Origin of the sequence: Thioalkalivibrio versutus (genome assembly GCF_001020955.1) — a bacterium.
In the GTDB taxonomy this organism is placed as follows: Bacteria; Pseudomonadota; Gammaproteobacteria; order Ectothiorhodospirales; family Ectothiorhodospiraceae; genus Thioalkalivibrio; species Thioalkalivibrio versutus.
The window spans coordinates 1,427,476-1,652,546 of the sequence record NZ_CP011367.1 but is presented as its reverse complement, the minus strand read 5'-3'; the positions used below and the strand labels follow the sequence as shown (position 1 = coordinate 1,652,546).

General features: G+C 65.4%; 208 protein-coding genes, 9 tRNA genes, 2 other RNA genes, 3 pseudogenes and 1 riboswitch (1 of these 223 running past the window's edge). Of the genes and pseudogenes, 114 read left to right on the top strand and 108 right to left on the bottom strand.

Features of this window, described 5'->3' with window-relative positions; translation table 11 throughout:
• Window positions 1–422, bottom strand: the 5' portion of a protein-coding gene (locus TVD_RS07680) for a TRIC cation channel family protein (protein ID WP_420804902.1). Its footprint begins 1,780 nt before the window's first position; only the first 422 of its 2,202 coding nucleotides appear in the window; it begins with the start codon at window positions 420–422; its stop codon lies beyond the left edge, outside the window.
• A gap of 178 nt (window positions 423–600) precedes the next feature.
• Here TVD_RS07680 and TVD_RS07675 point away from each other — a divergent pair, with 178 nt between their 5' ends.
• Both TVD_RS07675 and TVD_RS07670 read left to right on the top strand, forming a co-directional pair.
• Window positions 601–1,554 carry an ABC transporter substrate-binding protein gene (locus tag TVD_RS07675; protein ID WP_018951882.1) on the top strand — a complete coding sequence of 318 codons (954 nt, stop codon included), beginning with the start codon at window positions 601–603 and terminating at the stop codon, window positions 1,552–1,554.
• A complete protein-coding gene (locus TVD_RS07670; RefSeq protein WP_047251257.1) occupies window positions 1,538–3,499 on the top strand; it encodes a SpoIIE family protein phosphatase in 1,962 nt (653 codons plus the stop codon). The genes TVD_RS07675 and TVD_RS07670 overlap by 17 nt, the downstream gene beginning before the upstream one ends.
• A 29-nt stretch (window positions 3,500–3,528) precedes the next feature.
• On the opposite strand, the gene TVD_RS07665 is transcribed toward TVD_RS07670, so the two are convergent.
• The gene (locus TVD_RS07665; RefSeq protein ID WP_019568755.1) at window positions 3,529–3,870 is read right to left on the bottom strand and encodes an STAS domain-containing protein; all 342 of its coding nucleotides are present in this window, start codon (window positions 3,868–3,870) and stop codon (window positions 3,529–3,531) included.
• Between the two features lie 32 nt (window positions 3,871–3,902).
• Window positions 3,903–4,310: an ATP-binding protein gene (locus tag TVD_RS07660; protein ID WP_019568756.1), complete on the bottom strand. Its 408-nt coding sequence runs from the start codon at window positions 4,308–4,310 to the stop codon at window positions 3,903–3,905.
• Window positions 4,311–5,086: 776 nt separating this feature from the next.
• Here TVD_RS07660 and TVD_RS07655 point away from each other — a divergent pair.
• The 6 genes from TVD_RS07655 to TVD_RS07635 all read left to right on the top strand — a co-directional run bounded on the left by TVD_RS07655 (window position 5,087) and on the right by TVD_RS07635 (window position 11,080).
• Complete coding sequence (locus TVD_RS07655) at window positions 5,087–5,413, top strand: hypothetical protein (RefSeq protein WP_019628093.1); 327 nt, start codon at window positions 5,087–5,089, stop codon at window positions 5,411–5,413.
• A gap of 144 nt (window positions 5,414–5,557) precedes the next feature.
• Complete coding sequence (locus TVD_RS14575) at window positions 5,558–5,839, top strand: hypothetical protein (protein WP_156167524.1); 282 nt, start codon at window positions 5,558–5,560, stop codon at window positions 5,837–5,839.
• A gap of 93 nt (window positions 5,840–5,932) precedes the next feature.
• Entirely contained in the window at window positions 5,933–7,426 is a 1,494-nt protein-coding gene (locus TVD_RS07650) for a TolC family protein (RefSeq protein ID WP_240472254.1), read from the top strand.
• Window positions 7,423–9,189, top strand: coding sequence for a PAS domain S-box protein (locus TVD_RS07645; protein ID WP_047251255.1), 1,767 nt, complete (start codon window positions 7,423–7,425; stop codon window positions 9,187–9,189). The genes TVD_RS07650 and TVD_RS07645 overlap by 4 nt, the downstream gene beginning before the upstream one ends.
• Window positions 9,189–9,887 carry an ABC transporter ATP-binding protein gene (locus TVD_RS07640; RefSeq protein ID WP_018951889.1) on the top strand — a complete coding sequence of 233 codons (699 nt, stop codon included), beginning with the start codon at window positions 9,189–9,191 and terminating at the stop codon, window positions 9,885–9,887. The genes TVD_RS07645 and TVD_RS07640 overlap by 1 nt, the downstream gene beginning before the upstream one ends.
• A gap of 8 nt (window positions 9,888–9,895) precedes the next feature.
• Window positions 9,896–11,080, top strand: coding sequence for an ABC transporter permease (locus TVD_RS07635; RefSeq protein ID WP_047251254.1), 1,185 nt, complete (start codon window positions 9,896–9,898; stop codon window positions 11,078–11,080).
• Here the strand turns inward: TVD_RS07635 and lnt are convergent.
• The 7 genes from lnt to TVD_RS07600 all read right to left on the bottom strand — a co-directional run bounded on the left by lnt (window position 11,058) and on the right by TVD_RS07600 (window position 18,047).
• Window positions 11,058–12,593 carry an apolipoprotein N-acyltransferase gene (lnt, locus tag TVD_RS07630; protein WP_205622099.1) on the bottom strand — a complete coding sequence of 512 codons (1,536 nt, stop codon included), beginning with the start codon at window positions 12,591–12,593 and terminating at the stop codon, window positions 11,058–11,060. The two genes, TVD_RS07635 and lnt, sit on opposite strands and share 23 nt — an antisense overlap.
• An 82-nt stretch (window positions 12,594–12,675) precedes the next feature.
• The gene (locus TVD_RS07625) at window positions 12,676–13,083 is read right to left on the bottom strand and encodes a hypothetical protein (RefSeq protein ID WP_047251939.1); all 408 of its coding nucleotides are present in this window, start codon (window positions 13,081–13,083) and stop codon (window positions 12,676–12,678) included.
• A gap of 50 nt (window positions 13,084–13,133) precedes the next feature.
• Window positions 13,134–13,535, bottom strand: coding sequence for a hypothetical protein (locus tag TVD_RS07620; RefSeq protein WP_047251253.1), 402 nt, complete (start codon window positions 13,533–13,535; stop codon window positions 13,134–13,136).
• Between the two features lie 162 nt (window positions 13,536–13,697).
• Window positions 13,698–15,269: a TolC family protein gene (locus TVD_RS07615; protein ID WP_047251252.1), complete on the bottom strand. Its 1,572-nt coding sequence runs from the start codon at window positions 15,267–15,269 to the stop codon at window positions 13,698–13,700.
• 900 nt (window positions 15,270–16,169) lie between these two features.
• Window positions 16,170–16,246: transfer RNA gene (locus TVD_RS07610), tRNA-Arg, on the bottom strand.
• A gap of 273 nt (window positions 16,247–16,519) precedes the next feature.
• The gene (locus TVD_RS07605) at window positions 16,520–17,071 is read right to left on the bottom strand and encodes a porin family protein (RefSeq protein WP_082119100.1); all 552 of its coding nucleotides are present in this window, start codon (window positions 17,069–17,071) and stop codon (window positions 16,520–16,522) included.
• 523 nt (window positions 17,072–17,594) lie between these two features.
• A complete protein-coding gene (locus tag TVD_RS07600) occupies window positions 17,595–18,047 on the bottom strand; it encodes a hypothetical protein (protein WP_018951896.1) in 453 nt (150 codons plus the stop codon).
• A 488-nt stretch (window positions 18,048–18,535) separates the two neighbouring features.
• On the opposite strand from TVD_RS07600, the gene TVD_RS14910 reads away from it, so the two are divergent.
• The gene (locus TVD_RS14910; RefSeq protein ID WP_026304820.1) at window positions 18,536–18,748 is read left to right on the top strand and encodes a CsbD family protein; all 213 of its coding nucleotides are present in this window, start codon (window positions 18,536–18,538) and stop codon (window positions 18,746–18,748) included.
• A 226-nt stretch (window positions 18,749–18,974) separates the two neighbouring features.
• Here TVD_RS14910 and TVD_RS07590 read toward each other — a convergent pair whose 3' ends face one another.
• Both TVD_RS07590 and TVD_RS07585 read right to left on the bottom strand, forming a co-directional pair.
• Window positions 18,975–19,475, bottom strand: coding sequence for a PRC-barrel domain-containing protein (locus TVD_RS07590; RefSeq protein ID WP_047251251.1), 501 nt, complete (start codon window positions 19,473–19,475; stop codon window positions 18,975–18,977).
• A 270-nt stretch (window positions 19,476–19,745) separates the two neighbouring features.
• Window positions 19,746–20,453 carry an MBL fold metallo-hydrolase gene (locus TVD_RS07585; protein ID WP_019568766.1) on the bottom strand — a complete coding sequence of 236 codons (708 nt, stop codon included), beginning with the start codon at window positions 20,451–20,453 and terminating at the stop codon, window positions 19,746–19,748.
• Between the two features lie 72 nt (window positions 20,454–20,525).
• On the opposite strand from TVD_RS07585, the gene TVD_RS07580 reads away from it, so the two are divergent.
• Window positions 20,526–21,146, top strand: a complete 621-nt coding sequence (locus TVD_RS07580) for a methyltransferase domain-containing protein (RefSeq protein ID WP_018169911.1) — start codon at window positions 20,526–20,528, stop codon at window positions 21,144–21,146.
• A gap of 181 nt (window positions 21,147–21,327) precedes the next feature.
• Window positions 21,328–21,846 carry a DUF302 domain-containing protein gene (locus tag TVD_RS07575; protein WP_018169910.1) on the top strand — a complete coding sequence of 173 codons (519 nt, stop codon included), beginning with the start codon at window positions 21,328–21,330 and terminating at the stop codon, window positions 21,844–21,846.
• 76 nt (window positions 21,847–21,922) lie between these two features.
• On the opposite strand, the gene TVD_RS07570 is transcribed toward TVD_RS07575, so the two are convergent.
• The gene (locus tag TVD_RS07570) at window positions 21,923–23,878 is read right to left on the bottom strand and encodes a DEAD/DEAH box helicase (RefSeq protein WP_047251250.1); all 1,956 of its coding nucleotides are present in this window, start codon (window positions 23,876–23,878) and stop codon (window positions 21,923–21,925) included.
• Between the two features lie 479 nt (window positions 23,879–24,357).
• Between TVD_RS07570 and TVD_RS07565 the strand changes: the two genes are divergently transcribed.
• The 4 genes from TVD_RS07565 (at window position 24,358) to TVD_RS07550 (ending at window position 27,929) form a co-directional block, all read left to right on the top strand.
• Window positions 24,358–25,368 (top strand): multicopper oxidase domain-containing protein, encoded by a 1,011-nt coding sequence (locus TVD_RS07565; protein ID WP_047251937.1) that lies wholly within the window; start codon window positions 24,358–24,360, stop codon window positions 25,366–25,368.
• A 40-nt stretch (window positions 25,369–25,408) separates the two neighbouring features.
• Window positions 25,409–26,461 (top strand): multicopper oxidase domain-containing protein, encoded by a 1,053-nt coding sequence (locus tag TVD_RS07560; RefSeq protein WP_240472253.1) that lies wholly within the window; start codon window positions 25,409–25,411, stop codon window positions 26,459–26,461.
• A gap of 94 nt (window positions 26,462–26,555) precedes the next feature.
• On the top strand, window positions 26,556–27,344 hold the full coding sequence (locus TVD_RS07555; protein ID WP_047251936.1) for an ankyrin repeat domain-containing protein: 789 nt from the start codon (window positions 26,556–26,558) through the stop codon (window positions 27,342–27,344).
• 231 nt (window positions 27,345–27,575) lie between these two features.
• Window positions 27,576–27,929 carry a metalloregulator ArsR/SmtB family transcription factor gene (locus TVD_RS07550; RefSeq protein WP_018951903.1) on the top strand — a complete coding sequence of 118 codons (354 nt, stop codon included), beginning with the start codon at window positions 27,576–27,578 and terminating at the stop codon, window positions 27,927–27,929.
• A gap of 130 nt (window positions 27,930–28,059) precedes the next feature.
• On the opposite strand, the gene TVD_RS07545 is transcribed toward TVD_RS07550, so the two are convergent.
• Both TVD_RS07545 and TVD_RS07540 read right to left on the bottom strand, forming a co-directional pair.
• Complete coding sequence (locus TVD_RS07545; protein ID WP_047251248.1) at window positions 28,060–29,139, bottom strand: lipoate--protein ligase; 1,080 nt, start codon at window positions 29,137–29,139, stop codon at window positions 28,060–28,062.
• A 49-nt stretch (window positions 29,140–29,188) separates the two neighbouring features.
• Entirely contained in the window at window positions 29,189–31,279 is a 2,091-nt protein-coding gene (locus tag TVD_RS07540; RefSeq protein ID WP_047251247.1) for a TonB-dependent receptor plug domain-containing protein, read from the bottom strand.
• Between the two features lie 144 nt (window positions 31,280–31,423).
• Here TVD_RS07540 and TVD_RS07535 point away from each other — a divergent pair, with 144 nt between their 5' ends.
• Window positions 31,424–32,056 (top strand): MarC family protein, encoded by a 633-nt coding sequence (locus TVD_RS07535; RefSeq protein ID WP_018938567.1) that lies wholly within the window; start codon window positions 31,424–31,426, stop codon window positions 32,054–32,056.
• A 73-nt stretch (window positions 32,057–32,129) separates the two neighbouring features.
• Here TVD_RS07535 and TVD_RS07530 read toward each other — a convergent pair whose 3' ends face one another.
• Entirely contained in the window at window positions 32,130–32,630 is a 501-nt protein-coding gene (locus tag TVD_RS07530; RefSeq protein WP_047251246.1) for a GlcG/HbpS family heme-binding protein, read from the bottom strand.
• Between the two features lie 209 nt (window positions 32,631–32,839).
• The gene (locus TVD_RS07525; RefSeq protein WP_047251245.1) at window positions 32,840–33,610 is read right to left on the bottom strand and encodes a hypothetical protein; all 771 of its coding nucleotides are present in this window, start codon (window positions 33,608–33,610) and stop codon (window positions 32,840–32,842) included.
• Window positions 33,611–33,911: 301 nt separating this feature from the next.
• Between TVD_RS07525 and TVD_RS07520 the strand changes: the two genes are divergently transcribed.
• Window positions 33,912–34,967, top strand: coding sequence for an NAD(P)-dependent alcohol dehydrogenase (locus tag TVD_RS07520; protein WP_047251244.1), 1,056 nt, complete (start codon window positions 33,912–33,914; stop codon window positions 34,965–34,967).
• Here TVD_RS07520 and TVD_RS07515 read toward each other — a convergent pair.
• The 8 genes from TVD_RS07515 to TVD_RS07480 all read right to left on the bottom strand — a co-directional run bounded on the left by TVD_RS07515 (window position 34,957) and on the right by TVD_RS07480 (window position 42,168).
• Window positions 34,957–35,604: a dienelactone hydrolase family protein gene (locus tag TVD_RS07515; RefSeq protein WP_047251243.1), complete on the bottom strand. Its 648-nt coding sequence runs from the start codon at window positions 35,602–35,604 to the stop codon at window positions 34,957–34,959. The two genes, TVD_RS07520 and TVD_RS07515, sit on opposite strands and share 11 nt — an antisense overlap.
• Complete coding sequence (locus TVD_RS07510; protein WP_047251242.1) at window positions 35,588–36,244, bottom strand: phosphoribosyltransferase; 657 nt, start codon at window positions 36,242–36,244, stop codon at window positions 35,588–35,590. Before TVD_RS07510 ends, TVD_RS07515 begins: the two co-directional genes overlap by 17 nt.
• Before the next feature lie 133 nt (window positions 36,245–36,377).
• Entirely contained in the window at window positions 36,378–36,581 is a 204-nt protein-coding gene (locus TVD_RS07505; protein WP_018145532.1) for a YgaP family membrane protein, read from the bottom strand.
• 114 nt (window positions 36,582–36,695) lie between these two features.
• Entirely contained in the window at window positions 36,696–36,899 is a 204-nt protein-coding gene (locus tag TVD_RS07500) for a YgaP family membrane protein (RefSeq protein WP_018145533.1), read from the bottom strand.
• Window positions 36,900–37,215: 316 nt separating this feature from the next.
• Window positions 37,216–38,520, bottom strand: a complete 1,305-nt coding sequence (locus tag TVD_RS07495; RefSeq protein WP_018169899.1) for a citrate synthase — start codon at window positions 38,518–38,520, stop codon at window positions 37,216–37,218.
• Between the two features lie 138 nt (window positions 38,521–38,658).
• A complete protein-coding gene (locus TVD_RS07490) occupies window positions 38,659–39,630 on the bottom strand; it encodes a sensor domain-containing diguanylate cyclase (RefSeq protein WP_047251241.1) in 972 nt (323 codons plus the stop codon).
• A 55-nt stretch (window positions 39,631–39,685) separates the two neighbouring features.
• The gene (locus TVD_RS07485; RefSeq protein ID WP_047251240.1) at window positions 39,686–40,636 is read right to left on the bottom strand and encodes a GGDEF domain-containing protein; all 951 of its coding nucleotides are present in this window, start codon (window positions 40,634–40,636) and stop codon (window positions 39,686–39,688) included.
• A gap of 35 nt (window positions 40,637–40,671) precedes the next feature.
• Window positions 40,672–42,168, bottom strand: coding sequence for an FAD-linked oxidase C-terminal domain-containing protein (locus TVD_RS07480; protein WP_047251239.1), 1,497 nt, complete (start codon window positions 42,166–42,168; stop codon window positions 40,672–40,674).
• Between the two features lie 81 nt (window positions 42,169–42,249).
• Between TVD_RS07480 and crcB the strand changes: the two genes are divergently transcribed.
• The 4 genes from crcB to TVD_RS07460 all read left to right on the top strand — a co-directional run bounded on the left by crcB (window position 42,250) and on the right by TVD_RS07460 (window position 45,577).
• Window positions 42,250–42,660, top strand: a complete 411-nt coding sequence (gene crcB / locus TVD_RS07475) for a fluoride efflux transporter CrcB (protein WP_047251238.1) — start codon at window positions 42,250–42,252, stop codon at window positions 42,658–42,660.
• Window positions 42,661–42,745: 85 nt separating this feature from the next.
• The gene (gene serS / locus TVD_RS07470; protein WP_018650062.1) at window positions 42,746–44,032 is read left to right on the top strand and encodes a serine--tRNA ligase; all 1,287 of its coding nucleotides are present in this window, start codon (window positions 42,746–42,748) and stop codon (window positions 44,030–44,032) included.
• Window positions 44,033–44,120: 88 nt separating this feature from the next.
• On the top strand, window positions 44,121–45,125 hold the full coding sequence (locus TVD_RS07465; RefSeq protein WP_047251237.1) for a thioredoxin family protein: 1,005 nt from the start codon (window positions 44,121–44,123) through the stop codon (window positions 45,123–45,125).
• A gap of 29 nt (window positions 45,126–45,154) precedes the next feature.
• Entirely contained in the window at window positions 45,155–45,577 is a 423-nt protein-coding gene (locus TVD_RS07460; protein WP_047251236.1) for a hypothetical protein, read from the top strand.
• A 21-nt stretch (window positions 45,578–45,598) separates the two neighbouring features.
• Here the strand turns inward: TVD_RS07460 and cyaY are convergent, their stop codons facing one another.
• Genes cyaY through TVD_RS07445 form a run of 3 tightly spaced genes read right to left on the bottom strand, consistent with a single transcriptional unit; the run spans window position 45,599 to window position 46,696 of the window.
• Window positions 45,599–45,922, bottom strand: coding sequence for an iron donor protein CyaY (gene cyaY / locus TVD_RS07455; RefSeq protein WP_018951914.1), 324 nt, complete (start codon window positions 45,920–45,922; stop codon window positions 45,599–45,601).
• Window positions 45,923–45,974: 52 nt separating this feature from the next.
• Window positions 45,975–46,361 (bottom strand): DUF423 domain-containing protein, encoded by a 387-nt coding sequence (locus tag TVD_RS07450; RefSeq protein ID WP_018938580.1) that lies wholly within the window; start codon window positions 46,359–46,361, stop codon window positions 45,975–45,977.
• On the bottom strand, window positions 46,361–46,696 hold the full coding sequence (locus TVD_RS07445) for a hypothetical protein (protein WP_018145544.1): 336 nt from the start codon (window positions 46,694–46,696) through the stop codon (window positions 46,361–46,363). Before TVD_RS07445 ends, TVD_RS07450 begins: the two co-directional genes overlap by 1 nt.
• A 371-nt stretch (window positions 46,697–47,067) precedes the next feature.
• Here TVD_RS07445 and TVD_RS07440 point away from each other — a divergent pair, with 371 nt between their 5' ends.
• Window positions 47,068–47,628: a Rieske (2Fe-2S) protein gene (locus TVD_RS07440; RefSeq protein ID WP_018169891.1), complete on the top strand. Its 561-nt coding sequence runs from the start codon at window positions 47,068–47,070 to the stop codon at window positions 47,626–47,628.
• 129 nt (window positions 47,629–47,757) lie between these two features.
• Here TVD_RS07440 and TVD_RS07435 read toward each other — a convergent pair whose 3' ends face one another.
• The 8 genes from TVD_RS07435 to TVD_RS14565 form a co-directional block, all read right to left on the bottom strand.
• Window positions 47,758–48,528, bottom strand: a complete 771-nt coding sequence (locus TVD_RS07435; protein ID WP_047251235.1) for a class I SAM-dependent methyltransferase — start codon at window positions 48,526–48,528, stop codon at window positions 47,758–47,760.
• 5 nt (window positions 48,529–48,533) lie between these two features.
• Window positions 48,534–48,752, bottom strand: a complete 219-nt coding sequence (locus TVD_RS07430; RefSeq protein WP_018145547.1) for a SlyX family protein — start codon at window positions 48,750–48,752, stop codon at window positions 48,534–48,536.
• A gap of 5 nt (window positions 48,753–48,757) precedes the next feature.
• Window positions 48,758–49,729, bottom strand: a complete 972-nt coding sequence (locus TVD_RS07425) for a D-2-hydroxyacid dehydrogenase (RefSeq protein WP_047251935.1) — start codon at window positions 49,727–49,729, stop codon at window positions 48,758–48,760.
• A gap of 103 nt (window positions 49,730–49,832) precedes the next feature.
• Window positions 49,833–50,522: a Bax inhibitor-1/YccA family protein gene (locus TVD_RS07420; RefSeq protein ID WP_018145549.1), complete on the bottom strand. Its 690-nt coding sequence runs from the start codon at window positions 50,520–50,522 to the stop codon at window positions 49,833–49,835.
• 122 nt (window positions 50,523–50,644) lie between these two features.
• Entirely contained in the window at window positions 50,645–52,717 is a 2,073-nt protein-coding gene (locus tag TVD_RS07415) for a SulP family inorganic anion transporter (protein ID WP_047251234.1), read from the bottom strand.
• 304 nt (window positions 52,718–53,021) lie between these two features.
• Window positions 53,022–53,111: transfer RNA gene (locus TVD_RS07410), tRNA-Ser, on the bottom strand.
• Between the two features lie 68 nt (window positions 53,112–53,179).
• Window positions 53,180–53,339 (bottom strand) — tRNA-Ser (locus TVD_RS14570).
• 68 nt (window positions 53,340–53,407) lie between these two features.
• A tRNA-Ser gene (locus TVD_RS14565) sits at window positions 53,408–53,567 on the bottom strand.
• A 145-nt stretch (window positions 53,568–53,712) separates the two neighbouring features.
• Here TVD_RS14565 and TVD_RS07405 point away from each other — a divergent pair.
• Window positions 53,713–53,787: transfer RNA gene (locus TVD_RS07405), tRNA-Val, on the top strand.
• Between the two features lie 214 nt (window positions 53,788–54,001).
• Here the strand turns inward: TVD_RS07405 and TVD_RS14170 are convergent.
• The 4 genes from TVD_RS14170 to pdxH form a co-directional block, all read right to left on the bottom strand.
• Window positions 54,002–54,132, bottom strand: a non-coding RNA gene (locus tag TVD_RS14170) — RtT sRNA.
• A 53-nt stretch (window positions 54,133–54,185) separates the two neighbouring features.
• Window positions 54,186–54,316: non-coding RNA, RtT sRNA (locus TVD_RS14165), on the bottom strand.
• Window positions 54,317–54,368: 52 nt separating this feature from the next.
• Window positions 54,369–54,458 (bottom strand) — tRNA-Ser (locus TVD_RS07400).
• 106 nt (window positions 54,459–54,564) lie between these two features.
• Entirely contained in the window at window positions 54,565–55,209 is a 645-nt protein-coding gene (gene pdxH, locus TVD_RS07395; RefSeq protein WP_018951917.1) for a pyridoxamine 5'-phosphate oxidase, read from the bottom strand.
• 120 nt (window positions 55,210–55,329) lie between these two features.
• On the opposite strand from pdxH, the gene TVD_RS07390 reads away from it, so the two are divergent.
• The 4 genes from TVD_RS07390 (at window position 55,330) to TVD_RS07375 (ending at window position 60,386) form a co-directional block, all read left to right on the top strand.
• Entirely contained in the window at window positions 55,330–56,892 is a 1,563-nt protein-coding gene (locus TVD_RS07390) for a glutamate synthase-related protein (RefSeq protein ID WP_047251233.1), read from the top strand.
• Window positions 56,893–57,089: 197 nt separating this feature from the next.
• The gene (locus TVD_RS13820) at window positions 57,090–57,425 is read left to right on the top strand and encodes a globin (protein ID WP_240472251.1); all 336 of its coding nucleotides are present in this window, start codon (window positions 57,090–57,092) and stop codon (window positions 57,423–57,425) included.
• 113 nt (window positions 57,426–57,538) lie between these two features.
• Window positions 57,539–57,937, top strand: coding sequence for a globin (locus TVD_RS07380; RefSeq protein ID WP_018169885.1), 399 nt, complete (start codon window positions 57,539–57,541; stop codon window positions 57,935–57,937).
• A gap of 139 nt (window positions 57,938–58,076) precedes the next feature.
• Window positions 58,077–60,386, top strand: coding sequence for a YgiQ family radical SAM protein (locus TVD_RS07375; RefSeq protein ID WP_047251231.1), 2,310 nt, complete (start codon window positions 58,077–58,079; stop codon window positions 60,384–60,386).
• Window positions 60,387–60,398: 12 nt separating this feature from the next.
• On the opposite strand, the gene TVD_RS07370 is transcribed toward TVD_RS07375, so the two are convergent.
• From TVD_RS07370 to hpnD, 3 genes are read right to left on the bottom strand one after another with little or no spacing between them, the layout of a single operon-like run.
• On the bottom strand, window positions 60,399–61,187 hold the full coding sequence (locus TVD_RS07370; protein WP_018938588.1) for an SDR family NAD(P)-dependent oxidoreductase: 789 nt from the start codon (window positions 61,185–61,187) through the stop codon (window positions 60,399–60,401).
• The gene (gene hpnE / locus TVD_RS07365; RefSeq protein WP_047251230.1) at window positions 61,184–62,530 is read right to left on the bottom strand and encodes a hydroxysqualene dehydroxylase HpnE; all 1,347 of its coding nucleotides are present in this window, start codon (window positions 62,528–62,530) and stop codon (window positions 61,184–61,186) included. The genes TVD_RS07370 and hpnE overlap by 4 nt, the downstream gene beginning before the upstream one ends.
• A 4-nt stretch (window positions 62,531–62,534) precedes the next feature.
• A complete protein-coding gene (gene hpnD, locus TVD_RS07360) occupies window positions 62,535–63,395 on the bottom strand; it encodes a presqualene diphosphate synthase HpnD (RefSeq protein ID WP_018169881.1) in 861 nt (286 codons plus the stop codon).
• 178 nt (window positions 63,396–63,573) lie between these two features.
• Between hpnD and hemN the strand changes: the two genes are divergently transcribed.
• The gene (gene hemN / locus TVD_RS07355; protein WP_047251229.1) at window positions 63,574–64,962 is read left to right on the top strand and encodes an oxygen-independent coproporphyrinogen III oxidase; all 1,389 of its coding nucleotides are present in this window, start codon (window positions 63,574–63,576) and stop codon (window positions 64,960–64,962) included.
• Between the two features lie 301 nt (window positions 64,963–65,263).
• Window positions 65,264–65,461 carry a DUF2283 domain-containing protein gene (locus TVD_RS07350; RefSeq protein WP_018145559.1) on the top strand — a complete coding sequence of 66 codons (198 nt, stop codon included), beginning with the start codon at window positions 65,264–65,266 and terminating at the stop codon, window positions 65,459–65,461.
• Window positions 65,462–65,509: 48 nt separating this feature from the next.
• Here the strand turns inward: TVD_RS07350 and hpnC are convergent, their stop codons facing one another.
• The 8 genes from hpnC to TVD_RS07310 form a co-directional block, all read right to left on the bottom strand.
• Complete coding sequence (gene hpnC, locus TVD_RS07345; protein ID WP_047251228.1) at window positions 65,510–66,373, bottom strand: squalene synthase HpnC; 864 nt, start codon at window positions 66,371–66,373, stop codon at window positions 65,510–65,512.
• Window positions 66,374–66,422: 49 nt separating this feature from the next.
• Entirely contained in the window at window positions 66,423–67,112 is a 690-nt protein-coding gene (gene gph / locus TVD_RS07340) for a phosphoglycolate phosphatase (RefSeq protein WP_019568298.1), read from the bottom strand.
• Window positions 67,109–67,855, bottom strand: coding sequence for a bifunctional 2-polyprenyl-6-hydroxyphenol methylase/3-demethylubiquinol 3-O-methyltransferase UbiG (ubiG, locus tag TVD_RS07335; RefSeq protein WP_047251227.1), 747 nt, complete (start codon window positions 67,853–67,855; stop codon window positions 67,109–67,111). The genes gph and ubiG overlap by 4 nt, the downstream gene beginning before the upstream one ends.
• A gap of 284 nt (window positions 67,856–68,139) precedes the next feature.
• The gene (locus TVD_RS07330) at window positions 68,140–69,474 is read right to left on the bottom strand and encodes a TRZ/ATZ family hydrolase (RefSeq protein WP_047251226.1); all 1,335 of its coding nucleotides are present in this window, start codon (window positions 69,472–69,474) and stop codon (window positions 68,140–68,142) included.
• Window positions 69,475–69,556: 82 nt separating this feature from the next.
• On the bottom strand, window positions 69,557–69,949 hold the full coding sequence (locus TVD_RS07325) for a DoxX family protein (RefSeq protein ID WP_018951927.1): 393 nt from the start codon (window positions 69,947–69,949) through the stop codon (window positions 69,557–69,559).
• A 132-nt stretch (window positions 69,950–70,081) separates the two neighbouring features.
• Window positions 70,082–70,702, bottom strand: coding sequence for an NAD(P)H:quinone oxidoreductase (gene wrbA, locus TVD_RS07320; RefSeq protein ID WP_018951928.1), 621 nt, complete (start codon window positions 70,700–70,702; stop codon window positions 70,082–70,084).
• Window positions 70,703–70,810: 108 nt separating this feature from the next.
• Window positions 70,811–73,603, bottom strand: a complete 2,793-nt coding sequence (locus TVD_RS07315) for a bifunctional diguanylate cyclase/phosphodiesterase (protein ID WP_047251225.1) — start codon at window positions 73,601–73,603, stop codon at window positions 70,811–70,813.
• A gap of 319 nt (window positions 73,604–73,922) precedes the next feature.
• The gene (locus TVD_RS07310) at window positions 73,923–74,783 is read right to left on the bottom strand and encodes a PhnD/SsuA/transferrin family substrate-binding protein (protein WP_047251224.1); all 861 of its coding nucleotides are present in this window, start codon (window positions 74,781–74,783) and stop codon (window positions 73,923–73,925) included.
• A gap of 390 nt (window positions 74,784–75,173) precedes the next feature.
• On the opposite strand from TVD_RS07310, the gene TVD_RS07305 reads away from it, so the two are divergent.
• Window positions 75,174–76,229 (top strand): hypothetical protein, encoded by a 1,056-nt coding sequence (locus tag TVD_RS07305; protein ID WP_047251223.1) that lies wholly within the window; start codon window positions 75,174–75,176, stop codon window positions 76,227–76,229.
• On the top strand, window positions 76,229–76,996 hold the full coding sequence (locus TVD_RS07300; RefSeq protein WP_026331197.1) for an OmpA family protein: 768 nt from the start codon (window positions 76,229–76,231) through the stop codon (window positions 76,994–76,996). The genes TVD_RS07305 and TVD_RS07300 overlap by 1 nt, the downstream gene beginning before the upstream one ends.
• An 11-nt stretch (window positions 76,997–77,007) precedes the next feature.
• Here TVD_RS07300 and glnD read toward each other — a convergent pair whose 3' ends face one another.
• Both glnD and map read right to left on the bottom strand, forming a co-directional pair.
• Window positions 77,008–79,683, bottom strand: coding sequence for a [protein-PII] uridylyltransferase (gene glnD, locus TVD_RS07295; protein WP_047251222.1), 2,676 nt, complete (start codon window positions 79,681–79,683; stop codon window positions 77,008–77,010).
• A gap of 58 nt (window positions 79,684–79,741) precedes the next feature.
• Entirely contained in the window at window positions 79,742–80,527 is a 786-nt protein-coding gene (gene map, locus TVD_RS07290; RefSeq protein ID WP_018145571.1) for a type I methionyl aminopeptidase, read from the bottom strand.
• A 244-nt stretch (window positions 80,528–80,771) separates the two neighbouring features.
• On the opposite strand from map, the gene rpsB reads away from it, so the two are divergent.
• From rpsB to lpxA, 13 genes are all read left to right on the top strand, one after another.
• Window positions 80,772–81,548, top strand: coding sequence for a 30S ribosomal protein S2 (rpsB, locus tag TVD_RS07285; protein ID WP_018145572.1), 777 nt, complete (start codon window positions 80,772–80,774; stop codon window positions 81,546–81,548).
• A 60-nt stretch (window positions 81,549–81,608) separates the two neighbouring features.
• Window positions 81,609–82,478 (top strand): translation elongation factor Ts, encoded by an 870-nt coding sequence (gene tsf, locus TVD_RS07280; protein ID WP_018145573.1) that lies wholly within the window; start codon window positions 81,609–81,611, stop codon window positions 82,476–82,478.
• Window positions 82,479–82,581: 103 nt separating this feature from the next.
• Window positions 82,582–83,319: a UMP kinase gene (gene pyrH, locus TVD_RS07275; RefSeq protein ID WP_018145574.1), complete on the top strand. Its 738-nt coding sequence runs from the start codon at window positions 82,582–82,584 to the stop codon at window positions 83,317–83,319.
• The gene (gene frr / locus TVD_RS07270; RefSeq protein ID WP_018938605.1) at window positions 83,312–83,869 is read left to right on the top strand and encodes a ribosome recycling factor; all 558 of its coding nucleotides are present in this window, start codon (window positions 83,312–83,314) and stop codon (window positions 83,867–83,869) included. Before pyrH ends, frr begins: the two co-directional genes overlap by 8 nt.
• Window positions 83,870–83,881: 12 nt before the next feature.
• The gene (gene uppS / locus TVD_RS07265; protein ID WP_047251221.1) at window positions 83,882–84,631 is read left to right on the top strand and encodes a polyprenyl diphosphate synthase; all 750 of its coding nucleotides are present in this window, start codon (window positions 83,882–83,884) and stop codon (window positions 84,629–84,631) included.
• Complete coding sequence (locus TVD_RS07260; protein WP_047251220.1) at window positions 84,624–85,460, top strand: phosphatidate cytidylyltransferase; 837 nt, start codon at window positions 84,624–84,626, stop codon at window positions 85,458–85,460. The genes uppS and TVD_RS07260 overlap by 8 nt, the downstream gene beginning before the upstream one ends.
• Before the next feature lie 21 nt (window positions 85,461–85,481).
• Entirely contained in the window at window positions 85,482–86,684 is a 1,203-nt protein-coding gene (ispC, locus tag TVD_RS07255; RefSeq protein WP_047251219.1) for a 1-deoxy-D-xylulose-5-phosphate reductoisomerase, read from the top strand.
• The gene (gene rseP / locus TVD_RS07250) at window positions 86,681–88,042 is read left to right on the top strand and encodes an RIP metalloprotease RseP (RefSeq protein WP_047251218.1); all 1,362 of its coding nucleotides are present in this window, start codon (window positions 86,681–86,683) and stop codon (window positions 88,040–88,042) included. The genes ispC and rseP overlap by 4 nt, the downstream gene beginning before the upstream one ends.
• 72 nt (window positions 88,043–88,114) lie before the next feature.
• The gene (bamA, locus tag TVD_RS07245) at window positions 88,115–90,448 is read left to right on the top strand and encodes an outer membrane protein assembly factor BamA (RefSeq protein WP_420804888.1); all 2,334 of its coding nucleotides are present in this window, start codon (window positions 88,115–88,117) and stop codon (window positions 90,446–90,448) included.
• Window positions 90,449–90,492: 44 nt separating this feature from the next.
• Complete coding sequence (locus TVD_RS07240; RefSeq protein WP_018176726.1) at window positions 90,493–90,996, top strand: OmpH/Skp family outer membrane protein; 504 nt, start codon at window positions 90,493–90,495, stop codon at window positions 90,994–90,996.
• Entirely contained in the window at window positions 90,974–91,987 is a 1,014-nt protein-coding gene (gene lpxD, locus TVD_RS07235; RefSeq protein WP_047251216.1) for a UDP-3-O-(3-hydroxymyristoyl)glucosamine N-acyltransferase, read from the top strand. The genes TVD_RS07240 and lpxD overlap by 23 nt, the downstream gene beginning before the upstream one ends.
• Window positions 91,988–92,088: 101 nt before the next feature.
• The gene (gene fabZ, locus TVD_RS07230) at window positions 92,089–92,583 is read left to right on the top strand and encodes a 3-hydroxyacyl-ACP dehydratase FabZ (protein ID WP_018145583.1); all 495 of its coding nucleotides are present in this window, start codon (window positions 92,089–92,091) and stop codon (window positions 92,581–92,583) included.
• Window positions 92,580–93,362, top strand: a complete 783-nt coding sequence (gene lpxA / locus TVD_RS07225; RefSeq protein ID WP_018145584.1) for an acyl-ACP--UDP-N-acetylglucosamine O-acyltransferase — start codon at window positions 92,580–92,582, stop codon at window positions 93,360–93,362. Before fabZ ends, lpxA begins: the two co-directional genes overlap by 4 nt.
• A gap of 67 nt (window positions 93,363–93,429) precedes the next feature.
• Here lpxA and lpxB read toward each other — a convergent pair whose 3' ends face one another.
• The 3 genes from lpxB to TVD_RS07210 are packed head-to-tail and all read right to left on the bottom strand — an operon-like array spanning window position 93,430 to window position 96,732.
• A complete protein-coding gene (lpxB, locus tag TVD_RS07220) occupies window positions 93,430–94,596 on the bottom strand; it encodes a lipid-A-disaccharide synthase (RefSeq protein WP_047251215.1) in 1,167 nt (388 codons plus the stop codon).
• 40 nt (window positions 94,597–94,636) lie between these two features.
• Window positions 94,637–95,734 carry a DegT/DnrJ/EryC1/StrS family aminotransferase gene (locus tag TVD_RS07215; RefSeq protein ID WP_018951937.1) on the bottom strand — a complete coding sequence of 366 codons (1,098 nt, stop codon included), beginning with the start codon at window positions 95,732–95,734 and terminating at the stop codon, window positions 94,637–94,639.
• The gene (locus TVD_RS07210; RefSeq protein ID WP_047251214.1) at window positions 95,731–96,732 is read right to left on the bottom strand and encodes a Gfo/Idh/MocA family protein; all 1,002 of its coding nucleotides are present in this window, start codon (window positions 96,730–96,732) and stop codon (window positions 95,731–95,733) included. Before TVD_RS07210 ends, TVD_RS07215 begins: the two co-directional genes overlap by 4 nt.
• A gap of 119 nt (window positions 96,733–96,851) precedes the next feature.
• Here TVD_RS07210 and rnhB point away from each other — a divergent pair, with 119 nt between their 5' ends.
• The 16 genes from rnhB (at window position 96,852) to TVD_RS07130 (ending at window position 113,856) form a co-directional block, all read left to right on the top strand.
• Window positions 96,852–97,460: a ribonuclease HII gene (gene rnhB / locus TVD_RS07205; RefSeq protein WP_018145588.1), complete on the top strand. Its 609-nt coding sequence runs from the start codon at window positions 96,852–96,854 to the stop codon at window positions 97,458–97,460.
• Complete coding sequence (gene dnaE, locus TVD_RS07200; protein ID WP_047251213.1) at window positions 97,457–100,930, top strand: DNA polymerase III subunit alpha; 3,474 nt, start codon at window positions 97,457–97,459, stop codon at window positions 100,928–100,930. Before rnhB ends, dnaE begins: the two co-directional genes overlap by 4 nt.
• 99 nt (window positions 100,931–101,029) lie before the next feature.
• Window positions 101,030–101,995, top strand: a complete 966-nt coding sequence (locus TVD_RS07195) for an acetyl-CoA carboxylase carboxyltransferase subunit alpha (protein WP_018145590.1) — start codon at window positions 101,030–101,032, stop codon at window positions 101,993–101,995.
• A gap of 76 nt (window positions 101,996–102,071) precedes the next feature.
• Complete coding sequence (tilS, locus tag TVD_RS07190) at window positions 102,072–103,268, top strand: tRNA lysidine(34) synthetase TilS (RefSeq protein WP_018650083.1); 1,197 nt, start codon at window positions 102,072–102,074, stop codon at window positions 103,266–103,268.
• 98 nt (window positions 103,269–103,366) lie between these two features.
• Window positions 103,367–104,092, top strand: coding sequence for a substrate-binding periplasmic protein (locus TVD_RS07185; protein ID WP_018169856.1), 726 nt, complete (start codon window positions 103,367–103,369; stop codon window positions 104,090–104,092).
• On the top strand, window positions 104,085–104,675 hold the full coding sequence (locus TVD_RS07180; RefSeq protein ID WP_018145593.1) for a SiaB family protein kinase: 591 nt from the start codon (window positions 104,085–104,087) through the stop codon (window positions 104,673–104,675). Before TVD_RS07185 ends, TVD_RS07180 begins: the two co-directional genes overlap by 8 nt.
• Window positions 104,675–105,067, top strand: coding sequence for a DUF1987 domain-containing protein (locus tag TVD_RS07175; protein ID WP_018169855.1), 393 nt, complete (start codon window positions 104,675–104,677; stop codon window positions 105,065–105,067). The genes TVD_RS07180 and TVD_RS07175 overlap by 1 nt, the downstream gene beginning before the upstream one ends.
• A gap of 59 nt (window positions 105,068–105,126) precedes the next feature.
• Window positions 105,127–105,933 (top strand): GGDEF domain-containing protein, encoded by an 807-nt coding sequence (locus TVD_RS07170; RefSeq protein ID WP_018169854.1) that lies wholly within the window; start codon window positions 105,127–105,129, stop codon window positions 105,931–105,933.
• Window positions 105,933–107,609 carry a SpoIIE family protein phosphatase gene (locus TVD_RS07165; protein ID WP_018650084.1) on the top strand — a complete coding sequence of 559 codons (1,677 nt, stop codon included), beginning with the start codon at window positions 105,933–105,935 and terminating at the stop codon, window positions 107,607–107,609. Before TVD_RS07170 ends, TVD_RS07165 begins: the two co-directional genes overlap by 1 nt.
• A 105-nt stretch (window positions 107,610–107,714) precedes the next feature.
• The gene (locus tag TVD_RS07160; protein WP_018650085.1) at window positions 107,715–109,382 is read left to right on the top strand and encodes a CTP synthase; all 1,668 of its coding nucleotides are present in this window, start codon (window positions 107,715–107,717) and stop codon (window positions 109,380–109,382) included.
• A 61-nt stretch (window positions 109,383–109,443) separates the two neighbouring features.
• A complete protein-coding gene (gene kdsA, locus TVD_RS07155) occupies window positions 109,444–110,286 on the top strand; it encodes a 3-deoxy-8-phosphooctulonate synthase (protein WP_018169851.1) in 843 nt (280 codons plus the stop codon).
• 66 nt (window positions 110,287–110,352) lie between these two features.
• Window positions 110,353–111,630 carry a phosphopyruvate hydratase gene (gene eno, locus TVD_RS07150; RefSeq protein ID WP_047251212.1) on the top strand — a complete coding sequence of 426 codons (1,278 nt, stop codon included), beginning with the start codon at window positions 110,353–110,355 and terminating at the stop codon, window positions 111,628–111,630.
• Between the two features lie 190 nt (window positions 111,631–111,820).
• Window positions 111,821–112,228: a cell division protein FtsB gene (gene ftsB / locus TVD_RS07145; RefSeq protein ID WP_047251211.1), complete on the top strand. Its 408-nt coding sequence runs from the start codon at window positions 111,821–111,823 to the stop codon at window positions 112,226–112,228.
• Complete coding sequence (gene ispD, locus TVD_RS07140) at window positions 112,221–112,967, top strand: 2-C-methyl-D-erythritol 4-phosphate cytidylyltransferase (protein WP_019571334.1); 747 nt, start codon at window positions 112,221–112,223, stop codon at window positions 112,965–112,967. Before ftsB ends, ispD begins: the two co-directional genes overlap by 8 nt.
• Entirely contained in the window at window positions 112,964–113,464 is a 501-nt protein-coding gene (gene ispF / locus TVD_RS07135; RefSeq protein WP_018169848.1) for a 2-C-methyl-D-erythritol 2,4-cyclodiphosphate synthase, read from the top strand. Before ispD ends, ispF begins: the two co-directional genes overlap by 4 nt.
• A complete protein-coding gene (locus tag TVD_RS07130; protein ID WP_047251210.1) occupies window positions 113,461–113,856 on the top strand; it encodes a VOC family protein in 396 nt (131 codons plus the stop codon). Before ispF ends, TVD_RS07130 begins: the two co-directional genes overlap by 4 nt.
• Before the next feature lie 507 nt (window positions 113,857–114,363).
• On the opposite strand, the gene TVD_RS07125 is transcribed toward TVD_RS07130, so the two are convergent.
• The 5 genes from TVD_RS07125 to TVD_RS07105 all read right to left on the bottom strand — a co-directional run bounded on the left by TVD_RS07125 (window position 114,364) and on the right by TVD_RS07105 (window position 118,554).
• On the bottom strand, window positions 114,364–115,212 hold the full coding sequence (locus TVD_RS07125; protein WP_047251209.1) for a pirin family protein: 849 nt from the start codon (window positions 115,210–115,212) through the stop codon (window positions 114,364–114,366).
• An 85-nt stretch (window positions 115,213–115,297) separates the two neighbouring features.
• The gene (locus TVD_RS07120; RefSeq protein WP_047251208.1) at window positions 115,298–115,663 is read right to left on the bottom strand and encodes a hypothetical protein; all 366 of its coding nucleotides are present in this window, start codon (window positions 115,661–115,663) and stop codon (window positions 115,298–115,300) included.
• Window positions 115,664–115,668: 5 nt separating this feature from the next.
• The gene (locus TVD_RS07115; RefSeq protein ID WP_047251207.1) at window positions 115,669–116,535 is read right to left on the bottom strand and encodes an ABC transporter ATP-binding protein; all 867 of its coding nucleotides are present in this window, start codon (window positions 116,533–116,535) and stop codon (window positions 115,669–115,671) included.
• Complete coding sequence (locus TVD_RS07110; protein ID WP_018145607.1) at window positions 116,535–117,506, bottom strand: FecCD family ABC transporter permease; 972 nt, start codon at window positions 117,504–117,506, stop codon at window positions 116,535–116,537. Before TVD_RS07110 ends, TVD_RS07115 begins: the two co-directional genes overlap by 1 nt.
• A gap of 139 nt (window positions 117,507–117,645) precedes the next feature.
• A complete protein-coding gene (locus TVD_RS07105; protein ID WP_476718444.1) occupies window positions 117,646–118,554 on the bottom strand; it encodes a cobalamin-binding protein in 909 nt (302 codons plus the stop codon).
• Window positions 118,555–118,702: 148 nt separating this feature from the next.
• Window positions 118,703–118,965: riboswitch (cobalamin riboswitch) on the top strand.
• 95 nt (window positions 118,966–119,060) lie between these two features.
• Between TVD_RS07105 and bluB the strand changes: the two genes are divergently transcribed.
• The 8 genes from bluB (at window position 119,061) to TVD_RS07065 (ending at window position 127,178) form a co-directional block, all read left to right on the top strand.
• Complete coding sequence (gene bluB / locus TVD_RS07100) at window positions 119,061–119,834, top strand: 5,6-dimethylbenzimidazole synthase (RefSeq protein ID WP_047251205.1); 774 nt, start codon at window positions 119,061–119,063, stop codon at window positions 119,832–119,834.
• A complete protein-coding gene (gene cbiB, locus TVD_RS07095; protein ID WP_047251204.1) occupies window positions 119,831–120,733 on the top strand; it encodes an adenosylcobinamide-phosphate synthase CbiB in 903 nt (300 codons plus the stop codon). Before bluB ends, cbiB begins: the two co-directional genes overlap by 4 nt.
• A 10-nt stretch (window positions 120,734–120,743) precedes the next feature.
• Entirely contained in the window at window positions 120,744–121,751 is a 1,008-nt protein-coding gene (gene cobD / locus TVD_RS07090; RefSeq protein ID WP_018951957.1) for a threonine-phosphate decarboxylase CobD, read from the top strand.
• Complete coding sequence (locus TVD_RS07085) at window positions 121,751–123,235, top strand: cobyric acid synthase (protein WP_047251203.1); 1,485 nt, start codon at window positions 121,751–121,753, stop codon at window positions 123,233–123,235. Before cobD ends, TVD_RS07085 begins: the two co-directional genes overlap by 1 nt.
• On the top strand, window positions 123,232–123,753 hold the full coding sequence (gene cobU, locus TVD_RS07080) for a bifunctional adenosylcobinamide kinase/adenosylcobinamide-phosphate guanylyltransferase (RefSeq protein ID WP_047251202.1): 522 nt from the start codon (window positions 123,232–123,234) through the stop codon (window positions 123,751–123,753). Before TVD_RS07085 ends, cobU begins: the two co-directional genes overlap by 4 nt.
• An 806-nt stretch (window positions 123,754–124,559) precedes the next feature.
• Window positions 124,560–125,621 (top strand): nicotinate-nucleotide--dimethylbenzimidazole phosphoribosyltransferase, encoded by a 1,062-nt coding sequence (gene cobT, locus TVD_RS07075; protein ID WP_026331192.1) that lies wholly within the window; start codon window positions 124,560–124,562, stop codon window positions 125,619–125,621.
• On the top strand, window positions 125,618–126,184 hold the full coding sequence (locus tag TVD_RS07070; RefSeq protein ID WP_047251201.1) for a histidine phosphatase family protein: 567 nt from the start codon (window positions 125,618–125,620) through the stop codon (window positions 126,182–126,184). Before cobT ends, TVD_RS07070 begins: the two co-directional genes overlap by 4 nt.
• Window positions 126,185–126,404: 220 nt before the next feature.
• The gene (locus tag TVD_RS07065; RefSeq protein WP_047251200.1) at window positions 126,405–127,178 is read left to right on the top strand and encodes an adenosylcobinamide-GDP ribazoletransferase; all 774 of its coding nucleotides are present in this window, start codon (window positions 126,405–126,407) and stop codon (window positions 127,176–127,178) included.
• An 11-nt stretch (window positions 127,179–127,189) separates the two neighbouring features.
• Here TVD_RS07065 and TVD_RS07060 read toward each other — a convergent pair whose 3' ends face one another.
• Window positions 127,190–127,399: a hypothetical protein gene (locus TVD_RS07060; RefSeq protein WP_047251199.1), complete on the bottom strand. Its 210-nt coding sequence runs from the start codon at window positions 127,397–127,399 to the stop codon at window positions 127,190–127,192.
• A 114-nt stretch (window positions 127,400–127,513) separates the two neighbouring features.
• Here TVD_RS07060 and TVD_RS07055 point away from each other — a divergent pair, with 114 nt between their 5' ends.
• Complete coding sequence (locus TVD_RS07055; RefSeq protein WP_047251198.1) at window positions 127,514–128,140, top strand: YIP1 family protein; 627 nt, start codon at window positions 127,514–127,516, stop codon at window positions 128,138–128,140.
• A gap of 782 nt (window positions 128,141–128,922) precedes the next feature.
• On the opposite strand, the gene TVD_RS07045 is transcribed toward TVD_RS07055, so the two are convergent.
• Entirely contained in the window at window positions 128,923–129,420 is a 498-nt protein-coding gene (locus tag TVD_RS07045; protein WP_047251196.1) for a hypothetical protein, read from the bottom strand.
• Complete coding sequence (locus TVD_RS07040; protein ID WP_018951967.1) at window positions 129,417–129,716, bottom strand: nucleotidyltransferase family protein; 300 nt, start codon at window positions 129,714–129,716, stop codon at window positions 129,417–129,419. Before TVD_RS07040 ends, TVD_RS07045 begins: the two co-directional genes overlap by 4 nt.
• A 906-nt stretch (window positions 129,717–130,622) precedes the next feature.
• Between TVD_RS07040 and TVD_RS07030 the strand changes: the two genes are divergently transcribed.
• The 5 genes from TVD_RS07030 to TVD_RS07010 all read left to right on the top strand — a co-directional run bounded on the left by TVD_RS07030 (window position 130,623) and on the right by TVD_RS07010 (window position 135,833).
• On the top strand, window positions 130,623–132,023 hold the full coding sequence (locus tag TVD_RS07030; protein WP_047251194.1) for a flagellin: 1,401 nt from the start codon (window positions 130,623–130,625) through the stop codon (window positions 132,021–132,023).
• 262 nt (window positions 132,024–132,285) lie between these two features.
• On the top strand, window positions 132,286–132,522 hold the full coding sequence (locus TVD_RS07025) for a flagellar protein FlaG (protein ID WP_018866945.1): 237 nt from the start codon (window positions 132,286–132,288) through the stop codon (window positions 132,520–132,522).
• Between the two features lie 1,053 nt (window positions 132,523–133,575).
• Complete coding sequence (fliD, locus tag TVD_RS07020; RefSeq protein WP_047251193.1) at window positions 133,576–134,943, top strand: flagellar filament capping protein FliD; 1,368 nt, start codon at window positions 133,576–133,578, stop codon at window positions 134,941–134,943.
• A gap of 39 nt (window positions 134,944–134,982) precedes the next feature.
• Complete coding sequence (gene fliS / locus TVD_RS07015; RefSeq protein ID WP_019567889.1) at window positions 134,983–135,396, top strand: flagellar export chaperone FliS; 414 nt, start codon at window positions 134,983–134,985, stop codon at window positions 135,394–135,396.
• A gap of 47 nt (window positions 135,397–135,443) precedes the next feature.
• Window positions 135,444–135,833, top strand: coding sequence for a flagellar protein FliT (locus TVD_RS07010; protein ID WP_047251192.1), 390 nt, complete (start codon window positions 135,444–135,446; stop codon window positions 135,831–135,833).
• Window positions 135,834–136,502: 669 nt separating this feature from the next.
• Here the strand turns inward: TVD_RS07010 and TVD_RS07005 are convergent.
• Together TVD_RS07005 and TVD_RS06995 are read right to left on the bottom strand one after the other, a co-directional pair.
• A complete protein-coding gene (locus TVD_RS07005) occupies window positions 136,503–136,793 on the bottom strand; it encodes a GIY-YIG nuclease family protein (protein ID WP_047251191.1) in 291 nt (96 codons plus the stop codon).
• A gap of 1,308 nt (window positions 136,794–138,101) precedes the next feature.
• A complete protein-coding gene (locus tag TVD_RS06995) occupies window positions 138,102–140,294 on the bottom strand; it encodes a RelA/SpoT family protein (RefSeq protein ID WP_047251189.1) in 2,193 nt (730 codons plus the stop codon).
• 99 nt (window positions 140,295–140,393) lie between these two features.
• On the opposite strand from TVD_RS06995, the gene TVD_RS06990 reads away from it, so the two are divergent.
• From TVD_RS06990 to TVD_RS06965, 6 genes are all read left to right on the top strand, one after another.
• Complete coding sequence (locus tag TVD_RS06990; RefSeq protein ID WP_047251188.1) at window positions 140,394–141,227, top strand: alpha/beta hydrolase; 834 nt, start codon at window positions 140,394–140,396, stop codon at window positions 141,225–141,227.
• Window positions 141,228–141,343: 116 nt separating this feature from the next.
• A complete protein-coding gene (locus tag TVD_RS06985; RefSeq protein ID WP_047251187.1) occupies window positions 141,344–142,372 on the top strand; it encodes a chorismate transformation FkbO/Hyg5 family protein in 1,029 nt (342 codons plus the stop codon).
• Between the two features lie 71 nt (window positions 142,373–142,443).
• Window positions 142,444–143,190 carry a class I SAM-dependent methyltransferase gene (locus TVD_RS06980; RefSeq protein ID WP_018176763.1) on the top strand — a complete coding sequence of 249 codons (747 nt, stop codon included), beginning with the start codon at window positions 142,444–142,446 and terminating at the stop codon, window positions 143,188–143,190.
• Between the two features lie 5 nt (window positions 143,191–143,195).
• On the top strand, window positions 143,196–143,456 hold the full coding sequence (locus tag TVD_RS06975) for a DUF167 domain-containing protein (protein ID WP_047251186.1): 261 nt from the start codon (window positions 143,196–143,198) through the stop codon (window positions 143,454–143,456).
• 57 nt (window positions 143,457–143,513) lie between these two features.
• On the top strand, window positions 143,514–144,545 hold the full coding sequence (gene pyrC / locus TVD_RS06970; RefSeq protein ID WP_047251185.1) for a dihydroorotase: 1,032 nt from the start codon (window positions 143,514–143,516) through the stop codon (window positions 144,543–144,545).
• 92 nt (window positions 144,546–144,637) lie between these two features.
• Window positions 144,638–145,117, top strand: a complete 480-nt coding sequence (locus TVD_RS06965) for a hypothetical protein (RefSeq protein ID WP_018169820.1) — start codon at window positions 144,638–144,640, stop codon at window positions 145,115–145,117.
• A 10-nt stretch (window positions 145,118–145,127) separates the two neighbouring features.
• Here the strand turns inward: TVD_RS06965 and TVD_RS06960 are convergent, their stop codons facing one another.
• On the bottom strand, window positions 145,128–147,098 hold the full coding sequence (locus TVD_RS06960; RefSeq protein WP_047251184.1) for a putative bifunctional diguanylate cyclase/phosphodiesterase: 1,971 nt from the start codon (window positions 147,096–147,098) through the stop codon (window positions 145,128–145,130).
• Between the two features lie 101 nt (window positions 147,099–147,199).
• On the opposite strand from TVD_RS06960, the gene TVD_RS06955 reads away from it, so the two are divergent.
• The 4 genes from TVD_RS06955 (at window position 147,200) to TVD_RS06940 (ending at window position 150,461) form a co-directional block, all read left to right on the top strand.
• The gene (locus TVD_RS06955; protein WP_018937544.1) at window positions 147,200–147,574 is read left to right on the top strand and encodes a DnaJ family domain-containing protein; all 375 of its coding nucleotides are present in this window, start codon (window positions 147,200–147,202) and stop codon (window positions 147,572–147,574) included.
• Window positions 147,571–148,659 carry a PA0069 family radical SAM protein gene (locus TVD_RS06950; RefSeq protein WP_047251183.1) on the top strand — a complete coding sequence of 363 codons (1,089 nt, stop codon included), beginning with the start codon at window positions 147,571–147,573 and terminating at the stop codon, window positions 148,657–148,659. Before TVD_RS06955 ends, TVD_RS06950 begins: the two co-directional genes overlap by 4 nt.
• A 104-nt stretch (window positions 148,660–148,763) precedes the next feature.
• Window positions 148,764–149,573: a hypothetical protein gene (locus tag TVD_RS06945; RefSeq protein ID WP_047251182.1), complete on the top strand. Its 810-nt coding sequence runs from the start codon at window positions 148,764–148,766 to the stop codon at window positions 149,571–149,573.
• A 15-nt stretch (window positions 149,574–149,588) separates the two neighbouring features.
• Window positions 149,589–150,461, top strand: a complete 873-nt coding sequence (locus TVD_RS06940) for a mechanosensitive ion channel family protein (protein ID WP_018145636.1) — start codon at window positions 149,589–149,591, stop codon at window positions 150,459–150,461.
• A gap of 34 nt (window positions 150,462–150,495) precedes the next feature.
• Here TVD_RS06940 and TVD_RS06935 read toward each other — a convergent pair whose 3' ends face one another.
• Together TVD_RS06935 and TVD_RS06930 are read right to left on the bottom strand one after the other, a co-directional pair.
• A complete protein-coding gene (locus tag TVD_RS06935; protein ID WP_047251181.1) occupies window positions 150,496–152,196 on the bottom strand; it encodes an ExeM/NucH family extracellular endonuclease in 1,701 nt (566 codons plus the stop codon).
• Window positions 152,197–152,212: 16 nt separating this feature from the next.
• Window positions 152,213–152,650, bottom strand: coding sequence for an Rrf2 family transcriptional regulator (locus TVD_RS06930; protein WP_018145638.1), 438 nt, complete (start codon window positions 152,648–152,650; stop codon window positions 152,213–152,215).
• Between the two features lie 206 nt (window positions 152,651–152,856).
• Between TVD_RS06930 and TVD_RS06925 the strand changes: the two genes are divergently transcribed.
• Together TVD_RS06925 and TVD_RS06920 are read left to right on the top strand one after the other, a co-directional pair.
• Window positions 152,857–154,161 (top strand): methyl-accepting chemotaxis protein, encoded by a 1,305-nt coding sequence (locus TVD_RS06925; protein ID WP_047251180.1) that lies wholly within the window; start codon window positions 152,857–152,859, stop codon window positions 154,159–154,161.
• A gap of 96 nt (window positions 154,162–154,257) precedes the next feature.
• Entirely contained in the window at window positions 154,258–155,136 is an 879-nt protein-coding gene (locus TVD_RS06920; protein WP_018951475.1) for an undecaprenyl-diphosphate phosphatase, read from the top strand.
• Between the two features lie 185 nt (window positions 155,137–155,321).
• Here TVD_RS06920 and TVD_RS06915 read toward each other — a convergent pair whose 3' ends face one another.
• Window positions 155,322–157,844, bottom strand: a complete 2,523-nt coding sequence (locus TVD_RS06915; RefSeq protein WP_047251179.1) for an ABC transporter permease — start codon at window positions 157,842–157,844, stop codon at window positions 155,322–155,324.
• Complete coding sequence (locus tag TVD_RS06910; protein WP_018169811.1) at window positions 157,841–158,551, bottom strand: ABC transporter ATP-binding protein; 711 nt, start codon at window positions 158,549–158,551, stop codon at window positions 157,841–157,843. The genes TVD_RS06915 and TVD_RS06910 overlap by 4 nt, the downstream gene beginning before the upstream one ends.
• On the opposite strand from TVD_RS06910, the gene TVD_RS06905 reads away from it, so the two are divergent.
• Window positions 158,550–159,236: an arylesterase gene (locus TVD_RS06905; RefSeq protein WP_047251178.1), complete on the top strand. Its 687-nt coding sequence runs from the start codon at window positions 158,550–158,552 to the stop codon at window positions 159,234–159,236. The two genes, TVD_RS06910 and TVD_RS06905, sit on opposite strands and share 2 nt — an antisense overlap.
• A 4-nt stretch (window positions 159,237–159,240) precedes the next feature.
• On the opposite strand, the gene TVD_RS06900 is transcribed toward TVD_RS06905, so the two are convergent.
• From TVD_RS06900 to TVD_RS06870, 7 genes are all read right to left on the bottom strand, one after another.
• Window positions 159,241–159,567, bottom strand: a complete 327-nt coding sequence (locus TVD_RS06900; RefSeq protein ID WP_018145644.1) for a hypothetical protein — start codon at window positions 159,565–159,567, stop codon at window positions 159,241–159,243.
• A gap of 65 nt (window positions 159,568–159,632) precedes the next feature.
• Window positions 159,633–159,709 (bottom strand) — tRNA-Arg (locus TVD_RS06895).
• Window positions 159,710–160,038: 329 nt separating this feature from the next.
• Window positions 160,039–160,956 carry an HPP family protein gene (locus TVD_RS06890; RefSeq protein WP_047251177.1) on the bottom strand — a complete coding sequence of 306 codons (918 nt, stop codon included), beginning with the start codon at window positions 160,954–160,956 and terminating at the stop codon, window positions 160,039–160,041.
• A gap of 193 nt (window positions 160,957–161,149) precedes the next feature.
• Window positions 161,150–163,405, bottom strand: coding sequence for a putative bifunctional diguanylate cyclase/phosphodiesterase (locus tag TVD_RS06885; RefSeq protein WP_047251176.1), 2,256 nt, complete (start codon window positions 163,403–163,405; stop codon window positions 161,150–161,152).
• Window positions 163,402–164,310 carry an alpha/beta hydrolase gene (locus TVD_RS06880; RefSeq protein ID WP_240472248.1) on the bottom strand — a complete coding sequence of 303 codons (909 nt, stop codon included), beginning with the start codon at window positions 164,308–164,310 and terminating at the stop codon, window positions 163,402–163,404. Before TVD_RS06880 ends, TVD_RS06885 begins: the two co-directional genes overlap by 4 nt.
• Before the next feature lie 188 nt (window positions 164,311–164,498).
• A complete protein-coding gene (locus TVD_RS06875; protein WP_047251175.1) occupies window positions 164,499–165,341 on the bottom strand; it encodes an OmpA/MotB family protein in 843 nt (280 codons plus the stop codon).
• A 4-nt stretch (window positions 165,342–165,345) separates the two neighbouring features.
• Complete coding sequence (locus TVD_RS06870) at window positions 165,346–166,185, bottom strand: motility protein A (RefSeq protein WP_047251174.1); 840 nt, start codon at window positions 166,183–166,185, stop codon at window positions 165,346–165,348.
• A gap of 121 nt (window positions 166,186–166,306) precedes the next feature.
• On the opposite strand from TVD_RS06870, the gene TVD_RS06865 reads away from it, so the two are divergent.
• The 5 genes from TVD_RS06865 to TVD_RS06845 all read left to right on the top strand — a co-directional run bounded on the left by TVD_RS06865 (window position 166,307) and on the right by TVD_RS06845 (window position 171,700).
• Complete coding sequence (locus TVD_RS06865; protein WP_018145650.1) at window positions 166,307–166,897, top strand: LemA family protein; 591 nt, start codon at window positions 166,307–166,309, stop codon at window positions 166,895–166,897.
• Between the two features lie 13 nt (window positions 166,898–166,910).
• The gene (locus TVD_RS06860) at window positions 166,911–168,878 is read left to right on the top strand and encodes a M48 family metallopeptidase (RefSeq protein WP_047251173.1); all 1,968 of its coding nucleotides are present in this window, start codon (window positions 166,911–166,913) and stop codon (window positions 168,876–168,878) included.
• Window positions 168,879–168,936: 58 nt separating this feature from the next.
• Window positions 168,937–169,023, top strand: a tRNA-Leu gene (locus tag TVD_RS06855).
• 19 nt (window positions 169,024–169,042) lie between these two features.
• Window positions 169,043–169,351, top strand: a complete 309-nt coding sequence (locus tag TVD_RS06850; RefSeq protein ID WP_019571297.1) for a GIY-YIG nuclease family protein — start codon at window positions 169,043–169,045, stop codon at window positions 169,349–169,351.
• Between the two features lie 93 nt (window positions 169,352–169,444).
• Complete coding sequence (locus TVD_RS06845; protein ID WP_047251172.1) at window positions 169,445–171,700, top strand: sensor domain-containing diguanylate cyclase; 2,256 nt, start codon at window positions 169,445–169,447, stop codon at window positions 171,698–171,700.
• Here TVD_RS06845 and mnmC2 read toward each other — a convergent pair.
• From mnmC2 to TVD_RS06825, 4 genes are all read right to left on the bottom strand, one after another.
• Window positions 171,661–173,505, bottom strand: coding sequence for a tRNA (5-methylaminomethyl-2-thiouridine)(34)-methyltransferase MnmC2 (mnmC2, locus tag TVD_RS06840; protein WP_019562509.1), 1,845 nt, complete (start codon window positions 173,503–173,505; stop codon window positions 171,661–171,663). The two genes, TVD_RS06845 and mnmC2, sit on opposite strands and share 40 nt — an antisense overlap.
• An 85-nt stretch (window positions 173,506–173,590) precedes the next feature.
• A complete protein-coding gene (locus TVD_RS06835; RefSeq protein ID WP_038050252.1) occupies window positions 173,591–175,099 on the bottom strand; it encodes a peptidoglycan DD-metalloendopeptidase family protein in 1,509 nt (502 codons plus the stop codon).
• Window positions 175,100–175,198: 99 nt separating this feature from the next.
• Window positions 175,199–175,981, bottom strand: coding sequence for an ABC transporter permease (locus TVD_RS06830; RefSeq protein ID WP_018169799.1), 783 nt, complete (start codon window positions 175,979–175,981; stop codon window positions 175,199–175,201).
• On the bottom strand, window positions 175,978–176,955 hold the full coding sequence (locus tag TVD_RS06825) for an ABC transporter ATP-binding protein (protein ID WP_018937562.1): 978 nt from the start codon (window positions 176,953–176,955) through the stop codon (window positions 175,978–175,980). Before TVD_RS06825 ends, TVD_RS06830 begins: the two co-directional genes overlap by 4 nt.
• A 92-nt stretch (window positions 176,956–177,047) precedes the next feature.
• Here TVD_RS06825 and TVD_RS06820 point away from each other — a divergent pair, with 92 nt between their 5' ends.
• Entirely contained in the window at window positions 177,048–178,433 is a 1,386-nt protein-coding gene (locus TVD_RS06820; RefSeq protein WP_047251171.1) for a leucyl aminopeptidase family protein, read from the top strand.
• A gap of 36 nt (window positions 178,434–178,469) precedes the next feature.
• Here TVD_RS06820 and TVD_RS06815 read toward each other — a convergent pair whose 3' ends face one another.
• On the bottom strand, window positions 178,470–179,897 hold the full coding sequence (locus tag TVD_RS06815) for a Glu/Leu/Phe/Val family dehydrogenase (RefSeq protein ID WP_047251170.1): 1,428 nt from the start codon (window positions 179,895–179,897) through the stop codon (window positions 178,470–178,472).
• Window positions 179,898–179,953: 56 nt separating this feature from the next.
• Here TVD_RS06815 and dusA point away from each other — a divergent pair, with 56 nt between their 5' ends.
• Window positions 179,954–180,943 carry a tRNA dihydrouridine(20/20a) synthase DusA gene (gene dusA, locus TVD_RS06810; protein ID WP_047251169.1) on the top strand — a complete coding sequence of 330 codons (990 nt, stop codon included), beginning with the start codon at window positions 179,954–179,956 and terminating at the stop codon, window positions 180,941–180,943.
• Window positions 180,944–180,967: 24 nt separating this feature from the next.
• On the opposite strand, the gene TVD_RS06805 is transcribed toward dusA, so the two are convergent.
• A complete protein-coding gene (locus TVD_RS06805) occupies window positions 180,968–182,140 on the bottom strand; it encodes a cupin domain-containing protein (RefSeq protein WP_047251168.1) in 1,173 nt (390 codons plus the stop codon).
• Window positions 182,141–182,153: 13 nt separating this feature from the next.
• Complete coding sequence (purB, locus tag TVD_RS06800) at window positions 182,154–183,521, bottom strand: adenylosuccinate lyase (RefSeq protein ID WP_047251167.1); 1,368 nt, start codon at window positions 183,519–183,521, stop codon at window positions 182,154–182,156.
• Window positions 183,522–183,617: 96 nt separating this feature from the next.
• Here purB and TVD_RS06795 point away from each other — a divergent pair, with 96 nt between their 5' ends.
• A complete protein-coding gene (locus TVD_RS06795; RefSeq protein ID WP_047251166.1) occupies window positions 183,618–185,000 on the top strand; it encodes a class II fumarate hydratase in 1,383 nt (460 codons plus the stop codon).
• A gap of 43 nt (window positions 185,001–185,043) precedes the next feature.
• Here the strand turns inward: TVD_RS06795 and TVD_RS06790 are convergent, their stop codons facing one another.
• The 7 genes from TVD_RS06790 to TVD_RS06760 form a co-directional block, all read right to left on the bottom strand.
• Window positions 185,044–186,996 carry a putative bifunctional diguanylate cyclase/phosphodiesterase gene (locus tag TVD_RS06790; RefSeq protein WP_047251165.1) on the bottom strand — a complete coding sequence of 651 codons (1,953 nt, stop codon included), beginning with the start codon at window positions 186,994–186,996 and terminating at the stop codon, window positions 185,044–185,046.
• Window positions 186,997–187,025: 29 nt separating this feature from the next.
• Window positions 187,026–187,865: an HDOD domain-containing protein gene (locus tag TVD_RS06785; protein WP_047251164.1), complete on the bottom strand. Its 840-nt coding sequence runs from the start codon at window positions 187,863–187,865 to the stop codon at window positions 187,026–187,028.
• The gene (locus TVD_RS06780; protein WP_018937570.1) at window positions 187,865–188,197 is read right to left on the bottom strand and encodes a hypothetical protein; all 333 of its coding nucleotides are present in this window, start codon (window positions 188,195–188,197) and stop codon (window positions 187,865–187,867) included. Before TVD_RS06780 ends, TVD_RS06785 begins: the two co-directional genes overlap by 1 nt.
• Window positions 188,198–188,263: 66 nt before the next feature.
• Complete coding sequence (gene acnA, locus TVD_RS06775) at window positions 188,264–191,017, bottom strand: aconitate hydratase AcnA (protein WP_047251163.1); 2,754 nt, start codon at window positions 191,015–191,017, stop codon at window positions 188,264–188,266.
• Window positions 191,018–191,032: 15 nt separating this feature from the next.
• Entirely contained in the window at window positions 191,033–191,662 is a 630-nt protein-coding gene (hflD, locus tag TVD_RS06770; RefSeq protein WP_018937572.1) for a high frequency lysogenization protein HflD, read from the bottom strand.
• 75 nt (window positions 191,663–191,737) lie between these two features.
• Complete coding sequence (gene mnmA, locus TVD_RS06765) at window positions 191,738–192,835, bottom strand: tRNA 2-thiouridine(34) synthase MnmA (RefSeq protein ID WP_047251162.1); 1,098 nt, start codon at window positions 192,833–192,835, stop codon at window positions 191,738–191,740.
• Entirely contained in the window at window positions 192,832–193,293 is a 462-nt protein-coding gene (locus TVD_RS06760) for an NUDIX domain-containing protein (protein ID WP_047251161.1), read from the bottom strand. The genes mnmA and TVD_RS06760 overlap by 4 nt, the downstream gene beginning before the upstream one ends.
• 152 nt (window positions 193,294–193,445) lie before the next feature.
• On the opposite strand from TVD_RS06760, the gene icd reads away from it, so the two are divergent.
• The 3 genes from icd (at window position 193,446) to clpA (ending at window position 197,410) form a co-directional block, all read left to right on the top strand.
• Window positions 193,446–194,702 (top strand): NADP-dependent isocitrate dehydrogenase, encoded by a 1,257-nt coding sequence (gene icd, locus TVD_RS06755; RefSeq protein ID WP_047251160.1) that lies wholly within the window; start codon window positions 193,446–193,448, stop codon window positions 194,700–194,702.
• 105 nt (window positions 194,703–194,807) lie between these two features.
• On the top strand, window positions 194,808–195,134 hold the full coding sequence (gene clpS / locus TVD_RS06750) for an ATP-dependent Clp protease adapter ClpS (protein ID WP_018650138.1): 327 nt from the start codon (window positions 194,808–194,810) through the stop codon (window positions 195,132–195,134).
• A gap of 5 nt (window positions 195,135–195,139) precedes the next feature.
• Window positions 195,140–197,410, top strand: coding sequence for an ATP-dependent Clp protease ATP-binding subunit ClpA (clpA, locus tag TVD_RS06745; RefSeq protein WP_018145673.1), 2,271 nt, complete (start codon window positions 195,140–195,142; stop codon window positions 197,408–197,410).
• A gap of 92 nt (window positions 197,411–197,502) precedes the next feature.
• On the opposite strand, the gene infA is transcribed toward clpA, so the two are convergent.
• A complete protein-coding gene (infA, locus tag TVD_RS06740; protein ID WP_012982660.1) occupies window positions 197,503–197,721 on the bottom strand; it encodes a translation initiation factor IF-1 in 219 nt (72 codons plus the stop codon).
• A 197-nt stretch (window positions 197,722–197,918) separates the two neighbouring features.
• Between infA and fabD the strand changes: the two genes are divergently transcribed.
• The 10 genes from fabD (at window position 197,919) to TVD_RS06690 (ending at window position 206,662) form a co-directional block, all read left to right on the top strand.
• Entirely contained in the window at window positions 197,919–198,863 is a 945-nt protein-coding gene (fabD, locus tag TVD_RS06735; RefSeq protein ID WP_082119095.1) for an ACP S-malonyltransferase, read from the top strand.
• 44 nt (window positions 198,864–198,907) lie between these two features.
• Window positions 198,908–199,645, top strand: coding sequence for a 3-oxoacyl-ACP reductase FabG (gene fabG, locus TVD_RS06730; RefSeq protein WP_047251158.1), 738 nt, complete (start codon window positions 198,908–198,910; stop codon window positions 199,643–199,645).
• Window positions 199,646–199,773: 128 nt separating this feature from the next.
• Window positions 199,774–200,013 (top strand): acyl carrier protein, encoded by a 240-nt coding sequence (acpP, locus tag TVD_RS06725; RefSeq protein ID WP_018145676.1) that lies wholly within the window; start codon window positions 199,774–199,776, stop codon window positions 200,011–200,013.
• Between the two features lie 129 nt (window positions 200,014–200,142).
• Window positions 200,143–201,363: a beta-ketoacyl-ACP synthase II gene (gene fabF / locus TVD_RS06720; protein ID WP_018937578.1), complete on the top strand. Its 1,221-nt coding sequence runs from the start codon at window positions 200,143–200,145 to the stop codon at window positions 201,361–201,363.
• Between the two features lie 15 nt (window positions 201,364–201,378).
• Window positions 201,379–202,728, top strand: coding sequence for an aminodeoxychorismate synthase component I (locus TVD_RS06715; RefSeq protein WP_047251157.1), 1,350 nt, complete (start codon window positions 201,379–201,381; stop codon window positions 202,726–202,728).
• Entirely contained in the window at window positions 202,725–203,537 is an 813-nt protein-coding gene (pabC, locus tag TVD_RS06710; RefSeq protein ID WP_047251156.1) for an aminodeoxychorismate lyase, read from the top strand. The genes TVD_RS06715 and pabC overlap by 4 nt, the downstream gene beginning before the upstream one ends.
• On the top strand, window positions 203,524–204,558 hold the full coding sequence (mltG, locus tag TVD_RS06705; RefSeq protein ID WP_047251155.1) for an endolytic transglycosylase MltG: 1,035 nt from the start codon (window positions 203,524–203,526) through the stop codon (window positions 204,556–204,558). Before pabC ends, mltG begins: the two co-directional genes overlap by 14 nt.
• Window positions 204,559–204,575: 17 nt before the next feature.
• Complete coding sequence (tmk, locus tag TVD_RS06700) at window positions 204,576–205,229, top strand: dTMP kinase (protein ID WP_047251154.1); 654 nt, start codon at window positions 204,576–204,578, stop codon at window positions 205,227–205,229.
• A 7-nt stretch (window positions 205,230–205,236) separates the two neighbouring features.
• On the top strand, window positions 205,237–206,226 hold the full coding sequence (locus tag TVD_RS06695; protein ID WP_047251153.1) for a DNA polymerase III subunit: 990 nt from the start codon (window positions 205,237–205,239) through the stop codon (window positions 206,224–206,226).
• Window positions 206,227–206,323: 97 nt separating this feature from the next.
• Entirely contained in the window at window positions 206,324–206,662 is a 339-nt protein-coding gene (locus TVD_RS06690; protein ID WP_017941553.1) for a PilZ domain-containing protein, read from the top strand.
• A 90-nt stretch (window positions 206,663–206,752) separates the two neighbouring features.
• Here the strand turns inward: TVD_RS06690 and TVD_RS06685 are convergent, their stop codons facing one another.
• The 4 genes and pseudogenes from TVD_RS06685 to TVD_RS14135 all read right to left on the bottom strand — a co-directional run.
• Window positions 206,753–207,886 (bottom strand): aminotransferase class V-fold PLP-dependent enzyme, encoded by a 1,134-nt coding sequence (locus TVD_RS06685; RefSeq protein WP_047251152.1) that lies wholly within the window; start codon window positions 207,884–207,886, stop codon window positions 206,753–206,755.
• Window positions 207,887–207,926: 40 nt separating this feature from the next.
• Window positions 207,927–208,067, bottom strand: a pseudogene (locus tag TVD_RS14560) (IS1595 family transposase); the annotation flags it as partial.
• Between the two features lie 164 nt (window positions 208,068–208,231).
• Entirely contained in the window at window positions 208,232–209,260 is a 1,029-nt protein-coding gene (locus TVD_RS13815) for a GNAT family N-acetyltransferase (RefSeq protein ID WP_156167522.1), read from the bottom strand.
• A 115-nt stretch (window positions 209,261–209,375) separates the two neighbouring features.
• A pseudogene (locus TVD_RS14135) lies at window positions 209,376–209,674 on the bottom strand (transposase); the annotation flags it as partial.
• 1,183 nt (window positions 209,675–210,857) lie between these two features.
• On the opposite strand from TVD_RS14135, the pseudogene TVD_RS14125 reads away from it, so the two are divergent.
• Together TVD_RS14125 and TVD_RS06675 are read left to right on the top strand one after the other, a co-directional pair.
• Window positions 210,858–211,016 (top strand): annotated as a pseudogene (locus tag TVD_RS14125) (lysine 2,3-aminomutase); the annotation flags it as partial.
• Between the two features lie 38 nt (window positions 211,017–211,054).
• Window positions 211,055–212,413, top strand: coding sequence for an adenosylmethionine--8-amino-7-oxononanoate transaminase (locus tag TVD_RS06675; protein ID WP_047251931.1), 1,359 nt, complete (start codon window positions 211,055–211,057; stop codon window positions 212,411–212,413).
• A 248-nt stretch (window positions 212,414–212,661) separates the two neighbouring features.
• Here the strand turns inward: TVD_RS06675 and TVD_RS06670 are convergent, their stop codons facing one another.
• The 5 genes from TVD_RS06670 to uvrB all read right to left on the bottom strand — a co-directional run bounded on the left by TVD_RS06670 (window position 212,662) and on the right by uvrB (window position 217,728).
• Window positions 212,662–213,414 carry an S-methyl-5'-thioinosine phosphorylase gene (locus TVD_RS06670; RefSeq protein ID WP_018937586.1) on the bottom strand — a complete coding sequence of 251 codons (753 nt, stop codon included), beginning with the start codon at window positions 213,412–213,414 and terminating at the stop codon, window positions 212,662–212,664.
• A gap of 22 nt (window positions 213,415–213,436) precedes the next feature.
• Window positions 213,437–213,988, bottom strand: a complete 552-nt coding sequence (locus TVD_RS06665) for a hypoxanthine-guanine phosphoribosyltransferase (RefSeq protein WP_018937587.1) — start codon at window positions 213,986–213,988, stop codon at window positions 213,437–213,439.
• Window positions 213,989–214,128: 140 nt separating this feature from the next.
• Window positions 214,129–214,497 (bottom strand): DsrE family protein, encoded by a 369-nt coding sequence (locus tag TVD_RS06660; protein WP_018145688.1) that lies wholly within the window; start codon window positions 214,495–214,497, stop codon window positions 214,129–214,131.
• A gap of 114 nt (window positions 214,498–214,611) precedes the next feature.
• A complete protein-coding gene (gene nagZ / locus TVD_RS06655) occupies window positions 214,612–215,655 on the bottom strand; it encodes a beta-N-acetylhexosaminidase (protein ID WP_047251151.1) in 1,044 nt (347 codons plus the stop codon).
• Window positions 215,656–215,697: 42 nt separating this feature from the next.
• A complete protein-coding gene (gene uvrB / locus TVD_RS06650) occupies window positions 215,698–217,728 on the bottom strand; it encodes an excinuclease ABC subunit UvrB (RefSeq protein ID WP_018951441.1) in 2,031 nt (676 codons plus the stop codon).
• An 84-nt stretch (window positions 217,729–217,812) separates the two neighbouring features.
• On the opposite strand from uvrB, the gene TVD_RS06645 reads away from it, so the two are divergent.
• The 4 genes from TVD_RS06645 to TVD_RS06630 all read left to right on the top strand — a co-directional run bounded on the left by TVD_RS06645 (window position 217,813) and on the right by TVD_RS06630 (window position 219,904).
• Window positions 217,813–219,003, top strand: a complete 1,191-nt coding sequence (locus TVD_RS06645; protein ID WP_047251150.1) for a pyridoxal phosphate-dependent aminotransferase — start codon at window positions 217,813–217,815, stop codon at window positions 219,001–219,003.
• A gap of 83 nt (window positions 219,004–219,086) precedes the next feature.
• Window positions 219,087–219,162: transfer RNA gene (locus TVD_RS06640), tRNA-Asn, on the top strand.
• A 107-nt stretch (window positions 219,163–219,269) separates the two neighbouring features.
• Window positions 219,270–219,464 (top strand): hypothetical protein, encoded by a 195-nt coding sequence (locus TVD_RS06635; protein ID WP_047251149.1) that lies wholly within the window; start codon window positions 219,270–219,272, stop codon window positions 219,462–219,464.
• On the top strand, window positions 219,461–219,904 hold the full coding sequence (locus TVD_RS06630) for a hypothetical protein (protein WP_047251148.1): 444 nt from the start codon (window positions 219,461–219,463) through the stop codon (window positions 219,902–219,904). The genes TVD_RS06635 and TVD_RS06630 overlap by 4 nt, the downstream gene beginning before the upstream one ends.
• 66 nt (window positions 219,905–219,970) lie before the next feature.
• On the opposite strand, the gene TVD_RS06625 is transcribed toward TVD_RS06630, so the two are convergent.
• The 6 genes from TVD_RS06625 to TVD_RS14905 all read right to left on the bottom strand — a co-directional run bounded on the left by TVD_RS06625 (window position 219,971) and on the right by TVD_RS14905 (window position 224,879).
• The gene (locus tag TVD_RS06625) at window positions 219,971–220,180 is read right to left on the bottom strand and encodes a hypothetical protein (RefSeq protein ID WP_047251147.1); all 210 of its coding nucleotides are present in this window, start codon (window positions 220,178–220,180) and stop codon (window positions 219,971–219,973) included.
• A gap of 198 nt (window positions 220,181–220,378) precedes the next feature.
• Window positions 220,379–222,274, bottom strand: coding sequence for a phage major capsid protein (locus TVD_RS06620; protein WP_240472304.1), 1,896 nt, complete (start codon window positions 222,272–222,274; stop codon window positions 220,379–220,381).
• 141 nt (window positions 222,275–222,415) lie between these two features.
• Window positions 222,416–222,688 carry a hypothetical protein gene (locus tag TVD_RS06615; protein ID WP_047251145.1) on the bottom strand — a complete coding sequence of 91 codons (273 nt, stop codon included), beginning with the start codon at window positions 222,686–222,688 and terminating at the stop codon, window positions 222,416–222,418.
• Window positions 222,681–223,280 (bottom strand): hypothetical protein, encoded by a 600-nt coding sequence (locus TVD_RS06610; RefSeq protein WP_047251144.1) that lies wholly within the window; start codon window positions 223,278–223,280, stop codon window positions 222,681–222,683. Before TVD_RS06610 ends, TVD_RS06615 begins: the two co-directional genes overlap by 8 nt.
• Before the next feature lie 367 nt (window positions 223,281–223,647).
• The gene (locus TVD_RS06605; protein WP_240472303.1) at window positions 223,648–224,667 is read right to left on the bottom strand and encodes an AAA family ATPase; all 1,020 of its coding nucleotides are present in this window, start codon (window positions 224,665–224,667) and stop codon (window positions 223,648–223,650) included.
• Window positions 224,668–224,717: 50 nt separating this feature from the next.
• Window positions 224,718–224,879, bottom strand: a complete 162-nt coding sequence (locus TVD_RS14905; protein WP_018876307.1) for a hypothetical protein — start codon at window positions 224,877–224,879, stop codon at window positions 224,718–224,720.
• Between the last annotated feature and the right edge of the window lie 192 nt (window positions 224,880–225,071).

Sequence of the window (225,071 nt, the reverse complement as noted above, 5' to 3'; positions counted from 1 at the left end):
TCCAGGAACTCGTCGCGGTTGGTCAGGCGGATGTCGCCGTCATCGCGCAGGTAGAGTGCGTTGCGTTCCTCGCGATAGGGCCGCGAGTAGTGGACGTAACTCAGGCGCGCGGGTTCATAGTACGTCCCGACGACCAGATCGAGAGTGCCTTGCTTCAGCCCCGCCAGTTGGTCGGACCAAGGCATGGAGCGAAAGCGTACGGTGTGGTCCGTGGCCTCGGCCGCCTCGCGGGCGACACGCAGATCCAGCCCCGTCGCGGCTCCGGATACGCCATCCGGATCGGCATATTGGTAAGGCGGCCGCTCAAACCAGCCGGAACGCAGCGTCTCCGGTGGGCCCTCCGTTGCGACCGGAAGCGGCGCGGCGAGGGGGGCGATCGGGTCGGCAGCGGCCACGGGAACCGTTACCAGTCCGGCCCCCATCAACAATAAAACTACGAACAGATCCTGCAGCCGTCCCCGGATGCGCGAGGCCGTCCTGACCGGTATGCTGTCCGTCGTTTTCATCCATCCTCCCGGTGGTCTTCAGCCGATGCCGAGTTCGTCCATGCGACTTCCATCACCGGGTCTTCCCTGGAACCCAACCCGGTGGGTCGGCCGGTTGCTGGCCCTGAGTCTGGTCCTGGCGGCGGGTTCGGCATTCGCGGAACCCTTGCGTGTACAGCCGCACTGGGTCCCGCAGTCGCAGTTTGCCGGTTTTTATGTCGCCGCCGACCAGGGCTGGTACCGCGATGCCGGCCTGGACGTGGACATCCTTCCGCACGGCCCGGATTATCCGGCATCCGAGGCGCTGGCTCGTGGCGAGGCCGATATCGCCTTGTTGTATCTGGTGCAGGCGCTGGAGCTTCGCGACGCCGGTGTGGAGGTCGTCAACGTAGCACAACTGCTGCACGACTCGTCGCTGGTGATCGTGTCCTTTGCTGATCGCGACATCCTCGCGCCCGAGGATCTCGATGGGCGCCGTGTGGCCCGCTGGCAGAGCTTTCGCATGCAACCCGAAGCGCTGTTTCGCGCCTACGGCGTGGAGCCGGAGATTATCGATCAGGGATCGGGTGTAACGGCCCTTCGCTCGGGTGCGGTCGATGCGGCCATGGCCACTCGGTTCAACGAGATGGTGGAGCTCTATCTTTCGGGATTCGAGCCGGAGGAGCTTTCCACGATCGGGCTGGAGGAACACGGCACTGGCCTGGCCGAGGACGGGATTTACGTTCTCGAATCCACGCTCGAGGAGCGCCCCGAAGCCGTGAAGGCCTTCGTGGCTGCATCGCTACGCGGTTGGCAGCACGCCTTCGAGCATCCGGAGCACGCGGTGGATGCGGTTATGGAGCGGGTCCAGCAGCACGGTGAGCCCACGAACCGCGCCCACCAGAGCTTAATGCTCAAGGTGCTTCGCTCGCTTTACTTCGACTCGGACGGCCGCCTGCCGGCCCCGGTACTCGACCCCAATGACTATCTAATGGCCCACAACCTGATGAATAACCTGGTCAGCCTCGAGCGTGAACCTGTCGACTACGACACCTTCCACCGCCCGGTGATTGATGCACGCCCCGAGTAAGAGCCTGGCGGTACGTCTGGCGCTGGTCACCGTGGTGACGGTGGCGACCATCTTCTTCACGACGTCGGGGCTGCTGTACTACATGGTCCGCGACATCATGCTGGACCATGCGGAGCACCAGGCCCGCGAGCTGTCCCGCGCCACGGCCGGGCGCATCGAGGCCTCACTCAACGAAGTCGCGGGCTCGGGGCGGACCCTGGCCGCCTCGTTGACTCAGGGCGGGCATGACCCCGAGGCCATGCGGCCTCTATTGGAGTCGATTACGACCAATACGGCGGCCGCCCAGGGTGCCGCCATCACCTGGGAACCTGAAGCGGCAATCCCCGGACAGCGATACCACGGGCCCTTCGTTTACGAGGGACCCGATGGGGAACTGGAGTACATAAACCTCGGCGGGGACGACTTCGACTATTTCACCCGCGACTGGTATCAGATCCCCGCGCTCACCGGCGAAGCATTCTGGGCGGATCCGTTTGCATCGGCGGCCGATCCCGATCGCCTGATCACCACCTTCTCCACGCCCTTTTCGATGGCCAATGGCGTGGCGGACGGCACGGAGGAACTCGGTGGGATCGTGACCCTCGACGTCGAGTTGCGACGTCTGACCGAGACCGTCGATGCGGTTGAGGTGCTGGACAGTGGCTTCGGCTTTTTATTGAGCGGGCAGACGCGCTTTATCTCCTGGCCGAACAGCGACTGGATTATGCGCGAGAGCCTGTTCAGTCTGGCCCAGACGCTGGATGAACCGGAACTGCGCGAACTCGGGCGCATGCTGCAGCGTCAGGAGGAGGGGTTCAGCCGGTTGCCGAAGGCGCTGCTAGACGAACCTGCGCGGCTCTACCACGTCCGCCTCCCGGATCCTGACTGGGTGGTGGGGGTGGTCATCCCGGAGCGGGAACTGTTCGGCGATGTGCTGCGGGTGATGCACCTGGTGCTGATCATCGGAAGTGTCGGGTTCCTGATTCTTCTGGGGGCCATTATCGCGATCTCCCGGGGTATCACGCGCCCCCTGAAGGGGCTGGTTACCAGTGCCGGCGAGATCGCCCGGGGCAATCTCGATCAGCCTATGCCCCCCATTCGCTCTCAGGACGAGATCGGTGAATTGGCTCGATCCTTCAATGATATGCGCCTGTCCCTGAAGGACTACATCAACGACCTGACCGCAACCACAGCGGCCAAGGAGCGGATCGAGTCCGAACTGAAGATCGCCCGCAACATTCAGATGAGCTTTCTGCCGCGGCGGCTGGAGCTCTCTCGGATGCAGGCGGATGTCGATCTGCATGCGGATCTGCTCCCGGCACGCCAGGTTGGGGGCGATCTCTATGACTTCTTTACGATGCAGGGCGACCGCCGCTTGTTCTTTGCCGTAGGTGACGTCTCCGATAAGGGCGTCCCGGCCGCACTGTTCATGGCCGTCACCAAGACCCTGGTCAAGGGCATTGCGGAACAGGAGCCCGATCCCGGGCGCATCCTCGAACGGGTCAACAACGAGCTGTGCCTGAACAACGACAGCGGGATGTTCGTGACCTATCTGTGCGGGATTCTCGACCTGGACAGCGGGGAGCTGGTGATGGCGAATGCGGGCCACAACCCGCCGTTGATCCGGCGGGTGGATGGCACCGCAGAGTGGTTAAAGCTGGCACCTGGACTGGTGCTTGGGGCGATGGAAGATATGCCGTACGCGACGCAGCATCTGCATCTGGCGCCGGGCGAAGAGCTGCTGCTGTACACCGACGGCGTGACCGAGGCGGCGAATCCAGCCCAGGACCTGTTCGGCGAGGACCGCCTGATCCGCCTGTACGGCGAGCTCAAGGGCCGAGCGGTTGGGGAGCAGACTGCGGCCGTCATGAAGGCGGTAGAGGAGTTTGCCGGCGAGGCCGATCAGGCGGATGACGTCACCGTGCTGGCACTGCACTTTGTCGGGCCGGCGGGCGGACGCACCTGAGGCCCGGACACTGTAATCAGTACCGGGCTTCAGGCCTCACCGCGGGCGCGTGCCACGGCCACCGCCCGATCATCGCAGACGTCCAGGATCGACAGGAAGCCGCTGATCTCGAAGACCTCCCGGATCGGCTCATGAATCTCGCACAGCACCAGCTGACCATTCAGCTGCCGAACCTTCTTCGCCGCCATGAGCATGACCCGCAGCCCGGCACTGGAGATGTATTCCAGGTCGGCAAACCGGATCACCAGGGTGGGCGAATCGTCCAGAAGGGCGAGCAGTTTCGCCTCGAAAGCCGGCGACGTATTACTGTCCAGGCGCCCCTCGGGGCTCACCACGCATACGCCGTCCACCGTCTCTTTATTCAATTCCATTACGTAATCGGGCCTTGTTGTTCAGTTCGTTGTCACTTGCGCTTGAGACGTCGCAGTCGAAGGCGATTCACTCCGTCGGCACTGTCGTACTGAATGTCGTCCATCAGCGTTCGGATGAAATACAGCCCCAGGCCTCCGATCGCGCGGTCCTCGACGCCTCCCTCCAGGGAGACCTTCGGTGCGTCCTCTAGCGGATGAAAGGAGTGGCCATCATCGGTCACCACGACCGTCAGGCCTTCGGTGTCCGCCTCGAGTTCCACACCAATCCGGTGCTCGCCGCCGTCATCGAAGGCGTAGGACACGAGATTGGTAATCCATTCATCGAGCGCGAGATTCACGGTGTTGGCTTCCATGCCGGCGCGCTCGCAGAACGCCTCGACTTCACCAGCGAGTCGAGGGATCTCCGTCAGTTCGTTACCAATATCGAGACTGCACCGCACGCCGTCACTGGCCTCCGCTTGCTCGCATTTGTACCCAAAAGATCGCCGGAGCCCGCGTAGCCTTCTCGGACGCGGCGCTTACCTTTACAGGCGCAGGGTATAACACTCGGGTCGCCGACACATGCGCGTGGGGGTTGTCGGGTGAAATCCGAACTCTGTGATGATGCCGATCTCTCCCACGCGCTACGGCGATATGCTTCGTTTTCGCTGTTCCGAACGGACCCCTGATCCCGCCTGCTGGCAGTTTTCCGTGTTGCGAGGGCATCCTCCGTCTCGCCAATGCTCGGCACCCCGGGCGCTGACAGGTTTCAAGCGGAACGTATGGCGCGCCCGCCTTCCCAAGATGTGCTCTTAAGAGCACCGATGTCCGCAGGACCGGAAATCGCCCTTGTAACCGCCAAAAACGGCGGTTACAGGGGGGGGGAACACGCCGCTGTGGCCCCAATGTCCTTCCCAAAATGCGTCGGTGGCCAATGGGCCGGATGCGGGCCCATTGATTAGTGTTTCCTTGGAGGTCAGGCTCGCGCCTGATCCTCCGTCTCGGTGCGGGTGCTCGCCGGAAGCGTGAGTTTTCCGTTAGTCGCATTGGGGCGAAATCTGAACTGAATCACGGTTTGTGTTCTGATACCGCCCGAAAGGCGCCTGGTTGGACACGGGCGATCATGACATCGGGGCGGTCGTTGCGCGGTTCCGATCGACACGAGAGGTGATGGATGGGACGGTTGACACGATGGGCGTTGGTGGCTGCGGTTGGGATAGCCACGATGTCGGCGGGGATGGCCACGGCCGACCAGGTTTCCGAGCTGCGACTCGAGAACCGCTCCAGTGAGGCACTGCAGGGGACCATTACGGTCCTGCACGGATCGGCGGATTATGAACAACGGCAGTTCCGCCTTGCCCCGGGTGCAAGCGAAGAGTTCGTCTGGGATGGCTGGTATGGGAACTACGCGTACGAACTGGACGGAGGGCGACTCAATTCGGTGCTGATGTCATTGCCTGGATATGCCTCCTACTACTCCAGTGAAGTCGAGATCACCTGGTACGACGATCAGGGCGAGCTGAGCCACCGGGTCGAGTGCTCCAACTCTTGCCGGTGGCCATGATCGAGGCGGTTTCGCGGCTGTAGTACGCGTGCAGGCAAACGTCTGCACGATCGAATGATACGAGTGTGTGGCCGGTGAAATCCTCGCCGATTCAAGAAGAAAGGCGAGCGGCCGTCTGTTGAGTTCGACAACTAGGAGAAAAAGATGAAAAAGCGTTTGGCTACGATGATGCTGTTGGGTGGGGTGATGTTCGGCGCGACCGCGAACGCTTCTACGATTTGTGTGTGCGTGGGTATTGGGAGTACCGGAGGTGGTTGTGGAAGCAACGCAATCGGGGCGAACTTCGGGCAGTATTTTGCCAATGTGCGCAACTCGGATCTGGAGTCGTACCTGCGCAAGCAGCATGCCGACCGGCTCAGCAGTGGTGCCAGCAGTAGTGAATATTCGTCCCAAACCGGTTGGCTGTGCACCCGGGAACGACGTTAGGTCTCGGATCTAAACGAACCGCACGTGTTAGGTGACACGCGAGGCTGGCCAGCATGCTGGGTCACAGGTGTGCTGGCCAGCTTGGCGTTTGCAGTGTCCGCATGGGTTGTGATGCCCACGGCCGCTGCTTCTGCAAGTAGTTTCAATGTCCACGAATACGAGCCTACCCCGCTGTCGGGCAGCGAGGTGGAATTGGGTCTGGCCGATGCCATTGCCCTGGCCCTGCGGCGGAATACCCAGCTGCAAAGCGCGTATCTCGATCGCGTCGTCGATCAGTTGAATCTGGCGGTGGCCGAGGCGCAGTTTCGGCCCCGGGGTACGATCGTGTTGGGTGCACAGCAGAACCGGGCGCCCGGGGATGATGCCGAGACGCAGCGGTCGAGCACCCTCTCGCCGTCTCTGGATACCGCACTTCCGACGGGTGGCCGAATCGGTTTCAGCTGGAATCTTGACCAGGACCATGGCCTGGATGAGCCCGCCATCCAAACCTCGCGCAGCTCCCAACTTTCGCTGGACCTGAATCAGCCGTTGCTGCGTGGCGGCGGCCTGGCGGTGGGTCGGGCACCCCTCGAGATTGCCCGCTTGCAGGAAACCGCGAGTGCCCTGGGGCTGGAAGAGACGGTGGTCGGGACCATCGATAGTGTGATTGCGGCGTATCGCGCGCTGTTGCAGGGGCAGCAGCGCCTGGAGATCGCGAAGGGTTCCCTGGAGCGCACCGTTGAACAGCTGGAACGCAATCGTGCGCTGGTGGAGCGAGGGCGCATGGCATCCAACGAACTGGTGCAAACCGAGTCGCGTCTGGCCAATCAGCGCTTCAGTGTCAGCCAGGCCGAAGATGCCGTGGATCAGTCTCGGCTGGAGCTCCTGCGCCTGCTCAACCTGGGGCGTGACACGCGTCTTCGTCTGCGAGACACAGTCGAGCTGGAGGCGCTTGAGAGCCTTCGCGTTCGATCTCCCTCGCTGGAAGCGGCAACATCGATTGCGCGTGACAACCGTCCGGATTATTTACGCCTGCGGATCGCGCGCGAGATCGAATCGATCGGGCAGATGCTGGCCGAGAATGAACACCTCTGGAGACTCGATCTGAACGCTTCGCTGGATGCCGGGGCGACCGGGCGAAGCGCTCGGCAGGCCACCGGTTCGACGCTGGACGAACGTCCGGGATATGCATTGGGGCTGGAGCTGGAGATCCCGACCCTGGATCCGGAGCGGCCGGTTCGACTGCTTGAATCCCGCATTCGCCTGCGGCAATCGGAAATCCAGTTCTCCGAACGAGAAGTCGAGCTGGAGCTGGAAGTGGAACGTTCCCTGAATGATCTGAACAGTCGCTGGCAACAGTTGGGCTTGGCGCAGCGCTCGCTGGAATTGGCGCGCGAAAGCCTGGAGATCGAGCGTGAGCGGCTGGCGGTGGGCCGGACGACGTCGTTCCAGGTCAATGCAACCGAACAAAACCTCCAGCAGGCCGAGCAGAGCTTGTTGGACGCCGTGATTGCGTATCTGAATGCGCAGACTGCGCTGGACCGGGCGCTCGGGACCACGCTGGATAGCTGGGGGCTGTCGCTCCCTGAAGCGGGAGTGATGCCATGAGCGACAGTCAAGTTGTGTTGAGTCAGCAGATCCTGGATTCGATGGCGGATGGGGTGCTGGTCGTCGACGCCTCTGGCGCGATCACGACCTTGAATCCCGCCGGGGCGGCGATTCTCGGTTTGCGGGCCGATGAGGCAGAAGGACGCAGCCTGGCCGAGGTGTTTATCGGAGAAGAGGGCTACGCAGCCTTTGTCGATGCATTGTTCGAGGCGGTCTATTCCGGTGTGATGCAGCCCGACCAGATGGTGTCCATCAGCCTGGGCGGGCACGTGCGTTCGCTGAAGTTGACCACCTCCTATCTGGCGCCCCGGCAAGCCGGGGGCGAACGCGCCGTGCTGGCGGTGTTTACGGATGTGACGGACCTGGAGCAGGCACGCCAGGCCGAGCAGAGCCTTTCCGATGAGCTGCGCGGCAAACACAAGGAACTGCAGGACGCCTTCCTGGAAATCGAGGCGAACAGCGAGGCCTTGCAGCAGGCGTACCGCCGTTCCGGCCGCATGCGGCTGATGATGACGGCCGCCGTTGTGGCCGTATTTGCGGGTGCTGGGTACTGGGCGATCCCGAACGCCGCGTTGCCCGAATTTGGTGCCAGCGATGCCCAGGTCGTCGATGCCACTCAGCCCGGAGCGTTCGAGGTGCAATCGCGCGCGGTGGAAACCACCACGAGCTTTTCCGGGCGGTTTCGTCCGGGCGATGTCATTACGCTGGTCAGTCCTTTCGAGTCCACCGTGGTGGCCCGCCACGTTGAGTATGGCGAGCGGGTGGATGAGGGTGATCTTCTGCTGGAACTCGATTCGACCGAGATCGATATCCGCTATCGGCGTGCACGCAGCGACCTGGCGGATGCCGAGGCGGAGCTTGAGGACCTGGAGGACTGGGAGCAGGGCCGCGAGATGGCCAGTTCACGCCGCAGTCTGAGGCAGGCCGAACGCAATTTGAGTAACGATCAGCGCGAACTCGATGATGTCGAGCATCTATTCGAACGTGGCATCGTTCCCGAGCGCGAGTTGCGGGCGGCCCGGGAGCGAGTGGAAGAATCCCGAGTGCGGGTCGAGGCCGCGCGAGAAGACCTTGCGGAGACCTCGCGTCAGGGCGGTGAACGGGCGATTGCGCGGGCTCGCGTCGAGGTTGAGAACGCGCGCGCGGAGTATGAGCAGGTACAACGCCAGCGTGAGGGGGCCCGCGTATACGCCCCGGTCGATGGCGTCGTTCTGGCGCCCCTCGGCGAGGACCGGGATGACGGCGAGCGGGTAGAGGCTGGGGGGCGTGTGTCCAGTGGTGCCGCCCTGCTGGCGGTGGGCGACCTGTCTTCCCTGGAGATCGAAGGGACCGTTGATGAGCTGGATATCCATGACGTCCAGGCGGGCCAGTCGGCCCGGGTGAACGTGGTGCGAGGCGCGGGTGACCCGATGCCGGCCCGGGTGTCCTACGTGTCTTCGCAAGCGCAGGAGGGGAGCGGACGAGGTCTGCCATCGTTCCGTCTGATCGTGCGTATTGATGACCTCGACGCCCAGGACCTGGACCGGATTCGGGTGGGGATGTCCGCCTCCGTGGATGTGATCACGCAGCAGGATCCGGATGCGGTGGTCGTGCCCCATGCCTATCTGGGCGGGAGCGGGTCGGAGCGTTGGGTCCTGCGGCAGACATCCAACGGCTCCGAGCGGGTCGCCGTGGAACTCGGCCGGTCCCGATACGATGGGGTCCAGGTGCAGAGCGGCCTGGAACCCGGTGACCGGTTGTTGCCACCCGTGGGTGAAGGTTGATGTCCGCGGCGCAACCGCTGGTTAGCCTGCAAGACGTCCATCGCTCCTATCGAGTCGGGCCCACCGATGTGCACGTCCTGCGCGGAGTTCAACTCGAGATCCACCGGGGTGAGCTGGCCTCGCTGATGGGGGCTTCCGGCTCCGGCAAGTCCACGCTGATGAACATCATCGGGATGCTTGAACGCCCGTCTTCGGGTGATTTCTTTTTCGAGGGTCAGGACGTGCTGCAACTCGCGCCCGATGCCCTGGCGCATTACCGCAATCAGCAGATCGGTTTCGTCTTCCAGACCTTTCACTTGCTGCCGCGACTGACGGCCCTGGATAACGTGGGGCTGCCGCTGCTGTATCAGGACGTGAGCAAGCGGGAGATGCGTCGCCGTGCGCGCGAGATCCTGGGTCGAGTCGGCATGGGTGACCGGGTCGATCATCGACCCAACGAGCTCTCCGGCGGCCAGCGCCAGCGGGTCGCGATTGCGCGTGCACTGGTGGGCAACCCTTCCGTGGTGTTGGCGGATGAGCCCACCGGCGCGCTGGATTCGAGTGTGGGCCGCGAGATCATGGATCTGTTCCACGAGCTCAACGGCGAAGGCGTGACCGTGGTGATCATCACCCACGACCCGGCCATCGCACGGGAGTGTCCCCGGCAACTGGTCATCCGGGACGGTGTGGTCGCCGGCCCGGAGCAGGTGCCGGCATGAGGTTGCGGATGCTCCTGGGCGAGGCGAGCCGCAATATTGTGGCGACCAAGCAGCGCTCCCTGCTGGCGCTACTGGGGATCGTGATCGGCACGGCCTCGGTCATCGCGATGCTGAATGTCGGGTCTATCATGCACAACGCGGTGCTGGAGCAGTTTCGCGCGATGGGGACCAATGTCATCAATATCCGACAGCGCTACGCCACGGATGAGGACGACCCCGCGCGTAACCAGCTGGACCTTGCGCTGGCTCGGGCGTTGGGGCCGGCCCTGCCGCAATTGATTCAAGTCGCGCCATTTGATGGGGCGAGTTCGCAACTGCGAGCGGGCGCGGAGACCCAGAATATCCGGCTGACGGGGGCGACCGAGGCGTTACAGGGGCTCTTGCGGGTACGCCTGGCCGCCGGGCGCTGGGTCTCCGAGCTGGATGGGGTGGAGCTCCAGGGTGTGGTCGGTTCCGAGGTGGCATCCAGCTATGCCGCGCAAACCAACCAGGCACTGGAAGTGGGTGCCCGAGTGGGGCTGGGCGGCTACACCATGACGGTGGCCGGAATCCTGGAGCCGTATCCACGAGGCGGCGGGGTGAGTCCGATCTCCCCGAACCGGACGATCTTTCTACCGATCGAAGCCTTGCAGCGTTTCGATGCCGATGACGAGCTGGAAGGCATCCTGGCGCGTGTGCATCCACAGGCCGACCATCAGGAACTGGCGCGAACCATCGAGACCTGGGTGGAGGAGCGCGCCCCGGGGTTACCCGTGGAGGTGAATAGCGCCGAACAGTTGCTGGCCAACATGGAGCAGCAAAGCCGCATGTTCACGATCATGCTGGGCGCGATCGGCAGTATTGCGCTCATCGTGGGGGGCGTAGGGATCATGAACATCATGCTGGTATCGGTCACCGAGCGACGCAAGGAGATCGGCATTCGGCTTGCCATCGGGGCCCGCAATGCCGACATCCGTCGCCAATTCCTGGCCGAGGCGGTCATGCTGTGTCTGCTGGGCGGTGTCATTGGGGCCGCGTTGGGAACCGGGGTGGCCATCGCCTTTGCCCATTTCACTGGGAACGCGTTCGTGGCGGCACCCATGGCGGTACTGCTGGGCGTTTCCGTCTCCACGCTGACGGGGATTGCCTTCGGGTATTACCCCGCCCTGCAGGCCTCGCGGCTGGATCCGATCATCGCACTGCGTAGCGAGTAGAGCGTCCCAGCCGGCGCCAGCCACGATGGAGGCCGGCCAGCAGGACCAGCACGGCCAGGCCCTGAAGGAAGCGGTCGCCATGGCGTTGGTAGAAAGGGCGCTCCGCCACGGTGTGGACCACGATGCTTTGGGTCGTGCTACGCCACTGAGGCGTCTCGCTACCTGGCACCACTCGGCCAGCCGCGTCGAAGACAGCGCCGCCTCCGGTGTTGTGCAGCATGACCAACGGACTGCGGTTCTCCAGGCTGCGTGCGCGCGCGATGGCCCGGTGCGCATCAGCAGCGCGCGGCGAACCGAACCAGGCGTGATTGCTGATGTTCACGATGATCCCCGCTTGCCCCGACAGGTTCTCGCGCACGAGGTTGGCGAACAGACTCTCGAAACAGATCGTCGGGGCCAGGGGCACCCCGTCGGGCACGGTCAGGGACTGTTCCGCTTGTCCCGGGCTGAAGCGTGAGGCATGTGGCAGGCGCTTGCGTAGCCAGGGTAGTTGCGCTTCGAACGGCAGGTATTCGCCGAATGGCACGAGCTTGCGTTTGCGGTAGGTCCCGGACAGGCCGGCCCCTGGCTCGAACAGTAGGGCGACGTTGTGAGTGCCATGGCCCGGATCATCCCGGTGCTCGGTCCCGTTGACCAGGATGGGTACCCCGATCTCGTCGGCCAGGGCGGCAAGGGCGCGATGCCCCCAGGATTGCGGAGCCGCCTGAAGTGTCATGGCCGCCTCGGGCCAGATCACCAGATCCAAATCCGGGTCGGTCTTGTGCAAGTCTCGAGTCTGCGCAATGGCGGTATCGATGTCGTTGTTTCGATCGGCCATCGGCATGTCGTCGCGCCGCACATGTACCGGGATATTGGGCTGTACCAGGCCCAACCGGGTGCTGTGTTCCGGAGCTGCCCGTTCCAGTGCATCCAGGCGCAGGCTCCCGTAGGCCAGCAGGGTCACCACCAGCAAGCCGAGGAGTACTGGCGCTACTGGGGTGAGCGTGTGGCGACTCACCGCGATCAGCATGCCGACGGCGAGAAAGCCGATCGAGGTCGAGAAAAAGAGCAGCAGGGGCATGCCGCCGATATCGACGACTTGTGCCAGCAGGGGGTGGGCGAGCAGGGCGTAGGCAAAATGTCCGGGAACGACCTGCGGCGAGAAGGACAGGGCCACCGTCAGCAGTCCCGCTGCGAGCAGGGCCTCAGCGGGACGTTCCAGGCGCAGCGCAAGTGCGGCGACTGTACCGGAGAACAGCGCGTAGGGTACTGCGTGCAGGACCGCCAGCCCCAGCACCATCAGGCTGCCAAGGGTCCATGGGAAGCCGAGCCAAGCTTCGGTGCCGGATACGACCCATCCGAGCGATGGCAGCCAGTAGCCCAGGCCCGCCAGAAGGCCGGCCGCAGCGGATGCGCCGATGGTCAGGCCCTGCAAGGCGAGCCCCAGAAGGGCAATGGATATCAGGACGAAGGCCCCGGGCAGGGGGCCCTCCGGGAAACTCAGGTGAAAGAGAACCGCGGAACCTGCCAGCAGGCCCGCACGCGCGAGTGCGGACAGGGCGGACCGCTGTATCACCAATGCCGCAACGGTGGGTGTGCCGGAGCTGCTTGGCGGATTAGCGGATGCCGAGGCGGTTCGGACAGCCGCCGCCGCTGTAGTTGATCTCGGTGATCTCGACCTGACCGGAGACTACGTGAACCTCCGAACGGTGGCTGAAATCCAGCCGCTTGCTCTCGCCTTCGCGCCACTGTTCCCGGTCGCGGGCTGCGAGTGTGAGACTTTCGGTGTGCGAGTTTGGGTCCATCACCATTGCGTATCCCTGCAGGGTGCTGTCGGCAAGCCCGCGGAATCCGATGCACCCGGTGGCGAAGCTTTGCGTGGCGAGCTGTACGCTGTCGCCGCTGCGCAGGACGTCCCCTTCATTGGCGGAGCTGCCACCCCCTGAGGCTACCGCAGAGGAGAGGGTCACCGAGGCGAGCGAAAGCACGACCGTAGTGGTGAGCAGGCGAGAAATTGGATTCATTGCGGATACCGGGTTGGGGTGGGGGGTGCTGGTTTGCCCTGCCGTGGCCATCAGCCGACGCGCAGTCCGAGGCGATCGGGGCAGCCCCCGCCGCTACGATTGATCTCGGTGATCTCCACGGAGCCAGAGAGCACCATGATTGCCGAGTTACGGAAGTCGAACCGTTTCGTCTCGCCTTCGCGCCAGCGCTCCCGACCGCGTTCCTCGGTCGAATTGCCTCCACGGTAGGACTCGATGATCTGATATCCCTGCACTTCGCTGTCGCTCAGGCCCCGCAGTTCCATGCAGCCGGTGGAGCCGATCAAGGCCTGTATGCGGGTTTGGTCCCCCGCGCGCAGCTCGTCACCTACATTGGCGCTGCTGGTGCTCGAGGCCAGGCTGGATCCCGAGGTGGCAACCAGGGCCGATGTCACACTCAGCAATAGGGCGCGTCGTATCGGTTGAGGAATCATTTGGACGTGGCCTCCGTGCTTGTTCGCCGTTAAATGCGCGCCAGCCTAGCACGGGCAGTGCCGACACCTTGATATAGCGTTAGTCCAGCGTAAGGTGAGGTGTTTTGGGCGGGAATGAAGCCTCCGTGTCTACGCCGTGATGACCGGGCCACGATGCGGATCTCAATCGATGTACGCGGATGTGTCTGTTGTCCTTGATGGGATCGCCAGATCCCAGCGTTCGAGCACGATGCCCATCGCGCGATCCAGGTCGGTCTGGGCGTTCTGGTAGTTGATGGCGGCGTCCAGCAACGACTGCTCCGCCTCCCGGAGCTGGCGCTCCACGCTTTCGACCTCGAACCCAGAGGAACGCCCGACTGCGAGCTTTTCCTGCTCGATAGCCACAGCCTGTTGTGCCAGATCCAGCGCTTGTTCGGCCAGATGGAGTTGATCCCGCCGGCTCTCCAGCGCCCCAAGGGCGCGTTCGACCTCAATGCGGATGGATGTTCGGAGTTCCTGGGTCCGCAGGCGCGCCTGACGCTGCTCCACCCGTGCCGCGCCAAGGCGTTGTTGACGCGTGTGCCGGTCTCCCCAGGGGATGCTGAGGCGCAGGCCCAGGGAGTGGCCAGGAGACTCTTCGAAGCCGCGCTCGATGGCACGAGTGGTGGACGGACTATCGCCCCGCAGTTCGACCGAGGCGGTCACATCCAGTTGCCAGCGGTTGGCGTCCTCGGCCAGTGTTCGATCGAGAGCGGTCAGCCGTTGCGTGACCAGAGATTGGCGAAATTCCGGACTCCGATCCAGTGCCGTATCCATCGCGCTTTCGAGGGGGGGTGCATCGGTGAGGAGTCCGTCAATGTCGTGGACATCAATCGCGTCCCGCGGCTCGATCTCCACCCCGGGTTCCAGCCCAATCAGTCGAATCAGATCGAGCTCGGCCTGATCCCGGCGCTCCTGGGTCTGCGCCTGCTGTAGCTCTTGACGCGCAAGGCTCTCGCGCGCCGGGGCCAGATCCGCCGCCGCAAGCCGACCGCGTTCCACCAGCTCTGTCCGGTTTTCCAGCTCTTGGCGACTTCTATCCAGTGCGAGCTCGGCGAGTTCGACCCGCTGGTTTTCCAGGATCAGGTTGCGGTAGGCCTGAATTACCTGGGCGAGGGTGCTGATGACTTGTGACTCCAGGGCCAGTACGTTCTGTTCCTCGTTCAGGTGCGCCCGTTCCACCGGCGCGCGGCCAATCTCCAGACCCCCACCGCGCAATAGCGGTTGCGTGATGTCCAGCGTGACTGCGGAGGCGCTGTCTGGCGCGGTGTCGGGCGCGTCGGATTGGAGTACCCGTTCAATCCGCCAGTTCAGGCCCGCCTGCGCGCCGGTGGGAAGCGCGAGGCTGGCACTTGGGTTGACGCTTGCGGTGCGCGTCCGCACGCCGTTCGCGCCCGCTGTACGCTGCTCGCGAGCCTGAAGCGTCACGGTGCTCCGGGGGTGAAAGGCCTGATTGGCCAGATCCAGATTGGCCCGGTCGACCACACGGCCCAGGTACGCGCCGCGCAGCGACGGATTGCGGGCAAGCGCGACCTGCAAGGTCTCGCGCAACGTCAGGCGCAGGGGCGCGCTTCCGGATCGCATGCGCGATTCAATTGCGGAGTCGGCCGCCGCGACCACGCGGTGCGGGTCGCCAGGGTTTCCCGGGTCAGCCGCAGCGGGCGTCACCAGGACCAGGAGGCAGCTGAAGAGGGCAGGATGTTTGAACAAACGCATGGCTGGCGGGAGGGGAGCGCAATCTCGATCAGCGGGTGAGTTTCCGGCGACCGCCCGCAAACCTGCGCGCCATCCCATGCAGGCAGTATCCCAAGCCAACCCTTATGCAGTAAAGCTGAGGCTCGGCCGGCCGCTGGGGTGCCGGCATTGACTATCATCGGGAATGGATCCCGATCCTCATCAGAAAACGGCGACACGAGTGGAGCAGATGCCCTCTGCAGCTACTTCAATTGCCAGGCGGGTGATCTCTTTGAGCACTTACCTGAGGGTGGTGAGGCGCCGGAGTAGGGTGGCAATTTGGACACAGCGCCAGGAAGTCATCCCGTTGCCTCGTCCGAGGGACCCATGGCGCGTAGCGGCACAGGTTGGTCACAGGACTTCCGAAGCCAAAAACGAAAAAGAGACCAGCGACTGTAAATCACTGATCCCTCTCTCTGGAATATGGCGCGCCCGGAAGGATAGCGGCGACGCTGCGCCCCCTCCCCGTCATCCCGGCCGTAGCGCAGCGGAGAGCCGGGATCTCCACACGCCGTTCCAGCCCCAACGTACGGGTCACTCATACCGTGGAGATCCCGGATAACCGCTGCGCGGTTTCCGGGATGACGATGTCGGAGGCACCTGGAGACCCGGGGTCGCACGCGCCTTGAGCCTGTCTGACGCTCGTTGCTAGTCAGAAACGAAAAAAGGCACCCGGATGTGGGTGCCTCTTCTCTGGAATATGGCGCGCCCGGAAGGATAGCGGCGACGCTGCGCGTCTTGCCCTTCCGGGTGTCGGCCTGCGGCCGCCACATTCCTCGCTGCGCTCGGGATCGAACCGATTGTTGAACGGAGGTTCGAATCCTTTGTGCCAGTAGAAACGAAAAAGGGCACCCGGATGTGGATGCCCTCTCTCTTGGAATATGGCGCGCCCGGAAGGATTCGAACCTCCGACCACCTGGTTCGTAGCCAGGTACTCTATCCAGCTGAGCTACGGGCGCATCGACTGAAGGCGCGCATTATCGCGATTGGTCCCGAAGGATGCAAGCCGTCGCGGGGTATTCTTTGCGTTCGGCTTGGTCTGCCGGGCTCTCCCAGCCGTGCACGATCGGGCGATAGAGCGTGTTTCGCACTCCGTCGCGTTCACGAATGCGGTCGTGGGCGAAATCCTGCATGCCGCCGACGCCTGCGGAGGCATGGCCGGCGCGGCGTTGTTCCGGTGTGGATTTCACGATTCGAGCGTGCGCCCGAAAAGCCCCGGTCCCGGACGCGAATCAGAAGTTGTAGCCAAGTCCGACAGTGTACGAAAAGTCACTATCGAGGAGCGCATTCTCTGCGTCATTCGAGCCGCTGAAGAACCATTGGTATTCAATGCGACCGAGGGCGTAGGTGTCTTCCAGGAGGTAGTACTTCAAGCCCCCATCCAGTCCGGCGAACCCGCTGTTGTTGACCCCGTCGCCGTAGACTGCGCCCAGGCTCCCGCCAGCGAAGGGACGCATCCGGCCGTCTGTGTCTTGAAGGTTGAGATAGCCTCGAGTGGCTCCGCTCCAGAAGTCATTGGTCAGGAAGTCGTCCTCGAAGTCGGCGTAGTGGATGCTCTGGCGGACGCCGAGGACCAAGTGACCACGCAGATACCAGCCGATATCACCCGTGATGCCGAGGTTGGTGTTGTCGAACCTCCGGTCACTGATGGCACTTCCGGAAAGCGAGAATTCGCGGTCGCCGATGGAGGGCCCAAAGTTGGCGGCCGATCCTTGTTGAGCCTGGACGGAAAGGGTGAACGGTCCAGCCAGGCAGAGCATGACTGCGGCTACCTTTTTCATCATGACCTGCCTCCTGAAACGTTACCCGCCGCGTTGGCATGGCGCAGAGCCTTTGGAGTGCGACCGCGACCGGTAGGGCCCGCTTTGCATCCGAAACGGCAGATTGCGGTCGCAACCGAGAGGGCATCTGTACGTTGCCGCACATTCGCCCCCGGACGCGTTGGGTTTTAGTTAACGGGAGACATAAAGAAGAAGAGATATCAGGGGTGTAACGATGATTTCGATACGTGATATGAGGTGTTGAAAAGGATCTTCAGCGAGACGCTGATTGAAGCGCGTTTGCGTGTTCTCGCGGTGTCGCCCCATGTCGTCCGAGACAAGGGCGCTGTGCATTGGGTAGTGAACGAAAGGCGACTGATCGGGGACGCACAGAAGTCTCTGTCAACCTGCTCTTCGAGCAGTGATGAAGCGACTTTGCGGCGCGATTGGATGGTGGCAGGGGGGGCGGCTGCCCCCTGATCGTGGTGTGCCTCGGGGCAGGGCAGCAGGCGTTCTTTCGAATGGCCCCTACCCCGGGCAAGAAGGCTCAGAAGTTGTAGCCGAGGCCTACGGTGTAGGCGAACGCACCATCGCGGAAGGCATCTTCTGCATCGCTGGAGCGGCTGAAGAACCACTGGTATTCGACGCGGCCCAGGACGTAGGTGTTCTCCAGGACGTAATACTTCAGGCCGCCTTCCAGGCCGGCGAACGCACTGTCCTTGACGCCGTCGCCGTAGATGAAGCCCAGGCTGCCCCCACCAAAGGGACGCAGACGGCCGTCCGTCGTCTGGAAGTTGAGGTAGCCGCGCGTGGCGCCATTCCAGAAGTCATTGGTGATGTTCTCGCCCTCGATGTCGGCGTAGTTGATGCTCTGGCGGACCCCGAGGATCAAATGATCGCGGAGATACCAGCCCATATCGCCCGAGACGCCAAAGTTGGTGCTGTCGAACTTGCGGTCACTGCTGCCGCTTCCGGAAAGCGAGAACTCGCGATCGCCCATGGACGGTCCGAAGTTTGCCGTTGATCCGGCTTGCTGGGCCTGGACGGCGAGGGGGAGTGTTCCGGCCAGACAGAGCGTGAGCGCGATTAGCTTCTTGGTCATTACGTTTCTCCTGATTGGTCCCCATCCGGGGCGGGATGGGGTGGTTGTCTCGGTGGGTTCTGGGCGTGCCCGGGAGGCGCCGGGTCGATACTTGGGGTCAGATTACGTTTCCAGCGATGGGGTATCTGTACGTTGGCGCACACAGACAGCCGGTCGCGCTGTGTCCTGGTTCGCGAAAATCAACAGACCCCTCGATTGCCCGGAACCGTGGGTCCAAGTAGTGCTTTTCAGGAAGGGAAGAAGCCTCGATGGGAAGAGCGAGGATGGACGCTGCGCGTGAAGTTCGGGCGGGTTTGTGCGATCCCGCACAGACGGGCACGGGTGGGCTCCGCAGGGTTCTGGATCGGGCGGCAATCAAGCCGGTCAGCCATTCGGAGGAGTGCGAGATGAACTGGAATATCGCGAAAGATCACTGGAAGCAGTTCAAGGGCAAGGTCAAGGCGCGTTGGGACAAGCTGACCGACGATGAACTGGAAACGGTGGCGGGGGAACGCGACGAGTTGGTGGGCTGTATCCAGGAGCGGTATGGCGTGAGCCGGGCCGCGGCCGAAGGGCAGCTCGTAGAGTTCGAGAGGAAGGTGAGTCGGGTACACCACTGAACCGCCAGCCGTGGGTGGGGACTGGCCCGCCCGGGCTCGTTTTCGGGGTTTGGTGATTGGCGTCTGGACCTTGCTGGCCGGAAACTGACTATGCAGTTGGGGGGCGCACTGTGTTTGCGTAGGCGCGGAGCGTCATGTCACCCGGGCGCGAGATGACCACTGTCTCCGTAGCGAGTCGGTGGCCCCGAGGGGGGAGGACCCCCTCGAGGCAAGGATGACCAACGCGTTACTCGCGTTCGTATTCCGGCATTTCCTGCAGCGTGTCTTCATTCATGTCGATGTAAAGCTTGACCTCTCCGTCTTCGGACGTGCGCTCGATACGGTCCCAGGCGATTGCCACGTCCTTTCCGCCGAGGCCGAGAACGCCGCTGCCCGTGCCGATCACGACCGCGACGATACGGCCGTCCCGATCGACGACCAGGTCATGGACCTCCCCGATCTCGTCGTGGCTTTCGCGGCTATGGATCTTCTGGTCCATCAGATCCGAGACGTGCAGCCCCTGGTCCGGCATGCGCTGGATATGGGGGGCATCGTCGCGGGCACCCGCACGTGATTGTTCCATGGCGTCGCGGTCGTGGCCTTCGGCGCCGCGTTCTTCCATCATCTCGTGGTCGTCCGAGTCCTTCTCGTGTTCGCCGGCCATCGCGCCGGTCATGACGCCGCCCAGGCCAAAGACGAAGATGGGGACCGTGGCCGCCGCGAGTTTGAGTGAGGCAAGTGTTTTCATGGTGTCGCTCCTTGATGGTCCGGCATTCAATCCGGAAGTCGATGGCGCGTGCATCGCGCAGGCACTTCGACCCGGCGATGCGAACGCACCAACGATGTTGCGGAGCGCTGTCACCCACGTCTGTACGTTGCGGCACACACCTGGTTCGTAGCCAGGAAGTCTATCCAGCTGCGCTCGCATCGACTGGAGGCACGGTGGGTCGTGATGAGCCCCGAGGCAGCAAGCCATCGCGGTGAGTGTGCTGTGGTTCTCTGACCCCGTCCGCCGTCCTTATCCCCTTGGGACGGGGTGATAGGGCGTACTGCGTACTCGGTCGTGTTCATGCATGCGGTAATCGACGAAGGCGTCCTTGTCGTCAAAGTGCAGGAAGGGGTTGCCCGCATCCTCCTCCGCCAGTGTGGATTCCGTCTTTTCCGCGTAGTTGTGGCCCGGGTGGATGCAGGTATGGGCCGGAAGCCCCTCGCGCAGGCCGTTGAGGGTGTGAAACATCTGTTCCGGATCGCCGCCGGCCAGGTCGCAACGGCCGCAGCCGAAGACGAACAGGGTGTCGCCGGTGATCAGGTCGTCGCCCGCCGGCATGTGGAAGCAGGCGGAGCCGGGGGTGTGGCCGGGGGTATGCAGGAAGCGGATCTCGGTGTCGCCCAGACGCATCTCGTCGCCACCGTGGTGCAGTTCCGGACGTTCCAGCTCCTTGCCCCAGAACTCGGCCTCGGGCTTGAGCAGGTGCAGTCGCGCATTTGGATACTGTTCAAGGATTGCCTCGACCCCGTTGATGTGGTCGTGGTGGCTGTGCGTCAGCAGGATGTCGGAGATGTCGACTTCGTTTTCGCGGGCCTGACGGATGATCGCCTCCGGATCCCAGGCTGGATCGACCACCGCACCACGATGGCTGGCGCGGTCCTCGATCAGATAGACGAAGTTCTCCATCGGGCCGAGTTCCTGGCGGTGGATGCGATAGGGCAGTTGAGTACGGTCCATCGAGGTCTCCGGGAGTTATTCGTGGTTTGGTAGGGTCTATGCATTTCCTATCCTGTGCCGAGAAGGGGAGTGATGCCAATTTCCGAAGGTTCGCCAGTTGATTCCGAAGTTCTGGATGCCGAGACCGACTGGGAGGCGCGCTATCAGGCGGGTTCGACCCGTTGGGATCGCGGCGCGCCCAGCCCTTCGCTGGAGCGGTGGTTGGAGGTCACCGCGCTGGGACCCGGTTCGCGGATTGTGGTGCCCGGTTGCGGTTTTGGGCACGAGGTGCCGGCTTTGGCCTCGCGGGGTTTCCGTGTGATCGGGCTGGATGTGGCGCCTACGCCGGTAGGGCACTTGCGCCGCGAACTGGCGCAGGCCGGGCTGGAAGCGGAGGTGGTGCAGGCGGACATGCTCGCCTGGCAACCAGAGGGGCCAGTGGACGGCATCTACGACCAGACATCTCTTTGTGCCCTGGCGCCCGAGCAGTGGTCGGCCTACGAGGCGAAGCTGCATGGCTGGCTGCGTGAAGGCGGTGAACTGTTTGCGTGTTTCATGCAGACCGGTCGCGAGGGCGGGCCGCCCTACCATTGCGCAGTGCCAACGATGCGTCAGCTGTTTCCTGCCGATCGTTGGGGTTGGCAGGACGAGGTGGGCCGGACCGACCACACCAATGGCAAGTACGAGCAGCTCTTCTCTTTGATCCGGCGTTAAGGCGCTGCTGTGGCTCGTATCGGCCGGGCCGGTGCAGGGCCCGGCGCCGATGGCGAATCTCCCGCGTCCAGGCGCGGTAGATTCGGTGAAGTGCATGCGCATGATCTAGATTCGCACTAGGGAGGGCCGCAAGGGCTTTCGGCCGGCGGGCTCTCCCGTCCACCCGAATCAGGAGTGCGCGATGAAAGTCTGGATGCTCGTGTTGTTGTTGTTGCTGCCGCTTCCGCTGACCGCGTCCGAATCGACGGAGGGGGACGAGGCGCTGGATCCTGAAACGTTGCAGCAGATGGTTCGGCAGAGTGCCGAGATTTTCAAGATCGAAGATGGTGTCAGCATCGACGAGGCCATCGAGTCGATGAAATTGCGGGCCAATCTGCGCAATTTCCAGGAGGTCGCCGATTTGCCGCTGTCGGATCAGGTGCAGGCAATGGGCGGCGAGGGCAATTACATGCGTATTCTCGCTTTCTGTGATGCCCTGATCGCCAACCAGATGGTGAAGCACGACATCATCTATGCGAGCTTTCTGCCCTGTCGTATCGCAGTGGTGGAGGATGACGAGGGGCAGGGCTGGATCGTCACCACCAACATGGACATGATGCTGCATGCGACGGATCTCCCCGAGGATCTCGAGGTCGTGGCCCGCGAGGTGCGCGACACGATCTACAGCATCGTCGAGGCGGGGCGCACCGGAGATTTCTGAACGTCCAAATGAAACGCCCGCGGCTCCTTTCGGAGGCCGCGGGCGTTGTCTGGTACGCGCCTTTGAGTCGCCGCGCTTAGCCGTTGGCGGCTTTGCGCTTGATCATCAGCGTGCCGTCCGCGCGCGAGCCGGTGTTCTTGGGCCCGCTGGTACCCTTGCGCACGGGGCGTTTGCCGGGTGCGGCGGCGTAGGCCGGGCGCTTGCCGTTGCCCGGGGCCGGGCCGCGCTTGGCCGGTGTGGGCTTGCTGGTCGGCTTGGCCCTGGCGCTGGTCTCCGGCTTGTCACTGCGCGGCTTGGCGGTCTTGCGCGGCGCAGGCTTGCGTGCGTCGTCCTGGTTCGCGGCCTGGCCCGGGCGCGGGGCCTGAAGGGTCAGCTCCAGCTTGCGGTTGGCAATATGGATGTTGCCCAGGCGACGAATCGCGGCTTCGTCCAGCGACGCCGGAAGATCCACATGGCTGTGGTCGTCACGCAGGCCAATGCGGCCGATGTCGCGGCCGTTCAGGCCGCCCTCGTTGGCCAGCGCGCCAACGATGGCACCCGGCGCCACGCCGTTGTTGCGGCCGACCGGCATGTAGTAGCGCACCATGTCGGCTTCTGGCTCGCGATCCTTGCCGCGCGACGGACGCTCGCCCCGGGGCTTGCTGTCCCGGCGGTTGTCGCCGCGCTCGGAATAGGGGGCACGGGCGGCCGCTAGCAGCGGATCGGCGCCCTTCGTGGAGTTGGCATCCAGCGGGCTGCCGGCGGTGGCCAGTGCGACCAGGGCGGTGGCGAGTTCGCGCTCGGATACGCCACTGTCAGTCAGCAGGCGATCGACCAGGGCTTCGTGTCCGGAGTTCTGTTCGCTGCCCAGGAGGGCCTGAACGCGCTCGGCGAAGCGCGTCTCGCGGCGGGCCTGTACGGCCTGGCGGTCGGGCACCGGCTGTTCGCGCACCGGCTTGCCGGTGAGGCGTTCGATGTCCTTCAACATGCGGCGCTTGCGCGGTTCCAGGAACAGGATGGCGCGGCCCTTGCGGCCGGCGCGACCGGTACGGCCGATGCGGTGGACGTAGACCTCGGCATCGCCGGGGGCGTCGAAGTTGAAGACGTGGCTGATGCGCGGCACATCGATGCCGCGGGCGGCGACGTCGGTGGCGACGATGACATCCAGGCGGCCGTCGCGCAGGTCACTGACCACACGCTCGCGTTCGCCTTGTTCCATGTCGCCGTTCAGCGCGGACGCGGCGATGCCGGCCTGGCCGAGTGAATCGGCGATCTCGACCGTAGAGGCCTTGGTGCGGGCAAAGACGACCGCGCCGTCCAGGTCTTCCTCGGTCTCCATCAGGCGGGTCAGGGCCTCCACCTTGTGGCGGGCATCGACCAGGCAATAGCTCTGGTCGATATCGGTGCCTGCCTCGTTGCCAGCACCGATCTTGATCTCTTCCGGCTCGCGCATGTGGCGGTGCGCGATACGGCGGATGGGGGCCGGCATGGTGGCGGAGAACAGGGTGGTCTGGCGCGCTTCGGGGGTCTGTTCCAGGATCCACTCGATCTCTTCGACAAAGCCCATGCGCAGCATTTCGTCGGCTTCGTCCAGCACCACGACGCGCAGGGCGTCCAGGTTCAGGGTGCCGCGCTTGATGTGGTCGACCACGCGGCCGGGCGTGCCGACCACGATCTGCGGGCCCTTGCGCAGGGCGCGGAGCTGTTCGCCCATCGGCTGGCCGCCGTAGACGGGCAGCACATCGATGCCGGAGAACTCGCGGGCGAACTCAGTCAGGGCGCCGGCGACCTGGTTGGCCAGCTCGCGCGTAGGGGCCAGCACCAGTGCCTGGGGCGCGCGCTTGCCGGCGTCCATCAGGTCAATCAGCGGCAGGCCGAAGGCGCCGGTCTTGCCGGTGCCGGTCTGGGCTTCGCCCAGAACATCGCGGCCTTCCAGCAGCGCGGGGATGCAGGCGGCCTGGACCGGGGTCGGGGTCGTGAAGCCCATGTTCGACAGGGCATGAACCAGCGACTCGGAAAGCCCGAGCTGGGAGAAGGAGGGGGAATCAGACATTGAGGGTACTCACACAGGCCGGAAACGAAGGCCCGGCGAAAATCGGATGGCAACTGCCAACCCCGCATCATACACGAATCAAAGGTGCAGCGAGCGACAAATTGGGTCGTTTATGTGGCGGGGCCACGTTGAATGAGCGATTCGCCATATAGGTATTCGGTAATACCCTTGTTGTAATTCGGTGTTTTTCCTCTATCTTCGGCCGCGGTTCGGCCAATTGATTCGTGTGAAATGCAGGAAGGCCGAACCCTGAATGCGGAAGCGAGGGAGCGAGGCCGGGATGGGGTCGCTCGTTATGGCGGGGGGCGGTACCTCGTGCCGGGGGCTGGGCCGACGGTCAATGGCGCCCCCGGGGCATTGTGTCGAGCAAGGTTCTCGACCAGAGCCTAGAGGCTCCCAGGCTGAATTTTTCCGGGCCGCACGCCTGATCACAAGGAGGAAACACGCGCATGCATCGTAGAAATTTTCTGAAGGGCGGGATGGCATTGTCCGCTGGCTTCGCCATTCCTGGAACGATGGGCCTGCTGGCCTGGGCACCGCGCGCCGAAGCGGCGGATCTGAGCATCGACCTGGCGGCACGACGCGGCGATGTCACCATGATCGACGGCACGTCGGCGCTGATGTTCGGGTTCTCCACCACGGACGCAATGAGTTGGCCGGGTCCGACGCTGGTCTGCCAGGAGGGTGACACGATTACGGTCAACCTGGAGAACACGCTGCATACGTCGGTGGTTTTCCATGTTGGGGCGACCAACATCCGCCACCAGGCCAGCGCCCAGAGTGTCATCTCGTTTTCGTTCGCCGCGCCGCCGGCTGGCACGTATCTCTATTACGACGACCAGAACAATGGCGTTAATCGGATCATGGGCCTGCACGGGACCCTGGTGGTCATGCCTGCGGGGATCAAGGATCGCCCATTCGTGGGGGGGCCGCAGTTTGTGCGCCAGTACAAATGGATGTTCAGCAACGTGGATCCATCCTGGGGGGAACAGGTGCGCACCCTGGGAGATTACCAGGTGAACTCCATCGCCCCGGATAGCTTCAAGCCCCGGTACTTCACAATCAACGGGCACGCCTACGAGAACACCCACGAGTACAACACGGAGCTGATGGGCCACTACGATGAAGCGGCCTATGTACGCATGCTCAACGCTGGCGGCATCGTGCACGCGCCGCACTTCCACGGGAATCACGTGGAGATGGTCACTATCAACTACGAACGTTTCAGTGCGCCGTTCAAGAACAAGGACGCCGTGTCGATGTTTCCGCTGGACGTGCGCGATGTGATCTATCCCTTCAAGGCGCCACCGGATGCGTATCCGCCCGTTACTGCGAACACGATTCAGCACTTCCCGATGCACTGCCATTCGGAGATGTCGCAGACCGCCGGCGGAGGTTCGTATCCGCATGGCGCCCATGCACCGATTGTGATGGGTACCGCGCCGCAGACGGAATCGGATCTCACCCAGAAAGTGGACGACCTGTCCTGAGACGGGTCCGGATCAACGGATTGCAAGGGAGCAAGACCACATGAGCAGAAATCGAGACGGCGGCGGTATGGGAGGCGGTGGCATGGGTGGCGGCTGCGATGCCGGCATTACGGGCAATTGCGGCCTGCACATCGATGCACCGAACACCCCCAACCGGGTCACCCCGGACGTTGAGTTCTTCCTGAATACCTTCATGCAGGGCAGCCAGGTCATCAACGGTGTCGAGGTCCCGATCTGGGGCTTCAACATGGATGGCGGCGGCGGCATGGGCGGTGGCGGTGGCGGTGGCATGGGAGGCGCGATGCCGTCCCCGCCGATGCGTGTGCGTCAGGGCCAGATCGTCCACACCCACCTGAACGCGATGGCGATGATGGCACCGCATACGGTGCATCATCACGGGATCGAGCCGGATACCTTCAACGATGGCGTTGGCCATTACTCCTTCGATGTACTGGGTGAATACACCTATCAGTGGCGGGCCTCGCAGGCGGGGACCTACTTCTACCATTGCCATACGAACACGGTGCTGCACGCCGAGATGGGTATGTACGGTGCACTGATCATCGATCCACCCAGTGGTCCCGGTACGGTCTACGAGGGCGGCCCGAGCTATACGGTCGAGGCGATCTGGGCGGTCGATGACATCGACATGAACTGGCATTGCCTGCCATGGGACGCCGCGCTGTGTGGCGGTGATGCCGGATTGGACGACTTCAATCCGGAGATCTTCTGCATTAACGGGGTAGGCGCGGATCTAAGCCAGACGGACCCCTCGGTGGTAGTCAATGCGAGCCGCGCGGACCGGGTTTTGCTGCGTTACATCATGGCGGGGTATGTCCCTCAGCGGGTGCGCTTCCCGGAGGAACTGGGCCCGATCCAGGTGGTGGCCGAGGACGGTCGGCCCCTGCCGCAGATCGAGACCATTCCCGCGGGAGGGGAGATCCTGATGACGGCGGCGGAGCGCTATGACCTGATCTTCGAGCCCCAACAGGCGGGGTCGTTCCCGGTAGATATTGATTTCTTCGATTACCGGGCTGCGGATGGAATGTTAAAGCCCATCGGGTCGATCCGGGCTCGCTTTAACATCTCCTGATGCGAGGATCTCGCACACGCCCGACTTTGACTTAGCCCGATGTTCCGGTCCCGACGGTCGCATGGCCGTCGGGGCCCTTTTTCTGGAGGGTGAGATGAAATGGTTCTCCAAATGCATGGTGCTTGGCATGCTGTGCCTGGCCGGTCCTGTGAGCGCGTTGGCGAGTGAAGGGGGCGGCCTGTCGTCCGAGTTATATCAAGCGGTGGCCGGCGATGATGCGGAGCGGGCCGAGGCCCTGATCGAGGCTGGTGCGGATGTGAACCGTGCTCAGCGGCCCTGGGAGTTGACGCCTCTGCTGGTGGCAGTCGGGGTCTCTGCGGAGCTGACGGATCTGCTGATTGGCTCGGGGGCGGACGTGAACGCCCGCGAGCGTGAGGGTGTGACGGTTCTGATGAAGGCGGTCCACGGAGGTGACGCGGCGATTGTGCGGCGCTTGCTTGAAGAACCCGACCTGGATTTGGATGCGCGGGGGCCTCGGGGCAATACTGCGTTGACCTATGCGGTGCTCTATGGGTATCCGGAGATGGTCGATGCACTGGTCGAACGCGGAGTTAATGTGAATGTGGCGCGCGCTGACGGCACGACGCCAAAAACGCTCGCTCGCCATATGCAAGGCCTGGCCGAGGCGATGCCGAAAGAGGCCGAAGAGCGCCGTCTCGGAATACCGCATGCTCGCCACCACAAGCAGGATGACGGCGGGCACGAGAAACACTTGGCGAATGGCGCAAGGATGGTCGTACATGAAGGCCCCCATGATCACCATCGGACCCGCGCCGAAGCCACGTCGTCCTACGGTCGGGTGCTGGCGACCCTGGCGGAGGCGGGTGCTTCCATCGAGGGCTTGGAGGTCGTTCCTTCGCGGGACCATGGCCATCACCACTAGGGAGGCGCTGATTCTTTCAACGCCGCTCCGGGTGATCGAAGGAATGACGACACATGCCCGGGCGTCTGCCAATGAACTGCGTCTTTCCGTTCGTCGGGGTGAAGTGGTGGTTCGGGGTTTGTCTCCTCCCTTGGAGCCACAGGGGCACCGCAGGTTGCCGCGATGGCTGCTTCGTTGTCGCGGCCTGGTACCCGGGATATAGTTCGCAAAAGGATTTTAGCTGGATACGATATGTCGCTTAACCCAACCGATCTGTTCAATCTCCTTGCAGACGAGACACGGCTTCGCTCGCTCTTGCTGATGCAGGCGGAAGGGGAGCTGTGTGTCTGCGAGCTGACCCACGCTCTGGAGATGTCCCAGCCGAAGGTATCGCGTCACCTGGCCGCTCTGCGCCATTATCAGGTGGTACGGACCCGGCGCGAGAGCAACTGGATCTATTATCGGCTCTCGCCGGAACTTCCTGAATGGGCCGCGGAGATCCTGAAGACTGCGGATCGTGCCGCCTCGCGAACCGAGCCATATACCACGGATCGCGGGCGGCTCAACACCGCGCCCAGTCGTGCGGAGTGCCTGGATTCGGCCTGAGGGCCGTCGTACGCAGAAAGCTGCAATAACATCCAAACGGCCGGACCACCCTACTTGGTGGTCCGGCCGTTTCTGTTTGGATGCGAAGCCTCGTGCGTGCCCGTTCAGCGTGCCCGTTCAGCGTGCCCGTTCAGTGAGGCTCGCGGTGGACGCAGGCGAGGATCGCCGTCGCGATGTCGTTGGCTTCGATGCCCGGGGCGTCGAGACCAATCTCCTGCATGCAGGCGGCCGCGGCGCTTCGCAGGGCTTCTTCTTCCAGTGGCTGGCCGTGCAGGGCATCGGCGATGCGGTCCATGCCGTCTTCCGGGAAGACCGTGAAATCGCCGGAGAGCAGAAGGTCGGCGATGTGGTCGTCTTTTTCCATCAGCTGGGCCCGGATCAGCCCGCCGGGGGCCTTGTGGGCGCCTTCGGTCAGGTGGGTTCCGGCGGCGATCTTGACGCCCATCTCGACAAATTTGCGGCCCTTGCGGTAGGTCCATTCGGGGTCGGTCAGCTCGGCGATCTGTTCCTCGATGGCGGCGGTTTCCTCGGCGGTGGGTTCGCTCATCTCGACCTCGACGGCGAGGTCGCTGGCCACGCGTTTCAGGAAGGCATCGCGCACGGTTTCGCGGGCGGGCATTTCGCCGAGTTCGCGTGACAACGTGGTGATGTAGTCCTCCATGCCGGCGCGCAGCTTGTCGCGGAATTTCTCCGACGGGACCTTGAGGCAGCGCGCCATGGTGGCGGTGTCGAAGTCGAACATGAAGCTGCCGACCATCACGGTGGCGTTGCCGATACTGGCGGCACCGGTACCACCGATCTTGCGTCCGTCCACGTGGATGTCGTTCACCGGGCGGAAGGTCGCGTTCACGCCCAGGTCCTGGTAGGTGTTGATCACCGGGTCGATGAACTTCTTGTAGATGTCGGAGACGATCCGCGGGGCCTTGGACGACGGATAGATGAAGTGGAAGAACATCTGGTTGTGGTCCAGATACACCGCACCGCCACCGACGTGGCGGCGGATGATCGGCAGGTTCTGTTCCTTGCAGAAGTCTTCGTCGGCCTCCAGGGCGATCTCCTGATGCAACCCGACGCAGACATACGGGTCGTCGGGGTTGACCAGGGTGAGCACCGGATCGTCGTCCTTGCCCATGGCTTCGGCGATGCCGTGGTAGACCGCCTGGGAACGCACGGCGGGCTGCTGGCCGAAATCGATTACGCGTAAACGCATGGTGTTGTCCTTGTCTTGTCTTGTCTTGGGGGCGATGTCTGCGGCCGGTCTAGAACTCGGCGTTCCAGGTGAGCCCGAAGCTGCGGCCGGGGGCCCAGATGTCCTGTACGCCATTGGCCGGGTCCAGGCGTGCCTCGGTCATCTCGTTGACGTGCTCGCGGTAGGTCTTGTCGGCGATGTTGGTCACGCTAAAGGTGATCTCGTTGGAACGAAAGCCGGCGCTGGGCCCGAAGCGGTAGCCGACGGCGAGATCGGCGGTGGCGAAACCGGAGGTGTTGCGTTCGCTGTTCTCCGTGAAGGTGTCGGCCGTCCGGCTTTGGCTCGCCACGGCCCGGATGCGGGCATCCCACTGCCAGCCTTGGGCCACCGAATGGTTGAGCCCAATACTGGCTTCAGGCGGCGGCATCTGGGTCAGCGGCTCGCTAAAGCGGCTGTCGCGGTTCTCGCCACGGATCCAGGTGCCAGTGGCGTAGCCGGTGATGGCGTCGGTGAAGGTATGTTCCACCAGGGCCTCGACGCCATGGATGCGCGCCTCGTCGAGGTTGATGGTTTCCTTGAATCCGGGTGCAGTGACCTGGCCACCGATATAGTCGCGGATTCGGCTCTCGTACGCCGAGACGGTGTACGAGGTCGCGCCGATCTGGCCGCGGGCGCCTACCTCGAAGGTGCGGTTGCGTTCCGGATCCAGCTGCGGGTTGCTCTGCCAGGTGAAGCCGTCGCTGTAGGGGTAGGTCAGGTAGCGTTCCAGCAGGCTGGCGGAGCGGTAGCCCTCTGACAGGCTGAAGTAGGGGTTGAAGGCCTCGTCCAGGTGCCAGGTGAGCCCGGCCGACCAGCTGAGGTTACGATCGGTGTTGTCCAGTGGCCCGGTAACGCCCATGGCGGCGTCAGCACTCCCGCGCACCTCGTCGTAACGGGCTCCTATATTGACGGTGGCCCAGTCGAGGTAGGTCTCGTGCTGGATGAACACGCCGGCGGACTCGATCTTGCCGTTCTCGACGAGTGGCATCCGGATCACGGGATCGTAATTGGGGGGAGCACCTACAAAGGAAACAGGGCTGGCTTGCAGGCGCCAGGCCTCGGCCCCGACCAGCAGGATCTGGTCGTCGGTGGGGACCAGTTCCGTCTGCACACGAAGCCCGTCCGTCGTGAAATCGGTATCCGAGGTCCGGTAATCTTTCTGCAGGCGGTCGCTCCAGTCGTAGTTTCCGCGGGAGAGCTCCTGACGGTAGATAGAAGCTTCGATGCGGGGCCCCCAGGAACCTGCCAATTCTCCTTTATAGCGCAATTCCAGCAGATCGCGGGTTTGCCGTGGGGTGTAGTGCGTGTTCACACCTTCAGGACGCTGTCCATCGCTGGGGGTGAATGTACGCGAGGCGAGGTACCAGACGTCCTTGCGCTCGTCGCGCTGGGCGCGGAACTGGACCTCGTGGCCTGGTGCGAGCTTGCCGCGGTAGCGCAGGTGGTAGGCGTTCTGTTCGGTGCCGGAGTCGCGCAGACGGTCGCCGTCGCCGTTCTTGTAGTCGTCGGTGTTCAGGTAGGCGGTGGAGAGGTCCAGCACGTTGCGGTCGTTGGAGACGGTGACGCCGACCGCGCCGCGGATGCCTTCGTCGACCGAGGTGACGCCCAGGCGGGAGAAGCCGCGGGTCTCGGGTTCGTCGGTGAAATCGCCGCCGCGGGTGATGATGTTGATCACGCCGCCCATGGCACCGGCGCCGTAGAGCACGGAGCCCGGGCCGCGCACGATCTCGATGCGTTCGATCAGGTCGACGTTGACATAGGAAGCCAGCGAGCCGCGGGCCGGCGGCTGCATCGCGTTGATGCGCACGCCGTCCACGAGAACCAGCACCTGGTCGCGCTTCAGGCCACGAATGATCGGATCGGAGCCCACCGATCCGTCCACGGCCGTGGCGACACCCGGTTGGCCGCGCAGGAGGTCGCCCAGGGTGCGGGCCTCGCGGTTGCGGATTTCGCTGGCCTCGATCACGGTGACGGAGGACGGCGTCTCGTCGATCAGGGTCTCGTATCCGGTGGCCGTAACCGATACGGTGCCCAGTGTCTGAGCGGCCTCCTGGGCATGAGCGAGGGCGGGTGATGCAAGCAGACTGGCCAGCGTCAGATGACCGACAACACGACGTTTCATGACTCGATGGCTCCCCAATAAGCGTTTCAGAACGCGCTAAAGTAGGTTCGTCGATCACGAAGGGCAACTTAAACCCCGGATGGCCAGGCCCATTCCGGGCGTGTCATGGCCGTTGGAGAACAGGCGCCAGAGGAGGGATCCGCCATGCTGGAACTGGGAATCGTCGCGCTGGCCACCTTTTTCGTGACCATCGGGCCGGTGGATGTCGCGGTGGTATTCGCGGTCCTCAGTCGGGGCGTGGACCCAGCCCAGCGCCGTGCCATGGCCATCCGCGGGGCGGTGGTCGCGGGCGGCATCCTGTTGCTGTTTGCGCTGGTCGGGGAGGCGCTGCTGTCGCTGCTGGGGATCTCGTTGGCGGCGCTGTACACCGCGGGCGGGATCCTGCTGCTGTTGATTGGCATCGACATGGTGTTTGCCCGCAGCTCGGGCGCGGTGTCGGCCACGGCGGCCGAGACGCAGGAGGCGCGCACCCGCAAGGACTTGTCGGTCTTTCCGTTGGCCACGCCCTTGCTGGCCGGCCCCGGCGCGATGGGGGCCGCGATCCTGATGATGAGCCGGGCCGAGGGCGACTGGGTGGCCCAGGCCGTGGTGCTCGGGGCGTTGGTGGCCGTTATGGTGCTTGCGCTGGTGTGCCTGCTGGTGGCGTCACGTCTGCAGCACTGGCTGGGCGTGACCGGCGCGCATGTGCTCACGCGCATCCTGGGCGTGCTGCTCAGCGCGCTCGCGATGCAGTTTATCTTCGACGGGCTTCAGCGAAGCGGTTTGCTCGGCGCCTGAAACGGCTGGCGTGGTCATTCCATGAACGGGGCCCTCCTCCGCTCGCGCGGGAAGGCCCCGGAAGATGGTGGGTTCAGAGCAGGTCTTCGGTGATGGCGTCGATGCCGGCTGCCGCGCATTCGTCATCGACCTGTCCGCTAGGGGCGCCGGAGATCCCGATACCGCCGACAATTCGACCACCGGTGGTGATCTGTTTGCCACCGCCCAGGGTGCTGACCCCCGGCAGGTGCTGGATGCCATAGCCGGCCTCTCCCGGTTCCGTCATCTCGCGAAGCTCCAGGGTGTCGGTGCGGAAGCTGACGGCGGTCCAGGCCTTGCGGATGGCGGTATCCACCGTGTGCGGACCGGCAAAGCGGTCGCGCTTCAGGGCCTGGGGGGTGCCATGTCGGTCGACCACGGCCGCAGTGATCTGGGTGTCGCGTTCGCGGCAGGCCTCGACTGCGGCCTCTGCGGCCTTGACCGCAAGTTCGGGGATCAGGGTCGGGGTGTCGAAGGTACCCTCGCTGGCGTGGAGGGGCGCGGCGGCAAACGCAAAGAAGATCGGGGCAGCAAGGCAGTAACGCAGGGTGGTCATGACGAGCCTCCAGAGTGCTGTGGTTTCGCACTCAGATAACTAGATGCCCAGGCTCTGCTGTTCAATGCGTCTGTACCCCGCGCGAAAGGGTGATCGAGTAGCGCCCGACGAACCGCGCGAAGGTGCCGCAAGTTACTGTTGCTTGTTTATAAAACGGATTAGATAACGCTGCATGTGGCTGTGGCGGAGGGGGCGCGGGCGCGGGCGGTTCAGGCGGCGCCACTCGCGGCTTCACGCTCGCGACGGGCGAGATCGCGCAATGCGTGGCGCAGCGCCGGGCGCAACGGGGTATTCAGGTGAGCCCTCGCTCGGGACGGCGGGATGGCGTGCCGCCGGCAGAACAACCCCAGGGCGTAGGCAAGGTCGTCGCGCGAGAGTGCGGTTTCGCGTTCGGCGCTCGGCCCCTTGCAGGCACCGCACTGATTCACGCGGACCTGGAAGGCAGTATTGGCCAGCATGACCCCGAAGCCCATCTGGGTGGCGAGGAGTTCCGCGATATGGGCCTCGTTACCCTCCAGGGCGGGTGGGGGCTCGCCAGCCGTGGCGAGCAGGCGCAAGGCGATCTCGCGCGCGAAGTGGGCAATCAGCGCCTGGGAATGTGCGACGAGCTCCGGGTCGTAGGGGATGCCGACGCCCGCCGACTGGGGTTCCGCCGGGTTGCGGCTGGGTCGGGCCGTATTCATCGCATCCCAGGGGATGGGATCGTCCATCAAGTTTCCAGGGTGCACGAGCCGGAACGGGCTGTCTGCGAGCCCGGCATGTTCCAGCACGCGATCGAACACCAGTTGAGCCATGGCCTGGCGATTGTCGGCTTGCCCGGGGAAGTGCTCGGCCGTGGGCAGTACCAGATGTGCCTTGCTCAGCATCGATCCCAGGTGTGGTTCGTTCCCGGCCCAATCGAAGATGGCGTGGATCCAGGCCCGGCTTTCGGGATCGAGGGCCGGGGCGCGTTGAAACAGGCGGGGAATGAGCGAGATCACAGGCGATCCTGAACAGCAGATGTAGGCTCATTGTAAGGGAGGCGAGCGGGGCGTCGCGATCAATCGGTGCCCGGGCGGGAAGATCGCGTGGCTGGCCTGCTATGTTTGATGAACAGGGTGTGCATGACGGCATGTCGCGCCTCTGGGGAAACGCTGGATGACCCGCGCTTGTGCGCAGCGCAGCGGCGAAACAATCCATGAACAGTGGATGGCCAGGCCACAAAGATTGCTTTGCTGCGCGCGCGATGGCGAACGATGGGTTCTTCAGGGTTTTCCGAGGAAAGCTACAAAGGAGGTTGGTATGAGCACGATGAAGGCGGCAGTTTTTGTCGAACCCGGGCGGATCGAGTTGCAGGAGCGTCCAATCCCGGAGATCGGGCCGACGGACGCCCTGCTGCGGGTGACGACCACGACCATCTGCGGGACCGATGTGCATATCCTCAAGGGCGAATACCCGGTGGAGGCGGGCCGCATCGTGGGGCACGAACCGGTTGGGGTGATCGAACGCCTCGGGGACGCAGTGACCGGCTACGAGGTCGGCCAGCGGGTCATCGCGGGCGCGATCACGCCCTGCGGGCAATGCCATTCCTGCCTGGAGGGCATCTCCAGTCAGTGTGGTGGCAAGGCCATGGGTGGCTGGCAGCTGGGAAACACGATCGATGGCTGTCAGGCGGAGTACGTGCGCATCCCCAATGCGCAGGCGAATCTGACCCCGGTGCCGGACGGCCTGAGCGACGAACAGGTACTGATGTGTCCGGACATCATGAGCACCGGTTTCGGCGGCGCCGAACATGGGCACATCCACATCGGCGATACGGTGGCCGTGTTCGCCCAGGGCCCTATCGGCCTTTGTGCCACGGCGGGTGCCAAGCTCATGGGGGCCACCCGGATCATCGTGGTGGACGGGGTGCCGGAGCGCCTGGAGACCGCCCGCAAGCTGGGCGCGGATGTGGCGATCAACTTCCGCGAGCAGGACCCGGTCGAGACGATCATGGAGCTGACTGGCGGGCGCGGGGTCGATGTGGCCATCGAGGCCCTGGGGCAGCAGCAGACCTTCGAGGCCTGTCTGCGCATCCTGAAACCGGGCGGGACCCTTTCCAGTCTCGGGGTGTATTCGGGCAAGCTTTCCATGCCGCTGGATGCGATTGCAGCCGGGCTGGGCGATCACACCATCGTGACCACCCTGTGCCCCGGCGGGAAAGAACGCATGCGGCGGTTGATGGAGGTCGTCGCCTCGGGGCGCGTGGACCTGACGCCGATGGTGACGCACCATTACAAGCTGGCGGATATCGAGGCGGCCTACGACCTGTTCTCGCATCAACGCGACGGCGTACTGAAGGTCGCCATTACGCCGTAGTGAAGCACTGGCTGAACCAGGCGGCCGCGAGTTCGGCTGCCTGTTCCAGCGTGCCCGGTTCCTCGAACAGGTGGCTGGCGCCGGGTACGATCTGGAGCTCGCAGCGTGCGTGCATAAGCGCCTGCGCCTGGCGATTCAGTTGAATCACCATGGTGTCGTCACCGCCCACGATCAGGAGGGTGGGGCTCTCGACTCTGGGCAGGGCTGCGCCTGCCAGGTCCGGGCGCCCGCCGCGCGAGACCACGGCCCGGATGGTCTCCGGCGCTGCGGCGGCGGCCTGCAACGCTGCCGCGGCGCCGGTGCTGGCGCCAAACAGCCCGAGCGGCAGGGGTGCCAGGCGAGGCTGGGCGGCCGCCCATTGGCAGGCCTGCACCAGCCGCCGGCCGAGGAGTTCGATATCGAAGCGGTTGGCGTAGGTGCGATCTTCCCCTTCGGTGAGCAGATCGAACATCAGGGTGGCGATGCGGCTGGCCTGCAGTGTCCGCGCCACTTGATGATTGCGCGGGCTCAGGCGGCTGCTACCGCTGCCGTGCGCGAAAACGACGAGACCAATGGGTGTCTCGGGTACGCCGAGAATCCCCTGGTGGACCTGGCCGTCCAGGGCCAGGTCGACGGACTGTTCATTCGCGTGAGACATCGGGGTTTTCCACACGGTGGACGGAGGCCATCATCGCGATGACCGCGTCGTCGGAGACTTGTTCGAAATCCTCGTAGTACGCCCCCACCGAGCCGCGGTAGTACTCGGGGATGTCCAGGGTGACCAGTTCATCGACCTCGTTTTCCAGGAGTGCCGCGGTCTCCGCCGGTGCCACCGGGATCGCCACGACCAGATGGCGAGGCTGGCGCTGACGTGCGTCGCGGATCGCGGCGCGCATGGTGAGTCCGGTGGCGATCCCGTCGTCGACAATGATCGCCAGCTTGCCGCCAACGTCCGGGGAAGGCGTCGTGCAGTACAGTTGGCGCCTGCGCCGGGCTTCGGCGCGTTCGCGTGCCTCGGCCTGGTCCAGCCAGCCTGGATCGACGCGTCCCGCCTCGCGTGGATTGCAGACCGGTTCGCCCTGCTCGGGCACGGCACAGATCGCGTACTCGGGATGGAACGGGTGGCCGATCTTGCGCGGGATCAGGAGATCCAGGGGCATGCCCAGACGCCGGGCGACGGCGATCCCCAGGGGGACTCCGCCGCGCGGCAAGGCATACACAACGCCGGGTTGGCCGCGATAGCGGTCCAGGGCGTGAGCGAGTTGCTCGCCGGCTTCCTTTCGGTCTCGAAATCGCATTGGGCCTGCGTGCCACCTGAGTGGGTCTCACTTGAAGTGTAGACAGGCGTTGATCATTCGCGGGTGGCGCACACAAAAAGGCCCGGGACCAGCGGTGCCCGGGCCTTGGAAGGGGTGTGGGGGCCCCTTGGGATTAGTTGAAGGCTTCCCCGGGCTTCACGCCCATCGCCTTCAGGATCATCGCCAGCGGGCAGAAGCCGGTGAAGGCGGACTGCAACAGGTTCGCGCCGACGAACAGGGTCAGGATCAGCCACATCGGGGTGAAGACCCACCCGAGGATGGCGCTGATGATCACGACGGTGCCGGCGAAGGCGAGGACGATGCGGTCAATGCTCATGGATGGTGTCTCCTGGTTAAGTATTAGCGAAGTCTAATATGCAGTCTGACGGTCACGAACACAAGGGGCGCGTAGTCGATGGGGTTTCCTCGCCATCCACCGCGCGGGCCGGGTTCAGGGGAAGATTTCGCCGGGCTTGAGCCCCATGGATTTCAGGATCATCACCAGCGGGCAGAAGCCGGTAAACGAGGCCTGAATCAGGTGGATGCCCATGAAGACGGCGAGTAGCAGCCACCAGGGGCTGGCCAGCCAGGTGAGCAGTACGCTGACCAGGACGACAATACCGGCAAACAAAATGAAGAAACGGTCGGTGGACATGAGCACTCCCTCCCTTGTTACTACCCAGTAGATAGCACCGGCGCAGGGGTTCGGCAAGCATCCGTCCGAATGCCAGCCTGGGGAAGGCTGATCAACGCACTCGTTCGCGCTCGAGCGGCAACGCTGTCGGTGGGCAGAATCGGCCAAGCCCCGGCGTTCAATCGGTCGTGGCGTTGGTACCCCACGTTCCCCGATCTGCGTTGCGACCTCCAAAGAGAGGACACATTCCGGTAGCACGCCTACCCGTCTGCGTGCCGTATCGGGTCGCGGAAAACACGGGGTGCCAACGCGGACCTGCGCATGGATCCGTGTCCCTCTAGCGTTCCTCGATGGAGGTGTAGTCGCGCGAGCGGTAGCCGGTGTAGAGCTGGCGCGGGCGGCCGATGCGGGATTCGGGGTCCTGCATCATTTCGTTCCAGTGCGAGATCCAGCCGACGGTGCGGGCGAGGGCGAAAATCACGGTGAACATGTTCAACGGGATGCCCATCGCGCGCAGGATGATGCCGGAGTAGAAGTCCACGTTGGGGTAGAGCTTGCGCTCGATGAAGTAGTCGTCCTCCATCGCGATACGTTCCAGCTCCATGGCGACGTCGAACAGGGGCTGGTTATCGGCGCCCATGTCGCCCATCTCCGCTAGCAGGTCGTGGCACATCTTGCGGATGATCTTGGCGCGCGGATCGTAGTTCTTGTACACGCGGTGGCCGAAGCCCATCAGGCGGAAGGAGTCGTTCTTGTCCTTCGCGCGGGCCACGAAGTCCTCCACGCTCTTGTCGGAGTGCACGATCTCCTCGAGCATGCGGATGACCTTCTCGTTCGCACCCCCATGCAGTGGCCCCCAAAGCGAGGCGATGCCGGCGGAGATCGCGGCAAACGGGTTGGCCTCGGAGGAGCCGGACAGGCGCACGGTGGAGGTCGAGGCGTTCTGCTCGTGGTCGGCGTGCAGGATCAGGATCAGGTCGAGCGCGCGCACGAACACCGGGTTCGGCTGGTAGGGCTCGCTGGGCACGCCGAACATCATCGCCAGGAAGTTGGCGGTGTAGGACAGGTTGTTGTCCGGGTACATGAACGGCTGGCCGTTGGCGTACTTGTACGACCAGGCGGCGATGGTGGGCATCTTGGAGATCAGCCGGTGCGCGGCGATGCGCCGATGTTCCGGGTTATGCACGTCCACGTTGTCGTGATAGAAGGCCGACAGCGCGCCGACCACACCGACCATGATTGCCATTGGATGCGCGTCGTGGCGGAAGCCGTCGAAGAAGCGGCGCACGGCCTCGTGCAGCATCGAGTGCTCCTTGATGATGCGCGAGAAGTCGTGCAGGTCGTCGGCGGCAGGCAGGTCGCCGTTCAGCAGCAGATAGCAGACCTCGAGATAGGTGCTCTCTTCCGCCAACTGTTCTATGGGGTAGCCGCGGTAGAGCAGGGTGCCCTCGTCGCCGTCGATGAAGGTGACGTCCGAACGACAGCTGGCCGTGGACATGAACCCCGGGTCATAGGTGAAGTAGCCGAGCTCCTTGTACAGGGTGCGGACATCCAGGCAGTTCGGGCCGTGCGAGCCCTCCTGGATCGGCAGTTCGATGCTCTTGCCGGTGGTGTTGTCGGTCAGCGTGACGGTTTTGCTCATGAAACGGCCTCGTAGCGAAGGGGACGTCCGGATGCGGATTAGGTGAATGGTAAACCATCGACCGGCCCGCGGCAGAGGGGTGCGTGAAGTGTGTTGGGCCCGGAGGAAAAGGGCGATCGTGCTTGCAGCGCGAGGGCGTCAGGGCCCGGGGGTTCCGCGGCGCTGGCGCTTGTCGGCGTACATCGCGGCATCGGCGCTGGTCTGGGCCTCGGGCAGGGACCCGCTGACGGTGCGGCAGGCGTAACCGATGGAGGCCGACACACCGGCCTCTTGCAGCGCCGCACGCAACCGGTTCGCGATCCCGGGGAGGTGGTCGGCCGGCGTCTCCGGCAGCAGCACGCCAAACTCGTCTCCACCCAGGCGGGCAACGATGTCGATTTCGCGACTGGCATCCCGCAGGGCCTGGCCAGCCGCCTTGATCAATCGGTCGCCGGCGTCATGGCCTTCCTGGTCGTTGACCGTCTTCAGGTTGTCGAGGTCGATGGCGACGAGACCCGCCGGGAGGCTGTGATCCTGACAGCGTTGTTCCTCGGCGCTCAACGCGAGTAGCCAGCCGCGCCGGTTGTAGGTGCCGGTAAGGGCGTCGTTGTAGGCCTCCAGTCGCAGGGCCTCGCGCTCGCGTTCAAGTTCGTCGATCTGGCGGCGTTGGCGGATCAGTGACTCGATGACGGTGACGGCGGCCTGGATCTGTTCCGATTGCGCCTCGATGTCGGCCGATATGGGTTCCGGGTTCATCGCGCAAAGCACGCCGTACATCTCGTACTCACGGTCCTGTACCGGAAACCCGATGTAGCTGCCGATGGCGGGGGGTTCGGGTTGTGCGGCAAGCGCCTCCTGGTAGGCGGGAACCTGTTGTACGTCCGGGGCGATTCGCGGGCCGCGTTCGGCGAGCATGCGGATGCAGAAGGAGTTGCCCCAGTCAAAGGCCGTGCCGGCCTGAATGCCGTAGCCGTGGTCGTCGGCGCGCACGACGATCTGCTCGTTGTCCTCGATGCGGGTCAGCATCCAGACGTCCAGGGGGGCGATCCGGTGGAGCAGTTTCAGGACGTGATCGACCCCGAGGTTGAACGGCGAGGGCGCGGTATCGGGGAGGTCGAAGATTCGGGCCATGGGACAATCCGTCGAGACGGTGGGGCGGCGGTTCGCCGCGCAGGATGGAAAAAGTCTAGGAGATCGCGGGTCGCGCTGCCGGTCGCAGTTCGCGTTCCGCGCGCTTCAGGGCGTGTTCCAGGCTTCCGGCACCGGGTTCGCGCATGGCGTGGCCAATGCCCGCGGGGATGGCCTTTGCGGACAGGGCCTGGCGGATGTGTTGCGCCCGCGCCGCCAGGGGTTGCGCCCTCAGGTCGATCGCGAGCAGGCCGAAGCGGGTGCCACCGAGTCGACCGATCAGGTCGGTGGGGCCTGCCAGGCCCTGCAGGGCGAGGATCGCGCGAACCAGTTCGGTGTCATCCTGAATGCCCGTGCTGTCCACGCTCGAGTCCCCGGGGAAGAGATCGAACAGGATGATGCCGGCGGGTTGGCCGCTCTGTTGGCAGCGGGTCTCCTCGGCGTCCAGCGCGAGCTCCCAGCCGTGGCGGTTGAGCACGCCGTTCAGGGGATCACCGTGGGCGGCCAGGGCCGCGTGCTGGCGCAGCCGGTCCAGCCCCTCGGCGCGCTGGCTGAGACGCAGCAGGTGCCCCAGCGATCCTGCCAGGGCACGCACGACCGGCTCATGGTGTTCGATGGCGGAGTCCATGGGTTCGGGATGCAATCCGCAAAGCGTGCCGAAGAGTTCGCCATCGGCATCGTACAGCGGGAATCCGATGTAGCAGCCAATCGTTGCGACCTCATTGATCGGGGCACTGGCATAGGCTGGAACCGAGCGTGCGTCCGCGGCGATGTTCGGTCCATCTCCGGCGTTCATGTGTACGCAGTAGGAGTGCTGCCAGCTGAATGCGGCCCCGGGGCGGATGCGCGGTGCGTGGCCGTGGGTGTGCAATACCACCCAGTCATCGGACTCGACCCGCGTGAGCATCCACATGTCCAGAGGGATCAACGCCTGCAGGGCGCTCAGCGTGGCGTCGACGGCTCCGGAGAAGTCGTCGGCCAGCGCGGTTGCAAGGGTGGCCCTGGGCATCGGAGGCTCAGCTCGGTTGGGTCGAGCCTGTCATCCTACAGGCGCGGGAGTTCCGGGTGCGACAGCTGCCCACCGTGGACGTGCTGGCGCCCGAACTCGGCGCAGCGGGCGAGCGTGGGGATGGCCTTGCCGGGGTTGAGCAGCCCCAGCGGGTCGAACGCGCGGCGCAGGTGGTGAAACTGCTCCAGTTCCGGCGCGGCGAACTGCACGCACATGCCGTCCAGCTTTTCCACGCCTACGCCGTGTTCCCCGGTGACGGTGCCACCGACCTCGACGCAGAGTTCGAGGATCTGCTGGCCGAAGGCCTCCGCGGTTTCCAGTTGCCCGGGCTGGTTGGCGTCGTAGAGGATCAGTGGATGCAGATTGCCGTCACCGGCGTGGAACACGTTGCACACGCCGAGGCCAGCCTCGCGCGACAGGGTGTTGATTCGTTCCAGCACCGTCCCGATCTGGTGGCGCGGGATGGTCCCGTCCATGCAGTAGTAGTCCGGCGAGATACGGCCGGCGGCAGGGAACGCGGCCTTGCGCCCGGCCCAGAACAATGCGCGCTCGGCGTCGTCGCGGGCGGTGTGCACCTCGGTGGCGCCCAGATCCAGGAGCTTCTGGCGTACCACCATGACGTCCTCGGAGACCTCGGCGTTGGTGCCGTCGAGCTCGCACAAGAGGATCGCGGCCGCCTCTACCGGGTAGCCGGCGTGGACGAAGTCCTCCGCAGCGCGGATGGCAGCGTTGTCCATCATTTCCAGCCCGGCGGGAATCAGTCCGGCGGCGATGATGCCTGCCACTGCGCGTCCGGCGGCCTCGGCCTGGTCAAAGCTGGCCAGCAGGACCTGGGTGCGCTCGGGGCGGGGCAGCAGGCGCACGGTGACTTCGGTGACGATGCCCAGCATGCCCTCCGAGCCAACCATGAAGGCAAGCAGGTCCAGCCCGGCACTATCCAGCGTCTTGCCGCCGAGGCGGATGATCTCGCCATCCAGGGTGACCAGCTCCAGCCCGATCACGTTGTGCACGGTGAGTCCGTACTTCAGGCAATGCACGCCTCCCGCGTTCTCGGCCACGTTGCCGCCGATGGAACACGCGATCTGCGAGGACGGGTCGGGTGCGTAGTAGAGCCCCTGCGGGGCCGCCGCCTCGGAGATCGCGAGGTTGCGCACGCCGGGCTGGACGACCGCGCAGCGGTTGTCGGCATCGATCTCCAGGATGCGATTGAAGCGCGCCAGGGATAGCAGCAGCCCAGTCTCGCTGGGCAGGGCGCCGCCGGACAGCCCGGTGCCAGCCCCGCGCGGCACGATCGGGACCCCGTGCTCGCGGCAGAGCCGCAGGCAGGTCAGCAGTTCCTCGTGGGTTCGTGGCAGGGCCACGGCCCCGGGGATCTGGCGGTAGGCGGAGAGGCCGTCGCACTCGTAGGCTCGGCGTTCCGCGGCCTCGACCACCAGGGCGTCCGAGGGCAGCTCGGTGGTCAGACCCTCAATGACCGCGGCCAGCGCCTGTGCGGCGGCCTCGGTCGGCGGTGTGGCGGGATGGGCGCTCATGGCCTCGATGGTAGGGGTCTGCTGGGTCCGTGCGAGGTGATCGCATAAACTGTGGGTCTTTTCCGCAAGCGGGACGTGATGATGGGCATTGGGCTGGGCTCGTATCTGGCAGTGGCGGCAGGCGGTGCGCTGGGCTCGGCACTGCGGCTGGGGATGCAGGAGTGGATGGTGGCGCACTTCGGGCGTGCCTTCCCCTGGGGTACGTTGAGCATCAACATCCTCGGCTCGTTCCTGATCGGGGTACTGGCCGTGGTGCTGGTGGAGCGCCTGGAACTGCACCCGGCCTGGCGCTTGTTGCTGATAGTGGGGATGCTCGGGGGGTTCACGACGTTTTCAACCTTCTCCCTGGAAGTCGTTCACATGGTGGATGTAGGCGCCTGGGCGCGTGCACTGGGCTACATGCTCGCGAGCCTGCTGGTCTGCGTGCTGGCTGCGGCAGCGGGGCTCCACGGAACTCGATTCCTGCTGGGGGTCGGGCCGGTCGCCTCGTGAGGGCATTGGCCGCGACCGTGGACGCCACGGGGCGGCAACCGTAGACTTCCCCGTCGTTCTTTCCACCCCTTGCCGGAAATCCGTCATGCTTGATATCCACAGCCTGCGCCAGGACCTGGATGCGACTGCCACCGCTCTGGAACGCCGTGGCTATACCTTGGACCGCGAACGCTTCAAGGCCCTGGAGGCCCGCCGCAAGGCGTTGCAGATGCGCACCCAGGAGCTGCAGGCCGACCGCAACACTCGCTCCAAGGGTATCGGGCAGGCGAAGGCGCGGGGCGAGGACATCGAGCCGCTGAAGGCCGAGGTCGGGCGCCTGGGCGACGAGCTCAAGCAGTGCGAGACCGATCTGCACGGGGTCCAGCAGGAGCTGGATGCGATGCTGATGCAGATCCCGAATCTGCCGCAGGCGGACGTGCCCGACGGACTGGACGAAAAAGACAACGTCGAGGTCCGCCGCGAGGGAACCCCGCGGACCTTTGATTTCACGCCGCGCGATCACGTGGACCTGGGCCTGCCCGGTGGCTGGCTGGACTTCGAGGCCGCGGTGCGGGTGGCCGGTTCGCGTTTCGTGGTGATGCGCGGTCAGATGGCGCGCCTTCACCGGGCACTGACCCAGTTCATGCTGGATCTGCACACCGGCGAACACGGCTACCAGGAGACCTACGTCCCCTACCTGGCGAATCCCGAATCGCTGGAGGGGACCGGGCAGTTGCCGAAGTTCGACGATGACCTGTTCTCGGTCGACTGTGACCAGCGCTACCGTCTGATCCCCACCGCCGAGGTCACCCTGACCAACCTGGTGCGCGAGCAGATCCTCGATGCCGAGGCCTTGCCGCTGAAGATGGTGGCCCACACCCCGTGTTTTCGTTCCGAGGCGGGCAGCTATGGGCGCGATGTGCGCGGCCTGATCCGGCAGCACCAGTTCGAGAAGGTGGAACTGGTGCAGATCGTGCAGCCGGAGAGCTCGGATGCCGCACTGGAGGAACTCCTGGGCCATGCCGAGCGGGTCTTGCAGGCGTTGGAACTGCCCTACCGCGTGATGCTCCTGAGCGCCGGGGACATGGGCTTTGCCGCGGCGCGCACCTATGACCTGGAAGTCTGGCTGCCGGCCCAGGATGCCTACCGCGAGATCTCCTCTTGCTCCAACTTCCAGGCCTTCCAGGCGCGCCGCATGCAGGCGCGCTTCCGACCGAAGGCGGGCGAACGCCCGGAGCTGGTGCACACCATCAACGGGTCCGGGGTTGCGGTGGGCCGGGCCCTGGTCGCGCTGCTGGAGAATCACCAGCAGGCAGACGGCTCGATCCACATCCCGGAAAAACTGCGCCCGTATCTCGGGGGAACCTCGGTGATGGAGCCGCCGTCCGAATAGGAGGTCCACCGGGAGTCGGCTTGACGTGAATAACGCCCTTGGCAGGAAGAGTTGGTTTGGTTGGCTGGCGAGCGTCTCGCTGGTAGGCATGGTGATGTTGTTCGCGACCGCCTCTGTGGCGGACGAATCCGTCGAATCCGACGAGGGGATCGTGTTCGATGACACCCCGCGCCCGATTGGGCTGCATACGCCCGACTGGTTCGAGCTGAGCTTCCTCGATCTGCGCGAGGACCTGGAAGATGCGGTGGAGCAGGGAAAGATGGGGCTGGCTGTCTACTTCGGCATGGATGACTGCCCCTATTGCGAGGCGCTGTTTGACAAGAACTTCGCACAGGACGATATCCGCGAGTACCTGGCGTCACACTTCAACGTGGTGGCCATCGACGCGCTGGGCACACGTGAAGTCACGGACCTGGACGGCGAGACCTGGCTCGAACGGCGCTACGCCGCCGAACAACGGCTGAACTTTACCCCCTCGATTGCCTTTTACGACGAGGACGGCGAGCGCATCCATCAGATGCGCGGTTACTACCCACCATACCGGTTCCGCGCGCTGCTGGAATACGTGATTGACCGGCATGACCGCGAGGAGAGTTTTCGCGACTATCTGGAGCGCGCCGACCCACCGCCAAAGTTCGATCTCGACGACATCAACCAGCGGGAGTTCTTCATCAACCAGCCGTATGCGCTGGATCGGAGCCGAATCCCCGCCGAACGCCCACTGGTGGTGTTCTTTGAGCGCGAGGCCTGCCATGCCTGCGATATCATGCACTCCGAGCCGCTGCAGCAGGACGAGGTGCTGGAGCGCATCGGCCTGATGGATGCGGTGCAGCTGGATGCCGACGATGCCGATACGCCGGTGCTGACGCCGGGTGGCGACCGCACCAACGCAAAAGACTGGGCCGCGGAACTGGGTGTGCACTGGGCGCCCACGCTCATTTTCTTCGACGAGCGCGGCGAAGAGATTATCCGCATCGATTCGGTCGTCCACCAGAATCGGCTGCGGAACGTGCTGGACTTCGTCCTGACCCGTGGGTACGAGGATTATCCGACCTTCGAACGCTGGCGTGCCCAGCAGCCGCCGCGCCCCTGACCACGCCGCTGACTCAAGGAATCATCCCTTTGCATTTCGACCGTGACTTCGTAATCCGCAACCGTGAAGTGCTGGAAGGCATCGTTGCCCGTTCCCACCGCGTAGCGCTGGGAATCTTCGCGCTGACCTTCGGGGGCTACGGGGCAGCGGTATGGCTCTGGTTCCAGGACAACGTGTGGGCCGCCCTGGTGGTGGCGACGCTCAGCTATCTGGTGTTCCGCCAGTTCCGCATGCTGGCGCTGGGAGTCGCGCGCATGCCGCTGCGCGGCGATGCGGGGGCGGTGGAGGCGCTCAAGGCGATCGATATGGCGCTGGAACAGGACAAGCCCCACCCGGTACTGGCCGAGGTCGAGGCGCATCTGCGGGCGCTGGAAGAGGCGCCCGCAACGCAGGAGGAACGCGAGGCCGCGGGCCCGGGCGATTCGAAGAAGGGCGCCGGCAAGGGCGACTGACAGCGACCTGTGGTCGCCGGATCAGAGCTCGACGGGTACGCCCAGTTTCTGCTCGATGACCCGCACCAGGGTCGCGTGCAGCTCTTCGCCATTGCGATCGTCGATCCAGGTGCCTTCCTCCTCGGAATAGCCGAAATGAGCCGGTCCTTCGGGCGAGGAGAGCCAGATCTGCTGTGCGGCCTCCTGGCGGTTCAGGATCAACTGGGCGCCATCGTCGAATTCGATCGTCATCACGCCGTCGATCAGGTCAATGTCCAGGTCGTCCAGCGCGCTTTGCTCGGTGAGGCGGGTCTGGATGTCGTCCAGGGTGTTTTCGGCGAATACGGCGAAGGAGGTCTGGCTCATGGGGATCTCGATACGGTCGGGAAGAGGGGGGTGGCTGCGCCGTGATTATAGGTCAGCTGCGCCAGGCGGCAATGGCCAACCCGGCCCAGCCGAGGATAAACGCGGTGCCGCCCAGCGGTGCAATCGCGCCGAGGATACGGGGTGCGCCGAGCGCCAGGGCATACAGGCTCCCAGAGAACAGCAGGATGCCGATCACGAACGCCACAGCACTGGCAGCGGCCCAGCCGTTGGCCAGGTGGGCCCACAACGCCGCGACCAGCAGCAGGGCCAGGGCATGGATGAAGTGATACTGGACGCCGGTATGCCAGGTCGCGAGGGCCTGTTCCGTCAGGCGTTCCTGCAGGGCGTGGGCGCCGAAGGCGCCGAGGACGACGGCAGTCCCTCCCAGCAGGGCAGCGATGACAACAAGGGGGCGAATCAGCGGTTCGCTGGCCCCCATCAGGCGTCGTCGCCCATCTCGCTGTCGATGTCCTGGCCGGCGACCCAGCCGTGCTCGCGGGCGCGCTCGATGGCTTCGTTATGGATGCGCTCATGGCGCTCGCGCAGCTCGGGCGGGAGGTTGCTGATGCGCAGGCTGTATTTGTCCCACTCGGCGTTGACCTGGTCATGCAGCATCTGGATGCGCGAGACATCCCAGCCATCGCAGGTTTCGTCCTCCGGGAGGATGCCGAATACCCAGGCATCGCGGATGAAATTGCCGATGGGGGTCATGCCGGCGTACATGTCGTTGTACAGGCCGACGTAGGTGCGACTGGAGCGTTTGGGTTCATTCATGCTGCATAGTCTAGGGAAATACTGATGAATGTACACACTCGCGTTGGCACCCCAGGTTCCCCGATCCTGCGTTGCGCCGCTTGCGGGTAGAACCACTACCCGCTGCACGGCGCGCCTTGTCTCGGGAAACCTGGGGTGCCAACCCCATAAACCGTGGAATGCAGGGGCTCGGGCGCTTTTGCGTGCGCCCAGCGTTGCGGCTCGCTTATGTAGCTCGGCTACACTTCGCTCACCGCGCCTTGTTCGCACGCAAAAGCGACTCGAGCGCGAGGGTGTACATTCATGAGTATTTCCCTCGGCGTGCGTCCGTCTCAGGCAAAGCGATTTCGACGCGGGTTCCGGGGGGTTCCGGACGCGAACGGGGATACCAGGTGCACGCAACAAACGACTCGCTGACTCGGGTACGCATCCGCGCCCTGATCAAACTGATGGTTCTCGGGGCCGCCCTGCTGCTGGTTGGGGTGATGCTCCGGTACGCCTTTTCCGGACCGGGCGATACCCGTGGCGAGACGCTGCGGGTGGATCTTGCCGAGATTGCCCCGGGCGAGGCCCTGCGTGTGATTCACGGTAGCCGCCACGTGCTTGTGGTCCATCGCGATGCTGCGTGGCAGGCCGCCCTGGCCGGTGATGACGAGCTGGTCGACCCGGAGGCCCGCCGCGGCCAGCAACCGGACGGGCTGGATCGGCCATTGCGCAGCTTCCGGCCCGAGTGGCTGGTGGTGATCGGCGAAAGTGCGGATCTGGGTTGCGAGCTGGACCTGGTCCACCCGGACGAGGCCGACGGCTGGAGCGGTGGCTTTGTCGACCGCTGCCGGGGCGGACGTTACGACGGCGCCGGCCGCGTATATGCGGATCAATCGGCCCGGCGCAACCTGCCCATCCCCGACTATCGCTTCGCTGGGGATGACCAACTGATCCTGGGCAGACCGTGAAGGTGACCTCCCAAGCGGCCCCGGCTCTTTCACCGGGCCCCAGGGGTGACGTGGTTCCGGCAGGCGCCAACTCGCTATGCGGGTGCCTCTGCGGACGCGGAAACCCGTGTCCGGCCTGGACGGTCTGAGTCAGCCATCCCCCACCTTCGCGAGGGTGATGGCAGGGTAGAGGTCAAACCGCACGCTCTTGCCCTTGATGCTCGCCTGGGGCGAGTCGGGACCGAGGGCGGGCGCATGCAGCGGGCGCTTGACGATGACGCGACGTTCCACGTTCTGGCGCAGGGTGGCCAGGGTTTGCTCTGCGTCGGGGTCGGCCGCCTCGGGCATCAGCGCCTGCATCAGCTGCATGTCCTTTTTCACCGCGGCCCGCTTGGCCCGTTCCGGGAACATGGGATCGAAGACCGCGGCCATTGCCGGGACGGCGAGATGCGCTGGATCGGCCTTCCCCTCGTGCAGGGTGATGCGCCCGATGATGGGCGCGAGTTCCGGGCTGGCCGCCGCGCGTTCCAGCGCGTCGGCGAGCAGGTGGTACACCACGGGATGCCGCTCCCAGGCCGTGACCCGGAAGCCGTGCGCGGCCAGCAGGAGGGTGTCGCGGCCCAGGCCGGCGGAGGCATCCAGCACATGGCCGTCACGCGGGAGTCTGCCGAAGGCGCGGATCAGGCCCTCGCGCTGGTGACCGGCATGGGCGAGGCGATAGCCCTGGCGCCCGGCGGCAAAGTCCAGCTGCAGTCGCAGCGGCGGGTGTACGTCCTCGCGGACCAGTTCGAGCCCGCGGTCTCCCGTCTCCAGCACGAGCGTGGCTTCCCCGGCATGGGCGTAGCCGCGCGCCGCCAAGGCCTGGCGCAGTGCGTTGGCGGCGGACTCGTGGCCGGGGGCCGCGCGTACGGTGAGTGGCATGGGCGTCAGTAGTGCGGCGGGGGTGGTTCGGCGCCCTCCGGCCCGCCGCCGTGCTCCTCGAGGTCGCGCATGCGATCGCGCAGCCACTGGACCTGCTGGCGCAGCTCGGTATTGGCCTGTTGCAGCTCCAGTTGCACGCGGGCCTGCTCTTCCTGGGTGTATTCCTGATGGGCCAGGCGGATCTCCAGATCCTCGATGCGCTTTTGCAGGGCTTCCGAATCCATGCGGGTTACTCCACCACGTTGCGCGGCTGGTCGCTCGCGTAGCCGTGGATATTGGCCGTAACCTCGTCGATCACCCGCTGCCGGGCGGTTCGCGCGGCCCAGGCGGTGTGGGGCGTGAGGATGAGGTTGGGGATATCGTCGGCCAGCAGGGGGTGATCCGCCGGTGGGGGTTCCGGTTCCAGTACGTCGATGCCGGCGCCGCCGAGATGCCCGCTGCGCAGGTACCTGGCCAGGGCCTCGGGATCGACCAGGCCACCCCGGGCGGTGTTCAGCAGCAGGGCCCCCGGACGCATCTGGCGCAGGGCGGCATCATCGATGAGGTGCCGGGTCGTCGCGGTCAGGGGGCAGTGCAGGCTGATGACGTCGCATTGTCCCAGTAACCGTTCCAGCGGCACGCGATCCTCTTGTGCTGCGCGGTCCGGATTCAGACTCTCGGCCACCAGCACCTCCATGCCAAAGGCCTCGGCGACGCGCGCGGTGGCCCGGCCCAGTACGCCCCAGCCGATGATGCCGAGGCGCATTCCGGCCACCGTGCCGATGGGGTGGTCGAGGAGACAGAACTGATCGGAGGCGCTCCAGCGACCGGCGCGAATGTCCGCGCGGTAGGCGTCCAGTTGGGTGACCAGCGTCAGCAGCAGGGCGAAGACGTGCTGCACCACGGAGTCGGTGGCGTAGTCGCGCGCATTGCTGACGACGATACCCAGGCGGCGGGCTGCCTCCACGTCGATATTGTTGGTGCCGGTGGCGGCGGCGCAGACGAGTCGCAGGCGGGGTGCGGCGGTCAGTACCTCCGCATTCAGCTCGACCTTGTTGGTGACGATCACCTCGGCATCGCCGATCCGGCCCAGCCGCTGATCCGGCTCGGTGTGCTCGTGGAAGGACCACACGGGAAGGCTGGCCCGGAGTTCGGTCAGGTCAAGATCGTCGCGGTCGACCGTGGCGAGATCGAGAAAGACGCCGCGTTGAAGGTGGCTCATGATCGGCGTGTATCCGTATTCAATGAAGATGGTGTCCAATGAAAAGGGCCCCGCCGTGCGGGGCCCTGGAACGCATTCCTGCCGTGCTGTGCAGCGCGGAACCCTAGTTGTCGCCCATGAAGGCGTGGAACAGGTTCAGCAGGTGCAGGAACATCACATAGAGGTTCGCGTACAGCGAGACCGTCATCACGATGTAGTTGGCCTCGGGGTCGTGAATCATCCGGCTGGTGTCGAACAGGATGGCGGCCGACAGCAGCAGGACAACCGCGGCCGAGATGGCCAGCGACAGGGCCGGGATCGCCAGGAACAGGTTGGCGACGATGGCCAGCAGGGCGACGATCAGGCCGACGACCAGGAAGCCGCCGAGGAAGCTGAAGTCCTTCTTGGTGGCCAGGGCGTAGCCGGAAAGCGTGACAAATGCGACCGCAGTGGCGGCGAAGGCGTTGCCGACGATCTGGGGCCCGTTCGGCAGACCCAGGTACATGCTCAGGATCGGGCCGAGGAAGAAGCCCAGCACGCCGGTGAAGGCGAAGGTCAGCACGATGCCCAGCGCCGAGTTGCGCGCGGCGTGGATGGCGAACGGGCCGCCGATCAGCACCCCCAGCATGATGATCCAGTGCACCGGCGGCGCGTTGACCGCCATGGCGATGAACGCGGTGATCGCGCTGAACGCCAGGGTGAGCGACAGCAGCATGTAGGTCTGCCGGATCACCTTGTTGGTGGAGATGGTCTCGCTGATGGAACCAGTGCTGGACGGATTGCGACTCGAGCGGACGATCTGGTCTCGGGACACGGGTCAACTCCTCATTGGATTCGAAACAAGCACAGTGTAGCGACAAGCGTTCCCGGTTGCAGCGTTTCCCTTGCGGTTTCAGGGCATGCGGGCCGATCACGCGGTGATCGGCCCGGCGCGGGTTATTTGATCGGCTCGCCGACCTTTTCCGAGACGGTCTTCACCGCATGGTCGGTGGACTTGAAGATGTTGTCCTTGCCGATGATGTCGTCCAGCCCCGTGCGCTGCATGACCTCCATGATCTGGGCCTTGACGCCGGCGAACACGAGCGTGATGCCGCGCGCCTTGAGGCGGTGCACCAGTTGATGGATGACCTCTTCGCCGGAGGCGTCGATCTCGTTGATGCCCTTGCCGACGACGATCAGATATTTGGATTGCGGGTGGCGGGCCAGCAGGTCCAGTACGGCATCTTCGAAGTAGGGCACGTTGGCGAAGTACAACGACCCATCGAAGCGCATGATGCCGACCTTCTCGTTGGTCTCCAGGCCGTAGCGCTGGGCCTCGCGCAGGGTGCCGTCCTCGTAGCGTGCCAGTTCCGAGACACGCGGCTTCATGGTGCGGTACAGATACAGCACGATGGCCAGACCGGCACCGGTGAGGATGCCGTAGTCCAGGTTCGGAGCCATTGCGAGGGTCGCAACGAAGGTCACGACCGCGGCAGCGCCATCGTGCTTGTTGGCCACCCATGCGTGCTTGATGGCCTTGAAGTTCACGAGCCCGGCAACCGCCATCATGATGATCGCAGCGAGGACCGCCTGTGGCAGGTGATAGATCAGCGGCGTCAGGAACAGCAGGGCCAGGCCGATGAGTACCGCAGTAAAGACCGAGGAAAGGCCGGTCTTGGCGCCGGAATTCAGGTTGACCGCTGATCGCGAGAACGAGCCGCTGACCGGGTAGCCCTGGGTGAAGCCGCCGGCGATGTTCGCCAGACCCTGACCCATCAACTCCTTGCTGGGGTCCAGGCGCTGGCCGGTCCGTGCCGCCATGGCCTTGGCGATCGCGATGGCCTCGGTGAAGCCCACCAGCGCGATGACGAAGGCGGTGGTCAGCAGCGTGGTGAAGGTGCCGAAGGTGATATCCGGGATCGAGAACCCGGGGAGGCCCTGGGGCACATTGCCCACTACGGCGCCGCCGCCATTCAGATGCACGGTATCTGCACCGACCCGTTCGATACGCCATGCGGCGCGATCAGCGCGTGCACGTTCGGCATCGGTCAGGTGATCGTCTGCAATGAATCGCGCCGGCTGATCGTTCTCGCCGGGGACGCGACGCAGCGTGATGTCGCGGATCTCCTCGCGCATGCCGGCAAGTTCGGGGCGCAGTTCATCGCGCTGCAGACGCAGCTGGTCGGCCTCGTGGCGCAGGCGCACGGCCTCGGCGCCCTCCTGTTCCTGAAGCTCTGCTTCCAGACGACGGATCTGCTCGTCGAGATCGGCGAGGCGCCTGCCATCGCTCTCGATGGACTGCGCGAGAGTCAGAACCTGGGCCGGGGCGATCTGCTGAAGGGACGTCTCGGCCTTCTGCTCGTAGCCGATTGCCCAGCTCACTAGGATCGCCACGACCACGGCGACAAGTACCCCCGGGATCTTCGGCACGAACCGTTTCATCAGCACCATCAGGCCAATGGCGCCGACGCCGAACGCCAGCGTGGGCCAGTGGACGCTGCCCAGTTCCGTCATCACGCCCCAGAGACCCAGCATGAAGTGGCCGCTGGTATCAATCGGGACGCCGAGGATCTTGTTCAGCTGCGACAGGGCGATGATGATGGCCGCGGCATTGGTGAAGCCGACGATGACCGGATGCGAGATAAAGCTGACCAGCGCGCCAAGCTTGAACAACCCCAGCATCAACTGGACCAGGCCCACGATGAATGCCAGGGCAATGGCCAGCATGACAAATTCGGAAGAGCCCTCGGCGGCCAGCGGTATCAGCGCCGAGGCGGTGAGAAGCGACACGACCGCGACCGGGCCGGTGGCGAGCTGGTTTGATGAACCCCACAGCGCTGCGACCATGACGGGCAGCAGGGAGGCATAAAGTCCGTACACCGGCGGCAGCCCGGCCAGCTGGGCGTAGGCCATGGACTGCGGGATCAGGACCAGGGCGACCGAGATCCCGGCGATGAGGTCCGCATTGAGGGTTTGCTTCGTCGGGCGCCAGCTGAGGAAGGGGAACACTCGCAGCAGAATCGAATTCATCGGGTCGCTCGCTTGGCCAGTTCGTGAGGGTTGACGACGGCCGGAACCGATGCAATGGGCCCAAGGGCAGTCCGGGCCGGGGCTTGCCAGGGCCGTCGTCACACTACTGGCAGCCGGTGCTGGGCCCGGTCGGATGCACGGGCGCAGTCGCGAAAGTAGCGCCAGATTATAGGCGGTCAGTCCATTTTCTTCTATCTAACTTGTTCTATATGACACATACCATATCGGCTATGTATTGCGAGCAAGCTGCGAAGGGGATTCGTCTGGCGGGGGCGGGAGATGACTGCGGCCGGGAGGCTGGTAATGGCGGAGAGGGAGGGATTCGAACCCTCGAGGGGCTTTCACCCCTGCCGGTTTTCAAGACCGGTGCAATCGACCACTCTGCCACCTCTCCGAGGCTGGGCATTGTCTGGCAAGGGGGACGGGCTGGCAACCGGGGGTGGCCCGCGTGGCCTGGCGGCCACGAGAGGGAGGGATAGATTCGGACCTGCGGTCCTCACCCTTCGGGCGTTGCCTGGCGGCAACGTCCTGCGGCGGCTGTGCCGCCTTGTCGAACCCTCGAGGGGTTTTCACCCCTGCCGGTTTTCAAGACCGGTGCAATCGACCACTCTGCCACCTCTCCGGGGCTGGGCATTGTCTGGCAAGGAGGGCGGGCTGGCAACCGGGGGTGGCCCGCGTGGCCTGGCGGCCACGAGAGGGAGGGATAGATTCGGACCTGCGGTCCTCACCCTTCGGGCGTTGCCTGGCGGCAACGTCCTGCGGCGGCTGCGCCGCCTTGTCGAACCCTCGAGGGGCTTTCACCCCTGCCGGTTTTCAAGACCGGTGCAATCGACCACTCTGCCACCTCCCCGGGGCTGGGCATTGTCTGGCAAGGGGGACGGGCTGGCAACCGGGGGCGGTGCCAGGCCTCCCGGCGAAGGGGGCGATGGGAGCGGGATATTCGGCATGCAACGCTTGACGTTCGCTCGCTTGAACCCTAATCTTGTCCGCGCTCCGGGCGGTTAGCTCAGCGGTAGAGCACTGCCTTCACACGGCAGGGGTCACTAGTTCGAACCTAGTACCGCCCACCAGCTTTGGATAACAAGAAAGCGGCCTCGGGAAACCGGGCCGCTTTTTTTGTGCCTGTGAGACGGTCGCATGTGACCAGGTTGTCGCCTGCGGCGACGTGCTGGTATCGCCGCGCGCTGCCAGTTGAACCGTCATTTTCGATTCCTCGGGTTCGAACCCCGAAACTGCAGAGGCCAGACATGCAAAAGGGGCCACTCGGGCCCCTTTGCTTGAATCTGGCGGAGAGGGAGGGATTACTCGGCACTTCGCGCCTCGCCCTTCGGGTCGTCGCCTGCGGCGACGCTCTGGCATCGCTGCGCGCTGCCAGTCGAACCGGCATTTTCGATTCCTCGGGTTCGAATCCTGAAACCGCAGAGGCCAGACATGCGAAAGGGGCCGCTCGGGCCCCTTTGCTGTTGTTTGGCGGAGAGGGAGGGATTACTCGGCACTTCGCGCCTCGCCTTCGGGTCGTCGCCTGCGGCGACGCTCTGGCGCCACTATGTGGCGCCAGTCGAACCTGAATTTCTTTATTCCTCGGGTTCGAATCCCCGCGCGTCTGGGCTAACCATGCAAAAGGGGCCACTCGGGCCCCTTTGCTTGAATCTGGCGGAGAGGGAGGGATTCGAACCCTCGGTACTCGCGAGAGTACAACGGTTTTCGAGACCGCCCCGTTCGACCACTCCGGCACCTCTCCGAATCTTCTTGTCATGCGGGGTCGAACCGCCACGACGGAGCGAATCCTAGCAGATTCGGTTGGCCGAGCGGTAGCCGGGCCGGGGAAGCGCGAATCAGCGTCTCTACTAAGGCATCAGGCGGGTGATTTCCCAGTCGCTGCCCGCACGGTGGTATTGGAACCGGTCGTGCAGCCGATTGGGGCGGCCCTGCCAGAATTCGAACAGTTCGGGCTGCAGGCGGTAGCCGATCCAGGCGGGGTCGCGCGGAATGTCGCCCTCCGGGTATTGCTGCTCCAGCGAACGTACGCGCTGCTCGAGTTCGTCGCGGCCGGCGACCGGGTGGCTTTGGGTCGAGGCCGCCGCGGCAATCTGGCTGCCGCGCGGGCGCTGATGGAAGTAGGTATCGGCCAGGTCGCCCGGGAGGGCGGTGACCGGGCCTTCGACCCGGATCTGGCGCTCGGTCTCGGGCCAGTAGAACAACAGGGCGGCGCGCGGGTTTTCGCTCAGGTCCTGGCCCTTGCGGCTGCGCGAGTCGGTGTACCAGGCCAGGCCCTCGGGATCGACGTGCTTGAGCAGAACGGTGCGAGCGGAGGGCTGGCCGTCGGCGTCGGCGGTGGCCAGGATCATGGCGGTGGGGTCCGGGTTGCCGGCTTCGCGGGCGGCCTCCAGCCACTCATTCAGCAGGCTGAGCGGGTTTTCGTGCAGGTCGCCGCGGCGAAGTTCGGCGCGGGTGTAATCGCGGCGGGTATGGCGGTGGTCGGCGGTGCTCATGATGTTCCCCGGGACTGGATGCGACGACGTCATCATACGGCGCCGGCGAGGATTCGGAAATTTGTGCGACTTTCACTGTCACAGATGACGACGATTCAAACCGAGCGCAAGGAGCATCCGATGGCTGAACCGATTATCGCCGCAGTGGAACCCCGGGGAGTGGAACTGACAAAGGGCGAGGAGTATGCGTTCTGTCGCTGCGGGCGCTCGAAGGATCAGCCTTTCTGCGATGGGTCGCACGAGGGCTCCGGCATCGAGCCGCTGATCTTCACGGCGGAAGAAGACGGCGAGGCGTACCTGTGTCAGTGCAAGCAGTCCGGCAATCTGCCGTACTGCGACGGGACGCATGCGCAATTCGATCAGGACGCGGTGGGTCAGCCCGCGAGCGCGGCGGAAGGGGATTCCGAGGCATCGGATCAGGGCGATCAGGCCCCGAGCCCCCGTAACAGCGAGGTTGAACCGCATGTCGAGTGGATTCACGCCCTGGCCCGCGACGGGCTGGAGGGGGTGGGACGCCATGGCACAACGGTGGCCATGGGCGTGCCGCGCGATCGGCTGCCCGCCTGGGACGGGCTGCAGCTCCTGGCGGCGCAACTGGCCACGCGCCCGCTCGACGAGGATGTCGATGTGGGCACCTCGCTGGTGATCGGGCCCGAGGCGAAGCGCCCACTGGAGCTGAACATCCCGTTGCTGGTGTCGGACATGAGCTTTGGTGCGCTTTCGCGCGAGGCGAAGATCGCCCTGGCGCGCGGGGCAGAGCGGGCCGGGACCGGTATCTGCTCCGGCGAGGGGGGCATGCTGGACGCCGAGCAGGCAGAGAATTCGCGCTACCTGTTCGAGTTGGGGCCGGCGCAGTTTGGCTATTCGGACGAGGTTCTGGACAAGATTCAGGCGTTTCACTTCAAGGCCGGCCAGGCCGCGAAGACCGGGCTGGGCGGGGTTCTTCCGGGCAGCAAGGTAAGTGACGAGATTGCGCGGGTGCGTGGGATCGAGGCGGGGCAGGATGCCCATTCACCCGCTGCCCATGCCGATTTGCAAAGCCCGGACGATTTTCGCCGGTTTGCCGACGCGGTACGCGAGAAGACCGGGGGTGTGCCGATCGGATTCAAGCTGTCGGCCAACCACATCGAGGCGGACCTGGCCTTTGCCCTGGAGGCTGGCGCCGACTACCTGATCCTGGATGGCCGAGGCGGTGGTACGGGCGCCGCGCCGGCCCTGCTGCGCGATCACATCAGCGTGCCTACCATCCCGGCGCTGGCACGGGCGCGGCGCTTTCTCGATGCCAATGGGGCCACTGGACGGGTGACGCTGCTGGTCACCGGTGGGCTGCGTACGCCCGCGGACTTCGTGAAGGCCCTGGCCCTCGGTGCGGACGGGATTGCGCTCGCCAATTCGGCGATCCAGGCCGTGGGCTGTGTGAGTGCGCGGATGTGCCATACCAATCAGTGCCCCAGTGGTGTCGCGACCCAGGATCCGAAACTGCGCAGCCGGCTGGACCCGCAGGAGGGGGGCGAACGCCTGGCGCGGTTCCTGAGCGGTTCAACGGAGCTCATGCAGGTCCTGGCGCGGGCCTGCGGACACGCGCACCTTGAGGACTTTGGACCGAATGATCTGACCACCTTCGACCGCGATCTGGCGCGTCTTGCGGGGCTCCAATACGCTGGGGTCCTGGAAGACCGCTAGGGAAACACGGATCCAATCGCCCGTTCGATCCCGAGCCGTCATTGTCATATCGGGCAGGTAGGTTTTCCGACGCCCCGGGCGGGTTGATGACACGATTGCTGCCCGTTTCTCGCCGCGGATAGGAAATGACGCCCCCGAATGTGGAAAGCAGTTATCGACGTTGTTGTGCTGACGCGTCGTTTCTTGCGCGTTTCCGCTTGGCACTGCGTGCAGCCGATGGGCAGGTCTCCGGAATCTTCGATCCGTTGAGTGCCCGACAGCAGGAAGTGATGCTGGACGCCTCGATCCGGGCCGCACTGGATTTTTCCTCTGGCGACCCGCAGGGCGCATCGAGGGTCAGCGAGATGATTCATGTGCATGGGCGGCAGGGGCGGGTGCCGGTTCCGCCGGCCCTGTACCCGGTATGGCTGGAGTCGCTGATACAGGCCGTTCGCGAAACCGATCCGCACTGGAGCGACGCCTTGGAAAGACGCTGGCGAGCCCAGCTGATGCCGGCGGTGGACATGTTCGTGGAGCTGTACCTGAGCGCCTGAGGGCGATGTCTGGCAGCGCGGACCACGCGGGACACATTCCCCGCTTGACCTGGATCAGAATGTCGTTGGAGTGATCCCGGTAGCCTATGCGTTTATCTTCAGAAGGGATGGTGATGAGTTATTCCGATGTCCATCAGAGCTACGGGCGTTGTCGACGGGCCGGCAACTTCGTGGATCGCTTCTACGAACGCTTTCTCGCCGCCGACGAGCGGGTGGCGCAGGCGTTCACGACCACCAACTGGTCGCAGCAGAAGCGGGCCCTCGGGCAGGCAATCTCCACTGCGATCAGTTACGCCGAGGGCGAGAGCTTCGTGGCCCCGACCATGGAGAAGATGGCCGAGGTGCATAGCCGTCATGGCCGCGTACCGGTGGCACCGGAACTCTACGGGGTGTGGCTGAACTGCATGGTGGAGACGGCCCGCGAGGTGGATCCGCGCTGGGAGGAGTCCCTGGCGCAGCGCTGGCGCGGCGCGCTGAGTCCGGCGATCGATCTGTTCATCGAGCGCTACTGACGCGCGCCGGGCCGTTTCCGGCGGCCCGGTCAACCACTGCGAAGTCCCGCCCGCGGGCGTGCCCTGTTGATCTTGGGGCGCCCCCGGCGTGTAATGCGCGCATTTCCTGTTGCCGGCGTCCGCCGGAAGAAGCCTGGTCATGTCCGCAGCACCCGATTCCCTGTTCGCCCGCAAGCCCTACTGGGCCCAGCGCTTTGGCACGGCACCGTTTCTGCCGACCACGCGCGAAGAGATGGACGATCTCGGCTGGGATAGCTGCGACATCGTACTGGTGACCGGTGATGCCTATGTGGACCACCCAAGCTTCGGGATGGCGATCATCGGTCGGTTGCTGGAGGCGCAGGGGTTTCGCGTGGGCATTCTGGCGCAACCGGACTGGACCTCGGCCGAGCCGTTCCGGGCCCTGGGGCGACCCAACCTGTTCTTTGGCGTAACCGCCGGGAACATGGACTCGATGGTCAACCACTACACCGCGGAGCGGAAGATCCGCTCCAACGATGCCTATACCCCGGGGGACGTGCACGGCAAACGCCCGGACCGCGCGGTGATCGTCTACGCCCAGCGCGCCCGCGAGGCCTACAAGGACGTGCCGGTCGTGGCCGGCGGGATCGAGGCCAGCCTGCGGCGTATCGCGCACTACGACTACTGGCAGGACAAGGTGCGCCGCTCCGTCTTGCTGGATTCGCGCGCCGACATTCTGCTGTTCGGCAATGCCGAGCGTGCCCTGGTGGAACTCGCCCATCGCGTCGCGGCGGGCGAGGACCCGCGCGAGATCACGGACCTGCGCGGGACGGCCCTGCTGCGGGATGCCGTGCCCGCCGGCTACGTCGAGCTGGATTCCAGCGAGGTTGATACCCCCGGACCGGTGGATGCCAACCCCGACCCCTACGCCATGGTCTCGCCCGAGACCTGCGCCGATGCCGAGGCACAGGATGCGCAGGCGACAGAAGCGGAGGCGGGCGCGAAGGTCGTGCGTTTTCACCGGGATATCCCGCGCGGCACCCCGCGCGAGCAAACGGTGATCCGTATTCCGGCCTTCGAGCAGGTGAAGGGCGACGCGGTGCTCTACGCGCATGCCTCGCGGGTGCTGCACCTGGAGACCAACCCGGGGAATGCCCGCGCGATCGTGCAGCGCCACGGGGACAAGGAGGTCTGGCTCAACCCGCCACCGATCCCGTTGTCGACGCCCGAAATGGACGCGGTGTTCGATCTGCCCTATGCGCGGGCCCCGCATCCGTCCTACGGGGATGCGCGCATCCCCGCCTGGGAGATGATCCGCTTCTCGGTGAATATCATGCGCGGCTGTTTCGGCGGCTGTACGTTCTGTTCCATCACAGAACACGAAGGGCGGATCATCCAGAGCCGCTCCGAGGACAGCGTGCTGCGCGAGATCGAGGAGATCCGCGACAAGGTGGACGGGTTCACCGGCGTGATCTCGGATCTGGGCGGCCCGACCGCCAACATGTACCGCCTGGCCTGCAAGGACCCGAAGATCGAGCAGAGCTGCCGGCGACTGTCCTGCGTGTACCCGGGCATCTGCAGCAACCTGGACACCGACCACGCGCCGCTCATTCGCCTGTACCGCAAGGCACGGGCGCTGCCGGGCATCAAGAAGATACTGATCGCCTCCGGGCTGCGCTACGACCTGGCGATCGAGTCACCGGAGTATGTGAAGGAACTGGTGACCCATCACGTGGGGGGTTACCTGAAGATTGCGCCGGAACATACGGAAACCGGACCGCTTTCCCGCATGATGAAGCCGGGCATGGGGACCTATGACCGGTTCAAGGCCATGTTCGAGAAATACTCGAAGGCGGCCGGGAAGGAGCAGTACCTGATCCCGTATTTCATCGCCGCGCATCCCGGCACCACCGACCAGGACATGCTGCAGCTCGCGCTCTGGCTGAAGCGCAACGACTTCCGCGCCGACCAGGTGCAGGCGTTCCTGCCGAGCCCCATGGCCCTGGCCACCGCCATGTGGCATTCCGGGCGCGACCCGCTGCGCGGCATCCGGCGCACGACCAGCGAACGCGTCCCGGTGCCTCGCGGGGTGCGCGCGCGGCGTCTGCACAAGGCGTTCCTGCGCTATCACGATCCGAACAACTGGCCGCTATTGCGCGATGCCCTGCAACGCATGGGGCGTGCGGACCTGATCGGCAATGGCAAGCATCACCTGGTGCCGACCTGGCAGCCGGCCGGGACCGGTCAGGGTGCGGCACGTCCGTCCACCGGCGGGCGCATCACCCGAGGCGGCAAGGCGCTGAAAAAGCGCGGCCAGACCTTCCAGACGCAGCACAACGGCGTCGAGGCTGCGGCGCGTCCCGGTGGCAAGCCAGCGCCAGCGGGCAAGGCCGGGGCACGCTCTGCCGCGCCCAAGGGCGGCAAGCCGCGCGCGGGTGGTGGGAAGGTGCGCAAAGGGCGCCCGGCCGGAAAACGACCGCGCGCCTGACGCCCCTGCGGTTCAGGACGCCGCGTGGGGGACCGGGACCTGGCCTTCCAGGCTGATGTTCAGACCGGTGGTGGTGCGGTCGCCGGGGTCCAGGAAGTACAGATAGGGGCCAACCACGGCCTCGGGCTCGGGCAGTAGGTCGGGGTTTTCCCCGGGATAATGCCCGGCGCGGAAGCGGGTGCGCACGGGGCCGGTGTCGATACCGTTCACGTGCAGGAAGCGCGGTTCGTTGCGATGCTCGTGCGACAGGATGTCGATCAGGCCGTCCTGGGCCGCCTTGGCCATGCCGAAGGCGCCCCAGAAGGCCTTGCGCGCGTTCTGGGTGGACACGACCAGGCTCCCGGTGGGACTGGCCTCCAGCAGCGGCAGGACGGCCTGCGTGAGGAAGAACGGGCCGTGCAGGTTACTGTTGATGACCTTGAACCACAGCTCCGGGTCGTAGTTCTTCATCGGCATCAGGGCGCCGGCCCAGCCCGCGTTCAGTACCAACCCGTCGAGGCGGCCGAGGGAGTCGCGGATGTTCTCCGCCAGGTCACCATAGTCCTTGACCGTCGCGCCTTCGAGATTCAGTGGGTAGATCGCGGGCTGCGGGTGACCGGCCTGTTCGATCCGGTCATAGACCGCTTCGAGGCCCTTCAGGTCCTTGTCCAGCAGCACCACGATCGCGCCGGCCGCGGCACAGGCCTCGGCAACCGCGCGGCCGATGCCGTCGGCGGCCCCGGTGACCAGGATCACGCGTTCATCGAAGGCGCCGGGTTCCGGGCGGTAGGCGAGCAGGCGGGGAATATCGAGATCGGTCAAGGATGGTCCTCCAGATACAGGTGCGCCGATTCTAGTCCAGATTGTACGGCCGCTTCGAGCGTGGACGGCAGTGCAGGCGTCAGGTAATCCCCGGCCAGATAACACCCCGGCCAGGGCGTGCGGGCCGGCGGGCGACGTGCATCCAGACCGGCTTGCGCGTCCAGCGTCGCGCGGCGTTCGCAAATACTGTGGCCGGTCTCGGGTTCGCCCAGTTTGGGGAAGGTTTGGGCCAGGGAGCGGGCGACGGTGCGCCATCGTGCATCCGCCGTCAACGGTTCGAGGTCGTCGGCCGCGGAGATCACGACCGCCAGCCAGTGTGGCGCCCCGGCGACATTCCGCGCGATTAGCCATTGGCCATGCTGGTCCAGCAGCCCCTGTAGTGGCGGAAGATCATCAAGGCGCCGCGCATAGCGCAGGTAGACGGTGCAGATGCTGCGGGCGCCCATGGCATTCAGGCCCTGGTGCGTGGCCTCCCAGCCGGTTTCGTGTGGCAGCAGGGCAGCGGCGGCGGCTGGAGGGGTCGCCAGGATCACGCCGCGCGCCGGGCTCGCCACGCCCTGGCGGTCGCGCAGGCGGTAGGGGGCGGCGTCGTGAGTCGTGCTGCGCTCAATGGCGGTGATGCGGCGGCCCAGATCCACTCTGGCGCCACGCTCCCGGAGTTCCTGGACAGCCGGTTCCGGGAACAGCTCGCCGAGTGGCCGCGCGGGGACGAGAAGGCGCGCGGCCTCCGGGCCATGGTTGAGCGCCAGGCGCAGGACGTTCTGGAAGATGCGGGCCGAGGCGGTTCGGGTCGGGGTGTTCATCACCGCCAGGCACAACGGGTCCCACAGGCTCCGAATGAGGGCGTCGGGCTGACGGCGCTGGCGCAGCCAGTCGAGGACGGGGAGATCGTCGCGCAGGGGCCGGTGCAACATGGCGGCGGCGCCGGACAGTGCACGCAGGCGTGTACCAAGGGAGTGCTTCGCAAGCGCCCGGTAAAGCGCGGCGGCCAGGGCGGGCAACCGGGGCGAACGCGGTTCCAGCAGGAACGCCGGGGCCTGCGGCCGGCCCGTGGGCCCGAACATGCGCAGGCCGAAGGGCAGGGCCTGAAACGCCTGCTCGGGGTTGATGCCGACCGAACGGATCTGCTGCAGGGTCTGCTGGCAGGCCCCGACCAGGATGTGCTGGCCGTTGTCGAGCGGGGTGCCGTCCAGGTCGAGGCTGCGAGCACGGCCACCGGGGGCCTTGCCGGCCTCGATCAGGTGCACGGGGTGCCCGGCACGTGCAAGCGCCAGCGCGGCGGTCAGGCCGGCCCAGCCCGCGCCGACCACGACCGCCGGGGCCGGGGGGGAGCTGGAGGTCATGGCATCAGGCCGCGCGGCGGCGTTGTTCGCGCTTCAGGCGGCGCGCGGTGCGCCACGCGATCCACAGCTTGCGGATCGGGGTCAGGCGTACGCGGTGTTCCAGCACGCGATAGCCATCGTCCGCGATCTCGTCGAGCAGGGTGCGGTAGATGGCTGCCATGATCAGGCCCGGGCGCTGGGCGTAGCGGTCGGCGTCCGGGAGGTGTTCCTCGGCGCGTTCGTAGTAGCGTCGCGCCCGTTCCGCCTGCTCCGCGAACAGGGCGCGGTGGCGGTCGTCGGTGATGTTGATCTGGAATTCCTCCGGCTTGACCCCGTGCTTGCTGAGCTCGTCCATGGGGATGTACACGCGGCCGCGCATGGCGTCCTCGTGCACGTCGCGCAGGATGTTGGTGAGCTGCAACGCCATGCCGAGGTCGTGGGCGTACTTGAGAGTGCGCCGATCGGTGTAGCCGAAGATGTGAGCGGACAGGATGCCCACGACGCTGGCCGCGCGGTAGCAGTACAGCGACAGCGTGGTGAAGTCCGGATAGCTGTCGTAGTCGAGATCCATCTGCATGCCGTCGATGATCTCGTCGAAGTACTCGCGCCCGAGGTCAAAGGCGGCGATATGCGGCTGCAGTGCCTGGGTGATGGGGTGGCGGGGTTCGCCGGCGAACAGGCGCTCGATCTCCTGGCGCCACCAGTCGAGCTTGGTGCGCGCAATGCTCTCCTCGCTGACCTCGTCGACGATGTCGTCGACTTCCCGGCAGAAGGCGTACAGCGCCGTGATGGCGCGACGGCGATCCGGTTCCAGAAAGCGGAACGCGTAGTAGAAGCTGGAGCCGCTTTGCGCGGCCTTCTCCTCGCAATACTCGTCGGGGGACATGCGCTCTCGCGTGGCGGGTGTCGAACAGGGAGGAGAAGGCTAGCACAGGCAGCACAGGGGGCGGGAGAGGGCGCCCTGAAGGTGGATTGTTGACCTGTATCAAGCTCGGGTCCGGCCTGCGGCCGTAGTCTGCAGAACCAAGGTCGCGAGTGCGCGGCGCACGGCTGTGGAGCCCCGAATGGAACAACGCCTAGTGTTTGACCCCGAAATCCTGCGCCGCTACGACGTGAGCGGGCCGCGGTACACGTCGTATCCCACCGCGCCACAGTTTCACGAGGGCTTTGACGACCGGGCCTATGCCGAGGCGGCGCAGGCCACCAACGGGGCGGACCCGGCGCGGCCGCTGTCCCTGTATGTGCATGTGCCGTTCTGCGACACGGTGTGCTTCTACTGCGCCTGCAACAAGGTCATCACCGGAAATTACCAGCGCGCTCAGCGCTACCTGCAGTATCTGGAGCGCGAGGCCGAACTGCAGGGCGAGCTGTTCGACCGGGAACGCACTGTCGGCCAGCTGCACTTCGGCGGCGGCACTCCGACTTATCTTGGCGATGACGATCTGCGCCGGGTGATGGCGACGCTGGCGAGGCACTTCCGCCTGGACGAAAGTGATGCCCGCGAGTTTTCCATCGAGATTGATCCGCGCGCGGTGCGGCCCGGGACCATCCCGCTGCTGGGCGAGCTGGGTTTTAACCGGATCAGCCTCGGGGTTCAGGATTTCGACCCGAACGTGCAGCGGGCGGTGAACCGCATCCAGCCGTTCGAGGTGACCGCGCGGGCGGTGGAGCAGGCGCGGGCCAACGGCTTCGAATCCACCAACCTGGACCTGATCTACGGCCTTCCCCTGCAGACGGTGGAGACCTATACCGCCACGCTGGAACGCGCGCTGGAGCTGCGCCCGGAGCGCCTGGCGATCTACAACTACGCGCACCTGCCGCAGATGTTCAAGACTCAGCGCCAGATCCGCGAGGCCGACCTGCCGGACGCCGCGGAGAAGCTGGCGATCCTCGAGACCACCATCGCTCGCCTGACCGATGCCGGCTATGTCTACATCGGCATGGACCACTTTGCCCTGCCGGACGACGAACTGGCCACGGCCCAGCGCGCCGGGACGTTGCAGCGCAATTTCCAGGGCTACTCCACACGGGCGGAGTACGACCTGGTGGCACTGGGTCCGACGGCCATCGGCAAGGTGGGCGCCAGCTACAGCCAGAACCTGCGCGAGCTGGATGCCTATTACGCGCGGCTGGATGCCGGGCGCCTGCCGGTGTTTCGCGGACTCGAACTGAATGCCGACGATCGGTTGCGCCGGGACGTGATTACCGAGCTCATGTGCCATTCGCGCATCGATTTCGCCGCGATCGAGGCGCGCCACGGGATCGTGTTCGGAGAGGTCTTCGGGGATGCACTGGAGCGGCTTCAGGGCATGGAGGCCGATGGACTGGTACGCATCGGCGCGGAGCGCCTGGAGATCCTGCCGCGCGGGCGGTTGCTGCTGCGCAACGTCGCCATGGCCTTCGACGCCTACCTGAAGACGGAGAGCGCGCCGCGCTACAGCAAGGTAGTGTGAGCGGCTTGACGGCGATCCGTTCTCGGCGGAAGCTTTGAACAATAGCAACCGGTAACAGGGACGTTCCGGTGAAGACGACACGTTACTTCGAGACTGTACGCGAGAGGCCGGATCGGCGAATGATCCGGGATCACTGGATCAGTAGTGCAATCGACCAACCGTTGTGCGAAGAAGTCCAAGGCGATGGGCGTATCCGCAGATGGGCTCGTGTCGAGGAGGCTGAAGGACGCTACCTTCGCGTTGTTCTGCTGCCGGATGGAGAAACCGTTCACAACGCCTTTTTCGATCGAGGGTTCCAGCCATGAAACTCCAGTACTTCGGGGATACGGATACGCTTTATATCGAATTCCGAGGCGATAGCGTGGCCGAAACCCGCTCGCTTGACGAGAACACTACCCTGGATGTCGATGCCAGTGGTGGTGTTTGCGCCATTACCTTTGAGCACGCAAGCGAACGAACTGACCTCCAGCACCTTACGGTCGAGGGCATTGCCGCTTGATGCCTTTTAAGCCCTCAGCTTAACCAGGGGTTCTCGGCGTCTCGATCCCTACGGTCTTCGGCGGCGCGGTCGAAGGCTGTGGCTCAGGATGATCCAGGCGTCGCGGGTGCGCAGGCGCGGTCGGGCAAAGACGTCGTCCTGCTGGCGCAGCCGCCAGAGGATGCGTGCCCCGCCGTTGATGATGGCCCGGACCTCCAGCCCCATGCGCCCGCGCAGCAGGCCGCCCAGCGGCGCCCCGGCGCGCAGCAGCCGGTCGGCGCGGGCGTATTGAAACTGCATCAAGTTGCGTAGCTGGAAGGTGGTCTGCCCGGTGGCCAGCATCGCTTCGGTCACGCCGTACTGGTCCATCTCTTCCTGCGGCAGGTAGATGCGGTTGTTCTCCCGCAGGTCCTGCTGCAGGTCCTGATAGAAGTTGATCAGTTGCAGCGCCGAGCAGATGGCGTCCGAGTACCCCAGCATCTCGTCGGTTGGGTTGCCGTTCAGGTGCAGCATGAGCCGGCCCACCGGGTTGGCCGAGCGGCGGCAGTAGTCCATGACCTCGCCGAAGGTCGCATAGCGGGGCTGTTCCAGATCCTGCAGGAAGGCGTCGATCAGGTCGGAAAACGGCGCGGCCGGCAGGTCGAAGCGGGCGCGGGCGTCCGCCAGGGCAATCCATTCGGGTTCGTGCTCGGCGGCGGGGTCTTCCAGGATCTGCACGCGTTCCTGCATCGCCAGCAGTGCCTGGCGCCGCTCGGCAACCGGGCGCGGGTCCTCGTCGGCCAGGTCGTCGGCGTCGCGGGCGAAGCAGTAGATCGCCGCCACGGGGCCGCGCAGGCGGCTGGGCAGCAGCCAGGAGGCCACGGGGAAGTTCTCGTAATGCGCCTTGGCACGCTGGCGACAGTGGCGGTAGGCCGAACGGATACGGGGCGACATGGGTGCTCAGGCCCTGTTTCCGGCGTGCAGGGCGCCGAGGTGGGCGGATTCAGCTCGCAAGTCCGGGCTCCGTGGCGGCTCCGTCGGCGTACCAGGCCCAGAAGTCGTTCGGCTGTTCCAGGGCGGCATCGGCGCCCCATTGATCCGGACGCTGGTTGGCGTCGATGTAGCCCCAGTTGGCGATCAGGGTGGGCATGCCGGCGGCCCGTCCGGCCGCGATGTCGCGTTCTGCATCGCCCCAGTAGCAGTGGCGTTCCGGCGGCAGGCCGGTCTGCCGGGCGGCCAGCCACATGGGTTCCGGGGCGGGTTTGCGCTGGGGCAGGGTATCGCCGCTGACGACGGCTGCCATGCGCGAATGCAGCCCGAGGGCCTCCAGCAGCGGATCGGTCAGCCAGCCCGGCTTGTTGGTCACCACGCCGACGGGCCAGCCGCGGGCCTCGCAGGTGTCCAGCAGGTCCGCGAGTCCGGGAAACAGGGCGGTGGTCCGGCACAGGTCGCGGGCGTAGATCTCCAGGTAGCGCTTCTTGAGATGCTCGGCGAAGGCGGGATCGGCGTCCGGGAAGGCGAGATCCACCAGGGCCCGGGACCCGTGGGAGACAAAGTTACGCACGACCTCGAACGCCAGCGGCGCACGGTCGTGTTCGGCCATCAGGGTGACCAGGGCCGCATGCATGTCGGGAGCGGTGTCCAGCAGGGTCCCGTCGAGGTCGAACAGGACCGATCCGAGTTCGCGGGTCATTCGTCGGTGCCGGCTTCGTCGCGGCGGGCGGCCATCAGGTAGTTCACGTCGGTGCGGGCGACCAGACGATAACGCCCGCTCAGGGGTGAATAGGTCAGGCCGGTCATCGCGGTGACCTCGAACCCGTGGCGGCGCAGGGCGGTGCCCAGTTCGGAGGGGCGAATGAAGCGTCCGTACTCATGGGTGCCGGTGGGCAGCATGTGCAATACGTATTCGGCCCCCACGATGGCCTCGGCAAAGGCGCGCGGAGTTCGGTTGATGGTGGACAGGAACAGCCAGCCGCCGGGGCGCACGAGCGTTGCAAGGGCGTCGATCACGGCGTCCGGATCGGGCACGTGCTCCAGCATCTCCAGGCAGGTCACCACATCGTAGTCGCCGGCGTGACGTTCGGCGTGCGCCTCGGCGGTGGTGTGCAGGTAGTGGATCTCCAGTCCTGCTTCCACGGCGTGTTCCCGCGCCACCTCCAGGTGTTCGGCGCCGGCGTCCAGCGCGGTGACCTGAGCGCCGCGAACCGCCATTGCCTCGGAGAGGATGCCGGCACCGCAGCCTACATCCAGCACCTTCTTGCCGGCGAGATCGGCCTGGCCGTCGATCCATTCGAGGCGCAACGGGTTGATCGCGTGCAACGTGGCGAAGGGGCCCTTCGGGTCCCACCATTCGTGGGCCCGATGGGTGAATTTGTGGATCTCGGCGCTATCGACGTTTGCGTGCGCAGAAGTTTGGGAGAGGGGTTCGGGGCTCATGGCGTCTGTCTCGCTCAGGGAAACACTGATTAATGTACACGTTCGCGCTCGAGTCGCTGTTGCGTGCGAACAAGGCGCGGTGACTGCCGTGCAGTCATTCTGCACAAGGGAGCCGCAACGCCGTGCGCGCGCAAGAGCGGCCGAGCCCCTCGGGGTTGGCACCCCAGGTTCCCCGATCCTGCGTTGCGGCCCTTGCCGGTAGAACAACTATCGGCTGCGCACCGCGCCTTGTCTTGGAAAACCTGGGGTACCAACGCGAGCGTGTACATTGATCAGTGTTTCCCTCAGGCAGTGGGCTGCTGGGTTTCCAGCACCCGGACGCGCCAGTACTCGGCTTCGGCGCGGAGGTCCTGAGAGTCCAGCGTAAGCAGTTCGCGGTTGCGGAGCAACGGCCGTCCGGCCACGTAGACATCGCGCACGGCATCGCGGGTGGCGGCGTAAACGATCTGTGCACTGGGGTCGTGCGCCGGTTGCAGTTCCAGCGCCTGCAGGTCTACTGCGACCACATCGGCCTGCTTGCCGGGCTCCAGGGAGCCGATCCGATCCGCGAGTCCCAGGGCTTTGGCACTCCCCAGCGTCGCCATTTCCAGCGCGGCGGTGGCGGGCAGGGCGGCGGCATCGCCACTGATGCCCTTGGCCAGCAGTGCGGCGGTGCGCATCTCGCCGATCATGTCGAGATCGTTGTTGGAGGCGGTGCCGTCGGTCCCGAGGGCGATGTTGAGGCCAGCGTCCTGCAAGCGTGTGACCGGACAGAAGCCGGAGGCCAGTTTCAGGTTCGACTCCGGGCAGTGGGCGATGGATACCGGGCGGCCCCGCAGCAGGTTCAGGTCGGCATCGTCGATCTGGGTCATGTGCACCGCGATGAAGGGCTGGTCCAGCATGCCAAGGCGTGCGAGGCGGGCCAATGGCCGTTCGCCCTGGTCGCGCAGGGCGTCGGCGACCTCGCTGGCCGTCTCGTGGACATGCATGTGGATGGGCACGTTCAGTTCGCGGGCACGGGCCGCCACGCGCTCCAGGCTTGTATCCCCCACGGTGTATGGCGCGTGCGGGGCGACATTGAAGGCGATCCGGTCATGGTGCCCCCAGTTCGCGACGACGTCCGCACCGCGCTGGAAGTACTCGTCTGCCGTGCTGGCCCAGGGCGTGGGGAAGTCGAACACGGTGAGACCCAGCGAGGCACGGATCCCGGTCTCGTCGACCACCCGGGCCGCATCGTCCACGAACAGGTACATGTCACTGAAGCATGTCGTGCCCCCGCGCAGCATCTCGGCTATGGAGAGGCGGCTGCCTGCGCGTACGAATTCGGGGGAGAGCAGCTTGCCCTCGGCCGGCCAGATGTAGCCCTTGAGCCATTCCATCAGCGGGCGGTCGCTGCCGATGCCACGCAGCAGGCTCATGCCGGAGTGGGTGTGGGCGTTCACCAGGCCGGGGATCAGGATCTGGCCGGGGTGATCGCGGTATTCCGCCTCGGGATGGTTGGCGCGCGCGGTGGCTTGCGGTTCGATCGCGTGGATCGTTCCGTCGCGGATGATCAGGGCGTGGTCTTGCAGAAGGGTGTCGCGGGGGACTACCGGGAGGATCTGTGGGGCAGCGAGGATCAGCGTCTGGGCATTGCTCATGGCGGACGGTCTGCGCGGGGATCAGGGTCGCGCATGGTACCTGAAAGGGGCGGCATTGCGCCGCCCCAAGATGCCGTGAGGACTACAGGCGGTTGATCGCGAACCGGCCCGGACCGGTCAGGGCCAGGGCGATCGCCGCGAACAGGAACATCCCCTGCAGCTCGAGGGCCCAGCCGCCGGTGCTGGTGAGCAGGAAGACCTCATGAGCATGGGCGAGCGCGATGGCGAAGACCATGTTGATGGCGATAATCACCGCGCCGATGCGCGAATACAGCCCGATGATGACGAGGATCGGGGCGAGGATCTCGCCGATGTAGACGCCATAGGCGAGGATCGCCGGGAGTCCCGCGTTGGTAACCATGCCTTCGATGCCGCTGATCCCGCCGGTCAGTTTGGCGATGCCGTGCAGCAGGATCATGATCCCGAGGGCCAGGCGGAGTACGAGCTTGCCACTGTCGTCTAGCGTGTTGTCCATTTCCATCCTCTCCTTGTAATGCTGCGGATCGATGTCCCCAGTCGGTGCGGCCGGGCCTGTGCCCGACCGGGTTTGCGCCCAGGCAACATCCGGTCAGTGCATGCGGCCCCTTTCGGATGTGCCTGTGGCAGGTCAGCCGGCGTCGCGCCCCAGACGCTGGGCCCGTGCGACCTCTGCGACGTGGCGCCCCTGCGAGGCGGCCATGCCCAGTTCGTTCTCGCTCGGCTGGCGCGAGCCGTCGCCGTCGGCCAGCGTGGTCGCCCCGTAGGGTGTGCCGCCGCAGACCTCGCTGACATCGAGCAGGCGCTTCTCGGTGTAGGGTAGACCAACCACGGTCATGCCGTAGTGCAGCAGGTTCACGATGGTCGAGATCAGGGTGGTCTCCTGGCCGCCGTGCTGCGAGGCGGTGGAACTGAACACGCTCCCAACCTTGCCGACCAGCTTGTCGCCAAACCACAGGGCACCGGTCTGATCGAGGAAGTTGGCCATCTGTGCGGCCATCCGGCCGAAGCGGGTAGGGGTGCCGATGATGATCGCGTCGTAGTCCGCCAGTTCTTCGGGCTTGGCGATGGGGGCGGCCTGGTCGAGCTTGGCCCCGGCATTGCGCGCCACGTCATCCGGCATCAGTTCGGGGACGCGCTTGATCGTGACTTCGGTATCCGGTACCTCGCGGGCGCCGCGGGCCACAGCTTCGGCCATCTGCTCGATGTGGCCCCAGGTGGAGTAGTACAGGATCAGGACCTTGGTGCTCATGGCGATTCGCCTCCGGTTGACTAGGTTGCAATACCCGTCACCTTAGATCCGATTTATACGAATGAAAATGGCGAAAAACGCCTCCAACCATTCGAAGAATGCGAACAGTCAGGGGTGGGCTGCGGGATTTCCGTTGTCGTTCTGGCGCAGTACCAGGGCCTCAAGTTCTGCCAGCGTGTCGGGATGGCCGTACAGGTAGCCCTGAAAGTGGCGACAGCCGAGGCCGAACAGGAAGGCCCGCTGCTGGTCGTTCTCCACACCTTCGGCGATGACGTCCAGGTCGAGGGTGTGAGCCAGGTTGACCACCATCTGGGCGATCGCGGCATCGTTGGGATCGTCCAGGACGTCGCGGACGAAGGATTGATCGATCTTCAGCTGAGCGAGGGGCAGTCGCTTGAGGTAGGCGAGAGAGGAGTAGCCGGTCCCGAAGTCGTCCAGAGAGAACTCGATGCCGAAGCTCCGAAGTTCCTCGATGTGGGCAATGACGGTCTCCACGTTTTCGAGCAGCATGCTCTCGGTCAGCTCCAGCTTCAGGCGGTGCCCCGGGGCGCCGGTAGCCTCGAGCGTCTGGGCGAGATCGCGCACGAAGTACTTGTGCCGGAATTGGCGCGCGCTGACGTTGACCGACAGGGTGAGGTCCCGAAAGGCGGGCTGGTGTTTCCAGGCGGCCAGCTGCTCACAGGCCGCGCGCAGCACCTTGCGGCCAATCGGGACGATCAGACCGGTCTGTTCTGCCACGGGGATGAACTCGGCGGGCGAGATCATCCCGCGGCTGGCGTGCTTCCAGCGCAGCAGGATCTCGGCCCCGATGACCGCGCCCGACGTGTCCACCTGTGGCTGGTAGTGCACGCTGAAGGCATCTTGATCCAGGGCGTGGCGAAGCTCGCTCTCCAGCTCGAATCGGGCCTCGACGGCACGGTGCAGCTCGGGGTCGTAGAAGCGCACGGTGTTGCGCCCGGCGTTCTTGGCCCGGTACATGGCGAGGTCCGCCTGCTTGAGGATCTCCTCCACGCTCAGATTGCGGCCGCTGAACAGCGTGGCACCGATACTGGGCGTTACGTGCCGCCTCTGTCCCGCCAGCTTGAAAGGATCGCGCAGAATCTCGATGAGCTTGCGACCCACGGCCTCGGCCTGGGTCGCCGCGCGTGCCTGGTCCGGGTGCAGATCGTTGAGGATGATAACGAACTCGTCGCCCCCGAGGCGGGCGAGGGTGTCCGCCTCGCGCACGGAGTTCAGCATGCGCTCGGCGACCTGGCGTAGCAGGTCGTCGCCAACCGCATGGCCGAGGGTGTCGTTGATGTCCTTGAAGTTGTCGAGATCGATGAACAGCAAGGCGCCATGCAGGCGGGTGCGTTCGGTATTGGCGAGACTCTGACCCAGCCGGTCGTGCAGCAGGGTGCGATTGGGCAGTTGGGTCAGCCCGTCGAAGAAGGCGAGACGCCGGATCTCGTCTTCGGCCTCCTTGCGATCGGAGATGTCGGTCATCGTGCCGAAGGTCGCCATCACCTGCTCGTGGTCATCGAAGCGGGCACTGGCGTAGATGCTGACCCAGCGGATGTCACCGTCGCGGGTGCGCAGACGGATCTCCTCGGATTGGGAATGGGAGCCGCCTTCGAGGAGGGTGGCACAGAAGCTATGGGCGTCGTCGTGGTCCTCGGGGGCTACAAAGTCGCACAGCGGGCGGCCGAGAGTCTCTTCCACGCTGAACCCCGTCAGGGCCTCCCAGGCTGGATTCAGCAGGGTCCAGTGGCCTTCGGCATCGGTGCGGAAGATGACCTCGGAGATGTGGTCCACCACGTCGCGGTAGCGGTTCTCGCTTTCCGCCAGAGCATCGGTGGTGCGTCGGTGGGTGGTGATATCCAGGGTCAGGCCGCGCAGGCTCTCCCGGCCGTCCGCGTCACGGGCCCAGGAGAGGATGTCTCGCAGCCACAGCCACTGGCCGTCGCGATGGGCGAAGCGGTAGTCCACCGTGCGCGGGCTGGTCCGGCTCTCGCGGGCGGCGTTCTGCACGCGCGGCAGGTCGGCCGGGTGGATATGCCGGGCGCGCAGCTCGCCCCGGCCCAGGTTGTGGGCCGGGAAGCCCAGCAGACGACGGGTGTCGCCGGACACGAACTCCCATTCGTGGGTGCGCGGATCAGCCTCCCACAAGATCGCGTTGGCACCGCCGAGCATGGACTCCAGGCGTGCGACCGAGCGGTTCAGTTGCTGGTTCTGTTGTTCCAGGGTGGTCTGGGTGGACCCCAGATGGGCGGCGACATCGTTGAAGGTGCGCGCGAGGTCGCCGAATTCGTCGTGCGAGCGCACCGGGATGCGGTGGTCCAGCCGACCGCCCTGCAACGCCTTGCCGCCCTGGTTCAGCAGGCGCAGGCGGCGAGTAATAACCAGGCTGAAGACCACCGCGGCCAGCATGGACAACACGAGCACGCCCAGCGCCAGCAGGACGTTGCGCTGCAGGAGGGTGGCGGACAGGGCGTCGATCGCATCGGTGGAATAGCCCACCGCCAGAGTCCCGAGTGGCTGCCCGGCCAGCTCAATGTCGCGCAGGATCTCGATCTGCCCGGGCGTGGTGCGCGTGCCGTCTGCGCGTTCCGGGATGGTGTCGGGCGAGATGCCCACCGACGCCATCGGCTGGTCCTGGGCATCGAGTACCACGGCATAGAGGACATTGGAGTCGTCCGCGACGAGTTCGAGCAGGTCCTGCAGCATCGCCGGATCCGCGTAGGCCAGGCCGGGGGTCAGCGCGCTGGAAAGGAGGCGGCCCTGCTGTTCGGCGAAGCGTTCCAGCATCTGCGACTGGTTCTGCTGCACCTGGGAGATGCCGCTGATCATCAGTGCTGCCACCATCGCGACCTGGATCGCGACGGTGCCGATAATGATCTGCCAGGCGAAATTCAGGCGCATGGGGGGGGCGCCGACGCCTGTGGGGCGATGCCGGCAGGGGTGGGGCCAGAGCTGGTTGGAGCCGGGCCGGGAAGGGGCATCGACGGAATCCGGGTTGCGTGCGCGCCAGAGTCACCGCGTGGTGCGGCCATGGATTTATCGCGCCCATTTTAGCGGTACTGGACGAAGGATGCCCGTCCCGCATTTGAAATGTGGGGAAGGCCACGGGGGGCGGTGGCGATCGTTGGGGTGGGTGGATGGCGAGGTAGCGGGGGAGAAGCCGAAATCCCAGGTGCGGTCCGCGCCCGTGCGTGGGCGTGATGGATGCTGCGGGCTGAACTTACGGGGTCGGGTTCCCGGCCGGGATGGGGGTCCGGAGATCGAATTTGGCTTCCAACTCATCCAGCGCACCCTGGAAGGCCGCGTACTCGCCGGCATGCGCCGCGATGAATCCGCGGTGTCCGATATGCCTCAGGAGTGCCGTGCCGGACGGGCTCTGCTGCAGCGTGATCAGGCGATGGTGCAACCGCGGGGTGTCGCTATCCAGACGTTTGTGGACCAGAAGGGTAAGTCCCGGGAACCGGTCGGATTGGGCGAGGATACGTACCAGGCTTCCGTCGCCCAGCGACATGTGGCGTTCGCGGTCGCCCTCCATATCCGGTCGCACCGGCAATACGTTGCCTTCGATGATCATGACCAGGGCATCGGCGATTCCGCGTTGGAATGCGGCCACTGCGGCGTTGTTGTGGTGATAGTGCAGGTAGCGGGGCGGGCCGGGTGGGTCGGGCCAGTCCTCGGCGTCAGTCAGGCTGCGTGCGAGGGTCGCGGCGCGGCTTTCCTTGTACGGGACTGCGAGGGATCGGCCTGCGAGGCCTGCAAGCGAACTGATGTCACCCCCGGGACGCACCAGGAGGACCATCGCCAGCTCTTCCTCGCTGCGGGCCAGTAAGCGGTAGGGCCCGTTTTCCGTGAGGAGTGGCACTACCTGCGGTGCCACGAGGACCAAGTCGTAGCGGCCCTCCCGACTGCGTTCGAGCAGTGTCGGCAGGTCGCGTGCAGACTCCAGCTGAACGGGCTGGCCAAGTTCGGTTCCCAGCCAGTCGCGCAGGGGTGCGTAGCGTGTGAACAGCGCGGGTGGGCTGGCAAATGGCTGAATCCCGAAGGTGAATGGGGCTTGTGCCTGAGCCGGGGTACTCAGCAACCAGAGCAGGCTGGCGAGTGCCAGCCAGACGAGCGCCGGCCGCCGCCGGGGCGGGCCGATGGGCTTGCATGACACGTTCGCAGCAGGCGTGACTGTCGCTGGCATGGAGCCACCGTCTATTGGGCTTCACTGGGTAAGACGGATCAGGCGGGCGATTTCGTCCCATTCGGGGCGTCAAAGAATGGACGATTAGGCTCTGGTTGCGGTTCGCTTCCTGGCGCGTGGGCGTCGGGAATCCGTCGAAACCTTGTGGCGCGCCCGGGCCGATCGTGCCTGAAAGCCCCGTTCCACCGGTCTTTGGTGGGTCTGGCGTTGTTTTTGCTTGCATCCGGTTCTTACGAATCGCACGACCGCGCGGGCGCTACCGACGCCGCGGGACGGAGGAAGCACATGACCGGAATTTTCGATCGGGTCGCCGAGGCGCTGTTGGCCACGTTGCAGGGGCTCAGTCCATTAAGCGTGATTGGCTTGTTCGCGCTGTTGCTGTTTGGGCTGTTCCTGGCGGCGTTGACGGCGACGGCATTGCGCCGCGCCGAGTCCTTGCAGGGAGCGGCGCCCGCGCTGCTGACCACCGTGGGGATTCTCGGCACCTTCCTCGGGGTCGCCATCGGACTGCTGGATTTTGATGCTGGACGGGTGGAGGCCAGTATCCCGGCCTTGCTGGAAGGGCTCAAGCTGGCCTTCGTGACCAGTATCGTGGGCATCTTGCTGGCGGCGGTGTTGCGGATGGTTCAGGTGATGGTACCCGCACCGACGGCGTCCCCCGAACCGTCTGCGGAGGGTGCGTCGGATGCACCATTGGATAATGCGCACCTGGCGGCACAACAACGGGATGCCTCGCTGGCCGTAGTGGAGGCGGTGCGGGCCCTCGATCAGCGCCTGGATGCCCGGCTGGAGCAACAACACCGCGAATTGACCGGCGCGCTCGATGGCATGGCCGAGCGCATCACCGAGATGAGCAGCGGGCACCTGGTAGAAGCCCTGGAGCGGGTGATCCACGATTTCAACGATCGCCTGGGTGAACAGTTTGGCGAGAACTTCCGGCGTCTGGATGACTCGGTCGCTCGCCTGGTGGAGTGGCAGGATCAGTATCGCGAGCAGATGGACACCCTGCATCGGGCCTTCGACCAGGCCCGTGCCGGGGTCGAGCAGACCGAGCAGACCCTGGAGCGCATGACCGGGCAGGCCTTGCAGATCACCCGGCACGTGGAGGATCAGGAATCGACGCTCTCCAGTCTGCGGCGCGAGACGGTGGAACTGGAGGCCCTGCTGGGGAGCATCGCGGCCCTGCGGGATCGTGCCACCGAGGCCTTCCCGGCGATGGACGCACGGCTGGAGGCGATGCTTGAGAGTATCGAGAATGCCGTCCAGGCAGGGCTCGCGGCGGAGACGCGCTGGGGTGGGGAACGCTCCGCCGCCATCGCCTCCGCGGGCGGGCGTAATTGATGTTTTCCTGGTTGGCGCGCCGCCGTCGGCGACAAGGTATGGCCGCGGGAAACGAGGCCGACCAGGGTTCGCACTGGCTGGCGGTGGCGGACCTGATGGCCGCGCTGATGATGATCTTCCTGTTCCTCGCGCTGCTGCACATGGTTCAGGTGGAGCGCGAGAGTGCGGTGCATACCGAGGTTCGCAACGAGGCGGCCGCCTTGCGCGCGGCGATTTATTCGGTTCTGGAGGAGGAGTTTCGCGAGGATTTGCCGCGCTGGAATGCGGAACTGGACCGCGATAGCCTGACCTTGCGCTTTCGCGAGCCGGAGGTCCTGTTCGAGCGCAGTTCGGCACGCATCCGGCCGCGCTTCGAGGCGATTCTCGAGGACTTCATGCCGCGCTACGCGGAACAGTTGCGTCCGTTCGCCGAGGTCATTCGGGAGGTGCGGATCGAGGGCCACACCTCCAGCGAGTGGGCCGGCAGCGACGATGCGCTGGAGGCCTATTTCGGAAACATGGATCTTAGCCAGCGCCGCACGCGCGCGGTGCTGGAATATGCCTATCAGCTGGAGCCCTTGCAGGAGGCGGACTGGTTCCGCTCGCGGGTCGCGGCCGTGGGGTTGTCCTCTTCACGCCGGGTGCTGGACGAGCGCGGCGAGGAGGATCGTCGGGCATCCCGCCGAGTCGAGTTCAGTGTCCTGACCGATTTCGAGGCGCGCCTGCTGGGCGCGGGGGCGGCGTCCGACGAGGCAGGGCCCCGACCTCTGGAGGCGCGCGGGCGCTGACCCGGCTGCCGTCAGATGGCGCCGAGCAGGGCCTTGCGCAGGCCCGCCTGATCCTCGTCGTCGAGAGCAGCCGACCCGGGACGGCTGAGGAGGAAACTGTCCTCGACCTGTTCCCCGGCCGTGGCGATGCGTGCAGTCCGCACGTCGATTCCCTGCTCGGCAAGGACATGCCCGATGGTCGACAGCAGGCCGGGTCGATCCAAAGCGCGCAGCCGCATGCGCGTTGCCTGGCCGCCCGCAGCGGGTTCGAATTCGATCTGCGTATCCACGTCGAAGTGCTTGAGGCGGCGTGGAAGCTGGCGTGAGGCCGGGTTGGGGATGGTCCCTTCGCGTTCGAGTTCGCGTTCGAGGCTCTGGCGGATCTCTTCGGAGCGATAACCGGCATCCACGGTCTGGCCCCCGCCGCTTTCGAGAACCAGAAAGGTATCCAGCGTGCGGCCGCCCGCGGTCGTGATGATCCGTGCGTCCACGATGTCCAGTCCCAACTGGGTCAGGGCGCTGGTGATGCGCGCGAAGATCCGGGGATGGTCGCTGGCGTAGACGAAGATCTCCGTGCTCCCGCGCGAGGTCTTCGGGCGCACCAGGATCAGGGGGAGGGCGTCCGGGGGGAGTGGCAGCAGGGCCCGGCCGTGCCAGGCGATCTCGTCAGCGGAATGGCGCAGGAAGTATTCGTCGTCCAGTTCGTCCCACAGCTTCCGGGCCTGATCGGTATCGAAGCCTTGTTGTTCGATTAACGCGAGTGCCTCGGTGCGGGTTTGCCGGATCTGTTCGTCCATGTCCGGCGGGGTATCCAGGCCCCGGTCCAGGACATTGCGGGTGGCGTGATAAAGGGTTTGGAGCAGGGAATCCTTCCAGCTGTTCCACAGCTCCGGATTGGTTCCGCGGATATCGGCAATGGTCAGCAGATAGAGAAAGTCCAGGCGTTCGCGGGTGACCACCTCGCGGGCGAAGCCCATGACGACCTCGGGGTCGGAGATGTCCTTGCGCTGGGCGGTCAGCGACATCAGCAGGTGGGAACGCACCAGCCAGGCGACCAGGCCGGCATCCGCGTCCGACAGGCCGTGATGCTGGCAGAAATGCAGGGCATCGTGGGCCCCCAGCTCGGAATGATCACCCCCGCGGCCCTTGGCGATGTCGTGAAACAGGGCGGCCAGCACCAGGCGTTCGGGGCGCACCAGTCCGGAGTAGATCTGGTGCGCCAGTGGCTGTTCGTGCGCGAACTCGGGCAGCGCCAGGCGCCGCGCGTTGCGCACCACGTTCAGGGTGTGCTCGTCCACGGTGTAGGCGTGGAACAGGTCGTACTGCATGCGTCCGATGATGCGCCCGAAGGCCGGCAGGTAATTGCCCAGCACGCCGTAGCGGTTCATGCGGCGCAGCTGGCTGGTGATCCCGCGCGGGGCGCGCAGGATGTCCATGAAGAGCTCGCGGCACACCGGATTGCGGCGGAAGTGCCCATCGATCAGGTGGCGGTGGGCCCGGATCAGGCGGATGGTGGAGGCGCGGATGCCCTGGATCTCCGGGTGTTCCTGGAGCAGGCGGAAGACCTCCAGCAGCGCCGGCGGATAGATCATGAAGACCTGATCGTGCGCCGCCTCGAGGTAGCCGCCCCGGACCTGGAAACGTTGGTGGATGCGTACGGGGTCCTGCAGGGCTTCCGGATCGTCGAGGATGGCCTCGTTGAAGTGCTGCAGCAGCAGTTCGTTCAGCCGCTCGAGATCGTTGATGGTGCGGAAGTAGCGCTGCATGAACTGCTCGACCGCCCGGTTGTGGTTCTGGTCGACAAAGCCGAAGGTGTTGGCCAGCTGGCGCTGCAGATCGAAAAGCAGGCGGTCCTCGCGGCGGCCCGCGAGCATGTGCAGGGCAAAGCGTACCCGCCAGAGGAAGTTCTGGCCCTCCATCATCTCGCGGAACTCACCCTCGCGCAGGAAGCCCAGTGATACCAGCTCCTCGATGCGCTCGGCGCCATAATGACGCTTGGTGACCCAGCCGATCATCTGGATGTCGCGCAGGCCGCCGGGGCCTTCCTTGACGTTCGGCTCGAGGCGGTAGGCGGTCTCGCCAAAACGTCGATGGCGGGCTTGTTGTTCGGCCAGCTTGGCGGCATAGAAACTGCGCGAGTCCCAGATGCGGTCGGGCTCGATGGCGCCACGGAAGTCGTTGAACAGGCTGAGATGGCCGGCCAGGTAGCGGGCCTCGATCAGGTTGGTCGCGACGGTGATGTCGTCGCGCGCCTCGCGGGTGCAGTCGTCGATACTGCGCACGCTGTGCCCGACCTCGATGCCGATGTCCCAGAGGAACGTGACGAAGTCGCTGATCCGGTCGAAGAGGGCGGGGTCATGTTCGCCCTCGAGGATGATCTGGATGTCGATATCGGAGGCCGGGTGCAGTTCGCCGCGGCCATAGCCACCGACCGCGATCAGGCATAGCTGGTCGTCATCCGCGAGGCCCTTCTGGGCCCAGATCAGCTTGAGCAGCTCGTCGATGCGCCGGGCGTGGCCATGGATCAGCTCGGCGATCGGCATGCCGTCGCGAAAGCCCTGGTATTGCTGTTCCAGGATGGCGCGCCGGCGGTCCCGGAACAGGGCGATGTTCCCCGGGTTGCGGCTGAGGCGCTGATAGTCCTCGCCCCAGTCCGGGGTGAACGCGGGGGTATCGAGTTCGCCGGGGGTGCTGCCCGCAGGATTCATTGGAGCTCCGTAGGTTGGGCGGTTCGAATCAGCGGGGAACAGGCGTGATGGCCTTCGGTCAGGCCGCGATCTCCTGAGGTGGGGTTTCGTCCTTGCGCAGGGTCAGGATCTCGTATCCGTCGGCGGTGACCAGTAGTGTGTGTTCCCACTGCGCCGACGGACTGTGATCCTTCGTCACGGCGGTCCAGCCATCCGCCAGGATGCGGGTGTGGCGGCGGCCGGCATTGATCATCGGCTCGATGGTAAAGCACATGCCTTCTCTCAGGGTCATGCCGGTGCCAGGCTTGCCATAGTGCAGGACCTGCGGATCCTCGTGGAAGCCGCGCCCGATCCCGTGGCCGCAGAACTCGCGCACCACGGAGCAGCGTTGTGCCTCGGCGTACACCTGAATCGCGTGGCCGATATCGCCCAGCGTTGCGCCCGGGCGAACCTGCTGGATGCCGAGGTACATGCTGGTGCGTGCCACGTCGATCACCCGCTGGGCCTGGATACCGGCCTTGCCGATCACGAACATGCGGCTGGTGTCGCCGTGGAAGCCGTCCTTGATCACGGTGATATCGATATTGAGGATATCGCCGTTCTTCAGCTTGCGATCCCCCGGGATGCCGTGGCAGACCTGATGGTTCACCGAGGTACAGATCGACCTTGGGAAGCCGCGATAGTTGAGTGGGGCCGGGATCGCGTCCTGGGTGTTCACGATGTAGTCGTGACAGATCCGGTCCAGTTCCCCGGTCGTCACGCCGGCTTGCACGTGGGGCTCGATCATCTCGAGGACTTCGGCGGCCAGGCGGCCGGCGACGCGCATGTGTTCGATCTCTTCGGGGGTCTTGATGGAAACGGACATGGGGGCTCCCGCCGCGGCGCCCGGAGGGGCTCGGCGTTTGGTTCGGGTAAGTGTCCTATGCTATAAAGCGCGCGCCTCGCTGGCAATTCGGCGGGGCCGGAAGCCGCCTTTTGCGGGGCGACTCCCGAAACCTTAATCCACACACGCATCGGCACGATCTGTCGGGTGCCCGCCCTCGAAGAAGATTCGGTTCGGGTTTCAGATCGGGATGCGTGGAGGCTCAACCCGTTACAGGAGAAAACTCATGTCCCTCGTGACTATGCGACAGATGCTGGAGGCCGGTGTGCACTTCGGCCACCAGACGCGTTACTGGCATCCCAAGATGGCCCCGTACATCTTCGGGGAACGCAACAAGATTCATATCATCAACCTCGAGAAGTCCCTGCCGATGTTCAACGATGCGTTGAACTTCCTCGGCAAGATCGCTGCCGACGGTGGCCAGATCATGTTCGTCGGCACCAAGCGCTCGGCCCGCGACGTGGTGGCCGAAGAGGCAAACCGTTGCGGCATGCCGCACGTGAGCCACCGCTGGCTGGGCGGCATGCTGACCAACTTCAACACCGTCAAGCAGTCGATCAAGCGCCTGAAGGACCTCGAGACGATGGACGCCGATGGCAGCTTCCAGGTCCTGAACAAGCGCGAGGCCCTGAGCCGTCGCCGCGAAAAGGACAAGCTGGATCGCAGCCTGGGCGGTATCAAGGACATGAACCGCATGCCCGATGCGATGTTCGTGATCGACGTCGGCTACGAGAAGATTGCGGTGGCCGAGGCGAAGAAGCGCGGCATTCCGGTCGTCGCCGTGGTGGATTCCAACCATTCCCCGGAAGGCGTGGATTACGTGATCCCGGGCAACGATGACGCGATGCGTGCGATTCAGCTCTATGTGGCTGCGATCGCCGATACCATCATCGAGGCCAAGGGTGCGGTGACCACGGGTGGCATGGGCGAAGCAGAAGCCGCCGAGCCGGCCGCTGCAACGACTGACGCTCCCGACACCGCGTCGCCCGCCAACCCCGCTTGATAACAGGAGCCGGTCGCCACGCTGGCGGCCGGCTCGAGCATGATTCAGGAGCAAGCAACGATGCAGATTACTGCTGCACAAGTAAAAGAACTGCGCGAGCGCACTGGCGCCGGCATGATGGAATGCAAGAAGGCCCTGACTGAAACCGGCGGCGATCTGGAAGCGGCGGTCGAGGCAATGCGCAAGTCCGGCATGGCCAAGGCCGACAAGAAGGCGGATCGTGTCGCGGCCGAAGGTCGCGTCGAGATTGCCAGCGACGGTTCGCGCGCGGTGATCGTCGAGATCAACTGCGAGACGGACTTCGTCGGCAATGACGACAACTTCCGTGCCTTCACCAGCGCCTGCGCCAATGTGGCGCTGAACACCGCCGCCGATTCGGTGGAAGGCCTGATGACCGAGACCGTCGATGGTCAGACCCTGGAAGAGCAGCGTACGCAGCTGATCGCCAAGGTCGGCGAGAACGTCCAGGTCCGCCGTTTCGAACGCATGACGGCGGAAGGTGCGCTGGGTTTCTATCAGCATGGTGCCCGGATTGGCGTGCTGGTTGGCCTGAATGGTGGTGACGAGCAGCTGGCCAAGGATATCGCGATGCATATCGCGGCGAGCCATCCGGTGTGCATCGACGAGAGTCAGGTGCCGACCGAGATGCTCGACAAGGAACGTGCGATCTTCAAGGCCCAGGCCGAGGAATCGGGCAAGCCGGAGAACATCATCGAGAAGATGATCGAGGGGCGTATCCGCAAGTATCTGGGCGAGATCACCCTGGTGGGCCAGCCGTTCGTGAAAGATCCCGATCAGACGGTCGCACAGCTGCTGGAAAGCAAGGGTGCTTCGGTCTCCGGCTTCATCCGTTTCGAGGTGGGCGAGGGGATCGAGAAGAAGACCGAGAACTTTGCCGAAGAGGTAATGGCTCAGGCGCGCGGCGCCTGATCCAGAAGGACTCCGGGGCGGCCGCTTGATGCGGCCGCTTCCGGCTAAAAGGGCCAGAAAAAACTGGCAAGCGAGAACAACCGAGCCCGAGATAAGGAACCCCATGAGTCAGGACAGCCAGCCCGCGTTCCGGCGCATCCTTCTGAAGTTGAGTGGGGAGGCCCTGATGGGTCAGCAATCCTACGGGGTTGACCCGGATGTCCTGGCGCAGGTGGCCGAAGAGGTCTCGGAGCTCTCCCGCATGGGGGTCGAGGTCGGCATCGTGATCGGTGGCGGCAACATCTTCCGCGGTGCGGGTCTGGCACAAGGCGGCATGGACCGGGTGACCGGCGACCACATGGGCATGCTGGCAACGGTGATCAATGCGTTGGCGCTGCAGGATGCGATCGAGCGCGCCGGGCGTTTTTCGCGGGTGATGTCGGCGATCCGCATCAACCAAGTGTGCGAGGACTACATCCGCCGGCGTGCGGTACGCCACCTGGAAAAGGGGCGCATCGTGGTGTTTGCCGCCGGAACCGGGAATCCGTTCTTCACCACGGATTCCGCGGCGAGCCTGCGAGCGATCGAGATCAACGCGGACATCATGATCAAGGCGACCAAGGTCGACGGGGTCTACGATGCCGATCCGATGACCACCAAGGATGCCCGACGCTACGAGCGGCTGACGTTCGACGATGCGCTGGAACAGCGTCTGGGCGTAATGGATACCACGGCCCTGGTGATGTGCCGAGACAATGGCCTGCCGATCCGTGTAATGAACATGTTTGCCAAGGGCGACCTGCAACGGCTCGTGATGGGCGAGGCGGTCGGCACCTTGGTCGAGGGAGCCCGTAATGAGTGACGCCACCCTGAAAGATGCGCGCGAACGCATGGACAAGAGCCTGGAAGCGTTGCGCAACGAGCTATCGAAGATTCGAACCGGCCGTGCGCACCCCACGCTGCTCGAACATGTGCATGTGGAGTACTACGGCATGGATGTGCCGATCAACCAGGTCGCGAACATCAATGCCGAGGACGCACGCACGCTCTCCGTGGTCCCGTACGAGAAGGACATGGTCGGCAAGATCGAGAAGGCCATCATGACTTCGGATCTGGGACTCAATCCGGCGAGCATGGGGACGACGATCCGTGTGCCGCTGCCGGCGCTGACCGAAGAGCGTCGGCGTGACCTGGTCAAGGTCGTCCGGGCCGAAGCCGAGCACGCGCGGGTGGCCGTGCGCAATATCCGGCGGGATGCCAACAACGCCTTCAAGCAGCTGGTCAAGGACAAGGAGATGTCCGAAGACGACGAGCACAAGGCGCAGGATCAGATCCAGAAGCTGACCGACGACCACATCACCAAGGTCGACGCGATGCTTGCGGACAAGGAAGCCGAGTTGATGGAAGTCTGACCGGCGCAGGCGATGCCGGTTACTACTTCACCCAGCGAGGCGCTCCCGGCGCACGTGGCCATCGTGATGGACGGCAACGGGCGTTGGGCCGAGGCCCGAGGTCTGAGTCGTTCCGAAGGCCACCGGGCGGGGCTGGAGGCGACGCGGCATGCCGTGCGGTTTTTCGCCGAACAAGGCGTGGGCACCCTGACGCTGTTCGCCTTTAGCAGCGAGAACTGGGGCCGCCCGCGCGAAGAGGTCGAGGCACTGTTCGATCTGTTTGTGTCCGCCATCGAGGCGGAACTCCCGGAACTGATCGAGCGCGGCATCGCGCTCACCTTTATTGGCGATCGCGCAAGCTTCCCGTCGGATCTGCAGACGCGGATAGCGGAAGCCGAGCAGGCCTCTGTCGCCAACGAGGGTATGCGGGTTGTCGTGGCACTGGGATACGGTGGCCGCTGGGACATCCTGCAGGCGGCCCGCCGCTGGGTAGCCGCCGGCGATGAAGGGGCGAATCCCGAGACTTCTTTCGCCGGCTATTTGAGCACGGCCGGGATGCCGGACGTCGATCTGTTGATCCGCACCGGCGGCGAACGCCGCATCAGCAACTTCCTCCTGTGGCAGGCGGCGTATGCCGAGTTGCTCTTCATCGAGACGTTCTGGCCGGACATCACAGCCGATGATCTGCGACAGGGGCTGGCGTGGTATGCGAGTCGCCAGCGGCGTTTCGGCTGCGTGACCGGAGCCGCCGAGGCAAGTGCGCGGGAGGTGCCGAGTGCTTAAACAACGGATTCTGACCGCCGCGGCGCTGGGTTTGCCGGCGCTGGCTCTGGTGGCCTGGGGCCCGAACTGGGCGGTGCTGGCGCTGGTCGCGCTGGTCCTCGGGTTGGCGACCTGGGAGTGGGGTGGACTGGCCAGGCTCGAAAACCCGTTGGCACGCGGTGCGCTGGTGGCGGCCGTGGTGGTTCCCGTGGTTGCGCTTGGTCTGGCGCCGGTTGCGGGGTTGCACTACCTGATCCTGGGTCTGGTGTTGCTGTGGTGGCTGGTGATCCTGTTGCTGTTGCCGTTTTATCGCGAACGCGAGACGGCCGCACCGGCATCCAGTCGGACCCTCTTTGCGGTGGCCGCGATCATGACGTTGGTGCCGGCGGGAATGGGCCTGGTGTGGCTGCATGCCCTGGCGCCTTTGCTGGTGGTCTATCTGGTGGTGCTGGTTGGCCTGGCCGACACCGGGGCGTATTTCGCCGGGAAGGCGTTCGGGCGCAACCCGCTGGCGCCGCATATCAGTCCGGGGAAGACCCGCGAGGGCTTGCTTGGCGGGCTACTGACGGTGCTGGCCTTCGCGATCGTGGTGGCGGCCGTTTGGGGCCTCGAGCCGATGGACGCGATGGTATTCCTGCTGCTGTCGGTGCTGATCGGGCTGGTCTCGGTTGTGGGGGACCTGTTCGAGAGCATCCTGAAGCGACAGGCTGGCGAGAAGGACAGTGGTTCCTTGCTGCCGGGCCACGGGGGTATTCTGGACCGGTTCGACAGCATGGTCGCGGCGGCTCCGGTTTTCCTGGCCGGGTTGTTGTGGCTGGCGCTGATTCCGGCCCCGCCGGTGGCGGCATAGCGCGAACGGACGCAGGTACCCATGAAGACGACGCAGATCACCATTCTCGGATCAACCGGCAGCATCGGGTTGAGTACGCTCGATGTCGTGGCGCGTCAGCCGGAACGCTTCCGCGTTTATGCCCTGACGGCGCATTGCAATGTGGAGCGCATGCGCGCGCAGTGCCTGGCCCACCACCCGGAAGTGGCCGTGATGGTCGATCCCGACGCCGCCGAGGCCCTGCGCGCGGCTTTGGCGGCGGTCGGCTCGCGTACCGAGGTGCGGGCGGGTGCGGAGGCCCTGGCGGAGGTCGCCCGGGAGCCCCGGGTCGACGCGGTGATGGCGGCGATCGTGGGCGCAGCCGGGCTGTTGCCGACGCTGGCCGCGGCCGAGGCGGGCAAACGGGTGCTGCTCGCCAACAAGGAGGCGCTGGTCATGTCCGGGGCCTTGCTGATGGATGCCGTGCGCCGCTCCGGTGCCTGTCTGTTGCCGATCGATTCCGAGCACAACGCGATCTTTCAGTGCCTTCCCAATGGCTACGTCTGTGCCGAGTCGGTGACACCGCACGGGGCACGCCGGATCTGGCTCACCGCATCGGGGGGGCCGTTTCGCGACCGTCCGCTGGACAGCTTTGCCGGGATTACGCCGGACGAGGCCTGCGCCCACCCCAATTGGGATATGGGGCGCAAGATCTCGGTGGACTCGGCGACCATGATGAACAAGGGGCTCGAGGTGATCGAGGCCTGCTGGCTGTTTGCCGTGGCGCCCTCGACGATTCAGGTGGTACTTCACCCGCAGAGCATCGTGCATTCGATGGTGGCCTACGATGACGGGTCGGTGCTCGCGCAACTCGGCAACCCCGACATGCGCACACCGATCGCCCATGCGCTGGCCTGGCCCGAGCGTATGGAGTCGGGCGTTGAACCGCTGGATCTGCTCACGATGGGCAAGCTGGAATTCTCCGAGCCGGAAGCGGCGCGTTTCCCGGCGCTCGGTCTCGCCTACGCGGCACTGGAGCGTGGAGGGACGGCCACCGCGGTTCTCAACGCGGCCAATGAAGTGGCGGTGGATGCCTTCCTGGGAGAGCGCCTGGCCTTCAGCGAGATCCCGGCGGTGATCGCCACGACCCTGGAGGCGATCGAGGCCGAGGCGGCCGATTCGCTGGAGCGCGTCCTGGGTGCGGACCGGCGAGCTCGCGAGGTCGCGAGCGAGTATGTCGCGAACGCACGACCCGTCCTGTCATGACGTTCCTGACGAGCCTGCTGGCGTTTGCGGTAGCCATTGGCGTACTGGTGACCGTGCACGAATATGGGCACTACCTCGCCGCCCGTCTTGTGGGGGTGAAGGTGCTGCGCTTCTCGGTGGGTTTCGGCCGGCCGATTTTCAAGCGCTACTTTGGGCGGGACCGGACGGAATTCGTGATTGCCGCATTGCCGCTGGGTGGCTACGTGAAGATGCTCGACGAGCGCGAGGGTCCGGTGGCTCAGGAAGAGGTCACGCGGGCTTTCAACCAGAAAGGTCTTGGGGCCCGTACGTTCGTGGTGTCGGCCGGTCCGGCGGCGAATTTCCTGCTGGCGATCCTGGTATACGCCGTGATGTTCATGGTGGGTGTGGGCGGGATCAAGCCCATTCTCGGCGAGGTAGCGCCGGATACGCCGGCCGCCGAGGCGGGCCTCGAGCGGGGGCAGGAGATTCTGCGGGTGGGCGATCGTGAAGTGGCGGACTGGGAGCAGGCCAACCTGCGACTGCTGGACCATGCGGTTCGCGGCGAGGCGGTCACCCTGCTGCTGCGGGGCACGGACGGTCGAGAGATCGAGCGGGAGGTGGATCTGCGGGATCGCCAGGCGTTGCTGGCAGAGGGGCAGTTCCTCGACAAGCTGGGGTTGCAGCCCTATCGGCCGATGCTGGAACCGCGGATCGGTGCCGTCGAGGGTGGGAGCCCGGCGGCGGCGGCCGGACTGGAGGTCGGGGATCGTGTGCTGGCAGTGGACGGCGAGCCGGTCGCGGACTGGAATCGCTGGGTCGAGGTGGTGCGTGCGCATCCAGAAGCCGATCTGCGGGTCACCGTGGAGCGCGACGGGCGCACCCTGGAACTACGGATGACGCCGGAGGCGACGGATCACGAGGGGGTGGCCATTGGCCGTATCGGCGCGGGCGTGGATACGGATCAATCGGCGGCACGGGACATGGCCGTACTGGTGCGCCAGGGTCCGGGATCGGCATTTGTCTCGGGGGCGGAGCGGACGTGGGATGTGACCGTACTGACACTGGGCATCCTGTGGCGAATGATCACCGGGGATGCGTCGGTTAAAAATATCAGCGGACCGGTTACCATAGCCGAGTTTGCGGGGGTCTCGGCATTGATCGGGATTTCGGCGTTCCTGGGATTTCTCGGGCTGGTGAGCGTGTCGCTCGGGATCATCAATCTGCTGCCGATCCCGATGCTGGATGGCGGCCATTTGCTGTACTACGCCGCCGAGGCGGTGAAGGGCAGCCCGGTGTCGGAGCGCACCCAGATAATCGGTCAGCAGGTGGGTCTGCTGGCGATCGCGGGGCTGATGATACTGGCCCTGTACAATGATTTGACACGACTGTTCGGTTAGGCGAAGGCACACTGGAGCCCATCCCGGGTGCCTCGATCAGCCCACCGAACGGCCTATTTTTTGGCGGAGAGCATGGCGCGAAACAGCTTGAGAGGAATGGCCCTGGTCGGTTTGCTGGGCCTGGCGGGGACGGCCTGGGGCCAGGCCTACGAGATCGAGGATATCGAAATCGAGGGGCTGGAACGGATCACCGCCGGTACCGCGCTCAGTTATCTGCCCGTGCAGGTTGGGGATACCTTCGACGACAATCGAAGTCCGGAGGTGATCCGCGAGCTGTTCCAGACCGGCTTCTTCGACGATGTGGAGATCGCCCGGCGCGGGGACGTCCTCGTTGTGATTGTCTCGGAACGACCCGCGATCAACGAGATCAACTTTTCCGGTAACCGGGATATCCCCGACGAGGGCTTGCGCGAGGCGCTGGATTCGGCCGGCCTGCGTTCCGGGCGGGTATTCAACCGCACGATGCTGGACCGCATCGAGAGCGAGCTGCGCCAGCAGTATTTCGCGCGCGGGCGCTACAACGTGCAGGTCGATGTGGAGATCGTGGAACTGCCGCGTAACCGCGTGGACATCGAGATCGACATTACCGAAGGGCCGGTGGCCAAAATCCGCCAGGTCAATGTGGTGGGCAACGAGAGCTACTCGGGTCGTGAACTGACCCGGCGTTTCGAGTCCGGCGTGCCACGCTGGTGGGCCTTTTTCAGTCGGCGGGACAATTACTCGCGCGAGAAGCTCTCCGGGGATCTGGAACAGCTCCGTTCGCATTATCTGGATCAGGGTTTCCTGGAGTTCGATATCGACTCCACTCAGGTGACGCTGACGCCGGACCGGCGGGATTTGTTTATCACCATCAACGTCGACGAGGGCGATCGCTATACGGTGACGGGTGTGGATCTCGCCGGGGATTTCGTGATCCCGCGAGAGGAGCTGGAAAGCCTGATTGACGTGGACATCGATGCGCCGTTTTCGCGCAGTCAGGTGACCGAGTCCGCCGAACGGATCAGCGAACGCCTGACCCGGGAGGGTTTCGCGTTCGCCAACGTGAACCCGGTGCCCGACGTGGACGAGGACAACCGCGAAGTCGCGATCACGTTCTTCGTCGACCCGGGCCCGCGTGTCTACGTTCGGAACATCCGGATCACCGGCAATCAGAACACCGAGGAACGGGTGTATCGCCGCGAGATGCGGCAGATGGAGAGCGCCTGGTACAACGGGGCATTGGTCGAACGTTCCCGGGTGCGTGTCCAGCGGCTGCCGTTCGTCCAGAGCGTGAACGTGGAGACCGAGCGGGTCGCCGGCACCGATGACGAAGTGGACCTGAATATCACCGTGACCGAGCAGCAGTCCGGGGCCTTGTCGCTGGGCGCCGGTTTCTCGCAGAACCAGGGGCTGCTGCTGACCGCGAGCCTGACACAGGACAACTTCCTTGGGACCGGCAATCGCTTCTCCACCGAGGTGAGTACCAGCAAGGTCAACCAGCTGTTCCGGATGAGCGTCACCAATCCGCACTTCACCCCCTCCGGTGCGAGTCGCGGGTTCTCCGTGTTCTATCGCAAGATCGATGCCGAGGAGGCCAACATCTCGCGGTATTCATCCAACCGCTTTGGTTTCGACGTGACCTACGGGATTCCGCTGTCGGAGTTCGACCGGATTCAGGTGCGCCCGGGTTTCGAGAACATCGAAATCGAGACAGTCGAACGCTCCGACACGCGTATCGGAACCCCGGACGAGATCATCGACGAGCTGGACGAATTTGGTGATTCCGCGAACCTGTACAAGTTGGAGACAAGCTATATTCACGACACTCGGGACAGCACGACCTTCGCTTCGCAAGGCCGTCGTCATCGGGTCGGCCTGGAGGTCACGGTGCCGGGCAGTGACCGCGAGTTCTACAAGCTCACCTATTCGGGTCAGGAGATCTTCCGGCTGTCCGATCGGTACTCCTTCAGCCTCTCCGCCGGGCTCGCGTACGCGGATGGCTACGGAGGGGATGACGTCCCGTTCTACGAACGGCTGTTTGCCGGGGGCATTCGCTCGGTCCGCGGCTACGAGGACAATCAGCTGGGCGATCTGCGACCGATCCGCGATGGTCAGGTGGCGACGCGCGATTCCAATGATGATCCCTACGGTGGGCGTTTCCGGACTACGCTGTCCGCGGAATTGTTCTTCCCGATGCCGTTTGCGGCCGACAACGATGGAGTCCGCATGAGTACCTTTGTGGACGCGGGGAATGTGTTCCATGATGTCTCGGACTTTGATACCAGCGAGTTGCGGGCATCGGCGGGTGTGGCGGTGACCTGGTTCTCGCCGGTCGGGCCGCTGAGCTTCAGCGTGGCCGAGCCGTTCAACAATCAGCCGGGTGACGAGCTGCAGCGCTTCCAGTTCCTGCTGGGTGCCAGTTTCTGAGGATGATCGATGCAAGCGCATCGGGAGGCGTCATGAGATCCGGGATGGCCTGGTTCGCAGCGGTGATTCTCGTCGCCAGCGGATGGCTGGTGGTACCCGCTGTCGCCGGGGCGCAGAACGTCGCATTCGTGACGATGAACCGGATTCTCGAGGATTCGCCGCAGGCCGAAGATGCCATGCGTGAACTGGAGCGCGAGTTTTCGCCGCGCGATTCGGAGCTGGTGGCGGAACGTGAGGAGCTGCAGCGGCTGCGTGACCGGCTGGAACGTGACGGGGACCTGATGAACCCATCGGAACGGGCGGATCTGGAGCGGGAGTTCTCGCAACGTTCGCGCGAATTCCGGCGGGCGCAGGAGAGCTTCAGCGAAGACCTGAACGTACGCCGCAACGAAGAGCTGGCCAAACTGCAGCGACGGATCAACGATGCCATCGTCGATCTCGCCCGGGAACGCGACATTGATCTGATCCTAACCGAGCGCAACGTGCTGTATGCCAGTGACCGGATCGACATCACGGACGACATCCTTGCCACAATGCAGCGAGACTGACGGCGGGTATTCGGCCCGCGAGCTGGCGGAGGCGCTGGGCGGGCAGCTCACGGGCGATGACCAACGCCGCTTCACCGGGTTGCGCCCGCTGGCCACCGCAGGCCCCTGCGATCTGAGTTTTGTGACGGACGTCGGGCGTCATGCCGAGGCCCTGGCAGCGAGTGCCGCGGGTGTCATCCTGGTACCGGAGGCCGCGGGGCTGAAATCGACGGCTTCCCGAACCCTGATCCACCTGGATGATGTCTACCTGGGCTATGCCCGAGCGAGTCAGTGGCTGGGCAGGCCACGTCGCGCCCGAGCTGCGGGTGTCCATCCGGGTGCGTTTGTGGATCCCGAGTCCTCGGTTGCTCCCGACGCATTCGTGGGGCCTGGGGCGGTGATCGGCGCGGGGGCTACGGTGGGACCCCAGAGTGTCGTGGGGGCGCACTGCGTGGTGGGCGAGGGGGTGATGGTGGGGGCCGATACCTTCCTGCACCCCCGTGTGACCCTGCTTGAAGGCGTTGCGGTGGGGGATCGCTGCATCCTGCACAGTGGTTGCGTGATCGGGGCCGATGGCTTCGGATTCGCGCCTGCGGGTGAACAGGGTTGGGAGAAGATCGAACAGCTAGGCCATGTCGTGATCGGTTCCGATGTGGAAATTGGAGCGAACACGACCATCGATCGCGGGGCGTTGCGCGCAACGCGGATCGGGAGGGGTGTGAAGATCGACAACCTGGTTCATGTTGCCCATAACGTCGAGATTGGCGACCATACAGCCATCGCCGGCTGTGTGGGGATTGCGGGCAGTGCCCGGATCGGCGCGCATTGCGCAATCGGGGGCGGCGCCGGGATCCTTGGCCACCTGTCGATCGTGGATCACGTGACCATTCACGCGATGACCCTGGTCACGCGCTCCATTACGCGTCCGGGTCACTACGCCTCTGGAGTCCCGCATCAAGAGGCCCGGTTGTGGAATCGCATGCTGGCCCGACTGCGCCGTCTGGCGCGTTAGGCAATCGAGGGGCGATCAATCGGCCCTGGTAGTAACTGGCCTTGCCGCGTGTGGGGAGGCCAAGTCGAACGTCGTATTGCACGTCCCGCGCAGCGGTCCGGATGCGGCACAACAAGATCAAGAGAAAGGACACCGGCGTGGATGACTTTAATGTCCAGGAGATCATGCGCTACCTGCCGCATCGTTACCCGTTCCTGATGGTGGATCGGGTGCTGGAGTGGGAGGCGGGCAGCTATCTGACGGGGATCAAGAACGTCAGCATCAACGAACCGTATTTCCAGGGGCACTTCCCGATCAAGCCGGTGATGCCCGGGGTTCTGATCCTCGAGGCCCTGGCACAGGCCACCGGCCTGCTCGCGTTCAAGACCGAAGAGGCGCGTAACGAGAACCAGGACAAGCAGCAGCTATACCTGTTTGTCGGGATCGACGAGGCGCGCTTTCGGCGCCAGGTGGTACCCGGGGATCAACTCCACCTGCGGGTCGATCTGAAGCGTACGGTGCGGGGCATCTGGCGCTTCGACGCGGTCGCGAAGGTGGGCGACGACGTGTGCGCCACGGCGCAGCTCATGTGTTCCGGTCAGGAAATCCCGGCGTGATCGATCCGCGCGCGGACGTCCACCCGAGCGCCGAGATCGACAGCTCGGTGACGATCGGGCCGTTCTCGGTCATCGGTGCCAATGTGAAGATCGGCGCGGATACCTGGGTGGGCCCGCATGTGGTGATCAATGGACCGACCGAGATCGGGCGGGAAAACCGAATCTTTCAGTTCTCCTCGATCGGGGAGGAGCCACAGGACACCAGCTATCGGGGTGAACCCACGCGGCTGATCATCGGCGATCGCAATGTGATTCGGGAGTCGGTAACGCTGCACCGCGGAACCGAGAAGGGCCTGGGTGAGACGGTCATCGGGCACGACAACCTGATCATGGCGTATGTCCACATCGCGCACGACTGCACCATCGGGAACGGCATCATCTTCTCCAATGCCACTTCGCTTGCCGGGCACGTGGAGATCCAGGATCACGCAACGCTGGGTGGGTTCACCCTGGTGCATCAGTTCTGTCGCGTCGGCACCTACGCCTTCACCAGCATGGGTGCGGCGCTGAACCGTGACCTCCCGCCGTATTGCCTGGCGAGCGGCAACTATGCGCGGCTGATCGGGATCAACAAGGTTGGCCTCAAGCGCAACGGTTTCTCCAATGACGCCATTCAGGCGCTGCACCGGGTATTCATCCAGGGAATGCGTGGACGTGCCGGGCGCGAGAGTCATCTGGACGCCATGTTCGAGGAGACCGAGGTGCCCGAAGTGCGCAATCTGATCGGTTTCGTGCGCGGCAGTCGTCGCGGCATTCTGCGCGGCGGTCGTCCGCACTGACGCGGTCGCCGCGGGACAGAACCCTGCGTGCTGCCCAAGGGGTTGCTTCCCAAACGAACCGTCGCCCTTAGATCGGCTTCTCGCTGTCCCTTAGTTGGCCGTGGTGCAGGAGTTCCTGCGCCATTTCGGCCACGCGGCGGTCGGCTCCACCATTGCCCAGGCGATCGCGCACCTGCGCCAGGCGATCGCGCATCGCTTCCAGGGCCGCGGGGCGGTCGAGCAGATCCGCGGCGTCGCTGGCCAGGCGCTCGGCGGTGGCCTGCTGTTGCAGGTACTCGGGCACCAGGCGTTCGCCGCCCACGATGTTGACCAGGGCGATGTTCTCGACCCGCACGAGACGCGAGAAGACGGCGTGGCTTAGGGTGCCCATGCGGTAGAACACCAGCATCGGGGCCTGGAGCAGACCGGCCTCCAGGGTTGCCGTGCCCGAGGCGATCAGCAATAGATCCGCCCCCGCCATCAGGGAGTGGGTGGCGGTGTCGCCGCCCACGAAATGGACGGGGAGATCGTCACAGGTGGCGAGGGCCCCCAAGTGTTCCGTGGTGACCCCCGGCGCCATGGAGGCCACGAACTGGATGTCCGGGTGCGATCCGTGGAGGCGGCGGGCGGTGTCCACGAGCATGGGCCAGTGGCGCTTCAGTTCGCCGTTGCGGCTGCCGGGGAGAAGCCCGACCAGGCGCGTGTTGGCCGCGAGGCCAAGCTGTTCGCGAATCGGCTGTTGGGGCGGCTGCACCCGATCCACAAGCGGGTTTCCGACATAGCGTACTGGCACCCCGGCCTTCTCGTAGACGTCGGTCTCGAAGGGAAAAAGTACCGCCATCGCGTCCACGCTGCGCTGGATGCGCTTGATCCGGCCCGAACGCCACGCCCACAGCTGCGGGCTGACATAGAACAGCACGCGGATACCGAGGCGGCGGGCGTGGGCAGCCAGGCGCAGGTTGAACTCCACATAGTCCACCAGGACCAGCAGGTCCGGGCGTTGGGTCTCCAGGTGCTGGCACATGCGCCGGAACAGGCGGCGCAGGCGCGGGTAGTTGACCAGCACATCAACCAGGCCCACCACGGCCAGTTCGGAGACGTCGATCAGGGTGTCGACCCCGGCGGCGCGCATCTGCGTCCCGCCCATGCCCGTGTAGCGGAGACCGGGCTCCAGCCCCGAGAGTTCGTGGACCAGCCCCGCCCCGAGTGCGTCACCGGAGCTTTCGCCGGCGCAGATCACGACATGCTGCGTCATGACCGATTGAGGCCCCCTGTGGAAGCGATGTCGCGTGGCGTCACGCGAGGGCGGCGCGGATCTTCCCGCAGATCATGTCGATGGTCGCATCCTCGAGTTCCGGGAACACCGGCAGGGACAGACAGCGCGCGGCGACGTCTTCGGTGACGGGCAGCGATTCCGGCCGGTTCGGGAGATCGGCGAAGGCCTTTTGCTGATGCAGGGGTACCGGGTAGTAGATCGCGCAGGCCACGTCCGCGGCCTTGAGGGCCTCCATGATCGCGTCGCGATGATCGGTCAGCAGCGTGTACTGGTGGTAGACGTGGACCCCGATGCCGTCCTCGAACGGAACCTCGACCGGCAGCCCGGCCAGGCCGTCGCGATAACGTGCCGCCACCCGGCGGCGTTCTGCGTTGTAGGTGTCGATATGCGGCAGCTTCACCCGCAGGATCGCCGCCTGCATCTCGTCCAGGCGGCTGTTGTAGCCGATCTCGTCGTGGTAGTAGCGCACGCTGGAACCGTGGTTGCGCAATCGGCGCAGGGTATCGGCGGCAGACGGGCAGTTGGTGGTCACCAGACCCCCGTCGCCGAAGGCCCCGAGGTTCTTGCTGGGGAAGAACGAAAAACAGCCGAAGGCGGTGGCGGCGCCGGTCTGTACGCCATCGACCGTCGCGCCGAAGGACTGTGCGCAATCCTCGACGATCATCACCTTGTGTTTCTCGGCGATGGCCTGCAGGCGCGGCATGTCGGCCGGCTGGCCGAACAGGTGGACCGGCAGGATCGCGCGGGTGCGCTCGGTGATGGCCGCCTCGACCTGGTCCGGGTCGATGTTGAAGGTCCGCGGGTCGATGTCCACGAATACCGGGTCGGCCCCGACATAACGGATCGCCTCGGCGGTGGCAATGAAGGTAAACGGGGTGGTGATGACCTCGTCGCCCGGGCCGATGCCGGCCGCGGCCAGCGCCAGATGCAGGGCATCCGTGCCGGAGGCACAGGTGATCGCGTGTTCCACGCCCAGGTACTCGGCGAGCTCCTGCTCCAGGGTCTGGACGTTGGGGCCGAGGATAAACCGCGCACCGGCCAGCACGTCCTGTAGCGCGGCATCGATTTCGGGGCGCAGGGTCTGGTACTGGCGCTGCAGGTCGACCATCGGGATCACGGCTTGACTCCTTCGAGGTGGCTGTGCGGACCGTCGGCCCGGCTCATGATGTTCAGGTTTTCGTAGACCAGGTCGGTGATGCGGCTTGCCGTTTCCAGGGCCCGCTGGCCGTCACGGCCGCTGACCACGACCGGTCCCTGACCGCGCACGGCGGCGACAAAGGCCTGGATCTCGGCCAGCAGGGCATCCGCCTCGTCGAAGACACTCTCCGTGCGGTGAATCGCAGGGGCTCCCGTCTCCGGATCGGGTTCGCCAATGTGGTTCAGCGACAGGATGCGGTTCTGGAAGTCCACCGAGGCGTAGGCATGTGACTGGAAGATGCGCATGCGGCGCTCGGACTTGGTGCTGATGCGACTGGATGTCACGTTGGCTACGCAGCCGTCCGCGAATTCCAGTCGGGCATTGGCGATGTCGATGTCGCCGGTCAGCACGCGGGCGCCGGAGGCGCGAATGTCGGTCAGCGGGGCATCCACCAGCGACAGGATGATGTCGATGTCGTGGATCATCAGATCGAGCACGACCGACACGTCGGTGGCGCGCGGCTTGTAGGGCGCCAGGCGGTGCGACTCGATAAACCGCGGGTGCAACGGGGTCTCGGTCAGTCGGCGTAGCGCGGCATTGAAGCGTTCCAGGTGCCCGACCTGGAGGACGACGCCCTGTTGCTCGGCGATCTGGTTCAGCGTCTCGGCCTGCTCCAGGGTGGCGGTAATCGGCTTCTCGACCAGGACATGACAACCGGCCTCGAGGAAGTCCCGGGCGATGTCGAAGTGCAGGGTGGTCGGCGCGGCGATGGAGACCGCATCGACCTGACGGATCAGGGCGCGATGGTCGGTCTCCGCGCGGCAGCCGTGCTCCGCCGCGACGCGGCTGGCGGTTTCGGAATCGGCATCGACCACGGCAACCAGTTCGGTGTCCGGCAGCGCGGCGTATTTGGCGGCATGCCATTTGCCAAGATGGCCCACGCCGATAGCGGCGCAGCGTAACGGAGATTGGGACATGAGTAGGCTCGGATCCGGAGGGGGTGTGCTAGGATTTTCGGCGCTATTGTAACGGATCCCCGGCGCGGCGCATGTTCGCGTTCGGGCGATTGCCCGCAGTTCACCGTGGTGGAGACTCCATGTCCGATTTAGAGGCAGCGCAGCGCTACGTCGCCGGCGTGGACGAAGTGGGGCGCGGGCCGCTGGCCGGGCCGGTCGTGGCGGCCGCCGTCATCCTGCCGGAAGGCTACACCTGCCCCGGCTTGACCGACTCCAAGAAGCTCAGCGCGAAACGCCGCGAGACGCTGGACGTGCAGATCCGTGCCGACGCGCTGGCATGGTCGCTGGGCCGGGCCGAGGCGGCGGAGATCGATGAACTGAACATCCATCATGCGACGCTGCTCGCCATGCAGCGAGCGGCGGCCGGGCTCGCCATCGCGCCGGCACATCTGCTGGTGGACGGGCGCTTCACACCGCAGGGTCCCTGGACTGCCGAGGCGATCGTCGGCGGGGATGGCTCGGTGGCTGCGATCAGCGCCGCCTCCATCGTCGCGAAGGTGGCGCGCGACGGCTGGTTGCGCGATCTGCATCACGACTACCCCGATTACGGCTTCGATCGCCATTCCGGCTACCCCACGGTGGCGCATCGCGAGGCCCTGGAACGGTTGGGGCCGTGCCCGCAACACCGCCGTAGTTTCGGCCCGGTAGCGCGTGCGCTGGCGGCCCGTGAACAGGAGATGGGGGCATGAGCGAAGGCCATCCCGGTTTCGTACACCTGCGGGTGCATTCGGAGTATTCCCTGATCGACGGGCTGGTCCGCCTGAAGCCACTGGTGAACGCGGTGGCCGAGGGCGGGATGCCGGCCGTCGCAGTGACCGATCACTGCAACCTGTTCGGGCTGGTGAAGTTCTACCGTGCCGCGATCGCAAAGGGTGTGCAGCCCATCATCGGTGCGGACGTTCTGGTGCGCGATGCCCGCGCCGACGGCAGCCTGGCGCGCATGACCCTGCTGGCGCAGAACGATCCGGGTTACCGCAATCTGACCCGGCTGATCTCGCGCGCCTGGCAGGAAGGCCAGGAAAAGGGCATTCCGCGGGTGGACTGCGCCTGGCTGGATGCGGCCGCCGAGGGCCTGATCGCATTGTCTGGCGGGATCGACGGGTTATTCGTGAACGGTTCGGGGGCTGCGCGCGCGCTGTTGGCCGAGGATCTCGAGCCGTGGATGCAGCGCTTCCCGGGTCGCTTCTATCTGGAACTGGTGCGTAGCGACCGCCCGGGCGAAGAGGCCTGGATCGAACAGGCGCTGGCCGCGGCCGAGGCCTTCGATCTGCCGGTGGTGGCCACCAATGATGTTCGCTTCCTGCGGCCCGAGGACTTCGAGGCCCACGAGGCGCGCGTCTGCATCCATGACGGCGTGACCCTGGACGACCCGCGACGCCCGCGCCGTTACTCGGAGGCGCAGTATCTGCGTACACCCGAGGAGATGGCGGAGCGGTTCGCGGATATCCCCGAGGCCCTGGCCAACAGTGTGGCGATCGCGCGGCGCTGTTCGGTGAGCCTGACCCTGGGCGAGTCGGTCCTGCCGGACTTCCCGGTTCCCGAGGGCTATACGGTCGAAGACCACCTGCGCGAGACCTCGGCGCAGGGGTTGGCGGGGCGCCTGGAGCGCTTCTGCTTCGCGCCGGCGGCGGATTACGAGGCGCGCTTGCAGCGCGAGCTGGACGTGATCTGCCAGATGGGTTTCCCCGGGTACTTCCTGATCGTGGCGGACTTCATCCAGTGGGCCAAGGACAATGGCATCCCCGTGGGCCCGGGTCGTGGCTCCGGTGCGGGTTCTCTGGTGGCCTATGCGCTGGGCATTACCGACCTGGATCCATTGCGTTACGATCTTCTGTTCGAGCGATTTCTCAACCCTGAACGTGTCTCCATGCCCGACTTCGATGTCGACTTCTGCATGGAGCGACGCGACGACGTGATCGACTACGTCGCCGAGCGCTACGGGCGCGACAAGGTCTCGCAGATCATCACCCACGGCACCATGGCCGCCAAGGCGGTGGTGCGCGACGTCGGGCGTGTGCTGGGCCATGGCTACGGTTTCGTCGACCGCATTGCCAAGCTGATCCCGTTCGAGCTGGGCATGACCCTGCAAAAGGCCCTGACCGAGAGCGCGGACCTCAAGACGCAGTACGACGAAGACGAGGAGGTGCGCGCGATCATCGATCTCGCGCAGAAACTCGAGGGCCTCACCCGGAACGCGGGCAAGCATGCCGGCGGGGTGGTGATTGCGCCGTCGGCGCTGACCGATTTCTCGCCGCTGTACTGCGAGGACGATGGCGGCTCGCTGGTGACCCACTTCGACAAGGATGACGTCGAGGCGGTCGGTCTGGTGAAGTTCGACTTCCTCGGCCTGCGCACGCTCACCATCATCGACTGGGCGGTGGACAACGTCCGCAAGATGGATGCCGCGGTACAGGTCGATCTCGACGCCATCCCGCTGGATGACGCCGAGACCTTCCGCCTGCTGAAGGACTACCAGACCACCGCCGTGTTCCAGCTGGAATCCGGAGGCATGAAGGACCTGATCCGCCGCCTGCAGCCGGACAGCTTCGAGGAGATCATCGCGCTGGTGGCGCTCTACCGCCCGGGCCCGCTGCAGTCGGGCATGGTGGACGACTTCATCGACCGCAAGCACGGTCGTGCCCAAGTGGAATACCCGCATCCGGATCTGGAACCCATTCTCCAGCCCACCTACGGCGTGATCCTGTACCAGGAGCAGGTGATGCAGATCGCCCAGGTGCTGGGCAATTACACGCTGGGTGGTGCGGATCTGTTGCGCCGCGCGATGGGCAAGAAGAAGCCCGAGGAGATGGCCAAGCAACGCGAGATCTTCCTCGAGGGTGCACTGGGGCGCGGTGTGGATGAAGGGGTTGCGACCTACATCTTCGACCTGATGGAGAAATTCGCGGGCTACGGCTTCAACAAGTCGCACTCCGCGGCCTATGCCCTGGTTGCCTACCAGACCGCCTGGCTCAAGGCGCATTATCCGGCGCCGTTCATGGCGGCGGTGCTGTCCGCGGACATGGACAACACCGACAAGGTGGTGGGGCTGATCGAGGAATGCCGCAACATGGGCCTGGAGGTCCTGCCGCCGGACGTCAATCAGTCGGACTACCGCTTTACCTGCCACGACGCGCAGACAGTGGTCTACGGCCTGGGCGCGATCAAGGGCGTTGGGGAGTCGGCCATCGACACCCTGCTCAAGGCGCGCGGCGAGGGCGGTGAATTCCACGGGCTGGTGGACCTGTGCCAGCGGGTGGATCTCGGCAAGCTGAACAAGCGTGTGCTGGAGACGCTGGTGCGCGCCGGCGCGATGGATCGGATCGGCGCCAACCGTGCGACGCTGCTGAACGACATCCCGATGGCGGTCGCGGCAGCCGAACAGAGCGAGCGCAATGCCAATCTGGGTGTGGTGGACCTGTTCGGGGATCCGGCTGCGGCCGTGATCCCGGATAGTGCGACCCTGGCCGAGATGGAGGACGACGATCGTCTGCGCGGCGAGAAGGACACCCTGGGGCTTTATCTGACCGGCCACCCGGTGGAGCGCTACCGCGCCGAGATGCTGCGCCTGACCGGCACCACGCTGCAGGCGCTGGAGGCCAAGCTGGAGGATCGCCCGGACGAGCCCCAGGGCCAGAAATGGCGGGGCAAGCAGGAAACCGTGCGCATCGCCGGTCTGATCGTCGGGGTGCGAGTGCGCAACACGCAGAGCGGGCGCATGGGCATCGTCACCCTGGACGACCGCAGCGGGCGGGCCGAGGTAGTGTTGTTCAACGACGACTTCACTACCTACAAGGACCGCCTGGAGCCGGATGCCCTGCTGGTCGCGGAGGGTACGGTCACGCTTGACGACTATGCCGGCGGGATCCGTATGCGGGCCCGTACCGTGTACAGCCTGGACGAAGCGCGGGTCCAGTGGGCCCGCGCGCTGCACCTGTGCCTGGAAGGGGTGGTTCCCGAGCAGGTGGCCCATTTGCGCGGGCTGATGGAGCCGCATCGTGAGGGGCCTTGCCGCGTGCACCTGTGCTATCGCCGTGACGGGCTGGAGGCGGATATCAGCCTGCCGGAGGGATGGACCATCCGCCCGGACGAGCGGCTGTTGCGCGGCATTCAGCAGTCGTTGGGTCCGGGTTGCGAGGCCGAGGTGCTCTACGGCCGGTAGGTGGAGCAAGGCATCACCGGTCCGGGAGCGGGGATCGCCGCAATTGGTTACAATTCGCGTCCTTCGTCGGTATCCACAACCAAGTCTTCGGGACCCTGCATGAATCCGGACTTTCTCGACTTCGAACAGCCCATTGCCGAACTGGAAGCGAAGATCCGCGATCTGCGCTATGTCGGCGACGATGCCGAGGTCAACATCCAGGAAGAGATCCAGCGCCTGGAAGGCAAGTGCCGGTCGTTGACCGAGAGCATCTTCGCCAAGCTGACCCCGTGGCAGGTCTCGCAGATGTCGCGGCATCCGCGGCGACCCTACACCCTTGATTACATTCCCGACTTGTTCGACGAGTTCGAGGAACTGCATGGCGACCGGGCGTTTGGCGACGACCCGGCGATCGTGGGCGGCGTGGCGCGCCTGGACGGACGGCCGGTGATGCTGATCGGGCACCAGAAGGGACGCCAGACCCGCGACAAGGTCTACCGCAACTTTGGCATGCCGCGTCCGGAGGGCTACCGCAAGGCCCTGCGCTTGATGGAGATGGCCGAGCGCTTTCGCATGCCCGTGCTCACCTTCATCGACACGCCGGGTGCCTACCCGGGGGTCGGGGCGGAAGAACGTGGCCAGAGCGAGGCGATCGCGCGCAACCTGCGAGTGATGGCGCGCCTCGACACGCCGATCATCGCCACGGTGATCGGCGAAGGCGGCTCCGGTGGGGCCCTCGCGATCGGGGTGGGCGACGCCACCCTGATGTTGCAGTACTCGACCTACTCGGTGATTTCGCCGGAGGGCTGTGCCTCCATCCTCTGGAAGAGCGCCGAAAAGGCCTCGGAGGCCGCGGAGGCCCTGGGCATCACATCGGAACGGCTGCGCGAGCTGGGGCTGGTGGACCGCATCGTGCCGGAACCCCTGGGCGGTGCCCACCGCGACCCCGACACCATGTCCTCCAGTCTGCGCGCCGCGCTTCTGGAAACCCTGGACGGCCTGGAAGGGCTGGACCCGGGCAAGCGCCTGGAGCGGCGCTATCGCCGGCTGATGGATTACGGTGCCTTCCAGGAAGCCGCTTCCTGATCCCGGTGCCGGGGCGCTCGATCCTGTAGCCGCGGCGCTGCGGGACTTCCTCCAGGCGCATCCCGGCTATCGCCAGGTGCGCATCGCCTTCAGCGGCGGTCTCGACTCGACCGTGCTGCTCCACGCCGCGGTGCGCCTGGGTATCCCCAACCTCGAGGCCATGCACGTGGATCATCGCCTGCGTCCGGACTCCGGCGAGCAGGTCGAGCACTGCCGCGCCTTTGCACAGGCACTGAACTGCCCGTTCCGGCTCCGTACCCTCGGCTCACTCGACACCCGTGGCTCCGGCGTGGAGGCCGCGGCGCGCGAGGCACGCTATGCGATGCTGCGCGAAGGGCTGGACGCTACGGGCATCATCCTGGCCGCGCAGCATGCGGACGATCAGGCAGAAACGTTCCTGCTGGCCGCCCTGCGCGGCAGCGGGCCCGAAGGGCTGCAGGCGATGCGGCCGCTGCGCCGCGAGGGCGAGACCTGGCTGGGGCGACCCTTGCTGGGCCTGCCCCGCGAGGCACTGGCCGCGTTGGCGGAGCAGGAGGGCCTCGACTGGTATGACGATCCCAGCAATCAAGATCCCCGATTCGACCGCAATTTCCTGCGCCAGTCGGTGCTGCCCTTGTTGCGGGAGCGATTTGATGGCGCGGCCGGGCTGGCGCGCGCTGCTGCCTGGCAGCAGGAGGCGGTCGGCCAGCTCCGTCAGCATTTCGGCGAGCTTCTGGAAGAAGTGCGGGATCGGCTGACCGGCAGCCTGGACCTTCAGGGTTTGCGCGGGCTCGACGCGGATAACCAGCGTGGCCTGCTACGGTACTGGCTGCGCGAGCAGGGCCTTCGGCCGCCCGGCCACGACCGCCTGGGTGAATTCCTGCGCCAGGTCCTCGTGGACAACCCCGAGGCCTCCCCCGCCGTGGAATGGGATGGCGGATGGATGCGGCGTTATCGCGATCAGCTGCACGCCGGGCCGAAGGAGGAGGCTGCGGGTCCGCCGCCCGAACAGCCCTGGCCGGCCGGTCAGCCGGAACTGATTCTGGCAGACGGGCGCCGCCTGACCCGGGAGATGCTGCCGCGGCTCGGCGTTGACCGCGAGGCCGCCCTCACCGTTAGCTATCGAAGCGGGGGCGAGGTGGTCGCCACCCCCGCCGGGCGCCGATCCCTGAAAAAGCTGATGCAGGAGCGCGGGATCGCCCCCTGGGAACGCAACCGGGTTCCGCTTTTGTGTCAGCTGGATGGAGCGATTGTGGCGGTGCTCTGGCCCGGGTTGGTTCACGCTGGGAGTTGACGCGCCTGTCCAAATCGGACAATTCTTGGGTCGTATTCAGGGGTGCGGGTGAGCGGTACGTGACAGGTTTCGCGGCACAATGCGGACGACGTACGGGCATGGGGGTGCTGGCGGCCGGGATGTTGCTGGCCGCGCCTCTGGCCGCGGACTCGCTGATGCTCACGACCGAGAGCTACCCCCCGTTCAATTTCGAGACGGAAACCGGCGAGCTGGACGGGATCTCCATCCGGGTGATGGATGCCCTGCTGGATGTCGCCCAGGTGGACGCCGAGATCCGCCTGCTGCCGTGGAGTCGGGCCTACGCCGAGGCTCAGTCGGACCCTGGTACCTGCGTCTTTTCCACCACGCGCACCTCCGAACGTGAAGACCTGTTCACCTGGGTCGGTCCTCTCGTGGAAAACCAGTGGCATGCGTTCGTGCTGGAGGGGTCCGATGTGGACGCGCAGTCTCTGGAGGATCTGGAACGCTACCGCGTCGGGGGCTATCGAGACGATGCCGTGGCGCTCTTCGTTGAGGGCCGGGGCATCCCCGTGGATACCGCACCGAATGACCGGCTGAATGCGCGCAAGCTTGCGGCCAACCGGATCGATGTATGGGTCAGCGGTGAACATCTGGCCCCGTGGTATGCCCGTCAGGAGGGGATCGGTGAACTCCGGTCCCTGTTCGCCTTCAACGATACCGTGATGTCCCTGGCCTGCCACCCGGAAACCGCGCGAGCCCCGCTGGATCGCATGCAGGAGGAACTGGATGCGATGCGTGCGGACGGGCGCTATGCGGCCATCGTGGAGGATGTCCTGGACAGCAATGGAGAGCGCAATGACTGACGCAGCCGAGGCCCGGACGGAATCGTCGGCCCTGATCGCCGAGGAGGTGCTGGGCTTTCAGCGCAACATGACGCGGCGCGGGATCATCTTTTCGTTCACTGGCTACATTTCCGAGGGCATCCTGAAGGCCCTGGGGGATGCACTGCGGCAGAAAATCCGACTGGAGTCCACCGATACGAAGACCGTGAACCGCGTCTTTTCGGTATTCGTGGAACAGGTGCAGAACGTGATTCGCTATTCGGCGGAGCGTATCGAGCACGACGCGGAGCCCCCCGTCGAGCTGAGCTCCGGGATGATTACCGTCGGGTCGGAAAACGGCCGCTTCTTCGTCATTTGCGGCAACGTGATCGGGCGCAAGGATGCCGACACCCTGGCCGTGCGCCTGCGTGAGCTCGCGGGCATGGACAGCGATGAGTTGCGCCGCTTTTACAAGGAAAAGCTGCGGGAACCACCGGACGAAGGCAGCAAGGGCGGCAGCATCGGCCTGATCGAGATCGCACGCCGGGCAAGCGAGCCAATCCAGTTCGACTTTCAGCATCTCTCCGATGCGCAATCCTATTTTGTCCTGAAGGCCTATATCTGATGGCAGTCGTCGAGACCATTGAACACAAGGCAACCGACCGCACCCCGGCCGTCGTTTTCGATTTCGCGGCGGGGCAGTACCGGCTGTCCGGCGAGTCGTATCCGGAAGATGCCGCGAACTTCTACGGCCCGCTGACTCAGGGGTTGCGGCAGGCGATCGAGGACCGGGCCAGCGACGAGGTGGAGTTCACCGTGGAAATGATCTACTTCAACAGTTCGACTGCGAAGGCATTGATGAACATGTTCCAGATCCTGGAAGAGGGCGCCGAGTCGGGTCTGAAGGTGCGGATCAACTGGTGTTACCACGATGACGACGAGACCATGGAGGAGTTCGGCGAGGACTTCTCCGAGGATTTCGAACACGCTGACTATCGAATGTGTCCGCTGACATGAAGGCCCCCTCCCGAGAGGACCCGATGAATCCTGCTACCCGGCCACGGGAGGGCCAGGAAATGGAGAGGCTCGCGGACTTCTCCCTGTTCGAGCAGGAAAAGTCCGTCATGCAGCGCTCCGAGCAGATGCTCGAGGCGCTGGATGCGGTAGGCGATGGCGTGAAGGTGCTCGCCAAGGCCTATTCCGAGAGCTATCGGGCGCAGCGTCGCATGATGCGCATGAGCGACCGCATGCAGGCGGATCTGCAGGAGGCCAACCGCCAGTTGCGCGAGCAGGCGGAGCACCTGGCACAGCTCAACAATGCATTGTCCGACGAGGTGCGCGAGCGCGAGCGCCTGACGGCCGAGCTGGAGCGCCTGGCGCTGGAGGATGCCCTGACCGGCCTGTTCTCGCGTCGCCGGGTGATTGACTGCGTGGAGGGCATGGCGGATAGCGTCGGTGAGGAATCGCGTTCGCTCACCGTGATGATGCTGGATCTCGACGACTTCAAGGCGTTGAACGACACCCACGGCCATGCCGCCGGCGATTTCGCCCTCGAGAGCTTTGCCGACATCCTGCGGGGCGAGCTGGGGGCGGAACAGTACGCTGGGCGCATGGGTGGGGAAGAATTCCTGGTAGTGGCGGCGGATCTGGATTCCGAAGCGGCAGTCGCGCTGGCCGAGCGCATTCGCTCGTCGGTGGAGAATGCATCGCTGCACTGGAAGGACGAACCGCTCGCGCTGGCGGTTTCCATTGGTCTGGTTATCACCACGAACCCGTGGCCGGACGCGGGCGAGCTGGTGGCTCTGGCCGATGACCTGCTCTATCGGGCCAAGAACGAGGGACGCAACCGTGTCATCGTGCAAATGCACGGCGAACGCGGGTGATGGCGGGCGGCACCCGCCGGAATCGTAGCCTTGTCGCCAAGCTGGCCGTCGCCACGCTGCTGGCGGCGCTGGCGCTGAGCCTTCTCAGCAGCGCCTATGTCATTGCCTCGGACTGGCATGCCTTCCGGGCCGAGACCGGGGAACAGATCGACCGTCTGCAACGCCTGGTAGAACCACCCGCCGCCGAGGCGGCCTTCCAGTTGAGCGCCGCCCAGGCCGATTCCCTGGTCCAGGGCCTGCTGGTATTCGATAAGATCCGGCGGGTCGAGATCCTCGACGACTTTGGCAACACCCTTGCGGAGGATGCCCAGGAACGCACCCAGACCGGTGGCGAATGGGCGCACTGGCTCTTCGGTGATCTGCAAACCCATGAGCGTGAGCTGCGCCACCCTGGTACCCGCGGAAATATCCAGGGCGTGGGCGTCCTGCGCGTGGAACTGGACCCCGGCGTGCTGGGGCGGGCCTTCGTCAACCGGCTGCAGACCGGGGTCGTTACCAGTGTGACCCAGGCGGTGATCGTCTCTCTGGTGGTGGTTGTACTGTTCTATCTGCTGATGCTCCGTCCGATGTTGAAGATTTCGCGTGCGGTGGCGGACACCGATCCGGAGCAGCCCGCGCACTGGCCGATGCCGCGCCTGGGCCATCACGAAAACGACGAGCTGGGGGCGCTGGGGCGTTCGCTGGATCGTTTGCTGCGGGCCTTTCAGGCGGGGCTGGACGCGCGCGACGGGGCCCGGGGCGAGCTCAAGGCCCTGAATGCGGACCTCGAGCGGCGCGTCGAGGACCGCACCCGGCAGTTGGAGGCCGAGAAATCCGAGACGGAACGGGCACTGGCCAAGGTGGACGAGGCCAACCGTGAGCTTGAACGCAGTAATCGCCTGGTGGTGGAGAGCATCCGCTATGCTCGCCGCATCCAGACCGCCATGCTGCCGGACAAGCATTCCCTCGATGGTCACATGGACGAGGTGCAGATCTACTGGGAGCCTCTGCACCTGGTGGGTGGCGACTACTTCTGGGTCGAGGCCATCGACGGACACAGCATCCTGGTGGTGGCGGACTGCACCGGCCACGGTGTACCGGGTGCATTCATTACCCTGGTGGTGGCCTCGGCGCTGGATCGCATCCTGCACGAACACCGCTTGCTGGAGCCCTCGGCCATCCTGCGCGAGATGGACCGACTGGTACGCTCGCGGTTGCGTCAGGATGGCTATGACTCCGACTCGGACGACGGGCTGGAGGCCGCGGTCTGCGTGTATCGTCCGGAGGACCGCAAGCTGGCCTTTGCCGGGGTCGGGCTGCCGTTGCTGATCGACCGCGGCGGCGAGGTCGAGGAGATCCGGGGCGTACGCGGCGGCCTTGGCTACCGCAGCCTGGAACCGGCCCAGCCCGTTGACCACGAGGTCGACGTGGAGCCGGGCACCGAATTCTTCCTGATCACCGATGGCGTGCACGATCATGTCGGCGGAGAGCCGCCGCGATTGTTTGGTCGGCGGCGGTTGCGCCAGGTGCTGACGGACAAGAGTGGCCGCGATCTGTCGGCCAAGATCGATGCCGTGGTCCGGGTGCTGGAAGATTATCGCGACGGCGAGCCGCGGCGTGACGATATGACCCTGGTGGCCTTCCGGCCGTTGTCATCCCGGGCTGGAAACGAGGCACTGCCCCCACCTTCCGATTGAGCGGGGGCGGGTGCTCTGGTACTCTCTCAGGGGTTTTCCGCCTGCCCCGGATTGCGTGTGCGAACCGGGGCAGGGTGCTTGTCAGCTCCCAGCCAGGTTTCCCGCATGACGCGTTTTGTTTTCATTACCGGAGGCGTGGTCTCGTCTCTGGGCAAAGGTATTGCATCCGCCTCGCTGGGGGCGATCCTGGAGGCGCGTGGCCTCAAGGTGACGCTGCTCAAGCTGGACCCGTACATCAACGTGGATCCCGGCACCATGAGCCCGTTTCAGCATGGCGAGGTGTTCGTCACCGATGACGGCGCCGAAACGGACCTGGATCTCGGGCACTACGAGCGCTTCGTGCGCATTCGCACCTCGCGCCGCAACAATTTCACCGCCGGGCAGATCTACGAGAACGTGATCCGCAAGGAGCGTCGCGGGGATTATCTCGGCGGCACGGTGCAGGTCATCCCGCACATCACCGACGAGATCAAGCGCTCGATCCACGAGGGGGCCGGCGACGCCGACATCGCCCTGATCGAGATCGGCGGCACGGTCGGTGACATCGAATCCCTGCCGTTTCTCGAGGCGATCCGTCAGATGGGCGTGGAGCTGGGGCACGACAACGCCCTGTTCATGCATCTGACGCTGGTGCCCTATATCGAGGCGGCCGGCGAGATCAAGACCAAACCGACCCAGCACTCGGTCAAGGAACTGCGCTCCATCGGTATCCAGCCGGATATCCTGCTGTGCCGCTCCACCCAGGCGATCCCCGAGGGTGAACGGCGCAAGATCGCGCTGTTCACCAACGTCGAGGAGAAGGCGGTCATCTCTGCAGTGGACGTGGACAACATCTACAAGATCCCGCTGTGGCTGCATTCGCAGAAGCTCGACGAGATCGTGCTGCGCAAACTCCATATCGAGGTCCCGCAAGCCGACCTTTCGGACTGGAAGCACGTGGTCAATGCCATGGAGTTCCCGGAGTCCGAGGTGACGGTCGGCATGATCGGCAAGTACGTCGATCTGACCGAGTCGTACAAGTCGGTGAACGAAGCCCTGACCCACGCGGGCATCCAGGCGGGTACCCGGGTCCGGATTCGCTATCTCGATTCGGAAAAGCTGGAAGGGGCCGAGAACGAGGCCGTTCGCGAACTCGAGGGCCTGGATGCCATCCTCGTTCCGGGTGGCTTCGGTGAACGCGGCGTGGAGGGCAAGATTGCCGCGGTGCGCTACGCCCGCGAGAACGATGTGCCCTATCTTGGAATCTGCCTGGGTATGCAGGTGGCGGTCATCGAGTTTGCGCGGGATGTGGTGGGGCTGGAAGGTGCGCACAGTACCGAGTTCGCCCCCGACACGCCGCATCCCGTCATCGCGCTGATTACCGAGTGGCAGGACAAGGAAGGCCGCATCGAGCGGCGCGATGCCGACAGTGACCTTGGTGGCACCATGCGTCTCGGCGCCCAGAGCGCGCGCCTGACCCCGGGGTCACGCATTGCCGAGGCCTATGGTCGCGAAGTGGTGGGAGAACGCCATCGTCATCGCTTCGAATTCAACAACGCCTATCGTGAACGCCTGGAGGCCGCAGGTCTTCGACTCTCCGGGGTCTCGGAATCCGGCGAACTGGTAGAGGCTGTGGAGCTGGCCGACCATCCGTGGTTTGTGGGCTGCCAGTTCCATCCGGAATTTACCTCGACGCCAAGGGATGGCCACCCGCTGTTCACCGCGTTTGTGTGTGCCGCCCGGGATTACCAGGATGCCCGCGAACCGGAAACCACCACGGCGCTGACGGAATAGGCGCCCGTTCGCTTTTTTGTGGCCGCACCCGGAGGGTGGCGGCCACCAGACAGGACAGAGCATGCAGCTTTGCGGTTTTGAAGTCGGCCTTGATCGGCCCTTTTTTCTGATTGCCGGCCCCTGCGTCATCGAATCCGAGGCCATGGCCCTGGAGACGGCTGGCGCGCTGAAGACGATGGCGGACGATCTCGGCATTCCGTTCATCTACAAGTCCTCGTTCGACAAGGCCAACCGGTCGTCGACGAAGAGCTTCCGCGGGCTGGGCATGGAAGAGGGCCTGCGCATCCTGGACAAAGTGAAGTCGGAGATCGGCGTGCCGATCCTGACGGATGTCCACGAGGACACTGCGCTGGACGAAGTCGCCAGTGTTGTTGATGTGCTGCAGACCCCGGCCTTCCTCTGTCGGCAGACCAACTTCATCCAGAACGTTGCGCGTCAGGGCCGGCCGGTGAACATCAAGAAGGGCCAGTTCCTCGCACCCTGGGACATGGGCAATGTCGTGGACAAGGCCCGCGAGGTCGGTAACGATCAGATCATGGTTTGCGAGCGCGGGGTCTCGTTTGGCTACAACACGCTGATCTCCGATATGCGCGGCCTGGCCCAGATGCGTCAGACCGGCTGCCCCGTGGTCTTCGATGCGACGCACTCGGTGCAGCAACCGGGCGGGCAGGGCGCCTGCTCCGGTGGGCAGCGCGAATTCGTGCCGGTGCTGGCACGGGCGGCGGTGGCCGCTGGCGTATCCGGCCTGTTCATGGAGACCCATCCGGATCCCGAGAAGGCCCTTTCCGACGGTCCCAATGCCTGGCCGCTGCCGAAGATGGCCGAGCTGTTGCAGACGCTCAAGGCGCTGGACGCCGCCGCCAAGGCGCAGCCGTTTGCGGAAGCGGAGTACGGTCTCGGTTAACGACCGAAAGAATCGATAAAACGTCCCGGACGGGCCCGTCCGGGCGGGTATTTTCAAGGAGAGAGCATGTCCAAGATTGCGGAGATTCACGCCCGCGAGATCATCGATTCTCGGGGCAACCCGACGGTCGAGGCCGATGTTGTCCTGGATTCCGGCGCCATGGGGCGAGCGGCGGTGCCCTCCGGTGCCTCCACAGGGGCCCGCGAGGCCCTGGAACTGCGCGACGACGAAAAGCGTTACAGCGGCAAGGGCGTACTGAAGGCCGTCAGCCACGTGAACGGCGAGATCCGCGACGCCCTGCGAGGTATGGAGCTGGATCAGACCGCGGTCGATCGCCGCATGCTGGAACTGGACGGGACCGACAACAAGGCACGCCTGGGCGCCAATGCCCTGCTGGCCGTCTCCATGGCCACTTCACATGCCCTGGCCGCGGATCGCGAACAGCCACTGTTCGAGACCCTGGGCGGCGACGACGCCACGCTGCTGCCGGTACCGATGATGAACATCATCAATGGTGGTGCCCACGCCGATAACAGTGTGGACATGCAGGAGTTCATGATCCTGCCAGTGGGGGCGGATTCGGTGCGTGAGGCCGTGCGCTACGGCGCCGAGGTCTTCCACGCGCTGAAAAAGGTGCTGTCCAAGCGCGGGCTGGCGACGGCGGTGGGCGACGAGGGCGGCTTTGCGCCCGACCTGCCGTCCAACTCCGCCGCGATCGAGGTGATCCTGGAAGCGGTTCACAACGCCGGCTTCAAGGCGGGCGAGGACATCTGGATCGGCCTCGACTGCGCCAGCTCCGAGTTCTACCGGGATGGGCGCTATCACCTCGATTCCGAAGGCAAGGCCTTCTCTGCCGACGAGTTCTCCGAGTATCTCGCCCACTGGGTGGACCAGTACCCGATCCTGACCATCGAGGACGGGATGGCCGAAGATGACTGGGACGGCTGGAAGACGCTGACCGAGCGCCTGGGCAATCGCGTGCAGCTGGTGGGTGACGACCTGTTCGTGACCAATACCCAGATCCTGCAGGAAGGCATCGACAAGGGCGTTGCGAATTCCATCCTGATCAAGCTCAACCAGATCGGCACCGTGACCGAGACGCTGGAAGCCATCGAGATGGCGCGCAAGGCCAATTACACTGCAGTGATCTCGCATCGCTCGGGCGAGACCGAAGACGTGACCATCGCGGACCTGGCCGTGGCCACGCGCGCCGGCCAGATCAAGACCGGTTCGCTGTCGCGTTCCGATCGGGTCGCCAAGTACAACCAGCTGATCCGGATCGAGGAACACCTGGGTTCGCGGGCGACCTATCCGGGCATGTCGGCGTTCACCTTCGGGCGCTGATCGAGACCCGGGACGGCCTTGGTCACCACGCAGTCCTCAGCCTGCGGCGCGGTTCCTGTCCCCGGTTGTCCGGGGCTCGTAGAATGCCGGGCATGCCGGCCACTTGCGAAAGCCCTCGTCTCCACGTTGTCGCGTCTGTCGCGGTGCGCGGGCGAGGGCTTTCTCTGTTCAACCATACGGAGTGCGGGTGATGCGCGGCCTGTTGATCGGTCTGGCCCTCGTGCTGCTGGCCCTGCAATGGCCCCTGTGGCTGGGCGAGGGGAGTTGGCGCGATGTGCGGGATCTGCGCGAGCAGGTTGCGCAACAGCAAGCCGCAAATGCCGAGCTGGAACAACGCAACCAGGCCCTGGAGGCCGAGGTGCGCGATTTGCGCGGCGGTACCGCGGCGGTCGAGGAGCGCGCGCGTCGCGATCTGGGGATGATCCGCGGGGACGAGATCTTCTTCTTCGTGGTGGGCGAGGACGAGCCCGCGAGGCTGCAGGTCGAGCCGCTACCAGGCCCGGCCGGAGAGACCGATCCGGGCCCGGACGCGCAAGTCCCGGAGGATGCGGAGCCCGCCACCGACACCCTGCCACCCGAGGACCCCTTTGATGGCTGACGCGGAACACGTGCCGACTCGGGAGCCAGCGTTCTGGGCGTTGATCCCGGCGGCTGGCATCGGTCGACGCATGGGATCCAACCGTCCGAAGCAGTACCTGACACTCGGCTCGCACACGATCCTGTCCCACACCCTGTCGATCTTTCTCGAACACCCGCGGATTCGCGGGGTGGTTCTGGTACTCGGTCCGGACGTCGACCCGGATGCCCTGGACCTGCCGCTGGCCGGCGGGCGGCTGTTCCGTGCGGCCGGAGGGGCGGAGCGCGCGGATTCGGTCCAGAACGGGCTCGACTTCCTTGCAGAACGGGCGCACGAGGACGACTGGGTACTGGTGCATGACGCGGCACGACCCTGTCTGCCGCTAGCGGATGTGGACCGGCTGCTGCACGAGTTGCGTGACGATCCGGTGGGTGGGCTGCTCGCCAGTCCCAGCACCGATACCATCAAGTGGAGCGATGGTGCCGGGAAGGTCGAACGGACGCTGGATCGCGAACGGGTCTGGCGGGCCCTGACCCCGCAGATGTTCCGGCTGGGCATGCTCCGCACGGCCAACGCGCAGGCGCGTGCCGAGGGGCATCCGGTGACGGACGAGGCCAGCGCCATCGAGTTCCTGGGCCAGGCACCCCGGCTGATCGAGGGCTCCCCGATGAACATCAAGATCACCCGCAGCGAAGACCTTGAGCTTGCTCGCCTGTATCTGATGCAGCAGGGACGCCTGGAAGGCGGGTTTCGCGCATGAGCGGCTTGCGGATTGGCCAGGGCTTCGACGTACACGCCTTCGGCGAAGGCGACCACTTGGTACTCGGTGGCGTTCGCATCCCGTTCGAGCGTGGATTCGTGGCCCATTCGGATGGGGACGTGCTGATCCACGCGGTGTGTGACGCCCTGCTGGGCGCCGCGGCGCTGGGGGATATTGGCCTGCACTTTCCGGATACCGATCCGGCGTTTCGAGGGGCGGACAGCCGCGTCCTGCTAAGGGAGACGCTCGAACGAGTGGCCGGCGCCGGCTGGCGCCCGGTCAACATCGACACCACGGTGATCGCGCAGGCGCCCAAGCTTGCACCGCATGTGCGCGCGATGCGCGAAAACCTGGCAGCCGATACCGCACTGAATATTGCCGATGTCAGCGTGAAGGCGACCACCACCGAGCACCTCGGCTTCACCGGGCGCAAGGAAGGGGTGGCGGCCCAGGCTATTGTGTTGCTCGAACCGGCCTCGGGGGTGATGCGGGTATGACTTCGGCGAAGCGGGTAGAACCCGGCATCCTGCGTCTGCATCACGCAAGCCTGGTGATTGCGGACGCACGGGTGGCGGCGGCCTTTTACGGGGAGCAGCTCGGCCTGGTGCCACTGGAACGCCCGGATCTCGACTTTCCCGGTCTGTGGTATGACCTGGGGAGCGGACAGGCTCTGCATCTGTTGCAGGTGCCGAACCCCGATCCGACCGAGCGCGGCGTGCGCTGCGGTCAGGACCGTCATCTGGCGTTGCGCGTCCGTGGCCTGGAGGTGCTGGCAGCGCGTCTGGAAGGGGCGGGGATTGCCGTGGAGCGCAGTCGTTCCGGACGCCCGGCTGCATTCGTTCGCGATCCCGATGGCAACACCATCGAGCTGATCGAGGAAGGCGTCTGATCCCGGACCCGGGGGCCGGCCACGAACCAGCGCCCCTGCACCCGTTGCCGGGCCATCCTTCGCCACGGAACGGATCGTGGGATCACCGGATCCAGCCCCAAGCCTAGCTGGGTGGCCCGTGATGCCCATTGCGATCCGGGTTCCCAACGCCCCGTCACCGCAGCCGTAGCGAACCGAAGAGACGGGGTCATCTGCGTGTGCGTGGGTGCGAGACAGCGGGTCGGGGCTCGTTCCACGCAGTGAGATCCCGGATAACCGCTGCGCGGTTTCCGGGATGACGAAAGCGGTAGGTGTCGAGGGAGCAAGGATCACCGGTGTGGTGATCTTCCTCGGCGTCATCCCGGCCGCAGCGGAGCGAAGAGCCGGGATCTCTGGCGCGGGTGCCAGGCAGCAGGTTGGGGGTTTGGGCCACGGGGGGGAGATCCCGGATAACCGCTGCGCGGTTTCCGGGATGACGGAGAGGGGGGCTCGCGCGAGGAACTTGCGGGATGGTTGGACGGCTCGAGCTCAGTCCATGCTGGCCGGTTCGGCGGCGAGCTGGCCGGACTGGTAGTCGCTGATGGCCTGTTCGATCTCGTCGGAGGTGTTCATCACGAACGGGCCGTAGTGGGCGATCGGTTCGCCCAGCGGCCGCCCCTTGAACAGCAGTACCCGGGCATCCTGCTGCGCGATCAGGTGGACCTGGGTGTGGCCATGCCAGACGCCCAGTTGGCCCGTGCCGAGGCCGGTCAGCTCGCCGTCGAACACGTAGGCCAGCACGCGATCTTCCAGTTGCACCGCAAGCGACAGGCGGTAGCCGGCCGGTAGCGTGAGATCGGCCATGGCGGCGCCTTCGCCGATCTGCGGCAGCGCGCCTTCGGTGTCCCCGGCGCTGGTCTGCCAGGAGCCGGCAATGGCCTTGAAGCGCAGCGAATCGTCGTCTTCCGGCAGGTGGCGCATCGCGTCGGCGCGCACGTCGCGGTAACGCGGCGGGTCCATCTTGCGCGCGGCGGGCAGGTTTACCCAAAGCTGGAAGCCGTGCAGGCCGTCCGCGTCCAAAAGCGGCATCTCGGAGTGGATTACGCCGCGCCCGGCGCTCATCCACTGGGCCTCGCCGGCCTCGACGCGGCCCTGATTGCCCATGGAGTCCTCGTGAATCAGGCCGCCGTGGACCAGATAGGTCAGCGTCTCGAAACCGCGGTGCGGGTGCGAGGGGAAGCCGCCGATGTAGTCCTCGCGCGCGCTGGCCTTCAGTTCGTCCAGCATCAGGAAGGGATCTAGGCCGCCGCGGAAATCATGGATGCGCCGAATCTTCACCCCGGCCCCGTCCTGGGTGGGATGAGAGGTCTTCACGCTGTCCGGCGGTGTCGGGTTCATGGCGTTCTCCTTCGCAACAGATCTGCACCATACCGACCATGAAAGGAAAAGAAAATTGCATCGTTTCCCTTCATGGAGCGTTCTGTCAGGGCACGGGGAGCTCCCAGGAATCGGCAAACGCCTCGAGGCTCTCGACGAAGTCCGGGTCGTGCTCCTGGCGATTGATGGTCAGGTGCAGGATGACGGCATGCGCGGCGGGCGGATGACCCGTGGTCAACGTCCAGGCGAGGCCATTCGGGCATTCCGGCAGGGAAAAGCGAACGCCACCGTTGATGATTTCCCGATGGACGCGAAACTCGCCCCACAGGCAGTACACGACGCCGGCATCGGGGCCCTCGTCGGCGATCAGCGTATCGATCGCGCCGCTGGCGTCGGGTAATGCGGGCACGGTGAGGCTTCGCTGCAGGCTTTCGGCATCCAGGTCGGAATGCAGGGCGCGGAAGAATTCCATGGGCACTACTCGTTGCGCGGCAGGAAGACGGGCAGGCCGTCCACCTCACCCACGCTCAGGCGTTGGTTGTACAGGCGCTCCAGTGCGCTGGGCACCAGCATGGTGGCCGTGGGGCCCCAGCACGCCTGTCCGTCAGGGAATAGCAGTAGCAAGTGATCGCAGTAGCGCGCCGCGAGGTTGACGTCGTGCAGGACCAACACCGCGCCTCGGTTTTCCTGACCGACGATGGCCTGCACGCGGTTGAGCACGGCCACCTGATGATGCAGGTCCAGCTGGCTGGTGGGCTCGTCCAGCAGGAGCAGGCTGGGGTCCTGCGTCAGCACGGTCGCGATCGCCAGGCGCTGGCGTTCCCCGCCGGACAAGGTGTCCACCATGCGGTCCTCGAGGTCGGCGAGATCCATCGCCGCGAGTGCCGCCCGGGCGCGGGCGTAGTCCTCGGAAGACTCGATATCCCAGGGCCGCAGATACGGGTGGCGCCCGATCAGGGCCGTCTCCAGCACCGTGGCGGGAAAGCCGTCGTGGTGGGTCTGGAAGACCAGACCCAGGCGACGGGCCAGTTCTGCGCGGGCGAGGGTCGCAATGGATTGTCCCTTGACCTTGATGGTTCCGGCACGCGCGGCCCGCAGGCCGGCGAGGGTCTGCAGGAGGGTGCTCTTGCCGGCCCCATTCGGGCCCAGGATGCCCCAGCACTGGCCTGGATCCACCGTCAGGTCCAGCGGCGAACCGGGCGGCCGCTCTGGCACGTCGATGACGAGGTCATGCGTCGCGAGGAGGGTCTTGGGCCCCGGTTCCTGGTGGACGCTGCGCGCGCCCAGGCCCGGCGTGTCGTGTGGCTGGGTCGCCGCGGGGACTGGGGGATGTGTACGCGGCATCAGCGGCTCCGGTAGAGCAGGAACAGGAACACCGGGACACCCAGCATTGCGGTGATGACGCCCACCGGCAATTGTTCCGGGGCAATGATCGTCCGGGCCAGGGTGTCGGCCAGGGTGAGGAGGATGCCCCCGCCCAGGGCCGAGGCCGGCAGGATCACGCGCTGGTCGTTGCCAAAGATCAGACGCAGCATGTGCGGCACGATCAGCCCGACAAAGCCGACCGCGCCGACCTGGGTGACCGCAGTCGCGGTGATCAGGGCCGCCACCACATAGATCGTCCATTCCACCGGGCGTACGGCCACTCCGAGGGCCGCGGCCTGCATGGGCCCGCGCGCCAGGACGTTCAGGGTGCGGCCAAATGGCAGGGCGAGCAGGGCCACGACCACGAGTACGCCCCAGGCCGGGTAGGGGTTGCGGGCATGGGAGACGTCGCCCATCAGCCAGTACAGCATGCCCGGGAGCTCCGCGGTGGGGCTGACCGCGAGGATGAAACTGATCATCGCGCCCCAGCCGGCGGCCACCACGACACCGGTCAGCAGCAGGCGGGTCGGGGTCCAGCTGCCCGTGCCATGGGCCAGGCCGAACACCAGAATGGTGGACAGCAGGGCGCCCACGAAGGCCGCGGCCGAGACCGAGAACATGGACAGCCCCGCGAGCATCGCCAGCAAGGCGCCCACCGAGGCACCGCCGGAGAGCCCCAGCACGTAGGGATCGGCCAGTGGATTGCGTAGCAGGACCTGCATCAGCGCTCCGGCCAGGCCCAGCAGCCCGCCGGCGGCGAACGCGGCCAGCGCGCGCGGCAGGCGCAGATCCAGTACCAGGGTGCTGTGCAGTCGCGAGGCCTCGCCGAAGAAGACACTCAGCAGGTCAGGGAAGGGAATCTGCACGCTGCCGTAGGCCAGTGCCACCAGGACGGAGAGCACAGACGCGGGCAACAGCACGCCCAGGGCCAGGAGGAACGAACGGGTCAAGCGGTAGCCCTCCGCTCCAGGCGGGCGAAGCGGTAGGTTGCCGGAACGGCGGGAGCGCTGCCTTCAGCGCACGTACAACGCTCCTTCATTGGTGTCCCGCGATATCCTTTCCGAGAGACTGCGAGGCGGATCGTCATGGTCATGGGGCGGGACGGCGTGCGCGGGCGCGTTCGAGTTCTTCGCACATCAGGGCGGTGCCTTCCGCGATGCGTCCGGTATGGCGTTGCAGGAGCGAAGGGGGAATGAAGAACAGATTGTCGCGCTGGACCGCGGTCATGTCCTCCCATTGGCCCCAGGCGACCACCCAGTCGGGGCGATCCTCGCCCATGCCGCCGCCGATGATGACCTCGGGGTCGGCATCCAGTACGGCTTCGCGGCCAATGCGTGGCACCAGGCGGTCGAGATCGCCGAACACGTTCACGCCGCCACAGACGGCAATGGCCTCGGCGATCAGGTGGTCGTCATTGACCGTCATCAACGGTTGCTCCCACACCTGATAGAACACGCGAATCGGGTCCCGGTCGCCGTACGTGGCGCGGAGCGCGTCCATTCGGCCCAGGAAGTCCTCTGCCGCGGCCTCGCCCTGGTCATGCGTGCCGGCGAGCGTGGCCATGCGCCGCATGCTCGAGGCCACACCCTCGAAGCTGCGCGGTTCCGATTCATACACCGGCAGTCCCAGTTCGCGCAGGCGTTCGACCTGGGAGGCGGAGTTGCCGCTCTTCCACGCGATCACCAGATCGGGGTCCCTTTCCAGTACCCGTTCCAGGTCAATCCGGCTGTAGCCGCCAATCCGCGGGATGGCCTCCGCCTCGGGCGGATAATCGCTGTACTGCGTTGCGCCCACGATGCGGTCCCCCGCACCGACGGCGAACAGCACCTCGGTGATGTGCGGCGCCAGGCTGACGATGCGCTCGGCAGGCTGCTCCAGATGGACCTCGCGGCCATCGTCGTCGGTGACCGTGATTGAGTCCGCCATTGCGATCAGCGGGGTTGAGAGCACGCCCAGGAGGCAAGCGAGCAGTGGGGTTCGGGAAGTCCAAAATTGCATGATTTTACAGTCGCATTGGATTGGTTGTTCAAGCGCCTTCGAGCCGGCTGGAGAGCCGCCACCTGGCGCTGGACTAGCGGGGCATCATAGCAGCAAGCCTGGGGCGCCTCGGAGCGTCAATTGGTCGGCAGTGGGCTTGCCGCGTATGATTGGCGGCTTGCTACCAGGTGCCCGGGCGACTGATCGCGCGGGTTAAACGGGAAGTCGGTGCAGGCGCGAGATCCTCCGCAGCCCCATTCCGACGCTGCCCCCGCAACGGTAAGCGAGTGGGTTCGAGGGGTGCTTCCGCAGGCCGCTCGGACCTCGACAAGTCGAAAGCCACTGGGCCGAACGCGGCCCGGGAAGGCGACTTGCCGCCCCGGGTTGCCGGGGCCTCGCGAGCCCGGAGACCGGCCTGGACGATGTTTCTGCGACCGCGCGGTGGGCGAGGGTCGGTAGGTGCGGGCCCCCTGTGGCCGCACCCCGATCCCTCTGCATCCGCGTCGTGTCCCCCTGACGGTAAGCCGATGCAGTCCGAGTTGCCCGCCAATGAGAACCCTTCCTGCCCGGCCGCTGATGCCCAGGGTTCGGGATTTGCCCAAGATGAGCTTGCGGCCGTCTATCGCGTGATCGCGGAACGCCGGGATATGCGCCATTTTCGGCCGGACCCGGTCGATCCAGCGGTGTTGCGGCGGCTGCTGGAGGCGGCGCATCGCGCGCCGAGCGTCGGCTACATGCAGCCCTGGCGCTTCCTGCGCATTACCGACCCGGCGGTGCGCGAGGCGCTCCACGCCCACGCGGCGGATGAACAGGCGCGCACCGCCGAGGCCTGTGGCGAGCGCGCGGCGGAGGTGCATCGCTTGAAGCTGGAGGGCATCCGCGAGGCGGGCGAGTTACTGGTCGTGGCCCTGACCGATGGCCGCGAACGCTACGTGCTGGGCCGGCGGACGCTCCCCGAGATGGACCTCTGTTCGGCCGCGTGTGCGATCCAGAACCTGTGGCTGGCCGCCCGCGCCGAGGGCCTGGGCATGGGCTGGGTCTCCCTGTTCGATCCGGACTGGCTGGCCAATCGGCTGGACATGCCCGAAGGCGGGTACCCGATCGCGGTGCTGTGCCTGGGGCATGTGGAGCGCTTCTATGACCGGCCGATGCTGGAGACGGCGGGTTGGGATACCCGGCGCCCCCTGGAAGACCTGGTCTTCCAGGATCGCTGGGGTGCGCCGTGCGAACTGGCCTTGCCCACGGTTGTGCGGGAATCCGCCGCGCGTCCGGATGGGCCATCCGGGGGTGGCGACACATGAGTACCTTTCTGATCTTGATCGGCGCCCTGATCCTGGACCGACTGTTTGGCGACCCACGGCGGTTCCATCCGCTGGCCGGATTCGGCCAGCTCGCGGCCTGGGCCGAATCCCGCTGGCATGCGCCCAGTCGTGTACGCGGAGCGCTCCTTCTCGCGGCGCTGGTCCTGCCCTGGGTGGCGCTGGCCGCACTGGGCGCCTCGCTGGCCTGGGGCTGGGTTCTGACGCTGGCGATCCTCACGCTGGCAATTGGCTGGCGCAGCCTGGACGAGCATGCGGAGGTGGTGGCCGAGGCCCTGGAAAAGGATGACCTGTCTGGGGCGCGCACCGGTGTCGGCATGCTGGTCAGTCGCGACACGGCGGCCCTGGACGCGCGCGGGGTGAGCGGCGCGACCATCGAGTCGGTGCTGGAGAACGGCAACGACGCGCTGTTCGCCACGATCTTCTGGTTTCTGGTGGCTGGCGCGCCGGGCGTGGTGGCCTATCGGCTGGTGAACACGCTGGACGCGATGTGGGGCTATCGCAATGACCGTTTTCGCTCGTTTGGCTGGGCTGCCGCGCGCCTGGACGATGCGATGAACCTGATCCCGGCCCGCCTGACGGCGCTGGGCTATGCCCTGGCCGGGCGCGGCCGGGACGCGCTGCAGTGCTGGCGCGAGCAGGCCGCCGGCTGGAAGAGCCCGAATGCGGGTCCGGTGATGGCGGCGGGGGCGGGTGCGCTGGGTGTGGTCCTGGGGGGAGCGGCACCCTATGGCGGGCAGCGCGAGTGGCGACCCCGCCTGGGGATGGGCCGCATGCCCGACGCGGCAGGCATTCGCCAGGCGGTTGAGCTGCTGGATCGTGCGCTGGCCATCTGGATGGCCTTCATTGTGGCCGGGGTGATTGTCGTTGTCCTGTTCTGAGGCCCAATCGATGCAGACGCCGGAGCCGCAGGTACTGATCCAGGTGCACGGGGGCGGTATCCGTCAGGCGGCTGCGCGCTACGGGATCCCCGAGGCCGACTGGCTGGATCTCTCCACGGGCATCAACCCGCATGGCTACCCCGCGGGCGAGCTTCCGCCAGGGGCCTGGGCACGCCTGCCGGAACCGGACGACGGTCTGGAGGCCGCAGCCGCCGCCTATTACGGGACCGGGGCGCTGTTGCCGGTGCCCGGTTCCCAGGCCGCGATCCAGCTGCTGCCCGCGCTACGGGAAGGCCCTTCGCGCGTGGGCATCCTCGAGCCCAGCTACAACGAACACGCCCGGGCCTGGCACGGGGCCGGGCATGACGTCGTCCCGCTGGATGGGGATTCGATTGAGGCCGCATTGCCCGGCCTGGACGTGCTGGTGCTGGTCAACCCCAATAACCCGACCGGACAGCGGTTTGACCGCGCGGACCTGCTGGCGTGGCATGCGACCCTGGCCGCGCGCGGCGGCTGGCTGATCGTGGACGAGGCGTTCATGGACGTGACACCCGAGGCGAGCCTGGCGACGGACGCGCCGCGCGAGGGTCTGGTGGTACTGCGCTCGCTGGGCAAGTTCTTTGGCCTGGCCGGGGCGCGCGTGGGATTTGTCATCGCGGAGGACACGCTGCGCACGCGACTGGCCGCCCGGATGGGCCCGTGGGGTCTTGCCGGACCGTCCCGCTGGATCGCCACCCAGGCGCTGTCGGACCGGGCCTGGCAGGCCGAGACACGCGGCATGCTCCAGGCACGTGGTCAGCGCCTGGCGGACTTGCTGCGCGACCAGGGGCTGGAACCCGCCGGCGGCACCGCGCTGTTTCAGTGGTGCCGCGTGGACGATCCCGCAGGCTGGCAGGATCACCTGGGCGCGCAGGGCATCCTCGTGCGGCGGTTTGATGAGCCGGGCAGCCTTCGTTTTGGCCTGCCGGGGCAGGAATACGAATGGAAGCGCCTGGAACAGGCGCTGGGGGCGTCCTGATGGGTACGACGCTGATGGTGCAGGGCACGACCTCGGATGCTGGCAAGAGCGTGCTGGTCGCGGGGCTGGCGCGCGTGCTGCATCGGCGGGGGCTGTCGGTGGTGCCGTTCAAGCCGCAGAACATGGCGCTGAACAGCGCGGTCACGGCCGATGGTGGCGAGATCGGGCGCGCCCAGGCCCTGCAGGCCGCGGCCTGTGGCCTGGACCCGCATACGGACATGAACCCGGTACTGCTGAAGCCCAGCTCGGATCAGGGGGCGCAGGTCATCATCCACGGCCGGCCGGCGGCGGAGCTGGATGCCCGGGCCTACCACGACTACAAGCCGGTGGCGCTTGAGGCGGTGCTGGCCTCGCATCGGCGCCTGACGGCGCAGTACGCCCATGTGCTGGTGGAAGGCGCCGGGTCGCCGGCGGAGATCAACCTGCGCGCGGGCGACATCGCCAACATGGGCTTTGCCGAGGCGGTGGACTGTCCGGTGATCCTGGTCGCGGATATCGACCGGGGCGGGGTGTTCGCGCACTTGGTGGGCACGCTGGCGCTTTTGAGCGAGACGGAGCGCACGCGGGTGCAGGGCTTCGTGATCAACCGCTTTCGCGGCGATATCGGCTTGCTGCAACCCGGGCTGGACTGGCTGGAACAGGAGACCGGCAAGCCGGTGCTCGGCGTGATTCCGTACCTGCACGGGCTCTACCTGGATGCCGAGGATGCCCTGCCGCGCGAGGCGATGCCTTCGACGCCCGCGGACGCGCTGAAGGTGGTCGTGCCGGCACTGCCGCGCATCTCCAACCATACGGATTTCGATCCGCTGCGGCTGCACCCGGCGGTGGACCTGCGCTTTGTCGGACCGGGCGAGGCGTTGCAGCCCGCCGATTTGGTCGTCCTACCGGGCTCGAAGTCCGTGCGCGCCGATCTCGCCTGGCTGCGCGAGCAGGGCTGGGAAGAAGCGCTGCAGCGGCATGTGCGCTATGGCGGCAAGGTGCTGGGGATTTGCGGCGGATTCCAGATGCTGGGTCACGCCGTGTACGATCCCGATGGCGTCGAAGGCCAGTCGGGCTCCACGCCGGGGCTGGGCTGGCTGGATATCGAGACCCGGCTCGCACCCGAGAAGCACCTGGAGCGGGTTCGCGGCGACCGCGTGCTGGATCGGGAGGCCCGTGTGGAGGGCTACGAGATCCATGCGGGCGTGACGACCGGGCCGGGCCTGGGGCGGCCCCTGCTGCAGCTGGAACACGGTGCGGATGGCGCGCGTAATGCGGATGACGCGGTGGCCGGCACCTATGTCCACGGCGTGTTCGATACATCGGACGCCGCCGAGGCCTTGCTGCAATGGGCGGGAATGCGTAGCGGGATGGAGAAAGGGGAAGACCTGGCAACGGCGCGGGAGCGCGGCCTGGAGCGCCTGGCCGATTCTCTGGAAGAACACCTAGATATGAATTGCATACTGACCCTTCTGCAAGCCGAACCGAAGGAGCCAGTCGCATGAAGACCCTGGTACTGGGTGGCGTGCGCTCGGGCAAGAGTCGGCTGGCAGAACAACTGGCGGCCGCCAGCGGCCTGCCCGTGACCTACGTGGCGACGGCGCGCGCCGACGACGCCGAGATGGCGCGCCGGATCGAGCGCCACCGCGCCGACCGCCCCGGCGACTGGGGTCTCGTCGAGGCGGGCACGGGCCTGGCTCGGGCGCTGGAGCAGGCCGCGGGACCCGAGCAGTGCCTGCTAGTGGACTGCCTGACCCTGTGGCTCACCCAGCTACTGTGCACCGATGACGAGGGCCGGATCGAGCGTGAACGCGAGGCCCTGATCGAGACGGTTCCGCGCCTGCCGGGCACGTTGGTGTTCGTCTCCAATGAAACCGGCATGGGGATCACGCCCATGGACGCACTGTCCCGCCGCTTCGCCGACGAGGCCGGCTGGCTCCACCAGCGCCTGGCCCCCGCGATGGACCGCGTCGTCCTCACCGTCGCCGGCCTCCCGCACGTCCTGAAGGGGGACCCGCTGTGACAAATCGGCATACATGCATTCCACCCGCCACGCACATAGACAAGCACGCTGGCAGGCCGGCACCACCGCAGCATCCCGACCCCAACCGTCACCCCTGCCACCCCACCCTCGTCATCCCGGAAACTGCGCAGCAGTTATCCGGGATCTCCACCGTTGGCAGGTGGCACGGACGTCAGGGGGTATCCCTGGCGTGGGGAGATCCCGGCTCTCCGCTTCGCTACGGCCGGGATGACGGGAAGTGGTTGGCGAAGACGGGCAATGGATGGCCGGGATCACGAAAAGCAATGGGCCGGCATGACAGATGGGCGGGCGGCCAGGATTCCAGTTCCAGACATTCGGATGCTCCCCCAACGTCGTCATCCCGGAAACCGCGCAGCGGTTATCCGGGATCTTCGTCGTGAGAGATGGCGCAGACGTCGGGGTGTTCCCGCGTGGGAGATCCCGGCTCTCCGCTTCGCTACGGCCGGGATGATGGGAAGTGGTTGGCGAAGACGGGCAATGGATGGCCGGGATCACGAAAAGCAATGGGCCGGCATGACAGTTGGGCGGGTGGCCAGGATTCCTGTTCCAGACATTCGGAATGCTCCCCCAACGTCGTCATCCCGGAAACCGCGTAGCGGTTATCCGGGATCTTCGTCGCTGGAGGTGGCACAGATGCCGGGGTGTCCTCGGCGTGGAGAGATCCCGGCTCTTCGCTTCGCTGCGGCCGGGATGACGGGAAGTAGCCGGCCGGGATGGCGAGGAGTCATGGGCCGGGATGAAGGAAAGTGGCTGAGCACGCACGAGAGACCAACGAGGACCAACAAGTGACCGAAGACTGTGACTGGCTGCAGGTGCCGCCGGCGACCCTCGACGCCGCCGCCCGGCAGGCCGCGGCTGAACGGCAGGCCCAGCTGACCAAGCCGCCCGGGTCGCTCGGGCAACTGGAGGCTATCGCGGAACGCCTGGCCGGCATGCAGGGCCAGGAAAAGCCCAGCCTGGAGAACGTCCACATCGCGGTGTTCGCTGGCGATCATGGCGTGGTGGCCGAGGGGATCTCGCGCTTTCCGCAAGCGGTGACGGCGCAGATGGTCGCGAACTTCGCCACGGGCGGGGCGGCGATCTCGGTGCTCGCGCGGTACCTGGGCGCCTCCATCGAAGTGATCAACCTGGGCACGGTCGCGGAGCCGCCCGCTGTTAGCGGTGTGCAGCAACTGAACCTGGGCCCCGGCACCGCGAACCTGGCTCGCGAGCCGGCGATGACTCCGGCGCAGCTGGAACGCGCCCTGAACGCCGGCCGCCAGTGCGCGGAACGCGCCCGGCGTAGCGGCGCCCAAGTGTTCGTCGGCGGCGAGATGGGGATCGGCAACACGACCTCCGCCGCTGCTCTGGCCTGTTCCCTGCTGGATCTGGCGCCCGCCGATCTGGCCGGGCCCGGCACGGGGCTGGACGCGAATGGGGTGCGGCACAAGGCCGAGGTCATCGAGCAGGCGCTGCAGACCCATGCGGCCGTGCGGGGCGACGCCCTCGGCAGCCTGCGTTGCCTAGGCGGCTTCGAGATTGCGGGGCTGGCCGGGGCGTATATCGCCGCAGCACAGATCGGCCTGCCGGTGCTGGTGGACGGCTTCATCAGCACCTCGGCGGCGCTGGTGGCCGAGCGCCTGTGTCCGGGCACGGCGGACTGGTTCTTCTATGCACACACCTCGGCGGAGCCGGGTCATCAGCGCCTGTTGGCGGCGCTGGAGGCCGAGCCGCTGCTCGATCTTGGCATGCGCCTGGGCGAGGGGAGCGGGGCCGCCACGGCCGTGCCCCTGCTGCGCCTGGCCTGCGAGCTGCACTCGGGCATGGCCACCTTCGCCGAGGCGGGTGTCAGCGGAGAGGCCAGTTGACTATCCGCCACGCCCAAATCGGCCTGCTGCGCCACGGAGAAACGACTGGGAACGGCTTCTGCGGCCGAGGCAGCGATGTTCCGCTGACCGAGGCCGGGTGGACCGCGATGCGCGATGCGCTGGCCGGAGATACTGTCTGGGGTCGCATTGTCTGCTCGCCGCTGATGCGTTGCCTTGCCCCGGCGCAGGCGTTTGCGGAAGAGGCCGGTGTACCGCTCGCCGTCGACGACCGCCTGGCCGAACTCGACTTCGGCGACTGGGAAGGCCGCACGGCGGCGGCGCTGATGGAGACGGACGCCGATGCACTCGGCCGTTTCTGGCAGGACCCGGTGAATCACCCGCCCCCCAAAGGCGAGTCGCTCCTGGAGTTTCGCGAACGCGTTGTCGCCGGCTGGAATGACCTGGCGCCCGACGAAGGCGAGCGCGTGCTCGTGATCGCGCACGGCGGCGTCATCCGCCTGCTCCGCGCCCTGCGCGAGGGCTGGCCATTGGAGAAGCTGCTCGGCATCGACGTCCCGCTCGCCTCCCTGCATATTGTCGAGCCATGGCAGCCCTATCGATGAATCTCCCGCCCCCGATGCGCCAAGACCCTGTGGGTGGCCTTGTGAGGGCTCTTGTGGGAGCGTGCTTGCACGCGAAGCCCCTGCCAAAGTCTGGCGCGGGCAGGGCTTTCGCGGCCAAGGCCGCTCCCACAACTATGTCGAGGACCTTCGGTGGCCTAGCCCCCTGCGGGAGCGGCCCTGGCCGCGAATACCTCCCGTCAAAGTCCGACTGGGCACCCAAATGAGCGCCGTGCTTAAACCCTTCTGGCTGGCCCTCCAGTTCCTCACCCGCCTGCCCACCCCCGCGCTAGACCCGCAGCCGGCCGACCTGGGCCGTTCGGTGCTGGCTTATCCACTGGTCGGTCTGATCCTGGGCCTGCTCGTGGTTCTGGTCGGTATCGCGCTGGCGGCCATACCCGGCACGCCGCCGCTCTTGGTCGCGGCACTGGTGCTCGCGTTATGGGTCGGTCTGACGGGTGCGCTGCACCTGGACGGCCTGGCGGACACGGTGGATGCCTGGGTCGGCAGCCATCAGGACCCGGAACGCGCCCAGGCCATCATGAAGGACCCGACCAGCGGCCCGATGGCAGTGGCAGCGCTGGTTCTGGTGCTGCTGCTCAAGTTCGCAGCCCTGGTAACCGTGGTGGAGACGGGTGCCTGGATCGCATTGCTGGTCGCCATCGTGCTGGGGCGGGCGGCGCTCACCGGGCTGTTTCTTCTGGTGCCCTATGTGCGGGAGCAGGGGCTAGGCGCCGAGATGGCCGCACACCTGCCGCGCAGCCCCGCCCAGATGGTGCTGGTGGCCACCGGTGTGTTGATCCTGCTACTGGCGCTGGTCACCGGCCTCTGGGGCCTGATCCTGGGCCTGGCCGTGGCGCTGGCGTTGGTATTCGCCATTGCCGCCTTCCTGCGCCACTGGCTCGGCGGCTTCACCGGAGACACCGCAGGCGCCGCCCTGGAACTGGTGGAAGTGATGGCGATTACCGTCATGGCGCTCGTGCTCGCCCTGCATTAGGGAGTCGCCGCTCAATGAGGCGAGGTGTTCCCCATCGCCTTGTCCAGCAGCGCCAGACCTTCCTGCTCCCGGCCCTGACCACGCTGGGCGCGCACCCGGAACCGGGTCTCCGCATCGTGTTCCGCAATCATCAACGTGGCCATCTCGTCGACAAGGCGGTTCATGCGGGTCTTACGCTCGCGCGCCGCCGCCTTCAGCTGTTCGTGCTTGTCGTCCGGCAAACGGATCGTCAATCGAGCCAATGCAGCGTTTCCGCGTTCAGGACCAGATGATGCATGCCTGAAGCTAGCAAAATCTGTCATCGAATGGTCACGTAATTGCCACATACTTGGGTGATGACCGTTCCCGCGAGACTTAATCCGGCCCGCATGACCCTGCGCGCGTTCGTGAACCCCCTGAGGGCGGTGCGCGATGCGCGTGCAATCGAGCCGGCCCCGCCGTGGTGGCAGACGTTCCTGGGGCTGGCGCTGCCGGTGCTTCTGGCGAGCGTGATCGCCAGTCAGTGGCTTTACCAGGTGATTCCGACGGGCCTTCCGCCGGAGGCGATGCCCGGTGCCTGGGGCTTTGGCGTCTACAGCGTGCTGGCGATGAGCATCGGGGTGCTGGGGATGGCCTGGTCCGCGCACTACCTGACCGACCTGTTCCAGGGCTACTCGCACCCGGACCGGGCGATGCTGGCGGTTTCCGTCGGGCTGCTGCCCGCCTGGGTCGGCAAGGTCGTCGCGGCGTTCCCCTGGCCCTGGGGCAACGGCATCGCCTTGTTGCTGATCCTGTATTCCCTCTGGCTGCTCTACTGGTCGCTGCGCGAGATCATCGGCCTGCGCCGCGGCAACCGCATCGGCTTGTTCGTGGCCACGATCTTCTGCGGCGCCTTCATCACCCTGATCTTCGGCTGGCTCCTGATGGACCTGATCCCCGGCGCTATACCCGAGCACCGCATCGGCACCACCTGGCTGCTCTAGTCCGCGCCAGCCGTGGTGACCGGCGCCCGTGACTATCGCAGCAGTCGCCCCCCACACACACCGTCATCCCGGAAGCCGCGCAGCGGTTATCCGGGATCTCCGCCGTTGGGGGTGGCGCATACGTCGGGGTGTTCCCGCGTGTGGAGATCCCGGCTCTCCGCTCCGCTACGGCCGGGATGACGGGGAGGGGAGCGCTGCGGCCGGGGTGACGGCGAGGGTGTAGCCCGCCGGGACAAAGGCCAGGGGATGCGGGCTGGATGAATGCACGCACGTTCGGAATGACCACCCAACGCAGGAACGACCACCCCCCCGTCATCCCGGAAACCGCGCAGCGGTTATCCGGGATCTCCGTCGTTGGAGCCGGCACAAGCGTCGGGGTGTTCGCACGTGTGGAGATCCCGGCTCTCCGCTCCGCTACGGCCGGGATGACGGGGAGGGGAGCGCTGCGGCCGGGGTGATGGCGAGGGAGTAGCCCGCCGGGACAAAGGCCAGGGGATGCGGGCTGGATGGATGCACGCACGTTCGGAATGACCACCCAACCCAGGAACGACCACCCAACCCCGTCATCCCGGAAACCGCGCAGCGGTTATCCGGGATCTCCGTCGTTGGAGGTGGCGCAGACGTCGGGGTGTTCCCGCGTGGGGAGATCCCGGCTCTCCGCTGCGCTGCGGCCGGGATGACGAGGAGGCAAGCGTTGTGGCTGGGATGGCGGGGAGCGGCGCGGCCGGGCTAGAGTCGGGGCGGTCGGGATGATGCGAGGGATAGCCAGCGGCTTTGAGACCTTAAAGGCTGGCAGGTCCGATCTTCAGGTGGTCCTGCGCGTAGGTGCGCAGCGCGTGGTAGTCGGCGTGCATCTGGTCGGTGAAGCGGCAGGCGCGTTGGAGGGCCGGGGCCAGATCGGCGGGCCTCTCCATGTATTCATGGACCAGGCGGTTGCGCAGCTGGCGCATTTGTAGCCAGGCGTCGGCGTCCTGGATGAGGGCGAGCTTCTCCAGACGTGACAGGTTGTCGATGGCCGGGCCCGTGTTTTCCCCGGCGCAGGCAAGAAACGTGGGGACGAGCTTGTCCATGATGGTGTCTTGCATGCGGCCGAACTTCGCGCCGAAGGACTCCAGGCGATCGACCCCGGTGTCCGTGGCAAGGATGCCCTGAACGCGTTCGGGATCGACTGTGCAATCGCCTTCCAGCAGGCGTTCGCGCACGGCGAGCAGGTGCTCGTCCTCGCGATCAACTAGATCAATGAGCCGGGCGAGTCGTTGCTGTGGCGTTGTGGCGGTCACAGGGCGACACCCGTGCGGTCGGCATGCGTATCAATGGGGCGGGGCGGCGCGCCGCGCGGATGCACGACGATATCCACACGGCGTTCGCCCAGTTGGCGTTGCAGTGCCACGTACAGGCGCAGTTCCTGGTCCAGCAGTTCATCTGGTGTGCCGTCCGCCTCGATGTAGAGGTCGATGTCGCCGCCACGCGCGGCATCGTCCACGCGCGAGCCGAACAGCTTCACGCGAGCATCCGGCCCGAATGCACGGCGCACTTCCTCGCGGATGATCGTCTGTTGTTCGTCCGTCAGGCGCATCGCTCAAGTATATCAAGGCCCTGGGCCATATACCCGAACCGTCTCACCTCCGACCTCCACCACCGTCAGCCCGCGAACCAGCCGCGAATCCACCACCTCTGTCATTGCGAGGAGCACAGCGACGAAGCAATCGCTCGGGACAAGCAGAGTGCTGGATTAAAACGCCTTGCGCCCTGCCAGCCGATTGCCACGTCGCCTGCGGCTCCTCGCAATGACGGGACGTAATCGCCACCCTTGAGCGGCCGGGTCGCGGCCCTCGTTCCCGTACGAGCCTGCCACCCGTGTCATCCCGGAAACCGCGCAGCGGTTATCCGGGATCTCCGTCGTTGGGGGTGGCGCGCAGACGTCGGGGTGTTCGCGCGTGGGGAAACCCCGGCTCTCCGCTGCGCTGCGGCCGGGATGACGTGCAGGGGGCATTGCGGTCGGGATGACGGCGAGGAAGGGTGCCGACGGGATAATGGCGTGGATAGATGCAGGCACGTTTGGAATGGCCACCCATCCGTCGGATTGCCCACCCACCCCCGTCATCCCGGAAACCGCGCAGCGGTTATCCGGGATCTCCGCCGCTGAATGTGGCGCAGACGTCGGGGTGTTCGCGCGTGAGGAGATCCCGGCTCTTCGCTTCGCTACGGCCGGTGATGACGGACAGGGGCTGCGGCCGGGATGACCGAGAAGGCCATGGTGGGCGGAGTGCGATCCGGATGATGGCTGGGCATTGGTGCGGGGCGTTACGGTTTCGCGGCCGGAGGAACTGGGGGCGGCAAGGAATTGCCGCCGGTCGAAAAAAATTTCGATGCAGGGCTAAAGGTTCCTGGGTGAGGGTCGTTAAGGCTTCTGAGAGCGGGGATCAACCCGTTCACCAGAACCGCCCGAGGCGGTGACGAACGACTCTACAGGAGAGCGATCATGTCCCAAGTAATTAACACCAACGTTCTGTCCCTGAACGCGCAGCGTAACCTGAATAACTCCCAGGGCGCGCTGTCTCAGAGCCTGGAACGTCTGTCCTCGGGCCTGCGTATCAACAGCGCCAAGGACGACGCGGCCGGCCTTGCCATTTCCGAGCGTTTCACCACCCAGATCCGCGGCCTGAACCAGGCCGTGCGTAACGCCAACGACGGCATCTCCTTCTCGCAGACGGCGGAAGGCGCGCTGGGCACGATCGGTGACAACCTGCAGCGTATCCGTGAGCTGGCCGTTCAGGCCGGTAACGACACGAATTCATCGCAGGATCGCCAGGCGCTGAATAATGAGGTCTCCCAGCTTGTTGAGGAGATCAACCGTGTCGCGAATTCGACGCAGTTCAATGGTCAGGACATCCTGAATGGAACGCTGGAAGAATTGATTTTCCAGGTGGGCGCAAACCGTAACCAGACTATCGGTGTTGAAGGAGTGAACGCCCAGGGCTCGCAGCTCGGGGCTCAGGTGGCTGATGGCGCGGCGGCACTGCTGGGAGACTTCACCGACGGCCTGGACCTTTCTACTCTGGGCGGGGATTCTCTTTCGCTGCAGGGCATTGGTATCGATCTGACGGATCTTGACGCGGACGCCACGTCGCTCGCACAGGTGGTGAACCGGATCAATGATGCTTCGGCAGATTCCGGGGTTCGCGCTTCTCTGGCCCCTACCGCCGAAGCTACTTTGGCGGTAACGGATGCGACTGCTGATGGCACATTGAATATCAATGGTGTCAACATCGCGATTGCAAATGACGATGGTGCCGAAGAGATCGCCGCAAAGATCAATGACCTCTCGTCTCAGACCGGTGTGCGCGCTGATTTTAGTGGAGACGATCTGATCCTGGAGTCCAACTCGGATATCCAAATGTCGGTTACTGACGGTGGCGCTTTGGCAATCGAGGGTCTTACTACCGGAGATTCCGGTTCTATCCTGCGCGGCATTGAACTGTCCAGGGAGATTGGTGGGGACATCCAAATTGCGGGCAATGATTTCGCCCTTTTGGGTTTGAGCGCTGATGTTGACGAACAGGAATCGCTTTCGATGAATGATATCGATGTCCTGAGCCGGGAGGGAGCCACAGACACGCTGCGAGTTGTCGACTTTGCGCTAGACCAGGTCAATGGTCTTCGCGCTGAGCTCGGTGCGGTGCAGGTCCGGTTCGAAAACACCATCAGCAACCTGGAGATCTCCTCCGAGAACCTGTCCGCCGCACGTTCGCGGATCCAGGATGCGGACTTCGCGGCCGAGACCGCCGAGCTGACCCGCGCCCAGGTGCTGCAGCAGGCGGGTACCTCGGTGCTGTCGCAGGCCAATGCGGTTCCGCAGAACGTGCTGGCCCTGCTGCAGTAAGCTCGATCACTCGGGCTCTGGTTGAGGATGGATGGCGAGAGCGCCATCCATCCCATCTGAAGAGGACAGCGATATGAGTGATGGAATCGGAAATATCACATCACCGCTGGTTGCAGTGAACCCGCGCGGGGGCGAGGGGGCCAAGGCTCCTGGTTCCGGCGCGGGTCTTGTTCGTGGCGAGGGGCGGCCGGAGGCCGTGGCTCTACCGAGCAGTTCGCAGGAATCCGCGACTCGCAGCTCCACCGGACCGGCGATCGAGGCCATGGACATGGACGAGGTCAACCAGGTGGTCGAGTCGATCAATTCCTACCTGCAATCCACCAAGCGGGCGCTGGAGTTCAGCGTGGACGACAGCAGCGGCCGTACGGTGATTACGGTGATGGATGGAGAACGCGAAGAGGTGATCCGGCAGATCCCGCCGGAAGCCGTGCTGGCCCTGGTGGAACAGTTCCAGACCGAGCAGGAGCTCGGCGGAACGGGGCTGGCGGACAAGGCCTGACGGCTTCGTAGACCTGTAAGCGTGATGTTTAGTTAAGCTGGGCCCGGGAAGGGGTCCGGCTTTTTTCGTTGTGCCAGCATCAGCGAGCCGCAGATCCACGGCCCGCTGGCCCCTTTTCTGCCATCCGTGCCGCGGCCCCCTTGGCGTGATCCCGGCCGCAGCGAAACGAAGAGCCGGGATCACGGACGCCGGGACGCCCCGACGTCGGTGCCACCTCCAGCGACGGAGATCCCGGATAACCGCTGCGCGGTTTCCGGGATGACGCCGGCTGGGTGGCAAGCCCGAAGGTTCGTGTATACGGGCTCATGCGCGTGCCGTTTCCCGTCATCCCGGCCGGAGCGTAGCGGAGAGCCGGGATCTCACTACGTGCGAACACCCGGGCGTTTGTGCCATCTCCAGCGACGGAGATCCCGGATAACCGCTGCGCGGTTTCCGGGATGACGCGCTAGCTGGGTGGCAAGCCCGAAGGTTCATGTATACGGGCTCATGCGCATGCCGCTTCCCCACCATCCCGGCCGGAGCGTAGCGGAGAGCCGGGGTCTCACTACGTGCGAACACCCGGGCGTTTGTGCCATCTCCAGCGACGGAGATCCCGGATAACCGCTGCGCGGTTTCCGGGATGACAGCCGGCTGGGTGGCAAGCCCGAAGGTTCGTGCATCCGCGCTCATGCGCGTGCCGTGTCCCCGTCATCCCGGCCGGAGCGCAGCGGAGAGCCGGGATCTCCTGCGCCGGAACGCCCCCGGCGGCTGTGCCACCTTCGGCGGTGGAGATCCCGGATAACTGCTGCGCAGTTTCCGGGATGACGGAGGGGGGATGCTCGTCGCAGGCTCGAGTGGCGGGTGGGTGCCAGGTTCTGGAGATTGCTTCGCTTTGCTCGCAATGACGGGGTTTGTTTATGACGGGGTTTCTTTGGGGCGGCAAGTCAGGGGTGGCATACCCATTTTGAGGCGGTTTTCCTGCGGCGGGCTCAAGTTTTGGGCTAGGCTGTCGTAAATAGATATATCGCACGTGGAAAGGGTCCGAGACGTCGGACACCGAGGAGCAGAAAGACCATGGCCATCAGTTCATTGGGTGTTGGATCGGGACTGGATCTGAATCAGATCGTCGGTGACCTGATCAATGCCGAGCGGGTACCGAAAGAGCAGCGTTTCGATCGCCGCGAAGGGCGGATCGAGGCCCAGATCTCCGCGTTCGGCAACCTGGCCAACAGTGTGGAGCAGGTCGGTGGGAGCTTGAGCCAGTTGGCGGGCTTCGAGCTGTCTCAGTCCGCGGAAGTTTCCGACTCCAGCGTGGCCAACGTGACCTCTGACGGCACCGCGGCGAACGGCAATTTCTCTTTGCAAGTGGATCAGCTGGCGCAGGCCCAGAGCGTGGCGACGGCGGCGGGCCAGTTTGCCGATGCGGATGCCGAGGTGGGTGCCGGCCAGCTGGAGATCAGCGTGGGTGGCGGGAACGCCATCAGCATCGATGTCGGGGAGGGCGATACCCTCCGTGACGTGCGCAACGCGATCAACGAGGCCGGTGGCGGTGTGACGGCCTCGATCGTGAATGACGGCAGTGGTGCGCGGCTGGTGCTGAATGCAACCGAAACCGGTGCCGACAACACGATCTCGGTAGCGGTCAATGGTGACACCGGGGCCGCCAACGACGGGCTCGGCCGCCTGGCCAGCGACAACCTGGAAACCACGCAGGAAGCCCGGGACGCCGTGGCGGTGATCAATGGCCTGACCGTGACCAGCTCGACCAACACGCTGGACGATACGATCGAGGGCCTGAACATCGAGCTTCGCGGGACGTCCGAGTCTCCCGTTTCGGTCTCCGTGAGCGAAGACCAGGACCAGTTGCGCGAGGCCCTGCAGGGGTTTGTGGAGTCTTACAACTCCCTGGTGGGACAGACCCGCGAGTTGACCTCCTTCAACCCCGATTCCGAGGAAGGCTCGGTACTAACGGGGGACAGTACGATTCGCGGTATTCGCAGCCGCCTGGGCAATGCGCTGATGCAGCCTGCCCAGGTGCCGGACGCGAATGCCCAGACGCTCGCGGAGCTTGGGATCGTGTCCAACCGCGATGGGACGCTGTCCTTTGACGGCGCGCGCTTCGACCGTGCGATGGAGACGGACGGTTTTGACCGTGTCACGGAGATCGTGCGCGAGATCGGCGGGCGCATGCAGGAAGTAACCGATGGCTTTATCGGGCCGGAGGGGTTGATCAATGCGCGCACTGACGGTCTGCGCAACGATCTGGAACGCATTAGCCAGCAACGCGAGAATCTGGAGATCCGCCTCGAACGCATGGAACAGCGGCTGATCGGGCAGTTCTCGCGGATGGACAGTGCCGTGGCGCAGATGCAGAGCACCGGTGATTTTCTGATGGGGCAGCTGGCGAACATGCCGCTGGCCCAGAACAATTCTCGTCGATAGTCGCCCCGGGTTGGGCGAACGGATAACGGAGACCAACGTATGTACGGACCGGGCATGAATCGCGGAGTGAACCAGTACCGGCAGTCGGGCGCGCTGGCCGAGGCCCAGGTGGCGGACCCGTACCGCTTGATCCAGATGCTCTTCGAGGGCGCGCTGGAGAGGATTGCCGTGGCCAAGGGTGCCATGCAGCAGGGCAACGTGGCCCTGAAGGGCGAGAAGATCGGCAAGGCGATCGACATTGTCGAGTCCCTGCGGGCGGTGCTGGACCACAAGCACAATGGTGAGCTGGCCGGGAACCTGGATTCGCTCTATGAGTACATGAGCCGCCGCCTGCTGGAGGCGAACGCGAAGAACGATCCGGCGGCACTGGACGAGGTGGCCAAGCTGCTGCGCGAGATCAAGGCGGGCTGGGACGATATTCCGTCCGAACAGCGTGTTGCCCGGGCGAGCTGACAGCCCTCTATGGACTTTCCCTCTGATTTCCAGGGCAGCCGATGACAATGACCGGCACCGATAGCCGGGAGGCGCCCGAGACCACAGGCGCCACCCTGGAGGATGCGGTCGAAGCGATCCGCGCCCACATGGCGCGGGCCGTGGCCGAAGAAGACTGGGAAGAGCTGCAGGAGCTGGACCGGCAGACCAGGGCCCTGGTGGAACGGGCCTTCGGGGCCGATCCGGTGCCGCTGCGCGATGACTCCGGGGCGGCCCTGCGCACGGCCCTGGAGGACTTGGCGCGCTTCTACGAGACCTCCGTACAGGACCTGTCGCTACGACGGGGCGAGGTCGCGCAGCAGATCCGCGAGTTGAAGTCCGGCCGCAAGGGCACCAACGCCTACGAGACGACCCGTCGACACTCCATGCGGACGGGCCCGGGCCACTCGGCCGACTGACGGGGCTCTGTGCCCGGTCGGCGCTTTTCGACTCTCACCAAAACCCGAACGCCACCCCTCCCGTCATCCCGGAAACCGCAACGCGGTTATCCGGGATCTCTGCGGTGTGGGCTGGCCGTACGTTGGAGTGAATCCGGCGTGGGGAGATCCCGGCTCTCCGCTGCGCTACGGCCGGGATGACGACAAGAGGGAGCGCCTAGCCGGACAGGCAAGGCGAAAAACATTCGGAGTCGCCCCCCAGCCTTCGTCATCCCGGAAACTGCGGAGCAGTTATCCGGGATCTCTGCGGTGTGGGCTGCCCGTGCGTTGGGGTGAATCCGGCGTGCGAGGTCCCGGCTCTCCGCTTCGCTACGGCCGGGATGACGGGTTGTGATGTCGCTGTGGCGAGGAGGGCAAGTCCGGAGGTTCTAGTGAGCGTATAAGCCGACGGGCTATCGACTTATGTCATCCCGGAAACCGCGCAGCGGTTATCCGGGATCCCCGTCGTTCGGGGTGGCGCAAATGTCGGGGCGTTCCTGCGTGGGAAGATCCCGGCTCTTCGCTGCGCTGCGGCCGGGATGACGGGGAGGGGGCGCTACGGCCGGGATGACGGGGTGAGGCGCGTGTTGTGGTCAGCAGGACAAGGACGCGTTCCCGACGGGCCTTCGAACCTTCCACTGTAGGAATCGGCTAGAAGAGATCGTTGTAGAGGTCTCTCCAGGCGGGGTTTTCTGTTTCGACAAGGTCGATCTTCCAGGGGCGTCGCCAGCGTTTGATCTGCTTTTCGCGGCGGATGGCTTCGTCCATGGACTCGTGTTGTTCGAACCAGACGAGGCGGTGGAGCTTGTAGCGACGGGTGAAGCCGGGTACAAGGTCGTTGCGGTGTTGGGCGATGCGGACGAGGAGGTTGCTGGTGACCCCGGTGTACAGGGTGCCTTCTCGCCGGTTGGTCAGGATGTAGACCGCCGGGTGCTTTTCCATGGTTCGCGTCCTTGCGAGGCCAGGTATTGAGTTTGCCATGGATGTTGCGGTGGTCGCGCGTTCACCGCGTTTCGGGAACCCTTGATCCGAAGGCATTCCTCTGACTCCTACTCGTCATCCCGGAAACCGCGAAGCGGCTATCCGGGATCTCTGTGGTGTGGTGTGCCCGCGCGTTGGGGTGTGTCCGGCGTGGGAGATCCCGGCTCTCCGCTTCGCTACGGCCGGTATGACGGGAAAAGTGGGCGCTGCGGGCGAGATGACGGGATGGTGTGTTGCCGTGGTCAGAGGGATGAGTCTGGCGTGGTGATAAGGGCAAAGACGCGGGTCGTAGTCCCCGACGTCATCCCGGAAACCGCGAAGCGGTTATCCGGGATCTCTGCGGTGTGGTGTGCCCGTGCGTTGGGGTGTGTCCGGCGTGGGGAGATCCCGGCTCTCCGCTTCGCTGCGGCCGGGATGACGAGGGGTCTCGCTGTGGTCAGGCGGATGAGTCTGGCGTTGGTGTGAAGTGCCAAGAAGCAGGTCGTAGCTCCCGACGTCATCCCGGAAACCGCGGAGCGGTTATCCGGGATCTCTGTGGCGTGGTGTGCCCGTGCGTTGGGGTGTGTCCGGCGTGGGAGATCCCGGCTCTCCGCTTCGCTGCGGCCGGGATGACGGGAAGGGGATGCTGCGGGCGGGATGACGGGGGTTCTCGCTGTGGTCAGGAGGGTGAGCCTGGCGTGGTGACAAGGGCAAAGACGCGGGTCGTAGCTCCCGACGTCATCCCGGAAACCGCGAAGCGGTTATCCGGGATCTCTGCGGTGTGGTGTGCCCGTGCGTTGGGGTGTGTCCGGCGTGGGAGATCCCGGCTCTCCGCTTCGCTACGGCCGGGATGACGGGAAAAGTGGGCGCTGCGGCCGGGATGACGGGAAGGGGGTGCTGCGGGCGGGATGACGTGGGGTCTCGCTGTGGTCAGGAGGATGAGCCTGGCGTGGTGACAAGGGCAAAGACGCGGGTCGTAGCCCCCGACGTCATCCCGGAAACCGCGAAGCGGTTATCCGGGATCTCTGCGGTGGGGTGTGCCCATGCGTTGGGGTGTGCCCGGCGTGGGAGATCCCGGCTCTCCACTTCGCTGCGGCCGGGATGACGGGGAAAGTGGGCGCTGCGGCCGGGATGACGGGAAAAGGGGGCGCTGCGGCCGGGATGACGGGAAAAGTGGGCGCTGCGGGCGGGATGACGGGAAGGGGTGGCGCTGGTGCCGCGGGCCGGGTCGGGCGCGGCCGGCGCTACAGGGTGGGAAGGCGTACGTACGGGCGGGATGACGTGGCGGGGTCAGGGGTTTGGGGGTAGGCGGCGGACGGTTTGGACGCTGCTGAGGGATTGGAGGCGGTCGAAGAGGTGGCTGAGTTCGCCGAGGTCGCTGAATTCGGCTTCCAGTTCCATGCGCACACTGCGGTCTTCGCGGTTGGTTTCGGTGTTTACGCGCAGCAGGTTGATGCCGCATTCGGAGAAGGCGTTGCCGACTTCGCCCAGCAGGCCGGGGCGGTCGTGGGCATCCACCTCCAGGGTGATGGCTTCGCGTTCGGGCTCTTCGCCCCAGGAGACCGGGATCAGGCGGCCGCGCTTGTCTTCCGGCATGTGCAGGATGTTCACGCAGTCGCTGCGGTGGACGGAGACGCCGGCGCCGCGGGTGATGAAGCCGATGATCGGGTCACCGGTCTGCGGATTGCAGCACTGGGCGCGCGTGGTCAGCAGCCCGCCGACGCCGCGGATTCGGATGTCGTCCGGTTTGGCTTCGCCCTCGTGGCGGCGCGGCCGCTGGGGCGCAGGGGGAGTGGCCGGTTGTTCCCCCGTGCGGGCGTCGCGCAGCTGGTGGGAGATGCGTCCGGCGATCTGGGCGGTGGTGACATCCCCCGCGCCCAGCGCAATCAGGAGTTCGTCGAAGGTCTGATACTTCATTGCCTCGGCCAGCGCGCTGCGGTCGAGGTTGTGGCCGCAGCCGAGGCGCTGGCATTCGCGATCGAACAGGTGCTTGCCGGTCGCCAGGTGTTCGTCCTGGTGCTGCTGACGAAACCAGGTGCGGACCTTGGAGCGCGCCCGGGCGGTGTTGAGATAGCCCAGCGCGGGGCTCAGCCAGTCGCGGCTGGGTCCGCCTTCGCGGGTGGTCAGGATCTCCACGCGCTCGCCGGACTTCAGCTTGTAGGTGAGCGGGACGATATGGCCGTCGACCTTGGCGCCGCGGCAGCGGTGGCCGACCTCGGTGTGGACGGCGTAGGCGAAGTCCAGCGGGGTTGCACCCTGGGACAGGTCCAGCACTTCGCCCTGGGGTGTGAGCACGAACACGCGCTGGTGCAGCGGTTCGCTCTGGATCTCGTCGAGCAGGTTCTGGTCGTTGTTGTCGGCGGCCTCCAGCAGCTGCCGCAGGCTGTTGATGGCGCGGTTGAGCGCCTGATCCTCGCGCCCCCCTTCCTTGTAGCGCCAGTGCGCGGCGACCCCCAGCTCGGCGAAGTCGTCCATCTCGCGGGTGCGGATCTGCACTTCCACGACCTTGCCCTCCGGTCCGACCACGGCGGTGTGCAGGGACTGGTAGCCGTTGTCCTTGGGGTTGGCGATGTAGTCGTCGAACTCGCTGGGCAGGTGGCGCCAGTCGTTGTGGACGATGCCGAGCACGGTGTAGCAGGTGGCCAGCTGGTCGACGATCACGCGGGTGGCGCGCAGATCGTACAACTCCGACAGCGAGGTGCGCTTGCGCTGCATCTTTTTCCAGATGCTGTAGATGTGCTTCGGCCGGCCGAAGACCCGGGCCTCGATGCCGTCTACCTCCAGGCGTGTCTTCAGTGTCTGGGCGAACTCTTCGACGTAGGATTCTCTTTCAGTGCGGTTTTCCTCGAGGCCCACGGCGATGTCGCGGTAGGTTTCGGGTTCCAGGATGCGCAGGGCGAGGTCTTCCATCTCCCACTTGAGCTGGCCCACCCCGAGACGGTTGGCCAGCGGTGCGATGACGTCGAGGGTCTCCTGGGCGAGGATGCGGGCGCCTTCGTCGGGCTCGCGGACCAGCAGGCGCAGGTGCTGGACGCGGAACGCCAGCTTGATCAGCACGGCGCGCACGTCGTCCACCATGGCCATCAGCATGCGGCGCAGGCGTTCGGCCTGTTCCGGACGCCCGGCCGGGGCCTCGAAGCGGCGGCGGACCAGCGCCGCGACGTTGGTGGTCAGCCGGGCCACCGCGGCACCAAAGCGCTGCTCGAGCTCGGCCGGCTTGAGCAGGTCCGCCAGATACACGGGTACCAGCAAGGTCGCGATCAGCGTCTGCCGGTCGACGTTGAGATGGCGCAGGATCTCCGCCACGTCCAGTGGATGCGATTCGAGCCCGGCGGTATCGACGGCCTCCAGTGCTTGATCCAGTGCCTCGGCCAGCTGCAGGCCGGTGGCGTCGTCCAGGGGCTGGCTGCCCGCAAAATGGCGCAGCAACGCGTCGCGGTCGAGCCCCTGCAGATCGGTATTGGTCAGCAGCGAATGGCGCATGGAGGCAATCGTCGAAACAGAGCGAGAGCCCTATTGTACGGGAGCGCAGAAGGTGGCGAGAGGCTTGCGAACGGGAGTAACCGGGATCAGGATCGGGATATGGCCAACTTGTTCAAGATCCTGCTGCTCGTGGGGCTGGGCTATGTCCTGGTAACTGCGCTCATCTTCGTGACTCAGGATCGTCTGATCTATCTGCCGTCCAGCACGGTGACCAGCACGCCGGAGCGCATCGGGCTGGACTACGAGGATGTCGAGCTGGTCACCGAGGATGGGGTGCGGATTCATGGCTGGTTCCTGCCGGGCCCGGAGGACGACACGCCCGTGTTGCTCTTCCTGCATGGCAATGCCGGAAACATCGGCCACCGGTTGCATTCCCTACGCCAGTTCCACGAGCTGGGACTGGCCGTGCTGATCATCGATTACCGCGGCTACGGGCGGAGTGCGGGGCGCCCGGACGAGGCCGGCACCTATGCGGATGCCCGCGCCGCCTGGCAGTACCTGATCGACGACCGTTCGATTCCGCCGCAGGAGATCGTGCTGTTTGGCCGTTCGCTGGGGGCGGCGGTCGCGGCGGAACTGGCAACGGGCGTGGAGCCGGGGGCGGTGATCCTGGAGTCCGCCTTTACCTCGGCTGCCGATCTGGGGGCGCGCCATTACCCCTGGCTCCCGGTGCGGGCGCTGCTGCGGCACCAATACGACACCCTGGGCCGGGTGGGCGCGATCTCCGCGCCCATCCTGCTGGCTCATAGTGCCGAAGACGAGATCGTGCCATTCGAGCATGCCAAACGCCTGCGGGCCGCCGCTACGAATGCGCGAGTGCTGGAGATGGAGGGTGGCCACAACGACGCCTTCCTGACCACCGGGGACGACTACACGGAGGGCCTCCGGGCATTCCTCCGCGATGCGGGTGTGGCGGTCGACGGCCCTCAATGACGAACGGACAAAGAGACTGGATGGGGCAGGTCGAGGGGAGAACCCGTGTTTCCATCGTGGGAGATTGGTAGACTCCGCGGCTGTTTTGGCTGGAATGGATCTCCCTGGCGTCCGGAATGAGCGAATCTGCCGCAAAAGCCCCCCTGACGGTTACCTACTGTCGTGATGAGCAGCCGGAATGCGCGTCGGCGCCGGTGGTGATCCGCTTTGGCGGGGCGAGCGGTGTGGAACGCCTGCCGGGGCGTCTGGAGATCCGCGTGGGGCTGGAGCCCCTGGGCGGCGAGTCGGACTGGGCGGAATGCTGGTCGCTGCCGGACGGCGCCGAGGGCGAGACCGGAGTGGAAGGCTCGCTGAGCTACCTTTGCCACAAGGATTGCCTGATCGGTTGCTGGATTCAGCCGCTGGATGCCGCAGGCGACCCGGACCCCCTGACCGAGCGCGCGTACCGCGAGATCCTGGCTGGTTGCCGTTCGCTGGGTTTCGAGCATTTGGTACGGGTGTGGAATTATCTTCCCGCGATCAATGACCCGGTCGCCGGCCAGGAGCGCTATCGTGGCTTCTGCAGCGGACGGGCGCGGGTGTTCGAGGCATTGCCGGAGTACGAACAGTTCCTCCCGGCGGCGACGGCGATTGGCACCCATTCCGACGGCTTGCTGATCTATTTCATTGCCACTCGCGAGGCGGCCGCGCGTATCGAGAATCCGCGCCAGGTCAGCGCGTATCACTACCCGCCTCAGTACGGACCGCGCAGCCCTTCGTTTGCCCGCGCCAGTCTGTGGCAGTCGGGGCCGGAATCGGCCGAGCTGTTTATCTCGGGCACCGCCAGTATTGTCGGCCATGAAAGCCGGCATGTTGGCGATCTCGAGGCGCAGATCGACGAAAGCCTGCGCAATGTCGGTGTCCTGCTGGAACAGGCCGCCACGGATCACCCGGTTCGGGTGGAGAGGCCGCGCGACCTGTCGCTGCTCAAGGTGTACCTGCGCCATGCGGCCGATGCGTCGGCCGCGGAACGTCACTTGCGCTCGCGCCTTGGTCACGATGTGCCGTGCCTGTTGCTGCACGGGGATATCTGCCGCGAGGAGTTGCTGGTGGAGATCGAGGGACTTTATTCGGAGCGTCTGACCACGACGTTCGCGACACCATGAAGGATTGATGCCGGGCCGGTCAGGCCGCCGACTTGCGGTGGCGCCGGTCCCTTGCCTGGGGAGTACACGCAATGCAGCCAACCACCAAGAAGCCACACCCGGTCCTGAAGGACTACTACGGGGATGAAGCCAGCCGGCGCGCCTACGTCGACGACCTGTTCGACCGGACTGCCCCGTATTACGACCGAATCCTGCGGGTCGGCTTCTTCGGCACCGGGCAGTCGTATCGCCGGTTTGTCCTGAAACAATCCGGTCTCGAGGCCGGCATGGAGGTGCTGGATGTGGCCACCGGCACCGGCCCGGTGGCGGAGGAGATCCGCAAGGTGGTGGGCGATGATCACCTGACCTGCGTGGACCCGAGCCGCGGCATGATGGATGTGGCCCGAACCAAGATGGATGCCACGTTCGTGCAGAGCCTGGGCGAACAGATGCCCTTGCGCGACCAGCAGTACGACCGTTTGTACATGGGGTATGGGCTTCGCCATGTGCGCGACCTGCACGAGTTGTTCAGCGAGTACTTCCGCGTGCTGAAGCCGGGCGGGCGCTGCACCATTCTCGAGGTCTCGCGGCCACGTACAAAGTTCCAGTTTGGCCTGGCGCGTTTCTATTTCCGCGATTTTGTGCCGTTCGTGGGCAAGGTGCTCACCCGCGACCCGGACGGGCAACTGCTGATGCGCTATTTCTGGGACACCATCGATCAGTGCGTCCCCCCGGAGGACATCATGGAAACCCTGCGATCCGTCGGTTTCGAGGACGTGCAGCGCAATGTCCAGCTCGGCGTCTTCAGCGCCTACATGGCGACGCGCCCGGCCGGGTAGGGTTTTTGGGCCGGTTGAAGGTCAAGGTGGCGCCCGGGAGCAAGCGCAACGCCATTGGCGGCTGGATGGGCGACACGCTCAAGCTGAAGGTCCAGGCACCGCCCGAGAAGGGCCGCGCCAACGCGGCGGTGATCGAGCTCCTGGCGGCGGAACTGGGGTGTTCCAAGTCGGCCGTGCAGGTGGTGGCCGGTGCGACCTCGCGCAGCAAGACCGTGGTGGTCGAGGGCTGGTCCGAGGCCGAGTTGCACCGCGCGTTATCCTCATGACTCATACACTGTGACGGGGCCCAGTACCGGACGGCCCCCCTGCGAAGGGAACTACGGATGAACCGCCTGAGCCTGACTCGACCGGACGACTGGCACCTGCACCTGCGCGATGGCGATGTGCTGGCGACGGTACTGCCGGATACGGCGCGCCGCTTCCGCCGCGCCATCATCATGCCCAACCTGAAACCGCCGGTGACGACGGTGGAGGCCGCTGTCGAGTACCGCGACCGCATCCTGGCGGCGCTGCCGGAAGAGGCGGACTTCGAGCCCCTGATGACGCTGTACCTGACCGAGGGTACGACACCGGGCATGATCGACGCGGCGAAGGCCTCCGGGTTCGTGCACGGGGTCAAGCTCTATCCCGCGGGTGCCACCACCAATGCGGCCAGTGGCGTGACCGATATCCGCCGCTGCTATCCGGTGTTCGAGGCGATGCAGCGGGTGGACCTGCCGTTGCTGATTCACGGCGAGGTGACCGATCCGGACGTGGACATCTTCGATCGCGAGGCGGTGTTTATCGAGCGCCACCTGGAGCCGCTGATCCGCGATTTTCCGGAGTTGCGGGTGGTGCTGGAACACATCACCACCGAGTCGGCCGTGCAGTTCATCCAGGACGGGCCGGCCAACGTCGGCTCCACGATCACGCCCCAGCACCTTCTGTACAACCGCAATGCGCTGTTCGCGGGAGGCATGCGGCCGCATCACTTCTGCCTGCCGATCCTGAAGCGCGAACTCCACCGCAAGGCGCTGCTCGAGGCGGCCACCAGTGGCCACCCGCGCTTCTTTTTGGGGACAGATAGCGCGCCGCATCCACGCCACGCGAAGGAGTCGGCGTGTGGCTGTGCCGGGATCTATTCCGCGCACGCGGCCATTGAGCTGTACGCGGAGGCCTTTGCCGCGGCGGACGCACTGGACCGGCTGGAGGGCTTTGCCAGTCATTTTGGCCCCGATTTTTACAAACTGCCGCGCAATACCGACAAGCTGACGCTGGAGCGGTCCCCGTGGACCGTACCGGAGGCCGTACTGTTCGGGCATGATCCGGGTGTGCCCCTGCGCGCGGGCGAGACGATCGCCTGGCAGCTGGCGTAGTCCAGCCTCCGGAAGCGGCCGGCGTGGCGAACCCTGTAACGGCTCGGCGGTCAGCAGGGTAGACGAGTACGGTACAAGACGAGGATGGAGACATGACCGAACCCAATGTGCAACGCGGGACTTTGTTGTTCTGGATGGCCATCAGCCTGGGGGTGGCGTTGCTGATCGTGGCTCTGGGGGTCGGGCTGGAGCCGGCCGGCGCGCCGATCCTGCGCGCGCCGCTTAGCTCGCCGGCGGCCGGTGCCCTGGGCTTTGGTCTTCTGATGGTCTGGGCCGCGTATGCCTATGCGCTGTCTGCCGGACGTGCCGCGGGCAGCCAGGAGATGGGGGTGGTGATCCTCAACCTTGGGCTCCCGGTGGCCCTGATCCTGCTGTGGCGTGCCGAACTGAACGCGCTGGCGTTCTTCGTCGCGTTGGGCTGGGCGCTGACCCTGGGTGGTATGGCCGTGCGTCTGTTCCGGCGCGAGGCCCTGGCCGGCGTGATGATGTTGCCGCTGATCGGGGTCAGCCTGACGGCGATCCTGCTGTCGCTGACGCTCTGGGTGCTGCCGGCCGCGACCGGCGGGGCCTGAGGCCGGATTCCTATCCCGCTGCCGGCGCCGCTCGACTGGTGTCCGGCTTCAGCGCTGGCGCGCGGCGGCAGTGATCGAAAAAGGCATTGGCATCCATGGGCCGGGCGAACAGGAACCCCTGAAAGAGCAAGTCACCGTGGGTGGTCAGCCAGCGGTACTGGGCCTCGGTCTCGACCCCTTCGGCCACCACCGCCAGACCGAATTGGCGTGCGATGTCGCAGATTGTGCGCACCATGGCCTGGTCGTTCGTGTCGTGGTCGACCTGGCGGACGAAGCTCCGGTCGATCTTGAGTTCGTCGAACGGGAGACGCTTCAGGTAGCTGAGCGAGGAAAAGCCGGTCCCGAAGTCGTCCATCGAGAAGCGCAGGCCCATTTGCCGCAAGGCCTGCATGATATGGATCACCCGGTCGGTATCCTCCGCCACCACGTGCTCGGTGATCTCGAGCGTGATGCGGTGGGCGTGTTCACGGCCCAGATAGCGGGTGATCAGGTCTTGCATGCGGTGGACGAAGTTCAGGTGCACCAGCTGGCGCGGGCTGATGTTGATTGCGAGCTGCTCCAGGGGGAACCCGGCGCGATCCCAGTCGCGCAAGGCCTGGAACGCCCGCGCGATCACCGCGTCGCCCAGTTCGCTGATATAGCCGGTCTGTTCGGCGATGGGGATAAACTCGGCGGGTGATACGGCGCCCAGCTCGGCGCTGTGCCAGCGAATCAGGGTCTCGGCGCTGCGGATCCGCCCAGTGGTATCCACCTGGGGCTGGAACAGGACCTCGATCTCGCGATTGTGCAACGCAAAGTGCAGGCAGCGCTCGATCTGCAGATGCCGCTCCACCGCCCGCGACAACTCGTCGCTGAAGACGACCACGCCGTCGCGCCCGCGGTCCTTCACTTCGTACATGGCGATATCGGCCTCGCGCACGAGCTGATGCGAGTCGACCGGCTGCGCGGGCTCGATCAGGCGGATCCCGATACTCGCGCTCACGTGCAGGTGATGGTTACGGATAATGTAGGGCGTCTTGACCACCTGAAGCAGCGAATGCGCCAGGCGGCGGGCGGCGCGCTCGCAGGTCTGGCGGTCTTCCTTGCCAGGGGCCACGATGACGAACTCGTCGCCGCCCAGGCGGGCGAGGTGGTGGCCCGGGGGCAGGGTGTTGGCGAAGTCGCGCGTCACGGACTTCAGCAGTTCGTCGCCGATGTCGTGCCCCAGCAGGTCGTTGACCGTCTTGAAATGGTCCAGATCGATCAGCAGCAGGTACGAGTACTGTCCGTGATGCTGCAGGACCTCGAGGCTTTGTTCGAGATGCTCGATGAAGGCGGCGCGGTTGTTCAGTCCGGTCAGGGCATCGTGGGAGGCCTGATGGAAGCTGTTGCGGAGCAACCCGAAGCTGCTGTTGGCCGCGTAGAACAGGACCAGGGCAAGGGTGGCCGAGAACGCCGCCAGCACATAGCTGTACCAGTCCCCGATCAGCAGGAAATATCCGGCCAGTGGCGCCATCATGGCGGGGATCAATGGCCGGAAGACCCAGGGGGCCGGATAGAGCAGCGCCGCAACCACCGTGGTGGCGCCGATCTGCGTGAAAATGGCGATGTAGTGGAGATTGTGCGAGTCCAGACGCACAAAGATCAGGAAGATCGCGGTCCACAGCGCCAAGTAGAGATACAGGAAGAGGGTGAGGTGCAGCCGCCAGCGGAGCCGTTGCTCCGGTGACAAGGGCGAGCGGTGATAACGCCAGTACAGCTGCAGGCCCCAGAGCGATGCGGCAAACATCACGCTGTACCAGGCTGCAGCCGCGGTGAAGGCCCCGTGCAGCGCACCCAGCAGGATGTAGCCCAGGCCGGGGACCAGGGACAGTGCCACCAGCACCGGGATCTGGCGCGTCAGATAGGTGTCGAACTGGGGTTCGGCCCGCAATGCCTCGCGAGCCGGAACAAGCGCGCGTACGCTGGAAGCCGGTGGATTGTCTCGCGGGGTGAGTGCCATCGGGGTCCAGACGGGGATGGTTTGTGGAAGGGCTGGACGTTACGGTAAATCAGTCGGGGGCTCAACAGGCGCGGCCCGGCGCATGAACAACGGACTACGGGATGTTGCTGACCGAGTTACAGATCGAGGCCCGGCTGGCCGATGCGGCGCGCCGCGGGGAGTTCGATGACCTCCCGGGGGCGGGTCGACCCCTGGAACTGGATGATGACAGCGCGGTGCCGCAAGAGCTGCGCATGGCCTTCCGGGTGATGAAGAACGCCGGCTATGTCCCCGAGGCCGTGCAACTGAGGGGCGAGATCGCCTCCACGGAGGCGTTGCTGCAGGCGGCGGACGACGAGGCGGCGCGCCAGCAGGCGGCCAAGCGCCTGCGCTTGCTGCTCGACCGGCTGAACCGCAGCGATGCGGGTCGGGGCATGCTCTCCGAATCCGGCTATTTCCGACAGCTGTGCGAGCGCATGGATGGCCCCAGCCAATGAAGCCGGTCCATGGACCGACCAAGGGCCGGGGCGCGACCATCGATCCCCATGCTCGCTTCGAGTCGACCCGGCACGAACCCTTCGACGACGGGTGGGTCGGTGATGGCGAGGCCCCGGCGCCTCTGCGCACCGAGGTGACGGTCGAGCACCCGCGCAGCGTCCTGTCCTGGAATCAGTCCCCGGATGTGCCATTCGAGCTGTCCCTGAACCCTTATCGTGGCTGTGAGCACGGCTGTGCCTACTGCTTTGCGCGGCCGGCCCATGCCTATGTGGGCCTTTCGCCGGGGCTCGACTTCGAGAGCCGGCTGTTCGCCAAGGTCGGCGCGGCCGACTGCCTGCGGCGCGAACTGGCGCGACCGTCCCACCGGGTGACCCCGTTGGCGCTCGGGATCAACACCGATGCGTACCAGCCGATCGAACGTGAATGGCGGATCACGCGTGAGCTGCTGGAGGTGCTGGCCGAGACCGGGCATCCCGTAGCCATCGTCACCAAGTCCGCACTGGTCGAGCGCGACCTGGATTTGCTGGGTCCGATGGCGGAGCGCGGACTGGTGCAGGTGGCGATCTCGGTGACGACCCTGGATCGCGGGCTGTCGCGACATCTGGAGCCGCGCGCGGCGGCCCCGCAACGGCGCTTGCAGACCGTGGAGCGGCTTACGGCGGCGGGCGTCCCCGTCAGCTTGCTGGTGGCGCCGTTGATCCCCGTACTCACGGACGGGGAGCTGGAGGTCTTGCTGGATGCCGGGGCGGCGGCGGGCGCAGTGGCCGCCGGCTATGTACTGCTCCGGCTCCCGCGTGAGGTGGCCCCACTGTTCGAGGACTGGTTGCGCACCCATCACCCGCTCAAGGCGGAGCACATACTGCAGCGCCTGCGCGAGGCGCATGGGGGCAAGCTCTACGATTCCACCTTCGGTCACCGGATGCGCGGTGCCGGGCCGTATGCGGAGCTGTTGCGGCAGCGCTTCCGGCTGGCGCGGCGCCGGGCGGGCCTGGCCGGACGTCTCGTGGAGCTGGACTGCAACCAGTTTGTCCCGCCCGCGCGCCCGCAGGAGGCGCGGTCCGAAGGGCAGCTCGATCTCTTCTGACGTCCGCGAATGCGGTCCGGCGGGCGCCATTGTCCCGAGGATGCTTCTCCCGCGGACGGGGTGTTCTGGTTTACAGTGACGCCAACACCACGACAGGGCGGACGATGCCGCAGAATCCAACCAAGAGTACCGACGATGCGGCCTGGTGGGGGCGCCGGGCACTTGCATCGGGGCAACATGGACGCTGGTCCATCGGCCCCCTGGACCTCTGGCTGCTGCACGGCGAGCAGGAATGGCAGATGGTCCTGGAACGCCCGCGCGACCCCGCCGATGCCACACTGGCGATCGATGTTCCCTGCGCCGATGGGTTCCCTGCCGACGCGAACGACCTGCTGCGTTTTGCCGGATCCCCGGCGGATTCGGTACCGGAGCTGCGGGTGGCCCTGGCGGATCGGCCGATGGTCAGCCGGCCGCAAAACCCCTTCTATGTGCCGGCCCGTGGTCAGGTCACGCTTTATCTGAGTTCCCCGGCCTGGGTGCAGTTGCACCTGGGCGAGGCCATGGTGCAGGAGTTTCCGGTCTATACGCCGTCCGACACCTGGTTCGGCCCGAATACCGTGAACGGGGAGCTCTGTTATGCCACTCGCACCCAGGCTCGCCTGGACCTGGCCGACGTGCCCATGCGCCCGCACCGCGTCATCACGCCGCTGACCATCGAGAACAAGGCTTCGGATGCCCTGTTCCTGGAACGCGTGAACCTGCCGGTGCCGCGCCTTCCGGTATTCGCAGACGAGCACCACCGGTTGTGGACCCCGGCAGTGCGCATGGAGCGCGAGGAAGATCGCGACATGGCAGACATGAAGATCGACTCCGGTCCCCCCGGTGTGGCCGGCGGGGCCCAGCGCATCGCCGAACCCCGCCAGGCCGGGGGGCGGCATTTGATGGTCAGGGCGTTCACCGCCCTGTTTCAGTAGGGAGCTTCCGGCGCGATGAATGAATGGCTGCAAACCGCTCAGACCTTTGTGACCAGCGAGGCCTTTCTCGCCGCCATCCGCGCCGCGGTCTACCTGCTGGTGGGCCTGTTGTTGGCGCGCCTGCTGTCGCGCGGTCTGGCGCGCGCGCTGGAGGACAAGCTCGACGCGCAACAGGTCATGCTCACCCGCCGCATCAGCTTTTACTTGATCGTTCTGCTGGTGCTGGCCTCGGCGCTGCGCGAGCTGGGGTTCGATCTCACCGTGCTGTTGGGCGCGGCCGGCATCCTGACGGTCGCGCTTGGCTTTGCATCGCAGACCTCGGCCTCGAACCTGATCTCGGGGCTGTTCCTGATCGGCGAACGCCCGTTCTCCGTGGGGGATGTCATCAAGGTCGGGGATGCCACGGGCGAGGTGCTGTCGATCGACCCGCTGTCGGTCAAGCTGCGCACCTTCGACAATCTGATGGTGCGCGTGCCCAACGAGACCCTGGTGAAGACGCAACTGACCAATCTCAGCCGCTTCCCCATCCGCCGCCTGGACATGCAAATCGGGGTGGGCTACCGGACTGATCTCAAGCAGTTGCGCGACGTGCTCATGGGCGTGGCCGAGCGCAATCCAGTCTGTCTGGAGGAGCCCAAGCCGCTGTTTATCTTCCTCGAGTACGGTGATTCCGCGCTGAAGATTCAGCTCTCGGTGTGGGCGCGGCGGGAGAAGTTCCTGGACCTGCGCAATTCCATGCACGAGGGTGTGAAGGCCGCGCTGGACGAGGCGGGGATTGATATCCCGTTCCCGCAGCGCACGCTGGGTGGCCTGGATGGAAGCCCGTTACCCGTGCGCATCGTCGACAACGTGCCGGAGGCCGAGGCGGAAGCGTCCGCGCGCGACTGACCGTCAGGCCGCCGGAGCGGGGTTGGGCCGTCACTCAATCCAGGCGGAGATCCGCCCAGACCGGGTCGTGATCCGAGGCGCGCCAGGGCCCCGTGGCGGGCGCGCGACCGTCAAAGCCGAGGAAGCCGGGTTCGTCTGCATTGACCGGCCAGGCCGCCCCGTCGTGCACGGCGTCGCGCAAGGCATCGGGACCCAGCAGGTAATCCAGCTGTCCGGCCCGGCCGCGAAAGACATAGGTATGGGCGGACGCTGGATCGTCATGCACCAGGTCCCGCTTGCCGGCCGCGGCCAGCGTTCGCACCGGGTCTTCGGCGGCGTAGGCGTTCAGGTCGCCGAGGATCAGTACGGGAACATTGGCAAACTCATTGCGTTGCTGTTCCCGGATCCATGTCACCAGACGTTCGGCCTGGGCCGTGCGCCGTTCATTCCAGCAACCCTGGCCGCGGTCGATATCGCCCGCGTCGGGGCAACCGCTCTTCGCCTTGAAGTGCACCACCACGGCCCCGAAACGCTTGCCACTCCCGGGCTGCTGGAACCAGCCGAGCAATGGCGGACGATGATGCGCGGCATTGCGATCGGTGGCAGCCCCAACGAGTTGCAATCGGTCCGGCCGGTAGAGCAGGGCCACCTTGATCGCGTCGTCGCCCGGCCCCGGGTGGGCGATGGCCGCATAGTCGCCACGCGGCGGAGGGACGGCATTCAGTCGTTCGACCAGCTGCCGGCGCGCCGCCGCGGCGTTTTCCAGTTCGACCGCGCCCAGCAGGTCGGCGTCCAGCGTTTGCAGCAGGGCATCCAGCTTGGCCGTCTGGCGCTCGCGTTCCGCCCGGTTTTGTGCGCCGCGCTCGCCCAGCGTCACGAAGTCGTTCTCCAGATTGGCGGTGGCGATGCGCAGGTGGTCCGTTCCCGGCGTCGACGGCGGATCAGGGCGCTCGCCGCCGAGCCAGTCCAGCGGGTCGGTGGGATGGATGCGATGGTCGCCGAAGGCGTGGGTCAGGATCCCGGTCAGGCCCTCCAGCGTGCTGCCCACCCGGCGCGTGCCATGATCGTCGCGATAGGGGATCGGGTCGGGGTTCGCGCGATAGCTGCCATCATCCAGGATGATCCGGCGATTCTCGTCCCGGGCGGTTCCCGCGGCCCCGGTCTGGCCGGGGTGCATGAGCCGCCCCCCGGCCGAGAGCGTCAGGCTGCCATAGCGCGCGAGTTCGTGGTTGGCGGTCACCGCCAGCGGCTGCGCAAAACGAACACGGAGGTCGGCGTACTCGCCGAGGCGGCTGGCGTCTTCAGGCAGGCGCACCTCCAGCGGTGCCGGAAGTTCGCCGTGCCCGCAGCCCTGGATGCGGTCCAGCCGAGCGATCTGCGGGCGTCCGCGGTGGCGGCTAAACACCCCGTGTACTTGCACATGCTCGCCGGTCGAGACCGGCTCGCGCCGCGGGGCATACACAAACATACCCGCCGAGTCAGGCCCGGCGCCCTGCTGCAGATAGAACCCGCCGAGTTGATCGGGCCCCATAAACACGCCCGTGACGATGCCCTCCGCGATGACGGCATCTCCCTCGGCGACCGTGCCGGCGCGGAGCTCGGCGAGAGGGGCGACCTCGGCCCCGGGGGAGGGGCAGGCCACCCGGGCATCGACCGGGGAGGCTGCGAATAGCAGAAGCACCAGTGCGCCCCCCAGCGTGCGGCGCACGCACGGGGCCGGGTTGGCGTGGCGGCGGGGGTGCGTCAGCCGATCCATGGCCGCATGAGAAGAATCAGGCGCTCTTGCTTGGGTTCAGCAGTTCGTAGAGATAATCCGGCGCCTGGGTGACATCGGCGATGGTGTAACGGTCGAGGACGTCCAGGAAGGCATCGCGCGCATCGTTCAGGACCCCACGCAACTGGCAACCGGGGAGAATCGGGCAGACGGGATTCTCGCAGTCCACCACGTTCAGGTTCGGCTCCATGTCGCGGATGACACTGCCTACGTTGATCTCGTTCGGCTCGCAGGCAAGCGAGATCCCGCCCCCCTTGCCACGCCGGGTGATGATGTAGCCCTTCTGGCCGAGCTGGTGAACGATCTTTACCAGGTGGTTGCGCGGGATCGTGAACTGCTCGGAGATATCGCTCACGGTCACGCGCTGGTCGCGCGGTTGCACGGTGAGGTACATCAGGACCCGAAGGGAGAAATCAGTATAGCGAGTGAGCTGCATAGGGAAGGAATCGTCGGTTCGCGGTTTTGAAGGATATGCATGCGCGCATATGTCCCGGAACCTTAATCGCTCCGGACATCCGTCACAAGTTCGGTCGTTGCCACTGAGTGAAGGCCGGGGCGTGCTCGGGGTTCAGAAACCGCACAGCCCGGCCGTTACATGCCAACCATAACAAGGCTTCTGAAGCCGAAATACAGGGAAACTCGATGGAGTCGATCAAGGGGTTGGGCCGGCTGTCACTCGCCGGACGGTTTTCGCTGGCGCTGAGTGCGATTGTGGGGGTGTTCTTTCTGATTGCCGCTGCCGCGGTGTTCTGGCACACCGCAACGCTCAAGGGGGGTATGGAGGCGACGTTGACGGGGGTCATGCAGGGCCACGAGACGACCCCGGCACTGGAGGCCGAGGTGGCGCTCGAGATCAATCGTCTGCTGGATCTTGCGGCCTGGCAGGTCAACGCGATGATGCTGGGTGTCGCGATCGGCGTGGTTGTCGTGGTGTATTTCCTGTTCGTGTTGATGATTCGGCGGCGCCTGGCGCATCTGGCCTCGCAGTTTCGCGTGGTATCGGAGGGCGAGGGCGATCTGAGCCAGCGGATCAACGCCCCGCGCAATGACGGGATTGATCGCCTGGCGCGTCTGTTCAACGCTTTTATCGAGCGCTTGCAGGGGATGGTTTCGGAGATGGTGGAACATGCGCGTGAACTGGGGGAGTCCGTCGGCACCCTTCACCGCGTGGCGGAAGAGACCAACCAGGAGGTGCAGCAGCAACAAGCCCGGATCGGCCAGGTTGCTACCGCGATGAATCAGATGACCGCCTCGGCCGAGGAGATCGCGCGCAATGCCCAAACCGCGTCGGAAGCCGCCGATCAGGCCGAGAGCGAGACGCGTACCGGGTCCGATGTGGTGGACGCCTCGGTGCGCACGATGCGTGAACTGGCGAGCGAGATTGGCACCGCAAACGAGCAGGTGGCGCGCCTGCAGTCCGAGTCGGACAGCATCGGTTCGGTGCTTGACGTGATCCGCGGGATTGCCGAGCAGACCAATCTGCTGGCGCTCAATGCGGCCATTGAGGCCGCGCGGGCGGGGGAGCAGGGAAGGGGATTCGCTGTCGTAGCGGACGAAGTGCGGACCCTCGCCACGCGTACACAGGACTCCACCACCGAGATCCAGGCCATGATCGAACGCCTGCAGGCCGGCGCCCGGGCGGCCGCCAGCGCGATGGAGCGCAGCCGCGAGAGGGGCGAGGCCGGAGTGGACCAGGCCGCTGGTGCGGGCGACGCCCTGCAGGCGATCCGTTCAGCGGTCGAACGCATCCGTCATCTCAACAACGAGATCTCCGGGGCGGTATCGCAACAGGCGGAGGTCGCGCGCGAGGTGGATGGCACCCTCACGGAAGTCAGCCAGGGAGCCCAGATCACCGCGGGGAATGCCGAAGCCACGGCCAGCGAGACGGACGCCCTGGTAGGGCGGATCGAGCAGCTGCGGGGACTGACCACCCAGTTCCGGGTCTGATCCACGCCTGCCTCGGCGTGCGACCGGGGTCCCGGCGTCTCCCCGGCGTTTTCCGTATACTGCGGCCCGCCTCGGGTTCATGGAGCGGTATCTGCAATGACAGTCTGGGTCGCTGCCCTGCTCGGGGTCGTTCAGGGCATCTTTATGTTTCTTCCGGTCAGTTCGACCGCTCACCTGGTCCTGACCCAGCACTGGCTGATCCGTCAGGGTGAACCGCTGCCGGCGCCCGAGAGCCCCGAGATGATCCTGTTCGACCTGGTGGTGCACGTGGGCACCCTGGTCTCGATCGTCGTCGTCTTCCGCAAGAGCCTTACGCGGCTGACCGGTGGCATTGCCCGCGAAAGCCTGCAGTGGGCATCGGCCCGCGGGTCGGCCGGGCGCGAGATGCTGTTCCTGCGTCTGGGCCTGCTGGTGGTGCTTTCGGTGTTCGCCACCGCGGTGGTCGGGTTTACCCTGAAGGCGGGCTTCGAGCAGGTGTTCGCCCACCCGACCCTGATCGCGGGCACGCTGAGCCTGACCGGGGTATTGCTGTGGTGGACGGACCGGCTGCAACGGCGCCCATTGGGGCTGCGCCAGCTGAGTCCGAAGATCGCCACCATCATCGGCGTGGCCCAGGGCTTTGCCCTGATCCCGGGGCTCTCGCGCAGCGGCATGACCATCACCTTCGCCCTGTTCACCGGTCTCAAGCGGCGCTGGGCGGCGGAGTACAGCTTCTTCCTCGCGATACCGACCATCCTCGCCGCCACCGCCGTGCAGTCACTGGACGTGCTCAATGGCGACGGGCTGGGGAATCTGAACTGGACGGCGCTCGCGGTGGGCTTCGTGGTGTCCGCCCTGGTCGGGATCGTCTCGTTGAAGATGGTCCTGTTCTTCCTGTACCGCGCCAACCTCAAGGTCTTCTCGTTCTACCTCTGGGCGCTGGCGCTGCTGGTCCTGTTCGGATTCCTCGACGTGGACATCATGTACGGGAAATGACGGGATCCCCGGGTGTGGAGTCTCACGAGGGGGAACCCCCATTTGCTCCGATCCTGCGCTGCGTCCCAATGATCGACGGCGGGACCGGAGAGTGCTCAAGGCGCTGCGGACACCGCCTTGTCTCGAAAAAGTGGGGTACCCACGCAGACGGGTGAATGAATCGGCCGCTCCCTGGATTCCTCGGCTTACTCCGGTCCGCGCAGGACCGCCAGGGGCGCCTGATCCAGCACCCGGCGGGTGCCCAGCCAGCCCGCCAGGGCAATCCCCAGCGTACCGCCACCGATGCCGTAGACGAAGGTCAGCGGATTCACGCTGTAGTCGAACCCGAAGACCTGCCAGGCGAGCAGGGCGCCAACCGCCGTGGCAATGACGGACGCCAGCAGCCCGGCCAGTAGCCCCAGGGCGCCAAATTCGGCCAGCAAGCCGTTGCGGATCCGGTCGCGGCGTGCGCCCAGGGTGCGCAGCAGCGCGGCCTCGCGCCGGCGTACATCGCGCGTCGCCTGCACCGCCGCATAGAGCACGGTCAGACCCGCAATCAGCGTGAACAGGAAGACGTACTCCACCGCCCGGGTGGCCTGATCCATGACGTCGCGCACCTGCGCCAGGATCGCGCTGACATCGATCGCCGAGACCGCGGGGAATTCGCGCAGCCACTGGTTCTGGGCGGCGCGCTGCGCCTCGGGTACGTGCATGGCGGTGATGAAGGTCCGGGGCTGTTCGTCCAGCAATGGCGGCGGACCGATCACGAAGAAGTTCACCTGGAAGCTGTCCCAGTTGACCTCGCGGACACTCGTGATCGGGCTGCGAATGGCCTGACCGCCGACACGGAAGGTCAGGTGGTCCCCGAGTGCCAGGTTGAAGCGTTCCATCAGCCCGGCCTCGACCGACCATCCGGTATCGGGATCCTGCCCCTCCTCGCCAAACCAGTCTCCCTCGACGATGGGGTTATGGTCCGGGGGCGACTCGGCGTAGGACAGGTTGAACTCGCGATCCACCAGCCTGCGGTCGCGATCATCGTCGAAATCATCCGGACGCACGCGCTCGTCGTTGATCTCGATCAGTCGGCCGCGGATCATCGGGTCCAGTTGCGGACGCTCGAGACCGGCCGCCTCGACGCGGTCGGCAAAGGCCTGCTCCTGTCCCGGCTGGACGTTGATGAAGAACTGGTTCGGTGCATCCTCGGGGATGCTGGCATCCCAGGCCTCCAGAAGGTCTACCCGGACAATCGCAAGCAGCAGCAGTGCCACGATGCCCACGCTGAAGGCCACGAGCTGCACGGCACTCAGGCCACCCCGACGGGACAGGTTGGCCAGGCCGAAGCGCAGCGCCATGCCGCCGCGGTTGCGCAGGGGCCGCAGGGCCAGCACCAGCGCCATCCCGAGTGTGGCCAGCACCGCGATCGCAACGGCCGTGCCTACCAGCACCCAGGCGGCCAGTTGGGGATCGGCGGCCTGCCAGTACAGCAGGCCGCCGAACGCCAGCAGCGCCAGTGCACCGGACAGCCAGACCGAGGTGGGCGGCAGACCCAGATCGCGCCGGAGGACCCTCAGCGGCGAGACCTGGCCGATCCGCAACAGAGCGGGCAGGGCAAAGCCCACGGCCGTGATCAGCCCCACCCCAAGGCCGGCGATGACCGGGCGTGAACCGGGCGGAGGCAGGTCCCCGGCGAGCCAGTCGCCCAGCAGCGCCGCGAGGACAAACTGGGCCGCGAAGCCGATCGCGAGCCCAACCCCGCTGGCGAGCAGGGCGACCAGCACAACGCGGCCGAAGTAGGTGAGCAGGACCTGGCGTCCGCTGGCTCCCAGCGCACGCATCACCGCCGCCGGGTCGGCGCGGCGCTGGGCGAAGTGATGGGCCGCGACGGCGATCGCGGCTCCGGCCAGCAGCACCGCCATCAACGAGGCGAGGCCGAGGAAGCGCTCCGCACGTTCGATCGCGGTGCGCAGTTCCGGGTTGGCGTCCTCCAGACCCAGCAGGCGCTGGCCGGACTCCAAGTCATCCTCCAGCCAGTCACGGAACTCCGCGACCCCGGCGCTGGGTCCCGCGGCAAAGAACTCGTAGCGTACGCGGCTCCCGGGGCCGATCAGGCCACTGGCCTCCAGGTCATCGAAGGCCAGCATCAGTCGCGGCGCGATATCCAGCAGGTTGCTGCCGCGATCCGGTTCGTGCGTGATGATCGCGGCGACCTCCAGATCGAGGTCCCCGACCTCCACCCGGTCGCCGACCTCCAGTCGCAGGGCCTCGAGCAGCGCCGGCTCCAGCCAGGCCGTACCCGGTTCCGGACCGCGGTCGCGGATCCGCTCGTCCGCCTCGCGGCCAGGACGGATACGCGCCTCGCCTTTCAGTGGCCAGCCCGCCTCGACCGCGCGCAGGGCGGCCAGTCGCGACTCGTCGTCGGCGGTAAAGACGACGCTGGGGAGTGACGCCGTACGCGCCGTTTCCAGCCCGTGGCTCGCCGCTTCGGCAGGCCAGCCTTCTGGCAGCGGGTTGTCGCTGACGACGGCCAGGTCCCCCCCCAGCAGCGCGGTCGCCTGCTGGGCCATGCCTCGATCCACCCGATCGGTGAAGAAGCCCACCGCCGCGACGGCTGCGACGGCGACGACCAGGGCGGCGGCGAGGACGCGCAGCTCGGCCGAGCGCCATTCACGCCAGGTGCCACGCAGCAGGGCGCGTAGATGGCTGCGGTCGGTTCCCCGGGTGGCGATCATTCGAGCACACCGTCCTGGATCGAGATGATGCGATCACATTGTCCGGCCAGCTCGGGGTCGTGGGTAACCAGCACCAGGGCCGTTGCCGGCCCATCACTGTCGGGGTGGCGCGCGAGGCTGAACAGCAGCTCGATGATGCGGTGCCCCGTCCGCCCGTCGAGGTTCCCGGTGGGTTCGTCGGCGAACAGCACCGCCGGGTGATCCACAATGGCGCGGGCAATCGCCACGCGTTGTTGCTCGCCACCGGAGAGTTGATGGGGGTAGTGTGCGGAACGTTCGCCCAGACCCACGCGTTCCAGGGCCTGTGAGGCCCAGTGGTTCAGGGTTTCCTGACTTTCTTGCGCATGGGCCGGGTTGAGCTCCAGCGGGAGCAGGGTGTTTTCCATCGCCGTCAGTGCCGGCAGGAGCTGGAAGGACTGGAACACAAACCCGACCCGGCCGGCGCGTAGGGCGGCACGGCCATCCTCGTCCAGTTCGCTGATGGTTTGCCCGAGCAGCCGAACTTCTCCCGCACTCGGGGCGTCCAGACCTGCAAGCAACCCGAGAAGGGTGGACTTGCCGGAACCCGATGCGCCGAGAATGGCCACCGTCTCGCCCGCCTGGACCGCCAGTGAGATGCCGCGCAGGATGTCCAGCGGTCCGCTGGGTCCGTTGATCCGCTGCTCGAGGTCCCGGGCCTCCAGTACAAATGACGAGGATGCATCCATGTTGCGTATTCCGTTGGTCGTGATGGGCTTGATCGCGTTGCTATGGAGTCCTGTTGCGGCTGCGAATTCCCTACCGGACGAAAATCGTTCGGCCGAGCCGCTCCGGGTCCTGGTATTCGGAGACTCGCTGAGTGCCGCGTACGGCATGCCGGATTCCGCCAGCTGGCCGGCCCTGCTGGGCGAACGGCTGGCCGAGCGAGAGAAGGACTGGAAAGTGGTCAACGTATCCATCAGCGGTGATACCACTGCCGGTGGACGGAGTCGCTTGCCCGACGTGCTGGAACGCGCAGCGTTCGAAGTCGTCATCCTGGCCCTGGGCGGCAACGATGGCCTGCGCGGCCTGCCGCCGCAGGCCATGCGCGAAAACCTGGAGGCCATGGTCGATGCGATCGAGGCCGTCGATGCCAACACCCTGTTGCTGGGTATACGCATTCCGCCGAACTACGGCCGCCGCTATACCGAGCGTTTCGAGGCCGTCTTCGCCGATCTCGCCGAGGAGCGGGGACTGGCATTCGAGCCATTCTTCCTCGAGGACATCCTGCTGGAAGACGGCATGTTGATGGACGACGGCATCCACCCCAGCGAGGCCGCTCAACCCCATCTGCTGGACGCGGTGTGGTCGCGGCTGGAGCCCATGGTGGAGGAGGCCGAAGCCCGATCGCGCCCATGCAACGGAGCCGGGTAGGCTCTCACTCCGTCAGCAAACCCCGCAGTTCGGCCACGACGGATTCCGGAAGCAGCTGTCGCAGGACCGGGTGCAGGTCGCGTTCAACCTCTGACAGCAACGAGAGGGTGCGAATTTCCGAATGGCGACAGAGGGGATTGCCGTACTGGTTGGCCTGGATGCTGCGCTCGGCGCCCATGCTCATCAAGGCGACCCCGGGCAAACCCCGAGGCCCCTCGTCCAGGACCTCGACCAGTTCCACCATGCAGCCGTCCACCTCGCCCTGAATGCCGATCAGCGGGGCGAGGAGATCGATCATGCGGGTGGACTGTTCGGTCGTCAGCATGGCCATCCGCCTACCTTACGACCGATGCGGGCACGGCGCCAGATCGAAAATCGGCATCGGCCTCATGAATGTGGTGTCCCCGGCAGGATTCGAACCTGCGACCTGCCCCTTAGGAGGGGGCTGCTCTATCCAGCTGAGCTACGGAGACCTAGGGAAACACTGATCAATGTACACGCTCGCGCTCGAGTCGCTTTTGCGTGCGAACAAGGCGCGGTGACTGCCGTGCAGTCATTCTGCACAAGGGAACCGCAACGCCGTTCCCACGCAAAAGCGGCCGAGCCCCTGCATTCAATCGCTTGTGGGGTTGGTACCCCAGGTTCCCCGATCCTGCGTTGCGGCCCTTGCCGGTAGAACCACTACCGGCTGCGGACCGCGCCTGGTCTCGGAAAACCTGGGGTACCAACGCGAGCGTGTAGATTGATCAGTGTTTCCCTAGCGCGAGAGTATAAGCGCCGGGCAGGGGCAGCCCCAAACGCTTCAGTCACCCGGGGCGGATTTCGGGTCGAGCTGGTGATGGGCCCAGGCGGTGAATTCCTCCAGCGTGGCGCGGTCCTCGCCTGGGTTGTCCGGCCCCGCAAGGTTGCGGTAGGCCACTTGCCCGTCGTCGATGCGTAATACGCGCCGCACGGCCCAGTCGGCATCGCTCTCGCCATTGCTGAAACAGTGATCCGGCTGGATCGCGTCCGGCGTGATGGGGTCGGGGTGCTGGTGATGGCGCCGGGCCAATAGGTACAGGCGTGCGAGGTCGTCTTCGGTGAGGTCGAGATACAGGTTCATTTCGCGCATGGCGTGTTCGAGGTCGTCCTGGCCCAGGCCCGCCCGCTCCAGGGCAGCCAGGGGGCCTTGCTCTGGGGCTTCGGGCGTCGGCGTCAGGCTGGCCGGATAGCGCCGCCAGGGGAACGGGTAGTTGATGATCACCGCGACAACAAGCATGACGCCCACGCTGGTCAGCACGGGATGCAGGAGAAACCAGGGGCCCAGGGTGTGCACCGACTCACCTCCCAGAACCGCATAGAGCGCGGTGGCGCCGCCGGGGGGATGCAGGCACCGCAGGTAGTGCATCAGCCAGATTGCGAGCCCGACGGCGACCGCTGCAGCCAGCAACGGGTGGGGCAGAACGTCGCGCACCAGGACCCCCACGATGGCGGCGACGGCATGGCCACCGAGCACGTTCCGGGGCTGCGACATCGCCGCGTGGGGCGCAGCGAAGAGCAGCACGGCCGTGGCGCCCAGAGACGCGAGGATCAGCCCGTTGATCCCGTTGTCGGTGACCGATGCTGCGACTTCCAGCGAGAGGTAGAGGCCGATCACGCCGCCAATCAGGGCAATCAGCTTGTCCTTGTGGTCGGTGGTATCGAGCCAGTCGCCCAACAGGGATCCGCGTCCAGAGCGCAAACCGGCCTCCTCATAAGTGGAAAACGGAGTATATGTTCTGCGTACGCCGTCTCCGGGTCAAATGGCATCGCTTTGACACGGACTGACCGAGGATGTCAGCGGGGCGGGTCTATAACGCGGCCGCACCCCGGAAACGCTAGTCGCAGGTTTCTCTGGAGATCCAGTTTCCGCTACGAGGACCGCTCGCGAGCAATCACATCCGGGAAATGCCTGCATGAGCCTGCAGGACCCGTGGGAGGCCTTGCGAAACCGGGGCAGGGTGCCCGAGATGGTAGCCCTGTGCGAAATCGAACTTCAGGGCGTGTACCCGGCTGAGTTGTTCGGCGGTCTCGATCCCTTCCGCCACGGTGGTGTAGCCCACATCGCGGATCATCTGGACCAGGCCCTCGAGGATGTGGTGCTGGTCCGGGACATCCAGGCTGCGTATCAGGGTGATATCGAACTTGACGGTATCCACGGGCATGGAGGCCAGATAGCGGATGGAAGAGTAGCCACTGCCGAAATCGTCGAGGGCGACGAGAAACCCTTTCTGACGTAGTCGCTGGAGATTTTCCGTTGCCAGTCCGATCTCGGTGATCAGGGCGGTCTCCGTGACCTCGAGGATGATTGGCCGATCCTGCAGGAAGGGGACGAAGGCCTCCAGCCACTGGGTAAGCCCGGCATTCACGATGGTGGGGCCCGACAGATTGATCGAGATACCGACCTCAGGCGGGATGAGGGAGGCCCGCAGATCGCCGAGGATGCGGGTTAGTACGGCCCGGTCCAGGTCGACCTCCAGGCGGCGCGCCTCGACGACGGGGAAGATATCCGCGGGTCCGATGACTTCGCCCTGGTGTTCGATACGCAGCAGGGCCTCGACATACGAGGGATGATGTTCGTTCAGCGCAACGACCGGCTGGTAGGCCATTCGGATCCCGGTTCCCCGGGTGATGGCCTCGTACACGGCATTGTTGATCCAGTTCGAATAAAGGCTCTGGGTATCCTTCTCCAGTTCCGGGGTGAACAGCACGACCGGCGAGGATCCGGGGCGCTTGGCCTTGTACATGGCAACGTCGGCCTGCCACTGCAGGGCCTGCATGGCCGGTGCATCGTTGCCGGGCGCGACGGCCAGGCCGATGCTGATCTTGATCGGTTCCCGCACCCCGTACTGGGTGAAGTCGGTGGCCCGGATCCTCTCCTGGCAACGCTCGCCCAGGCGCTGGGCGCCCGATTCGTCGCAGTCGAGGAGGAGTGCGGCGAATTCATCGCCGCCGATACGAAACAGGTGTTCCCCGTCCCGCAAAACCTCGTCGATGCTGCGCGCCACACTCTGCAGTACCGCGTCGCCCGTCTGATGGCCGTAGCTGTCGTTGATGGCCTTGAAGTGATTGATGTCGAACAGGGCAAAGCACACAGGATAGCTGTGGCGGGCGGCCAGTCGCGGAAGGGTGTCCCAGTATTCATCGAAGGCCCGGCGGTTACGCACGCCGGTCAGGGCATCGTGATGCGCGATGCGCCAGAATTCGCGGTTCTTTGCCTTCAGGCTGGAATGGACGTCCTGGAGCCGGGCCTGGTAGGAATTCAGCGATTCGCGGATCTTTTCCGTCTCCGCGACGGGCAGCAGCCCGCCGACGCGTTTCAGCACAAGGCCCCCGGCGCTTTCGCGCAGCCGGTCGACGTGGCCGGAGATGTCGCGCAGGGGGCGGACGATCAGATAGGCCAACGTGGAGAACAGGACAAGCGTGATCACACCCAGGATGGCCCCGAGATTGACCACCGCGCCCGACAGCAAGTCCTCCACCTGATCGGCCATGGGATTGGGGCGCAGATCGAACTGAGCATGCTGCAGAAGCTCCCTCGCGGGGATGACGTTCCGCTCGCCGAGGTCGAATCGGATCGATTCGGGATCGACATGGCGGTAGACACGGCCCTCGCGGAGGGCATCCAGGAACCGGCTCTTCAGACCGACGAAGCCGGGTGGGGACTGGGCTGCGTCCGGCGCGGGAATCGGCTCGATGACCATCAGGAAGGGCTCGGTGTCGCCCCGTACCGCCCGTGGAGCGGGTGGCGGGAGCTCGAGTCTCCCGGGCAAGTGGTCGCTGTCCGAACCGGGCAAGGTCATTCCCTGGTGATCATAGATCCCGGCGTCCAGGATCCTGTCGGTCAGGATCCCCGCCTGGTGCATGCGATGATTCTTCCAGTAGGCATAGTAGTGCGGCGTGCCCAGTTGCTGGCGCACTTCCTCCCAGCGGGCGAACCTGGATGCCTGTTCTGCCGCCTGCGTGAGGACGTGCTCGAGCGTGCCGGCAAGCTCCTGGCGGGCGGCCTCGCGGCCACTTTCCTGGATCTCGCCGCGTAGCTGGTCGACCTTGTACCAGGTGTAGAGGCCAAAACTGGCGAGGGTGACCAGGGCGATCGCTGCTAGCAGCAGGGCATAGTGCGTGATTGACGGGGTTCGGCCGGAAATCATTGCGCGCGGTATCCCTGGAGGACGTGCTCGATCTCGTCCAGCAGGTCGAATTCGTGAAACTGATCGAAGAAGTGGTTGGCTCCCTCCACGATGCGGACCTCTGCGCCATGCCGTTGCAGGGTCTCGATCCATTCCAGGTCGATCCGGTCATCGGCGCTGCCCGCGATCAGGGTGGAAGACACACCGCACGACTGGAAGGCCCGGTTGGTACGTTGCTTGTCCCAGTCGTAGTAGGACAGGTACGCCGCGGGCGTGGTGACGTACTGGCGACAGAAACCCAGGGCATACTCCGCCAGCCCGGCCTTACCACGGGCAAGGGCAGCGCGGGCACGAGCGGCATGTTCGGGGGATTCGAACGCGGCCTCGCCGTGCCCGAAATAGGTCACGCTAATGAAGATGGCGTGGGCGACGGGGCTGCCCGGGGAGTGCGTAAGATAGTCGAGAAGGTTGATGCTGCCGGCGCTGTGTCCGATGACGACGGGTTCCTGGCCGGTCTTTGCGTGCAGCCAGTCGACCCAGATCGCGATCTCTTCCTGGGTGTGTTCCATGGTGTGGGTATGTACGGCCTCGCATGGCAGGCTCGCCGTGCGCCGATCGATCCCCAGTGTCAGTGTGGGGGTCAGGACCGTGAACCCCGAGTCCGCTAACGCCAAGGCGAGGCGGCGCACGGTGGGGAAGTGACGGGTCTGCAGGAAACCGTGCTGAATCAGGACCGCGGGCATGTCCGGTTCGCCCGCCCAGTACGCCGCTTCAGCCGAATCCCCGGACGTCATTTCCAGGATCACGGATGTTTCCTTGGCGGTTGCAACCGTGTTCAGGCTCAGGAGGATCACGGTCGCAACCGCAACCGCAACCGCAACCGCAACCGCAACCGCAGCCGCACTTCGCAAGAACCATCTAGACATCCTTGTATCCCCCTGTCCTGACACGCAAACCGCTAACGAAAATCCCTGATCGCAATGTACCAGCATCCTGCTGCGGCGGCATGCGTTGGCTAATAAACACGCGTGGATCGTACCGCCTGTCGCGCGCTCGCCGCACCGGCGAAGACCCGCTTTTTCGTCGCGGTCGAGCAACGTTGCCTGAGCCGAGCCTACTGGCCGGGATCCGTGTGTGGCACCGCATCGGTCTCCAGCATGAGTGACACACGACGGTTGGCGGCGCGGCCTTCCGGGTTGGCGTTGTCGGCAACCGGACGAGTGTCGGCCAGCCCGACCGCGCGGAGCTGGGCTGCGTCCAGCTCGCGGGCCACCAGGTAGCGCACGACGCCGCTGGCGCGAATCGAGGATAGCTCCCAGTTCGACGGGAAGCGCTCGGTCGCGATGGGGATGTTGTCCGTATGGCCCTCCACGGTGATGGTGCCGGGGTGATCTTCCAGGATGGGGAGCAGGTCCTGGAGCAGCGACTGGCCATCCGGGCGCAGGTCGGCCTCGGCGGTCCCGAACAGGATGTCGTCGCGGATGCGCAGCTCCATCCGTCCAGGTTGCTCGACGACGTCCACGCCCTCGGGGGCGCGCGCGCGAAGGTGCTCGGCCTCGCCCTCGGTCTCCCGCTCCGGCGGCTGCTCCGTGACCCCCTCCGGGCCGGAGGGGGCATCGATCGCCCCCTCGTCGAGGTCGGGCAGGCCCATAAGCGAGGGATGAACCAGGGGTTCGATGAGGGCGCTGCGGTCCGGGTGGGCTAATGCGATCGGGCTGGCAGAGACCGCCCTCGGATCATCGTCACGCGGGTCCATGAAGGTGAGCATGATGACGAACACCACGATAACCAGGGTCAGAACGTCCAGATAGGTGAGGATCCAGGCGTGCTCGTCGTCGCGCTGGCGTTCGCCCGGGTAGGAACCGAGAAAGGCCTGCTCCGGGCGTGTGGCGGCGTGGGCATCCATCTCTGCCTGCAGCGCGGCGCGTTCGGCGGTGGAGGGGCTGGCTCCGGGCATGTTCTCAGCGCCGTTCCGTGGATTCGCCGCTGGCGGGTTCGTCCGTATCCGGCTCCTCCTCGCCATTCGGGGCCGCCTGGCGGATCTCGTCGCTGTGGTTCTCCATGAACGAGCGCAGGGTCTCGCGGATGTAGCCCGGCGAGCGCCCCTTGCGCATCAGCATGATGCCCTCCAGCACCATGGTCATCAGCACCACGCGCTCCTCGGTTCGCCGCTCCAGCTTGATGGCGATGGGCCGGAAGACCAGGTTGGCGAGCAGGATGCCGTAGAACGTGGTGATCAGGGCGATGCCCAGGTTCACCGCGATGACGGTGAAATCGTCGTTTTCAGTGGTCAGCAGCAGGTTGATCAGGCCAATAAGCGTGCCGAGCATCCCGAACGCCGGGGCATAGGTGGCCATGGTCCGGAACATCTGCGCATCGGCCTGTTCGCGGGCACGCAGGCGCGCCATGCGCCAGTTCAGCAGGTCGGAGACATCGTCCATCGGCGTGTCGTCGATGACCAGCTGGATGCCGGTGCGCAGGAACGGGTTGCGGATCTGGTCCAGGCGATCCTGGATGCGCCGCAGATTCTGGGAGAACCAGTAGCGCGAGACCTGGACGATCTCCTCGAGATCCAGGGTGACGTCGTAGCGTTCCTCGCGAATCGCATTGGCGCCGGCGCGAAACACGCGCATCACCTCGTGGAAGGGGTAGCTCATCAGCGTGGCCGCGATGGTGCCGCCGACCACGATGCCAAGGCCCGGCAGGTTCAGGAAGGCGTCGATATTCTGCGAGGAAAACGCGATGACGCTGCCGAACACCAGCAGACTGCCAAGGATGCCGAGGAGGGTGGAGAGATTCATGCGTACTTCCGGAAGGAGACCGGGGTCAGCATAAAACACCGCCATCGTGAGCGTCTGCCTTGTCGTGCTACCCGCATTCCGGCGTACACTCGGCTCGTCGACGATCAAGGAGTGTGGCGGGATGGATATGACTTGGGTGGTACTGGGGATCCTGGTTCTGTTGGTGATCTGGGGGGTGTGGACGTACAACCGCCTGGTGACCTCGCGCAACCGGTACAAGAACGCCTTTGCCCAGATCGATGTGCAGTTGACCCGCCGCTATGACCTGATCCCCAACCTGGTCAAGGTTGCGGAACGCTACATGAGTCATGAGCGCGACACCCTCGAGGCGGTCATCCAGGCCCGTAACAATGCGAAGGAAAGCCTGCAGGAGGTCGGCGGTGATCCAACCAACACCGAGGCCGTGCGTAAGCTCTCGAGCTCGGAACAGGGGCTGTCGGGGGCCTTGGGGCGGTTGTTCGCGCTGTCCGAGAGCTATCCCGACCTGAAGGCCAACGAGAACATGATGCAGCTGTCCGAAGAACTGACCAGTACCGAAAACCGCGTGGCTTATGCCCGCCAGGCCTTCAACGATGCCGTCATGCAGTACAACATCCTGCGCGAGATGTTTCCCAACAGCCTGATTGCCAACAACCTGGGGTTCCGCCCGGGGCAGCTGCTGGAGATCGAGGACCCGCAGAAGCGCGAGCCCGTGCAAGTGAACTTCTCCTGATCCCCGAGGCGTCATGAATTTTTTCGAGCAGCAGGACCGGGCGCAGCGCCGGACGCGCTGGTTATTGTTTCTGTTCGGCCTGGCGGTACTCGCCATCGTGTTGGTGATGAATGCCATCGTGCTGGTGGTGTTCGGTCAGGCAGAGCCTGTCGCTGCGGGCGAACCCTGGCTGACACGTGAGTTCCTTGCCAGCAATGTCGCCGTGATGGTCTGGACGACCGTGCTGACGGTTGGCTTGATTGGCCTGGGCAGTCTCTACCGCACGCTCGGTCTGCGCGATGGCGGCGGGGCGGTGGCCCGCGAACTCGGCGGGACGCGGGTGGATGGTGATACCCGTGACCCGCTGCGGCGTCGCCTGATGAACGTGGTGGAGGAGATCGCCATCGCCTCCGGCGTGCCGGTGCCCGAGGTCTACGTGCTCGAACAGGAGGCCGGTATCAACGCCTTTGCCGCGGGTTACTCGCCGGACGACGCGGCCATCGCCGTGACCCGCGGGGCCCTGGAGCAACTGGACCGCGATGAGTTGCAGGGCGTGGTGGCGCACGAGTTCGGGCACGTACTCAACGGCGACATGCGCCTGAACATCCGCCTGATGGGCATGCTGTTCGGGATCCTGGTGATGGCCCTGATTGGCCAGCGTGTGCTGCTCGCCATGAGCCTGTCGCGCAATAACCGCAACGCCGGGGGCATCGTCGCCGCGGGCGTGGCACTGATCGTGGTGGGCTATATCGGGCTGTTCTTCGGGCGCTGGATCCGCGCATCCGTTTCGCGCCAGAGGGAATACCTGGCGGACGCCTCGGCGGTGCAGTTCACCCGGCAGCCGGAGGGTATTTCCGGAGCGCTCAAGAAGATCGGCGCCGCCCATACCGAACTCGGGGCGGACACCGAGGAGGTCGGACACATGCTGTTCGCCTCCGGGGCCGTCAGTCAGATGTTTTCGACCCATCCACCGCTGGTCCAGCGCATCCAGGCGATCGAGCCGGGATTCAAGCCGGAAGAACTGGAGGCCATCCGCGAGCAGATGCAGAAGGATGCCCAGGCGCGTCGTGTCGAAAAGGACGCCCAGGCCGAGGCGCAGGAACGCGACCGCGGCTCGACGGAAGGCCCGGGTGGCCTGCTCCTGAATCCGGAGCGGCTGATGGAAAACATCGGCGATCCGGGGCTTTCGCAGATCCTCGGGGCGGGGCTGCTGGTGGCAGCGATGCCGGGGCCGCTGGAGCGCGCGGCGCATTCCGATGCCTGGGGTGTCGATGTCTTGTTGTACCTGCTGATCAGTAACGATCCGGAAGTACGCGATCACCAGCTCCTGCGGATTGCCGGCACGCGGGGGGCGGAGAGCGAGTCCCACGTCCGCACCCTGCTGGAGGCCGAACCCGAGCTGCGCCCGGACCTGCGCATTCCGCTGCTGGAGATGAGCTTTCCGGTATTGCGCCATCGCCCACGCGAGGAACGCCGGCAGCTGGAAGGCCTCATTGACGAACTGATCCGCGCCGACGGCCGGGTATCGGCGTTCGAATACGCGACCGGCCGTCTGTTGCGGCGCCAGTTGCGCGACCTGGAGCAGCCCGAACGTGCCCGCGCGGGCGGACGCGACCGGCTGGCTCGCCATGCTGCCCACGCGCAGGACACGCTGGCCGTGCTCGCGCATCACGGACACCCGGACGACCCCGACAAGGCCCGGGCGGCCCTGCGCGCGGGCGTTCTGGCCCTGGCGATCGAGGAGCCCACCGACGAGGCCATTGCCGCAGCTCTGGAGCGGACTGCCGATGAGGCCGCCTGGGCCGAGGGGCTGGATAGGGCGCTGGAGGCCCTGGATGCCCTGCGCCCGGCGGACAAGCAGACCCTCATCACGGCGATGCTTGCCACGATCACGCATGGCGGCCAGACGATAGTCGCGGAGGTGGAGCTATTGCGGGCGATCGCGGCCTCGCTGCACGTGCCGTTACCCGTCGCGGAGATGCCCGCCGCCGACGCGGAATAGTGCGGCCCGCTCCCGCGGGTGCGACGATCGGGGCCGCGCGGTATGATGCGGCCGCTCCGGGGGCGTGGCGGAACTGGTAGACGCATCGGACTTAAAATCCGCTGGGCGCAAGCCCGTGCCGGTTCGATTCCGGCCGTCCCCACCAATCATTTCTACCCGGGTGTGTGATCGTGGCCAGCCCCCAACCCTGGTACGTCTATCTCCTGGAGTGCCGCGGTGCCCGGGTCTATACCGGGGTCACACCGCGGCTGGAGGCGCGCCTGGCCGCCCATCGTGCGGGGCGCGGGGCGCGTTTTACCCGCATGTACCCGCCGGAGCAGCTCCTGGGGGCGAAGGTGTTCCCCGGCCACGGCGAGGCACTGCGTGAAGAACAACGCATCAAACGCCTGCCACCCGCCGAGAAGCGACGTCTCGCGGCGACCTGGAAGAGGCAGAACGACGGGCCCGAGGGCACGCTCGATCACGAGGCGTGAGGCGAAGGTCCGTGTTGCGTCCATGCAACGGTTCAGCCGGGCCCGGGAAAGGCGCATAGTGGGGCTCTGAGCGTCCCTGTGAAAAGATCCGGCATGCCCCAGTCCACGGACACAACGGAAGGATCCGAAGCGCGGCCAGCGGCCCAGCCGGCCGACGCCCGCACCACCGAACCGCATATCAGCGGCCCGGTGGTGGCGGCGCTGATTGCCGGGTTGCTGTTTGCCCTGCTGTTCGTGGCCATCGACCAGGGCTGGAAACAGCAGATGGCCGACCGCTATCAGCAAGCCGTGGTCTCGGAGGCAAGCAGCCTTCGGACCCAACTGGAAAGCGTGCTGAATGGCACGGTCCATGCGACGATCGGGCTTGCCGCCTATGCCTATGTCCACCCGGACCTGACCGAGGATGACTTCGACCGGGCAGCGGACCGTCTTTATCGCAGCCAGCCGGAACTGATTCGCTCTCTGACCCTGGCGCGCGGCGAGATCCTTGCGCTGGTCTACCCGCGCGATGGCAACGAGGACGCGATCGGCCTCAACCTGGCGGAACATCCGGAGCAGGGCGCCTCCTATCAACAAGTGCTGGAGAGCCGGCAAACGGTCGTCGCCGGGCCCTGGACGTTGGCACAGGGCGGTCGGGGGCTTCTGGTGCGCGCCCCGGTCCTGACCGATCCTGAAGATCCGCCGGCGTTGGCCAATCCGTGGACACTGTCGAGTATTGCGCTGGATTTCGAAACGATCCTTAGCAAGGCGGGTCTGGCCCCGCGCCCGCCCAGCCTGCAACTGGCCCTGCGCGGCCTCGACGGGACCGGCGCCGATGGTGAGGTCTTCTACAACCCCGAACAGATCGACGTGGCCAGCGCGCCGCTCGCGCTCGACGTGAGCTTTGCCGGGGGCCAGTGGCAGATGCTTGCACACCCTGTCCCCAACCCATCCGCCACGGAGCGCCCGGCCGCCTGGTGGGTGATGGGCGTGGTCGGGCTGCTGGCGGTTAGTGGGTACACCTTCCGTGTGGGGGAGGGCATCCGGCAGCGGCGGGAGGCCCTCACGCGCTATCAGGCGCTCGTGAATCGTCTGGCGGATGCCACTCTGGTGGTCGCGGGGCGCCGGGTCCTTTGGGCCAATCCGGCCTTTACCCGCATGACCGGCCTGTCGCCGGATCCTGGCCAGACTCTTTCGGCGCTGGGGGTGATTCAGGCCGACGATCGCCGGCGCCTTCCCCCTGCGCTCGATTTTTCAATGGCATTGGAGGATCCGCGCGGGCGCGAGATCCGCGTCCACACGGCGGACGGAGCTCAGCGGTTTCATTTGCTGCGTTGGGTGCCGATTGACTGGGAAGGGCAGCGGGCCTTCCTGTTGAGCTTTGTGGATGTACACGACAACCGAATGCTGTTCGACGCGTTGAGCGAGGCCCGTGATCTTCAGGACGCGCTGTTCGAGGCCATGCCCGGCGATGCCCTGGTGATCGACGACACCGGCCTGGTTCGCGCGGTCTTTGGCGAAGCGCGGCGTGGCCAGGCACCCCAGCACACGGCGGCCGGGCACACACTGGCGGAACTGCTTCCGGATGAGGTCGCGCAGCGCTTTTCCGGCGTCGTGCGCCGGGCCTTGCGCGAAGGCGAATTGCAGGAGATCCAGTACCGCCTGCAGGCGAGCGTGTTCCACGGAGGCGAGACGAGTCCATCAATGGAGGCAACCCGCTGGTACGAGGCGCGGGTACGCCCAATCGACGCACCGTTCGAGGGTTCGTCGGCCGTGGTGTGGCACGCACTGGACGTGACCGAGCGCAAGCAGCTGGAAGACCGCATGCAGGCCCTGGCCTGGGAGGACCCGTTAACCGGAACCGCGAATCGCGCGGCGCTGGATCGGGCATTTCCGCGGCTTGCGGCGCGCGCGGATCGCAAGGAGGGACAACTGGCGCTGCTGTTCATTGACCTGGACCGTTTCAAACCGGTGAACGATCAGTACGGCCATGCCGTAGGGGACGAGCTCCTGCGCCAGCTGGCGCAACGGCTTGCGTCCAGTCTGCGTTCGGATGACCTGCTGGTGCGCCTGGGCGGGGACGAGTTCATCGTGCTGAGTGCGCCGTTGAATCGACGCGAGGAGGCCGGGAGGCTGATTGAACGGTTGCAGGCGGCTTTCCGCCAGCCGTTCGAGTTGCACCCCGGCCACATGGAACCGGTGGAGGAGAGCCTCTCGTGCAGTATCGGGGTCGCCTTCTATCCCCGAGATGGTCAGCGCCTGGCGGACCTGATGATGGCCGCGGACCACGCGATGTACCGTGTCAAGGCCGCCGGACGCAACGACGTGTCCTACGCGTCGGAGGCGGCGCCGGAATCCGGCACGGAGTGACGCGCCGGGGCGAACCGTGCCGCGGTTTGCGCCTCGAGGGGCTCGATCAGACCCAGCAGGTGATCGGCCAGCCATTCGCCGGCCAGCGGGGCATAGAGCAGACCGCGCGAGCCATGCGCCAGGCTCAACAGCACCCGGCCACCGGGATCCAGCCGGCTGCGCCCGACCAGCGGCAGGCGATCGCGGACCACGGCGCGTTCCCCGGTCCATTGCGCGAGGATCTCGACTGCCTGGGCATCCTGTAGCCCCGGCACCCAGGCCAGATGCTGCAGATTGGTCTGATCATCCTCGGCCTGAGGGGACCGTTCATTTTCGGCCCCTGGGGCCTCCGTGCGGCGATAGGTCGCGCCGATCCAGGCGGTGCCGTCGTCTCCCGGGATGCAGTAGCCCTGACCGGTTGCGACATAGCCACCCCAATCGGGGAAGGCCGCACGGACCCGGGTCATCTGACCGGTTACCGTGGAGATACCCGCTTGTTCCGGGCACAAGGTGGTGCCATCGCCGGCGGCCGTCGCCACCACGACCGCGTCGAAGTCTTCAGACCCAGTGTCGCTCTCAACCTGCACGGTACCGGCGTTGGACGACGGCTTCAGCGCCTGTACCGATTCCATGTGCAGGGGCGGCAGGGCGTGGGCCACGGCCTCGCAAAGGGCCCGCATGTCGATCGCCAGACCGTCCGGGTAGTAGATGTGTGGGTCCGCGGTGCAACCGGGCCCGCCAGGATCGAACAGCAGGGCCGCATGTTCGGGGCCCGCTTTCAGCAGACGTTCCACGCGCTTGCGTCCGTGGGCGCTGATGCCATGGAAGGCCACGCCCATTGCCAGCCGGATGCCGTATGCGCCGGTCGGGTCGAGCTGGCCGGCAAGGAAAGCGGTATGGCGCATCCCCGCGAGCGCCAGGGTATTCAGCTCCCCGTCCCGGGGGTGCAGGTTCGGTAGCAGGACGGCGGCCGGGTTGCCGGAGGCACCACCGCCGGCACCGTTCGGGTCGAAGACCGTGACCTCCACGCCTCGCGCCTGCAGGGCATGGGCGGCGCTGAGCCCGGCAATGCCGGCCCCCACGATGGCGACACGTTGCGGTACCGCGCAGGGTGCTGACTTCGCGGGCGACAGGGGCTCCCTAAGGGTCCCCACGAGACGCTCCCGTTTCGGGCCATGCCCCGGCACCCGGCGCACATCGAACCCCGTGCTCTCCAGGTCGCGTCGAACCTGACCGGCTGCAGTGTAGGTGCCGAATGTAGTACCCGGCGCGGAAAGCCGCGCCACTTGCCGGAACACCCCGGTGTTCCACAGGGCGGGATTGCTGCGCGGCGCGAACCCGTCAAAGAACCAGGCGTCCACGGTGCCGCGGATCTTTGCAAGAAGGGGAGCGGCGTCACCCAGGCCCAGGGTCAACGCGGCCCTGGCCTCGGGGAACTGGATTCGGTGGAGTCCGGGAACCGGTGGTGGATACTGGGCCCGTAACTGACGGGCGTCAGCATTGTCGAGGCCCAGGCGTTGGTGCAGGGCCGCAAGGTCGGCGGGTGCGAGCGGGTGGGCCTCGAGGCTCAACAGGGACAGGAAGGCGCCGGGGGGCGCGTGGCGTCGCCACTCCTGTAGCGCCAGCAACAGGTTGAGCCCGCTTCCGAAGCCGGTCTCGGCAAGCACGAAGCGCTGACACTGGCGGAAGCGCCGGGCGAGGTCGTTGGCCTCGATGAAGACCTCGCGCACCTCGGCATGCGGATCGCTGGAGCCGAAGTAGCCGTCCCCGTAGTCGGCGGCGAAAGGCTGTCCGTCACGCCATTCGAGGCGTGCCCAGTCGAGCAAGGGGGGGGAGAGCAAGGGTGTCGCCAAGGAGCGGGCCGTCACAGCCCGCCAGGCGTGATTGCGCGAGACGGGCCGTAATGGGAGGTTAGCGGGCCAGTTCTTCGAACGGGGTGAACGCCACCTGCTGGTTGCGCTGTCCGTTATCCAGCTGGGCCAGCAGGGTCTGGCTGATGGACTTGAAGCGGTCGAGCTCGTCGCCTTCCAGGGCGTCGCTTTCCGGCAGTTCCACGCGCATCGGGTTCTGGGGGCGGCTGTTCACGTGGATCTCGTAGTGAAGATGCGGCCCGGTACTGCGACCGGTATTGCCGGACAATGCGATGCGGTCGCCCCGCTCGACGGTCTGACCCGGGCGCACCAGCTGGCGGTCCAGATGCAGGTAGCGGGTGGAGTAGCCTTGACCGTGCTCGATCACGATGAAGCGACCGGCATACGGGTGGTTCTCGACGCGGGTTACGCGACCGTCGGCGGGTGCCTGGATCGGAGTTCCGATTGGCATGGCGAAGTCCGTCCCATGGTGCGGGGCCACACGTCCGGTCACCGGGTGACGACGGTTCGGGTTGAAGCTGGAGCTGATGCGATAGTTGCCGGAAAACGGGCGGCGATCGAACGGGGGCAGAAGGCTTTCGCCATCCGGGGTGTAGAAGCGCCCGTTGACGTTGCGCGCCGCACGGATCTCGATGCGCTCGCCTTCGTAGTCGAATGCCAGCAGACGCAGGTTGAGCGGGGTGTCGTCGCCCACCAGGGTTTCCTGCTCGACCAGCAGGGTGAACTGATCGCCGGTACGGGCGTGGGTGCGCACCGGCAGGTAGCGGTCCAGCAGCACGGCCAGGGCGTTGGCCGCACGCGCGGAGATATCCGCCCGTTCGGTCAAGGCGTTGGCGATGTTGCCATCGATCTCGGCCGTAATGATCAGGTGGCTGACCTCGCGGCCGTTCTCGACTTCGCCGAGTTCGAACTCCCAGCCATCGGCCTCGCGGACCCACTCATGCCCACGGGCCCGGTCGGTCCACAGGCGCAGGCGAGTCAGGTAGCCCTCGTCGTCGACCTGCCATTCGATCTCCTGGCCGGGGCGCACACGGTTCAGGATCGAGGCGTTGTCGTCGTCGTCCAGCAGGCGGTAGAGGGTCGCCAGCGGGAGTTCCCATTCGCGTTCCCAGAGGCCCGTCAGACGCTCGCCTTTCTGCAGGGTGTGGGTGTACCAGTCGGTGTCGGTCGCTTCGGCGTCAGCGGCGACATCGGAGTCGCCGTCGAGATCGAAGGTCTCGTAGGACGTCGGGGCCTCGGCGTCCGGGTCGATTGCGGCGTCGTCGTAATCCGCGGCGGGCTCGCCCGGCAGGTCGGAGGCAAAAGCCACGGTCTGGGCGCCGCCCTCGAATGCGGCACCATGCGCCGTCCGTATCGACGCGCCGCCAGCCGGATGGTCCGTACGGGCGAGCGCGAGCTGGGATGCGGGGAGCGGATTGCCGGCGCCGATTTGCAGCGGTTGGGACGTCTCGGAGGGCTGGGAGGCAAGAAGCAGGCTGGTGCCCACCAGAATGGTGAGTCCGGCGGTCCCCGCCAGAAAGAAATGCAAAGTCTTTCTGTTGTTACCCATATGGCTGTTGCCCTGCAGAGTTTCCGCTTTATACCACGTTTTTTCGGGCAATAAACAGCGTCGGAAGGCGGTCTCCCGAAGTTTCGCGGCCTGCGCGTCTCAGGATCGAATCCCTACGCCCCGATTGAGCAGGACCAACGCAACCCCGTACATGACTGCAATGAACCCGGCAATGATGGCGAAGGACATGGCGATCGGGAAGTCACTATGGCCCAGGCTGCCGTAACGGAAGGCGTCGACCATGTAGAGGATCGGGTTCAGCATGGACACGCCCTGCCAGAATTCCGGCAACAGGCTGATCGAGTAGAATACCCCGCCCAGATAGGTCAGCGGCGTCAGGATGAAGGTCGGGACGATGGCGATGTCGTCGAAGGTGCGCGCGAAGACGCCGTTGATCAGCCCGGCGAGGGCAAACAGGATGGACGTCATCAGCACGATGATCAGCATTACGCCGGGGTTGTGGATGCTGAGTGGGCTGAAGAACAGCGAGACCAGCAGTACGGCCACGCCGACCGCCAGCCCCCGCGCCACGCCGCCAAAGACGAACCCAAGAATGATCACGCTGTTGGGGATGGGCGAGACCAGCAGCTCCTCGATGTGGCGCTGGAACTTGGAGCCGAAGAACGACGACACCACATTGGCATAGCTGTTGGTGATCACCGCCAGCATTATCAGGCCCGGGACGATGAAGTCCATGTAACGGTAGCCTTCCATCTCCCCGATGCGCTCGCCGATCAGCCCCCCGAAGATAATGAAGTACAGCGCCGTGGTAATGACCGGGGGCAGGACTGTCTGCACCCAGATCCGGGCAAAGCGCAGCACTTCCTTGCTGACGATGGTCCGGAAGGCGGTCCAGTAATCGCGCAGATGGGAGTCGCTCATGCCTGATTCTCCGGCTGCTCGGTGGTCCCGCTGGCGCCGGGGGTCAGATGGCTGGGGTCCTGGCCGGGGCGGGTCATGCGGATGAAGAGTTCCTCCAGCCGATTGGCCTTGTTGCGCATGCTCTGGACGCGAATCCCGGCCTGATCCAGCACCCGGAACAGGTCGTTCAGGTGCTGGCCGCTGCGGATATCCGCCTCCAGCGTCATCTCGTCGACCTGACGCAGGGCAATCGGGGAATCCAGCGGGATGCCGGGTGGCGGCTCGCTTAGATCCAGCACCATGGTCTCGGTCTCGAGCTTGGCCAGCAGCTGCTTCATCGTGGTGTTCTCGATGATCGCACCGTCATCGATGATCGCGATGTTGCGGCACAGCGTCTCCGCCTCTTCCAGGTAGTGCGTGGTCAGGATGATGCTGCGCCCGTCGGTGTTGATACGGGTAAGAAAGTCCCACATCGAACGCCGCAACTCGATGTCGACCCCGGCGGTGGGTTCGTCGAGAATCAGCAGGCGCGGCTCGTGGACCAGGGCGCGGGCGATCATCAGGCGGCGCTTCATGCCGCCGGAGAGCGTGCGCGCCATGTCCTTGCGCTTTTCCCAGAGCCCCAGCTCCTTCAGGTAGTGCTCGCAGCGCTTCCAGGCCTCGCGCCGGGGGATGCCGTAGTACCCGGCCTGATTGACCACGATCTCGCCAATCGGCTCGAAATTGTTGAAGTTGAATTCCTGCGGGACCAGCCCGATGGAGCGCTTCACTGCCTGCAGGTCGGTATCGACGTCATGGCCGAAGACCTTGACCGTGCCGGCGGTCTTGTTGATCAGCGAGGTAATGATCCCGATGGTCGTCGACTTGCCGGCCCCGTTGGGCCCCAGCAGGGCGAAGAAGCTGCCCGGGGCCACCTCGAGGTCGATGCCCTTGAGGGCCTCGAATCCGTTCTTGTAGGTCTTCTTGAGCCCGCGAATCTCCAGCGCTGGCGTCATCGTCACATCCTGTAAGGCTAGGGGGATACGACCCCGGAGGGTCGACAAGGCAGGTATTATGAAGGCTTTGAATTGTTTTCGAGGAAAGCCGCGTGGATTCTGTTTTTGTTGCGTCGTCCGACACCGCCGTTCCCCTGATCCCGGTCAGCCGCGAGTCGCTGCCGGTCCGCCTGGAGAGTGCGCCGGAGAGCTGGCGCAAATGGGTGGAAGCCTCCGGGTTCGAGGCGGAGCCGGGCGCAACCCTGCGCATCCCGGATACCGAGGGCGGGCTGGCGGCGGTGCTGGCCGGCTTCGATGCGGAAACTCCGATCTGGATGGTGGCCGCAGCGGCCGAGACCCTGGGAACGGGGGATTACCGTCTGGAAACCGATTCCCTGAACCCCGAGATCCAGAACCTGGCGGCCATAGGCTGGGGCCTGGGACGTTATCGCTTCGAGCGTTACCGCGAGGCGCAGGATCGCTCGCCGCGGCTGGTGTGGCCGGAAGACGCGGATCAGGCGCGGGTGCTCGCGTTTGTGGAGTCCATCGGGCTGACCCGCAACCTGATCAATACCCCGGCCGCCGACATGATGCCGGCCAATCTGGCGTTGAAGGCTCGGGAGCTGGCCGAGGAATTCGGCAGCAGCCTGCATCTGGTCAGCGACAGCGACAAGCTGGAGCAGGATTTCCCTTGTATCCATGCCGTGGGGGCTGCCAGCGACCACGGGGCCCGGGTGATCGAACTGACCTGGGGGGCGCCCGACGCGCCGTCGCTGGTGCTGGTGGGCAAGGGCGTGTGCTTCGATTCCGGTGGCCTGAACCTGAAGCCCGGCAATTCCATGCGCCAGATGAAGAAGGACATGGGCGGGGCGGCGATCGTGCTGGGGCTGGCGCGCCTGATCATGGCGCAGGCGCTCCCGGTGCGGCTGACAGTGCTGATCGGGGCCGTGGAGAATGCCATCGGGGCCGGGGCCTTCCGCCCGGGCGATGTGCTGACCGCACGCAACGGCAAGCGGATCGAGATCGACAACACGGACGCCGAGGGGCGCCTGGTGCTGGCCGATCTTCTGGATTGGGCGGGGTCGTTCCATCCCGACCTTCTGGTGGACTTTGCGACGCTCACCGGGGCGGCGCGCGTGGCCGTGGGGACCGAGATCAGCGCCTGTTTCACCCAGGACGAGGGCTGGGCGCGAGCACTGGTCGAGCCGGCGCGCGAATGGGATGACCCGGTCTGCCAGCTCCCCCTGCACACGCCTTACCGGTACATGCTGGACAGTGACGTGGCGGACATCGTGAACAGTACCCCCGGGGGGCACGGCGGCGCGATCACGGCCGGTCTGTTCCTCAAGGAATTCGTCCCGGAGGGCACGACCTGGATGCATTTCGACATCATGGCCTTCAACAACCGCGCGCGCCCCGGCCGGCCCAAGGGCGGCGAGGCGATGGGCATGCGGGCCCTGTTTGCGGCGCTCGAATCGCGCTACCGGAAGCCGGGGTAAGGGGGATACTCCCGCCCCTGACGCGGCGCGGCGGCATCAGATCAGTTTCAGGTCGCTGCGGGCGCGAATGATCTTGCGCAGCGCGATCAGATAGGCGGCGGTGCGGTAGTCGAGCACCTCGCCATTGCTTTCCATCTCGCGGACCTCGTGCATCTCGCGGAAGGCCTCGCGCATGGCGTCGTCCAGGCCGGAGCGGACCAGGTCGATCTCCTCGGCCCCGCGCACCACGGCATCGCGAATCCATTCGGGGACGCTCTCGTTGGTCATCATCTCGATGGCACTGACGATGTGCTGGCCCTGGGCCTGGTCGTAGCGGCGCTCCAGGCGTCCGAAGCGCATGTGCGACAGGTTCCGCACCCACTCGAAGTAGGAGACGATGACGCCGCCGGCGTTGACGTACACATCCGGAAGGATCGTGACCCCGCGATCACGCAGGGCCTGGTCGGCCTCCCAGGTGCAGGGACCGTTGGCCGCCTCGGCGATCAGGCGCGCCTGGATCTGGTCGACGTTGTCCCGATGGATCGCGCCTTCCAGGGCGGCCGGAATCAGGATGTCGCACTCGCGTTCCATAATGCGGTTGCCATCGCGCACGAACTCGACCCCTGCGAAGCCCTCCATGGTGCCGCTGCGGCGAACGTAGTCGTGCAGGGCCTCGATATCGATCCCGTCCTCGGAATACACCCCGCCATCGCTCTTGATGACACCGACAATCTTCGCGTGATCGTCCTCCTGCAGGAAGCGGGCGGCGTAATAGCCCACGTTGCCGAAGCCCTGGATGATGATGCGCTGGTCGCCCAGCCCGCCCTCGAACCCGGCCTCGCGGGCCGCCGAGCCTTCGCGGAAAAAGGCCTGCAATGCGTACTGGACACCGCGCCCGGTGGCCTCCAGGCGCCCGCGTATGCCGCCCAGCTCGACCGGCTTGCCGGTCACCGATGCGGCATGGTCGAGGTCCTCCGGGTGGCGATCGCGATAGGTCTCCATGATCCAGGCCATCTCGCGCTGGGACGTCCCCACATCCGGTGCCGGGACATTCTGGGCCGGGCTGATGTAGTCGCGTTGAATCAGTTCGTGGGCGAACCGTCGGGTAATGCGCTCCATCTCCCATTCGTTGTACTTCTGCGGATCGATGCGCAGGCCGCCCTTGGACCCTCCGAAGGGGATATCCACGATGGCGCATTTGTAGGTCATCAGGGCCGCCAGGGCCTCGGCGTGGTCCTGATCCATGGTCGGGGAGAACCGCAGGCCACCCTTGGCCGGCAAGCGATGGGCGGAATGCACCGCGCGCCAGCCCTTGAACACCTCGATGCGGTCGCGAAAGCGGATCGGAAAGCTCACCTGAATGACCGAGTCGCAGGTCTTGACGGCCTCCCGGGCCCCCTCGGGAAGATCGAGGTAGCCCATGGCCCGGTCGACCATGTGTGAGACACTATCGCGAAAGGTTTCAGGCACTTCGCTTTCCGACATGATGGCAATCCTTTCTGATTTTTGGGCGCCGCCTGCGCGGCATGGAGATTCTGTGAATGGGTAACGCGGGCCACGCTCCCGACCCGCGGTTTTCGGTTGCGCCGATGATGGACTGGACGGACACCTGGTGTCGCCGGTTCCATCGGCTGCTGACACGACGGGCATTGTTGTACACCGAGATGGTGCATGCCAACGCGGTCATCCATGGCGATCGCGACCGGTTGCTGGGGTTCTCCCCGGTGGAACACCCGATCGCGCTGCAGCTGGGCGGCTCCGATCCGGCCACGCTGGCGCAGGCCGCCCGCATCGCGGCGGATCGCGGCTACGACGAGATCAACCTGAACGTGGGTTGCCCCTCCGACCGTGTGCAGTCGGGCGCGTTCGGGGCCTGCCTGATGGCACAACCGGGGCTGGTGGCCGAGTGCGTCGCAGCCATGCAGCAGTCCGTTGACGTCCCCGTCACCGTCAAGCATCGCATCGGCATTGACGACCAGGACTCGGAGGCCGACCTGCACGCCTTTGTCGAACGCGTGGCCACCGCCGGGTGCCGCCACTTCGTGGTGCACGCGCGCAAGGCCTGGCTCCAGGGCCTCAGTCCAAAGGACAATCGCGATGTTCCCCCGCTGGACTATCAGCGCGTCTATCGGCTGAAGGCGGAGTTTCCCGACCTGACGATTGTCCTGAACGGCGGACTGGACGACGTCGGCGCCGCGCGCGCGCACCTGGAGCATGTGGACGGGGTCATGTTCGGTCGGCTGGCCTACCACCAGCCCTGGAGCCTGTCGGTGGTGGACCGCCTGTATTTCGGGGGCGGGGACGATCCCACCCGCGAGGAGGTCCTGGACGGCATCCTGACGATTGCGGAGGGGATGCACCGTGATGGCGTGCCGCTGGCGCGGCTGACCCGGCATGTCCTGGGCCTGTTCCACGGCGCGCCGGGCGCGCGCCAGTGGCGGCGGATCCTGACCGAGGGGGCCCACCACCCAGATGCCGGGCCGGCACTGATCGAGCGGGCCGCGCAGGCCTGTCTCCCCCGGGCAGCCTGAGAGCCCGGAGTCGTCGCGGCGTGACTATTCGCCCGGGTCGTCCGGTGCCAGCCAGCCGGCCTCGAGCCCATCCTCGAGGATCTGCCGGATCATGGGGATTGCCTCCTCCCATTCCGCGATGCTGAGCGTCTCCGCGCTACAGAAGGCTTCGAGAACGTCCGCCGCGACCGCCTGTGCGGGATAGTCGTTTCCGGCGATGCACAGGATCGGGCCATCGGGGCCCTGGAACCACGCACGCCGGACGCCGGGGTGGATCGCAAAGCGATCGGCCGGGCCGGCAGTGGCCGCCAGCCCCGGGTCCCCCGGGGCGAGCTCGACGTTGCCGGCGGGGCGGGTCAGGAAACGCCCCAGATAGGCGTCCAGGTCGTGATCCTCCGCCGCCAGCAGGGCGCGCAGGGCTTCGCGCAGCGCCTCGCGATCCGCGGCGGGAAGCTCCGCTGCGTGCGCGGACGGGTGCCGACCCGGATCCTCGAAGCGCGCCTGGTCGCCGATCACGTTGGCGCGCTCCTCGAGAAACCCGGTCAGGACATCAAGGATGGTCGGGGCGCGAAATCCCACCGACCAGGTCATGCACTGATCGTCCAGCGACAGTCCGTAATGCGGCAGGTTGGGGGGCAGGTAGAGCAGGTCGCCGGGACCCAGCTCCCAGGTCTCGGTGGGATCGAATGCCCGCAGGATGGCCAGTGGCAGATCGTCGTGGCAATCCAGCGATCCCGGAGGGTCCTGGATCTGCCAGCGGCGCCGCCCCGCGGCCTGGAACAGGAAGACGTCGTACTGATCCACATGCGGCCCGACCGAACCGCCGGGTGGGGCGTAGGAGATCATCAGGTCATCCCGGCGCCAGCGCGGGATGAAATCGAAATGGGCGAGGAAATCCGGGCCACCGGACCAGAAGCGCTCCACGTCGGTGACCAGCAGGGTCCAGTCGCGTTCAGGAAGCTCGCCCAGCGGCTCGGCTTCGAAGGGGCCGTATTCGACATCCCAGTCCTGGCGGTCGACATGCCCGCTGACGATCCGGCTCGCGGCGTCCGGATCGGTGGCCAGGCCGGCCAGGTCATCGGGCTCGATCGGATTCTCGAAACCGGCAATCGCGTCGCGCACCAGTAGCGGGCGCTGTTGCCAGTAGTCGCGCAGGAATTCGGCGGGCGTCAGGCCGCCGAGTAGCGCGAGCGGTTGGTTCGGGTCCGGGGCCGCCATGCCGCGCGCGGGATCAGAGTTCGCGCGCGAGTCGGTCGGCGATCCCGGTGTAGCTGCCTGGCGTCAGCTCGCGCAGGCGGGCACGGGCCTCTTCCGGGATGTCGAGGCCGTCGATGAACGCCGCCAGGCCCTGGGGGGTGATGCGCTGGCCCCGGGTCAGTTCCTTGAGCTTCTCGTAGGGCGACTCGATGCCGTAGCGGCGCATCACGGTCTGCACAGCCTCGCCGAGGACCTCCCAGTTCTGGTCCAGGTCCTCTGCCAGGCGTCCCGGCTCGATCTCCAGCTTGCCCAGGCCGCGGCCGAACGCCTTGTAGGCGATCAGCGACCAGGCGAATGCCAGGCCGATGTTGCGCAGTACGGTCGAGTCGGTCAGGTCGCGCTGGAACCGCGAAACGGGCAGCTTGCTCGCCAGGTGGTCGAACAGGGCGTTAGCCAGACCCAGGTTGCCCTCGGCGTTCTCGAAATCGATCGGGTTGACCTTGTGCGGCATGGTCGAGGAGCCGACTTCGCCGGCGACCACCTTCTGCTTGAAATAGCCCAGCGAGATGTAGCCCCAGATGTCGCGCGACGCATCCAGAAGGATCGTGTTCGCGCGCATGAAGGCGTGGAACAGCTCCGCCAGGAAGTCGTGCGGCTCGATCTGGGTCGTATGGGTGTTCGGTTCCAGGCCCAGACTCTCGATCATCCGGCGCGACAGGGACGGCCAGTCGACCTCGGGGTAGGCCACGGAATGGGCGTTGAAGTTGCCCACCGCGCCATTGATCTTGCCGAGGCAAGCCACCCCGGCGATCTCGGCGCGCTGCCGCTCCAGTCGCGCGACCACGTTGGCCAGTTCCTTGCCCATGGTGGTGGGGGAGGCGGGCTGGCCGTGGGTGCGAGCGAGCATGGGCTGTTCGGCGAAGCGGCCGGACAGTTCGCGCAGCGGCGCGAGCACGGCGTCCAGGGCCGGGAGCATCACCATGTCGCGCGCCTCGCGGACCATCACGCCATAGGCCAGGTTGTTGATGTCCTCGGAGGTGCAGGCGAAGTGCACGAACTCGATCTGGCTCTGCAGGTCGTCGCGGTCCGCCATCTGCTCCTTGATGTAGTACTCGATCGCCTTCACGTCGTGATTCGTCGTGGCCTCGATCTCCTTCACGCGCGCCCCGGCCACTTCGTCGAAACTGAACGCGATCTCGTCGAGAAAGGCGCCGGCCGTATCGGTCAGCGCCGGGACCTCGGGGATCGCGGGCTCGGCGGCCAGGGCCTTGAGCCAGGCGATCTCCACCCGCACGCGGGCCTGCATCAGACCTTGTTCGGAGAAGTAGGGGGCCAGGTCGCGGGTATGCCGGGCATAGCGGCCATCGACGGGGCTGATCGCGGACAACGGGCTCAGGGACATGGGGATTCCGGGGTCGGGTTCGGGACAGGCGGCGCAGTATACTAAGGTGCTCAACTGCAATACAGCATCGCGCCACGCGCAAACCAGGAGGAAGGCATGTCGAAGCCCGCAATGCGTCAGGAACAGGACAGTCTCGGGACGGTGGAGGTCCCGGAGCAAGCCCTGTGGGGCGCCCAGACCCAGCGCGCTGTGGACAATTTCCACATCAGCGGGCGGCCGCTGCCGCAGGCCTTCATTCGCGCCCTGGCCCAGACAAAGGCCGCCTGCGCCGAGGCCAACCAGGGGCTCGACCAGCTCCCGGACGAGGTGGCCGGGGCGATCGTCGCGGCCGCCGAGACCATCGCCAGCGGCGAACATGCCGATGCCTTCCCGGTGGATGTCTATCAGACCGGTTCCGGTACCAGCAGCAACATGAACATGAACGAGGTGATCGCAAGACTGGCCTCGAGTGATACCTTGACGGTCCACCCGAACGATCACGTCAACCGTTCCCAAAGCTCCAATGACGTGATCCCCACCGCCCTGCATGTGGCTGCCTCCGTTCAGATGGAAAAGCAGCTGATGCCGGCCTTGCGTCATCTCATTGCGACCATCGCGCGGCGCGAGGGGGAACTGACCGCAATCGTGAAGACCGGACGCACCCATCTGATGGACGCGATGCCGGTGCGGATGAGTCAGGAGCTGTCCGGCTGGCGCCGGCAACTGGAACTGGACGTCGAACGCCTTCGCGACACGCGCGCGCGGGTCAACCGACTGGCGATCGGCGGCACGGCGGTGGGCACCGGCATCAATGCACCGGCCCAGTTCGGGGACCGGGTCACCCACCGCCTGGCGGAGCGCACCGGGATCGCCTTCGAGCGCGAACCCAACGGCTTTGCGGCACTGGCCAGCCAGGACACCGCAGTGGAGCTCTCCGGCCAGCTGCGCACCACGGCCACCAGCCTGATCAAGATCGCCAACGACCTGCGCTGGATGAATTCGGGCCCGCTGGCCGGACTGGGGGAGATCGCCCTGCCGGCCCTGCAACCGGGCAGTTCGATTATGCCGGGCAAGGTCAACCCGGTGATCCCCGAGGCAGTGATCATGGCCGCGCAGCAAGTGGTTGGCCTGGACGCCGCGGTCGCCGCCGCGGGACAGGGGGGCAATTTCCAGCTGAACGTCGGCCTGCCGCTGATCGCCGACAATCTGCTCACCCAGATGGGTCTGCTGGCGCGCGCGGCCGAACACCTTGCCGATCGGGCCATCGCCGGCTTCACGGTCAACGAGGAGGTCTTGCGCACGGCCCTGGACCGCAACCCGATCCTGGTGACGGCGCTGAACGCAGAGATCGGCTACGAGGCCGGCGCCCGGATTGCCAAGGAGGCGTACGCCAGTGGCCGGCCGATCGTTGATGTCGCGGCAGAACATACGGACATCCCGCGTGAACGCCTGCATGCCTTGCTGAACCCGGCGAGCCTGACCGAGCCCCAGACGGACTAGTCCGAGGCCGCCCGGGCCCATGGGTCCGGGGTGACGAACGGGGTTAGGCGGTCGCGGCTGGGAGCTGGACCCGGTCGCGGAGCAGGCCCCGCAGCGCGTCGAACGCCACCGGGTGCGAGAAATAGAAGCCCTGGGCCGTGTGGCAATCCAGCTGTTGCAGGATCTCCGCCTGGCGTTCGGTCTCCACGCCCTCTGCAATCACGTCCAGCCCCAGGGTATGGGCCATCAGGATGATCGCGCGGACGATCTGCGAATGTTCCTCGCCCTGGTCAAGATCCTTCACGAAGGAGCGGTCGATCTTCAGGGTGTCGGCCGGTATCTGCTTGAGCTGCACGAGGGACGCATGACCGGTTCCGAAATCGTCGACCGCCAGGGACATGCCGGCGTGACGCAGTCGCTGGAAGACCCGCGCCGCCCCTTGGGGATCGTCCATGATCGCGGTCTCGGTGAGCTCCAGCTCGATACAGCGGGGCGGAATGCCGGCCTCGCGGATAATGCGGTGGAAGGTTCCCGCAAGATCCGGCTGGCGCAGTTGGCGCGCGGAGACATTGATTGCGATACGCGGCAGTTCGTCTTCGGCCAGGCGCAGGGACTGCAGGTCCCGACAGACCTGGCGCAACACCCATTCCCCGATCTCCTCGATCAGGGTCATGTCCTCCGCCAGTTCGATGAAATGGCTGGGGGGCAGCAGACCCAGCGTTGGGTGCTGCCAGCGAATCAACGCCTCCGCGCCGATGATTCGGCCGCTGTCCAGGTCGATCTTGGGCTGGTAATGCAGTCTTAGCTGATCATTGGCAATTGCCTGCCCCAGTTCGTTTTCCAGCTCGAAGTGGCGGAAGGTGCGGGCGTTGAGGTCCTGAGTGTAGAACCGGAACCCGTTGCGACCGCGCTGCTTGGCCTCGTACATCGCCGCATCGGCATTGCCGAGCAGGGTGTCCGCATCCTCGCCGTCATAGGGGTAGACGGCAATCCCGCAGGAGACACTGCTGACCACGGGCTGATCGAAGATCTGCCGCTCGGTCGCCGTTTTGCGCACGACATCGGTGACCAGCCGGACGACGCCCTCCAGGCCATGGGTGTCCTCGACGAGGATGCCGAACTCGTCGCCGCCAAGACGCGACAGGGTGGTTCGCAGGTGGCGCCCCGAGCGTTCCCGGGCATGGTCCAGCAGAGCGGACAGGTCCTGGGCGACCTTGCGGATCAGCTCGTCGCCGGCGCGGTGACCCAGCGAATCGTTGGTGCGCTTGAAGTTGTCCAGATCCAGCAGGATCAAGGCCACATGCCCCGCCGCAGCACCCGCGTGGCGCTCCATCGCCTGCGACAGCCGGTCGCTGAACAGCATGCGGTTGGGCAGGTTGGTCAGCGAGTCGTGGGACATGTGGTGCAGCAGTTCGCGTGACTGGCGCTCGGTGATGCGCTGCAGTGCCTTCTGGCGCCGGTCCATCATCTGAAACAGGTCGGCACTCTCCAGGGCATAGGCCGTGTTGAACAGCACCATGGTCAGTGTCGACAGGATCATCTCGTAGCGTTGCAGCTCCGCCTGCCGGAAGCGGGCGACGAACATCCCGCGAATCCGGGTGCGCGTCGAGATCACGTGCAGCATCACACTCTCGCCCTCGACCGGGGAGGGCAGACAGACCGGATGGTTCTGGTGCAGCGCCCAGGAGAACTGGCCGTCCTGGATCAGTTGTTCGACGGTCTCCGACAGGTCCGGCGTCAGCTCTCCGGGGCGTTCCTGATAGTCGAGGTTGAACGAGCAGTCGTGGTCCAGGACGTACACCGCCATGTCCTGTGTCGGCAGCAGGCGCCGGATGGACTCGATGGTGTTCTGGATAATCAGTTCGGGACTGCGGTTGCGGTCGGTGTCACCGAAGATCGCCGTCGTCGAGGCGAGCACATCCATCGCATAGGCGTTGGCTTCCAGTGCTTCCTCGAGGAAGCGAATGCGCTCATGGAGGGCATTGACCTCCTCGGGCGTGCGGTACGATGGGCTCATGCAACAGCGTCCTTTGCTTGCATACAGGCTCAGTCGAGGAGGATCGTCTGCATCTGATCCAGATGCTTGCGCGCGTGGCCGATGATGTCCTCGTAGACCGCCATCTCCAGGCCAATGCGGTCGAAGGTCTCCGGGGCAACCGGGGGCACGAAACGCTCCCCGGAGGATCCCAGCCGCAAGGAATTGGCGATGCTGTCGGCGACGTGCACGATGGCCGTCTCCACGGGAAACGCGCGGGCCTCCTCCGGGGCGTGGTGGTAGCGCGTGGCTTCCACCTGGGCCGGGGCCATCCCCCATTCCTCCAGCAAGGCGGACCCGATGGCGGCGTGGTCAAAACCCAGCAGCTCGCGCTCCGCCTCGTACAACAGGCACTGATCGCGCTCGCGGATGTTGATCAGCTCCTCGGTGCGGCTGCCCAGCCGGAGAAACAGCAGCAGCCGCCCGAGGTCGTGCATGATCCCGTAGAGGTACAGGCGCTCGATGTTCGCTTCGCGCCGAAAGCGGGCGATCGAGCGGCTGAGCACGCCGACTGCAATGCTGTGGCGCCAGAACGATTCCATGTCGACGCCGATGACCGGCAGGCCGCGGAAATGCTCGATCACGATGGTCGACAGCACGATCTGCCGCATCTGCTGCAGGCCGATAATGGAGACTGCCCGGTGCAGGGTATCGATCGGTTCGGGGAAACCGTACAGCGAAGAGTTGGCCATGCGAAGGGTCTTAGCCGCAATGGCCGGGTCCAGTTCCACCGCCTCGGTAATCCCGGCCACGTTCGCGGTCGGGTCGCTAAGGCGCGTGAAGATCGTGTTGTAACTCCCGGAAAAGCTGCACAACGAGTCATCCTTCTCGAGGAACTCGGCAACGGTCATCATGCGCTCCGGGCCTTGTGGCCGCGGCGCATGAGCTCGTCGATCAGCTGGGCACGCGCGATGGAGTAGATGCCGTCCATGGGATGGCCGGTCAAGTCACAGTGACGGAAGCGCTCGGCCAGGATGGTGTCGGCCTGTTCCTCCATCTCCGGGGTGGGCCGGGCCTCCGCCGACAGGTCCGGGACTTCATCGTCCCGCGAATCGTTGGCCGCGGCATGTTCGTCCTCGACGATCTCGACAGTGCTGATGCCCCAGGACAGGAGCACGCGGATCTGCTTGTCCTGGAGCACCATGCCGGCGGGGATCAGGAGACGGCCGGAACGGTCATGCACGGCTGTTGCCAGCGTCTGACCGGACTGAATCACCTCCGTGGATACCCGCCGTCCCATGGCCAAACCTTATGCGGAAGCTGCGAGCTGGCGCAACACGTAGGGCAGGATGCCGCCGTGGCGGAAGTAATCCACCTCCTGCGGGGTATCCAGCCGCACACGTACGGCAAAGGTCTTGCGGTGGCCATCATCGGCCACGGCCGTGACCGTGGCCTCGCGCGACTCGCCGTTCTCCACGCCGGTGATGCTGTAGGTTTCGCGCCCGGTCAGTTCGTGGCTGGCGGCGTTCTCGCCGGCCAGGAACTGCAGCGGCAGTACGCCCATCCCCACCAGGTTGGAGCGGTGGATACGCTCGAAGGTCTCGACGATGACCGCCTTGACGCCCAGCAGCAGGGTGCCCTTGGCGGCCCAGTCGCGCGAAGAGCCGGTGCCATATTCCTGTCCGGCGATGACGATCAGCGGGGTGTCCTCTGCCTGGTACTGCATCGCCGCGTCGTAGATCGACATCTGCTCGCCATCCGGCAGGTGCTGGGTCACGCCCCCCTGGGTCCCGGGCGCCAGCAGATTGCGCAGGCGCACGTTGGCGAAGGTCCCGCGCATCATCACTTCATGGTTACCGCGGCGGGAGCCATAGGAGTTGAAGTCGGCCGGCTTCACGCCCTTCGATTCCAGATAGCGACCCGCCGGGCTGTCCTTGGCGATGGAGCCGGCCGGGGAGATGTGGTCCGTGGTCACCGAATCACCCAGCAGCGCGAGGACGCGCGCGCCCTGGACATCGTTCCAGGGCGTAGGCGTCATGCTCATGCCCTCGAAGTAGGGCGGGTTGCGCACATAGGTGGAGTCCTCCTGCCAGTCGAAGCGCTGACCCTGTGGAGCCTCCAGGTTGCGCCAGCGTTCCTCGCCGGAATAGAGGTCACCATAGGCGCTGGTAAAGCTGCTGGCGCCGACATGGCTGGCCACCGCCTCGCGTACTTCTTGCGTGGTCGGCCAGATATCCTTCAGGTAGACCGGCTCGCCCTGTTGATTCTCCCCGATCGGGTCGCTGTACAGGTCGATGTTGCTGCGTCCCGCCAGGGCGTAGGCAACCACCAGCGGCGGCGAGGCCAGGAAGTTCATCTGCACCTCCGAGTGGATCCGCCCCTCGAAGTTGCGGTTTCCGGAGAGCACCGAGCTGACGATCAGGTCGTCCTTGATGATGGCCTCGGAGATCGGTTCCGGCAGCGGACCGGAGTTGCCGATGCAGGTGGTGCAGCCATAGCCCACCACGTGGAAACCGAGGGCCTCGAGGTCCGGCAACAGACCGGATTTCTCGAGGTAATCGGTCACCACGCGGGAGCCTGGAGCCAGCGATGTCTTCACCCAGGGCTTCACCTGCAGTCCGGCCTCGCGTGCCTTGCGCGCCACCAGGCCGGCACCCAGCATCACCGAGGGGTTGGAGGTGTTGGTGCAGGAGGTGATTGCCGCGATCACGATGTCGCCGTGATCCAGGGTGAAGGTCTCGCCGTCCATCTCGATGGCGGTGTGGTGGGGCTCTTCCGCCTGATGCTCGACGCCCACGGCGGTATGCCCGCCCTCGGCCGCGAAGCGCTCGGCGTCGTCCGGTTCGTCAGCGCCGCTCTCGCGCTCTTTCAGCATGGTGTCGAGGTGGCGGCTAATAATGGCGCCGGCCTGGCTCAACGGGATCCGGTCCTGTGGGCGCTTGGGGCCGGCCAGGCTTGGCTCCACGGTAGACAGATCCAGCTCCAGCATGTCCGTGTATCGCGCGATCGGGGCATTGTCGTTGCGCCACAGGCCCTGGGCCTTCGCGTAGGCCTCGATGAACTCGATGTGCTGGGCGTCGCGCCCGGTCAGGCGCAGGTAGGTCAGGGTCTCGTCATCGATCGGGAAGATGCCGCAGGTGGCTCCATATTCCGGCGCCATGTTGGCGATGGTGGCGCGATCGGCCAGCGGCAGATCGGCCAGGCCGTCGCCGAAGAACTCGACGAACTTGCCGACCACGCCCTTCTTGCGCAACGTCTCGACGATCACCAGCACCAGGTCGGTCGCGGTCGCGCCCTCGGCCAGCTTGCCGGTCAGGCGGAAGCCCACGACCTGCGGGATCAGCATGGAGATCGGCTGGCCGAGCATCGCGGCCTCGGCCTCGATGCCGCCCACGCCCCAGCCGAGCACGCCCAGGCCGTTGATCATGGTGGTGTGGGAATCGGTCCCGACCAGGGTGTCGGGGTAGGCCATGCAGCCCCCCTCGGCCTGGTCATCCACGAACACCGTGCGCGCCAGGTACTCGAGGTTCACCTGGTGGACGATGCCGGTGTCCGGCGGCACCACCTTGAAGGTGTCGAACGCCTGCTGGCCCCACTTGAGGAAGCTGTAGCGCTCGCGGTTACGCGAGTATTCGAGTTCCGCGTTCAGGTTCATCGCGTTGGCGTTGCCGTGGGCGTCCACCTGCACGGAGTGGTCGATGACCAGCTCGGCCGGCTGCAGCGGGGTGATCTTCTTGGGATCGCCGCCCAGGGCCTCCATGGCATCGCGCATCGCGGCGAGGTCGACGACCGCCGGCACCCCGGTGAAATCCTGCAGCAGCACGCGCGCCGGACGGAACGCGATCTCCTGGGTCGGTTCGGCCTTCGGATCCCAGTCCAGCAAGGCCTCGATGTCGGCGCGGCGCACCGTGCGCTCGTCCTCGAAGCGCAGCAGGTTCTCCAGCAGCACCTTCAGCGCAAACGGCAGGTCGGTCGCCCGGGCGTCGTCGGTGATCGGCACGTAGCGGCATTCGCGGCCGCCAGCGGTGAGGGTCCGGGTGTTCTTGGGGTCAGCGTGGCTCATGTGCGTCTTCCGCGTTCAGGTATTGAGTCGATTGAGGATGTCATGCGCTTCGCGAATCAGCCGCTTGCGGCCGAAAAGCAATTTCCAGCGCGATCCACCGGCCTGGCGCCAGAGGACCGCCGCGCGGATCCCGGCCAGCAGCAACGCACGGATGCGCGCGGCGGTGTCGGGATTGGAGAGGTTGTTCTGTTCGCCCTGCACGATGATGCGCGGGCCGAGCTCGGAGATGGTCTCCTTGTAGATCTCGGCCAGCCGGGCAATCACGCTTTCGTGGGTGATGTGGAAGTAGTCGATCTGGCGCTGGGCGCCCTGCAGGCCGTCGGTCAGCTTCTGCAGCATGTCGTCGCGCTTTTGCAGCTTGCGCTCGAGGAAGATCAGCCCGATGGCGTAGCGGGTGATCTCCATGTCTGGCGGCTTGCTGCCGTTTTGCAGCTGGCTCTCGATACGTTCCAGGCCACTGCGCAGGCTGACCGCCTCGCGATAGACCGCTTCCGGGGTGTCCGCGTCGAAGGCGAACAGGCTCCCGACCAGGACCTCGAATTCGTAGTCGTCGCAGCTCCCGCGCCAGGCCAGATCCTTGACCAGGCTCGCGCACTGGAAGAGGGCGGCCAGCGCCAGGGTGCGGTTGTGATCGGAGCGGTCCAAACCAGTCGGTTCCTTGGGTGGGTCGGAGTCGGGTCGCCGGGCAGCGGCCACTATACCGGAAGTGGCCTGGCAGACTCACGGCGCATTCGTGGTTCGTGTGGCGATCACCGCCCCGCCCAGGCAGACATCGCCACGGTAGAAGGCGATGGACTGCCCCGGCGTCGCCGCGCGTTGGGGTGTGTCGAAGACCACGGTGGCGCCGGCCGTGTCCAGCGCCTGCACCCGGCATTCCTGCAAGGGCTGGCGATGGCGTAACCGGGCCTGCAGCGGCTCACCAGGGACCGGTACATCGTGGATCCAGTGCACCACCTCGGTGGTCAGCGACGGGCTCATCAATAGCGGGTGCTGGGGATCCTGGGCGACCACCAGGGTGTTGCTGTCCAGGTCCTTGTCGACGACATACCACGGGGCTTCGGCAAAGCCGTCGACCCCGCCGATCCCCAGGCCCTGGCGCTGCCCGAGGGTGTAGAACATCAGACCCTGGTGGCGACCGACCACCTGGCCTTCCGGGGTGCGCATCGCTCCCTCGGGCGCTTTCAGGTACTGGGCGAGGAAGTCACGGAAGCGTCGCTCGCCAATGAAGCAGATCCCGGTGGAATCCTTGCGCGCATGGTTCGGCAGACCCAGTTCCCGGGCGCGTTCGCGGACCTGATGCTTGGGAATGTCTCCGAGCGGGAACAGGGCGGGGCGCAGTTGCTCCTGGGTCAGGGTATGCAGAAAATAGGTCTGGTCCTTGTTGGCATCGGCCGCCTGGCACAGCTCACTGTAGTGCGCGTGATGGCGCACCCGGGCGTAGTGACCGGTGGCAATCCAGCGCGCCCCGAGATCCCGGGCATGATCGAGGAACGAGCGGAACTTGATCTCGCGGTTGCAGAGGATGTCGGGGTTCGGGGTGCGCCCGGCCTCGTACTCATGCAGGAATTGCGCGAAAACGCGCTGGCGGTAGTCCTCGGAAAAGTTCGCCTTGTGCAGCGGGATTTCCAGGCAGTCCGCCACCTCACGGGCCATGGCATAGTCGGCCTCGGCGGCGCAGTACTCGGCGTCGTCGTCATCTTCCCAGTTCTTCATGAACAGGCCCTCGACGCGATAGCCGGCTTCCAGCAGGCGGCTGGCCGCGACAGCGGAATCGACCCCACCGGACAATCCGACGATGACGCGGTCGCCACGCATCATGCGCCCGGCGCCCGAACCAGATCGCCCACCGCCGCGAGCGGCAGCCGCAAGCCATCCTGATACCGGCGGATGCTGCGCATCACCAGCGGGCTGCGCAGCGGCCATTCACCCTCGGCCTGTTCGGGCATCAGCCAGTGCAGGGCATGAATCGCCGGGTCGCGGGGGGCAGGGGATTGAACGGGTGTCACCGGGCCGCAGAAGGTCACGCGCAGAATCACGGCGCCGCTGGCCACTTGCAGCAAGTCGCAGCCGAGGGCCGCCTCGGGCACGAATTCCAGGCAGGTTTCCTCGCGGACCTCGCGGATCACGGCCTCCATCAGGTCCTCGCCGGCATCCAGGTGGCCTGCGGGCTGGTTCAGCACCCGGCGGCCGGCGTCGGTTTCCTCGACGAACAGGAACCGGCCCTCGCGCTCGATTACGGCGGCCACGGTGATATGACAGGGGAGGCGGTCGGTCATGGCACGGATGATAACGCAGGCTGCCGGTCGGGCTGCCATAGGGGAACGCGCAATCGCGCGCTGGTTCGATCACCGGAAAACCCGGTCCGGCATGTATAATCAGGTCATACGTGATTAACGATTCATCTACGAAATCCGCACAAGGAGTTGGCATGGCCTATCAGCACATTCAGGTCCCGGAGAAGGGCGAACGCATCACCGTCGACGACCAGGGGAAGCTGCAGGTGCCGGATCATCCGGTGATCCCCTACATCGAAGGTGACGGGATCGGTGTGGACATCACCCCGGTGATGCGCCGGGTGACCGATGCGGCGGTGAAAAAGGCCTACGGCGGCAAGAAGGCCATTGAGTGGATGGAGGTTTACGCCGGCGAGAAGGCGACGCAGGTCTACGATGACGACTCCGGGCTGCCTGACGAGACCCTGGAGGCGGTGAAGGACTATCGCGTGTCGATCAAGGGTCCGCTGACCACCCCGGTGGGTGGCGGCTTCCGCTCCCTGAATGTGGCCCTGCGTCAGAAGCTGGATCTGTATGTCTGTCTGCGCCCGGTGCGCTATTACGACGGCACCCCGAGCCCGCTGAAGGAGCCGGAGAAGACCGACATGGTGATCTTTCGCGAGAACTCCGAGGACATCTACGCCGGGATCGAGTTCGAGTCGGGGACCCCGGAGGTCAAGAAGGTCATCGACTTCCTGCAGGACGAGATGGGTGTCACCCAGATCCGCTTCCCGGAGACCGCCGGGATCGGTGTGAAGCCGGTCTCCAGCGAAGGCACCAAGCGCCTGGTGCGCAAGGCCATCGAATATGCGATCGATAACGATCGCCCGTCGGTGACCCTGGTGCACAAGGGCAACATCATGAAATTCACCGAAGGTTCCTTCAAGGCCTGGGGCTACGAGCTGGCACGCGAGGAATTCGGTGCGAAGGATCTGGACGGCGGTCCGTGGCAGACCTTCAAGAACCCGAAGACCGGGCGTGACATCGTGATCAAGGATGTGATCGCCGACGCCTTCCTGCAACAGATCCTGCTGCGCCCGGAGGACTACTCGGTCATCGCGACCCTGAACCTGAACGGCGACTACATCTCCGATGCCCTGGCGGCCCAGGTGGGTGGTATCGGCATCGCGCCGGGGGCGAACCTGTCCGACAGCACGGCGATGTTCGAGGCCACGCACGGCACGGCGCCGAAGTATGCCGGTCAGGACAAGGTGAACCCGGGGTCGCTGATCCTGTCTGCCGAGATGATGCTGCGGCACTTGGGCTGGTCGGAAGCGGCCGAGCTGGTGGTCAAGGGCATGGGTGGGGCGATCAGTGCCAGCGAGGTCACCTACGACTTTGCGCGGCAGATGGATGGCGTCGAGCCGATCGACTGCTCGGCCTTCGGCGAGGCGATGATCAAGCACATGTGAGGGTCGGGTGGTCGGAGTGTCCGTAAGGGCACTTGGCCTGAGCCCGGAACCAATCGAGGATGACGACTAACAAACGAGTAACCGCTGAAGGCGTAATTTCGACCGATGAGTAATGACAAGCCCCAATCCCCCGATCGAGACGACTCGGTAACGGTCGAAGAATCGAGGCCGGAGCTCAAGCCACCGCGACAGTACAAGGTGGTGTTGCTCAACGACGATTTCACGCCGATGGAGTTCGTGATCGAAGTACTGGAGACCTTCTTCAGCATGGATCGCGAGAAGGCCACCCGGGTCATGTTGCATGTGCATACGCGTGGCAAAGGCGTATGCGGCATCTTTACCCGGGATGTGGCCGAGACCAAGGTGGCGCAGGTGAACGACTATGCCCGCAGTCATCAGCACCCACTGCTTTGCTCGATGGAGGAGGTCTGACTCCCATGCTCGACAAGGAACTCGAATTCAGCCTGAACATGGTCTTCAAGGAGGCCCGCGAAAAGCGTCACGAGTTCGTGACGGTTGAGCATCTGCTGATGGCGCTGGCGCAAAACCCCAGCGCTGCCACGGTGCTGCGGGCCTGCGGGGGCGATCTCGATCGCATCCGCGACGAGCTTGCGGCCTATATTGACGAAAACACGCCGCGCATCCCGCCGAGCGATTCGCGCGAGACCCAGCCAACCCTGGGCTTCCAGCGGGTGCTGCAGCGGGCGGTATTCCATGTGCAATCCAGCGGGCGCAAGGAGGTCTCCGGCGCCAACGTGCTGGTGGCCCTGTTTGGAGAGCAGGACAGCCAGGCCCTGTACGTGCTGGGTCAGCAGAATATCTCGCGTCTGGACGTCGTGAATTTCATCTCCCACGGCATCTCCAAGGTCGGGGAAGACGAACTCGGGGCCCAGCCCAACCCGGGCGAGTCCCAGGGCGAGCCGGTGGAGGGTGAACGCGAAGAGAAGACCAACGCGCTGCAGCTCTACGCCGCCAACCTGAACGACAAGGCGCGCAAGGACGAGATCGACCCGCTGATCGGGCGCGATCACGAGATCGAACGCACCATCCAGATCCTCTGCCGCCGCCGCAAGAACAACCCATTGCTGGTGGGCGAGGCCGGCGTGGGCAAGACTGCGATCGCCGAGGGTCTGGCGCGCCGCATCGTCGATGAACAGGTACCCGACGCGATCGCGTCTGCCACCGTCTATTCGCTGGATCTGGGCGCGCTGGTCGCCGGCACCAAGTACCGCGGTGACTTCGAGAAGCGTCTGAAAGGCGTGCTCGCCCAACTCAAGAAAGAGCCGGGCGCGGTGCTGTTCATCGACGAAATCCACACCATCATCGGGGCCGGAGCGGCCTCCGGCGGGGTGATGGACGCCTCCAACCTGATCAAGCCGATGCTCGCCTCGGGCGAACTGAAGTGCATCGGGTCCACCACCTATCAGGAATATCGCGGCATCTTCGAGAAGGACCGGGCCCTGGCGCGGCGCTTCCAGAAGATCGAGGTGCCGGAGCCGACGGTGGACGAGACCGAGCAGATCCTGCGCGGGCTGAAGTCCCGCTTCGAGACGCACCACAACGTGCGCTTCACCAAGCCGGCCCTGCGTGCGGCGGCGGAACTGGCCGATCGCTACATCACCGACCGCTTCCTGCCGGACAAGGCCATCGACCTGATCGACGAGGCCGGGGCCAGCCGGCAGTTGCAGCCGGTCAGCCAGCGCAAAAAGACCATCGGCGTACAGGACATCGAGACGATCGTGGCCAAGATCGCGCGCATCCCGCCGAAGTCCGTCTCCAGTTCCGACAAGGAGACCCTGCGCCACCTCGATCGCAACCTGAAGATGACCGTCTTCGGACAGGACGAGGCCATCGGGACGTTATCCACCGCGATCAAGATGGCCCGCTCCGGGCTGGGCGACATGGACAAGCCGATCGGCTCGTTCCTGTTTGCCGGGCCGACCGGTGTCGGCAAGACCGAGGTCACACGCCAACTGGCGCAGCAGATGGGCATCCATCTGGCCCGCTTCGACATGTCCGAGTATATGGAGCGGCATACCGTATCGCGCCTGATCGGGGCGCCGCCAGGCTATGTGGGCTACGAACAGGGAGGGTTGCTGACCGATGCCATCCTGAAGCATCCGCATTCGGTGCTGCTGCTGGACGAGATCGAGAAGGCCCACCCGGACGTGTTCAATGTACTGCTGCAGGTGATGGATCACGGCACGCTGACCGATGCCAATGGGCGCGAGGTCGACTTCCGCAACGTGATCCTGGTGATGACCACCAACGCGGGGGCCGAGCAGGCCAGCCGTCCATCGGTGGGCTTTACCAAGCAGGATCATTCCAGCGATGCGATGGAAGCGATCAAGCGCACCTTCACGCCGGAGTTCCGCAACCGCCTGGATGCCACCATTCAGTTCGGGCCGCTGGACGAGGCCACCATCCTCAGCGTGGTCGACAAGTTCCTGATCCAGCTGCAAGCCCAGCTCGACGAGAAGAAGGTGCATATGACGGTCGAGCCGGAGGCGCGTGCCTGGCTGGCCGAGCACGGCTACGATGTCAAGATGGGCGCGCGCCCGATGGCGCGTACGTTGCAGGAGTACATCAAAAAGCCGCTGGCGGACGAGCTGCTGTTCGGGCGACTGGCCCACGGTGGCGAAGTGGTGGTCCGATTGGGCGAGGCTGGTCTGGAGCTGGATATCCAGGAAACGGCGGTGCCGTCCTGACGCGGCTCGCCGATCCGGCGTTACCGGGCCCGGGAGGGCCCGCAAACGAAGAAGCCCCGGTCCGGCCGGGGCTTCTTCGTTGGAGAGGGAACTTACTTGTTGCGGTAGACGATACGACCCTTGGTCAGGTCATAGGGCGTCATCTGCACGATCACCTTGTCACCGCGCAGGATCCGGATGTAATGCTTGCGCATTTTTCCGGAGATGTGCGCCGTGATCGTGTGCCCGTTTTCGAGCTCCACCCGGAAGGTGGTGTTGGGGAGCGTTTCGACTACAGTGCCCTCCAGCTCGATTTCGTCTTCCTTCGCCATACGGTCCCTCTCGTATTGAATCAAGGTGCGACATTATCCGGATGCACCGGCGGAACACAAGTCACGTGGCGGCTTTCGGGGGACATAGCCACGCCCCGGCGACGGACCAGAGGCGGTCCCTGCGGATGGGCGGCGTTTGCCGGGGTGTACGTGACCGCCTACACTACGCGCGCTTTCACGCGCGAGATCTGTAACGAATGACAACTTCTTGGGCCGCCGTATTTCCGGGGCAAGGGTCCCAGTCCGCCGGCATGCTGGCCGATCTGGGCGATGACCACGCCATTGTCCGCGACACCTTTCAGGAAGCGTCGGATTGCCTCGACGCGGATCTCTGGAGCCTTTGTCAGCATGGTCCGGTGGAACAACTCAACCAGACCGAGTGGACACAACCGGTGATGCTGGCTGCCGGGGTCGCCGCTTGGCGCCTTCTGACCGAACAAACGGACGCCCGCCCGCAGGCCGTCGCGGGCCACAGCCTGGGCGAGTACAGCGCCCTGGTGGCCGCCGGCGTTCTGCGCTTCCCGGATGCGGTACGCCTGGTCGCCGAGCGCGCCCGGGCCATGCAGGCTGCGGTGCCGGAGGGTGAAGGCGCGATGGCGGCCATCCTTGGGCTCGACGATGCCGCGGTACACGCGCTTTGCCTCGAGCATGCCGGTGGCGAGATCCTGGAAGCCGTCAATCTGAACGCGCCGGGGCAGGTCGTGATTGCGGGCAATGCCACTGCGGTGGATCGGGCCGTAAGCGCCGCCAAGGATGCTGGTGCGAAGCGCGCCCTGAAGCTGCCGGTCTCGGTCCCGTCGCATTGCGCACTGATGCGCCCGGCCGCGGAACGCCTGCAGGCGGCCCTGGACGGCACCACCTTTCAGTCCCCCACCATCCCGGTCTGGCAGAATGTGACTGCCGCGCCGACCGATGCCGCCGCGGCCATCAAGAAAAATCTGGCCGCGCAGCTGTATCGCCCGGTGCGCTGGGTCGAGACCATTCGCGGCTTGCGCGAACAGGGCGTGGCGGTTCAGGTTGAATGCGGGCCGGGACGCGTCCTGACCGGTCTTGCCAAACGCATCGACCGCGAACTGGAACTGTTCGATGTTGCCGACCGCGATACCCTGAAGGTCACGCTCGAACGTCTGGCCGCGGGCTGAGCGACCGACTGCGACTTTCTCTCACTTGAAGTAAAGGCTTAACCATGTCCGACAGCAAACGTGTAGCCCTTGTAACCGGTGCAAGCCGCGGAATTGGCGCGGCCATTGCCCGCCGTCTGGCGGAGCAGGGCCTGCAGGTGGTGGGTACCGCGACCAGTGCGTCCGGCGCCGAACGGATCACCGAAACCCTGAAGCAATGGGGCGGGCGCGGCATTGCGTTGGACGTGACCGACGCGGACTCCGTCGCAGCCGGCCTGCAGGCGATCCAGGAACAGGAAGGGTCGATCGAGGTGCTGGTCAACAATGCCGGTATTACTCGCGACAACCTGTTCATGCGCATGAAGGACGCGGAATGGGACGCGGTCCTCGACACCAACCTGTCCGCTGCCGTGCGCCTGACACAGCGCCTGCTGAAAGGCATGATGAAACTGCGCCGCGGCCGCATCATCCTGGTGGGTTCGGTCGTGGGCTCCACCGGCAACGCCGGGCAGACCAACTACGCCGCCGCGAAAGCCGGCCTTGCTGGATTTGCCCGTTCCCTGGCGCGCGAGGTCGGCAGCCGCAGTATCACCGTGAACACAGTCGCACCGGGTTTCATCGATACCGACATGACCCGCGAACTGGGCGATGACACCAAACAGGCCCTGCTCGGACAGATTCCGCTGGGGCGCCTGGGGGCGCCGGAAGAGATCGCTGCGGCCGTCGGTTTCCTGGCCTCCGAGGAGGCCGGATACATCACCGGCGAGACCCTGCATGTGAACGGCGGGATGTTCATGCATTGATCACGACGGGTCGGCCGCAGGCCGCCCGCACGACCCGCTGCGCGGATCGCTAGATCGCGGCGGGGCTTTTCTCTAGAATGGCGGACCTTTCAACGAAGCCGCCTCACACTGAAGGGGATTTCTGAACCATGAGTAGCATTGAAGAACGCGTCAAGAAAATCGTTGTCGAGCAGCTGGGTGTCAAGGAAGAGGACGTGACCAACGCGGCCGGCTTCGTCGACGACCTGGGTGCGGATTCGCTGGACACGGTGGAACTCGTCATGGCGCTCGAAGAGGAATTCGAAACCGAAATCCCGGACGAGCAGGCGGAAAAGATCACCACCGTGCAGCAGGCGATCGATTACATCAACGAGCACATGAAGGACTGATTCGACGCCTCCGGGCGCCGATCAGGACGACGCGAACGGGCCTTCCTGCGCGCAGGGCGGCCCTTCGTCGTTGCGCTGAGCGCGTAATTTCAGTCTTTCGAGGAGAACACATTGGCTAAGCGACGTGTCGTGATTACCGGACTGGGGATCGTCTCCCCGGTCGGATCCACTATCGACAAGGCCTGGAGCAACATCAAGGCCGGCAAGAGCGGCATTTCCCCCATCGATGTCTTCGATGCATCGGACATGCCGGTGAAGATCTCCGGCGCCGTCCGGGACTTCGAGGCCAATGACTACGTCCCGCCGAAAGACCAGAAGAAGATGGACACCTTCGTCCTTTACGGGATCGCGGCGGGGCTTCAGGCCCTGGATGACTCCGGTTTGGAAGTCACCGAGGAGAACGCCGAGCGGATCGGGGTGGCCATTGGCTCCGGGATCGGCGGGCTGCCTTATATCGAACGCTCCTACGGTGCGTACCTGAAGGGCGGGGCGCGCAAGATCTCCCCGTTCTTCGTGCCCAGTGCGATCATCAACATGGTGGCCGGGAACCTGTCCATCATGCGCAACCTGCAGGGCCCGAACATCTCCATCGTCTCGGCCTGCGCCACCGGTACCCACAACATCGGTGACGCCGCTCGCATGATTGCCTATGGGGACGCCGATGCCATGGTCGCCGGTGGGGCCGAGATGGCCACCACGCCACTGGGCATTGGCGGCTTCGCCGCCGCCCGCGCGCTGTCCACTCGCAATGACGACCCCGAACGCGCCTCGCGTCCCTGGGACAAGGACCGCGATGGCTTTGTGCTGAGCGATGGCGCCGGTGTAATGATGCTCGAAGAGTACGAGCACGCGAAGGCCCGCGGGGCCCACATCTACTGCGAAGTGGCCGGCTTCGCCTGGAATGCGGATGCGCACCACATGACGCAGCCGATCCAGGATGGTTCCGGTGCCGCCAAGTGCATGCATCGTGCCTTGAAAGATGCCGGGGTGAATCCGGAAGAGGTTGGGTACATCAATGCTCACGGGACCTCGACCCCCGCAGGTGACCTGGCGGAGACCCAGGGCCTGAAGAAGGCCTTCGGCGATCACGCCTACAAGCTCATGGTCAACTCCACCAAGTCGATGACCGGCCACCTGCTGGGTGCCGCCGGCGGGATCGAGGGCGTGTTTACCGCCCTGGCGCTGCGCGATCAGGTGTCACCGCCGACCATCAACCTGGAAAACCCGAGCGAAGGGTGCGACCTGAACTACGTGGCCAACGAGGCCCGCGAAATGAAGACCAAGGTCGGCCTGTCGAACTCCTTCGGTTTCGGGGGCACCAACGGCACTCTGGTGTTCCGCAGCATCTGACGCTGCGGCGCCGCCATGGCGGTCCATGAACTGGCCGCCGGGGTCGACTTTGCGGCCCTGGCGCGGCGATTCCCAGAGCGCTATCCCCACCTGCTGGAGTCGGCCCTGATCGGGCAGGCTCCGGCTCGTTTTTCCATCCTGTTCGCCTTCCCCGGCCGCACGTTGTCCAGTGCGGCCGGAGAGGACGTGCTGGGCGTGCTGGATCAGGATCTCTCGAGCACACCACCACTCGACCCCGACGACGCCGCATATGCCCATCTCCCGTTCCTCGGGGGATGGTTCCTGTACGCCGGGTACGAACTGGCCTGGCGCATGGAGCCGGCCCTGGGTGATTGCCGCTCGGACCCCTGGCTGCCGGATGCCCTGGTGACCTATTTCCCGGCGGCACTGATCCACGATCACCACGAGGGGACGACCTGGTTCGTCGACGAGGCAGGCGATTGCGCGCGTTTGGAGCGGGTGGAGTCGGACTGCGCGACAGTCCGGGGCCAGCCGAGTCCCGCATCCGAGCCGCTGCCCGCCCTGGCCCTTCAGGAGGAGGACGCCCAGCGCTATCGCGACGCAGTGATGAAGGGCCTCGAGTACATCCGGGCCGGCGACACCTTTCAGGTCAATCTATCCCGCGAATGGCGTGCCACCGCCGCGCAGCCGCTGGATCCGGCGGGGCTGTACACCCGCCTGCGCGAGGCCAATGCCGCACCATTTGCCGCGTGGCTGCAACTTCCAGGGGCTCACGTGATCAGTTCCTCCCCAGAGCGGCTGGTGTCGGTGGAAGATGCCATGGTCGAGACCCGGCCGATTGCGGGGACCCGTCGCCGCGATGCGGACGCGGAAGAAGACCGGCGTCTTTTCAGTGAGTTGACGTTCAACATTAAGGAACGCGCCGAGCATGTCATGCTCGTGGATCTGGAACGCAATGATGTCGGGCGCGTGGCCGAGATCGGTAGCGTGCGCGTGGCGGAGCTGATGACCATCGAGAGCTATCGCCGGGTGCATCACATCGTCTCCAGCATTGTCGGGCGCCTGCGCCCGGGCACCACCACGGCCGACATCCTGCGCGCGGTCTTTCCGGGCGGCACCATCACCGGCTGCCCGAAGATCCGCAGCATGCAGATCATCCAGGAACTGGAACAACAGGCCCCGCGTGGGGCCTACACCGGCGGCTGCGGGTACGTCAGCCGCCACGGCCGTATGGATACCAATATCCTGATCCGGACCCTCGTCGTTCGGGGGAACGAACTGCGTTTTCGGGCGGGGGCCGGGATCGTCGCGGACTCCGATCCCGAGCGCGAGCTGGAGGAGACCCGGCACAAGGCACACGGCCTGCTGGAGGCGCTGCAGGGGGCGGGGGAGAAGAGCCCATGATCCTGGTGAACGGCGAGCCCGAGGGGCGGGTATCGCCATTGGATCGCGGGCTACTCCTGGGCGACGGCCTGTTCGAGACGCTACGGGTGCGACAGGGCCGACCACAGCTATGGGCCTACCACTGGGCCCGCCTGACGCGCGGGCTGGGGCACCTCGGGTTTCCGGAAATCGGCGAGACCGAGGTGCTGGACGAGATTGCGCGAGTGGCGACCCTGCCAGCCTGCATGGTGCGCCTGACAGTGACCCGGGGTGAGGGGCCAAGGGGCTACGCGCCGCCCGCGGCACCGGCACTGACTCGGATCGTCAGTGCCGGTCCGGCGCTGGACGACGCCGCCCCCACTGAACGCGAATCCCTGAGCCTGGGTTGGGCCGCAGTGCCGATCGGCGTAAACCCGGCGCTCGCGGGTCTCAAACACACTAGTCGCCTGGAACACGTGATGGCCCGGCGCAGCTGGCAACCGGGCTGGGACGAGGCAATCCTCCACGATGCGCTGGGGCGCGTGGTCAGCGCCACGCAAGGGAATCTCTGGCTGCGCGAAGGGCGTACCTTGCTCACCCCGCCGGTGGATCAGTCCGGGATCGCCGGTACGCGACGCGCCTGGGTCCTCGAGCATGCCGAACGGTTCGGGTTCGAGGTGATCGAGGCGTACCCGGACCCCGCGCGTATCGAGAGAGCCGATGCGCTCTATGTCAGCAACGCGCGTATCGGGATGACCCCGGCCGTGCTGTCCGAAGGGGACAAGCGGGGGCCTGCGTGGCAGGATGATCCGCTGTATTCAATGGGAATTGCATTGCATGAAGCGGATTAGCCTCGCTGTCCTGGCGCTCCTGGTCGTTCTGGCCCTGGGCGCCGCCTGGTGGCTTAGCGAACACTACCAGGCGCAGCTGGATACGCCGATGGCGCTGGACGCCTCGGAACGCTTTCAGTTGGAACCGGGGCAGGGGTTGCGTTCGGTGAGCAGGACCTTTGCCGAACGCGGCTGGGTGGATTCTGCCTGGGTGCTCGAGGCCTATGGACGGCGTCAGGGCATTGCACCGCGTCTCCAGGCAGGAGAATACGCCGTGACGCCGGGCATGACCCCGCGCGAACTGATCCATGCGATGGCTCGCGGCGAGGTGGTACAGCATCGCCTCACGTTCCCGGAGGGCTGGACCATCCGCCAGGCGCTGGCCGCGCTGCGCGAGCACCCGGAACTCATCGGGCCCGCGGAATCGGTCGGGGTCGACAACCTGCTGGAGGCACTGGGGCTCGAGGACCTGGGACACCCGGAGGGATGGTTCCTGCCGGACACCTATTTCTTCGGCTCCGGAACCGAGGCCCTGGCGGTGCTGCAACGCGCCCACCAGGCGATGCGCCTGCACCTGGACCGCGCGTGGGAGGACCGAATCGAGGACCACCCGGTGAAATCCCCCTATGAGCTGCTGATCCTAGCCTCCATCATCGAACGCGAGACCGGGCGCGGGGATGAGCGTGACCGGGTGGCCGGGGTGTTCGTGAACCGGCTCAAGCGCGGCATGCGCCTGCAGACCGATCCCACCCTGCTGTACGCGCAGGAGCCCGGCGTACAACGCCTGACGCGCGCCGAACTGGACCGCGATCATCCCTACAACACCTACACCCGTGCCGGGCTCCCGCCAACGCCCATCGCCCTGCCGGGGCGCGCGGCCTTGCAGGCGGCGGCACGTCCGGCCGAAACCAATGACCTCTTCTTCGTCTCGCGCGGCGACGGCAGTCATCATTTCTCCGAGACCTATCGTGAACATCGCGAGGCCGTGATCCGCTACCAGCTGGGCGGGGATGGCAGCCGCTACGGCATACGCAACCGGTAACTGGAGACGCCCTGCACATGGAACGCTCGCCCCATCCCGGCCATTTCCTGGTCCTCGAAGGCATCGAGGGCTCGGGCAAGACCACCCAGATCGAGCGTCTGGACACCGCGCTGCGCGCTGCCGGACACCCGGTGCGCAACACCCGGGAGCCGGGCGGGACCGCCCTCGGCGAACGCCTGCGCGGCCTGCTGCTGGACCCCGACCTGCCGGGCATGTGCGCCGAGTCCGAGTTGCTGCTGATGTTCGCCGCGCGGGCCCAGCACCTGCACGAGGTGATTCGGCCGGCTCTGCAGGCCGGCGATTGGGTGCTTAGCGACCGCTTTACCGATGCCTCGTTTGCCTACCAGGGGGCCGGGCGGGGACTCGGCTCCCAGCGGGTCGCGCAGCTGGAGGACTGGCTGCAGGGCGATCTCCGCCCGGATCTGGTAATCCTGCTGGACATCGAACCAGAGACCGGGCTTGATCGCGCCGTCCAGCGCGGCCGGCGAGACCGCATCGAACGCGAGGCGCTGGACTTCTTCGAGCGCGCACGCCAGGCTTATCGGGAACGCGCCGAGCGAGCGCCGGGACGCTATCTGGTCGTGGATGCATCCGCGGACCCGGACACGGTAGCCGAGCGCCTCCTCGCGGGCGTGCGCGAGCGCCTGCCGTTGCACGCGCTGGAGGGTTAAGGGGGCCATGGCTGCGCCAGTCACCGACGATACCCTGCCGCCCTGGCTGCAAAAGCCGTGGGAGGCGCTGGCGCGGCGCGGGCGCGAAGGGCGCCTGCCCAGCGGTCTACTGGTCCATGGCGCTCCGGGCGTTGGCAAGGCACTGCTGACGCGGGCGCTGGTCCAGGCCCTGCTGTGCCAGCGCGCGACGGGCACCGAGCCGCCGTGCGGCGAATGCAACGGCTGTCGCAGCTTCCTTGGTGGTGTACACCCCGAGGTGATGACGCTGGAGCCGGAGGAGGCGGGCAAGGAAATCCTGATCGCGGCGGCCCGCGAGGCGATCGAGTTTCTCTCGCTGTCCGGTTCGGGCGGGCTGCGCAGCGTGATCATCCGCCCGGCCGATGCCCTGAACACGAACGCGGCGAATGCGCTGCTGAAGACCCTGGAGGAACCCCCGCCCAGGGCCATGCTGATTCTCGAGGCAGCTCAGCCGGCGCGCCTGCCAGCGACCATCCGCAGCCGCTGCCAGATGGTCGAAATCGCCACGCCGGGGCCTGCCGAAGCAACGGACTGGTTGCGCGTGGCCGCCGATGACCCTGCGGCAGTGGACGAGGCCTATGCCGCCAGTCTCGGGCGTCCGCTGGCCGCCCGCGAGATCCTGACCGACCCCGACCGTATGGCGCGCTGGGAACAGGACCGCGAGGCCCTGACCCTGCTACTGCGTCGCCCCGGGGTGACACCGATGGCCAGTGCCATGCAACGCAGCCTGCCGGAATCCCTGATCCCACGAATCCAGGCTCTGCTGGTTGCGGCCCAGCGCCTGCTCGTCAACGGCGAGCCGGATGCGTTTGGCCGGCAGTTCCCGCGCGATCGACTCGAGGACTTCGCGCGCCGCATGGGACCGCGTCGGCTGGCTGAACTGTCGAATCAAGCGCTCGGCTGGCAACGCCAGGCCTCGCGCCAGCTCAACCCGCAGCTGCGCATGGAAGACATCGCATTGAGCTTCCTCGAGCAGTAAGGCGTCACTTGCCACGAGTACAGTCGGGGTGGCGCGGTATCGGTGCGATGGGCGATACTGCCGGACCCAGTACGATTTCAGGTCACACGGAGGGTCTATGGCCGGGCAGGGCATGCTCACCTTGGCAATCAAGGAAAAACCCGCGCTGTATGCGGCATACATGCCGTTCGTGACCAATGGCGGTCTGTTCATCCCGACCGACAAGGCCTACAAGCTCGGAGACCAGGTCTTCCTGCTGCTGTCCCTGCTGGAGGATTCGGATCGCCTTCCGACCCCCTGCACGGTGGTCTGGATTACGCCGCCGCGCGCCCAGGGCAACCGGCTGCGGGGCATCGGCGTGCAGTTCAACAAGTCGGACAAGGGTGTGACCCACCGCCGCATCGAGGAACATCTGGGCGGCATGCTGAACTCCGACCGCAAGACCCATACCTTCTAGAAGAGATCTCCTTGCAGACGAGGCCTCACGCCCTTGGGGCGCGCTCCCACACGCGTTACCACCGGCCGTTCTCCGCCTCCGCCGTACCTCTCAGCGTACCGTAGCCGCGCCGGCTTCGTGGATGGCCTCTCCCAGATATTCCAGCGCCTGGTCGATCTGCGCTCGCGTCAGGTAGAAGTGGGGCGCAAAGCGGATCCCGCCGCCTCGCATGGCACACAGGATGCCGCGCCCCTGAAGCCTCGCGTATAGCGCTTCCAGGTCATCCACCGGCGGTCGGAACGTCAGGATGCCGGCACGCCGGCCGCGCGGTGTCAGGATTTGGCAGCCGTGCGCACGCAGGCCTTCTTCCAAATGTAGCCAGTGCTCGCGGATCTCGTGGTCGATGCTGTCCAGCCCGATCTCCAGCAGAAGGGAGAGACTGGCGTGCAGGGCGTGAATTCCGAGCATGTTCGGACTGCCCGGTTCGAAACGCCGCGCACTCGTGGCGGGCTCGATCCCCGGGTTCGAGAAATCGCCGGCATGCGCCAGCATGTTCCAGCCATATTCCTGCAGCGTCAGCCGTTCGCGGATCTCCGGGTTTACGTAGAACACCCCGATTCCCTCGGGCGCCAGCATCCACTTGTGGGCATCGGCCATCACGAAGTCGGCATGGCAACCCGGGGCATCGAAGGGCAGGGCGCCCAGGTGCTGGATCGCATCAACACAGAACAGGATGCGCCGCGAGCGCAGTTCCGCACCCAGCGCCTGGATGTCGACCCGCAGCCCGGAGTCGTAGCGCACAGCACTGGTGGCCACCAGGCGGGTCCGCGCATCACATGCGGCCAGCAGGTCGCGCTCCGGTTCCTCGCCAATGGCGACCTCGCGCGCCTCGATGCCGAAACGCTCTGCGGCGGCCAGCCAGACGACACGATTGGACGGGAACTCGTGCGCCGGGAACACCACATTGTCGCCCGGCTGCCAGTCCAGGCCGAAGGCCACCATTGACAGCGCCTCGGACGTGTTCTTTACGAAGGCAATGTCCTCTGCGGACGGCGCCCCGATCAACGCCCGTGCGAGTTCCCGCGTCGCGTCGATTTGCTGCAGCCACTGCAGGTAGTCACGCGAGCCATGGGCCACGTTCTCCCGGGCGAAGCGGCAGACCGCGTCCTCGGTGCGCCGGGGCCAGGGGCCCACGGCGGCATGATTGAGGTGGATGATCCCTTCCTGTGGAAACTCCGGGTGCATGCGATCCTCCTGATCAGGGGTCGAAGGGTAATCCAAGAGCCGGCAATGTCGCCAGATCAAGGCGCTGGTTGAAGCGATAAGCGAAAGCAGAGCGGTAACGGACCGCGTACTTAGCAAACGTAAACGGATGATGACTCTTGCTCAGGCTGCCTTTGAGGTCGCCGAGCACGGTGTTGATCCATTGACAACCTCGCCATTGTCGGGTTTTTGACCGTAGGGTCCTGTCGGCGGTCGGCCCGCCTCACAGCGCGGAAGCCCCAAGCCGGACGTAATGAGCCCAGTGCCCTTCCAAAAACGTTTCGGCGGTCCACGGAGCCGGATGCCGGCCTATTTATAAGTTTTTCCCTAGAGGACAAAAAATACCAGAACCAACCAAATGGAGCAAAATATCCAAATACCGTTACTGATCAGAGGTAACCAATAAAGCCATTTCACTGTGAAGGATGTTTGTTTGGTTTCATGGTTAAGAAAATGCGGCATGCTCGGGCACAAGTTGGATACCGCCTCGTCAAAACGCTGCAGATTCTTTTTATGGTGAGTCATGTATATCACACCGCTTTTTATCTTTTGTAAAAACATCAAATTTATGGCCAAACCTGCAATAATAAGAATCGGTATAATAACCGCTGAGGCCATGTCTTCACTGCGCTCGATGAGGATTGCAAAAGCAGTAAAAAACGCGGTCATGAAGGTCACCAGCATTCCAAGCTTAGTCCAATTCAAATTGTCTTCATGCATATAAAGCTGGGCGGCCGACTGTTCTTTTTCAATCAGCTGCGTTAGCAACTCGTCTTTATCTGCTGTCGGAATGCGCGTTTGCGGCTCATCAGCGCAGCCACTATCCGGATTCTTTCTTCGGCTGTAAAACCAAATGGAACGGGCTCTTACCACGCCATCGAAATCCGCGGGTGGAGTCATATCCCACAGATGTTTAAAACCCATGTGACGATGAAACCCAATCGAGCGGGTATTCAGGGGTTCATTGACCACCGCCGCCAAGGCAAAGTCAGCACTCATATTAGAAAAAAGTTTGCAGTAGAGGGCGCTCGAAACGCCTTTTGTGTTTGGTGCTGAACAGATCTGCTTGATCAGCGTGAACTTATCCATAATGGTGTATCTTAAACAAGAATTAACCACTTCCGACGGCTGAATCTTGTCCTGATTATAGGCCAGCAAAAAGCCTTGAATCTCACCATTCTTCTCGGCCACCCAAAAATAGTCTGCATGACCAATCCATTTTAGGTAATCTTCTTCCGTGTAATTGGATATTAAAAAACCCGTGTTTTCCGGATCTTTTAAATTGCTCAGCAACCAATGGCTGGCAATATTATGAATGACCGGCACATCCTCGGGCGTGACTGGACGAATATCCATACTTTACCTCTATGGGTCTGGTTCTAAGGAAACACTGGGCGTTCCGCCGTTCATTGGCCTGCACTTGGTTGCGCTCTGGCCCTCCTGGCATCGCGCGCACCGTGCCGCGCTTGCGCGCGATGTTTCGGCTCAGCTCGATCCCAACGAAGCTCCGGATCGCTTGTCTGTCGTAGACCGCATACTCGATCCCTTCCATCCGACAAATTGAAGCACTACTGCGCCACGTACAGCCTAAGTATCCGTTCCAGGCCATTCGGCGGACGGCCCCGCATCATCCCCTTTAAGTGGTGTGGCTCATCGACTCCACCAGCACCGCCCAAGGCGTGATTGCGTCGTTCTCCCAAAAAGTCGGTCGCGCCGCGTGTGCTTACGCATGACGGAATACTCGAGATCGGAGAATCTGCACTGGAACATCCGCCCTAACCTTGGGCGGAAAACCTAGCGCCCTTATCCCTAACCCGCCAGGAGGGCAGGATCCAAGGCGGAATAAATCAGTGTTTGCCTAACACCCCCGTACTGCCTCCCGATCATCTGACGTATCGAACGCGGAAGGCGGTTCAGGGATGGCTTTCGGTAGGAATGAATGGACGTAGCATACCAAAGAATCAGTGGTTGTTCGAGAGAACGCTAACTATTTCATTAGGCTTGGCGCGCACTGCGCCTAGCGATGAATAAGTCTTTCCGGATATGGAATGGCTTCCAATATGACGTAGATACAAGACGACCTTCCGGAAAGGTGGAGCCGTCTCAGGTCGTTACAAACAGACAGGTCCCATTCGGTTTCCGAATAAAGAACAGGGCGTAGTAGCCATTGCAATCCAGAATCCCTTTTAATACATGGAGAGCAAGCGCATCAGAAGTGTCATGCACGGACACTGTCAACGTTGGCATCGATGCCTGACGTAGTCAGGCGAAGTTTTACGCGACCTGACGAGCATTCCTCGGCGGGATCAAAGGTTTATCTCCATGGGCCCTGATCATCGGCCAATGCAACCCATTTATCATCGGTCGCCACCACCACTTAAGAAGCGCCACTATCGATGGCATGCACATGTTGAATCACCGGGCATCTCGGCTGCCCCGCGTGCCATCTTGCCAGCGATGCGTTCGCCGCCCAGGCAGGCATCGTCAAGTTGCATCTACTGCTTCCTTTAAGGCCTGGGTCAGCTCGTTCTGGAGTGCCCAGGCAGCGGGGTAGCGGACGCGGAACTAGCGTTTGAGCACCAGCCCCGGAAGCGTGGGTTTGTTTTGGTTGGGCATATGAATGCCCGGAAACCAAGTAGTCCGCGGAAGGTTCGTACCCGTAAATCACAGTCCCTGCGATCAGCGAGGTCTAATGCCGACCGGCATTGCATTGCAACGTTTTCTGGGGGCCGCTGTGCATGTTTGTCGAGCGTGACAGCGGGGCACGACGCTCCTTTGATGTCCCGTTGGCCCTCGTCCACCACCAGCCGGGCCACCCGAAGCTTGTACTCCGGATCATAATTTCTGCGTCCCACATGGTTTCCTCGATCAGATCGTCAGCATTCCACCGATCGAGGTGCCGACCAAGATAGGGCAACACAAGGTCCAACGCGAGAAGTGAACCGCCCCGGGTTTGATCCAGGCACGCAACCCCGACTGGGTCCAGCGCCCGTTTTTTGCGCGCTACGATGACCAAGCCACCTGGCTCGATCAGCTCAAACCCGCCTTCGGCGAAGATCGCTTCTTCTTCGAGGACGAGCTGATGGCGATGAAGGACGAATCGGCTCACTGAGTCCGCCTCAGCCGGGCGGGTTTGGCACAATGGACCTCATGGACAACAACACGCTCAAGCAACGCGACCTGCGCACCCTCTGGCATCCCTGTACCCAGATGAAAGACTACGGCGAGGAGGGGACCCTCCCGCTGCTTCCGATCCAGCGGGGGGAGGGTGTCTGGCTGTACGATTTCGACGGCAATCGCTATCTGGATGCCATCAGTTCGTGGTGGGTCAACCTGTTCGGTCACGCCAACCCCCGCATCGGCAATGCGGTGAAGGAGCAGCTCGATCAGCTGGAGCACGTCATCCTCGCAGGCTGCACCCACGAGCCGGTGGTCGAGTTGTGCGAACGCCTGATCGACATCACCCCCGAAGGCCTGGACCGGGTGTTCCTGGCGGACAACGGCAGCGCCGGGGTCGAGGTCGCGCTGAAGATGAGCTTTCACTACTGGCGCAACGTCGATCGCCCGCAGAAGACCCGCTTCATTCGCCTGTCCAACAGCTACCACGGCGAGACCCTGGGCGCCTTGTCCGTGAGCGATGTACCGCTGTACAGCGCAACCTACGAACCGCTGATGCTGGACGTCATCACCGTGCCGGCACCGGATTGTTTCGACCGCGAAGACGGCGAAACCTGCGCCGATGTGGCGCGTCGCCAGTTCGACCACATGGAACAGGCGCTGGCGGAACATGCCGATGAGGCCGCCGCAGTCATCGTGGAGCCCCTGGTCCAGTGCGCCGGCCACATGCGCATGTACGACCCTGAATACCTGCGGCTACTGCGTGAAGCCTGCGACCGTCACGGCGTCCACCTGATCGCCGACGAGATCGCAGTCGGCTTCGGGCGCACGGGCACGCTGTTCGCTTGCGAACACGGGCCAATCACGCCCGATTTCATGTGCCTGTCCAAGGGCCTGACCGCCGGCTATCTGCCCATGGCCGCCGTGTTGACCACGGATACCATTTACCAGGCGTTCTACGACGATTACGAAAAGCTCAACATGTTCCTGCATTCGCATTCCTATACCGGGAATCCGCTCGCGTGCAGGGCCGCACTTGCCACACTGGACATCTTCGATTCCGATCCCGTTCTTGAGAGAAACCGGGAGCTTGCCGCCCATATCGATAAACGACTTGAACCCTTGCGGGAACATCCGCATGTCGCCGACGTGCGCCAGCACGGCATGATTGCGGCGGTGGAACTGGTGCAGGACAAGTCCCGACGCACCCCGTATCCGTGGCAGGAACGTCGCGGACTGCACATCTATCGCCACGGCCTGACACGCGGTGCGCTGTTGCGACCGCTGGGGAACGTGAGCTATCTGATGCCGCCGTACGTGATCACCGAGGAACAGATCGACTTCCTTGTCGAGGTGATGACCGAGGGGATCGAAAAGGCCGTGCGCGCCTGACGTGCGGGATCAGGCCTAAACGGAAACGGGATTGGGCCTGGCGCAGGCCGCGTTCATGACTTCGGTGGGAACATGCCGGTCATTCCGGTCGAGACACGCCCATCTTCCATGTCGCATAATACATATTATGTTAAATCGTGGATAAGGGGCTGTGCTGGTCGCCTTAGCGAGCCCCTGGACAATGCACGTGCGGTCACCCGGCCCGGGTTCTCTCCCCGGCCGGCCCCCGGATTGTTAACGCCGTGGCGTCAGGAAAGACTGCTGATGACGTGCGTGAGGATCTGTTTCACCCGCGCCATGCCGACATCGAGATTCGCGGCGATGTCGTCCATGGTGATCTCGCCTTCGGCGCGTCCGGCCGCCCAGTTGGCGATTACGGCACAGCAGGCGTAGTTCAGCCCCAGTTCACGCGCCAGCGCCGCCTCGGGCATGCCGGTCATGCCCACCAGATCGCAGCCGTCGCGTTCCAGGCGATCAATCTCCGCGGCCGTCTCCAGGCGCGGTCCCTGCGTGGCCCCGTAGGTCCCGTGCTCCACGGCCTCGATACCCAGGTCGTCAATCGCGCGGATCAGTGTCTGGCGGACGCTGTCGCTATAGGGCCAGGTCATGTCGATGTGGGTGACCTCTTCCAGGTCATTCCCCTCGAAGAAGGTATTCGCCCGTGACCAGGTGTAATCGATGATCTGATCGGGGATCGCGACCATACCGGGCTTCATCTCTTCGCCAATCCCGCCGACTGCAGCCACGGCCACCACGTTGTCGATCCCGGCATTTTTCAGCGCCCAGATATTGGCGCGGTAGTTCACCTCGTGCGGCGGGATGGTATGCCGGGCCCCGTGCCGTGGCAGAAACACGATCTCGGTGTCGTTCAGGCGGCCGAACACCAGCGGCCCCGAGGGTTCGCCATACGGCGTGTGCATTACCTGACGCCGGGTGATCTCCAGATCCTTCAGCCGGGTCAGGCCGGTGCCGCCGATGACGGCGATACGGGGTGTGGACATGAGCGCCTCGGGCGTCAGTGGTTTAGTGGTCGGCCACGGCGAAGATGCCGGGCGCATTGCGCAGATAGTCCTGATAATCCATACCGTACCCGAACAGGTAGCGGTTCGGGGCCTCCAGGGCGGCGTAGTCGACGGTGATCGCCGGGTCCCGCTCCGGGTTGTGCTTGTCCACCAGGACGATGGAGATCACCTGCGCCGCGCCCTGCTCCTCGCAGAACGTCTTGATTCCCTCCAGGGTAATCCCGCCGTCGAGGATGTCATCCACGATGACAACGGTTCGATCCTTGAGCGACGCCTGCGGACGGGCCAACCAGTGCAGCTGTTCGCCGCCGCGGGTGCCACCGCGATAGCGCGTGGCGTGCAGGTAATCCACCTGCATGGGAAACGACCAGCGGGTCAACAACCCGCCCATCAGCACCACACCCCCGTTCATCACGCCCATGACCAACGGATTGCGGTCCTTCAGCGTGCTGGCAGTGCGTTCCGCCAGGCGGTCGATCGCCGTCTCGACGGCATCGCGGCTGAAGAGGCAGTCGGCGTCGCGCAGCGTGGCTCGGGCCTGTTCCGGGCTCATGGCATGTCCTGAGGGTATCGATGCGGGGAAATCATGTCCGAGCGCCGAACATTCGGCAAGGTTGGCCTCGCCTTTTCGGGGCCCGGAAACGCAACCGGCCGGCACAAGGGCCGGCCGGTTGAAAACGAACGTCGATAACCTTAGTAGGTAAAGGTGACCGTGTCGTCGTCCATCGCTTCGGAGATGACGTAGGCGCCGCCCACGGTTTCTTCGATCTCCGGAATCAGGTCGTTGCCCCACAGATCCAGCGTCGGGGTGCAGACCTTCATTACGACGCCGGCTTCGTGGGCGTCCTTCATGAAGTCGTAGACGCTCTTGCTGGAGCCTTCCTGCACGAACAGGTTCTCGGCAACGCCCTTCTTGGCGAGCTCGCCAGCACGGCCGGTCATCACGATTTCAACGTCGTATTCCATGGCGGCAGCCACAGTGGCCTGGAAGAACGGGGCACCCAGTTCGGAAGCGTTGCTCGGGTCGGTGTTGACCATGACGATCATGAGCTTATCGGCCATTTTGGATCTCCAACTTCAGTGGTGAGTGTGAATATTACTAGCTGCTCAACTGCAAACCGGTGGCGCATTATAGGCGGCTCGGCACGCGGGTGCCAATGCGCCCTTTCCATGGGGTTATGCAGTGGCGATCTGGCTCGCTTGAGTCCAGCGCGCCAACCGCGCGCGCAGTGCGACGAGACGCTGTGGATCAGGCTCCACTGGGCGCGCCCGCAAGCGTTCCAGTCGACGCCGCGATTCAGGTGACAACGGCTGATCCGCCTGGGCGGCAAGGATCATGTCGGCTTGTTCCGGCTGGTTGCAAATCAGCACCATGTCGCAGCCGGCCGCACGTGCGGCCGCCGCGCGCTCGGCGGGACCGCCGATGCCCTCTGCCCCAGCCATGGCGAGGTCGTCGCTGAGGATCGCCCCGCGGTAGCGCAGTTCGCGGCGCAGGATGTCCTGCAGCCAGACGCGCGAGAAGCCCGCGGGATGTTCATCCACCTGTGGGTATACGACGTGGGCCGGCATGATGGCCTCGAGGTCCCCGAGCACCGGGCGAAATGCCTCCAGATCCTGATTCTCGATCTCGGAGAGTGGACGGTCGTCGACCGGCAAGGCGACATGCGAATCCGCGGCAATAGCCCCGTGACCCGGGAAATGTTTGCCCACGGCCGCCATGCCGGCCGCGGACAGGCCCCGGATCAACTCGCCGGCCAGGCGCGCGATCACGTCCGGGTCATAATGGAAGGCACGATCGCCGATGACCTCGCTGATGTCGAGGTCGCGATCCAGCACCGGGGTAAAACTGAAGTCGATGTCCACCGAGCGCAGCTCACGCCCGAGAAGTTCGCCGGTCGCATGCGCGAGCTCGCAGGCCTTGTTGCGGTCGTAATCGTGGACGTGGCCCAGCTGACGCATCGGCGGGATGGCGGTGAAGCCATCGCGCAGCCGTTGCACCCGTCCGCCCTCCTGGTCCACCGCAATCAGGATGCCGGGGCGCTCGGCGCGAATGGCGGCGACCAGCGCGCTCACCTGCTCCGCAGTGCCGACGTTGCGGGCGAACAGGATCACGCCGCCGGTGGCGGGATGACGCAGGCGTTCACGGTCTTCGGGAGTCAGTTCGGTACCGGCGACATCGAGCATCACCGGACCCAGGGGCAAGGGGTCGTTCTTGGACATCACTCAGGGGCTCGATTCGGCGCTCCCGCGGGAGCCATCTTTTCAGGATAGCGAGGCTTCGGGGAGAAAGGCGAGTGCCTTGAGCTTCTCGATGCGGTTGCGAATGCGCGCGGCCTCCTCGAATTCGAGGTCGCGGGCCTTGGCAAACATCTCCTTTTCCAGGCGTTCGATCTCCTTGGCCGCGTTGTCCGGCGCGCCGACGTAATCGGCGCCCTCCTCCGCCACCTTTCGACCTCGTCGGCCGCCGGCGCCGGGCATCGCGTTGCGCGCCTCCAGGATGTCCGCAACGTTCTTGCGGATGCCGATGGGCGTGATTCCGTGGGCCTCATTGTGCTCGATCTGCTTGGCCCGGCGGCGCTCGGTCTCGTCGATCGCGCGCCGCATGGATCCGGTCACCTTGTCCGCGTACAGGATCGCCTTGCCGTTGACGTTGCGTGCGGCGCGGCCGATGGTCTGGATCAGCGAACGGTCGGAGCGCAGGAAGCCCTCCTTGTCGGCATCCAGGATCGCGACCAGCGAGACCTCCGGCATGTCGAGGCCTTCGCGCAGCAGGTTGATCCCCACCAGCACATCGAACTCGCCCAGGCGCAGGTCGCGGATGATCTCCATGCGCTCGACGGTATCGATATCCGAGTGCAGGTAGCGCACACGTACCCCGTGCTCGGACAGATAATCCGTCAAGTCCTCGGCCATGCGTTTGGTCAGCGTGGTGATCAGGACGCGCTCGTTGCATTCGACCCGATCGCGAATCTCGGAGAGTGCGTCGTCCACCTGGGTACCGGCCGGGCGGATCTCCAGGATCGGGTCCAGCAACCCGGTCGGGCGCACCACCTGGTCCACGATCGCGTCGGCATGCTCACGCTCATAGGGCCCCGGGGTGGCGGAGACGTAGATTGTCTGCGGCTGCAAGGCCTCGAACTCCTCGAAACGCAGCGGCCGGTTGTCCAGGGCCGACGGCAGGCGAAAGCCGTATTCGACCAGCGTCTCCTTGCGCGAACGGTCGCCCTTGTACATCCCGCCCACCTGCGGGACCGACACGTGCGACTCGTCGATCACCAACAGCGCATCCTTGGGCAGGTAGTCGAAAAAGGTCGGTGGCGGCTCGCCCGGGGCGCGGCCGGAGAGGTAGCGCGAGTAGTTCTCGATGCCGTTGCAGTAGCCAATCTCGAGGATCATCTCCAGATCGAACAGCGTGCGTTGCTCCAGCCGCTGCGCTTCGACCAGCCGGTCTTCCTTACGCAGAAAGTCCAGGCGCTCCTTCAATTCGTCGCGGATGTGGTCCACCGCCCCCAACAGGGTTTCGCGCGGCGTCACGTAGTGGGTCTTCGGGTAGATCGTCAGGCGCGGGACGGTGCGCAGCTGTTCGCCGGTCAGGGGGTCGAAATACGACAGGCGTTCCACCTCGTCGTCGAACAGCTCGATGCGCACCGCCTCGATGTCCGACTCCGCCGGGTGGATGTCGATGACTTCGCCGCGGACGCGGTAGGTCGCACGGCGCAACTCCGCATCGTTGCGGGTGTACTGCAACTCCGCCAGGCGCCGCAGCAAGTCGCGCTGGTCAATACGCTCGCCGCGCTCCAGATGCAGCACCATGGAAAGATACTTGCGCGGATCACCCAGGCCGTAAATCGCGGAGACCGAGGCCACGATGATCGCATCGCGGCGCTCCAGCAACGCACGCGTGGCCGACAGGCGCATCTGCTCGATGTGGTCGTTGATCGACGCGTCCTTCTCGATATAGGTATCCGAGGACGGGACGTAGGCCTCCGGCTGGTAGTAATCGTAGTAGGAAACGAAATACTCCACCGTGTTGTTCGGGAAAAACTCCTTGAATTCCCCGTACAATTGGGCGGCCAGGGTCTTGTTTGGCGCCAGGATAATGGTGGGGCGCTGGATATTCTCGATCACATTGGCGATGGTGAACGTCTTGCCCGACCCGGTGACCCCGAGCAGGACCTGATGTGCCAGGCCCGCCTCGAGGCCTTCGGTCAATGCCGCGATCGCCGCGGGCTGGTCGCCAGCCGGCTGGTATTCGGACACCACCTGGAATTGTTCGCCTTCGCCTGGCTGCACCTTATCCTCCGCGCCTGATTTCAGTATCATTTCGCACCCGACCGCCCGCGCGGCCCTTCGCCCCGATCACACAGAGGCCCCACCTTGGAAATCGAGCTCTCCGACCGCGTCCAGCGCATCCAGCCCTCCCCCACTCTCGCCGTCAGCGCCCTGGCCGCCCAGTTGCGAGCCGAGGGACGGGACATCGTCGGGTTGGGGGCGGGAGAACCGGATTTCGATACCCCCGAGCATATCAAGCAGGCCGCGGTCGACGCGCTTGCCCGCGGAGAAACCAAGTACACTCCGGTGGACGGAACGGTCAGTCTCAAGGCCGCCATCATTCGGAAGTTCGATCGCGACAACGGCCTGACGTTCACCCCCGACCAGATCCTGGTCTCCTCCGGCGGCAAGCAGAGCATCTTCAACCTCTGCCAGGCCCTGCTGAACCCGGGCGACGAAGTGGTGATCCCCGCCCCCTACTGGGTCTCCTACCCGGATATCGCCCTGCTCGCCGGTGCCCGGCCGGTGGTCGTCAGCGCCGAGCAGGAAGCCGGCTTCCGCATCACCGGCGCACAGCTGGAAGCGGCGATCACCCCGAACACCCGCCTGGTGTTCCTGAACAGCCCTTCCAACCCCACGGGTGCCGCCTATTCGGCCGAGCAACTGACGGAACTGGCCGAGGTCCTGCGGCGCCATCCGCGCGTCGTCATCGCCACCGACGACATGTACGAGCACATCCTGTTCGGCTCCAAGCCGTTCGTGAACATCGTCAACGTGGCCCCGGACCTGCTGGACCGTACCGTCGTCCTGAACGGCGTTTCCAAGGCCTACGCGATGACCGGCTGGCGTATCGGCTACGCCGGTGGACCGAAGAACCTGATCGCGGCGATGAAGAAGATCCAGTCGCAAAGCACCTCCAACCCGACTTCCATTGCCCAGGCCGGGGCCGAGGCCGCCCTCGATGGCGATCAGGACTGCGTGGTCGCCATGTGCTCCGCCTTTGCCGAGCGGGCACGTCGTGTGGTGGACGGCCTCAATGCCATCAACGGCATCGAGTGCCTGATGCCAGACGGTACGTTCTACTGCTTCCCGCGCGTCACCGGATTGATGCAGGCCGCGGACATCGATACCGATGTGGCCCTGACCAAACAGCTGCTGGACGAGGTGGGGGTGGCCCTGGTGCCGGGCAGCGCCTTCGGGGCCCCTGGTCATGTCCGCGTCTCGTTTGCCACCAGCGTCGATCAGCTCGACAAGGCCCTGGAACGGCTGCGCCAGTTCGTGGCCAACCACAGCTGAGGCCGCGAACGGCGGTGAAACGCGAAGGGCGGCCAGATTTTCCTTGACGCCCCCGCCCCGCCCCATTAGGATTTGCGCCCAATTCCCCGGTAGCTCAGTCGGTAGAGCGGGTGACTGTTAATCACTAGGTCGGCGGTTCGAGCCCGTCCCGGGGAGCCAGACAAAACAAGGGGTTAGGTCATTCGGCCTAACCCCTTTTCTTTTCCGGGTCACGGAAAAGTCACAAGGCAGCGTTCCTGGTCACATCACGGTCAGGAGTAGACGCTATGCCAAACCACGAAGCATCACCCCACCGCTGCCAGGCAGCCACCACGCGCGGCTCCCGCTGCCAGAACACCGGCAGCCAATGGGTCGCACTGAATCACGAAACCGAGTCCCTGCTGTGCCCGGAGCACCAGCGCCACGCGCGCGAAGGCCGGTTGCGCGTATATGAATCCCAGCACCGGGAGGTGTTCGCATGAATGGCCCCGATCCGATCAGCGAAGCCACGCCCGCCACGGACTGGAACCGGGAGGTCTCGAAGCGCATCCAGCGCTTGCAGACCATCGAACGGTTCTGCGGACACATCGCAGAAGGCGGCGTCGACGACGACCAGTGCCTCTACTGGTGGGCGGAAAACGAGATTCGGGCCGCACGAGACTTCCTGGACCGCCTCTATCGCGAGTTCGGTGCGCGGGAAAAGGGAAACCCTGGCTCGGAGCAGGTGCTGAAGGAAATAGACAAGCGCACCCTTCGCCTGCAAGCGATCAGCGAGGCAGCCAGCCTGCTGGTGGACTCCAACGAAGTGCCGGCGCCTGTTTGGTTCTGGATCAGCAAGGAAACGGCCGCAGCGGATGAACTGGTGGGCCGCTTGTGGCAAGCGTGCCGGGAAGCGTCAGGATTGAAGCCGGTTACCGTGTAGGGTAGGACATGAGGAAGGCCCCGGTGGTTTGGAAACTGCCGGGGCCTTTTCTGTTTTGCGGTTGCCCTACCGGCGGAGGTCCAGCTCTTCCCGGATCCGCTGCATTAACGCTTCCGCAGAATCGGCCACCATAACGGTCTCGGGCCCGCCTGCCAGGAAAACTTCCGTGCGGGTTTCGTCCGAGTGAGGGATAGGCCACACCTTCATTCCCGATACGCGATCCGCGCGGATGTAGACCGTCTGCCGGTGGTTTTGTTCGGTGGTCTCAATGAACATCGATTGTTCCTCGGTGAAGAATTAGGGGCTGCCGTAGCTCCGCTGCCCCAACAGCGGGCCGGCGTTGGCAGCCGAAAGGGTACTTGGGGAGGAAGCACCCTCATCCGGTGTGGCCCATCCCAAGTTCCCAATGCCATGCCGAACACTGGGAACTCCCTGGAGGCGCTGGGCCACTCCCACGCCTCCAGGGCCGGAACATTACGCGGAGGTGATCGCGGCAAAGGCCTTCGGATGCCGCAACGCAATGTCGCAGGAGTACAGCGCCCGCACCCGGACCGAGCCCTTCTCGAACTCGTGATACGGATCGGCCATCAGTTCCAGGATGCCCCACTCGCCGAACAGCACTTGTGAGAAGTCACCAAACAGCACGGCATCGGCCGGCATGTTCTTGGTGGCAAGCGCCCGGTAACCGTTCATCATGCCCTCGCCAGGGCCGCCGTTGGTCCAGATCATCTGGCCGGTATCGCTGCCGATATCGGTGCCCTTCAGCATGCCGCGCAGCGCGGGGGAAGTGACGTAGATCGACTGGGGCGAGTCCGCGTTGTGGTCAGCGACCAGGGTCTCCGCTCCGATGATGTCGCTGTAGTTCGGGTTACCGGTGTAGGTATCCGACTCAATGCCGGTGGTGTTGAGAATGCCGGTGGGCTCGTTGTTGATCCCCGAACCGTTCAATACCGCCCGGTCGATCTCCACCTGAAGGGTGCTGGCGAGGTCGTTTCGCAGCAGCCCTTCAACTTCCGGACTGCTTTGCAGGAGCATTCGGCGGGAGAAGGAGGCCAGGCCGCCCACTGTTCGAGGCGACAAGGTAACGGATCCCAACGTTGGAGCAGTCAACCCCAATGCCTCGCCATCGCCGTTGATCCAGGCACCCGTGCTCGCATCCGTCTTGAGCGGGATGGACACATCGCCCTGAAGCCCCCTCATCGGTTGCATGCCGGCCTCGAAGGCAACGGACTTGTTGCGAAGCACGTCGATAAACGATCCGCCCATGTGGTCAGTGCCGACCAGGGCCGCGCCTGTCGTACCAGCCGTGAGCGTGGAGCGGTTGGCGTACTGCCGCTGGACTTCTACCGGCACCAGGATGCCCGAGGTCTCCCGGCGCAGTTCCTTTGCAATCGCTCGCGATGCCTCAAGCTCCAGCCCGGCATCCTTGGATGCCTTCGGATCGACCATGGCCCGGATCGCACGAACCAAGGAATAATCCTCCATTTCCCGGCCTGATAGGCCTAGCTCACCAGCGGGGTTTCCGAAGGCATCTCGCTTGCCCGTGTATGGATCCGGGGCCGGCATATGGCTGGAATCCGCACGCTGGAGGACTGTCTGGCAAAACCAGTCATCGTCCCGCCCTTCGCGAATGGCCTGCTTCGCGACTTCCCGTCCGCCGAAGCGGGCGTACGATTCGCCCAGGGAAAGCAGGTCCGAGACACGCTGGCGTTCAGCGTCCATTGCACGGTTCTGGTTGCGGCGTTCGGAGCGCGTGAGCGTCACCTGGCCGGCGTTTGGATCGTTGGTTTCGTTCTCGTGGTCACTCATCGGTGTATTCCTCATCGGTTCGGCGCGGAAGAAACCCGCAGTAGGGTCGGCCGGCACGCTCACGGCGGAGACCTCGAAGGGCTGCCACTGAGTCACCAGGATGGTGCCCTGATCCGCTCCCGGCTGTTCATCGAAGATTCGGTATCCAATGGACACGCTGGTCACGATCCCGGCGAGGATGTCTTGCATCAGTTCGCGCGCACGATCACTGGTGCCAAGCCGGAGCTCGCCACGCAGCTTGCCACCGGCCAGGCGCAAGGCCTCAACGACGCCGATATTCAGGCGCCCGGTATCGTGGGATTCGATGAACGGAAGGGGAGCGCGGCTCAAGTCCACCGCATCCGGGGTGTGGTCCAGAACTTCCACAAAGCCACCCCGATCCACGGGGTACTCGGTGGACAGGACCAGCGGCACTGTCATCGCCTCGGTGGAGGCTTGGGCCGCTTCAAGGTCAGCTTGTCGAGTCTGTGTCGCCTGCATGTTCCGGTTCTCCACCGACCGGAACGACAAAGCCCCGGCCGGAACGTTGAAAGCAGCAAACCCGCAGGTTTGCGCGATCACCTTCCAGACCGGGGCTCGGTCCTCGTTCGGGGCTGCTTTCCTGGGCTCTGGCCAAGCGCGAAGCGATTGAAGCCGGGTCGCCAGGGGATCAACCCCGAAACGTGGTATTGCCTAAAACTATCGCAGCCCCGGCCGTGTACGTCAATGCCTTACGGCGTCGATCATCTCGGACGTTCTGGCCTCCACCTCGGCGGTCACGTAGTCCGAGCAAATCTCCACGAATTGCTCCTTCGTGACGGGATGCACCAGGGTCCATCGCCCGTGTTCGTCCTGCATGGGGAAGATCCCGCCCGTTTGCGTCGCATCGGAGTGCACCACCAGGAATTGCCCGGCCACGATCCCGGTGCTGTTGGGGTCGTGAATGGTGGTCTCACTCAACCCTGGCGGGATCGGTACGTTCAGCACTTCAGTCATGGCTCACCTCATCGTCCGTTCGTTGTTCAAGCACGGGTGCATCCCCGCCCTCCTCCTCCGGAGTCGGGCACGCATCGTCCATCGCCTGCATGTAGAGCTCCTCCAGGTACTCGCGGGCCTCCTGGGACGCCAAGCCAGCAAGCCGTGCGCGTGGGTCCGAGTCATCCGCTAGGGCCGCAATAAACCCATCCGCTGCGCGCTCCACCATGTTCAGATCGGCAGCCGCTTCGTCCGCCCGAGCGGCGGCGCGTTCGGCTCGGTCTTCGGCCGCCTCGGCACGTTCCAGGGCCTCCCGAAGCTCGGTCCGCAGCCCCGCCATGTCATCCATGACGGGTTTCAGCAACGTGGCGCGCAGGCGGGCCGGGTCGCCATGCTGTAGCACTCGCTCGGTGGCCTTCACCGGATCCAGGCGGCCGGACGGGTCCAGCAGCACGCGGCCCTCCTTGACCCACCGGGATACCGTCTGCCGGGAGACGTTCAGCATCCTGGCGAACTGCGCAGGCCGAACGCGCACGCCAAGGTCCGGCTCTGGCAAAAGTGACAGGTCCGCCCCCTGGTCATCTCCGGCGGTGTTTTCGTGGTCGGTTGTCATGGTGTAACCCGATTGGTTGCCTTTATTCCAAGCCCGCTAACTAGCGAAAGATCGCGCCTCTACGCACCCGTACCTCTGCACTTGCCAGAAGGACCCGCGCCGCCCTGGCTTGTCCGATCTGGAGCGTCCGAACCGACCGAAACCGTCCGATTCCGTCCGCTCCGGTTCACCTGTCCGGGTGTCCGTCCGTCCGGTGTGTCTTTAGACACCGGACGGACGGACACCGGGCACCCACCATTGCTGCTTCGGGCAAGGCTGGTTCGGGTTGCCTGGAGAAATGAATAAGGTTCCGCCCGCTCGCAGTGGAGTGAGGTAACCACGCGGCTTGGGTGTCCGTCCGCAGTCACATGCGCCCCGCTCCGGACGGTCATGTGAGCCACACATGAAGGTCGTTCGTCTCAATGTGGCCACCCCGCTTCAGCGCCGTGCGCACCTCGTACCAGCGGTTCCTCGGCATCAGCTCGGGCACGCAAGCCGCGCGCCAATCGTCCAGCAGCACCCGCACGGCATCAGGTTCATGGCCCGCCGCTTCAATATTGGCGCGCTGCTTTGCATCAATCTCTCGAAGCACCTGGAGGGCCTTGCGCTGATTGGCCCCAAGAGCGGGGGTGGAGTGATCCGGGTCGACGTCGCTGGGGTCCAGGACCACCGAGGTCACCGCAGAGCCGTCGGCCATCTGGAGGCCGGGAAGCTCAACCTCCCGCAGTCGCAGCCCAACAGGATCAGGAAGGGGCGCATCCTTCATCTTCTGCGCCCGCAATTCGATTTGGCCGCCTTCATGCAGGCACAGGCGGTATTCGGCATCCAGTGCACCTTTGAGCGCCATCGCGCCCCGGTGCCGGGTCTTGTCCCCGTGGCCAGTGTGGTGCACCAGCAAAAGCGTGCATTGGTAGCGCTGAATGAGTTCGTCGCACGCGGCAATGAAGCGGCCCATATCCATGGTGCTGTTCTCGTCTCCGGGCCCAAAGTTACGGGCCACGGTGTCGACCACGATCATGGCCGGGGCCCCGGTGCTGGCGACCAGTTCGTCAATGCTCGCCATCAGCTCCTGTACCTTCTCGGCATCACCGAGCGGCACGGGGCCGGTGGTGACTGCCAAGGGCACATCGTCCAGCACGATCTCCTGGTCATGGGCGATTGCATGGATGCGCCGCGCGAAGCCTCCGTGCCCTTCGCCCGCGACATAGATCACGGGGCCGGATTTCTCGACCGCGTGACCGCACCACGGGCGGCCGACTGCAACAGCAATCGCCCACGCGAGGGCGCAAAAGGTTTTGCCCGCACCAGGATCACCGAAGATCAAAGCCAGCGAGCCGGCTTCCAGGACATCGCCTATCAGGTATTCGGGTGAGCGGGCTTCGAGGTCTTTGGCCAGGACCAGGCGCACGGCACGGGAAGCCGGGGCATCAGGGACCGGAACAGGAATTGTTGGCGCACTCATGCACGCACCGCCTCAAACAGGGTGCCATCCTGTCCCAGGACCCGCCGCACGCCGTCGCGCATCAGGGCTTCCACCAACGCCCGCAGGAACGCCCCGTCAACGTCACCGACACGGACCAGAAGCACCGGGTCGTGGCCCGCAATGCCCCGCCAGTCCATTGCGGTGGGGTCATCGTCTACAGGAGCGACCACAACCAATTGCGTCGACTCGGGCCCGTTCCAGGTATAACCGTTGCCATTGATCCTTTCGTGGGCCCACCGCCAGGCAGCCGGGCCCGTCACTACCCAAACAGTGGCGCTCGGGTCACGCAGTCGAGCGGCTTGCCGCTTCGCGTAGGGCGGTAGCCGACG

What these genes read in the sequence shown, in the direction of transcription:
- TVD_RS07670 (WP_047251257.1), top strand. Translation starts at nt 1,538, where the DNA reads ATGCACGCCCCGAGTAAGAGCCTGGCGGTACGTCTGGCGCTGGTCACC.
- TVD_RS07665 (WP_019568755.1), bottom strand. Translation starts at nt 3,870, where the DNA reads ATGGAATTGAATAAAGAGACGGTGGACGGCGTATGCGTGGTGAGCCCC.
- TVD_RS07655 (WP_019628093.1), top strand. Translation starts at nt 5,087, where the DNA reads ATGGCCACGGCCGACCAGGTTTCCGAGCTGCGACTCGAGAACCGCTCC.
- TVD_RS14575 (WP_156167524.1), top strand. Translation starts at nt 5,558, where the DNA reads ATGAAAAAGCGTTTGGCTACGATGATGCTGTTGGGTGGGGTGATGTTC.
- TVD_RS07645 (WP_047251255.1), top strand. Translation starts at nt 7,423, where the DNA reads ATGAGCGACAGTCAAGTTGTGTTGAGTCAGCAGATCCTGGATTCGATG.
- TVD_RS07640 (WP_018951889.1), top strand. Translation starts at nt 9,189, where the DNA reads ATGTCCGCGGCGCAACCGCTGGTTAGCCTGCAAGACGTCCATCGCTCC.
- TVD_RS07635 (WP_047251254.1), top strand. Translation starts at nt 9,896, where the DNA reads ATGCTCCTGGGCGAGGCGAGCCGCAATATTGTGGCGACCAAGCAGCGC.
- TVD_RS07625 (WP_047251939.1), bottom strand. Translation starts at nt 13,083, where the DNA reads ATGAATCCAATTTCTCGCCTGCTCACCACTACGGTCGTGCTTTCGCTC.
- TVD_RS07620 (WP_047251253.1), bottom strand. Translation starts at nt 13,535, where the DNA reads ATGATTCCTCAACCGATACGACGCGCCCTATTGCTGAGTGTGACATCG.
- TVD_RS07615 (WP_047251252.1), bottom strand. Translation starts at nt 15,269, where the DNA reads ATGCGTTTGTTCAAACATCCTGCCCTCTTCAGCTGCCTCCTGGTCCTG.
- TVD_RS07605 (WP_082119100.1), bottom strand. Translation starts at nt 17,071, where the DNA reads ATGATGAAAAAGGTAGCCGCAGTCATGCTCTGCCTGGCTGGACCGTTC.
- TVD_RS07600 (WP_018951896.1), bottom strand. Translation starts at nt 18,047, where the DNA reads ATGGGCGATCGCGAGTTCTCGCTTTCCGGAAGCGGCAGCAGTGACCGC.
- TVD_RS14910 (WP_026304820.1), top strand. Translation starts at nt 18,536, where the DNA reads ATGAACTGGAATATCGCGAAAGATCACTGGAAGCAGTTCAAGGGCAAG.
- TVD_RS07590 (WP_047251251.1), bottom strand. Translation starts at nt 19,475, where the DNA reads ATGAAAACACTTGCCTCACTCAAACTCGCGGCGGCCACGGTCCCCATC.
- TVD_RS07585 (WP_019568766.1), bottom strand. Translation starts at nt 20,453, where the DNA reads ATGGACCGTACTCAACTGCCCTATCGCATCCACCGCCAGGAACTCGGC.
- TVD_RS07580 (WP_018169911.1), top strand. Translation starts at nt 20,526, where the DNA reads ATGCCAATTTCCGAAGGTTCGCCAGTTGATTCCGAAGTTCTGGATGCC.
- TVD_RS07575 (WP_018169910.1), top strand. Translation starts at nt 21,328, where the DNA reads ATGAAAGTCTGGATGCTCGTGTTGTTGTTGTTGCTGCCGCTTCCGCTG.
- TVD_RS07570 (WP_047251250.1), bottom strand. Translation starts at nt 23,878, where the DNA reads ATGTCTGATTCCCCCTCCTTCTCCCAGCTCGGGCTTTCCGAGTCGCTG.
- TVD_RS07565 (WP_047251937.1), top strand. Translation starts at nt 24,358, where the DNA reads ATGGCATTGTCCGCTGGCTTCGCCATTCCTGGAACGATGGGCCTGCTG.
- TVD_RS07560 (WP_240472253.1), top strand. Translation starts at nt 25,409, where the DNA reads ATGAGCAGAAATCGAGACGGCGGCGGTATGGGAGGCGGTGGCATGGGT.
- TVD_RS07555 (WP_047251936.1), top strand. Translation starts at nt 26,556, where the DNA reads ATGAAATGGTTCTCCAAATGCATGGTGCTTGGCATGCTGTGCCTGGCC.
- TVD_RS07550 (WP_018951903.1), top strand. Translation starts at nt 27,576, where the DNA reads ATGTCGCTTAACCCAACCGATCTGTTCAATCTCCTTGCAGACGAGACA.
- TVD_RS07545 (WP_047251248.1), bottom strand. Translation starts at nt 29,139, where the DNA reads ATGCGTTTACGCGTAATCGATTTCGGCCAGCAGCCCGCCGTGCGTTCC.
- TVD_RS07540 (WP_047251247.1), bottom strand. Translation starts at nt 31,279, where the DNA reads ATGAAACGTCGTGTTGTCGGTCATCTGACGCTGGCCAGTCTGCTTGCA.
- TVD_RS07535 (WP_018938567.1), top strand. Translation starts at nt 31,424, where the DNA reads ATGCTGGAACTGGGAATCGTCGCGCTGGCCACCTTTTTCGTGACCATC.
- TVD_RS07530 (WP_047251246.1), bottom strand. Translation starts at nt 32,630, where the DNA reads ATGACCACCCTGCGTTACTGCCTTGCTGCCCCGATCTTCTTTGCGTTT.
- TVD_RS07520 (WP_047251244.1), top strand. Translation starts at nt 33,912, where the DNA reads ATGAGCACGATGAAGGCGGCAGTTTTTGTCGAACCCGGGCGGATCGAG.
- TVD_RS07515 (WP_047251243.1), bottom strand. Translation starts at nt 35,604, where the DNA reads ATGTCTCACGCGAATGAACAGTCCGTCGACCTGGCCCTGGACGGCCAG.
- TVD_RS07510 (WP_047251242.1), bottom strand. Translation starts at nt 36,244, where the DNA reads ATGCGATTTCGAGACCGAAAGGAAGCCGGCGAGCAACTCGCTCACGCC.
- TVD_RS07505 (WP_018145532.1), bottom strand. Translation starts at nt 36,581, where the DNA reads ATGAGCATTGACCGCATCGTCCTCGCCTTCGCCGGCACCGTCGTGATC.
- TVD_RS07500 (WP_018145533.1), bottom strand. Translation starts at nt 36,899, where the DNA reads ATGTCCACCGACCGTTTCTTCATTTTGTTTGCCGGTATTGTCGTCCTG.
- TVD_RS07495 (WP_018169899.1), bottom strand. Translation starts at nt 38,520, where the DNA reads ATGAGCAAAACCGTCACGCTGACCGACAACACCACCGGCAAGAGCATC.
- TVD_RS07490 (WP_047251241.1), bottom strand. Translation starts at nt 39,630, where the DNA reads ATGGCCCGAATCTTCGACCTCCCCGATACCGCGCCCTCGCCGTTCAAC.
- TVD_RS07485 (WP_047251240.1), bottom strand. Translation starts at nt 40,636, where the DNA reads ATGCCCAGGGCCACCCTTGCAACCGCGCTGGCCGACGACTTCTCCGGA.
- TVD_RS07480 (WP_047251239.1), bottom strand. Translation starts at nt 42,168, where the DNA reads ATGAGCGCCCATCCCGCCACACCGCCGACCGAGGCCGCCGCACAGGCG.
- crcB (WP_047251238.1), top strand. Translation starts at nt 42,250, where the DNA reads ATGGGCATTGGGCTGGGCTCGTATCTGGCAGTGGCGGCAGGCGGTGCG.
- serS (WP_018650062.1), top strand. Translation starts at nt 42,746, where the DNA reads ATGCTTGATATCCACAGCCTGCGCCAGGACCTGGATGCGACTGCCACC.
- TVD_RS07465 (WP_047251237.1), top strand. Translation starts at nt 44,121, where the DNA reads ATGGTGATGTTGTTCGCGACCGCCTCTGTGGCGGACGAATCCGTCGAA.
- cyaY (WP_018951914.1), bottom strand. Translation starts at nt 45,922, where the DNA reads ATGAGCCAGACCTCCTTCGCCGTATTCGCCGAAAACACCCTGGACGAC.
- TVD_RS07450 (WP_018938580.1), bottom strand. Translation starts at nt 46,361, where the DNA reads ATGGGGGCCAGCGAACCGCTGATTCGCCCCCTTGTTGTCATCGCTGCC.
- TVD_RS07445 (WP_018145544.1), bottom strand. Translation starts at nt 46,696, where the DNA reads ATGAATGAACCCAAACGCTCCAGTCGCACCTACGTCGGCCTGTACAAC.
- TVD_RS07435 (WP_047251235.1), bottom strand. Translation starts at nt 48,528, where the DNA reads ATGCCACTCACCGTACGCGCGGCCCCCGGCCACGAGTCCGCCGCCAAC.
- TVD_RS07430 (WP_018145547.1), bottom strand. Translation starts at nt 48,752, where the DNA reads ATGGATTCGGAAGCCCTGCAAAAGCGCATCGAGGATCTGGAGATCCGC.
- TVD_RS07425 (WP_047251935.1), bottom strand. Translation starts at nt 49,729, where the DNA reads ATGAGCCACCTTCAACGCGGCGTCTTTCTCGATCTCGCCACGGTCGAC.
- TVD_RS07415 (WP_047251234.1), bottom strand. Translation starts at nt 52,717, where the DNA reads ATGAATTCGATTCTGCTGCGAGTGTTCCCCTTCCTCAGCTGGCGCCCG.
- pdxH (WP_018951917.1), bottom strand. Translation starts at nt 55,209, where the DNA reads ATGAGCACCGCCGACCACCGCCATACCCGCCGCGATTACACCCGCGCC.
- TVD_RS07390 (WP_047251233.1), top strand. Translation starts at nt 55,330, where the DNA reads ATGGCTGAACCGATTATCGCCGCAGTGGAACCCCGGGGAGTGGAACTG.
- TVD_RS07380 (WP_018169885.1), top strand. Translation starts at nt 57,539, where the DNA reads ATGAGTTATTCCGATGTCCATCAGAGCTACGGGCGTTGTCGACGGGCC.
- TVD_RS07375 (WP_047251231.1), top strand. Translation starts at nt 58,077, where the DNA reads ATGTCCGCAGCACCCGATTCCCTGTTCGCCCGCAAGCCCTACTGGGCC.
- hpnE (WP_047251230.1), bottom strand. Translation starts at nt 62,530, where the DNA reads ATGACCTCCAGCTCCCCCCCGGCCCCGGCGGTCGTGGTCGGCGCGGGC.
- hpnD (WP_018169881.1), bottom strand. Translation starts at nt 63,395, where the DNA reads ATGTCCCCCGACGAGTATTGCGAGGAGAAGGCCGCGCAAAGCGGCTCC.
- hemN (WP_047251229.1), top strand. Translation starts at nt 63,574, where the DNA reads ATGGAACAACGCCTAGTGTTTGACCCCGAAATCCTGCGCCGCTACGAC.
- TVD_RS07350 (WP_018145559.1), top strand. Translation starts at nt 65,264, where the DNA reads ATGAAACTCCAGTACTTCGGGGATACGGATACGCTTTATATCGAATTC.
- hpnC (WP_047251228.1), bottom strand. Translation starts at nt 66,373, where the DNA reads ATGTCGCCCCGTATCCGTTCGGCCTACCGCCACTGTCGCCAGCGTGCC.
- gph (WP_019568298.1), bottom strand. Translation starts at nt 67,112, where the DNA reads ATGACCCGCGAACTCGGATCGGTCCTGTTCGACCTCGACGGGACCCTG.
- ubiG (WP_047251227.1), bottom strand. Translation starts at nt 67,855, where the DNA reads ATGAGCCCCGAACCCCTCTCCCAAACTTCTGCGCACGCAAACGTCGAT.
- TVD_RS07330 (WP_047251226.1), bottom strand. Translation starts at nt 69,474, where the DNA reads ATGAGCAATGCCCAGACGCTGATCCTCGCTGCCCCACAGATCCTCCCG.
- TVD_RS07325 (WP_018951927.1), bottom strand. Translation starts at nt 69,949, where the DNA reads ATGGACAACACGCTAGACGACAGTGGCAAGCTCGTACTCCGCCTGGCC.
- wrbA (WP_018951928.1), bottom strand. Translation starts at nt 70,702, where the DNA reads ATGAGCACCAAGGTCCTGATCCTGTACTACTCCACCTGGGGCCACATC.
- TVD_RS07315 (WP_047251225.1), bottom strand. Translation starts at nt 73,603, where the DNA reads ATGCGCCTGAATTTCGCCTGGCAGATCATTATCGGCACCGTCGCGATC.
- TVD_RS07305 (WP_047251223.1), top strand. Translation starts at nt 75,174, where the DNA reads ATGACCGGAATTTTCGATCGGGTCGCCGAGGCGCTGTTGGCCACGTTG.
- TVD_RS07300 (WP_026331197.1), top strand. Translation starts at nt 76,229, where the DNA reads ATGTTTTCCTGGTTGGCGCGCCGCCGTCGGCGACAAGGTATGGCCGCG.
- glnD (WP_047251222.1), bottom strand. Translation starts at nt 79,683, where the DNA reads ATGAATCCTGCGGGCAGCACCCCCGGCGAACTCGATACCCCCGCGTTC.
- map (WP_018145571.1), bottom strand. Translation starts at nt 80,527, where the DNA reads ATGTCCGTTTCCATCAAGACCCCCGAAGAGATCGAACACATGCGCGTC.
- rpsB (WP_018145572.1), top strand. Translation starts at nt 80,772, where the DNA reads ATGTCCCTCGTGACTATGCGACAGATGCTGGAGGCCGGTGTGCACTTC.
- tsf (WP_018145573.1), top strand. Translation starts at nt 81,609, where the DNA reads ATGCAGATTACTGCTGCACAAGTAAAAGAACTGCGCGAGCGCACTGGC.
- pyrH (WP_018145574.1), top strand. Translation starts at nt 82,582, where the DNA reads ATGAGTCAGGACAGCCAGCCCGCGTTCCGGCGCATCCTTCTGAAGTTG.
- frr (WP_018938605.1), top strand. Translation starts at nt 83,312, where the DNA reads ATGAGTGACGCCACCCTGAAAGATGCGCGCGAACGCATGGACAAGAGC.
- uppS (WP_047251221.1), top strand. Translation starts at nt 83,882, where the DNA reads ATGCCGGTTACTACTTCACCCAGCGAGGCGCTCCCGGCGCACGTGGCC.
- ispC (WP_047251219.1), top strand. Translation starts at nt 85,482, where the DNA reads ATGAAGACGACGCAGATCACCATTCTCGGATCAACCGGCAGCATCGGG.
- rseP (WP_047251218.1), top strand. Translation starts at nt 86,681, where the DNA reads ATGACGTTCCTGACGAGCCTGCTGGCGTTTGCGGTAGCCATTGGCGTA.
- bamA (WP_420804888.1), top strand. Translation starts at nt 88,115, where the DNA reads ATGGCGCGAAACAGCTTGAGAGGAATGGCCCTGGTCGGTTTGCTGGGC.
- TVD_RS07240 (WP_018176726.1), top strand. Translation starts at nt 90,493, where the DNA reads ATGGCCTGGTTCGCAGCGGTGATTCTCGTCGCCAGCGGATGGCTGGTG.
- fabZ (WP_018145583.1), top strand. Translation starts at nt 92,089, where the DNA reads ATGCGGCACAACAAGATCAAGAGAAAGGACACCGGCGTGGATGACTTT.
- lpxB (WP_047251215.1), bottom strand. Translation starts at nt 94,596, where the DNA reads ATGACGCAGCATGTCGTGATCTGCGCCGGCGAAAGCTCCGGTGACGCA.
- TVD_RS07210 (WP_047251214.1), bottom strand. Translation starts at nt 96,732, where the DNA reads ATGTCCCAATCTCCGTTACGCTGCGCCGCTATCGGCGTGGGCCATCTT.
- rnhB (WP_018145588.1), top strand. Translation starts at nt 96,852, where the DNA reads ATGTCCGATTTAGAGGCAGCGCAGCGCTACGTCGCCGGCGTGGACGAA.
- dnaE (WP_047251213.1), top strand. Translation starts at nt 97,457, where the DNA reads ATGAGCGAAGGCCATCCCGGTTTCGTACACCTGCGGGTGCATTCGGAG.
- TVD_RS07195 (WP_018145590.1), top strand. Translation starts at nt 101,030, where the DNA reads ATGAATCCGGACTTTCTCGACTTCGAACAGCCCATTGCCGAACTGGAA.
- TVD_RS07185 (WP_018169856.1), top strand. Translation starts at nt 103,367, where the DNA reads ATGGGGGTGCTGGCGGCCGGGATGTTGCTGGCCGCGCCTCTGGCCGCG.
- TVD_RS07180 (WP_018145593.1), top strand. Translation starts at nt 104,085, where the DNA reads ATGACTGACGCAGCCGAGGCCCGGACGGAATCGTCGGCCCTGATCGCC.
- TVD_RS07175 (WP_018169855.1), top strand. Translation starts at nt 104,675, where the DNA reads ATGGCAGTCGTCGAGACCATTGAACACAAGGCAACCGACCGCACCCCG.
- TVD_RS07170 (WP_018169854.1), top strand. Translation starts at nt 105,127, where the DNA reads ATGGAGAGGCTCGCGGACTTCTCCCTGTTCGAGCAGGAAAAGTCCGTC.
- TVD_RS07165 (WP_018650084.1), top strand. Translation starts at nt 105,933, where the DNA reads ATGGCGGGCGGCACCCGCCGGAATCGTAGCCTTGTCGCCAAGCTGGCC.
- TVD_RS07160 (WP_018650085.1), top strand. Translation starts at nt 107,715, where the DNA reads ATGACGCGTTTTGTTTTCATTACCGGAGGCGTGGTCTCGTCTCTGGGC.
- kdsA (WP_018169851.1), top strand. Translation starts at nt 109,444, where the DNA reads ATGCAGCTTTGCGGTTTTGAAGTCGGCCTTGATCGGCCCTTTTTTCTG.
- eno (WP_047251212.1), top strand. Translation starts at nt 110,353, where the DNA reads ATGTCCAAGATTGCGGAGATTCACGCCCGCGAGATCATCGATTCTCGG.
- ftsB (WP_047251211.1), top strand. Translation starts at nt 111,821, where the DNA reads ATGCGCGGCCTGTTGATCGGTCTGGCCCTCGTGCTGCTGGCCCTGCAA.
- ispD (WP_019571334.1), top strand. Translation starts at nt 112,221, where the DNA reads ATGGCTGACGCGGAACACGTGCCGACTCGGGAGCCAGCGTTCTGGGCG.
- ispF (WP_018169848.1), top strand. Translation starts at nt 112,964, where the DNA reads ATGAGCGGCTTGCGGATTGGCCAGGGCTTCGACGTACACGCCTTCGGC.
- TVD_RS07130 (WP_047251210.1), top strand. Translation starts at nt 113,461, where the DNA reads ATGACTTCGGCGAAGCGGGTAGAACCCGGCATCCTGCGTCTGCATCAC.
- TVD_RS07125 (WP_047251209.1), bottom strand. Translation starts at nt 115,212, where the DNA reads ATGAACCCGACACCGCCGGACAGCGTGAAGACCTCTCATCCCACCCAG.
- TVD_RS07120 (WP_047251208.1), bottom strand. Translation starts at nt 115,663, where the DNA reads ATGGAATTCTTCCGCGCCCTGCATTCCGACCTGGATGCCGAAAGCCTG.
- TVD_RS07115 (WP_047251207.1), bottom strand. Translation starts at nt 116,535, where the DNA reads ATGCCGCGTACACATCCCCCAGTCCCCGCGGCGACCCAGCCACACGAC.
- TVD_RS07105 (WP_476718444.1), bottom strand. Translation starts at nt 118,554, where the DNA reads ATGCAATTTTGGACTTCCCGAACCCCACTGCTCGCTTGCCTCCTGGGC.
- bluB (WP_047251205.1), top strand. Translation starts at nt 119,061, where the DNA reads ATGCAGTCCGAGTTGCCCGCCAATGAGAACCCTTCCTGCCCGGCCGCT.
- cbiB (WP_047251204.1), top strand. Translation starts at nt 119,831, where the DNA reads ATGAGTACCTTTCTGATCTTGATCGGCGCCCTGATCCTGGACCGACTG.
- cobD (WP_018951957.1), top strand. Translation starts at nt 120,744, where the DNA reads ATGCAGACGCCGGAGCCGCAGGTACTGATCCAGGTGCACGGGGGCGGT.
- TVD_RS07085 (WP_047251203.1), top strand. Translation starts at nt 121,751, where the DNA reads ATGGGTACGACGCTGATGGTGCAGGGCACGACCTCGGATGCTGGCAAG.
- cobU (WP_047251202.1), top strand. Translation starts at nt 123,232, where the DNA reads ATGAAGACCCTGGTACTGGGTGGCGTGCGCTCGGGCAAGAGTCGGCTG.
- TVD_RS07065 (WP_047251200.1), top strand. Translation starts at nt 126,405, where the DNA reads ATGAGCGCCGTGCTTAAACCCTTCTGGCTGGCCCTCCAGTTCCTCACC.
- TVD_RS07055 (WP_047251198.1), top strand. Translation starts at nt 127,514, where the DNA reads ATGACCGTTCCCGCGAGACTTAATCCGGCCCGCATGACCCTGCGCGCG.
- TVD_RS07040 (WP_018951967.1), bottom strand. Translation starts at nt 129,716, where the DNA reads ATGCGCCTGACGGACGAACAACAGACGATCATCCGCGAGGAAGTGCGC.
- TVD_RS07030 (WP_047251194.1), top strand. Translation starts at nt 130,623, where the DNA reads ATGTCCCAAGTAATTAACACCAACGTTCTGTCCCTGAACGCGCAGCGT.
- TVD_RS07025 (WP_018866945.1), top strand. Translation starts at nt 132,286, where the DNA reads ATGGACATGGACGAGGTCAACCAGGTGGTCGAGTCGATCAATTCCTAC.
- fliD (WP_047251193.1), top strand. Translation starts at nt 133,576, where the DNA reads ATGGCCATCAGTTCATTGGGTGTTGGATCGGGACTGGATCTGAATCAG.
- fliS (WP_019567889.1), top strand. Translation starts at nt 134,983, where the DNA reads ATGTACGGACCGGGCATGAATCGCGGAGTGAACCAGTACCGGCAGTCG.
- TVD_RS07010 (WP_047251192.1), top strand. Translation starts at nt 135,444, where the DNA reads ATGACCGGCACCGATAGCCGGGAGGCGCCCGAGACCACAGGCGCCACC.
- TVD_RS07005 (WP_047251191.1), bottom strand. Translation starts at nt 136,793, where the DNA reads ATGGAAAAGCACCCGGCGGTCTACATCCTGACCAACCGGCGAGAAGGC.
- TVD_RS06995 (WP_047251189.1), bottom strand. Translation starts at nt 140,294, where the DNA reads ATGCGCCATTCGCTGCTGACCAATACCGATCTGCAGGGGCTCGACCGC.
- TVD_RS06990 (WP_047251188.1), top strand. Translation starts at nt 140,394, where the DNA reads ATGGCCAACTTGTTCAAGATCCTGCTGCTCGTGGGGCTGGGCTATGTC.
- TVD_RS06985 (WP_047251187.1), top strand. Translation starts at nt 141,344, where the DNA reads ATGAGCGAATCTGCCGCAAAAGCCCCCCTGACGGTTACCTACTGTCGT.
- TVD_RS06980 (WP_018176763.1), top strand. Translation starts at nt 142,444, where the DNA reads ATGCAGCCAACCACCAAGAAGCCACACCCGGTCCTGAAGGACTACTAC.
- pyrC (WP_047251185.1), top strand. Translation starts at nt 143,514, where the DNA reads ATGAACCGCCTGAGCCTGACTCGACCGGACGACTGGCACCTGCACCTG.
- TVD_RS06965 (WP_018169820.1), top strand. Translation starts at nt 144,638, where the DNA reads ATGACCGAACCCAATGTGCAACGCGGGACTTTGTTGTTCTGGATGGCC.
- TVD_RS06960 (WP_047251184.1), bottom strand. Translation starts at nt 147,098, where the DNA reads ATGGCACTCACCCCGCGAGACAATCCACCGGCTTCCAGCGTACGCGCG.
- TVD_RS06955 (WP_018937544.1), top strand. Translation starts at nt 147,200, where the DNA reads ATGTTGCTGACCGAGTTACAGATCGAGGCCCGGCTGGCCGATGCGGCG.
- TVD_RS06950 (WP_047251183.1), top strand. Translation starts at nt 147,571, where the DNA reads ATGAAGCCGGTCCATGGACCGACCAAGGGCCGGGGCGCGACCATCGAT.
- TVD_RS06945 (WP_047251182.1), top strand. Translation starts at nt 148,764, where the DNA reads ATGCCGCAGAATCCAACCAAGAGTACCGACGATGCGGCCTGGTGGGGG.
- TVD_RS06940 (WP_018145636.1), top strand. Translation starts at nt 149,589, where the DNA reads ATGAATGAATGGCTGCAAACCGCTCAGACCTTTGTGACCAGCGAGGCC.
- TVD_RS06935 (WP_047251181.1), bottom strand. Translation starts at nt 152,196, where the DNA reads ATGGATCGGCTGACGCACCCCCGCCGCCACGCCAACCCGGCCCCGTGC.
- TVD_RS06930 (WP_018145638.1), bottom strand. Translation starts at nt 152,650, where the DNA reads ATGCAGCTCACTCGCTATACTGATTTCTCCCTTCGGGTCCTGATGTAC.
- TVD_RS06925 (WP_047251180.1), top strand. Translation starts at nt 152,857, where the DNA reads ATGGAGTCGATCAAGGGGTTGGGCCGGCTGTCACTCGCCGGACGGTTT.
- TVD_RS06920 (WP_018951475.1), top strand. Translation starts at nt 154,258, where the DNA reads ATGACAGTCTGGGTCGCTGCCCTGCTCGGGGTCGTTCAGGGCATCTTT.
- TVD_RS06915 (WP_047251179.1), bottom strand. Translation starts at nt 157,844, where the DNA reads ATGATCGCCACCCGGGGAACCGACCGCAGCCATCTACGCGCCCTGCTG.
- TVD_RS06905 (WP_047251178.1), top strand. Translation starts at nt 158,550, where the DNA reads ATGTTGCGTATTCCGTTGGTCGTGATGGGCTTGATCGCGTTGCTATGG.
- TVD_RS06910 (WP_018169811.1), bottom strand. Translation starts at nt 158,551, where the DNA reads ATGGATGCATCCTCGTCATTTGTACTGGAGGCCCGGGACCTCGAGCAG.
- TVD_RS06900 (WP_018145644.1), bottom strand. Translation starts at nt 159,567, where the DNA reads ATGGCCATGCTGACGACCGAACAGTCCACCCGCATGATCGATCTCCTC.
- TVD_RS06885 (WP_047251176.1), bottom strand. Translation starts at nt 163,405, where the DNA reads ATGATTTCCGGCCGAACCCCGTCAATCACGCACTATGCCCTGCTGCTA.
- TVD_RS06880 (WP_240472248.1), bottom strand. Translation starts at nt 164,310, where the DNA reads ATGTCTAGATGGTTCTTGCGAAGTGCGGCTGCGGTTGCGGTTGCGGTT.
- TVD_RS06875 (WP_047251175.1), bottom strand. Translation starts at nt 165,341, where the DNA reads ATGCCCGGAGCCAGCCCCTCCACCGCCGAACGCGCCGCGCTGCAGGCA.
- TVD_RS06870 (WP_047251174.1), bottom strand. Translation starts at nt 166,185, where the DNA reads ATGAATCTCTCCACCCTCCTCGGCATCCTTGGCAGTCTGCTGGTGTTC.
- TVD_RS06865 (WP_018145650.1), top strand. Translation starts at nt 166,307, where the DNA reads ATGGATATGACTTGGGTGGTACTGGGGATCCTGGTTCTGTTGGTGATC.
- TVD_RS06860 (WP_047251173.1), top strand. Translation starts at nt 166,911, where the DNA reads ATGAATTTTTTCGAGCAGCAGGACCGGGCGCAGCGCCGGACGCGCTGG.
- TVD_RS06845 (WP_047251172.1), top strand. Translation starts at nt 169,445, where the DNA reads ATGCCCCAGTCCACGGACACAACGGAAGGATCCGAAGCGCGGCCAGCG.
- TVD_RS06835 (WP_038050252.1), bottom strand. Translation starts at nt 175,099, where the DNA reads ATGGGTAACAACAGAAAGACTTTGCATTTCTTTCTGGCGGGGACCGCC.
- TVD_RS06830 (WP_018169799.1), bottom strand. Translation starts at nt 175,981, where the DNA reads ATGAGCGACTCCCATCTGCGCGATTACTGGACCGCCTTCCGGACCATC.
- TVD_RS06825 (WP_018937562.1), bottom strand. Translation starts at nt 176,955, where the DNA reads ATGACGCCAGCGCTGGAGATTCGCGGGCTCAAGAAGACCTACAAGAAC.
- TVD_RS06815 (WP_047251170.1), bottom strand. Translation starts at nt 179,897, where the DNA reads ATGTCGGAAAGCGAAGTGCCTGAAACCTTTCGCGATAGTGTCTCACAC.
- dusA (WP_047251169.1), top strand. Translation starts at nt 179,954, where the DNA reads ATGGGTAACGCGGGCCACGCTCCCGACCCGCGGTTTTCGGTTGCGCCG.
- TVD_RS06805 (WP_047251168.1), bottom strand. Translation starts at nt 182,140, where the DNA reads ATGGCGGCCCCGGACCCGAACCAACCGCTCGCGCTACTCGGCGGCCTG.
- purB (WP_047251167.1), bottom strand. Translation starts at nt 183,521, where the DNA reads ATGTCCCTGAGCCCGTTGTCCGCGATCAGCCCCGTCGATGGCCGCTAT.
- TVD_RS06795 (WP_047251166.1), top strand. Translation starts at nt 183,618, where the DNA reads ATGTCGAAGCCCGCAATGCGTCAGGAACAGGACAGTCTCGGGACGGTG.
- TVD_RS06790 (WP_047251165.1), bottom strand. Translation starts at nt 186,996, where the DNA reads ATGAGCCCATCGTACCGCACGCCCGAGGAGGTCAATGCCCTCCATGAG.
- TVD_RS06785 (WP_047251164.1), bottom strand. Translation starts at nt 187,865, where the DNA reads ATGACCGTTGCCGAGTTCCTCGAGAAGGATGACTCGTTGTGCAGCTTT.
- acnA (WP_047251163.1), bottom strand. Translation starts at nt 191,017, where the DNA reads ATGAGCCACGCTGACCCCAAGAACACCCGGACCCTCACCGCTGGCGGC.
- mnmA (WP_047251162.1), bottom strand. Translation starts at nt 192,835, where the DNA reads ATGATGCGTGGCGACCGCGTCATCGTCGGATTGTCCGGTGGGGTCGAT.
- TVD_RS06760 (WP_047251161.1), bottom strand. Translation starts at nt 193,293, where the DNA reads ATGACCGACCGCCTCCCCTGTCATATCACCGTGGCCGCCGTAATCGAG.
- icd (WP_047251160.1), top strand. Translation starts at nt 193,446, where the DNA reads ATGGCCTATCAGCACATTCAGGTCCCGGAGAAGGGCGAACGCATCACC.
- clpS (WP_018650138.1), top strand. Translation starts at nt 194,808, where the DNA reads ATGAGTAATGACAAGCCCCAATCCCCCGATCGAGACGACTCGGTAACG.
- clpA (WP_018145673.1), top strand. Translation starts at nt 195,140, where the DNA reads ATGCTCGACAAGGAACTCGAATTCAGCCTGAACATGGTCTTCAAGGAG.
- infA (WP_012982660.1), bottom strand. Translation starts at nt 197,721, where the DNA reads ATGGCGAAGGAAGACGAAATCGAGCTGGAGGGCACTGTAGTCGAAACG.
- fabD (WP_082119095.1), top strand. Translation starts at nt 197,919, where the DNA reads ATGACAACTTCTTGGGCCGCCGTATTTCCGGGGCAAGGGTCCCAGTCC.
- fabG (WP_047251158.1), top strand. Translation starts at nt 198,908, where the DNA reads ATGTCCGACAGCAAACGTGTAGCCCTTGTAACCGGTGCAAGCCGCGGA.
- acpP (WP_018145676.1), top strand. Translation starts at nt 199,774, where the DNA reads ATGAGTAGCATTGAAGAACGCGTCAAGAAAATCGTTGTCGAGCAGCTG.
- TVD_RS06715 (WP_047251157.1), top strand. Translation starts at nt 201,379, where the DNA reads ATGGCGGTCCATGAACTGGCCGCCGGGGTCGACTTTGCGGCCCTGGCG.
- pabC (WP_047251156.1), top strand. Translation starts at nt 202,725, where the DNA reads ATGATCCTGGTGAACGGCGAGCCCGAGGGGCGGGTATCGCCATTGGAT.
- mltG (WP_047251155.1), top strand. Translation starts at nt 203,524, where the DNA reads ATGAAGCGGATTAGCCTCGCTGTCCTGGCGCTCCTGGTCGTTCTGGCC.
- tmk (WP_047251154.1), top strand. Translation starts at nt 204,576, where the DNA reads ATGGAACGCTCGCCCCATCCCGGCCATTTCCTGGTCCTCGAAGGCATC.
- TVD_RS06695 (WP_047251153.1), top strand. Translation starts at nt 205,237, where the DNA reads ATGGCTGCGCCAGTCACCGACGATACCCTGCCGCCCTGGCTGCAAAAG.
- TVD_RS06690 (WP_017941553.1), top strand. Translation starts at nt 206,324, where the DNA reads ATGGCCGGGCAGGGCATGCTCACCTTGGCAATCAAGGAAAAACCCGCG.
- TVD_RS06685 (WP_047251152.1), bottom strand. Translation starts at nt 207,886, where the DNA reads ATGCACCCGGAGTTTCCACAGGAAGGGATCATCCACCTCAATCATGCC.
- TVD_RS13815 (WP_156167522.1), bottom strand. Translation starts at nt 209,260, where the DNA reads ATGGATATTCGTCCAGTCACGCCCGAGGATGTGCCGGTCATTCATAAT.
- TVD_RS06675 (WP_047251931.1), top strand. Translation starts at nt 211,055, where the DNA reads ATGGACAACAACACGCTCAAGCAACGCGACCTGCGCACCCTCTGGCAT.
- TVD_RS06670 (WP_018937586.1), bottom strand. Translation starts at nt 213,414, where the DNA reads ATGTCCACACCCCGTATCGCCGTCATCGGCGGCACCGGCCTGACCCGG.
- TVD_RS06665 (WP_018937587.1), bottom strand. Translation starts at nt 213,988, where the DNA reads ATGAGCCCGGAACAGGCCCGAGCCACGCTGCGCGACGCCGACTGCCTC.
- TVD_RS06660 (WP_018145688.1), bottom strand. Translation starts at nt 214,497, where the DNA reads ATGGCCGATAAGCTCATGATCGTCATGGTCAACACCGACCCGAGCAAC.
- nagZ (WP_047251151.1), bottom strand. Translation starts at nt 215,655, where the DNA reads ATGTCCAAGAACGACCCCTTGCCCCTGGGTCCGGTGATGCTCGATGTC.
- TVD_RS06635 (WP_047251149.1), top strand. Translation starts at nt 219,270, where the DNA reads ATGCCAAACCACGAAGCATCACCCCACCGCTGCCAGGCAGCCACCACG.
- TVD_RS06630 (WP_047251148.1), top strand. Translation starts at nt 219,461, where the DNA reads ATGAATGGCCCCGATCCGATCAGCGAAGCCACGCCCGCCACGGACTGG.
- TVD_RS06625 (WP_047251147.1), bottom strand. Translation starts at nt 220,180, where the DNA reads ATGTTCATTGAGACCACCGAACAAAACCACCGGCAGACGGTCTACATC.
- TVD_RS06615 (WP_047251145.1), bottom strand. Translation starts at nt 222,688, where the DNA reads ATGACTGAAGTGCTGAACGTACCGATCCCGCCAGGGTTGAGTGAGACC.
- TVD_RS06610 (WP_047251144.1), bottom strand. Translation starts at nt 223,280, where the DNA reads ATGACAACCGACCACGAAAACACCGCCGGAGATGACCAGGGGGCGGAC.
- TVD_RS14905 (WP_018876307.1), bottom strand. Translation starts at nt 224,879, where the DNA reads ATGGACTGGCGGGGCATTGCGGGCCACGACCCGGTGCTTCTGGTCCGT.